This is a genomic window from Streptomyces sp. SCA2-17, from assembly GCF_044336695.1.
In genome coordinates this window covers 2,850,732-3,081,417 of record NZ_CP117521.1, presented here as the reverse complement: position 1 = coordinate 3,081,417, position 230,686 = coordinate 2,850,732, and the positions used below count along the sequence as shown (strand labels likewise).

The following is a 230,686-nucleotide window of genomic DNA, read 5'->3' as shown; positions in this document are numbered from 1 at the left end:
CCCCGTGAGGCGACCTCGGTACCGTTCGGGTGCACAGCACAGGGCGGACGCAGGAACGGGGCGGGTATGGAGCCGGATGACGGGCACGAGCGGGCCGGGGCTCTCGCGGGGCTGTCCCTGCCCGCGCGCCTGGTCGTCGCGGCGAGCGCAGCGGTGATCGCGGTGACGGCGGCCGTCCACCTGGGGATGGTGTTCCTGCACGTGGCGCCGTCGAACACGGTCACCAAGCAGAACGCCGCGGCGATAGACGACTACATCTACCCGGAGTACGAGCAGAACTGGAAGTTCTTCGCTCCCAACCCGCTCCAGCAGAACGTCGCCGTCCAGGCTCGCGCCGAGCTCCGCGGCCCCGACGGCCGGACCACCGTCACCGGCTGGACCGACTTCACCGCACGGGACGGCGCCGAGATCCGCCACAACCTCCTCCCCAGCCACACGCAGCAGAACGAGCTGCGCCGCGCCTGGGACTTCTACACCAACTCCCACGACGTCAAGGAAGCGCCCAACGGGCTGCGCGGCGCCCTCTCCGAGCAGTACATCCGGCGCATCGTCGTCGGCCGGCTCGGCGCCGGGCAGGACGGGCGCACCGTCCAGCGCGTCCAGGTGCGCGCCGTGACCACCCTGGTCGCGCCGCCGTCCTGGAGCGACGAGAAGTCCGAGCCCAAGCCCGCCTACCGGGTGCTGGGCTGGTGGCCGGTCACCGCCGCCGACCGTACGGAGGCGAAGAACCGATGAGCACGTCCCTTCCGCCGGGCGCCCGCCTCTCGCGCGGGATCGACCGCGTCACCGGCGCCGCGCTCGGCGCTCACCAGACGGCCGTGATCCGGATAGGCCTCTCCTTCACGTGGCTGGTCTTCCTGCTGCGCGAGTGGCCGAACCGGCACGAGATGTACGGCCCCGACGGGCCGTGGAGCTGGGAGATGGCGCGTCGGCTGACGGCCGACAACCACGCCTTCACCGCCCTGCTCTGGTCCGACGGCGGCCTGTGGTTCGAGGCCGTCTACGCCTTCGCCGTCGTCACCGCCGCCCTGCTCGCCCTCGGGTGGCGCACCCGGACCATGACCGTGCTCGCCATGGTCGGCGTGCTGTCGCTGCAGAATCGCAGCGTCTTCCTCGGCGACGGCGGCGACAACGTCATCCACCTGATGGCGCTCTACCTGATCCTCACGCGCTGCGGCCGCGTATGGTCCCTCGACGCCCGCCGCGCGGCCAAGCGGGCCGGACAGCCCGCCGGCCTCGACCGCACGGGCATCGTGCTGTGGATCTGCTGCGGGATGGCCCTGGCCGCGGCGATGATCCTCGGCGACACCCGGATGTCCTGGACCGAGCACGGCCCGCTCCCCGGCATCGGCTGGGCCACCGCCCTGTGGGCCCTCTGGCTGGTCCAGGGCCTGTGGTGGCTCGCGGGGCGGTACGCCCCGGGCGAGCCCCGCGCCGTCCTCGACGTCCTGGCCAACCTGCTGCACAACGCCGGCCTGCTGGTGATCATGGCGGAGGTCTGCCTGATCTACGCCACGGCCGGCTGGTACAAGATCCAGGGCTCCCGCTGGCAGGACGGCACCGCGCTCTACTACCCGCTGCACCTCGACTACTTCTCGCCCTGGCCCGAGCTCTCCCACGCCCTCGCCGGCAGCGGGCTGCTCGTCCTGCTGCTCAGCTACGGCACCGTGGCCGTGCAGGTCGCCTTCCCCTTCACCCTGCTGAACCGGCGGGTGAAGAACGTCCTGCTCGCCGTGATGATGCTGGAGCACCTCGGCATCGCCCTCCTGCTCGGGCTGCCGTTCTTCTCCCTGGCGATGATCGTGGCCGACGCGGTCTTCCTGCCCACCTCCTTCCTGCGCCGCCTGGGCGCCGCCGCCGGCCGCGCCCGCGACCGGCTGCTCCCGGCCCGGGCGCAGCGGCTCCCGGTGCAGCGCGAGAGCGACGAGGCGGCCACCAGGACTCTCGTAGGCTGAGGGCATGACCGAGGACGAAGCCGCTGCCGCAGTCCGGCAGTGGGGCGAGCGCGCCCCCGACGCCGTACTGCTCGACGGCTTCCACGCCCTGAAGCACGCGCTGCGCTTCGGCGCGGACGTGCCGCTCGCGGTCACCAGTGACAAGGCGGCGGCGCTGGCGCTCGCCGAGGCCCTGGCCGGCGACCTCACCGGGACGCTCGCCGAGCGCCTGGTCGAGATCCCCGCCACGGCGCTGCGCGAGCTGGTGCCCAGGATCCACCCCACGGGCGTGGCCGCCCTCGCCGTGCGGCGCGGGCGCAGGGCGAACCTCGACGCGCTCTCGCGGGCGCCCCGCAAGGCTCCCGTCGTCGTCCTCGACAACCCGCGCAACCTCGGCAACGTGGGCGCCGTGATCCGGCTGGCCGCCGGCTTCGGCGCCACGGGCGTCGTCACCACAGGGGACATCGACCCCTGGCACCCCAACGCCGTACGGGCCGGGGCGGGCCTGCACTACGCCACCGCCGTCGAGCGGCTGCCCCTGACCGAGCTCCCGCCCGGGCCGCTCTACGCCCTGGACCCCGAGGGCGACGACATCCGCACCCTCGCCCTGCCCGACGACGCGCTGATCGCCTTCGGCTCCGAGCGCCACGGCATCTCGCCCGAGCTGCGCGAGAGGGCGACCCGGCTGGTCGCCCTCCCCATGCGCCCCCAGGTCTCCAGCTACAACCTCGCCACGAGCGTCGCCATGGCGCTGTTCCACTGGGGAGGCCCGGGCCCGGGCCTGGACTAGGCCTGGCGGCGCACCTCGACCGTGCGGAAGCGGTTCGCGACGAACGCGCCGTCGCACAGGGCCGCGTTCGCGGCGGGGTTGCCGCCGGAGCCGTGGAAGTCGGAGAACGCGGCCGTCTGGTTCACGAAGACCCCGCCCGTCAGGTTGAGGGAGAGCTGGGCGCACTCCTCCAGGCACGCCTCCTCCACCAGCCGCTCGACCTCGGGCGACGTGGTGTACGCCCCGACGGTCATCGCGCCCTTCTCGCGCACCGTGCGGCGCAGCAGCTCCACGGCGTCCGCCGCGGAGTCCACGGCGACGGCGAAGGACACCGGCCCGAAGCACTCCGCGAAGTAGGCCGCTTCGGCGTCGGGCTTGGCACCGTCCAGCTTCACGATCACCGGGGTGCGGACGGTGGCGCCGGGGAAGTCGGGATTCTCCACCGCGCGGGAGGCCAGGGCGACCTCGCCGAGCCGGCCCGCGGCCTCGATCCGCTCCTTGACCTGGTCGTTGACGATGGCGCCGAGCAGGGCGTTCGCCCGGGCGTCGTCGCCCAGCAGGCCCTGGACCGCGGCGGCCAGATCCGCCACCACCTCGTCGTAGGACTTGGGCCCGGCGTCGGTGGTGATGCCGCCGCGGGGGATCAGGAAGTTCTGCGGGGTGGTGCACATCTGGCCGCTGTAGAGGGACAGCGAGAAGGCCAGGTTGCCGAGGAGGCCCTTGTAGTCGTCCGTGGAGTCGATGACGACGGTGTTGACCCCGGCCTTCTCCGTGAAGACCTGCGCCTGGCGGGCGTTGGTCTCCAGCCAGTCGCCGAAGGCGGTGGAGCCGGTGTAGTCGATGATGCGGATCTCGGGGCGCACGGCCAGGGCCTTGGCGATGCCCTCGCCGTCCCGCTCGGCGGCCAGGGCCACCAGGTCGGGCGAGAAGCCGGCCTCGCGCAGCACTTCGCGCGCGATCCGCACCGTCAGGGCCAGCGGCAGCACCGCGCGCGGGTGTGGCTTGACCAGGACGGCGTTGCCCGTGGCGAGGGAGGCGAAGAGGCCGGGGAAGCCGTTCCACGTGGGGAAGGTGTTGCAGCCGATGAGCAGGGAGACGCCCCGCGGCACCGCCGTGAACTCCTTGCGCAGCTCCAGCGGATCGCGCTTGCCCTGCGGCTTGGACCAGTCCGCCGAGCCGGGGGTGCGGACCTGCTCCGCATACGCGTAGGCCACGGCCTCAAGGCCGCGGTCCTGGGCGTGCGGGCCGCCGGCCTGGAAGGCCATCATGAAGGCCTGGCCGCTGGTGTGCATGACGGCGTGCGCGAATTCGTGCGAGCGGGCGTTGATCCGGGCGAGGATCTCCAGGCAGACCGCGGCCCGCGCCTCCGGACCCGCCTCGCGCCACTGCGGCATCGCCGCGCGCAGCGCCGGCAGCAGCTCCCCGGTGGCCGGGTGCGGATACTCGATGCCGAGCTCGATCCCGAACGGCGACACCTCGGCGCCCGCCCAGCCGTCGGTGCCCGGCTGGTCCAGCTCGAAGCGCGCGCCCCGGAGCGCCTCGAAGGCGGCCCGGCCCTCGGCGGCGCTCAGGCTGCCGGGCACGGATCCCTCCGCGCCGTACGCCTTCGGGTTCTCGGGGAAGGGGGACCAATAGGCGCGCGTGCGGATGGCCTCCAGCGCCTGATCGAGGGTGGGGCGGTGCTTCTCGGTCAACTGAGCGGTGGTGAGTCCGGCGGTCACGGCTGACCAACTCCTTGTCGAGCGGGGCTCCGATACGGGGGACCAGACGCACCCCCGGTGGATACAGTAACCGAACGATCGGTCGGGACAAGGGGGCCCGGCGAAGCTGTGGACAACTCTTCGGGGAGGATCACTGCCATGACCCCAATCGACCCCGCCGGGACCGTCGCCGTCGTCGGCGCCGGCACCATGGGCCAGGGCATCGCCCAGGTCGCCCTGGTGGCGGGCCACGCCGTGCGGCTGTACGACGCCGCGCCCGGCCGTGCGGAGGAGGCGGCGCGGGCGATCGCCGCCCGGCTCGGCCGCCTGGTGGACAAGGGCAGGCTCGACGCGGCGGGCCGGGACGCGGCCCTCGCCCGTCTGCTGCCCGCCGCACGGATCGCCGAACTCGCCGGCTCCGCCCTCGTCATCGAGGCGATTGTCGAGCAACTGGACGCCAAACAGAAGCTGTTCACCGAGCTGGAACAGGTTGTCCCCGATGACTGCCTGCTCGCCACCAACACCTCGTCCCTGTCGGTGACCGCCGTCGCCGGTGCCCTGCGGTTGCCCGGCCGCTTCGTCGGCCTGCACTTCTTCAACCCCGCCCCGCTGCTGCCGCTGGTCGAGGTGGTCCGGGGCTTCGCCACGGACCCGGAAGCGGCCGATTGCGCCCGGGCCACCGTGGCCGCGTGGGGCAAGACCCCGGTGGCCTGCGCCGACACACCCGGCTTCATCGTCAACCGGCTCGCCCGGCCCTTCTACGCGGAGGCCTTCCGCGTCCACGAGGAGGGCGGCGCCGACCCGGCCACCATCGACGCCGTGCTGCGGGAGTGCGGCGGCTTCCGCATGGGCCCCTTCGAGCTCACCGACCTCATCGGCCAGGATGTGAACAACGCCGTCACCCGTTCGGTCTACGAGGCGTTCTTCCACGACCCCCGGTTCACGCCCTCCCTCGCCCAGCAGCGGCTCGTGGAGGCCGGGCTGCTCGGCCGGAAGACCGGCCGCGGATGGTTCTCGTACAAGGAGGGCGCGGAGCGGCCCGAGCCGGCCACCGCGGCGCCGTGCGAACCGCCCGCGGAGATCGGCTGGCACGCCGAGGCCCCGCGCGCCTGCGCACCCCTGCGCGAGATGATCGAGGAAGCCGGGATCAAGGTCGTGCGCGACCGCGCGCCCCACGAGTCCGGCTGGCACATCACCCTTCCCGACGGAGCGGCGCTCACCCTCACCGGGGGCGAGGCGGCCACCCCCGGGGACGGCGGGCCGCACATCTACTTCGACCTGGCCCTCGACTACCGCGCCTGCACCCGGATCGCCCTCGCCCCCTCCGAGAAGGCCTCGGCGCGGGACGTGCAGGCCGCCGTGGGCCTGTTCCAGGCGCTCGGCAAGAGCGTCAGCGTCATCGCGGACGTCCCGGGCCTGATCGTCGCCCGTACGGTCGCCATGCTCGTCGACTTCGCCGAGGACGCGGCCGGGCGCGGCGTGGCGAACCGCGAGGACATCGACACCGCCATGCGGCTGGGCGTGAACTACCCGCGCGGCCCGCTGGAGTGGGGCCGCGAAATCGGCCTGGACCGCGTGCGCGGCATGCTGCGGGGCCTCGCCCGGGACTACCCGGGCGGCCGCTACGACCCCTCCCTGTCCCTCCGCCGCCGTGCGGCCGTCGAAGAGAGCCTGCTGTAATCATGACCATGGCCAAGCGCGACACCTACACGCCCGAATCGCTGCTCGCGGTCGCCGTCGGGGTGTTCAACGAGCGGGGCTACGACGGCACGTCCATGGAGCACCTCTCCAAGGCGGCCGGCATCTCCAAGTCCTCCATCTACCACCACGTGAAGGGCAAGGAAGAGCTGCTCCGGCTCGCGATAAGCCGCGCCCTGGACGAGCTCTTCGCCGTGCTGGACGAGCCCGGAGCGACCGGCGGTCCGGCCGTCGACCGGCTGCAGTACGTGACCCGCCGCACCGTCGAGGTGCTCATGGCCGAGCTGCCCTACGTGACGCTGCTGCTGCGCGTGCGCGGCAACACCGCCACCGAGCGCTGGGCGATGGAGCGCCGCCGCGAGTTCGACCACCGCGTCGCCGAGCTGCTCAAGCAGGCGGCGGCCGACGGCGACCTGCGGGCGGACGTGGACGCACGGCTGGCCACCCGGCTGCTCTTCGGAATGATCAACTCCGTGGTGGAGTGGTACCGCCCCGACCGCGGCGGGGCGGTGACCAGCGAAGAAGTCGCCGACGCGGTCGTGCGCACCGCGTTCGACGGGCTCCGGACCGACCGCTAGAGACCTCCCTCGTCGAGGTCCGTCTCCTCGAAGATCAGCAGCGTGCGGGTGCTGAGCACCTCGTCCATGGCCTGGATGCGGGTCAGCACCAGCTCGCGCAGGGCGCGGTTGTCCTTGGTGTGCACCAGCAGGAGCACGTCGAAGTCCCCGCTCACCAGGGCGACGTGCGCGGCCCCCGGCAGCTCCAGGAGCTTGTCGCGGACCGCGCGCCAGGAGTTCTGCACGATCTTCAGCGTGATGTACGCGGACGCGCTCTGCCCGGCCCGCTCCTGGTCGACCCGGGCGCTGAAGCCCCGGATGACCCCGTCGTCGATCAGCCGGTTGATCCGCGCGTAGGCATTGGCGCGCGAGACGTGCACCCGCTCGGCCACGGACCGTATCGACGCGCGCCCGTCCGCTTGCAGCATGCGCAGGATGGCGCGGTCTATGTCGTCCAGCGGCCGCGCGGGGGTCCTGCTCCCGGTGAGGGCCATCTGTTCGTCCGGCATGGCGTCCCGCCTCCCCCTCTTGGACGTCCTGGCCATATCTCAGGCTGTGGAGAACCGTTTGTCCACAGGCTCGGGCCGCCTGTAGCCAAAATGTGCCGACGACCGAACAATCGGTAGGGAGGGCGTCCGGCGCATCGAGCCGCACGTCCGGTCAAGCCCGTCCCCACAAAGGAGGTGCTCGTCATGACGGTTCTGGAGCAGCCCGGCTCGTACCGGCCCACCCCGCCGCCCGCTTGGCGGCCCCGCACCGACCCCGCCCCCCTGCTCCCCGACGCGGAGCCGTACCGCGTGCTGGGCACCGAGGCGGCGGGCGGGCTCGACGCCGGGCTGCTGCTGCGGCTGTACGGGCACCTCGTCCGCGGCCGGCGGTACAACGGCCAGGCCACGGCGCTGACCCGCCAGGGCCGGCTGGCCGTCTATCCCTCCTCCGCCGGACAGGAGGCGTGCGAGGTCGCCGCCGCGCTCGCCCTCCAGGAGCAGGACTGGCTCTTCCCGAGCTACCGCGACACCCTCGCCGCGGTCGCCCGCGGCCTCGACCCCGTCCAGGCGCTCACGCTCCTGCGCGGCGACTGGCACACCGGATACGACCCCCACGAGCACAGGATCGCACCGCTCTGCACCCCCTTGGCCACCCAACTGCCGCATGCGGTGGGCCTCGCGCACGCGGCCCGCCTCAAGGGCGACGACGTGGTCGCGCTCGCCATGGTCGGCGACGGCGGCACCAGCGAGGGCGACTTCCACGAGGCGCTGAACTTCGCCGCCGTGTGGCGGGCCCCCGTCGTCTTCCTCGTGCAGAACAACGGCTTCGCGATCTCCGTGCCGCTCGCCAAGCAGACCGCGGCCCCCTCGCTCGCCCACAAGGCCGTCGGCTACGGCATGCCCGGCCGGCTCGTCGACGGCAACGACGTCGCCGCCGTCCACGAGGTGCTCACCCACGCCGTACGGCATGCCCGCGAAGGCGGCGGCCCCACCCTGGTCGAAGCGGTCACCTACCGCATGGACGCCCACACCAACGCCGACGACGCCACGCGCTACCGCAGCGACGCCGAAGTCGACACCTGGCGCGGCCACGACCCCATCGCCCTGCTGGAGCAGGAGCTGACCGAGCGCAAGCTGCTGGACCCGTCCGTCGTCGCCGCCGAGCGCGAAGCCGCCGAGCGCATGGCCGCCGACCTGCGCGACCGCATGAACGAGGACCCCCCGCTCGATCCCATGGACCTCTTCACCCACGTCTACGCACGCCAGACCGCCCAACTGCGCGAGCAGGCCGAGATGCTGCGCGCCGAGCTCGCCGCGGCGGACGAGGCCGCCCCCGCGGCCCGGGAAGGGGCGCAGCGATGACCACCGCCGCCGTCCGGGCCGGAGCCCGGCCCGCCTCCATGGCCCAGGCCCTCAACCGGGCCTTGCGCGACGCCATGGCCGAGGACCCGTCCGTCCACGTCCTCGGAGAGGACGTCGGTGCGCTGGGCGGCGTCTTCCGCGTCACCGACGGCCTGGTGAAGGAGTTCGGCGAGGACCGCTGCACCGACACCCCGCTCGCCGAGGCCGGCATCCTCGGCACGGCGGTCGGCATGGCCATGTACGGGCTGCGGCCCGTCGTGGAGATGCAGTTCGACGCCTTCGCCTACCCCTCGTTCGAGCAGCTCATCAGCCACGTCGCCCGCATGCGCAACCGCACGCGCGGTGCGCTGCCCATGCCCCTCACCATCCGCGTGCCCTACGGAGGCGGCATCGGCGGCGTCGAGCACCACAGCGACTCCTCCGAGGCGTACTACATGGCGACCCCCGGTCTCCACGTGGTCACGCCCGCCACCGTCGCCGACGCCTACGGGCTGCTGCGCGAGGCGATCGCCTCCGACGACCCCGTCGTCTTCCTGGAGCCCAAGCGGCTCTACTGGTCCAAGGCCGAGTGGGACCCCGAGACGCCCGAGGCCGTGCCCGGCATAGGGCGCGCCGCCGTCCGCCGCCGGGGCACCTCCGCCACGCTCATCACCTACGGGCCGTCCCTGCCGGTCTGCATGGAAGCGGCCGAGGCGGCCACCGACGAGGGCTGGGACCTCGAAGTGGTCGACCTGCGCTCGCTCGTCCCCTTCGACGAGGAGACGGTCTGCGCCTCCGTCCGGCGCACCGGGCGCGCCGTCGTCGTCCACGAGTCCACCGGGTTCGGCGGCCCCGGCGGGGAGATCGCGGCCCGCGTCACCGAGCGCTGCTTCCACCACCTGGAGGCGCCGGTGCTGCGCGTCGCCGGATTCGACATCCCGTACCCGCCGCCGATGCTGGAGCGGCACCACCTGCCCGGGGTCGACCGGGTGCTCGACGCGGTCGCGCGGTTGCAGTGGGAGGCGGAGAGCTGATGCCCGAGGTCAAGGAATTCCGGCTGCCGGATCTCGGCGAGGGCCTCACCGAGGCGGAGATCGTGCGGTGGCTGGTGGAGGTCGGCGAGGTCGTGGCCATCGACCAGCCCGTCGTGGAGGTCGAGACGGCCAAGGCGATGGTCGAAGTCCCCTGCCCCTACGGAGGCGTGGTGACCGCGCGTTTCGGCGAGGAGGGCATGGAGCTGCCGGTGGGGGCGCCGCTCCTGACGGTGGCCGTCGGAGCGGCCGCGGAGACGGAGCCCGGCCCCGCGGCGGAGGCCTCGGGCAACGTCCTGGTGGGCTACGGCACGGGTGCGCCCGCGGCGCGGCGCCGCCGTGTCCGGCCGCAGGCCGGCCTGTCCGGGGCCCCCGGGGGCACGTCCGGTGCGGGCTCGGTCGACGGCTCGGCGGAGCCGGGCGGCCCGGAGGCCGGCGGGCACCGCCGGTCGCGTCTGCGCGGGCCGGGCGCCGCTGCGGCGGACAGTTCGGCCGGGGCTGCCGGTGGGCTTGTGGGCCCGGGGCCTTCCCGGGACGAGTCCGTGCCGGGAAGGACCGCCGGAGTCGTGTCCTCGGACGGCCTTGAGCCCGGCGGGCACCGCCGGGCAGGTTCGTACGGGCTGGGCACCGTCGCGGCGGGAGGGGCGGCCGGGACCGCCGTTGACCCTGCGGGTGCCCAGGTCGTGGCCATGGGGCGTGGCTCATCCGCAGGCGGGCCCGCGACCGGGGCACGGCGTTCCGGCGGCACCGGACCCGTCGCCGTCGTCTCTCCGCTCGTTCGGAAGCTGGCCCGGGAACATGGGGTTGACCTGCGGGGACTGACCGGCACCGGGCGGGACGGGCTTATTCTGCGGGCCGATGTGGAGCGCGCCGTGCGCGACGCCGAGGCCGTGACCGCCCCCGCTCCCGCCCCGGCTGCCGGGGTCCCCGGTGCCGAGCGCATCCCCCTGCGGGGGCTGCGCGGCGCCGTCGCCGAGAAGCTCGGCAGGAGCCGGCGGGAGATTCCCGACGCCACGTGCTGGGTGGACGCCGATGCGACCGAGCTGCTGGCCGCCCGCAAGGCCATGAACGCCACCGAGGGTACGAAGATATCCCTCCTGGCCCTGCTCGCCCGCATCTGCACGGCCGCCCTCACCCGCTATCCCGACCTCAACTCCACCGTCGACACCGAGGCCCGGGAGATCGTCCGGCTGCCCGGCGTCCACCTCGGGTTCGCCGCGCAGACGGAGCGCGGGCTGGTCGTCCCCGTCGTCCGGGACGCCCATCTGCGCAACGCCGCCGGCCTCTCCGCGGAGATGGCCCGGCTGACCGAGGCCGCGCGCACGGGCACCCTGACGCCTGCCGACCTCACGGGAGGCACGTTCACGCTGAACAACTACGGGGTGTTCGGCGTCGACGGCTCCACGCCGATCATCAACCACCCCGAGGCGGCCATGCTCGGTGTTGGCCGGATAGCCCCCAAGCCCTGGGTGCACGAGGGCGAGTTGGCCGTACGGCACGTGGTGCAGCTGTCGTTCACCTTCGACCACCGGGTCTGCGACGGCGGTACGGCCGGCGGCTTCCTGCGCTACGTCGCCGACTGCGTCGAGCAGCCGGCCGTCCTGTTGCGCTCCCTCTGAGCCTTCGCCGCAAGGCGAACGGCCATACTCGACGGGTGACTGGTTACGACGCCGTAGTGCTCGCCGGTGGTGCCGCCCGCAGACTGGGCGGCACCGACAAGCCCACCCTGCGCGTAGGCGGGCGCACACTGCTGGACCGGGTGCTGGAGGCGTGCGCGGACGCCGAGGAGACCGTCGTCGTGGGCCCCCGGCGCCCCACCGTGCGGCCCGTGCGGTGGGCGCGGGAGGAGCCGCCCGGCGGCGGCCCCCTCGCCGGGCTCGCCGCCGGCCTGCGGCACACGGCCGCCGCGACCACGCTCGTGCTCTCCGCCGACCTGCCGTTCCTGCGCGCCGAAACCGTACGGGCCCTGCTCGCCGCGGCCGCCACCGGCGGTCCGTACGTGGAAGGGGTGCTGCTCACCGACCTGGACGGCCGTGACCAGCCGCTGGTCGCCGCCTACCGCACCGAGCCGCTGCGCCGCGAGCTGGCGCTGCTCGCCACCGAGCACGGCAGCCTCGTAGGACTGCCGTTGCGGCTGCTCACCGACGAGCTGACCCTCGGCCGGTTCCCGCACCCGACGGCCTCCTTCGACTGCGACACCTGGGAGGACGTCGCCACCGCCCGCGCGCGCATCAGGGACGATGGGAGCGTGCTGGATGAATGGATCTCCGCGGCCAAGGCCGAGCTGGGCATCGACCTCGACGTCGACACCACCGCCCTCCTGGACCTCGCGCGCGACGCCGCGCACGGCGTGGCCCGGCCCGCCGCGCCCCTGACCACCTTCCTCGTCGGCTACGCCGCGGGGCGCCTGGGAGGCGGCCCCGAAGCCGTGGCCGAGGCGACCCGCAAGGCCGTCGCCCTGGCCCAGCAGTGGGCCGCGGAGGCGGCCGCCGCCGAGGGCCACGCGGCGGGCAAGCCCGGCGACGACGGCGCCGCCGGGAAGGCCGACGGCCCGCGATGACGGAAGCGGACGGGGACTCCGCGCTCGACCGGGCGACGGAGGACGCGCTGGCGCTCTTCGCGGACCAGCGGCGCGGTACGCGCTCCCGCGCCGGTGCCGGTGCCGGCACCGGCGACCGGTTTCCGGACGAGGGCGTGCAGGCGCCCGGCCGCTCCGGGGCCGGAGGCGCCGAGCCGCGGCGTGCCGCGCCTGCGCACGACGGGCGAGCGCCCCTCGCGTACTTCCCGTTCGACGAGATGCCCGTCGGGGGCGGCGTGGTCGACGGCGGGCGCACGATGGGCACCGCACGTGCCGCGCGAGCCACGCGGGGGCCTTCCGTCCCCGCTCCCGCGCCGGTCCCCGCCTACGATGACCTTCCGTTCACCGGCATCGACGGCATCGACGGCATCGACGACAGCGGCATCGTCCAGAACGGCAAAGACCGGAAGCGGGCCCGCGACATGACGGCCGACGACACCCCCCACGCCCCTCACGGAGCCACCCCCTGGCCCGAGGCCCGCGCCGTCGCCGCCGCGGCCGCCGACGCCCTTCCGGCGGAGGAGCGGCCCCTCGGCGACGCCCTCGGGCACGTACTTGCCGAGCCGCTCGTCGCCCTCACCGACCTGCCCTCCTTCGACACCTCCGCCATGGACGGCTGGGCCGTCTCCGGGCCCGGCCCGTGGAAGCTCCCGCCGCCCGGCGCGCAGGACGTCCTCGCGGGCCGCCCCGGCGCACGGCCGCTCCGCGACGGGGGCGCCGTGCGGATCGCCACCGGAGCGCCGGTCCCGCCCGGGGCGACCGCCGTGCTGCGCAGCGAGCACGGCGAAGTGACCGTGAAGGGCGAGCTGCTGGCCGCCCGGCACGTCAGCCATGGCCAGGACATCCGGCCGCGGGGCGGCGAGTGCCGGCAGGGCGACGAGCTCGTGCCCGCGGGAACGCTCGTCACGCCCGCCCTGCTCGGGCTCGCGGCCGCCGCCGGCTACGACGAGCTGACCGTCGTGCGGCGCCCCCGCGTCGACGTGCTCGTCCTCGGCGACGAGCTGCTCCGCGAGGGGCTGCCGGAGGGCGGGCTGATCCGGGACGCGCTCGGGCCGATGCTCGGGCCGTGGCTGCGGGCGCTCGGTGCGGAGCCGGGTGAGGCGTTGTGCCTCGGGGACGACGGGGACGCTCTGTACGAGGCGCTCGCCGCGTCCACGGCGGACGTGGTCGTCACCACCGGCGGTACGGCCTCCGGCCCTGTGGACCACGTTCACCCCACGCTGCGGCGGCTGGGCGCCGAGCTGCTGGTCGACGGGGTCGCGGTGCGGCCCGGCCACCCGATGCTGCTCGCCCGGCCGGGGCCGGGGCGGCATGTCGTCGGGCTGCCCGGGAATCCGCTGGCCGCGGTTGCCGGTCTGCTGACGCTTGCCGAGCCGTTGCTGCGGGGGCTGACCGGGCGGGCGCCGGGTGAGCCCGTGCGGGCCGTCTTGGCGGAGGCCGTGTCCGGTCACCCGGCGGACACACGGCTGGTGCCGGTCGCGTACGACGGCTCTGGGCGGGTCCGGCCCCTGCGATTCCATGGGCCCGCCATGTTGCGGGGGTTGGCCGAGGCCGACGGCATGGCGGTCGTGCCGCCGGGTGGTGCGGGGCGCGCCGCGGAGGTGCGGGTGCTGGGGTTGCCGTAGCTTCGGGGCTCCGCCCCGGACCCCGCTCCTCAGACGCCGGAGGGGCTTAAAAAATACGTGGGCCCGCCCTATGAGTTCGTGGCGCCGGGCGGCCCCAGAACACCGGGCGGGCCCGAAACACAGGAGCTCGCCCCACCCCTCACTCCCGACGCTCCGCCGCCCCCGCCGCCTCCCTGATCGTGATCAACCGGTCCGCCAGTTGCAGCGTCGCCGCTTCCGGGTCCGTGAAGTGCAGCAGGCGGTGGCCCCGGACCACCGCCACCACCAAGTCCTCGCAGTCCCGCGGCGAGTGGCCCGCTTCCCGCTTCGTCACCGGGCGTTCCGCGACGTCCAGGCCGTTGCCGTACGTCAGCAGGTCCTCCAGCACCGTGCCGACGTTCGGGCTCATCATCGACATGCCGAGCAGGCGGCCCGCCGAGCTGGAGCTCGTCACGACCGTGTCCGCGCCGCTCTGCCGCAGCAGCGGCACGTTCTCGTCCTCCCGGACGGCGACGACGATCGTGGCCGACTTGTTCAGCTGCCGCGCCGTCAGGGTGACCAGTGCCGCCGTGTCGTCCCGCTGCGTGGTGATGACGATCTGGGAGGCGCGCGCGAGCTCCGCGCGCAGCAGGGTCTCGGAGCGCGTGGCGTCGCCCAGGACGCCCACGAGGCCCTCGGTCGCCGCCGCGTCGACCACCTTCTTCTGCGGGTCGACCACGACGATCTTGTCCTTGGGCTTGCCCTGCCCGAGCAGCGTCTCGACGGCGTGCCGGCCCTTCGTGCCGTAGCCGACGACGACGGTGTGCTCTCGCATCCGGGACCTCCAACGGTGGACGCGCACCTGCCGGCGCGTCCGATCGGTCAACACTTCCAGGGTCGTTCCCACCAAAATGATCAGGAACAGCACGCGCAGCGGCGTGATCACGAAGATATTCGTCAGCCGGGCCGCGTCGCCGACGGGCGTGATGTCGCCGTAGCCGGTGGTCGACAGCGTCACCGTCGCGTAGTACGCGGAGTCGAGGAAGCCCACTTCGCCGCCGGCGTTGTCGTGGTAGCCGGAGCTGTCCGCGTAGACGATCAGCGTGGTGACGGCCAGCACCACCAGCGACATGATCAGCCGCTGGAGCACCTGCCGCAGCGGCGGCGCGACGCGCCGGGCGGGCATGACGATCAAACGGCCCGCCTCGGCGTCTTCGCCGGCCTCGCCGCGGGTGCGGTTCCACAGGGTGCGGAACAGCGACAGTCGGGTCATCTTGCGCGTCACCATGGCCCCCATATTCCGTGATCGCCCCCGTACCCCGGCGGTAGCCTCGCGACCATGTATGCGATCACCATTACCGAACCGGGCGGGCCCGAGGCCCTGGTCTGGTCCGAGGTCCCCGATCCCGTACCCGGCGAGGGCGAGGTCCTGGTCGAGGTCGTCGCCAGTGCGGTCAACCGCGCCGACGTCGTTCAGCGGCAGGGCTTCTACGACCCGCCGCCCGGCGCCTCCCCCTACCCCGGCCTGGAGTGCTCCGGCCGGATCGCCGCGCTCGGCCCCGGGGTGAGCGGCTGGGCGGTCGGCGACGAGGTGTGCGCGCTGCTGGCGGGCGGCGGCTACGCGCAGAAGGTGTGCGTCCCCGCGGGCCAGCTGCTGCCCGTGCCCGACGGCATGGACCTCGTCACGGCGGCCTGCCTGCCCGAGGTGACCGCGACCGTCTGGTCCAACGTGTTCATGGTCGCCCACCTGCGCCCCGGCGAGACGTTCCTCGTGCACGGCGGCGGCAGCGGCATCGGCACCATGGCCGTCCAGCTGGCGAAGGCCGTCGGGGCGCGCGTCGCCGTCACCGCGGGCAGCGCGGACAAGCTGGAGGCATGCCGCGAGCTGGGCGCGGACATCCTCATCGACTACCGCGAACAGGACTTCGTCGAGGAGCTGCACAAGGTCACCGGCGGCGTCGGCGCCGACGTCGTCCTCGACATCGTCGGGGCGAAGTACCTCGCCCGGAACGTGGACGCCCTCGCCGTCAACGGCCGCCTGGTCATCATCGGCCTGCAGGGCGGGCGCAAGGCCGAGCTCGACCTCGGTGCGCTGCTCACCAAGCGCGCCGCCGTGATGGGCACCTCCCTGCGCGGCCGCCCGCTCGCCGAGAAGGCGGCGATCATCGCGGCCGTACGGGAGCACGTGTGGCCGCTCGTCGCCGGCGGACGGGTGCGGCCGGTCGTCGACCGCACGATGCCGATGGCGGAGGCCGCCGAGGCGCACCGCGTCATGGAGCAGAGCGCGCACGTGGGGAAGATCCTCCTCACGGCCTGAGCCGCAACCGCATCCCTCCCGTCGCACGGTCCACCCGTACGCACCACCCGCCGTGCCGCCCCGCCCACCCCGTGTGAGGGTGGGCGTGAGCGGCTCGGGCGGAGAGCGGAGGGCGGCGACGTGGGCATCGACGGCGGCAGGCTGCCGGGCCGTCCGCGGGCGGTCCTGCGCACGTGGCTGATAGCCGGGCCGCTGCTGGCCGCCTCCGCCCTGATCGTCGCCGCCGCGCCGCACCCGGCGCTCCCCGAGCCGTCTCCCGGGCGTCCGCCCCCGCGCGCGGTCTCCGCCGCGCCGGACCCGGCGCCCGGCCCCACCCGCCGCCCCTCGGCCCCGCCGGCTCCCGGCGAGGGCAGGCTCGCCGGGACATCCGCAGGCGAGGGGCGCCTCCACCCCGGCCGGACGCACCGGCCCACCGGCCCGCCCGCGATATCCGGCTCACTCCCCTCCGGTGAGTCGGACGAGCCGTCCGGGTCGCCCTCCCCGGACCCCTCCGACGACACCGGTACGGAGGCGGGTGAGGAGATTCCCGGACAGGCCGAGGACGCGCCCGGGGAGGACGCGCCCGACACCGCGCCGCCGGCCGCCGTGGACGAGGCGGGCGGCGTCCCCGAGCAGCCGCAGGAGCCCGCCGGACCGGTGACCCCCGACCCTGTGTCCACCCGCTCACCCGCCGCTCGCGCCACCAGGACCGCGGCCTACGGCGACCGCGTGCTGCGCGTCCTGCCCCTGGGCACCGGCCTCGCCCTCACCGGCCTCGGGCTCGGTTTCTTCGCCCTGCGGCTGCGCAGACCGAAGTAGCGGACCGGAACGGCCGCCGCGGGGCGAAGCGTCTGCCGTGCGGGTGCCACGGAGCGAAATAAGGAGCGATACGGCGCATGGAGTGAAAAACAGGGCGTGCGAAGCGGAAGAGGGGCGCGCGGAAGGGCGCGTGGCACGGTGGATCAGGCGTGTACGGGGGCATCAACAGGGGGAAATCACATGTGCGAGAGAATGGCGGCATGGATATGCCGAGGAATGAACGGTCGCAGGAGGAGAGCCCCAAAGTCCTGGTCGTAGGCCCGGACGGCATGGCTCTCGGCAGCGCCAGCCCCGGCGGCGGGGAGGGCGACGACGAGTCGCGCGAGGTCCCGGTGACGGAGATGGTCGAACAGCCTGCGAAGGTCATGCGCATCGGCAGCATGATCAAGCAACTGCTGGAGGAAGTGCGGGCGGCTCCTCTCGACGAGGCGAGCAGGGTCCGGCTCAAGGAGATCCACCACAGCTCCGTCAAGGAGCTGGAGGACGGCCTGGCCCCCGAGCTGGTCGAGGAGCTGGAGCGCCTGTCGCTTCCCTTCATGGACGACAGCGTGCCCAGCGAGGCGGAACTGCGCATTGCGCAGGCCCAGTTGGTCGGCTGGCTGGAAGGCCTGTTCCACGGCATCCAGACGACGCTGTTCGCCCAGCAGATGGCGGCCCGTGCCCAGCTGGAGCAGATGCGCAGGGCGCTGCCCGCCGGTGTCCTGGGGGACGACGACGAGATCGACGGCCACCAGCACGGCGGCGCGCGCTCCGGCCCGTACCTCTAAGCGCTCCGCGGGAAGTGGAGTGCGTCATCTGCGGGCCGGTGGGGGCTGGTCGCGCAGTTCCCCGCGCCCCTTCGGGGCACGGACCCGCACCGCACTTCGGCAAGGCCGCTTAGCCGCCCGAAAAGCCCTGAGCGAGCGTCAGCCCGCTTGTGCGTGTGCCCGGTACGTCCTCCGAGGACGTACCGGGCACACGCACAAAGAAACAGCCCTACGGAGCTACGAAGCCGGGTCGCCCGTCGACACCGTCAGCACGAACTGGTCCGACGGCGACTTCGGGTCGAACGGGTCACCCGCGGCCGGCACCTGGTTGAGCACCGTGCCCTTGCCCCACGTGTTCTCCGACGACACGTCGATCCGGTACTTCCAGCCGGCGGCCTGGAGGCACGACTTCACGGAGTCGATGTACATGTAGCGGAAGTCCGGGGACGACTTCTTCGACTTGTCGCTGTAGTACTCGTAGGCCTTGGTGCACTTCTCCGGGTCGATGGTCTTCGTCTTGTCGCCCTCTTTGTGCTTGCTCTGCGTGCCGCCGGTGCTGCCGCCGGACGTCGTGCCACCGCTCGTCGTGGTGGCGCCGCCGGTCGTGCCGCCGGCCGGGGCCGGAGCCTGGCTCTGCCCGCCGGTGGTGCCGCCGTTGCCGCCCGCCTGGTCGCCCTTGTCGCCACCGCCGCCGCTCAGCGCGATCGCGGCGATCACACCGATGACCGCGAGGCCCGCGACGACCGCCGAGCCGATGACGACGCCCTTGTTGCTCTTGCCGCCGCCGCCCGAGGACGACCCGACCGAGGTGGAGGGGCCGCCCGAGTACGGCGGGGGCGTGCTGGGCCCGCCGGGACCGGCCTGGAAGGGCTGCACCGGCGTCGGGTACCCGGGGCCGCCCGGAGCGGCCTGCTGAGCGCCCGAGGAGGGCCCGTAGCCGCCGCTGTACGGCCCGGGGGCCGCCGGGGGCTGGTAGGGCGTCTGAACGCCTCCAGGGCCCGGCGCAGGGGTCTGCTGGTCGACGGGCGGGAAGACCGCCGAGCCGACGCCCGCGCCGCTGCGCGCCGGCGGGCCGCCCGCGATGATGATCGGCGCGGGCGCGGCCTGCGCCGTGCCCGCGACCCTCGCGCACTCGTCGCGCATGGACTCGGCGCTGGGGAAGCGCTCGTTCGGGTTCTTCTTCAGTGCCCGGGCGACCAGCGCGTCGACCGCCGGCGGGATCGAGCGGTTGATCGAGGAGGGAGCGACCGGCTCCTCCTGGACGTGCGCGTAGGCGATGGCCAGCGGCGAGTCCGCGTCGAACGGCAGCCGCCCGGTCAGCAGCTCGAAGAGCATGATGCCGACCGAATACAGGTCGGAGCGGGCGTCCACGCCGCGCCCGAGCGCCTGCTCGGGCGAGAGGTACTGCGGCGTGCCGACGACCATGCCCGTCTGCGTCATCGACGTGACGCCGGACTGCATGGCGCGCGCGATGCCGAAGTCCATCACCTTGACCACGCCGCGCTTGGTCATCATCACGTTGCCGGGCTTGATGTCGCGGTGGACCAGGCCCATCTCGTGGCTGACCTCGAGCGCCGCCAGCACGTCGGCGGTGATCTTCAGCGCCTTCTCGGCCGGCATCGCGCCGTACTGCGCCACGTCCGCGTCGAGGACGGAGCGCAGCGGCTGCCCCTCGATGTACTCCATGACGATGTACGGCATGGTCGACCCGTCCAGGTCGTCCTCGCCCGTATCGAATACCGAGACGATGTTGGTGTGTGTGAGCTTGGCGACGGCCTGGGCCTCGCGCCGGAACCGCTCGCGGAAGGACGCCTCGCGGCCGAGCTCGGTGTGAAGTGTCTTGATTGCGACCTGGCGGTCCAGGACGGAGTCGTAGGCGAGGTGGACGGAGGCCATCCCGCCCTCGCCCAGCAGGTCGCGCAGCTGGTAGCGGCCGCCACCGACAGACCGGCCCGTGTAGCGGCCCTGAGCGCCGTCCTGGCTCATCGTTCTACTTCCCCCTTGGGCGCACTGCATGGCTGCGAGCCGGCTACGCGGTGCCCCGGCGATGGCAGGGGCACACGTTTCCACTCTGTCGATATATCTCGGCCAAGTCTGCCGTAGGCCGCGGGCACGTCAAGCCGCGTGCCCGTTCCGTGACGGGATGCGCGACAAGACGTCACGAGATTTGCCTTGCCCAGGGCCGTGCGGGTTTGATAGCGCGTCCATCCCGGACCGGCGCGCGCCGCGGAACCTGTAGCGTGCCTTAGCGGAAGACCGTTTTCCCACCGCAGCGCCTTCCGCGCGACGCGGCCAGACACGACGGCGAGGACTGATGGCACAGACGCAGAGCGCCCAGGGTCCGTCCGACCCTGACGCCAACGAGGGCGGAATGCCCGATGTGCCGGAAATGTGGGGTAATGGCGGACTGGTAGGCGACGGCCGTTACCGCCTCACGCACAGGCTGGGCCGCGGCGGCATGGCCGAGGTCTTCGCCGCCGAGGACGTGCGCCTCGGCCGTACGGTCGCGGTGAAGCTGCTCCGTGCCGACCTCGCCGAAGACCCCGTCTCCAAGGCCCGCTTCACCCGCGAGGCACAGTCGGTCGCCGGCCTCAACCACCACGCGGTCGTCGCCGTTTACGACTCCGGCGAGGACACCGTCGGCCGCAACGTCGTGCCGTACATCGTCATGGAGTTGGTTGAAGGCCGCACTATCCGCGACCTGTTGCTCAACGCCGAGGCCCCGCCGCCCGAGCAGGCGCTCATCATCGTCTCGGGCGTGCTGGAAGCGCTGGCCTACAGCCACCAGCACGGCATCGTCCACCGTGACATCAAGCCCGCCAACGTGATCATCACCAACAGCGGCGCGGTGAAGGTCATGGACTTCGGCATCGCCCGCGCCCTGCACGGCGCGGCCTCCACCATGACCCAGACCGGCATGGTCATGGGCACCCCGCAGTACCTCTCCCCGGAGCAGGCGCTCGGCAAGACCGTCGACGCCCGCTCGGACCTGTACGCCACCGGCTGCCTCCTCTACGAACTGCTGGCGCTGCGTCCGCCGTTCACCGGCGAGACCCCGCTCTCGGTCGTCTACCAGCACGTCCAGGACATGCCGGTGGCGCCGTCGCAGGTGCTCGGCAGCGTGCCGCCGGAGCTCGACGGGCTCGTCATGCGCTCCCTCGCGAAGGACCCGGACGACCGGTTCCAGAGCGCCGAGGAGATGCGCGGGCTGGTGCAGTACGCGCTCCAGATGCTGCACGACGCGGGCGCCCACACCGGCTCCTGGAACACCGGTCCCATCAACCACGCCGGGGGTGCCACGCAGGTGCTGGGCGCCGTGGGCGGCCAGCACACCACCGCCATGCCGCACGCGCAGCACGGCAACAACACCTCCCAGCAGCCGATCCTGCCGCCGCGCCACGGCGACGACGGCGGGTTCGACGGCTACGGCGGCAACGGCGGCCGCGGCCGGGGCGGCGGCAAGGGCAGGATGCTGCTCATCGCCGCCGTGGTGGCGATCGTGCTGGTGGCCGGCGTCGTCTACGCGGTGAAGTCGTTCCAGACGAGCGGCGGCCAGAACGGGAAGACGACGAAGGACAAGACCTCCGTCGGCCCGTCCACCCCCGGCCCCTCCGGCTCCGAGAGCCCGGACGCCCGGAAGTCGCCCTCTCCCGGCCACAACGGCACCACGGGCGACACGGGCCGTCAGCGCGACTCGGACAGCGAGGACGACACCACGGACACGGGCGAGGACACCGGCCGGCACCGCCAGTCGCGCCAGCCGTCGGCTCCGCCGAGCGGCGGTTCGTCCCCCTCGTCCGGCGCGTCGAACCAGCCCGACCCGTCCTCCAAGCCGCCGACCGGCGGCGGCGGTGACGACAAGCCGGGCACGAGCGCCGGCACCACGACCGGTCAGTCCGGCAGCACCGGCACCACGACCGGCCAGAGCGGCACCCTGGGCAACACGGCGGGCCAGGGCGGCGGCCCGGCGGGCACCACCCCGGGCGGCTGACCGGGTCGGCAAGTACTTGCCGGCACCGACGCACACATGAGGGCACCCAATGACCCATTGGGTGCCCTTGGTCGTTCACGTGGGCCCTCAGTCCGTGAACGCGTCCCGTACCGCCTCGTACGACCGCGTCCACCACACCGTCAGTGCCGCCGACGCCGGGAAGCCGGGGTCCGCCCGGTGGTCGCCCAGCTGGTAGCGCCAGCGCAGCATCCAGAAGTCGTTGAGCCGCTCCCACCACACGCGGTGGACGGCGGCGCCCAGTTCGGCGGGGTCGGCGCCGCTCGCGCGCCGGTACGCGCGCGCGTAGGGGCGTATCTTCGCGAGGTCGAGCGTGCCGTCGGGCCGGAGGAAGAAGATGACGGCGGCGCGGACGGCCTCCTCGGCGCGGGGCTGCACGCCGAGCCGGTCCCAGTCGACGATCGCGGCCGGTTCGCCGCCGCGGTAGAGCAGGTTGAGCGGGTGGAAGTCGCCGTGCACCCAGCCGGGCGCGGTGCCGTCGGCGGGGCGGCGGTGGGCGTGGCGCTCCAGCAGGGCGCGGCGCTCGATCAGCCGGTGCTCGGCGAGCTCGTCGAAGGAGTCGCGCGGGCGGCTGCCCCTGCCCCCGCGGACGAGCCCGAGAAGCTCCTCGATGAGGGCGTACGTGTCCTGGGGGTCCGCCGAGGCGTCTGCGGGCCGCCCGGAGCCTCCCGGGCCCTCAGGGGCCCTCTCAGGGCCTTCTGCGGGGGTGAGCGGCCCGTCGGGGCTCTCCTCCCGGCAGACCTTCGCCAGGCACGTGTGGACGTGGCCGAGCAGCGCGCCGAGCTTGCGGGACTGGACGAGGGTCAGCTCTCCGCCGTCGCGGTGGCGGCCGTCGACCCAGGGGTGCAGGGCGTAGCAGCGGCCGCCGAGGACGGTGACGGTCGTGCCGTCGGTGCGGGCCACGGGCGGGGCGACGGGCAGGCCGAGGGCGGCCAGGCGCAGGGTGACGCTGTGCTGGCGGGCGATGGCGGCCTGGTCGCCGTCGAGGTGGTGCTTGAGGAAGAAGTCGCCGCGGGTGGTGGTGAGGCGGTAGCCGCGGTTGAGCAGGCCCTGGGTCAGGGGGATGCAGGAGACGGGCTCGCCGGCCCCGTCGTAGCGGCGCAGCAGCGTGTGCAGAGTGCCGGTGCCGGGGCCTGTGTCAGCTCGGGCGTCAGCCCCGATGTCAGGTCCGATGTCAGGTCCGATGTCAGGTCCGGTGTCGGGCTGGGCATCGGTGACAAGTGAGCGTGGCACGTCCCAAATGTTAGATCACGCTGAGTGGGCGGCCTGTCGTGCGGGAACCCCTTCGAGGTGATGCACGGTGGTGAACTGCGGTTCGATGCACAGGTATTCGGGGCGGAAGGGCGTCGCGTCCGCCGTGCGGGGCGGCCGCCCGAAGCGCTCCAGGTCATCCCCGGAGGGGAGGAAGAGGCGTGCCGTGCCGACGAATTGGACGGTCCACACGTCCTCGTCGCCCTCGCGCCGGTCGCCGAGGTTGTCCGCTCCGTACGCGACGACGTTGCCGTCGCAGGCCTGTGCGTACCCGAAGTCGCCGTGGAGGCGGAGCAGGACGCTCTCGCCGGAGACGATGTGGCGGGCGACGGTGACGAAGGGGAGCGCGCGCATGCTGACCGAGAGGCGGCCGTAGGGGGTGCGGCCGAGCAGGTCGAGGGCTCGGTGTCGGTCGGGATGCGCGGAGAGCATGGCACCACTGTGCACGCCTGCCCCACGCGTCTATAGGGGCACCCGCCCCTTTGGCGCAGGCCATTGGTCCCGAATCACCGGTTTACCGTAAATTCACCGCTTCTCGGCTTGCAGCCGCGCCACGTACGCCGCCGCCTGGGAGCGCCGCTCCATGCCCAGCTTGGAGAGCAGGCTGGAGACGTAGTTCTTGATCGTCTTTTCGGCCAGATGCAGCCGCTCGCCGATCACGCGGTTGGTCAGGCCCTCGCCGATCAGGTCCAGGATCCGGCGCTCCTGGTCGGTCAGGCTCGCCAGCCGGTCGTCGCCCTTGGGTGCCCTGCCGTCGCGCAGCCGCTCCAGCACCCGGGCCGTCGCCACCGGGTCGAGCAGGGATTTCCCGGCCGCCACGTCCCGTACGGCGGCGAGCAGCTCATTGCCACGAATTGCCTTCAGCACGTAACCGGAGGCACCGGCCATGATCGCGTCGAAGAGTGCCTCGTCATCGGCGAAGGAGGTGAGCATCAGGCATTTGATCTGCTCGTCCTGCGAACGGATTTCCCGGCAGACTTCTACGCCGCTGCCATCCGGAAGGCGAACGTCCAGAACTGCCACGTCAGGCCGCGTGGCCGGAATGCGCACCAGCGCGTCCGCGGCGGTGCCGGCCTCGCCGACGACCTCGATGTCGGCCTCCCCGGCCAGCATCTCGTGCACCCCGCGCCGGACGACCTCGTGGTCGTCGAGCAGAAATACCGTGATTTTTCCTTGTTCGGGCACAGTGCCAGTCTCACACACCGAGTCTTCCCCTGCTCTTGTCCTCCGGGATAACGTGCCGTCGTTCCGGCAGCCCGCACGGGCTGTGCTCACAAGGTCGTGACCAGGAGCGTCGCCCCGCTTTCTCGATTTACTTGGAAATCCAAGCAAAATTGCAGGTCAGGCGGGGTTTCGCAGGAATGCGGCCTTCTGGGTAACGTGCTTATTGCAGGCCTTTCGCCGGGGCGCCTGTCACGCCCGGTTCCGGCCTCGGCACACCCACCCCGTGTGCCGTCGGGGATCGAGCGAGCATTCTCCTGCCTCACGGCGGGGGAACCCCCTCTGGCCGCCGGCGACCCCGGGGGCCGGACTGACGGAGGAGCACACGTGACTGTGGACAGCACTGCCGCGCGCAAGCCGCGCCGCGGCGGCAGCAAGCGCGCCGGCGCCAGGACCGCCAAGGCGGCGGGCGCACCCGAGCTCGTACAGCTGCTGACGCCGGAGGGCGAGCGGGTCGAGCACCCCGACTACTCCATCGACCTGTCCTCCGAAGAACTGCGTGGCCTGTACCGGGACATGGTGCTGACCCGCCGGTTCGACGCGGAGGCCACCACCCTGCAGCGCCAGGGCGAACTGGGCCTGTGGGCCTCCCTGCTGGGCCAGGAGGCCGCGCAGATCGGCTCCGGCCGGGCCACCCGCCCGGACGACTACGTCTTCCCGACCTACCGCGAGCACGGCGTGGCCTGGTGCCGCGGGGTCGATCCCACCAACCTGCTCGGCATGTTCCGTGGCGTGAACCACGGCGGCTGGGACCCCAACGAGAACAACTTCCACCTCTACACCATCGTCATCGGCTCGCAGGCCCTGCACGCGACCGGTTACGCCATGGGGATCACCAAGGACGGCGCCGACTCCGCCGTCATCGCCTACTTCGGCGACGGTGCCTCCAGCCAGGGCGACGTGGCCGAGGCGTTCACCTTCGCGGCCGTCTACAACGCCCCGGTCGTGTTCTTCTGCCAGAACAACCAGTGGGCCATCTCCGAGCCCACCGAGAAGCAGACCCGCGTCCCGCTCTACCAGCGCGCGCAGGGCTACGGCTTCCCCGGCGTCCGCGTCGACGGCAACGACGTCCTCGCCTGCCTCGCGGTCACCAAGGCCGCCCTCGACCGGGCCCGCACCGGCGAGGGCCCGATGCTGATCGAGGCCTTCACCTACCGCATGGGCGCCCACACCACCTCCGACGACCCGACGCGCTACCGCCGCGACGAGGAGCGCGAGCTGTGGGAGGCCAAGGACCCGATCGCCCGCCTGCGCACCCTCCTGGAGCGCGAGGGCCACGCCGACGAGGCGTTCTTCGCCGCCCTGGAGACCGAGGCCGACGAGCTCGCCAAGCACGTGCGCGACCGCGTCCGCACCATGCCGGACCCCGAGGACATGGCGATCTTCGACAACATCTACGCCGACGGCCACGCCCTCGTCGACGAGGAGCGCGCCCAGTTCGCCGCCTACCAGGCTTCGTTCGCCGAGGAGAGCCACTGATGACCGCCCAGAAGCTCTCCGTCGTCAAGGCGATCAACGCCTCGCTGCGCACCGCGCTGGAGAACGACCCCAAGGTCCTCGTCATGGGTGAGGACGTCGGCAAGCTCGGCGGCGTCTTCCGCGTCACCGACGGCCTGCAGAAGGACTTCGGCGAGGACCGGGTCATCGACACCCCGCTCGCCGAGTCCGGCATCGTCGGCACCGCGATCGGCCTGGCGCTGCGCGGCTACCGCCCCGTCGTCGAGATCCAGTTCGACGGCTTCGTCTTCCCCGCGTACGACCAGATCGTCACCCAGCTCGCCAAGATGCACGCCCGCGCGCTCGGCAAGATCAAGCTGCCGGTCGTCATCCGCATCCCCTACGGCGGTGCCATCGGCGCCGTCGAGCACCACAGCGAGTCGCCCGAGACGCTGTTCGCGCACGTCGCGGGCCTGAAGGTGGTCTCCCCGTCGAACGCCTCGGACGCCTACTGGATGCTCCAGCAGGCCATCCAGAGCGACGACCCGGTCATCTACTTCGAGCCCAAGCGCCGCTACCACGACAAGTCCGAGCTCGACACGGAGGCCATCCCCGGCCCGCTGCACGCCGCGCGCGTCGCCCGCCCCGGCACGGACCTCACCCTCGCCGCGTACGGGCCGATGGTGAAGACCTGTCTGGAGGCCGCCGCGGCGGCCGAGGAGGAGGGCAAGTCCCTGGAGGTCCTCGACCTCCGCTCGATGTCGCCCATCGACTTCGACGGCATCCAGGCGTCCGTCGAGCGCACCCGCCGGCTCGTCGTCGTCCACGAGGCCCCGGTCTTCCTGGGCACCGGTGCGGAGATCGCCGCCCGGATCACCGAGCGGTGCTTCTACCACCTGGAGGCCCCGGTCCTGCGGGTCGGCGGATATCACGCGCCCTACCCGCCGTCCCGGCTGGAGGACGAGTACCTTCCGGGACTGGACCGGGTGCTCGACGCCGTTGACCGTGCGCTGGCGTACTGAGGGGTTTGAGGAGAGTCGTGACCATGACTGCAAGGACCGCGAACGACCAGCGCTTCTGCGAGTTCAAGATGCCCGACGTGGGCGAGGGGCTCACCGAGGCGGAGATCCTCAAGTGGTACGTGGCCGCCGGCGACACCGTCGCCGACGGGCAGGTGGTGTGCGAGGTCGAGACGGCCAAGGCGGCCGTCGAACTGCCGATCCCCTTCGACGGGGTCGTGCACGAACTGCGGTTCCCCGAGGGGACGACGGTCGACGTCGGCCAGGTGATCATCTCGGTGGACACGCAGCCGGGGGCGGGGCCGGCGGAGCCGGCTGCGACTCCGGGTGAGCAGCCCGCGGCCGCTCCCGCCGAGGAAGCGGAGGAGCCGCAGGGGCGGCAGGCCGTGCTCGTCGGGTACGGGGCCGCGCCGTCTTCCACGAAGCGGCGTGCGCGCAAGCAGCAGCCGGGGCAGCCGGTGCCGGCCCAGTCGATGGCCGGTGCCATACAGGCCGAGCTCAACGGGCATGCGGGTGGAGCACCGGCCGAAAAGGTTGCGCCGGCCCCCGCAGCGGGACAGGTCCCCGTTGGTGCTCGCCCGCTCGCCAAACCTCCCGTGCGCAAGCTCGCCAAGGACCTCGGGGTCGATCTCGCCTCCGTCGTCCCGTCCGGTGCCGACGGCATCGTGACGCGCGAGGACGTCCACGCCGCCGCGTCGGCCGCGACTGCCCCGGTCGCGGAGGAGCCGGTGGCCGTCACGGGCGCTCCCGCGGCCGGTGCGGTTGCGGACCTCGCCGCGCGCGAGACGCGGATCCCGGTCAAGGGCGTCCGCAAGGCCACCGCCCAGGCGATGGTCGCGAGCGCCTTCACCGCGCCGCACGTCACGGAGTTCGTCACCGTCGACGTCTCCCGCACGATGAAGCTCGTCCAGAAGCTCAAGGACGACCCCGACATGGCCGGCCTGCGCGTCAACCCGCTCCTGCTCGTCGCGAAGGCGTTCCTCGTCGCGATCAAGCGGAACCCGGACGTCAACGCGTCCTGGGACGAGGAGAACCAGGAGATCGTCCGCAAGGGCTACGTGAACCTGGGCATCGCGGCGGCCACGCCGCGCGGGCTGCTCGTGCCGAACATCAAGGACGCCGGTGCCAAGACGCTCCCCGAGCTGTCCACGGCGCTGTCCGAGCTGGTGGCGACCGCCCGTGAGGGCAGGACCAGCCCGGCGGACATGTCCGGCGGCACGGTGACCATCACCAACGTGGGCGTCTTCGGCGTCGACACCGGCACGCCCATCCTCAACCCGGGCGAGTCCGCGATCCTGGCCGTCGGCGCGATCAAGCTCCAGCCCTGGGTCCACAAGGGCAAGGTCAAGCCGCGGCACGTGACGACGCTGGCGCTGTCCTTCGACCACCGTCTGGTCGACGGCGAGCTGGGGTCGAAGGTGCTCGCCGACACCGCGGCCGTGCTGGAGAATCCCCAGCGGCTGATCACCTGGGGATGACGGGCCGGAGATGACGCCCCGGGGGTGAATGCCAGGGGGTGACGGCCCGGGGTTGATCCCGTAATGATTGGTTGAATTCAGAACGACATAAACGACGAAAGGCCCGGACGCTTCTCTCCTCACCCCCCTCCAGCGAGGAGAGAGCGTTGCGTCCGGGCCCCCGTCGTGATGCGGAGCGGCCTCGGGAATCCCGCCAGGTCAGCGGCTGGAATAGCCCGTGCGGGGCAATTTACTTAAGATTGACCGACACTTGCACTGTCGGAATTGGAGGACGCGTGGACGGCGCCGACCACGTGGATGGGGAATCCATCAGCCGTCTTCTCCGCGCCTGGCGGGCCCGCGTGGACGCGCGCACCGTCCCCGAGCTGCGCGGTGTCTTCCCCCGCCCCGGACGCCGCCTCTCCCAGGCCCACGTGGCCCGGATGACCGAGGTGAGCGAGGGCTGGTACCGCGCGCTGGAAGCCGGCCGCCGGCAGGACTTCTCCGAGCAATTCCTCCTCCGCGTCGCCCGCGCGCTGCGCCTGAGCGACGCCGAGACGCTCACCCTCTTTCTCGCCGTGAGCGGCCGCCGCCCGCCCGGTGAAGTCTCCCGGGAAGCCGGCGCCGGACGCGGCGATCTCCCGCACGGCGTCAAAGTCCTGCTGGAACAGCAGACGTCCTATCCCGCCTATCTCTCCGACGTGGCCTGGAATATCGTCGCGGCGAATTCCCTCATGAGCGAGTGGTTTCCCTGGGTGCTGCGGCCCGGCGCCAATCTGATGCGCTGGGCGCTGCTCGACCCCGAGGCCCGCGAGCAGATGCTCGACTGGGAGGACGCCTGCGCCCGTACGTACCTCGCCATGCTGCGCGTCGCCGCCAACAGCGACCCGGCCAACGCCGAACTGCGCACGCTCGTCCGCGACATCCTCGACGCGGACGCCGACTGCCGCCGCATCTGGGCCGAGGAGCACGACGTGGTCGAGCACCGCGACGGCGATGTGTTCCGGCTGTGCCTGCCGTTCCACGGCGGACGGGAGATCCGGGTGACGAGCCATGTGCTGCTGCCCATACAGCGCCCTGATCTGAGGTTCGTCTTCATCACGCCCGCGGACGGCTGGACGGCGCCGTAGCGCGAGACGCCCCCTGTCCGGACCTCGGACTCCCTCTTTCTGCGTATGTATGTTGTATCTAAGCTGTGCGCATGCCAACCGCTTCCCCCGTCGCGCTCCAGCAGATCAAGCCGCTCAAGCAGCCGCCGGCCGCCGAACGCGTCTACACGCACATCAAGGAAGCCGTCCTGCACCGCCGCTACGAAGGCGGCACGCTGCTCACCGAGGGGGACCTGGCCGAGGCCGTCGGGGTGTCCCGCACCCCCGTGCGCGAAGCCCTGCTCCGGCTGGAGGCCGAAGGGCTGATCAAGCTCTACCCGAAGAAGGGCGCCCTCGTCCTGCCCGTCTCCGCACAGGAGATCGCCGACGTCGTCGAGACCCGGCTGCTCGTCGAGAAGTACGCGGCGGCCAAGGCCGTCCCCGCCTCCCCGCTGCTCATCGCCCGCCTGGAAGAGCTGCTCGACGACATGAGACGCCGGGCCGCGGACGGCGACCTCGCCGCGGTCTCCGACAGCGACCGCGCCTTCCACGCCGAGATCGTCCGCAGCGCGGGCAACGAGATCCTCTCCCGGCTCTACGACCAGCTGCGCGACCGCCAGCTGCGGATGGGAGTGGCCGTGATGCACGCCCACCCCGACCGCATCGCCAAGAACCACAGCGAGCACACCGAGATCCTCGAAGCGCTGCGCGCCGGCGACGCGGAGCGCGCCGTCGCCGTCATCGACCAGCACGTGAGCTGGGTGCGGAACCTCGCGCAGGGCGAGGTCCGATGAACGAGCGCACGGGCGGGATCCGATGAGCGCATCGCAGGGCCAGGTCCGATGAACGAGTTGGGGGAGTTCCGATGAGCCAGGGGGCCGCAGCGCTGCCCGGCGACCCACCCGGCGGGCGGCGCGCGGTCGCCGTCTGGGGGCTGGGCGTCGGGGTCTACTTCGTCGCCATCATCTTCCGTACGAGCCTCGGCGTCGCCGGCATCGACGCCTCCGAGCGCTTCCACATCAACGCGTCGGCGCTGTCGACGTTCTCCATACTCCAGCTGCTCGTCTACGCGGGCATGCAGATACCCGTCGGCCTGATGATCGACCGGCTGGGCACGAAGAAGGTGCTGGCGCTCGGCGCCGTCCTGTTCACCGCCGGCCAGTTCGCCTTCGCGCTCTCCCACGCGTACGGCACGGCCCTCGCCAGCCGCGCCCTGCTCGGCTGCGGCGACGCGATGACGTTCATCAGCGTGCTGCGGCTCGGCGCGCGCTGGTTCCCCGCCCGGCGCGGACCGATGATCGCGCAGGTCGCGGCGCTCTTCGGCATGGCGGGCAACCTCGTCTCCACGATGGTCCTCGCCCGGCTGCTGCACGGCGCCGGCTGGACCGCCACGTTCGGCGGCAGCGCGGCGGCGGGCGTCCTCGTCCTCCTCCTCACGCTGCTGTTCCTCAAGGACCACCCCGAGGGCTACGAGCCGCCGCCCGTCGCGCACGGCGACGCCGACGCCGACGCCGACGCTGACGCCGGCGGCAAGGGCTTCGTCCGGCGCCAGGTCGCCCGCGCGTGGCGCGAGCCCGGCACCCGGCTCGGCATGTGGGTGCACTTCACGACGCAGTTCCCCGCGATGGTCTTCCTGCTGCTGTGGGGCATGCCGTTCCTCGTCGAGGCGGAGGGCCTCTCGCGGGAGACCGCGGGCCTGCTGCTGACCGTCGTCGTGCTCTCCAACATGGCCGTCGGGCTCGTCTACGGGCAGATCATCGCCCGCCACCACGCGGCCCGGCTGCCCCTCGCGCTCGGCACGGTCGGCGCGACCGCGCTGCTGTGGGCGGCCGTGGCCGCCTGGCCCGGCGCGCACGCGCCCCTGTGGCTGCTGGTCACCGAATGCGTCGTCCTCGGCGCGTGCGGCCCCGCCTCGATGATCGGCTTCGACTTCGCCCGGCCCGCGAACCCGCCCGAGCGCCAGGGCACCGCCTCCGGCATCGTCAACATGGGCGGCTTCATCGCCTCCATCACCACGCTGCTCGCCGTCGGTCTCCTGCTCGACGCCACCGGCGACGACTACCGCCTCGCCTTCTGCTCCGTCTTCGTCCTGGAGGCGCTGGGCCTGTCCCAGATCCTGCGGCTGCGGACGCGGGCGCAGCGGCGGGAGCAGGAGCGGGTGGTCGCTTCCCGGGTGGAGACGGTGCATGTGCCGGCGGTCTCGCCGGGGTCTACGGCGTGATTGCCGGGGCTGTGCGGGCGCGGGTGCGGGCGGGTGCCTGGGCGGCTACGGGTGCGGGTTCTTTTTACGGTGTGATCGCGAACTCGCGCAGCACCGCCTCCGCCAGCTCCGGCTCCCCCTCCACCTTGATCCGCCCCAGCGCCGCCTCCGGCTGCACCCGCCCGCACGCCAGCCGCGCGTACGTCTCCCAGTCCATCCCGAGCGTGACCGTCGGCCCCAGCGTCACGCTGCTGTCGATCGAGCCCCGCCCCTGCGCGTCGACGCGCACGGTCCGCAGGAACTCCAGCGGGCCGTGCACGTCGAAGACGACCGCCGATCCCGGCGGCGCGCCCGCGTGCTTGGCGACCACCTTCGGCAGCGCCCCGAGCAGGAAGTCCCGGCAGATCGCCGCGGCCGGCGAGTCCAGGTTGCCCGGCATGCCGAGCGCGCGGCGCAGGTCCTGCTCGTGCGTCCACACGTCGAAGGCCCGTACCGTCAAAGCGCGTTCGAGCGGCTGCTCGTTGCCCGAGCCGAGCGGCCAGCGGATCGCCGTCTGCGGGCCGCGGCTCTCGTTGCGCAGCTGGCGCGAGCGGCGGATGATCACGAGCTCCAGCTCCGAGGTCATCTCCAGCGCCGTGTGGCAGCGCCGCACGTCCACCTGCACCTCGTTGTAGCGGGAGAACTCGTCGGTGACGTGGTAGAGATCGCGCGGCAGCGAGTGGATCGGCCGCGGCTCGCCCATCATCTCCGTCTCCACGCCGATGACGTGCGAGACGACGTCGCGCACCGACCAACCGGGGCACTCGGTGGCCCGGTTCCAGTCGCTCTCGGCGAGCGGTTTCACCAAGTCGTTGATCGCTTCGATGGAGTGGGTCCAGGCGTCGATGGCCGGCTGAAGATTCGGGTGGACGGTCACGTGATCCCTCGGGCGGTGCGGCGGGTGCGTGGGCGTTCCTGATGCTGGTGCGACGGGCAAGGGTGTAGGCAGGTAAGTCGGGTGCGTTAGTTAAGTTACGCTGCGCGCGGGCGACCCGGCAGAGGTTTCGTGTGCTGAGAGTGGTGGGTACTGTGCGTGCTTCCCTGATTCAGATAAACGTCGATCCGGCGGAGCCGGTCGCCGAGCGCCGTGACCGGGCGGCGGCACTCGTGCGCGAGCAGGCGGGCAGCGATCTGGTCGTCCTGCCCGAGCTGTGGCATGTGGGGGCCTTCGCCTTCGAGTCGTTCGCGGGCGAGGCGGAGCCGCTGGACGGTCCCACGGCCCGGGCCATGTCCTCTGCCGCGCTTGATGCCGGGGTCTGGTTGCATGCGGGGTCGATTGTTGAGCGGGGTGCCGGTGGCGCGTTGTACAACACCTCCCTCGTGTTCTCGCCCGGCGGCGAACTCGTGCGCACCTACCGGAAGATCCATCGCTTCGGCTTCGACAAGGGCGAGGCCGTGCTGATGGCCGCGGGGGCGGAGCCGTTGACGGTGGCGCTGCCGGGTGCCGTCGCGGGCCTTGCCACCTGTTACGACCTGCGGTTCCCCGAGTTGTTCCGTGCTCTTGTCGACGGTGGCGCGCAGATGTTCGTCGTACCGGCCGGCTGGCCCGAGCGGCGCCGCGCGCACTGGTCGCTGCTCGCCCGCGCCCGGGCGGTCGAGAACCAGGCCTACGTCCTGGCCTGCGGCACCGCCGGCACGCACGCGGGGGTGGAGCAGGCCGGGTACAGCGTCGTGGTCGATCCCTGGGGGGATGTGGTGGCCGAGGCCGGGAGTGGTGAGGAGGTCCTCGCCGTTGATCTCGACCTGGCGCGCGTCGCCCGGGTTCGTGAGGAGTTTCCTGCGCTGAAGGATCGGGTTCTCGGGGTTCCCGGTATTAACGCTTTGTGACGGTTGTGCTCGATCCCTGGGCGGGGGAATGACGGGCGCGGTCCGTGTTGTTGGATGCGTGTATGGCTCCTCGCGTACGTGTCCGCGCCCCCGAACTCATCGGCAAGGGCGGCTGGCTCAACACCGGCAATGTCGACCTTTCCCTCGCTGACCTGCGAGGACGCATCGTCATCCTCGACTTCTGGACCTTTTGCTGTGTGAACTGCCTGCACGTCCTCGACGAGCTGCGCGAGCTGGAGGAGAAGCACCGCGACACCGTGGTGATCATCGGCGTCCACTCGCCGAAGTTCGTCCACGAAGCCGAGCACCAGGCCGTCGTCGACGCCGTCGAGCGGTACGGCGTCGAGCACCCCGTCCTCGACGACCCCGAGCTCGCCACGTGGAAGCAGTACGCCGTGCGTGCCTGGCCCACGCTCGTCGTGATCGACCCCGAGGGGTACGTCGTCGCCCAGCACGCGGGTGAGGGGCACGCCCATGCGCTGGAGGTTCTCGTCGCCGAGCTGGAGGCCGAGCACGGCGCGAAGGGGACGCTGCGGCGGGGGGACGGGCCGTACGTCGCTCCCGAGCCTGTGGCCACCGATCTGCGGTTCCCCGGGAAGGCTGTTCTGCTGCCCGGCGGCGGGTTCCTCGTCTCCGACTCCACTCGGCATCAGCTCGTGGAGCTGGCTGAGGACGGGGAGACCGTCGTGCGGCGGGTCGGCAGTGGTGAGCGGGGGTTCGGGGCTGACTCGTTCAACGAGCCTCAGGGGCTTGCTCTGCTGCCGGACGGGGTGGTTGTCGTCGCCGATACCGTCAATCACGCGCTGCGGACGTATGACCCCGAGACGGGTGCGGTGACCACTATTGCCGGTACGGGCCGGCAGTGGATGCAGGGGCAGTCCACATCCGGGGCCGCGCTTGAAGTTTCGCTGTCGTCGCCTTGGGATGTTGCCTGGTTCGGTGGGCGGCTGTGGATCGCCATGGCCGGCGTGCACCAGCTGTGGACGTACGACCCGGAGACCGGGACGGTCGAGGCCGCCGCCGGCACGACCAACGAGGGCATCGTCGACGGGCCGGCGCGGGAGGCTTGGTTCGCCCAGCCTTCCGGGCTCGCTGTTTCGGCCGACGGCTCGCGGCTGTGGGTCGCCGACTCCGAGGGGTCGGCCCTGCGGTGGGTCGACCTGGACGGGTTCGTGCATACGGCTGTGGGCACCGGGCTGTTCGACTTCGGGCACCGGGACGGGGATGCCGCGCAGGCGCTGCTTCAGCATCCTCTTGGGGTGACCGCGCTTCCGGACGGGTCCGTTGCCATTGCCGATACGTACAACCATGCGTTGCGGCGGTACGACCCGGTGAGTGGCGAGGTGACGACTCTCGCTACGGATCTGCGGGAGCCGTCCGGTGCGGTGCTGGTGGGGGACGACGTTGTCGTCGTCGAGTCCGCTCGGCATCGGCTGACGCGGCTGCGGCTGCCCGAGTCGGCGGTGCGGGTCGAGGCCGTCGCGCACCGGACGCAGCGGGCGGCTACGGAGGTGGCGCCCGGGCGGCTGCGGGTCGAGGTCGTCTTCTCGGCGCCGGCCGGGCAGAAGCTGGACACGCGGTACGGGCCGTCGACGCGGCTGATCGTCAGCTCCACGCCGCCGGAGCTCCTGGCGGAGGGCGCGGGGACGGGCACGGAGCTGGGGCGTGACGTGGTGCTGGCGGAGGGCGTGACGGAGGGGACCCTCCACGTCTCGGCGATGGCGGCGTCTTGCGACGACGATCCGCTCAATGAGTACCCGGCTTGCCACATGCATCAGAACGACTGGGGAGTGCCGGTGCGGGTTGTGGAGGGCGGGGTTGGCCGGCTGCCGCTCGTGCTGGCGGGGCTGGACGGCTGACGCGGTTCGCCGCGTGTGCGGGGCCGGGCCGGGGGCTCCGGGGCAGGGTCCCTGGACCGTATATTTACGGCGCCCTTCCCCTCTGCGTGTTCGTGCCCCGCACTTGGCGCCACAAATACACGTCAGCGTCCAGGGACCCTGCCCCTGCGCCCCCGGCCCTCCTGCGCGTTCCCGCCTGCGGGCCGGACTTCCCGGAGGGTGCTGACCTCTCAGGTCAGACATCAGCGGATGAAGCGGTGGTCCTCTTCTACTACCGGCGCTGCCGGGGGCGGCGGCTGCGTCCGGCGGCGCTTGTAAATGCTCACGTACGCGGTGGTGCCGATGATGCCCACCGCCATCAGGATCAGGCCCACCAGCGGGACGTTCATGCCGTCCACGCGCCAGTCCACTGCAAAGGTGAGAATCGCGCCGATCGCGATCAGTCCGATGCACCATCCCATGCCCATGGCTGAGCCTCCGTATCCGATTGGCTGTTCCGGTGCCGGCACGCATCGCGTACCCCGGACCGGAACCGCCAATCGGACGGAACCCGTCAGCCCTTGAGCGCCGCGCCCTCACTGGGCAGCCAGTACGTGGCGCGTGCCTGGTCGTCGACGTGGAGGGTGTTATTGGGGAGGGCGGGTTTCGCCGGCGTGCGTTGCATGGGGTCGCCGGTGGGGGTCTGGAACGTTACGGAGATCTTCTTCGCGTCCCGGCCCGGGCCGCCCGAGCCGTCCGCCGCGGTCGGAGTGATCGCCGCGTAGGCCGATTTCCCCGGCGCCACCTTCGTCGGTTCCTTGGGCTTCGTTTCCTCGCCCACGCCCGTCGTCGCCTGGTCCTGGTCGAAGCGGACGTACGGGAAGCCGTAGGCCGTGCACGGCTGCCTGGCGGTGTTCGTTGCGATGAGGAGGAGCTTGCCCGCTTGGGGCTTTGCTTCGACCTTCATGTCGGACGGGGCGCAGGCGTCGCCCTTGGCCTGGGGTTTGTCATCCTCCACTGCTTCAGTGGAGGATGACGCGGAGGAAGGTTCGGCTTTTTCGTTGTTACTTCCGCATGCGGTCAGCGTGAATGCCGCTGTGATCGCCAGCGCTGCGGCGATGTGGTGGTGCTTCAACCTCTCAGCCTTCCAGGAACGCCGTCAGCGCCGACGCCAGCAGGTGCGGGTCGTCCGCCCCGCACAGCTCCCGCGCCGAGTGCATCGACAGGCACGCCACGCCGATGTCCACCGTCGCGATGCCGTGCCGCGCCGCTGTGATCGGGCCGATCGTCGTGCCGCACGGCATCGCGTTGTTGGACACGAAGTGCTGCCACGGCACGCCCGCCCGCTCGCATGCCGCCGCGAACACCGCCCGGCCGCTGCCGTCCGTCGCGTAGCGCTGGTTGACGTTCACCTTGAGGATCGGGCCGCCGTTGGGGACCGGGTGGTGGCCCGGCTCGTGGCGCTCCGCGTAGTTGGGGTGGACCGCGTGACCCGTGTCCGAGGACAGGCAGATCGTGCCGGCGAAGGCGCGGGCCTTGTCCTCGTACGTGCCGCCTCGCGCGAAGACGGATCGTTCCAGCACGTTGCCCAGGAGGGGGCCCTCCGCGCCCGTGTCCGACTGGCTGCCGTTCTCCTCGTGGTCGAACGCCGCCAGCACCGGGATGGACGGCAGGCCCTCCGAGGCCACCGCCGCCGTCAGCGCCGCCGTGCCCGCGTGGACGGACAGGAGGTTGTCCATGCGGGGGCCCGCCAGGAGTTCCTGGTCCCGGCCCAGGTAGGCGGGGGGTTCCACGCTGTGGACCATCAGGTCCCAGCCCGTGATTTCTTCGGCCGTGATGCCGGTTTCTTCGGCCACGAACCTGATCAGGTCGCCCTCTCTCGGCTCGCCCAGGCCCCAGATCGGCGTCATGTGCTTCTGCTTGTCCAGCTTGAGGCCGTCCTGGTTCACCCCGCGGTCCAGGTGGATCGCCAGCTGCGGCACGCGCAGGAGCGGGCGGTCCACGTTCACCAGGCGGTGGCTGCCGTCCCGCAGGGTGACCCGGCCCGACAGGCCCAGGTCGCGGTCCAGCCACGTGTTCAGCAGCGTGCCGCCGTAGAGCTCCACGGCCACCTGGCGCCAGCCCGCGGAGCCGGTGTCCGGCAGCGGCTTCACGCGCAGGTTGGGGGAGTCGGTGTGCGCACCGACGATGCGGAAGGGGCTGGCGGGCGTCGCGCCCTCCGGCACGTACCAGGCGATGATCGCGCCGCCGCGCGTCACGTACTTGCCACCGGTCGTGGCGTCCCACGCGTCGGTCTCCGCGACCTGGCGGAAGCCCGCCTTCTCCAGCCGCTCGGCGGTGTTGGCCACCGCGTGGTAGGGGGAGGGGCTGGCGGCGAGGAACGTCATCAGGTCGTCGGTGTGGCCGCGGTCGAAGCGGTGCGCAGAGCTCATGCGCTCAGGATAAGGATCAGGGCAAGAGCCGGGCGGTGGTTTCCACCCCGGCTCTTGCCCCATTTGTCACACGGACCTCAACAGCCTTAGAAGGCGGCCTCGTCCAGCTCCATGAGGGAGTTGTCGACGGCCTCGGCCAGCGCGCGCTCGACGGAGACGGACGGCAGCACCGTGGAGGCGAAGAACTTCGCCGCCGCGATCTTGCCCGTGTAGAACGCCTTGTCCTTGGCCGCGGCGCCCTCCAGCTTCTCGGCGGCCACGGCCGCGCCCTTGAGGAGCAGGTAGGCGATGACGACGTCGCCGGAGGCGAGCAGCAGGCGGGTCGTGTTCAGGCCGACCTTGTAGATGTTCTTGACGTCCTCGCCGGTCGCGGTGAGGTCGGTGATCATCTTGCCGACGATCGCCTCCAGGTCCACCGCGGCCTTGGCGAGCGCGCCGCGGGCGGCGGACAGGTCCTCGCCGCCGGCCTCGGAGGCCAGGAACTTCTTGATCTCCTCGGACAGCGTGTTCAGGGCCTGGCCCTGGTCGCGGACGATCTTCCGGAAGAAGAAGTCCTGGCCCTGGATCGCCGTGGTGCCCTCGTAGAGGGTGTCGATCTTCGAGTCCCGGATGTACTGCTCGATCGGGTACTCCTGCAGGTAGCCGGAGCCGCCGAAGGTCTGCAGGGACTGGGCGAGCTGCTCGTAGGACTTCTCGGAGCCGTAGCCCTTGACGATCGGCAGGAGCAGGTCGTTCAGGCCGTGCAGCGCCTTGGCGTCCTCGCCCGCGGCCTCCTTGACCATGATCTCGTCCTGGACGGAGGCGGTGTAGAGGACCAGGGCGCGCATGCCCTCGGCGTACGCCTTCTGCGTCATCAGCGAGCGGCGCACGTCGGGGTGGTGCGTGATGGTGACCTTGGGCGCGGTCTTGTCCATGAAGTTGGCCAGGTCCGGGCCCTGCACGCGCTCCTTGGCGTACTCCAGCGCGTTGAGGTAGCCGGTGGAGAGGGTGGCGATGGCCTTCGTGCCGACCATCATCCGGGCGAACTCGATGATCATGAACATCTGGCGGATGCCGTCGTGCTTCTCGCCGATGAGCCAGCCCTTGGCGGGGTGCTTGTCGCCGAAGGTCATCTCGCACGTGTTGGAGGCCTTGAGGCCCATCTTGTGCTCGACGTTGGTCGCGTAGACGCCGTTGCGCTCGCCCAGCTCGCCGGTCTCGAAGTCGAACTCGTACTTCGGCACGAGGAAGAGGGAGAGGCCCTTGGTGCCGGGGCCGGCGCCCTCGGGGCGGGCGAGGACGTAGTGGAGGATGTTCTCGGCCATGTCGTGCTCACCCGAGGTGATGAAGCGCTTCACGCCCTCGATGTGCCAGGAGCCGTCCTCCTGCTGCACGGCCTTGGTGCGGCCGGCGCCCACGTCCGAGCCGGCGTCCGGCTCGGTCAGCACCATGGTGGAGCCCCACTGCTTCTCCACCGCGATCTTCGCTATGTGCTTCTGCTGCTCGGTGCCCTCGTCGAAGAGGATGCCGGCGAAGGCCGGGCCCGAGGAGTACATCCAGATGGCCGGGTTGGAGCCCAGGATCGACTCGGCGTAGGCCCAGATCAGGGAGCGGGGGGCGGTGGTGCCGCCGATCTCCTCCGGGATGCCGAGGCGCCACCACTCGGCGTCCATGTACGCCTGGTAGCTCTTCTTGAAGGTGTCCGGAACCGGGGCGGTGTTGGTGTCCGGGTCGAAGACCGGCGGGTTGCGGTCCGTGTCGGCGAAGGAATCGGCCAGCTCGTTCTCCGAGAGGCGCGTGATCTCCGACAGGATGTCCTTGGCGGTCTCGACGTCCATCTCCGCGAACGGGCCGGTGCCGTACAGCTTGTCGCGGCCGAGGACCTCGAAGAGGTTGAACTCGATGTCGCGGAGATTCGACTTGTAGTGGCCCATGACAACGGCTCCGTAGGACTGGGAGGATGAACCCTCAAATACGTACCGGGCAGTAATCTGCATGATGCTACCCACCGGTAATAAGACGCAACCCCTGTCCGGCCTACTGTGACCCTTTACGCTTTGGCGCATGTACGGCTACGACCAGAACGCGGGCACGCAGGGTTACGCGCCGCCGCCACCGCCGCCTCAGCAGCACGGCGGTCCCGGTGTCTACGGCGAACAGCCGCTCTATCCGGAGCCGTCTCCTCCGTCGCTTGCGGACGCGGTGCGGGCCTTCACCACGGGCTCGATGTCCGCGGAGGACTTCCAGACGGTCTTCTCCACGTCGAAGGTCTACTGCCCCCGCGGCGACAACCCCGGCTTCCTCGCGCTGCACAACACCCAGCAGCCGGTGATCCCCATGTTCACGTCGCTGAAGGAGCTGCGGCGGTACGCGGGGAAGGAGTCGAAGTACTTCGTCATCACGGGCGCGGAGGTGATCGACCTCCTGCCGACGGGCTACGGCTTCGTGCTCGACATCGAGGGGGACCACCGGATGGTCTTCGACGCCAAGGCGGTCGAGCAGATGGTGGACTTCACGATGCGCAGGCTCTACGGCTGAGGGCCGTCTTCACGCCGGTGCCCCCGCTGCCGTCGCGCGGCGGTAGAGCGTCTCCGTCTCCTCGCCGAAGTACGAGCTGTACGACGTCTCCTCGTCGCCGCCCTCGTCACGGCCGCCCACGACCCCGATGACCGTGCCCAGGCCGGTCGCGGGGTCGACGTCCGTCAGGAAGGGGCCGCCGCTCGTGCCGTTGGGGAGGTCCGCGCAGTCGAATTGCAGCTGGGTGGGGCTGACGGACTTCGCGGCGTTCTGGCAGGAGACCGGGCGCTCCTCGGTCACCGGGTAGCCCGTCACGCGCGCCTGCCGCCCGGCCGGCGGCCGGAAGCGGATCCGCTCCGCGCCGGTGACCTGCTCTATCGGCCTCGTGTCCGCGCCCGGCCGGCGCACCCGCAGGAACGCCACGTCGTGGTCCGGGTCGCGGTCGGCCGCCCACTCCGGGTCGATGTCCACCGACGCCGGCACCCACACCCCGTACGGGGCGACGCCGTCGCGGTAGCCAGGGACGAACGCGATGTCCGTACGGAAGCCGTCCTGGTACACGCAGTGCGCCGCGGTGACGATCAGATCGCCCTTCGGGCTGTGCACGACGCTCGCGCTGCAACCGTGCCCCGGCGTGCCCTGGCCCGTGTAGAACAGCGGCCCGACGGCGGGCGAGGGCGCGGCCGGGGCCGCGCGCAGCGGGTCGGAGGTGGGGAGGGGGTCCGTCTTGCCGCCGGCCGCGGGCTTGAGGGGCGCCGTGCCGTTCTCGCTGCGGACGGCGTCGCGCATCGCGTCCGCCGTCTCGTCGCCCTGCGCCGCCGGCTGGGCGTAGTGCCCCGAGGCGTCGCCGTCGGCCACGGGGGAGTCCGTCGCCAGGCCCCGGTTCGCCGCGATCAGCCCGGCCGCGGCCAGCGCCAGGACGGCGGCGACGAGGGCTGTGAGGGCGGCCGGGCGCGGCCCGCGGGCGTTCTGGCGCATTGATCCAGTGTCCATGATCCGGTGCTCCCGCCGGGCGGGTGGTCCCGTCCGGGGAATGCGCGGCTCTTGCGGGTTGTTCATCCTTCAACTAAATTGAACGTAGAACGAACCGAGGAGGTCGTCATGCCAGCAGTGACCGTCGAGAACCCGCTGACCCTGCCGCGCGTCGCCGCGCCGGCGGGCGCCCCGCAGCGGCCGGTGCTGTACGTCGGCACGGCACCGTCGGGGTTCGAGGGCGAGGGATTCCCCGTGCGCAGGGCCTTCGCGGGGATCAATTACAAGTACCTGGACCCGTTCATCATGATGGACCAGATGGGCGAGGTGGACTACGCGGCCGGCGAGCCGAAGGGCACGCCCTGGCACCCGCACCGCGGGTTCGAGACGGTCACGTACATCATCGACGGCACGTTCGTGCACCGCGACTCGCACGGCGGCGGTGGCGTCATCACCGACGGCGACACGCAGTGGATGACGGCCGGCTCCGGCCTGCTGCACATCGAGACCCCGCCGGAGGAGCTCGTCATGAGCGGCGGCCTCTTCCACGGCCTCCAGCTGTGGGTGAACCTGCCGGCCGAGGACAAGATGATCGCGCCGAAGTACCAGGACATCCGCGGCGGCAGCGTGAAGCTGCTGGCGTCGGAGGACGGCGGCGCGCTGCTGCGGGTCATCGCGGGCGACGTCGCGGGCCACGCGGGCCCCGGCGCGACGCACACTCCGATCACGATGATCCACGCCTCCGTGGCGCCCGGGGCGGAGGTCACGCTGCCGTGGCGCTCCGACTTCAACGCCCTGGCGTACGGGCTCGCCGGGTACGGCGCGGCCGGCACGGAGGGGCGCCCCTTCGGGGCGGGGCAGACGGTCGTCTTCGGCGACGGCGACTCCGTGACGATCCGCGCCACGGAGAAGCAGGACTCGCGGAGCGAGCGGTTCGAGGTCGTCCTGCTGGGCGGCCGCCCGATCCGCGAGCCGATGCAGCACTACGGCCCCTTCGTCATGAACACCCACGCCGAACTGGCCCAGGCGTTCGACGACTACCAGGCGGGCCGTCTGGGAGTGATCCCGACGGCGTAGCCCCGACTATGAATCCGCCGCGGCGGCGCCCAGCCCCCGCGGCGGGTTTCGGCGGTGCCGTACGCGCCTCAGGCCCGGTTCGGCACCGCCGGGCACCTTGGCGGTGGTTGCTCGCCGTCGCGGCGGGGGTAGGTTGCCGGGCCCGGGAGGGATCAGCCCGCCCCCGCCCCATCCTTCTCGTACAGCTCGAACCAGATGTTCTTGCCTTCCCCCCGCGGGTCCACCCCCCACGCCCCCGCCAGGATCTCCATCAGGACCAGGCCGCGGCCTGACGAGGCCATTTCTCCCGGGTGCCGCCGGTGCGGCAACTCGTCGCTGCTGTCCGAGACGTCGACGCGGACGCACCGTTCTCCCCGCTCGCCGCTGATGCGGGCGATGAGCACCGCGTCCCCGTCCGTGTGGACGAGGACGTTGGTGACCATCTCGGAGACCATCAGGACGGCGGAGTCGACCTGGTCCCCGTCGGGCCAGTCGTGCATGAGGTGGCGCACCTGCTCCCGCGCCTCGGCGATCCGTTCCGGCTCGGCCTGGGCGATGCTGAGCACCGTGCGCCGCACGGGCGGCAGCACGGCCGCCGGCTCGGCGCCGACCGCGCCGTCGCGGCGGGCGAGCAGCAGGACGGCGATGTCGTCCTCGCGCCGGTCCAGCAGCGGCCCGGTCGTGTAGTGGGAGGACGGCCCGTGGACGGCCTTGACGAGCGCGTCGGCGAGCGCCTCCAGGTCGCCGTCCGACTCGCTGACCCCCGTCAGATCCAGCGGCGTGCCCTCGATCACCTCGCGCAGCCGGTTCCAGCCGCTGTCCAGGTCGTGCCCGCCCGTCTCGATCAGCCCGTCCGTGCAGACGAGCATCGTCTCGCCGGGTTCGAGGACGAGCCGCGTGGTGGGGTAGTCCGTATCGGGGTCGATGCCGAGCGGCAGCCCGCCCGCCGTGTTGCGGACGAGCATCGTGCCGTCGCTCAGCCGGATCGCCGGGTTCGGATGGCCGGCCCGGGCGATGACGAGCCGCCCGTTCTCCGGGTCGACCTCGATGTACAGGCACGTCGCGAAGCGCGGTTCGCCCTCGTCGCCCTCGGTCTCGGAGGCGTTGATCCCGGCGAGGAAGTGGGAGGCGCGGGAGAGGACGGCGTCGGGGTGGTGCCCCTCGGAGGCGTACGCGCGCAGAGCGATCCGCAGCTGGCCCATGAGCCCCGCGGCCCGCACGTCGTGGCCCTGCACGTCGCCGATGACGAGCGCGATCCTGCCGAGGGGCAGCGGGATCATGTCGTACCAGTCGCCGCCGACCTCCAGCCCGCCGCCCGTCGGCACGTACCGCGCGGCGACGGCCATGCCGGGGATGTCCTGCTGGAGCGTCGGCATCATGGAGCGCTGCAAGCCGACGGTCAGCTCCCGCTCGGACTCGTGCACGCTCGCCCGCCCCAGCGCCTGCGCGAGCATGCGGGCCACCGTCGTGAGCACGGACCGTTCGTCGGGCGTGAACGACACCGGCACGCCGAAGCCGGCCATCCACGCCCCGATGACCTGCCCCGCGTTGATCAGCGGCAGGAACGCCCACGACTGCCGCCCGAAGTGCGCGACGTCCTGCCAGGCGAGGGGGAAGCGCCGCTGGTACTCCTCGGGCGACGGCAGGTAGACGGCCCGGCCCGTGCGGATGACCTCCGCCGCCGGGTAGGCCGCGTCCATGGGCAGGTCGAGGAAGGGATCCGCGCTCCCCGGCGCGTACCCGTGGTGCCCGATCACCCGCACCCGGCCGCCCTCGGAGCTGAAGACCGCGAGCCCCGACGGCTCGAAGCCCGGCATCGACAGCCCGGCCGCCACCCGCAGCACCTCGGCCGTCGATCGGGCCTCCGCGAGCGCCCGCCCCGCATCCAGCAGAAACGCTTCCCTATTGCGCCGCCAGTCGCCCGTGACCATCGGCATGCGGGCCGTGGACGTGCCCGGCTGCGGCTCCGGCACCTCCTGCACCGTGCCGACGAGCACGAAGTCCACCCGCCCCCCGGCCGCGGCCCGCAGCTGCGGCCGCATCCGGCTGCGCACCGTCCGCAGCACCCGGCCCTTGTCGTCGACCACCCGCAGCCGCGCCTCGGTGAGCGTGCCCTCGGCCACGGCCAGGCTGATCACGCCCGAGACCTCCACCCAGTCCACGGCGTGGAAGCGCGCCCTCGTGGCGGACTCGGTCAGCTCCGTACGGGTGGCGGGGAGGCCCAGCAGCCGGGAGGCCTCGGCGTCGAAGGTGGCGATGCGCGTGGCGTTGTCCCAGTGCCACAGGCCGGTCGCGGTGGCGGCCAGTACGTCCTCGGTGCGCATTGCCCTACTTTATGCAGGTCCGCGCGGCGGGTACCACCGAAGGTACGGTGGGCGGATCTTCACAAGCGCGCAGTACGCTTGCTCCCGTGTTGTATGCACGCTAGCCCCGTGCCGCAGGCACGAGCCCTGTGCTTGCCGGCACGCTAGCCCACGCCCTCGATCACGACTTGGATGAACGATGCATCGGTACCGGTCCCACACCTGCGGCGAGCTCCGTGCGGCTGACGTCGACACCGACGTGCGACTGAGCGGCTGGCTGCACAATCGGCGTGACCTGGGCGGCATCCTCTTCATCGACCTCCGCGACCACCACGGCCTGGTGCAGCTCGTGGCCCGTCCCGGCACCCCCGCCAACGAGGCCCTGAGCCACCTCACCAAGGAGACCGTCGTCCGCATCGACGGCAAGGTCGTCAGCCGCGGTGCCGACAACATCAACCCCGAGCTCCCCACCGGCGAGATCGAGGTCGAGGTCGACGCCGTCGAGGTGCTGGGCGCCGCCGAGCCGCTGCCCTTCACGATCAACACCGAGGACGGGGTGAACGAGGAGCGCCGCCTGGAGTACCGCTTCCTCGACCTGCGCCGCGAGCGCATGCACAGCAACATCATGCTGCGCTCCGCCGTCATCGCCTCCATCCGCGAGAAGATGACCAACCTCGGCTTCAACGAGCTGGCCACCCCGATCCTGTCCGCCACCTCTCCCGAGGGCGCGCGCGACTTCCTGGTGCCGTCCCGCCTGCACGCCGGCAAGTTCTACGCCCTGCCGCAGGCCCCGCAGCAGTTCAAGCAGCTGCTGATGATCGCCGGCTTCGACCGCTACTTCCAGATCGCGCCCTGCTTCCGCGACGAGGACGCCCGCGCCGACCGCTCGCCGGGCGAGTTCTACCAGCTCGACATGGAGATGTCCTTCGTCGAGCAGGAGGACGTCTTCCAGGTCATCGAGAAGGTCATGACCGACCTCTTCGAGGAGTTCGGCAACGGCCGCCACGTCACCTCCCCCTTCCCGCGGATCCCCTTCCGCGAGGCCATGCTCAAGTACGGCTCCGACAAGCCGGACCTGCGCGCCCAGCTGGAGCTCACCGACGTCTCCGACGTCTTCGAGGGCTCGGAGTTCAAGGCCTTCGCCGGCAAGCACGTCCGCGCGCTGGCCGTCCCGGCCACCGGCGACCAGCCGCGTAAGTTCTTCGACGGCCTCGGCGACTACGCGGTCGAGCAGGGCGCGAAGGGTCTCGCCTGGGTGCGCGTCGGCGAGGGGAACGCGCTGACCGGCCCGATCGCCAAGTTCCTCACCGAGGAGAACGTCAAGGCGCTCGTGGAGCGTCTGGGCCTGGAGCCCGGCCACGCGATCTTCTTCGGCGCGGGCGAGTTCGACGAGGTCTCCAAGATCATGGGCGCCGTGCGCGTCGAGGCCGCCAAGCGCGCCGGCCACTTCGAGGAGAACGTCTTCCGCTTCTGCTGGATCGTCGACTTCCCGATGTACGAGAAGAACGAGGACACCGGGCAGATCGAGTTCTCGCACAACCCGTTCTCCATGCCGCAGGGCGGCCTGGAGGCGCTGAACACGATGGACCCGCTGGACATCCTGGCCTGGCAGTACGACATCGTCTGCAACGGCACCGAGCTGTCCTCCGGCGCCATCCGTAACCACGAGCCCGAGGTCATGTACCGCGCGTTCGAGATCGCGGGCTACTCCAACGAGGACGTGGAGCGCGAGTTCGGCGGCATGCTGCGCGCCTTCAAGTTCGGCGCCCCGCCGCACGGCGGCATCGCCCCGGGCGTCGACCGCATCGTGATGCTGCTGGCCGACGAGCCGAACATCCGCGAGACGATCGCCTTCCCGCTCAACGGCAACGCCCAGGACCTGCTGATGGGCGCCCCGAGCGAGGTCGACGAGTCCCGCCTGAAGGAGCTCCACCTGTCGATCCGCAAGCCGGTCGTCAAGTAGTACGCGCCTGTACGTACGTACCTGTACGTGCTGAGCCCCCGCGCCGTTCTCGGTGCGGGGGCTCCTGCGTTCTGCCGGTGCCCGGCGTCAGCGCGGGGTGGCCGTGTCGCCGCCGACGTTGCTGATCATGCGCTGGAGGACGGTGAGCGCGGCCGCGTACTCCTCGTCCGTGATGCCCTCGTGGATCTCCGCGCGCAGCTGCGTGACGAGGGCCTTGATCCTGGCCTTGGCGTCCCGCCCGGCGCTGGTGAGGGTCAGCCGGCCGGCGTCGTCGGCGACGAGCCAGCCGCGGTGGAGGAGGCTGTCGACGGCGTGCCCCATCGTCCCGGCGTTCTCGTCGTTGAGGAACGCGTCGAGCCGGTCGCAGACCTCGGCGCGCGTGAGGCCGTTCTCGGTGGCGTCGACGTGGTTGAGCGTCCACCACTGCGGCTGGGTGACGTCCTCGCGGGCCATCGCGCCATGGATGTGGCCGAGCAGGGCCCGCGAGGCGGCCCAGGTCCAGTAGGCGACGGGCTGGGCCGCCAGGGCGGGGACGTCGAGCGGGGCGTCGGGGGTGGCGGGGGTGAGGGTTTCGCGTTCCGTCGTCATGACGATGACGCTAAAAGATCAAGCTGACTTGAGGTCAAGGCCGACCCGGGGACGCGGTCAGTAGCCCGTCGCGCCGTCCGTCCGCTCGCGCAGCAGGTCCGCGTGGCCGTTGTGCCGCGCGTACTCCTCGATCATGTGCAGGAAGATCCACCGCAGGGAGACCTCCTGGCCCTTCACGCTGCCCATCGCGTCCAGCGACAGGGGCGCGCACGTGGCGCGGGCCCGCGCGACCTCCTCCTGCCACACGGCCACGGCGTCCGCGAGCCGCGCGCCCGGGACGACGTCGAGGCCGGCGTTGGACGCGTCGAGCCCCTCGGCGGATCTCGGTTCGCCGCCCGCGCCCGGCCCGAACAGCGGCGGCGCGGCCTCCCGCCGCAACACCCGGCGGAACCACTGCCGCTCCACCTCGCCCATGTGCTGCACGAGCCCCAGCAGGCTCAGTGTGGACGGGGGCGCGGCCGCCTCCCGCGCCTGTTCGTCGGTCAGGCCGGCGACCTTGCGCGCGAGGGTGGCGCGCTGGAAGTCCAGCCAACTCTCCAGTGTGGTGCGCTCATCGGCCGTCAGGGGTGGGATGGCACGCTCTGTCGTCACCATGACGGCAGTGTCACACGAGGGCCGTCAGCATGGGGGCCTTTGGGCAGCATCCTGCGGCGCTGTGGACGGCCCGCGAGAGCCGGCGTCGCGTGATCGCGGGCCGCCACAGTACGGACTCCACGCCGTACTCCGAGACGGCCATCAGCTCGCTCTCCCCGAGCTCGTCCGCGACCAGCACCACGGGCGCCTCGCCCGCGCGGGTCAGCCGCCGCACGGTGGCCGCCGCGGCGTGGTCGCCGGCGCCCATGAGGACGAAGTCGACGTCCCCCTCTTCGTCCCGCCGGACCACCCGTACCTCCGGCAGCACCGCCCGTACCTCGCGGGCGAACCGGGCCCGTGCCAGCTCGTCGGTGGCGTGCACGCTGATGGTGATCGGCTTCTTGAACACTGCGTCTTCCTCGTCTTCCCGGCTTCCCCCGTGTGGTGTGGCTCCAGCCTGGCCGGGCGGCCTCAACGGACGATTACCGTTCCATCAACGGGCAGCGCAGAGGGCCCGGAACCGTGCGGTTCCGGGCCCTCTGCGGCTGCTGAGCGGGGAGGCTAGGCCGCCGGCTCCTCACCGCCGCCGAAGCGCTCGCGGTAGGCCGCCAGGTCATCCTCGGTGATCTTCGCGAAGAGCACCGGCGGAACCTCGAAGGACGTACCGGCCGGGAGGAAGGACAGCGACCGGGCCTCGTCCGCCGTGACCCACGTCTTCGTGTCGCCGGCCAGCGCGAACGCGGAGCGCATGGCCGCCGCCGACGCCGGAATGAACGGCTCCGACACGACGGAGTAGAGGTGGATGAGGTTCATGGCCGTACGGAGCGTCAGCGCGGCCGCCTCCGGGTCGGTCTTGATCTCCAGCCAGGGGGCCTTCGTCTCCAGGTACGCATTGCCCGCGCTCCACAGCGCGCGCAGCGCCTGGGCGGCCTTGCGGAACTGCATGGCCTCCATGTGCTCCTCGTACTCCTGGAGCAGCTGGGCGATCTCGCGGCCCAGCGCGGCCTCCGCCTCGCCCGCCTCGGCACCGGCCGGAACCGTGTCACCGAAGCGCTTCTTCGAGAAGGACAGCACGCGGTTCACGAAGTTGCCGAGGACGTCGGCGAGGTCCTTGTTCACGGTGGCCGAGAACAGCTCCCAGGTGAACGACGTGTCGTCCGACTCCGGGGCGTTCGCCATCATGAAGTAGCGCCAGTAGTCCGCGGGCAGCAGCTCCAGGGCGTCGTGCGTGAACACGCCGCGCTTCTGGGACGTGGAGAACTTGCCGCCGTAGTAGTTCAGCCAGTTGAAGGCCTTGACGTAGTCGACCTTCTTCCACGGCTCGCGGACGCCGAGCTGCGTCGCCGGGAACATCACCGTGTGGAACGGGACGTTGTCCTTGCCCATGAACTGCGTGTAGCGGACGTCCGTCGCCTCGTACCACCAGGACTTCCAGTCCCGGTTCTCCGGGTCCTGGTCCGCCCACTCCTTCGTCGCGCCGATGTACTCGATCGGAGCGTCGAACCAGACGTAGAAGACCTTGCCCTCGGCCGCCAGCTCCGGCCACGTGTCGGCCGGGACCGGCACGCCCCAGTCCAGGTCACGCGTGATCGCCCGGTCGTTCAGCCCCTCGGTCAGCCACTTGCGGGCGATCGAGGACGCCAGCACCGGCCAGTCCTTGCCGTGCTCGTCGATCCACGCCTCGACCTCGCCCTGAAGCTTCGACTGGAGCAGGAACAGGTGCTTGGTCTCGCGCACCTCCAGCTCGCTGCTCCCGCTGATCGCCGAACGGGCGTCGATCAGGTCCGTCGGGTCCAGGACGCGCGTGCAGTTCTCGCACTGGTCGCCGCGGGCCTTGTCGTAGCCGCAGTGCGGGCACGTGCCCACGATGTAGCGGTCGGGCAGGAAGCGGCCGTCGGCGAGGGAGTACACCTGCCGGATCGAGCGCTCCTCGATGAACCCGTTCTTCTGGAGCTGCCGCGCGAAGTGCTGCGTGATCTCCCGGTTCTCCGGCGACGAGCTGCGGCCGAAGTAGTCGAAGGAGAGCCCGAAGCCGTCGTAGATCGCCTTCTGCGCGTCATGCTGCTTCGCGCAGAACTCGGCCACGGGCAGCCCGAGCTCCTTCGCCCCCAGCTCCGCCGGGGTGCCGTGCTCGTCGGTGGCACAGATGTACAGCGTCTCGCGACCGGTCTGGCGGAGGTACCTGGCGTACACGTCCGCCGGGAGCATGGACCCCACCATGTTGCCCAGGTGCTTGATCCCGTTGATGTACGGAAGGGCGCTGGTGATGAGGTGTCGAGCCATTTCCGGCTGCTCCCTGGTCGCGGGCGTATATGGAGACCTTTAGCGTATCCGAGCGACCGGGTGAGACCGCGCGGCGTTTCTTTCAGCCGGCTGCGGGCGGGAGGGGCGTCAGGCTCGGGTGATCACCTCACACTCCCCACCTGCTCACGGCATTGAGCCGCGCCACGCGAGCGCGGAGCGCTTCCGCTTCGGACGCGGGGCGGGTGTGCTCGGGCGGACAGTGCCACGGCAGGCCGCCCTGGGGCGGACGCAGACGTACGGGACCGGCGGGGAGGCCGGGGTCCATGACCTGGCCGAGGCGGTTGGTACGGGTGTCCACGGCGTAGCTGAGAGGAAGGGGAGGGGGATTTTCTCGGCTCACGCCCCTATTGATGCCCACGGATGGCTAGCCTGATCGGTCACGAGATGGATACGGCCGGTGATGTGCGGGATCTCTGGCCAGAGGGTATGCATCTGTCATCAGGGGAGGGTGTTCGCTCATGGGCGAGGTCTATCTGCCGGGAAACCATCGGTACCTCGGAAACCAGTTCATGATGTGGCGGCAAGAGGCTGGAATGTCGCGAGAGGAAGTGGCTGAGGCCGTCGGTTATTCCGCAGAAATGGTGAGGTCTGTGGAGCAGGGGCGGCGTGCTTGCCCGCCGAGAATGGCGGAAATCGCCGATGAGCTCTTCGGAGCGCGGGGAAAGCTGAAGGCCGGGCTTTCGTATCTCACGAGGGAGAAGTTCCCCGAGCGTTCGAAGGAGTTCTTCGCGCTCGAAGGAGAGGCCGTCGTGCTGTGGTCGTACGAGCCCATGCTGATCCCTGGGCTTCTCCAGACTGAGGAGTACGTACGTGCCCTGATGGGCGGCGGGCGCCCGCTGCTGGACGACGAGACCATCGAGCAGCGAGTGGCGGCGCGCCTAGGGCGTCAAGAACTGCTCAAGCGCAGTGGCCCGGTGGACTTCAGTTTCGTCGTGCACGAGGCGGCGTTGCGCACGCCTATGGGCGGCGTTGCTGCGCATAAGCGGCAGCTCCAGCGATTGCTGGAGGTTTCGCACCTGCGGCATGTCTGCCTGCAGGTGATCCCGTTCGATCGGGTCGTGCCTGATGCACTCATCGGCCCTATGGTGTTGCTGGAGACCAAGCATGGCCAACGCTTCACTCTGGCGGAAGGCCAGGAACTCAGTCACTTTTCCTCCGGACAGGAGGAAGTCAGCATTCTGACGCAGCGCTACGGGATGATCCGAGCCCAGGCTCTCTCCTCGGAGGAGTCCAGGGACTTCATTGAACGGATGGTGGACAAGCTATGAGTGGCGAGCTGGTGTGGTTCAAGTCCAGCTACAGCGACCCGCAGGGCAGTAACTGCGTCGAGATATCGGCCGGGCCGGACGCAATACATATACGCGACTCCAAAAGAAAGTCCGGCGCTCAGCTTGCCGTAGAGGTCCCCGCCTGGGCGGGGTTCATCGCGTACATCTCCGCAGCGTAAACACACCCCGCCGGGGGCTCGGATCCGTGGTTCGGGTGCGGGTGAGAACAGGCTGACCTCCGACCCCGGACGTGGCATCCACCGAGCTCCGGGGTGAGGTGGCTGGCCAGTGGCTGGGGTCCGTGGGGCGGGTGCGGGTTAGTGCGGGCTGGGGGCGGGCCCGGATCCGTGGGTTGGGTGCGGGTCAGAACAGGCTGGCAGCAGGGGGAGGGGTGGGGGGCGCGGGCACGTCGGGTGCCCGTCGCCCGGTGGGTGGTGGGCCGCCGTACTCCTGCCGTCACGGATGCACGAGCGTGAGGAGACCTCCCCATCAGCCTGGGCTGATGGGGAGCGGGCTGCTGCCGCGATGTGGCTTGGCCCGTCGTGGGCGTTCCACTCACTTGTTCACCGTCGTGGCTGAGCGGCCGGGTGCGGGTGGTGGGGGCTGGTGTCCTTTCGGCGCGGAAATCAACCGGCGGGGCCGGGCTGCGCGGCGTACAAGTGGCCAGGGAATGGCAGCGGCACGCCTCAGCGGCCCCACCTGATGGCCCGTGCCTCTGCTGCCCCATCACTCGGCTGCGGGCAGTGGTGGTTGGCCTTCCCGGGCCGGAAGTCAACCGCCCAGCAGCCGTGCGCGGCGTACAAGTGGCCCGAGAGCGTAAGCCGCCCGCCTCCCCGGCCTCACCCGGCCGCCCGCGCCTCACTAACCCCAGCCCCACTCCACCGTCCAGCCGCCTGCGCAACCACAAAACCTGGCACGCCTAGTGGAACGCCCACGACGGCAGGAACCACATCGCGGCAGCAGCCCGCTCCCCCTCAGCCCCATCGCACGCGCAAGGTCTCCTCACGCGCCCGCATCCGTGACGGCAGGAGTACGGCGCCCAACCACCCACCGGGCGACGGGCACCCGACAGCCGCAAGCCCCCCACCCTCCCCCCGCTGCCAGCCTGTTCTGACCCGCGCCCAACCCACGGATCCCAGCCCACCCCCAACCCGCACTAACCCGCACCCACCCCACGGACCCCAGCCACTGGCCAGCCACCTCACCCCGGAGCTCGGTGCACGCCACGTCCGGGGTCGGAGGTCAGCCTGTTCTCACCCGCACCCGCCCCACGGATCCCACCCCCCCCCCCCCCACCCCCCACCCCGCCCCGCCCCATCCCGTGACACCGCCTTTCCCGAGCTGCGAGACTCGGCGGCATGGTCACAGATGACCCCGCGCTTGCCGACGTGTGGATGCTGGTGCGCGAGCACCCCGCCACGTTGCACCGGGCCACCCGCGAGCTGGCCGCGGCGCTTGCCGAGGCGTACGGACCCCGCTTCGCGGTCTGGCACACAGACGAACTGCTCTTCGGCGTGCAGGGTGGAAAGCTGGTGCTGCGCACCCTGGGCGGCGCGGACCTGCCCGCCCCCGCCGTCGTGTGCGTACGGCAGATGCCCGGCCCCATGCGCAGCGACCGCGAAGTGACCTTGCTGCGGCACCTGGAGCGTATGGGCAGCACGCTCATCAACACCGTGGGCGCCCAGCTCAAGGCCCGTAACAAGATTCTTCAGTTGCAGGAGCTCGCCTTGGCCGGGCTGCCGGTTCCTGACACGCTTTCCTACGCCACCGCCCCCTTGGAAGGCGTCGTCCGGAGCCCCCACCTGGACACGCCCTGCGTGGTGAAGTCCGTCAGCGGGGCCAAGGGTGGGCGGGTCTTCCTCGCCCGCGACCCGGGCCTGCTGCACGAGCTGGCCGGCAGTCTCACTCAGGACACGCCGTTCCTCTTCCAGGAGCACGTCGCCCACTCGCACGGCCGCACTCTGCGCGTGATCGTGATCGACGGTGAACCGGTGGACGCCGTCCTGCACACCTCCGGCAACGGTGCCCTCGCCGCCAACATCGCCCGGGGTGGCTCCGCGACCCTGTGCGCAGGCCGCTATCCGGAGGCGGAAAAGCTCGCCGCCCGCGCGGCCCGCGCCCTGGGTCTGGACATCGCGGGGGTGGACCTGCTGTTCGCCTCCCCGGACACCTTCACCGTCTGCGAGGTGAACGCCGTCCCGGGCTGGCGCCCGGAGATGACCGCTGTCGCCCCCGCCATCACGGCCTGCATCGCCCGCCGCCTCTCCGCCCGCTGAGCTTCGGGCCGCCTACGCCCCGCCGCAGGCACTGCATGTGCCGCAGGCGCCCCGGCGCCGCCCCGCCCCCGCCGGGCGGCCCGCCCGATGCCTCGGGTGGATCAGGCGTTGTGACCGTTGTGACCGGGTGGCGGGGGCTGCCCCTCCCGCCACCCGGTTCCCCCTCCCTCTCACAGGAGCACCGGAGGAAACCTCGGCGGACGCTCCGGAGGAAGTCTCGGTGGATGCTCCGGGCGGCGTCTCAGTGGAAGAACACGACGTCGACCTGGCCGTCCGCCCGGTAGGAGAAGCCGGCTTCTCCGCTGCCCTGTCCCGGCGGCTGGGTGACGAAGTCGACGGCGTCCTGGAGGGAGGCGAACGTGCCCGCGTGGGATGACGTCCGCGCCTCGCCCTCCTCGCTGGGGACGACCTCGCCGGGAACGGCCATGAGAGAGCTCCTGTATCCGCAGAGTGACTCTGTGATTACCAACAGTAGTTGTTCGATCGGCTCTCCGTAACCGCGTGCACAGGGCGCGCGGAGGCTCCCCGGGGGCGCGAGCAGCGCGTTGGAGAGGTTTGCGAAACATGTCCTGCTGTACACCGCATCCTGGGAGGGGAGACGTACTGCCGCCGGACGAGACGAGACGGACGAGGACATGCGGGTACTGGTCGCCGAAGACGAAGAGATACTGGCCGAGCTGGTCGCGACAGGCCTGCGCAGGGCCGGGTTCGCCGTGGACACCGTCTACAGCGGAGACGCGGCCATCGCCTACCTGTCCCTGCACGACTACGACGTCGTCGTCCTCGACCGCGACCTGCCGCGCGTGCACGGCGACGACGTGGCCCGGCACCTGGTCGCGGGCGGCTCCCGCACCCGCATCCTGATGCTCACCGCCGCCGGGTCGATGGAGGACCGGGTGGCCGGGCTGGACCTGGGCGCGGACGACTACCTCCCGAAGCCGTTCGAGTTCCCCGAGCTGATCTCGCGGGTGCGCGCCCTGCGGCGGCGCAGCGCGCGCCCGGCCCCGCCGCTGCTGGAGCGGGCGGGCCTGCGGCTCGACACGGTGCGCCGGACCGCCGACCGGGACGGGCGGGCCCTCGACCTCTCGCCCAAGGAGTTCGCCATCCTGCAACTGCTCCTGGAGGCGGACGGGGCGGTCGTCAGCGCGGAGGAGCTCCTGGAGCGCGCCTGGGACGCGCACGCCGACCCGTTCACCGGCGCGGTGCGGGTCGCGATGAGCAAGCTGCGCGGCAAGCTGGGGGAGCCGGCGCTGATCCGTACGGTGCAGGGCGTGGGATACGCGCTGTGAAGTCCGTCAGGCGGCCGTTCCTCACGGCCCGTACCCGTATTGCCGTGGCCTTCGGCGGGATCTTCCTCGTGCTCGGCGGGGCCCTCCTGCTCACCGTCAACCTGCTCTCACGCGCCGGTACGGAGGAGCGGGCGACGACGATCGCGCGCAACGCGGTGCCCGTCGAGCTCGTCCGGCCGGGGGAGCGGGTGAGCGCGTGGACGGCGTACCGGATTTCGGGCGACGTCAGCGCCGCCGCCTCCCAGGAGATGATCATGTGGTCGGCGGTGGCGCTGTTCGTGACGGCGCTGCTGGCCGTCGGGGTGGGCTGGTGGACGGCGGGCCGCTGTCTGCGCCCCGTCCAGGGCGCGTTCGAGAGCCAGCGCCGCTTCATCTCCAATGCTTCGCACGAACTGCGGACGCCGCTCGCCGTGCAGCGCACGGCCATCCAGGTCGGGCTGGACGGGGAGCCGTCCCCGGAGGAGCTCGCGCACGTACGGACCACGCTCCTGGAGGCCAACCGCCGCTCCGAGCGCCTCATCGACGACCTGCTCCTGCTCGCCCGCAGCGACCGCGGCCTGGAGCGGCGCGACCCCCTCGACCTCGCCGACGTCGTCTCGGAGGAGACCGCGGCGATCGCGGTGCGCGCGGAGAAGGCGGAGGTACGGGTCTCCGTCCGCAGCGAGCGGGCGCCGCTGCGGGGCAACCGCGTCCTGCTCGGGCAGCTCGCCGGGAACCTGCTGCGGAACGCGGTCGAGTACAACCACCGGGGCGGCGACGTCGACGTGATCGTCGAGCCGGGACGGCTGGTGGTCCGCAACTCCGGGCCGGTGGTGGCCGCGGCCGACATCCCGGCGCTGTTCGAGCCGTTCCGGCGCGGGGAGGGCAAGGAGCGGCTCTGCGGCGGCACGGGCCTGGGCCTGTCCATCGTCCAGTCGATCGCACGGGCCCACGGGGGGCGGGCGAGCGCCGTGCCGAACCGGGGCGGGGGGCTGCGGGTGACGGTGGAGATCCCGGCGCCGGGGAGGTGAGTCCCCGCCGGTCTCCCGGGGAGGTGAGTCCCCGCCGGGCCCTGGGGGCGCGGCCGGAACTCGCCCCGGGAGACCGGGCGGGCTCCGGGCTCAGCCCTCGATGATGCCCGCGGCCCTGGCCTCCTTCAGCCAGTCCGGGAACTCCACCATCAGCTCCGCGTACAGCTGCGCGTCCGTGAGCGACTTCGGGTCGCGGCCCGCGTGGAAGAAGCCCGCGTTGTCCACGACACGCTTCTCCGGGACCGGCAGGTCGTCCAGCTTCCGGAGGAAGTCGAAGCCCTTGCCCTCCGGGTCGCCGAAGGCGACGAACTGCCAGAAGATCGGCAGGTTCGCGCTCTCGCAGAGGGCCCGCTCCGCGGCCGGCTTGCTGTACGGGCCGCCGTCCGTCTGGAAGATGACGAACGCGGGGGCGGTCGAGCCGGACTTCTTGTAGTGCTCGATCACCGCCGCCATCGCCCAGTGGTAGTTGGTGCGGCCCATGTGGCCCATGGAGGAGTGCAGTTCCTCGATGCGGCCCTCGTAGTTGCCGAGGTCGACCTCGGCCACGCCGTCGACGTCCGTCGAGAAGAAGACGACCGGCACCGTGCCGTCGTCGTCCAGGTGGGCGGACAGGCCGAGGGCCTGCTCGGCGAGGTGCTGGACCGTGCCGTTCTTGTAGAACTCGCGCATGGAGCCGGAGCGGTCGAGGACGAGGTAGACCGCCGCGCGCTGCCCCGTCAGGCCCTGCTTCTCCAGGGAGGCACCGGCCTCCTTGTAGAGGCTGACCATGCCGGGGGCGCGCGCTTCCAGCTTCTGGAGGCTGATGGCGGGGGACTGCGCCGGGCTGGCGGCGGCGGACTGCGCCGCCGCTTCCTCGCGCGGCGGCATCGCCGGGGACGGCTCCGGCATCGGGGGGCCGGGTGCGGGCTCCGGCTTGCGGACCGGGTCCGGGCCGGGTGCGGGCTCGGGCACCGGCTCGGGATCGACCGGCGGTACGGGCTCCGGCTGCGGTACGGGGGTGGGCGTCGGGACGGGCGTGGGCTGCGGCTCGGGCTCGGGGCTCGGCTCCGGCGGCACGGGCCCGGGACCGGGGCGCGGGCCGGGGGTGGGTCCCGGCTGCGGCGTCGGCTCCAGCGGGCCGGGATCCGGGATGCGGTCAGCGTCCGGCTCGTCGAGGGGGTTGTCGAGCGGCTCCGCCGGCCGTGCGGAGGCCCCGGCGGAGCTCCCGCCGGTGCCCCCGCCGCCCTGCTGCGGCGGCACCGCGGCACGGACGGGCTCGGGCGCGGGTTCGGGGGCCGGCTCGGCGGCGGTCTCTTCCGCAGAGGTGCGGGGCCGGGCCACGAGCGGCTCGGTACGCGGTTCAGTGCGCGGCGCGCTGCCGGATCCGCTCAGCGGGCCGGTACCGGAATCGCTCCGCGGCTCGGTGCGCGGTTCGGCGCGCGGCTCCGGGTCCGGCTCCTGGGCGGGCGCGGGCACGGACGGCGGCGCGCTCAGGCGCTTGCTCGCTTCGTCTCGCTCGGCCGTCGCTGTCCTGGACCGGCCGAACGCGTTCCGCAGCAGACTCCGAATGCCCATGTGGAGTAGTCCTTCACGTGTCTCGGGAGCTATGAAATGTCCGTGTTGCGGGTATACATCCCCCTGGGGGACGGTGACGTAAGGCTAGCCGCCCCCCTATTCCCCGCATGCTCAGACCCTCGCGAGGCACTCCCGGCCGCCCCACGCACGGGGGACGGCCGCTACGCCCACTTGGGGCCACGGAAGTTCACGCTCCGTCAGACAGGGACCTCACCGACGGCGTTTTCCCGCCACTTCCCGCCACACCGCAGGCGGCGCACTCAGCGGCGCAACGGCCGTACGAACACCTCCAGGGCGTCCCCGACGTCCCCCGCCGCCGGCAGCCGCAGCCGGCCGGCCTGCTGCCAGCCCCAGGACCGGCGGGCCGCCTCCGCCGCCGCGGCGTGCGCGTCCGCGGGGGAGAGGACCAGCGCCGCGAGCGCCGCGCCGCTGCCGGACAGCAGCCGGTCGTGCAGCCGCCGCCCGATGCCCTGGCGGCGCTCGCCCGGCGCCACCACCAGCTCGGCGACCGCGAACACCCGGCCCGCCGCGGTCAGCTCCGCCAGCTGCCCGGGCACGGGCCCGGCGAAGCCCTCCCACCGGGCGCTGTCGCGCGGCAGGGGATAGCCGTACGCGCAGCCGACCGGGCGCCCGCCGGAGTCCGCGACGACCAGGTCGAAGCCCGGCCGCGCCGAGTGTTCCGCGAGGCGTTCCCGGAAACGGCTGCGGCTGTGGAAGGGCTCGACGTACGGTTCCCCGTGGCCGTGCGGTTCCGCGGGCGCCGCGGCGCCGCGCTCCGTAGCTCCGCGCGCCGTAACGCCGTACGCCGCGGCGTGCAGGTCCGCGAGCTGGTCGCGGTACTGGTCGGCCTGCCAGCGGCTCAGCCTGCGAAGGAAGACGTCACCCATGCGCCCTTCTTGCCCAGCGGAACCCCCACCCACCCGCCGCCGGGCCCGGTTTCCGGCGCGATAACGGCAGGCGGCCGGCAGGACACGCGCAGGACAAGAGCAGGGTAAGAAATGGGTCCAGGGCAACCCTGTCCACCCATTCCGGCCTCTTCATCGGTGAGTATCGCTCTACCGAACATGAGTACCCACCGCGGGGGCAGGGAGTTGAGGGGCGCATGGGCCTGACCAGCAGGTCACTCTTCTACACGGTGGTGTTCGTCGCCGTGGTGTGTGTGGGTCTCACGCTCTGGCTCTGGCCGCGGCTTTCCGGGCGCGGCGTGCTGCCCGTGCTCGGCCGGCTCGGCGCCATCGTCGTCACCCAGCTGACGATCATGTCCTCGGTGCTGCTCGCGGTGAATTCCGCCAATAGTTTCTACGGCTCGTGGGGCGAGCTGATCGGCAAGTACGACAAGTCGCCGGGCGAGGTCACCCAGCTCACCGAGAACGGCGGCGCGAACGCCGCGCCGGTCGACGCGGGCAAGGGCGGCCTCGTACGGAACACCGGCACGGAGGGCATCGACAAGAGCGACATCCCGCAGGGGCCGAAGGACAAGGTCGGCACGCTGGAGTCGGTGCGCCTGGTCGCCCGCCGGGCCGGGGTCATGGAGCCCGCGTTCGTCTACCTCCCGCCGCAGTACTACCAGGAGCAGTACAAGCGCCAGCGCTTCCCCGTCATCGTCGCCGTCAGCGGCTACCCCGGCGGGATCACCAACCTCGCCCACTTCCTGAAGGTGCCGAAGACGGCGAGCGACCTGATCGGCGAGCGCAAGATGCAGCCGACGGTGATCGTGATGGTGCGGCCGACCATAGCCCCGCCCCGCGACACGGAGTGCGTGGACGTGCCGGGGGGACCGCAGTCGGAGACCTACTTCACCAAGGACCTGCCCGAGGCGATCAAGAGCGCCTACCGCGTCGGCCACGAGGCCAGCGCCTGGGGCGTCATGGGCTACTCCTCGGGCGGCACGTGCGCGCTCGAACTCGCGATGCGCCAGCCCGGTACGTATCCGGTGGCGGGCGCCCTCTCCGCCGACTACAAGATCAAGAATGATCTGACCACGGGAAATCTCTTCGGTGACGGAGAGACGGGCGAGAAGAACAAGCGCGAGCACGATCTGCTCTGGCGGCTGGAGCATTTGCCCGTGCCGCGCGTTTCGGTGCTCGTCACCAGCAGCAAGGAAGGCGAGAAGAACTACAAGGAGACGGAGAAATTCCTCAAGGCCGTCAAGGAACCGATGACGGCAGCGAAGATCATTCTTCCGTCGGGGAGCCATAACTTCACGACGTGGCGGCGGGAGATCGGGCCGACGCTGGAGTGGATGGGCAAGCAGATGACGTTCCCGCAGGACGTCAGCAATTAGGGCTGGGGCTCCTCAGGCTGTTCTTCCGGAGCTTCGGCGTCCGGGGCTTCGGCGTCCGCGGTGATCCCCGGCGGCCGAGCGCCCGGCACCTGCCCTCCCGGCCCCTCCAGCTCCTCGCTCAGCCAGGCGAACGCGGCCGGGTACATCGAGATCCACGTGTGGTAGTTGTGGCCGCCCGCCGGTGCCAGCATCGTCCGCAGCCGGACGCCGCTGCCGGCCGCGGCCTCCTCGAAGTGTTCGATGAGGGACGGCGGGCTGGAGCGGTCCTGCCGCGACGTCGCCAGGAACAGCCCGACGCCGGGCTCGGCCGGCGGCTTCGTGTGCGACACCAGCCACGTGGGGCTGTTGTGCTCCCGCAGGACCGGATCGGTCAGGGCGCCCTGCTCGCCGTTGAGCGGGTCGGGGTCGAGGGCCGCGCCCGCGCCGAAGACCCGCGGGTACTGCAAGGGCAGCTTGGCGGCGCAGTAGCCGCCGGTGGAGATGCCCAGCAGGCCCCACGAGCGCGGGCCCTTCCCCGTACGGAAGTGCTGCCGGATCACCTCCGGGACGTCCGCCGAGAGCCAGGTGGCGATCTTGTGGCCGGGGATGTCGGCGCAGTCCGTGTCCAGGCCGCCGGGGTTGATCACCGGCACGGCCAGGATGAACGGGTGGGTCGCCCCCGTCCGCAGCAGCTTCTTGAAGGCCGCCGGCATGTGGCCCTGGTCCAGCCAGGACTGCGGCGAACCGGGGATGCCGTGCAGCAGGATCACCACGGGGAACGGCGTGCGGCGGTAGCGCGGCTCGTCGTACTGCGGTGGCGTCCACACCATCACCTGACCGGACAGGGCCGAACGGGGGCCCCGTACGTACGTCTGCTGTATCCCCGCGTCCCCGCGCAGGAAGCGGGCGCGGTCGGGCGGCGGGCCCGGCATCGCCACCGGGCCGCTGCCGCCGGCGCGGCCCAGCAGGTCGTCCCACGAGGCGTACAGCCCGTAGCTGGTGTTGATCCACGCGGCCACCACGCAGATGGCCGTCACCTGGCACAGCCCGATCAGCAGCACGCGCGCGAGCCAGCGGGCGGGGGCCGGGCCGGGGACCCTCGACCAGAGGAGGAGGGTGGCCAGCACGGCGCACGCCGTCGCCGCGGCCAGCGCGGCGAAGAAGGCGGCTCCGGTGAGACTCATCGCTCCCATAGATATCCCATAGATACACGTTGGCTGGTTCGCTCTCCTCCCTTGACGCGGGTGTGCTGCATACGCTCGACGCCGCGGGCGCGCCCGGTACCGGCTGCGGCCGCTGGATGCCCAGCCCTCCACCGCCGCGGAGGCGGTGAGCGGGCCCATCGATTCGGAGGCGTGCCGTGGCCAAGCAGGACCGTGCGATCAGGACTCGACAGACCATCCTGGAGGCGGCCGCGGTGGTGTTCGACGAACGGGGCTACGACGCCGCCACGATCAACGAGATCCTCGCGCGGGCGGAGGTCACCAAGGGTGCGCTGTACTTCCATTTCCCCTCGAAAGAGGACCTCGCGCTCGCCGTCATCGACGCGCAGGCCGAGGCGACGTCGGCTCTCCTGGACCTGCCCGGCGGGTGCCGGATGCAGCGGCTCGTCGACCTCGGCATGGTCTTCGCGCACCAGCTGCTCGTCGATCCCGTGCTGCGGGGGAGCGTGCGGCTGACGATGGAGCACGGGTCGGCGGCGCTCCTGCACCGGAGCGGGCCGTTCACCGGGTGGATCGAGCTCCACACCCAGCTGCTGGCGGAGGGCAAGGACCGGGGGGAAGTGTTACCGGACGTGGTGCCGGCGGAGGTCGCGGAGCTGCTCGTGGGGGCGTTCGGGGGGATCAACGCGCTGTCGCAGTCGGTCTCCGACCGGGCGGATCTCGAACGGCGCGCGATCGTGCTCTACGAGCACCTCATGCCCTCCATCGCCGTCCCCGCGGTCCTGGCCCGCCTGGACATGGCCCCGGGGCGCGGAGCGAGGGCGCTCGCGCTGGCGACGCTGGAACCGGTGCCGGTCGGCGCGTAGCGCCTCCGGCGGGGGGTACGGGCTTTCCGGCGCGGGGCGCCTCCGGCGGGGGGCGGGTCTCGGTGCGGGGCGCCTTACTTCCGCCGCGGCGGTGATAAGCCACGGCGGTGGTGTTCGGCGGTGCCGTACGGCTTGAGGGCGGTCGGGCACCGCCGGGGGCGCGGGTGGGTGGTTGCGCGCCGTGGCGGCGGGGTTGATTCGGTGGTCCGGTGTGCCGTGCCCGGCAAGGGGGCTGGGGTCCGGGCACTTTCTTCCGCCGCGGCGGTGATAAGCCACGGCGGTGGTGTTCGGCGGTGCCGTGCGGCCTGGGGGCGGTTGGGCACCGCAAGGGCTCCCGGCGCCGGCCGTCCCCGTGCTGCCGCCGGGCGGTCCCCCCGGTGCGGGGCCGGCACCCTTCTTCCGCCGCGGCGGTGATAAGCCACGGCGGTGGTGTTCGGCGGTGCCGTGCGGCCTGGGGGCGGGGCGGCACCGCCGGGGCGTGGGTGGGGTTGCGCGCCGTGGCGGCGGGTTTGTTCTGCCGTTCGGCGGAGAACAGGGCCGCACCGGCCCGGCGCGGGTACGCGGGCCGGGCCGGGTCAGGCCGTGGGGGCCGCGGCGGCTGCGAGGACGTCCAGGGCCACGTCCAGGAGCGCCTCGCGGCGCTGCTCCGCCGTGCCGGACGCGCCCGCGTCCGGCACGAACGCGCCGAAGTGGACCGTGAGCACCGCGCTCGCGACCCGCATGCGGCAGCCGAACTCCAGGTCACCCGCGTGCATGAGCCGCGAGATCGCGGTCACCCGGTCGCTGAGCTCCCGCCCGACCGCGAGGTCGCGCAGCGTCGCCTGGTTCTCCTGGAGGATGTGGTAGATCGGCATCGCCGAGGCGAGCGCGGCGCTGTACCGCCGCAACAGCTCCCGCTTCGTCTCCATCGTGGGCGGTTGTTCCTCCGCCCACGCGATGAGTTCGTCGACCGGCCTCCCCAGGTCCTTGGAGAGCGCGCTGAGGATGTCCTCCTTCGTCTTGAAGTGGTAGTACAGCGCCGCCTTCGTGACGCCGAGCGCCTCGGCGATCTCCCGTAGCGACGTCTTCTCGTAACCACGCGAGACGAAGAGGTCCAGGGCCGTTTTCTGGATGCGCTCCCGGGTGTCGCTCCGGCGCGCCTGAGGGGTGCTGCCCATGGGTCTCTCCTGCCGTTTGTCGTGAACCTGTCGCCCCCCAGGCGCTCCTGCTTGACGCCCGGTCAGCTGGCAGCCCGCCTTCCCACCGCTCCCAACTGGCCGCGCCTGCAAGCAAGTGGACGTGCCGGGCCGCCGCCGCACATGCCAGGGGGAGTGGAGATCATGCCGCAGAAAAGACCCCCGGCGGGCTCGCAGCGGCCGACCGCGACATCACCGACACGCAATACATACATTGTCGTGGTCAGAATGGTCGCGTGGTGGCCAAGTGGCCATAGAGGCGGGCGACATGGGGCACGGAAGCGCCGCGAATCCGTCACCCCGCGAGGCGCGCATCGCCACTCATTCCTTGACATTCCTGCTTGACGCCCCCCAAGCCATGTCTTACGTTCCGTCCTGGCTGGCCAGCCGCCCGGCAAGCAGCCCGGCGCCCCGCAGGTCCGGCGGCCCGGCGGCCCGGCGGCGACGCGGAGGGGGATCCGGATGGTCAAGGCGGACATGGTGCTGGACGTCATCTGCGTCCACTCCTACATCGGCTACACCCGCCTCGTCCGCGCCGCGGACCGCCTCCGCGCCCGCGGCACCGCCGTCGCGATCACCTTCCGCCCGTACGAGATCGCCCCGGCCGCCTCCGACAGCCCGCAGCCCCTCATGCCCTTCCTGGAACGCGCGCTCGGCCCGTACGCCGCACAGCAGACCGAGCTGTTCACCTGGCAGGCCGCCCGCGACGGGCTGGACCTCCGCTACGACCGGGCCGTCGCCACCGGCACCTTCCGCGCCCACCTGCTGATCGCCCGCGCCGCCGAGCAGGGCCGCGCCGAGGCCGTGGTCGAACGGCTGTTCCGTGCGCACTTCGCCGAGGGCGAGCACATCGCCGCCGAAGAGGTGCTGCGGGACGTGGCCGAGGAGTGCGGCGTGGACCTCACCCCGTACGGACCGGACGTGCTGGCGCGGACCTCGCCCGAAGCGGAGGAGCTCCGCGGCGAGTTGCACCGGCTGCGGCACCACGGCGTCACGGGCGCCCCCCTCTTCCGGATCGCCGGCGGACCGGTCCTGCTGGGCGTGCAGACCGAGGGCGCTTTGTACGAGGCGATGGCGCGGGCGGCCGCCGCCCGAACCGCCGGCGCCACCCCCTGACGCTGCTCATTTCCCTCTCACTGCCCTGCCTATTTACATTTATCGGCCAGTCCTACACGCCGCGATCCCACTGGCTCGAATGAGTGAAAGGCCGGAACTTCCGTATAGAGGCGGAGTTATTCAGAACGCTTTCCCAGTGGGGGCGCTACACGATCGAAAGGCTTAGGACGTGCTCAACAAGGTAATTGCCACGGCAGCCCTGACGGCGTCCGCGGTCGGCACCATGGCCGGCCCGGCGATGGCCATCGGAAACGACCAGGACGTCGCGAACGGCAACGCCGCGAAGACCGGTTACGGCAACACGCACACCGGCGGCAAGGAAAGCCCGCAGATGAGCCTGATCCAGGGCACGCTGAACAAGCCGTGCATCGGCATCGGCAAGCTCGGCCTGCAGTCCGTGCTGGCGCTCATCAACATCGGCATCCAGGACGTGCCGATCCTCACGTCGCAGCAGCAGCAGCAGTGCACCGACAACTCCACGATCAGCGACGGGGACGACCCGCTGTCGCACATCCTCTCGGAGATCCCGATCATCTCGGGCAACGGCTCCGGCAACAAGACCGAGGGCGGCCACCACCACGGCGGCCACCACGGCGGCTTCGGCGAGCACAACGGCTTCGGCCACAACGGCTTCGGCGGTCACTGAGCATCGCAGCAGTCGGACGGAAATTCCCCCTGCGGCGGGTGTGCGGGCCCCGCGGCAGGGGGATTTCCCATTCATTTCCCCGGCGCCGGATGCCGGGTGGCGCCCGGCCCCGGGCGGTCAAGTCCGGTTCCTGGGCCGAATGAGTGAAGGGCCGTATCCGGTAATAACCTCCCGGAATTTCCCGAGTTAGGCAGAGGGCTCAGAGAGCTCAGAGATCCCGTAATCGTCGAGCCAGAACGAGGAACCAAGCGTGATCAAGAAAGTAGTGGCCACGACCGCACTCGTGGCTTCCGCGGCCGGCGTGTCGGCGACCCCCGCGATGGCCGTCGGTGACCGCCAGGACGTTGCGAACGCCAACGGCGCGGGCCAGATGTACGGAAACACCTGGACGGGCGGCTACATGAGCCCGCAGATGGGCCTGATCAACGGCTCGCTGAACAAGCCGTGCATCGGCATCGGCAAGCTCGGCGCCCAGTCCCTGATCGGCCTGCTCAACATCGGCCTCCAGGACATCCCGATCCTGTCCTCGCAGCAGCAGCAGTCCTGCACCGAGAACTCCACGATCAACGACGGGGACGACCCGCTGTCGCACATCCTGGACGAGATCCCGATCATCTCGGGCAACGGCTCCTGGAACCACAGCGACCACGAGGGCGGTCGCCACCACCACGGTCGTCACCACCACCACGGTGACGACCACCGCGGCGGACACGACGATCACGACGATGACGACGATCACGGCGGCTGGCACCACGGGCACGGCCACTGACGGCAGCCCGCCCCCGCACCACGGACGCCCCCGGCCATCCCGGGGGCGTCCGTGTGCGTAGGGACCGCTCCATGCCGGCGTACTCAGCGCACCCCCGCGTGCAGCCACGCCACCTTGTCGTACAGCTCGTCCGCCGTGAGGGAGCACAGCATCCGGTTACGGGCCCGGGCCGCCTCCCCCTCCGGGTGGTACAGCTGCCTGCCCATCTCGCGCGCCACCAGCTGCGTCCGCGCCGTGCGCTCGCTCCGCGCCGCGTTGTACTTCTCCAGCCGCCGCTCCAGGGCCGGTTCGTCCGGCTCCGCGCCCCGTAGCAGCTCGCCGAGCAGCACCGCGTCCTCCAGCGCCATGCACGCGCCCTGCGCCGCGTACTGGAGCATGGGGTGCGCGGCGTCGCCCAGCAGCGTCACCCGGCCGTCCGTCCAGCCCGCCACCGGGTCGCGGTCGCACAGCACCCACGCCCGCCAGCCCTTGCCGAGCTCCAGCAGCCGCCGCGCGGCGTGCCCCAGCTCCGGGAACTCCGAGACGACCGCCTCGGCGGGCACCGGCAGCCCCGCCACCGGCTCCGAGGCGGCGTCGTCGCGGGTCGCCGCCAGGTTCAGGCACTTGCCGCCGGCGATGGGGTAGTGCACGAAGTGCCACTTGGGCCCGGCCCACAGCGTGACGCTGTTCCAGCGCAGCTCCCGCGGCACCTGGTCCATGGGGATCACCGAGCGGTAGATGGTGTGGCCCGACACGCGCGGGTCGCCGTCGCCGACGAGCTGGCGGCGTACGGCCGAGCGGATCCCGTCGGCACCGACCAGCACGTCGCCGCGGAAGGAGCGCCCCGTGCACGTGACGGCGGTGACGCCCGTCGCGTCCTGCTCGTAGCGCACGACGTAATGGCCGCCGAGAAGCGTGACGGCGGGGTGTGCGCGGCAGGCGTCGAGGAGCGCCTGGTAGAGGTCGCCGCGGTGCACGACGGCGTACGGATTGCCGAAGCGCTCCCGGTAGGCGCCGGTCAGCGGCATGCGGGCGATCCGCTCGCCGGTCGTGCCGTCCATGAACTGCAGTTCGTCGATCAGCACGGCCCGCGCGCGGACCGCGGCACCGACGCCGAGGCTGTCGAGGGCGTGGAAGGCGTTCGGTCCGAGCTGGATGCCGGCCCCGACCTCGCCGAAGACGTCGCTGCGCTCCAGCACGGTCGCCCGGTGCCCCTGCCGGGCGACGGACAGGGCGGCCGCGAGACCGCCGATCCCGGCGCCGGCGATAAGGATGTTGGCCATGTCGTCTCTCGCAGTCCTTTCGGTGACGCGGGGGCTTCGGAGCCGTCGGACGACCGTCGGACGGCGGTCAGACGGCGGTCTTGCGGTCCAGGACCAGGTCGTGGCCGACGACGTAGGACGCCTCGTCGGAGGCCAGCCACAGCACGGTGTCGGCGATCTCCTCGACCTTCGCGCCGCGGCCCAGCGGGCAGGGGCTGATGGCGTTGATGCGGATGCCCTTGTCGATGTATTCGCGGGCGGCGGTCTGCGTGAGCGTGCTCACCGCCGCCTTCGACGCCGCGTACGCGCCGAGGCCCGGCAGCATGCCCTGGCTGCCGATGTTGCTGGCCGTATTCACGATCACGCCGCCGCCGTTGGCTTCCATGTGGGCGATCTCGTGCTTCATGGAAAGCCAGACGCCGGTCAGGTTGGCGGCCAGGGTCTCGCCCCACACGCTCTCGCAGATCTCCGCCACGGGCTGGTTGGGGCCGAGTTCGGTGACGTTGTTGAAAGCGACGTCGATGCGGCCGTGCCGCTCGACGACGGCGGCCACGACGGCTTCGGCGTCGGACGCCTCACCGTTTTTGCCGTGCCGGGTCACATCGGCGATTCCGCAACTGGCGCTGCCGCCCAGGGCCTTGATCTCCTCAACGGTGTCGTGCAGCATTTCCGGGTGCCGGCCGGCGACCACGACGTCGGCCCCCTCGCGTGCGAAAGCGAAGGCGGCGGCCCGTCCGATGCCCTCTCCGCCCCCGGTGACCAGGACAACCTTGCCTGCGAATCGCTTGGACATCGCGTCTCCCCTGTGCGGACCCGTTCCGAGTGGTGTCTCAACTTCCCCAAGCATCAGGGGAATCGGGGCGGGGCGGCCGCATATGCGTTTGACTTCGTCAGGTGCGGCACCTGACGGAGTAAGGGAAAGAGCTTCGACCGGGCCGGGGAATGCGGCGAAGACTTCCAGACATGATTACGCTCTCGTGGACCCGTAAAGTCGATGACCCTGCCGACGCGCCGTGCACCACGCGCGAGCGGTTGTGGCGCGTACTGCTGCACAAGGCGGAACATCCCGTCGGCTACGTACCGGCGATCACCGACTGCCGGATCCTGGAGCGCTACGAGGACGGTTTCCTGCGCGAGGCCCGGCGCGGTGCGCGGCTGCTCGTCCAGCGCGTCACTCCGGACGAGGCGGCCGGCCGCATCACCTTCCGGCACGCGGACTCCTCCGATATCGCCGTGATCACCAACCAGATGGGCGAGGACGAGCACGGCAACCTCACGCTCACCCTCAGCATCACCCTCACCGAGGCCCCGTCGTCGGCCGTGCTCCGCGAGAACGTCTACCTCCACGAGCTCGACGCGGACTTCGCCGCGACCCTCGACGCCATGACGACGGTGCTGCGGCAGCACGCGCTCCAGGGGCTCGGCGATGCCGGAGATGCCGGCGATGCGTGAGAGCAGGGCAACGGGGGAGAGCGGGGCGATAGGCGACGGCGGGGCCCGGCGGTTCTCGCGGCGGCAGGTCGTCGCGCGGGCGGCGGCCGTGGGCGCCGGGGTGGTGCTGGCGGGGCCCCTGGGGCGCGCGGCGGCCGACGGGGGCGTAGGTACGGGTGCGGGCGCGGGTGCTCCGGGTGTCTTCGGCCCGCTCACCGTCCGCCCCTCCGACCGGCGCTACGCCGACCTCGCCCGGGGCGCCAACCGCCGCTGGACCGGCACGCCCGACGCCGTACGCCTGGTGGGCTCGGCCGACCACGTGCTCGCGGCCGTGCAGGAGGCGGTCGACACGGGCCGCAAGCCGGCCGTGCGCAGCGGAGGGCACTGCTACGAGGACTTCGTGACCTCGGACGACGTACGGCTCGTCATCGACACGAGCTTCCTGGACGGGGTCGGCTACGACCCGGCCCGGCGCGCGTTCTTCATCGAGCCGGGCGCCCGGCTGGGCGACGCTTACCGCACCCTGTACAAGGGCTGGGGCGTCACGGTGCCCGGCGGGACGTGCCCCACGGTGGGCGCGGGCGGGCACATCGTGGGTGGCGGCTACGGCGCGCTGTCCCGGTTGCACGGGCTCGTCGTGGACCACCTGTACGGGATCGAGGCCGTCGTCGTCGACGCGAACGGGACCGCCAGGAAGGTGTTCGCCACGCGGGAGGAGAACGATCCGCTGCGCGAGCTGTTGTGGGCGCACACGGGCGCGGGCGGCGGGTCGCTGGGGGTCGTGACGCGGTACTGGATGCGCTCGCCGGGTGCGGGCGGGACCGAGCCCGGGGCGCTGCTGCCTCAGCCGCCCTCCGAGCTGCTCGTCTCCACGGTCTCGTGGCCGTGGGAGGGGATGACGGAGGCGGCGTTCTGCACGATCCTGCGGAACTACGGGCGGTGGTGCGAGCGCAACAGCGCGCCCGGCTCCCCGTACGCGAGCCTGTTCAGCCAGCTGAAGCCGGCGCACCGGTCGGCCGGGTCGTTCTCGATGACGACGCAGATCGACGCGTCGGTGCCGGGTGCGGCCGGGCTGCTGGACGTGTTCCTGGCCGAGGTCGGGCGGGGCGCGGGGGTCGCGTACCGCGTGGACGACCGGCGGACGATTCCCTGGCTGCACGCCACCACGTCCTGGCCGGGCTTCACCGCGCCCGACACCACGATGCGGTTCAAGGCCAAGTCCGCGTACATGCGGAAGGGGTTTCCGGAGGACCAGCTCAAGGCCTTCTACCGGCACCTGAGCCGGGGCGACTTCTCCGGGCCGATGTCGCTGGTGATGATCAGCGCGTACGGGGGGCGGGTGAACGCGGTGGGCGCGGGGGACACCGCCGTGCCGCAGCGGGACTCCGTCATGAAGCTGCATTACGTGACCTTCTGGCAGGACGCGGCCGATGACGCACGGCATCTGGCGTGGATCCGCGAGTTCTACCAGGACGTCTACGCGGCGTCCGGGGGCGTGCCGAGGCCGGGTGACGTCACGGACGGGTGCTTCATCAATTACGCGGACGCGGACCTGAACGAGGCGCGGTGGAACGGGTCCGGGGTGGCGTGGAACGAGCTGTATTTCAAGGGGAATTACCGCAGGTTGCAGGCGGCGAAGGCGCGGTGGGACCCGAGGGATGTGTTCCGGCATGCGCAGTCGGTGCGGCTGCCGCTTTGAGGAAGAAGGAATCATGTCATCCGTCGCGATGTCGTCCGGAACCGTTGTCCTGCGTACCGGACGCGGTTTCGCCCTGCTGGGGGCCGTGCAGGTCGTCCTGATCCTGGCCATCACGATGTTGTCGCCGGCGCTGCCGGCGATCCAGAGCGACCTCGGGTTGTCCGGTGCGCAGCTGACGCTGGTCAGCGCGGCGTACGGGCTGTCGTTCAGCGGCCTGCTGATGCTGGGCGGGCGGCTGGGGGACCTGCTCGGGCGGCGGCGGGCGCTGGTGGCCGGGGCCGCGGTCTTCGGCCTCGCGTCGGCCGCGGCGGGGCTGGGGCCCGGCTTCGCGTTCCTGCTCGGGGGCCGGTTCGTGCAGGGTGTCGGGGCGGCGCTGGCGGCGCCCGCGGCGATGTCCCTCGTCCGCTCCCTCTATCCCGACGACGCGCGGCACGCGCGGGCGCTGGCGGTGTGGGGCGGGCTGGCCGGGTTCGGGGCGACGGCGGGGATGCTGCTGTCCGGGACGGTCTCGACGTGGGTGTCGTGGCGGTGGGCGTTCGTGGTGCCGGTGGTGGTGTCGCTGGTCGCGGTCGCCGCGGCGCGGCGCGTGCTGCCCGCCGGGCCGGATCCGGTCCGGGTGAAGCTGGACGTGCCCGGTGCGGTGCTGGTCACCGCCGGGCTGACCGTCATGAGCTACGGGCTGGTGCAGGCGGGCGAGCGGCCCTGGGGCGCGGGTGTGGTGTGGGGGCCGGTGATGGCCGGGGTGCTGCTGCTGGCCGCGTTCGTGGTGGTGGAGCTGAGGGTGGCGGATCCGCTGGTGCCGCTGGGGTTCCTGGCGCGGCGGCACCGGGCGACGGCGCTGTGGGCCGTCTTCATCGGCTCGGCGGGCATGTCCACGATCTTCTTCCTGCTGTCCCTGTACTTCCAGGAGGTGCGGGACGCGTCCCCGCTGCTCACGTCGGCGGCGTTCCTGCCGTTCAGCGCGGCCCAGGTCGTGACGGGGATGCTGGCGGGGCGGCTGATCGGGCGGTTCGGCGGGCGTACGGTCATGGTGGGCGGGCTGGTGGTCGCGGCGGGCGGGCTGGTGCTGATCGGGATGCTGGGCGCGTCCACTCCTTATGCGGGGGCCATGCTGGCCGGGCTGATCGTCTTCCCGGTGGGGATCGCGTGCGTGTTCTCCGGGTCGACGGTCGTCGCCCTGGAGGGTGTCGAGGATGCGCGGGCGGGGCTGGCGGGCGGCGTCGTCAACACGGCGATGGAGGTCGGCCCGACGGTCGGCCTGGCCATTCTCGTCTCGTTGGCGACGGCCCATGCGAACGGTCTCCGGTCGGGCGGGGAGACCGCCGCCTCGGCGACGTCCAGCGGTTACGCCTTCGCCTTCTTCCTGGCCGCGGCGGCCTTCGTGGCGAGCGGGGTGGGCTCGGCGCTCGCACTGCGCCGGCGGCGCACGGCGCCTTCTGTGGTGCGGGGCGCCACACCTCCCGTGGCCCCGGCAAGGGCCACGGCCCGGACCCCGGGGGCGGAGGGGTAGCCGTTTTCTTCCCGCCGCGGTGGCGCTCAGCCGCCGCGGCGGGTATCCGGCGGTGCCGTCCCGGCCTTGGGCCGTACGGCACCGCCGATTTCCGCCGTTGTGGCTGAGCGCCGCTGCGGAGCGCACCCCCGCGCAAAAAACGAGCGCGCCGTCGCGGTGGGAATCGCCCCGCGACGGCGCTCGGTTCAGCCGGCGTACGGTCAGACACCCAGCGCCGCACCCCCGTCCACCGTCAGGTCGTGCATCGTGATGTGGGACGCCGCGTCCGAGAGGAGGAACACCACCGCCTGGGCGACGTTCTCCGGACGGGCCAGCTTCCGTAGCGGAATTCCCACCCGGAAGGAACTGGCGACCCCTTCGATCGAAGCCTTCCGTGCCGCGGCCTCGTCCTTCCACATATCACTGAGCATCGGCGTCTCCGTGGAGCCCGGCGCCACCAGATTGCACCGGATCCCGTATTTGGCGACCTCCAACCCGAGGCACTTGGTGAACATCGTGGCGGCCGCCTTCGACGCCGAATAGGCCGCCATCTCCACCCGCGCCGTACCGGCCGCGTTGGAGGCGACCGTCACCACGGCCCCGCTGCCCCGCGGCACCATGCGGTTGACGACGGCGCGGGAGACGAAGAAGACGCCGCTCGTGTTGACGGCGAAGGTGAACTTCCAGTCCTCGTCGGTCAGCCGCCGCGCTTCGGAGAGCCGTAGCACGCCGGCCGCGTTGACCAGGTAGTCCACCGGCCCGAGCGCCCGCTCGACCGCGTCGACGAAGGACTCCACGTCCGGACTGGAGGTGACGTCCCCGGGAAACGCCGCCACGGGCAGGCCGTCCGCGGTGAATTTCTCGACGCAGGCCCGCAACCGGACCTCGTCCTTGTCGACCGCTGCGACGGTGACCCCCCTTTCGGCAAGCGTCCGGACGACCGATTCCCCTATCCCGCCTGCCGCCCCGGTGACGAGAGCGACTTTTCCTTCCATCTGTAAACCTCCATACCCGGGAGTTCATGGCACGTCCGTGAACAATTTTCAGCAAAACTGGATGGCAGGTGAAGCGGGGTTTTCTCACTCCGTCAGGTGAGGGGAAAGGGAAAGGCGGACACCCCGGCAGCGGTCCCGTCCCGCCCCCGGCCCGCGCCCTCAAGTGGCCCACGATCACAGCGAAAAAATGGACCAGAAGACCGGGCACCGGCCCGCCTAGGGTGATCATCATGAACAGCACGCCGAAGCCCGCCGCCCCCGCCGCCCCCCTCCTCGTCCGTTCCGCCGAGGCCACCGTCCTCAGCGACGCCCCCGGCTCGCTGATCACGCTCCTCGCCGACTCGGACACCACCGGCGGCGCGTTCACCACCAACCGCGCCACGCTCGCCGAGGGCACCGCCGGCGCCCCGGCCCACTTCCACACCCGGGCCACGGAGTTCTTCCTCGTCCTCGACGGCGCGCTGGAGGTACTGGTCGGAGAGGACGTCCTGACCCTGCACAAGAACGACTTCCTCGCCGTACCGCCGGGCACGCCCCACGCGTTCGCCCCCGCGGCCGGCCACTCCGCCGAAGCCCTGGTCGTCTTCACGCCGGGCATGGCCCGCTTCGACTACTACCGCCTGCTGGACCGCGTGGCCCGGGGCGAGGCGAGCGTCGAGGAGATCAAGGAGTCGTCGGAGCGTTTCGACAACCACTACGTGGACAGCCCGGTCTGGCGCGCGGCCCGCGCGGCCCGCGCGGCCGCCGCGTCATGACGAACCCGTCCCCCGCTCCGTAACACCTTCGCTGCACCCGCCCCCACCTCCCGCCTCGAACACCCGACCTGTCGCACTGAGGTGTTAACGTCGCAGCGATCTGAAGGGATCACATCAAGCAAGGGACGGGGGTCCACGGCGTGGCACGCGCGCGCGAAGTGGGACGCAAGCACGAGAGCGGCGGACCCAAGGGCGAGATCGCCCTGGCCAAGGGCGCAGGCGTACTCATCGCCGTGGTCGTCAGCTGGCACCTGGCGGTGTGGGCCACGGCCGACCACATGGCCCTCTCGAACGTCCTGGCCACAGCCGGCGCCCTCGCCGCGCACAAGCCCCTCGCGGGCCTCGGCGACGGCATCGAACCGGCCTCCGCCCTCGTCACCGTGTCCGTCTGGCTCGGCATCCTGCTCGGCCCGATCGTCCTGGTCGTGCTGGCGGTACGGGCCCGGCACCGCCGTACCCGCGGCGCCGGCGGCGAGGGCCTCGCCTCCGCCACCGAGGCCCGCCACATGCTCGGCGAGAAGCGCGCCCGCTCGGCCGCCAAGATGACGCGCGCGACGTCGTTCACCGACAAGGACGGTCGCTACGACGCCAAGGCCGCCGCCCGCGCGGAGCTCCGCGAGGTCGGCTGGATGCTCGGCACGCAGGTCGGCAGCGGACAGCCGCTGGTGGCCACGCCGGAGGACTCGGTCGCGGTCATCGCCCCGTCCGGCGGCGGCAAGTCCCGCAACGTCGTCATCCCCGCCTGCCTCGACGCCCCCGGCCCGCTCGTCGTCACCTCCACCCGCGCCGACGTCCTCGACGTCATCGCCGAACCGCGCTCACGGCTCGGCCGGGTGTGGGTCTTCGACCCGCTCGACACCGTGGGCTGGCCGCACAAGATGGTGTGGGACCCGGTGGCCGGCTGCCAGGAGGGCGAGACGGCGACGTCGCGCGCCCTGTCGTTCTCCGTCGGCATGGGCGCGGACGACAGCTCCTCCAGCAACGGCAGCTTCTTCCAGCAGACGGCGTCCTCCGCCCTGACGCGGCTCCTGCACGCCGCGGCGCTGGAGGGCAAGACCATCGAGCACGTCATGCGCTGGGCCACCAACCTGGAGAAGGCCAGCGAACCGCGGGCCATCCTCACCGACCACCCCAACGCCGAGCCGGGCTGGGACGTCCTGCTGCGCTCCGTGTCGACCGGCGCCGACGAGACCGTCGCCTCGACCCGGCAGACCCTCGCCGCCCAGATCGAGCCCCTCGCCCTGCGCAAGGTGCTGCGCTGCGTCACCCCGCAGGAGGGCGTGCCCACCTTCAGCCCGGACGCGTTCGTCGCCTCCCGCGACACCCTCGTCCTCATCAGCGACTCCAACGCGTCGACGAACGTCTCGCCGCTGACGACGATGCTGCTCGGCGAGGTCGTCGACGCGGCGAAGCGGCGCGCCCCGCGCCTGCCGTCCGGCCGGCTGGACCCGTTCCTGCGCCTCGTCCTCGACGAGGTCGCGAACGTCGCCCCGCTGCCGAAGCTGCCGTCGCTCGCCTCCGACGCGCGCGGCTACGGCATCCACATCGTCTACGCGCTCCAGTCCCTGGCCCAGGCCGTGCTCCGGTGGGGCCAGCACGAGGCCGACACGCTGCTCGACAACGCGGCGGCGACGCTCGTCATGGGCGGCCTGAAGGACGTCGAGGCGCTGCGCCGCTTCTCCGAACTCGTCGGCGAGGCCGAGATCACGGAGATCTCGACCTCCCGCGACAGCCAGCGGCTCTTCGGCTACGGCACCAACGAGGTCGAGCGCGAGCGCCGCATCCTGCGCCCCGAGGAGATCCGTCAGCTGCCGCACGGCCGGGCGCTCCTCCTCTTCCGCGGCGCGCCGGGCGTCATCGCCGAGCTGCTGCCGTGGGACCAGCGGCGGGACGGGGCGGCTCTGCGGGCGGCCGAGCACGCGACGCGGGCGTCGCGGATCGGGCCGCCGCCGGTGGAGAACCCGGTCGCGTAAGAGAGGGGGCACGTGGTGGAAGAACAACTGCGGGAAGAACTGAAGGCCCTCCGGGAGGAGATCGAAACCCTCCGGGAGTGGCGCACCCAGTTCGAGGCGGCGGTAAAGAACTTCGCGTCGGGGACCAAGGCGAACCAGGCCGAGGTCACGGAGGTCGTGACGGAGGTCATCGACCGGCTGCACGCGGTGGAGGCGGCGACGGCGGCCTCCGCGGCGTCCGCCGCTTCCGGAAGCGAGCACCAGCCGTGGTCCCTCCGCGCCACGGAGGACGACTGGCGGAAGCTGTCCGACTGGCTGGACTGGCTGGGCAAGCACTACGCCCCGCAACTGCACCTGCGCATCTGGCCGTGCTGGCCGCTGCACGGCGGGGTCACCGAAGAGCTGGCCGCGCTGCACGCCTCCTGGCGCGCGGCCACGGAAGCGGACGCGGACCCGTCGCGCGAGGGCAGCGACCTCGCGTACTGGCACCAGATGTGGCTGTGGCCGACGATCGAGCGCATCCGCCAGCACTACATGTTCAGCGAGTGCGAGGACGACCACTCGCCCGACCGCCCGGGCCGCCCGACGGACGCGGCGGCGCTGCACCAGCGCATGGCGGAGGCGGCGGCTGAGCGGCGCCGGCTGGAGCACGCCAAGTACGACTACTTCGTGAAGACGTCGCCGAACGGCTATCCGGCGGAGCGCCCGTCGAGCCTGTGGCGTTGCGCGGCCGGGCGGCACGAGGAGTGGGAGTACTTGTCGCTGCTGGACTGGCAGTGGCACCGGGCGGCGGACACGCATGTGGAGCTGCCGCCCCCGCGTGCGGTTCTGCACGAGGTGACGGCCGACCGCGCGGAGGAACTCCGGGCGGACCGCCAGGGCTGGCTCCGCTACTGGGCGCGGTACGTGGACGAAGAGGACTGGCGGGCAGGGGAACGGCCGGTGTCGGTGGTCCGCCGCCGGCGCAGCCCCGAGCGCATCTACGACGAGGCGTTCAAAACCTGGAACGAATGGGGCCCGACGCAGGCCGTCTACGACTTCTTCGACGCCCGCCCGTCGAACCCGCCGCACCTGGTGGAGATCGACGCGGCGGAGGCGGAGCGACTGCTGACCGAACTCCACGGCGCGAAGGGGGCGACGGAACTGTGACGGCGAAGAAGCCGGTCGCGGCCTGGAAGGACGACTCTCCAGGCCCGGGCCGCCGCGTAGAGCTGACGGCGGACCAGAACCAGGCGGTGACGGACCGCTGGGAGGCGGCGCGAGCGGCCCACAAGGGCCTGGACGCCGCGGTGGAAGCCGTCGAGCAGGCGCTGCACGACACGCACGGCGCGAAGCTGGAGGGCAAAGCGCACCGCCTGATGGGCCTGAAGGCCTTCCGCCGCAAGGTCGCCCTGCAACTGGACGACCGCGTGCCCCTGGAAAAGATCCTCCGCACGGTCCGCGACCTGAACCGCTACACCCTGACCTTCGCCCCGAACACCTACACCGAAGGCGTCCGCCACACCTACGCCCTCCTCCACGAACGCGGCTACACCATCGTCCCCGGCTCGGAACAGAACACCTGGGAAGACCCGGTCCACAAGGCCTTCCGCGCGGTATGGCAGCAGCCGGACGGCCCTGCGCGATTCGAGATCGCCTTCCACACGGCCGACAGTTACCGGGTCACAACGGAGAACCGCCTTCTCTACGATCTGTACCGCGAGAGCCGCCTCCGCCCCTTGGACGAGGAACAGCCGGAGAACATGGCGGAGTCCCATGAGGACGCGGCGAAAGTAATCCAGCACGAGCGGTACAACAACGGTCCTGAGAAGGGAAGCACATCATGAGCGAGCAGTACGAATACTTCGTGAAGGCGGCCCCGCCTTATACGGAGGAGCGGCCGTCCAGCCTTTGGCGGCGGCTGGGCGAGCAGTGGGATTACCTGTCGTTGATCGACTGGGAATGGCACACCGTCGGGGACGCGGATGTCCAGTCGCCGCCCAGCCCGCAGGTCCTCTACCCGGTGTCGGCGGAACGGGCCGCTGTCCTGGAAGGCGATCGTCAGGGGTGGGTGCGGTACTGGGCGCGCTACACGGACCTGCAGGACTGGGAGGAGGGCGAGCCGCCTACCACCGTGGTCAGGCGGCGGCAGAGCCCGGATCACGTCCTCGACGAGGCGTTCCTCGTCGGCGATACGTGGGGTGCAACGCGGTCGATCTTCGACTTCTTCGACCCGCGCCCGTCCAGCCCGCCGCACCTGGTCGAAATCACTCCGGACGAGGCGGAGGGCCTCCTGCAGGAACTGCGTGGCGTAACGGGAGCTACTGAACTGTGACCGAACAGGTGGGGGAATGGTTCGGCGAGGGGTACCTGTCCGCGGCGGATAACCAAGTCGTCACCGAGCGATGGCAGCGGGCCGTTGCCGACCAGGAACGGATCGACGGCATCCTGAAAGGGATTCAGGAGGAAACGGCCCAATCGCATGGTGGCAAGCTCGAAGGCCTTGAGAATTCTCTGAAGGGCGTGAACTCGCTTCGGCGGAAGGCCGCCGATGGCATGCGGGAAGGCGACAGCGCCGCCAAGGCCGTACGAGCAGTCAACGACATTCACCGTTACACCCTGACCTTTGAGCCCGACAAGTACACGGAAGGTGTTGAGAAGACCTACAGTCAGCTTCGCGCGCAGGGCTACGAGCCGATCCCGGGCAAGGAGAAGAACACCTGGGATGATCCGGTGTACAAGGGGATCAACACCAACTGGCAGCACCCTGAGCGCGAAGAGAAGTTCGAGCTGCAGTTCCATACTCCGGACAGCTTCACGGCGAAGATGGAGAATCATGAACTGTATGAGATATCCCGGAACGGCACCTTCGACAGGATCAGCGAAGAGGAAGCTCCTGATAAGAAGGCTGCCAAAAAACTCTCCGAGCACTATCTGAATGCGGCTAACCTGCTGCAGAATAAGCGCTACAAGGACGTTGAGATACCGCCGGGCCAGGAGAGGGTCGGCGATCGGGCGATCCGGGATACGCTGGAACCGGACACCCCCGAATGGGCTATTGAGAGGGTTGCCAAAGAAGAGGTCGCCCGCCGGGAAGAGAACCTGGCCAAGGCCCGGGCTGAAGCTGCCCGGAAGCAGGCTGAGCAATCGCAGCTCGACCTCGACGGTCCCGCGCAGGCCGAGTCCCAAGGCCTGCGCGCCCATTTGGCGTCGCAAGCCACCGCGCAAGCAGCCCGGAAGAATCCCGAGGCGCCCAGCATCGATCCCATGCCGGCACAGTCCCGTGGCCGCGGTCCTTCGCTGGCGTAATAAAGAGAGCCGTCGATGACTGAGCAGTATGAGTTCTTTGTGGCGGCAGGTACGACCGCGATGACTTCGTACACGGAGGAACGTCCGTCGAGTCTTTGGCGGCGGTTGGATGGACAGTGGGGCTACCTGTCACTGCTCGACTGGTCATGGAAAAACGTCAAGGCTGAGAGAGAAGCTTGGCTCCTGCCTCGGGTGGAGGACCTGCACCCGATATCGCCGCAACGCGCCGCCGAGCTGGAGGCCGACCGGCAGGTCTTCGTGCGCTACTGGGCGCGATACGTGGACGAGGAGGACTGGCGGGAGGGCGAGCCGCCCAGCACGGTCGTCCGGCGCCGGCGCAGCCCCGAGTGTGTCCTCGACGAGTCCTTCCAGAGGGGCGGTGTCTGGGGGCGCACCCTGACGATCCTCGATGTCCACGAGGGCCGGAGTTCGAACTGGCCGCATCTGGTCGAGCTGAGTGCCGAGGAAGCTGATGCACTGCTGCGGAAGCTGTTCGGGGTGATGTGCGCCATCGACCTGTGAGCGGTCGGAAAATAGGGGGAAGTCGGTCCATGATCTGGCAGAGGGGAAACAGCGATGAGTGAGCAGCCGTACGAATACTTTGTGGAAGCTATTCCGACGGTCGATGATCTGTACACGGCGGAGCGCCCGTCGAGCCTGTGGCGGAGGCTCGGTGACGAGTGGGAGTATCTGTCCCTCATCGACTGGTCCTGGCACAACGTGAAGGACACCAACGTCAAGTATCCGCCCGTATTCGAGGGACTTCAGTCGGTCACCGCGGAGCGGGCTGCGGAGCTGGAAAGCGACCACCAGGGCTGGGTGCGCTACTGGGCCTACTACACGAGCGAGCGCACGTGGCGCGCCGGCAAGGGCCCGACGACCGTGGTCCGCAGGCGAAACAGCCCTGAAGACCGGCTGGATGAAACCTTCATGCGAAGCGACGCGTGGGAACGCGACACGGCGATCTTCGAGTTCTTCGATGCGCGCACGAGCAACCCCCCGCATCTGGTCGGGATCAGCCCCGATGAAGCCGAGCGGCTCCTCCAGGAGCTCCGTGGCGTGACGGGAGCTACTGAGCTGTGACCGACCTGGCAGGCGGGGGCTGGAGGGGCGATGAAGCTAAATCTGAACAGCACCTGGAACTGAGCGCCGAGGACAACCGCACCGTCACACAGTTCTGGGAGCGGGCGGCAGAAGCCCGTGGCGAGCTCGACAACACGATGAAGGGCTTGGAGGAGCAGTCAGCCGCTCGCGGTGGGAAGCTCGAGGGCCTGGAGTACTCCCTCAAGGGCCTGGACTCACTGCGCCGCAAAGTGGCTGTTCCCGTGAAACGTGGTGCCGATGCGGAGGACGTGTGCGCAGGCATCGACGATCTCAATCGCTACACCCTGACCTTTGAGACGGACAGCTACGTCCAGGGCACGAAGGAGACGTACGAGCGGCTGCGTGAGCAGGGGTACGAACCGCTGTCCGAGCAGAATACGTGGCAGGACCCCGTCTACAAGGGCCTGAATACAACCTGGCAGCACAAGGAGCGCGAGGAGCGGTTCGAGCTCCAGTTCCACACGCCGGAGAGCTTTGCTGCGAAGAGTGAGAATCACGAACTGTACGAGCTTGCCCGTGGTGGTTCCTTCGAAGCGAAGAACACCAAGGAACAGCCGAATCGTGCGACCTCCTACTACCAGGCGACGGACCTGCTGCAGAACGAGCGCTATGCGAACGTCAGGGTCCCCGACGGCGTCGACGAGCTCGGTGAGGTGAAGGTCCGGGCGAAGCTCAATCCGGGAGTTCCGCCGGAAGTTGTCGCCGAGGTCCGCCGGATGGAGGCCGATCTCAAGGCGACGCATGCCGCGGAGGCCGCTGCCCGGGCCGTGGCGGAGGCGCGATCAGTCGCGTTGGACATGGACGGCCCGCTCCGAGCGGAGTCACAAGACCTGAAGAACAGGCTGACCACGAAGTCAGCGGCATCGGAATTGCCCCGGCAGTCGATGGAGGGCCCGTCCCTCGACCCCTTGCCGAGCCAGTCACGCGGGCGTGGGCCGTCATTGGCGTAACACCACGGCCGTCCGCGCCGGCGCAGTGCCGGGTGTGGTACATCGAGAGGCACCGAACGGGGGAAGGGAGAGCAAGGAAAGCAAGAAGGATGAGCGAGCAGTACGACTACTTCGCCGAAGTGCCACAGGGCTACACGGTGGATCGGCCCGACGGCTTGTGGCGGCGCCTTGGCGACGCATGGGAGTACCTGTCCCTCCTGGACTGGCAGTGGCACGACGTCAAGGCCACCAATGTGCAGAATCCGCCCGCTTCTGAGGTGCTGCACGCAGTCTCCGAAGAGCACGCGGCCGCGCTGGCAGCCGACAGGCAGGGCTGGGTTCAGTACTGGGCTCACCATTCGAGCAGGCGCGCCTGGGAGGATGGGCGTGCGCCGTCCACCGTGGTCCGGCGTCGCCGCAGTCCGGAGAACATCCATGACGAGTCGTTCAACAGCGGGTCGAAATGGGGCCCGACCATGGCGGCCTTCAACGCCTTCGACGGCCGGTCGTCCACGTCCCCGCACCTTGTCGAGCTCACGACCGGCGAAGCCGAGCAGCTTCTGCAGGAGATTTTCGGCGTCACGGAGGCCACGGGATAAATACCCCGAAGCCTTCCGCGCGGTATGGCAGCAGCCGGACGGCACGGTGCGATTCGAGATCGCCTTCCACACGGCCGACAGTTACCGGGTCACAACGGAGAACCGCCTTCTCTGCGATCTGTACCGCGAGAGCCGCCTCCGCCCCTTGGGCGAGGAACAGCCGGAGAACATGGAGGAGTCCCCATGGGGACGCGGCTGAGATCATCCAGCAGAAGCGGTACAGCGAGAGTCCTGCGAGGAGAAACAAGTGATGAGTGAGCAGCCGTACGAATACTTTGTGGAAGCCGTGCCGACGGTCGATGACCTGTATACGGCGGAGCGCCCGTCGAGCTTGTGGCGGAGGCTCGGTGACCAGTGGGAGTACCTGTCGCTGGTCGAGTGGGAGTGGCAGAACGTCAAGGACACAGGCGTCCTGTACCCGCCCGCGCTCGAATCGCTGATCCCGGTGACGGCCGAGCGCGCCGTGGTGCTGGAGGAGGACCGGCAGGGGTGGGTGAGGTACTGGGCGCGATACGTGGACGAGCAGGACTGGCGCGAGGGTGAGGCACCCACCACGGTGGTGCGGCGCCGGCAGAGCCCGGAAGGCGTGCTCGACGAGTCCTACCGGGGGTCCAAGGGCTTCTGGGGACCCACCGAGGCGATCCTCGATTTCTACGACGCACGTAAGTCCAATCCGCCGCATCTGATCGAGCTGAGCGTGGATGAGGCCGAGTCACTGCTGCAGGAGATGTTCGGGGTCACGGGGGTCACCGAACTGTGAGCGAGCGCACGGGGGAATGGCAGGGCGAGGGATACACCCTCAGTCCGGAGCAGAATCGCGTCGTCACGGAGCGATGGCAACGGGCCGCAACGGCACGTGAAGACATGGATGCCATGATGAAAGGCATCCAGCAGGAAACGGCACAGACGCACGGCAGCAAGCTCGAGGGCCTGGAGTACTCGCTTAAGGACGCGGATTCATTCCGTCGCAAGGCTGCCGCGGACTGGGAGAACGATGATGTTCCGGTCGAGACGACGGCTAAGAAGATCAACGATCTGAACCGTTACACGCTGACGTTTGAGCCGGATGCATACACCGAGGGTGTGAACCGGACGTACGAGCGACTTCGGGAAGCCGGGTACGAGCCGATACCCAACTCGGAGAAGAACACGTGGGAAGACCCTGTGTACAAGGGGATCAACACCTCGTGGCAGCACACGGCGTCGGAAGAGAAGTTCGAGCTTCAGTTCCACACTCCGGACAGCTTCACAGCCAAGATGGAGAACCACGAGCTGTATGAGATTTCTCGTGGCAAGAAGCTCGACGAGCTCAGCCAGCGTGACAAGGTATCCAAGGCGGACTACCGGGACGCTGCAAACCTGCTGCAGAACGAGCGGTACAAGAACGTAAGAATTCCTCCCGGGCAGGAGACGATTGGGCAGCAGAAGATCCGGTCCAAGCTCAAGCCGGGCGTAAACCCGGCGCACGTCGCGCTGATCCGCCAGGAAGAGGCCGAACTCCGGGCCGAAAACCTCGCCAAGGCCCAGGCAAAGGCAGAAGCGAAGAAGCAGGCGGAGCAGGCGGTCCTGGACCTCGACGGTCCCGTGCAGGCCGAGTCTCAGGGCCTGCGCGCCCATTTGGCGACGCAAGCCACCGCGCAAGCAGCCCGGAAGAATCCCGAGGCGCCCAGTATCGATCCCGTGCCGGCGCAGTCCCGTGGCCGCGGTCCTTCGCTGGCGTAATAAAGAGAGCCGTCGATGACTGAGCAGTATGAGTTCTTTGTGGCGGCAGGTACGACCGCGATGACTTCGTACACGGAGGAACGTCCGTCGAGTCTCTGGCGGCGGTTGGACGGACAGTGGGGCTACCTGTCACTGCTCGACTGGTCATGGAAAAACGTCGAGGCCGAGAGAGAAGCTTGGTGGCGGGTGCCACTGAGCTGTGGGAAGACAGGCATAAGGAGGGCAAGTGATGAGTGAGCAGTATGAACACTTCGCCGAGATGCCGCAGGGCTACACGGTGGATCGGCCGGACGGGTTGTGGCGTCGTTCCGGCGGCGAATGGGAGTTTCTGTCCCTCCTGGACTGACAGTGGCACAGCGTCACGGCGAGGAACGTACAGACTCCGCCTACCTCGGAGGTGCTGTACACGGTGTCCGAGCAACACGCGTCCGCACTCGTGCCCGATCGGCCGGCCTGGGTTCAGTACTGGGCCCATTACTCGAGCAAGCGCGCCTGGGGCGACGGCCGGCCGCCGACCACGGCCGTCAGGCGGCGGCGCAGTCCGGAAAACATTCGTGACGAGTCGTTCAACACCGAGTCCGAATGGGGCTCGACAATGGCGGCCTTCAACGCGTTCGTCCGGCAGGACGTCCATCCGTTCGCACCTAGTTGGACTCAAGACTGATGAAGCCGAGCAGCTTCTCCAGGAGCACTTCGGCGTCACGGGGGCCACAGAGCTGTGAGCAGTGAGGAGGGGATCCAGCAGAATACCGCCGAACCATGGCAGCCGGGCGGTCGGACTGGATCACTCTCTGAAGGGGCTCGACTCGTTCCGGCGCAAGGCTGCTGTGGCACGCCAGGGCGACAACTTGAGCGCCGAGGAAACGGCCGAATGCGTCGACGATCTGAATCGATACACATTGACCTTCGAGACGGGCAAATATGCCGAAGGCGTGAAGGAAACCTACGCTCAACTGCGCGAGCAGGGATATGAGCCGGTCTCTGAGATCAACACCTGGGACGATCCGGCCTACAAGGGGCTGAACATCTCCTGGCGTCACTCCGGAGAGCCATCAGGCGAAGTCGGAGAACCATGAGCTGCACGAGCTGACACGTTCCGGGAAGTTCAAGGATCTTGCCAGGAAGGACGAGGGCCTGGCGAAGCAGTACAAGCAGGCCGCAGATCTGCTCCAGAGTGGGCGAAACAAAGTCATCCGTATCCAGTCCGGTCAGCAAGAGTTCGGTGAGCGCGTAATCCGGGCCGAGCTCAACCCGAATGTCAGCCAGGAAGCCGTCCGGGTCGTCCAGTAGAAGGAGGGGGGCCTCAAGGCGAAGGACGCGGTTGAAGCTGCCGCCCGCGCCCAAGCCCAGTCGCAGTCACAGGCCCGACCTCAAGGGACCCGCTCTGCCCTCGACATGGACCCTCCTCTGCGGGCGGAGAGTCAAGCGCTGCGCAACAGCTTGGATACAAAAACGCTTCCGCGGCGAGCTCGCCAGGAGTCCGAGGCCGTACGCACGGAGCCGCTGCCGGCCCAGTCATGGGGCGGTGGGCCTTCGCTGAGGTGACCGCGGCGCCGAAGGTGCTGAGTCGGCAGCCTGAAGCACCCGGCTTATCAGGAAATTAAGGACGTCACCTCGGTCAAGGTCGTTCATATCAGAACAGAAACTGTTCGTTCGAAGTAATTTGACGACCAGTATCGGTCGACGTACTGTCCTGCCACTCAGACCTAGCACGGGGGAAGGGTCACCAGGGTTGAGCACGTTCAAGACGGTCATGCGGCGGATTCTGAATCTGCCGGAGCCGCAGGGGGACAAGAACGCGGCGAATGCGCCGGCCGAGGTGCCCGCCGCGCAGCCCGTACTCACTCCGGGCCCGTCCCAGGAGCGGCCGGCACCCTCGGCTCCCGGCGGCTTCCAGCAGTGGGCGGATGCTTCCGCGCGGCTGCAGGCCCAGGACGGCGGGCCGGTGCGCAGTCCCGATACGCCGGCGGGTCCGCAGCAGCTCGCCGCCGACGCGAAAGGGAAGTCCGGCGGTCAGCTCCCGTGGCAGATCGAGGACGAGAACAGCGGAACCAAGTTCGCTGTCAAGGTGGGGCGCGGCGTGTTGTGGGGCGTCGTCGCCCTTGCGGCGATCACGGGCGTGCGCTCGTGGATCTGGACGCCGGAGCCGCCCAAGCCCGCTCCTGTCAAGGTCGACAGTGGACCCAACTACCCCATTCAAGAGGCCCAGTCCGTCGCCGCCCGGTTCGCCCGTGCGTACCTCACATGGGACGAGTCCGATCCGCAGGCGCGTGCTGACGCCCTCAGCCGTGACATGCCCCGGGGCACTGACACCACCAACGGCTGGAACTCCAAGGGCCATCAGGAAGTGGTCGTGGCGCAGCCGGGGCCGGTCTCTGTTCTCGCGGACAAGCGGGCCCGTGTCCGTGTCGACGTTCTCGTCAATGGTTTCGTAGCCGAGACGCAGCCGAAGCAGGACGAGAAGAAGAGCGACGACAAGGACAAGAAGAAGGACGACAAGGCCAAGGCCGAAGCCAAGCCCTCCACGACGAAATGGATGGGCTTGGAGGTCCCTGTCATCCAGGCATCCGGCCGCATCGTCGTCACCGGCCAGCCGGGCATCGTCGGTGTTCCGGGCAGTGGCCCCTCCGTAGCGGACCCCGCCATGAAGCCCGCCGACATGGGGTTCGGCCAGCAGACCCGTGGCGTCGTCGAGGAATTCTTCAAAAAGTACGCCACGGGTGAGCCGGATGCGGTGGCTGCTCCAGGTGCGTACATCCCTGCCCTCCCGACCGGCATGACTCTGGGCGGCATCAGGAACTGGTCCGTGGACGAGGGCAGCGGTGCCGATCGTGTCGGTACAGCAGTGGTCAGCTGGCAGGTGGGTGTCGCCGAGGTGGAGCAGACCTACCGCGTCAAGGTGACCCGCGTGACATCTGCCCAGGGTGCTGAGCGCTGGCAGGTCTCCGAGGTCCACGGCGGGCTGACGCCGTAACGCGCGACACCTCTCCGGGCCGCCGGTGCACGGTGACCCGCGTCCGGGACACCGGCCCTCTTTCCTTTCGCAGCAACACGTATCTCACCAAGGGGTAATCCGATGCAACTCGCGCTGAGCAATGGCGCCGACCTCAAGTCCTGGGTGTTCCTGGTCGCGGGCAACATCTTCCTGATCGTTCTGGCCGTTCGCGCCATCGGGCACTATGCCAAGCGCGAATGGGGTGAGCTGCTCGGTCACTTCATGGCCGGTGTGGTCGTGGCCGGCTTCGTCTTCGCGCCCGACTCTTCGAAGGGCATGCTCACCGCGATCTGGAACAAAGTGGCCGGCGCATGAGGGTGGGGCACACCTTCACCCGCCACTTCGACCTGGAAACCCGGCAGCACGAGCTGTTCGGAATGGATCTCGGCGAGGGGCCTTCCCGTCGGGTCCTGGTCACCGGCGCCGCTATGTACGCGGTCTGGGTGGGTGGGCTCCTGCTCATCTTCGGTGTCCCGTCGAAGTTCCTCTTCACTCTCTACTTCGCGCCTCCGGCACTGATCACTTTCTATGGCTCGCAGCGCTCGCGCCGTAACGAACGGCGCTGGAATCTGACCCAGTGGGCGCTGGCCGTCCGCTACCTCACGGTCGGACACCGTCCGGTCATCAATGGGGGCCGGCGCGCGGCGGATCGCAGCGAGTGGCTGCCGTTGCGCGCCCGCTTGGGTGACCGGACGGAGGACTTTCTGGCCATGCCCGGCATGGGCATCTTCGAGGGAGCTCTCGGCGGTGAGGAACCCCGGTCCACGGCGGGACGGCCCGTGAAGTTGGATACCCGACCCCGTCTGTACGGGCCGGACCACGTCTACCGCGCCCGGATGCGCAGTCTGTCGGCCAAGGACCGCAGGGCAGCCGAGCAGCAGGCCACGCAGCAGCGGACCGCCCGGCAGGCGCAGGCGGCTCAGCAGGTATGGACGGGTGGCCGTACGTCGCCCATGCCCGCGCCGGTGGCCGCCCAGCGGGCCAGGGCCGGCCAGGAAGGTACTTGATACGCGATGAAGTTCACTAAGGGCATCGCCCGCTTTCTCGGGGTCGACGGTGACCGCTCCGCACCGCCACCCCGCTACGTCGGACTGGCCGACGGCCTGGTCATCACCGAGACACACGCGGAAGCCTGGTTCGTGCTGGGCAGCTCCAACACCGACCTGATGTCGGAGGCGGCGCGCGACGCCGAGCACGATCAGGCCAGCAGTGCGCTGGCCCGTACGCTCTCAGGCTACGACTGCCATCTGAAGGTCCTGTGGGCGCCGCTGAACGCCGAGGAGTACCGGACCGAGGCGGACAACCTGTTCTCGGCAGGCAACTTCGCCGAGTGGGCCGACATGCGGGTCGAGCGACTGCACCAGCTCGAGCTCCCCACGCGCATGCTGCTGCTCGGCGTACGCATTGCCGAGCGTTCCAACCAGGCCAAGGCGCGCGGCCGCAGAGGCGTGCAGGACGCGATGGGCATCGGCTCGACATCGGTCTCGCAGAAGGAGATCGCCCGGCTGGACGCCCTTACCCGCCGCCTCGGCCGCCAGCTGGAGACGACGCCGTGGAAGGCTCAGCCGGCCGCCGTCGAAATGCTGGCCTGGATGATCGCGCGCGAGCAGCGCCGAGACACGGTCCTGCCGAACCCGGACGCCGACGGAATGATCACTGGTGCCAAGCTGGCCCAGCTGACCCGCGGCCGCGTGCTGCCCTACCCCGACCACCTGCGCATTGTCGACCAGCGCGGTGAGACCACGACCTGGGTCGCGGTGCTCACCATGGACAGCTTCCCCGAGGAGATGGAGTCGCCCGGGGCGGGCGAGTGGCTGCGGGCCGTCGCCGAGATCACGTACGTTCCCGAGTACGCGGATGACGACGAATACGAAGAAGACATCCAGGTCAGGCCGGTCAACCCTGAACCGTCCGTCCGCTTCAAGGTGATGCACAAGCGGGATGCCCTGAAGCAGATCGACGAGGTCCGCCGGCTTGCCAAGGAGCAGAGGCAGAGCGCGGCCAAGCACTCCGCCGGGGAGACCGCCCAGGAGATCGAGGAGACGGAGGAGACGATGACGTCCCTCTCGCGCGACATGAAGCGCGAGGACGTCACGCTGCTGGAGGACCATCCGCGGCTGATCGTCACCAGTGACTCTTCTCTGGAGGACCTGCGGGCCCGCTGCGACGCCGTCATCGGCTTTTACGGCGGCCTAGGCATCGAGGTCAGCGTCGCCGCCGAGGAGCAGCGCGAGCTGTGGCTCGAGGCCCAGCCGGGTGACATGCTGCGCGTGCCGGACCTCGTGCACACCCGTACCGTTGGCGCCTTCGCGGGCTCCTGGTTCTGGGGCGGTGCCTCGGTCGGCGACGACACCGGCCCGATCATCGGTTATCTGACCGGTTCGACGCCGGGTGTCGTCCGCAACGACCTGACCGGTGGTTCCGAGCGCGGCGACGCGACGACAACCGCGTTCATCGGCCGAAGCGGTCGCGGCAAGACGACCGCGATGATGCTGTCCCTGCTCGACTCCGGCTTTCGCGGCTCGTTCGTGCTGGCGCTCGACTTCAAGGGCGACATGGGCGGCCTGGTCTCGGCGGGCCAGCGGTACGGGCTCAACGCCCACGTCATCGAGACGGGCGCCCAGTACGCGGGCGTGGCCGACCTGTTCACACTGCTGTCCGGCGAGAGCGCTGAGCGCGCACAGACCGAGGTGCCGGCCCAGCTGGGCATCGCACTGCCGCAGCACCTGCGGATGCGCGGCGCGGAGACCCCCATCCAGAGTGCGGTCAACGAGGTCATCGCCGAGGGCGACCCGGCGACGTGGAAGGTCATTGAGTACCTGCGGCGGTCCGAGGACGAACTGGCCCGGGAGGCCGGTGACGCCCTTTACGAACTGTCGCTCACCGGCCTCGGCGCGCCCTTCATGGGCAGGCCTTCCGGCAGCACGCTGATCACTCCGTCGCCCGGTATCTGGGTAGTTCAGGTTCCGGGTATCACGCTGCCGTCGCCTGACGACTCCCGCGACGACTGGTCCGTCCACCAGCGGCTCTCGGTGGCACTGGTCCACTCGCTGCTCGCCTACGGCATCAGCATGGCCGGCCGCAAGGACCTGCGCGGCCTGCGCAAGGTCGTGGCGGTGCCGGAGGTGCACGTCCTTACGGCCACGCGCGAGGGCAGCTCGTTCCTCCAGTACATCGCCCGAGTGGGACGCGCCCTGCACACCGCGCTCGTCGTGGACACGCAGGACCCGGAGTCGCTGGCGAGTCTCACCGGCCTCGTGGAGCAAATGACGACGGTCTTCGGCTTCCAGCTGACGACGCCCGAGCAGCAGGACGCGATGGCGGATCTGCTGGACCTGCCGAAGGACCCGCACACGCGCCAGCTGATCCAGGCCATCGGCGTCGACGTGACGCAGGAGATCCGGCACGGCCACTGCATCATGCGCGACCGCCGCTTCAGCAGCGCGACCGTTCAGTTCGACGTGCCGTCCCTGGAGATGCTGGAGCTGCTGAGCACGACGCCGAAGACGACCGGTGCCGTGGCGGGTCAGGCCTCGGTCTCCATGGACAAGTCCGAACCCCAGGAGGCGATTGCATGAGGCGGGTTGCGGCAGTGGTGGTGACGGCATCGGTCCTGGCTGTCGCCGGATGCTCGTCATCGGGAGACGGCAGGAGCAAGGGCGACGAGTCCGGAGGCAACCCGGGCGTCAGCAAGGAAGAACGCCGGCGGGCGGACTCGGAGGCCCGGGAACGGGCGAAGGACGAGGCGGCGATGAAGGATGCCGCCGGCCGGTACGGGAAGGCCGACGTCGCCCACGACGTACGCACGATGTGCAGTCTCATGACCCCGAACAAGCGGGGTGGTGATGGAAGCGTGGACGAGTGCGCGGAGCGTTTTGCGTATCTGGCGGATGAGAAGCCCGAGCCCGGGGTCACCGTGAGCGTCGAGGGGCTGCCGGTGGACGTAGCGCCCATCGGGAACCACCCCAAGGGGAACGGCCTGATGGTTACGGAAACGACCGCAGACGGTGCGCGGACGTCCGTTCGCCGGGGGGCCGTGCGCATGGTCAAAATCGACGGTGCCTGGCTGGTCGACCAGAAGATGAACGTTCGAGACGAGGACATGTCCGCCGGCAGCCCCGTCCGCAGCGCCCTGATGAGGTCCTCGGAATGAGACTTCCCCGCATCCGGAACCTCGTCATACCCCTCCTCGGCGCGCTCACCACCCTCATGGCGACCGCGGGTGCCGCGGCAGCCGACGACAAGTTCAAGAAGTACAAGCCGGCGGGAATCGGCGACCTGCTGAAAACCCCCCGCATCGGGGAGGGCAGCGGCTCCACCCTCTACGAACAGTACGGTTCAGTCCTCTACTACCGGCTCGACAATGAGCTGGGGTGGAAGGACATCGGCTGGAGCATGCTCAACGGCATCGCCGATCTCTTCATGGGACTGACGGTCTTCATCACTCAGTCGGCCGTGGTCGCCGTCCAGTGGACGCTGAACCTCACTGACGTCAAAGAGATCCACGATGCGATCACCACGGCCATATCCAGCGCGGGCGGAACGGTCTCCGAGACCCTGTTGCCCTCAGCGCTGGCCGTAGGAGCCATGGTGGCCTGGGCCAACCACCGGAAGGCGAGCGGCAGCGGCCTGAGCCAACTCGGCTGGGTGGCGGCCTCGGGCATTCTCGCGGTGTCACTCGTGAGCACCCCCGGCGTGTGGGTCGACGGGATCGAGAGTGTGCGCAAGGTCGGTTCCAGCATCGCCATGGAGGCCACCAGCGCGGGCATGAACGGCAACGCACAGGAGCCCTTCGCTGTCAAGGGGAACCCGGACCTCGACCAGGACGGGAAGAAGGACAGCGAAGAGTCCAAGAAGAACAAGCTGGTCCGCAAGTCCACCGACGCGATCTGGCGATCCTATGTCGTCACGCCGTGGTGCATTGCCGAATTCGGTAACCTTGATACCTGTAAGGAGTTCGGCGAGCAGACGCTCCAGAAGACTGATAAGCCGCCGAAAGATGACGACTTCGCCGACGCGCGGAGGGAGTTCCTGAGTAAAACGCTCAGTGACTCGAAGATCGGTATTCCGGCCATGAAGTGGCGTCAGGGCAAGAACGCCGGCCGCGTCACGGTTACGGTCGCCGCTTTTGTCTGCGCCGCGCTGTTCGCCATCCTCGCCATCGCTCTTGCCTTCGCTTCGCTCGCCTCACTGATCGGCGCGTTGATGCTGCTGCTTGCCGGTGTGGTCTTCGCCTGCCTGTGGGTGATCCCTGGTAGGCCGCGCCAGTGGGGCATGCGATGGTTCGACGCCCTGCTGGGCTTCGCCCTGCAGTCGTTCGTGAGCACGATGGTGCTGGGCGTAGTCCTGGTGCTGAACACCGTAAGCATCTCGATGCTCGGCAAGTACGGCTACTTCGCCGCCATCGGCGTCAGCATCACGAGTGCGATCGTGGCGTTCAAGTTCCGTGCCGTGATGGAGAGCATTGTCGGTGTCACCGGCGCGTTGAGCCCCGGGGCCTCGGCCGCCGGCATGGCGCTGGGGCGTGGGGCCAGCCGGCTCGCGGGCCGGATGCTCGGCAAGCCTGCCGGCTGGGCGGGGCATCAAGCGGCACGGCCCGTCAGGTGGGCGGGGCGTACAGCGGCACGGCCTGTCAAGTGGGCGGGCCATCAAGCAGCACGGCCCGTCAAGTGGGCGGGCCAGAAGACCAAGGACGGCACCAAGCGGGCGGCTAAGAAGACCGGTACCGCCGCCTGGGAGGGTGCCAAGTCGGGCGTGAACTACACAGCCAGGTCGGGCGCACGGCTGGCTTCCGCAGGAGCCGACCAGTTGGGCAAGGCTAAGGAGCGCGGCCTTCAAGCCCTGGCCACGTGGGCCGCAGATAACCCGCCGGGCACGAGCGCTCGGATGCGCTCCTCCGGCGGTCAGTCGGCCGGCCGTCGTGCGGACGGCAGCCCGGCTAGGACCATCGCGACGCTGCCGGAGCGGCGCACCGCTGGTGCAGGCAGCACTCGTCCGCGCACCACCGGGCAGCAGGATCGGGGCCGGATCCAAGTCGGCGCTGCGCACACGGGGCGGGCGACCGGAGCGCAGAACCGCGCACGCCGTCACCCCCAACTGCAGGCTGCCGGAGGGCAGGACAGTTACCAGTTCCGCCAGGCAGCCCGTCCGCACAACCGCCCCCCGCGCCAGCAGCGCATCACCGCGGGTCGCCGGGCCGCGACCTCGGCCTCGGCTTCGGGCGGCGCCGCGAGCCGTCGTAGCGGCCCGGCCCAGGTGAATCGTTCCGCCGGCGCCCCGTCGGCGCCCGCATCCAGCCGGCGTCGCCGCAGGAGGGACTCGTGAGCAAGGACAACGGGCCGCAGAGCTCGGCCGAGTGGCGGGAGCTGCTGAACACCCCGTACGACTACCCGGATGAGATCGAGGAGGCTCCCAAGCGGTCGCTGCGCCGCCGGGCTCGTAAGGTCTACCGCCAGGGCCAGAAGGCGGAGCTCAAGCGGCGCCTCGCGGAGGAGCGGCGCCGGGAGCCGGTCACCGCGGGCGGCGCCATCTTGGTGATCGTTGCGTTCCTGGCACTCGGTGCGGCCGCCACCCACTGGTGGCCGAATGACGGCCCCCGGGCGAAGGTCGTTACGGCGGGCAGCGCACCGGAGACACGGACCGAGTCGGCGTCGGGCGACGGGGCGGGTGCTTCCGCTGCCCCGTCGCCCTCCGCCTCGGTCGCGGCCCCGGCCGCGCCGAAGGCGGACCTCAGCAAGCCGGAGAAGGCGGCGGAGGGATGGGCGCGGGTCTACTGGGCTCGCAACCCGCCGGTGGACAAAGATCACAAGGCCGTGGTGGAGCGCGCTGCACCCTGGATGACTCCTGCCCTGAGCGAGAACCTCAAGAAGTTCGACGACCCGGCATGGAACCAGATGGTCTCCAACGGTGGCGTGTCCACGGTGGACCGGGTCACCGTCGGCCCCGCTGACGACGACCGGGTGCGTAACCAGGCCGACACACCCATGCGCGTCTGGCGCAAGGTCACCGTGGAGACGACCGTCGCGGGGTACCGCAAGTACAACGAGACCAAGGTCCTCCTCACCGAGATCATGCGCGGCGACGACGGGTGGCGCGTGGGCCGGGTACTGGGGGTCTGAACCGGTGGACGGACGTCAGGCCCTCGCCCTGGCGGCGGGGGGAGCCCGGCGTGCCCTGGTGGTCAAGCTCGGGCTTCCCATCGCCGTCATCTTCATGGTCATGCTCATCATCCTCGGCGCCATGTCCGGCATCGGAGGCACCAGCTCCGCCGCGGCCGCCGGTTGCGGTGACCGGGGACAGCCCGCCGACGACGGGGAGAAGGGCAATGGGCGGCAGGGCGACGCCCACGGCGGGGCGAGCAAGGAGCTGCGCGCCAAGCAGGTCGCCAACGCCAAAATCATTGACGGAGTGGCAAAGGAGGGGAAGCTGCCGGGACGAGCCACGCTCATCGCGCTGATGACCGCACTCGCAGAGTCGCAGCTGGACAACATCGACTACGGCGACCGGGACTCGCTGGGCCTGTTCCAGCAGCGTCCGTCGTCGGGCTGGGGAACTCGGGATCAGATTCTCGACCCCAAGTACGCCACGCACATGTTCCTCTTCGGCGGCGACAGCGGTGACCCGCCTGGCCTGGAAGACATTCCTTGGGAGAACCTCTCGCTCAACGACGCGGCCCAGAAAGTGCAGAGGTCGGGCTTCCCCAACGCCTACGGGCCGAAAGAAACCCAGGCCCGCAGCATTGCCGAGGAAGCAGGGATCGACCTGGAGCGGTCCGGCGAGAACCACCCCAAGCAGCCGGGGAAGAGCACCCCCGGAGGGGGTTCGGGGAACAGCGGAAACAGCGGGAACAGCGAAGGCAAGGATCCTGACGAGCCTCCGGGAGACTGCGACACCTCGGGTTCCGGGCAGCCGGGCAAGCCCGGCGAGCCCTTCCACGACGGCAACGCGAACTGGCCGGCCAACGTGAGGAACCCCCGCTCAACCGCTGATGCGATCAAGTGGGCGAAGGCCGAGGCCGACAGCCACCGCGCGAACTGGTACCAGAAGTGCCTGATGTTCACCTCGATCGCCTACGGGTGGAGCTTTTCCGGCACCAACTACGCTATCGACCACTACCAGGTTGAAATGCCGAAGGACATGCGCCACGACGGCGACCGCAATCCGCCGGTCGGTGCGCTCATGTTCTGGGACACCGGGCACCGGGCCGGTCACGTGGCCATCTACGTCGGTGACGGGAAGATCGCGTCCAATGACATCGGGCCCATTGGTGAGATATCGATCGTCCCCGCCACCGACATCGAAACCAAGTGGAACGCCAAGTATCTGGGCTGGTCACCCCCCTACTACCCCAAGGGCGGGTGATCCGGGTCATCATTACCCGGGGGACCGCGGCACCCTTGCGTGCCGCGGCCCCTTTGGCCTGCTGGCGGCGGCGGTACGTAAGGAATGACCATGCCTGTTGTGACGGACCTTGACTCGGTCCCTCTGACGCCTGTCTACACCATCGTGATCAACGCAATGGGCGGAGCGACGGTCGACGGGGAGCCGGTCGAGAACCTGCCGGGTGAGGATGCGAGGACCTCGGCGCTCGCTGAGATACGAGTGCGGGCGGCTCTTCGCGGCCACCCCATACGCATCATCGCCAAGGAGCCCGACGGGTCGGCCTGGCCGCTGATCGTGGACCACGACGGGGCCGTGACACCTATGCCGGGGCCGCATCCGACGCCGCCGCCGGCGCCCGTGGTGCCCGCGCCCGCGCCTGTGGCTCCCGTGGCGCCTGTGGCTCCGCATCCGGCACCGGCACCGATGCCGCCCGCCCCCGTACCGCCCGCGCCCGCCCCCGTACAGGCACCCCCCGCCCCCCTGCACACCTCTCCCGACTGGCACACCCCCCTCCCCCCGCACCACGCCGACCGCTTCGGCCGGATCGTGGCTGCCGAGCTGCGCGGGGATCTGGTCGGGGCCGCGCTTGCCGCGCGGGAGATGGAGGGGGCGCTCGACCGGGAGTACGGGCCGTTGCACCCGCACACCGTCGGCGTGCTCGGGACGCGGGCCTGGCTGGCGCTGCTGTTGCAGGAGGACTGGGCCGCGATCATGCGGCTGCACCTGCGGACCGCCGAGCGGCGGCACAACGCGCAGGCGCCCCTCGACGAGACCCGGCGCGTGCTGCGCAACGCCCGCGCCGTGTGGTGGCGGCTCGCGGCCGTCGACCGGGCCGAGGCGGACGAGATCCAGCCGGAGCTCCAGCGCGTATCCGACCTGGTCGAGGGCGTGCTTCCGGAATAATCACGGCCATGTCGCCGTCGCCGTCCACGCCGCCGCCCGGCCCGTACGAAGGCACCCCGTACGACGGGAGCGCGTACGAAGGGATCCCGGTCCCGTACGAGAGCGGGCCGCGCGGCCTGCACCGGCGTCTGCTGCCGGACGTGATGGCGGCCGGCTCGGCGTATCCGCTCCTCCTCAGCGGTTCGTACGCACTGGAGGCGCACGGCCTCCTCGCCCCCGGCGCCGCCCGCCGGGACGCCTGCCTGGAGCTGGTCACCGAGGCCCCGGACCCCATGGCCGACGTCGTGGCCGCCCTCCGCGGCGGCCTGGAGGAGCGCGGCTGGGAAGCCGAACCGCTCGAAGCCCGGCTCGTCGTCACCGACGCCGCGACCGGCGAGCACTGCACCGTCGGCATCCGCAAGGAGACCCTGCGGCGGCCGCCGGAGCTCGGTCCGTACGGGCCCGTGCCCGCCGTCGAGGACGTGGTCGGCATGGCCGTGCGCGACCTCGCGGACCTCGGCCTCGCCCGCGACCTCGTCGACGTACGGGCCGCGTCCGCCTCCTGGTCGCACGTCGAGCTGGAGGAGCTCGGCCGCCGGCACGCCGGCGAGAGCGGGCTCGACCTCACCGACCTCCAGGCCCGGCTCGCCGGCGCCGAGTGGATCGCCGACTCCGAGTTCGCCGCCTGCGGGCTCGACGAGACCGACCGCACCGAGCTCCTGCGCTGGGCCGAGGCCTGGGTCGGCGACATCGCGGAGCGGTTGATGGAGGAGACCCCGTACGAGGACGTGGAGGACGTGGAGGACGCGCAGGACGCAGAGGACGCGGACGAAGAGGGTTGATCCTCCGCCTTGACCTCAAGTCCGCTTGAGATTTCATCCTTGAGTCCTCGCCTCAGCAGGCCTCGGCCAAGAGATGGACGGATGGATCGACGATGACGGACACAGCCGACCCCGCGGACACCCCGGTGATCGACCGGCGCAGCATGAGACTCGTCATGGCCGGGCTGATGCTCGGCCTGTTCATGTCGGCGCTCGACCAGACCATCATCTCCGCGGCGCTCCGCACCATCGCCGACGACCTCAACGGGCTCTCGCAGCAGGCCTGGGCCAACACCTCGTACATGATCACTTCGGTGGTCACCACGGCCCTCTACGGCAAGCTCTCCGACATCTACGGGCGCCGGCCGCTCTACGTCATCGCCGTGGGCCTCTTCGTCGTCGGTTCGGTGCTGTGCGGGTTCGCCTCGTCGATGGTGATGCTGTCGGTCTTCCGGGGCGTCCAGGGCCTCGGCGCGGGCGGCCTGATGAGCCTCGCGTTCGCCATCCTGGCCGATCTGCTGCCGCCCGCCGAGCGCAGCCGCTACCAGGCCTGGTTCGGGGCGGTCTTCGGGGTCGCGGCCGTGGTCGGGCCGGTCGTCGGCGGGTTCTTCGCCGGGCTGGACGCCTTCGCCGGGGCGGACGGCTGGCGCTGGGCCTTCTTCATCAACGTGCCGGTCGGCATCGCCGCCGTGCTGCTGATCCTCGGTCAGGTCCGGGTCCAGGCGAACCGCTCGGCGGACAAGCCGGACGTCGCCGGCGTCGTCACCCTCGTCCTCTTCCTGGTGCCCGTCCTCTTCGCCGTCGAGGAAGGGCCGAAGTGGGGCTGGGGCGCGGCCGGCACGCTGGGGCTGTTCGCCGTGGGGGCCGTGGGGCTCGTGCTCTTCCTGATGGCGCAGCGGCGGGCGGGCGGTGCCGCGCTGCTCCCCACCCCGATGTTCCGCAACCCCGTCTTCTCGCTCTACAACGGCGTCAACACGATCGTCGGCGCCGCCGTCTTCGGCTCGCTCGCCGTCCTGCCGCTCTACCTCCAGATCGTCAAGGGGCTGTCGCCGACCGAGGCGGGCCTGATGCTGCTGCCGCAGACGCTCGGGATCATCGTCGCGGGCCGGATGTGCAGCGCGTACGTGACGCGTACCGGCAGTTTCAAGGGCTCGATGCTGGCCGGCATCGTGCTGATGATGGCGGGCACGTTCTGGTTCGCGTCGTTCGGCGCGGACACGGAGCTGTGGCAGGCCGGGGTCGCCGCCGGCGTCATGGGCACTGGCATCGGCATGTGCTGGCAGGTCATGCTGGTCGCCATCCAGCGGGGCCTGGATCCGCGGTACACGGGCGCCGGCATCGGGTCCTTCGCCTTCTTCCGCTCCATCGGCGGCACCGTCGGCATCAGCGTCTTCTTCTCGCTCTTCTTCGGCACGGTCGGCGGCCGGATCGCCGACGCCTACGCCGGAGCCGCGACCGACCCGGACTTCAAGGCCGCCCTCGCCGACCCGGCCGTCACCTCCCAGCCGGCCAACCAGACGCTCCTCGCCGGCCGGAACGGCGCCGTCTCCCTGGACGACAGCTCCTTCCTGACCCACGCCGACGCCCGCCTCGCGCACCCCTTCCTGGAGGGCATGGCCGATGCGATGCAGACGGTCTTCCTGGTGAGCGGCACCCTGCTGGCGGTGGGCCTGGTCCTGGCCCTCATTCCCAGGGACCGGCAGACGGAGGCGGAGACGGACACAGCTTCTTCGGCTCCCTCGACTCCGTCACCGAAGAAGGCCGCAGTCCGTCAGTGACGCACCGGTCGTCAAGACCGTCCGTCAAGACCGTCCGTCAAGCGGCAGGGCCCCGGTCGTCACCGACCCGGGGCCCCGCCTTGCGCTAGCAGCGGGCCGGCTGGCCGGTTTGGCGGATGATGGTGTCGGCGGACAGCCAGCCGGCGCTCTTCGTCCCCTCGATGCGGACGTAGAGCCACTTGTGGCCGTACGCGTTCTCGACGGCGCAGTGGAACCAGACCTTCGTGCCGGACTTGGCCGGGGCCACGGAGCCGCAGACCTGGTAGGGGCCGTTCAGGACGTGGCGGTCGCCGGAGACGTAGCCGTACGTGCCCGGCTTCGGGTCCTGGTGGCTCCAGCCGGCGCACGTCGTCGGCACGTTCAGCTTGGTCGACGGGGAAGGGGACGTGCTCGGCGTCGCGCCGGGCTTGGCCGACGCGGAGGACGACGGCGAGGCCGCGCCGGACGGTTTCGCGGAGCCCGCGGAGGACGAGGGGCCCGGGGAGTTCGTTCCGGCGGTCGCTTCGCCTCCGCCCGGCTGGTCGGCGCCCGCCGGGGAGCTGACCGCGGGCTGCGCCGACAACGCCTCGTCGCCCTTCGCGGTGTCGCTGTGCCGGCCCGTCAGGGCGTAGGTGACGCCGCCTCCGGCCAGCACGACGGCTGCGGCCGCCGCCGCGATGACGCTACGGCTGCGGCGCCGCTTGCGGCCGGGGGCGGGCGCGGGGGCGGGAGCGGGGGAGGGGGCAGGCGCCGCGGCCGGCACTCCGGCGTGCGGCGGGCCCGGCTGCGGGTAGCCGGCGTACGGGGGCTGCGGGGACAGCGGCGGCTGCTGGAACGGGGGCGGCTGCTGGAACGGGGGCGGTGCCGCGCCGAATCCGGGCGGCGGCACCGGGGTTACGGCCTGCGTCGGCATGGGCGCGTGCGGAGGAGCCTGCACAGGCGATACGCCGGGCCCCGGAGCGACCGGCCCCGGAGCCACCGGACCTGGAACCACCGGCCCCGGTGCGTAGTGCGCCGCCGTCCCGCCCGCGGCCACCCGCTCCAGCATCTCGCGCGCCTCGCCCGCCGCCGGCCGGTGCTCCGGCTCCTTCGCCATCAGCGCTTGCAGCACCGGCGTGAGCGGCCCCGCCTGCCGGGGCGCCGGCAGCGGCTCGCTGACGATCGCCGACAGCGTGGACCACACCGACGTCCGGCGGAACGGCGACGTGCCCTCCACGGCCGCGTACAGCGTCATGCCGAGCGACCAGATGTCCGACGCCGGGCCCGGCTCCTTGCCCTGCGCCCGCTCCGGCGGCAGGTAGTCGAGGGAGCCGATGATCTGGCCGCTCTGGGTCAGCTTGGCCATGGCGTCGTCGCCCGCGGCCTCCATGCTGGCGATGCCGAAGTCGGTGAGCACGACCCTTCCCCAGCCTCCGGCCGGTGGGACTCCCGTCTCGCTTCGCCCGCCGCGCTCCAGCAGCACGTTCCCCGGCTTGACGTCGCGGTGCAGCACGCCGGCCCGGTGCGCGGCGTCGAGCGCGTCCATCAGCTCGGCGCCGATCGCCGCGGCCTCGTGCGGCTCCAGGGCGCCGCGCTCCGCCAAGATGTCGTCGAGCGAGGGCCCGTCGACGAGTTCCATGACGATGACCGGCAGGCCCTGCTCCTCGGTCACGTCGTGCACGGTGACCACGCCGCTGTGCCGGATGCGGGCGGCGGCCTGCGCCTCCCGCTGCATCCGGATCCGCAGGTCGGCCAGTTCGGCGGCGGAGGCATCGGTGAAGGCCCGCAGCACCTTGACGGCGACCTCGCGGTTCAGGAGCTCGTCCACGGCCCGGGCGACCACGCCCATCCCGCCGCGCCCGATCGTCGCGGTGACCCGGTAACGGCCTCCGAGGAGTTTTCCTATCAGCTCGTCGCCGTTCGCTTCCCCCGCTGTCACCGCACGCTCCGTCCGTCCTGGCACTGTTCGTTCGTCGTTCGTCGTTCGTCCTTACGCGGCCCCCAGAGTAGAGGCAGGCGCTGTGAGGGCCGCGGCCCCCCGGAGCCGCCCGGGGTAACGACGAAGGCCCAGGTCTGCGACCTGGGCCTTCGCGAGGGGCTGAAGAGCGGGGGGTGGACGCCAGGGCCCACCAGGTGAGGACGACGGGCTCCCGGCCTTGAGGACGCTCCCAGGAGAGGGCGGGACTACGGCGTAATCGGCGCCCATCGAGGGCCGATGGGCCGGGTCGTCCAGGGCGTCGGGGCGCGGCACCGCTGGCGAGTTCACCTCAGTCCGAGGCCGGCGGCGGGGACGACTCGGCGGCACGGCGGTATTCGGCGTTGAGGCGCTGGGCTTCTTCGAGCTGGTCCTCAAGGATGATGATGCGGCAGGCGGCCTCGATGGGGGTGCCCTGGTCGACGAGTTCCCGGGCGCGTGCCGCGATGCGCAGCTGGTAGCGGGAGTAGCGACGATGTCCGCCCTCGGAGCGCAGCGGGGTGATCAGGCGGGCCTCGCCGATGGCGCGCAGGAAACCCTGGGTGGTGCCGAGCATGGCGGCGGCACGGCCCATCGTGTAGGCGGGGTAGTCGTCGTCGTCAAGACGGCCGAACGAGTCGTCTGCTGTCATTGCACCTCTCTCATGGAACGCATGGAGGGGCCCTGGTGCCGTACGGCACCAGGGCCCCGAAGGAACTACTACACCATCTGTCGGCCCTGATACTGCGCCGACCTCCTGTTTCCGCCGCCCCGGCCGAGTTGCTGCCGGGGGTGCGGGGATCGCGGTTGCTTGACCGGAGACCACCTCACTATCGATGTCCTGCGGTACCCGGGCTCAGCCTTCGGCCCGGGCGATCCTGATGGCGCCTGGCTCCTCCGTTCTTCCTCATTGATCAACTGCTGGTGAAACGGGGAACTGCGTACTGCTGGTACTGCGTACTGCGGGTACTGCCACTGCGGTACTGCTCTTGGCGGCCCCTGATGACTGCGGGCCACCCGGTCCGGCCGCCAGTCCCGTCGCCGTCCTGCAACAACCCTGGCTTCGGAACTCCGCCACCGGACCGCCCTGCGAACTGCATGTACTGCTGCGTACTGCTGCCCGGCAGTTCGTCTCTGCCGAGCCCTTCGATCTCTCTGGGCTACGAGAGAAATCATAACCACGCCACTGCCTAATGTCTACTGCGGCGATCATAGATTTTCGTATGCCTAGGGCTGAGCTAGCCGCCCATGGTGGGCCGAGGTATGCAGGGCGGCCATCACTGCTGGTCAGGCCCACGGGCGGGGCGGCAGCCGAACGCGGGGGCTCGGTGCCTTGGCGGCCAGGCGCGGAGTGCCCTACTCGCCAGGGGCGCGACCGCGGGCGGGGGTGGGCCGGCCGGTGAATAGAATCGGCTCTCATGCCGAAGCCTGACGAGCTGCTCGCTGACGTCGCCACCCTGGTGGAGTCCGGGCAGAGCAATCAGATGTCCCTGACCGTGGTCACCGGCGGTGCTGTCATCACCGGCCGGCTGGCTCCCGAAGCCGTGTGGAGGCAGCGGGTGTCAGAGGTCCTGACGGACTCTGCCCGCCTGGGCGAGTTCGCCGCCATCTTCACCACCACAACGCGCCGGGAGGGTCCGCCCACACATCTGCACTTTCACATGGCCCGCATCCTTCAGGGACAGGTGGGGATCCCGGAGACGGGTGGGATGTATCGCGTCTCGATCGCCGATGTAAGCGCCTGGACGGTGGGCGACTTCAGCTACTCCGACCACTGATCCGGCGGCGGGTAGAAGGACCCATCGGGACGCAGGAGGGCCCGACCGGCATGTGCCGGTCGGGCCCTCCTCGCTGCTCGGGCGGCAGCCAGTGCCGTGCCCATCGCTCAGGCGGTCAGACGGTCACCGGTACGCCGAGCATCGCGGACGCCTGCTGGAGCGGGGTGAGGGGGCGCGTCGGCACGGTGGCCCTGGGCAGGACGTGGCAGGTGAAGCCGAGCTTCGTCATGGCTCGGAGAACTTCGCCGGCGCTGAAGTCGCGTCGGTCCTGGCGGGTGATGACCTGGCCGACCTGCTTGGCGGGGTAGGTGCGGCGGCCGATGGTCACGGACTCGCCGGTGACCTGCTCGGGCTTGACGCCCTTCATCGATTCCAGGACACCGCTCTTGGTCAGGTCGAACGGGAAACGGGCGATGACACAGCGCATGATGCCTCACAGGAGGAAGGGGACGGTCACTCGGAACTGCGGTCGTGAGGCGGTTCAGCGTGCGAGGGCGGGGGCGACCGAAGGGCGGCCTTGTTCGTCGGCAACGGGCAGGGCCGGCTCCGGCCGGCGACGGCGCATCACGTGCTCGTCCTCGACCGTCGTGGTGAGGGGCGAGGCGAACGGCTCGCGTTCGCCGAGGACATCGCGCAGCCGGAGCCGGTCCGTGTACGTGTCGCCCTCATGGACGGCGGCGAGCTGGATCCGGGTGACCACCGCGGTGCACAGGTCGTCCTCGTCGCAGACGAGCAGATGGCCCGTGCGGGCGGCGGCCATGACGGACAAGGCCACTTCGACGGTCATGTCGTCGCAGACTTGCGGAACGTCCGACTCCATGGCATCGGCCACCATCCGGTGCACGGCGTTGCCATGTGCCGAGCGGTCCTGCGTCTGGATCAACGTCACAACGTGCCTCCTGCAGAGGTGGGTCAGTTCCCTGGTCGAGGAGCGCTCGTTCCTGTGTGCGGGGTTCATTCAGAACCTTCCTTGATGCGGCACGCATCAAGGAACTGTCGCAGCAGAAAAGCAGCGCTGGGAATTACGAGACCGGGCCGAATGGAATGCGAAAGCGCATCTGGTCTACGGGGAATCCGTACAGGTCCAGGCGCTGAAATAGGCGACGTCCGGTGGATGAGAAATCCAGGACGGCGGTCGAGGGGCGCGACTGCGGGGAGGGTGAGAACTGAAATCCTGCGTCCCGCAGGAGAAATCACCGCGGGGAAATGGGTGCAGCCGGGGTCCGCGCCCCGAGGGATGCGGGCCCCAGCTGCAAAATGCGCGTCAGTGTCAGGCGGGAACGATGTTCTCGGCTGTCGGGCCCTTCTGGCCCTGCGCGATGTCGAAGGTCACCTTCTGGCCTTCGGTCAGCTCACGGAAGCCTTCGGCTGCGATGTTCGAGAAGTGGGCGAACACGTCGGCGCCGCCACCGTCCTGCTCGATGAAGCCGAAGCCCTTTGCCGCGTTGAACCACTTCACGGTGCCAGTAGCCATGTCGTATCTCCTTGGGGCAGTACACCGGAATCCGCGCCGTGCGGACACCGTGTCGCCGCGATGATGCCCCGCCCGGAAAATGGCCGGGAAACGTAAGGATTTGGGTATCAAAACTGCAACCGAGATCGACAGTAGCATGCTGCGGTGGCTTGTGTGCGCTAAATATTTCTACCCTATGTGCGGTGGTAAAAAGTCTCCTCGCGGGGTCCCTGAAATTCTTAGACCGCGGGCATAGATACTGGTTGACGAGCAGGGCCGGCAGTAGGGGTCTGGACAACAAACAACCCCCAGGTCGCTGACCTGGGGGTTTTCTATGGAGCGGGTGACGAGAATCGAACTCGCGCTCTGAGCTTGGGAAGCTCATGTTCTACCATTAAACTACACCCGCGAGGGCGCCCGCTTCGGGAGCGCCTCATCGTCGCACACTCTACCCCATCGAAGGCCCCCGGTGCACTCACCGTACGGGCCTTCTCGTCGTGTGAGGAGAGTGTGGGGCAGGTGGGGATGCGGCCGCGGGGTCCGGGAGTTGAGGCGTACGGTGGGGGCGCCGGAAGTCGGTGGCGGGCTGCCGGGCGGCTGTCGCGAGGCTGCCGGGAGTGCCGCTTAGGAGCGAGTCCTATGCATCCCCTAATGTGGCTTTTGTCTTTCACGTGAATGGGGAAAGGGGCAGCTCTATGGAGCGCACCGTCGTTCGTTGTGCCGAGGGGCACGTCTTCAGCACCGCTTCGTTCCCGATGCAGCACCTCGGTCCCGACCGGATCGGCCCCGGACGGCTCCTGCGCTGCCCGCGCTGTGCCCGGCTGCGGCATTCCGTCCCGGTCACGCTCCAGAAGCGCTGAACTGGTGCCGGTCAGCTGAACTGGTGCCGGTCAAGCGTCGAGCGGGTGCTGAGCTGGTACCGATCAAGCGCTGAGACCGCGCTGAGATCGTGCTGATCAAGCAGCGCGGGCCCGTCCGCCCGGACCGGGCCCGCGTTGTCCGTCTTCTCCGCGTATCCTCGACCCGTGCTTCTCTCAGACAAGGACATCCGGACCGAGATCGACGCCGGCCGCGTGCGGATCGACCCGTTCGACGAATCGATGGTGCAGCCGTCGAGCATCGACGTGCGGCTCGACCGCTACTTCCGGGTGTTCGAGAACCACCGGTACCCCCACATCGACCCCGCGGTCGAGCAGGCCGACCTCACGCGTGAGGTGGTTCCGGAGGGCGACGAGGCGTTCATCCTGCACCCCGGTGAGTTCGTGCTCGCCTCGACGTACGAGGTCATCACGCTCCCCGGCGACATCGCCTCGCGACTGGAGGGCAAGTCCAGCCTGGGCCGCCTCGGCCTGCTGACGCACTCGACCGCCGGCTTCATCGACCCCGGTTTCTCCGGGCACGTGACGCTGGAGCTGTCGAACATGGCCACGCTGCCGATCAAGCTGTGGCCGGGGATGAAGATCGGGCAGCTGTGCATGTTCCGCCTGACCTCGCCCGTCGAGCACCCCTACGGGTCCGCGAAGCACGGCTCCCGCTACCAGGGGCAGCGTGGGCCCACGCCCTCGCGCTCCTTCCAGAATTTCCATCGCACCCAGGTCTGAGCAAGCAGAGCAAAAGGCGAAGAGCAACAGTGAGTGAGATCCGCGAGAACCTGACCTACCCGATCTTCGGGGAGGCCATCCGTGAGCTGGCACAGACCATCGCGGACGACGGCTACGAGCCGGACATCATCCTGTCCATCGCGCGTGGCGGCGTCTTCGTCGCCGGCGGGCTGGCGTACGCGCTGGACTGCAAGAACATCCACCTGGTGAACGTGGAGTTCTACTCGGGCGTCGGCGAGACGATGGAGATGCCGGTCATGCTGGCCCCCGTCCCGGACCAGATCGACTTCACGAACAAGAAGGTCCTGATCGCCGACGACGTGGCGGACACGGGCAAGACCCTCAAGCTCGTGCACGACTTCTGCAAGGACCACGTGGCCGAGGTCCGCTCCGCGGTGATCTACGAGAAGTCCCAGAGCCTCGTGAAGTGCGAGTACGTGTGGAAGCGCACCGAGGACTGGATCAACTTCCCGTGGTCGGTCGAGCCGCCGGTCGTGCGCCGCGAGGGCCAGGTCCTCGACGCGTAACCGCGCAGGCAGCAGACATACGTGAGGGCCCCGCCGTGATGAACACGGCGGGGCCCTCACGTGTATGCCGTCTCTACAGCGTGCCCAGCTTGACGATCGACAGCAGCGCGATCAGCTGGATCGCGGAGGCGCCCAGCGCCCTCGGCCACGGGATGTCGTGCGACTTGCTGACCATGGACGTGAACAGGTAGCCCGCCAGGAGCCACGTCGCCCAGCCCAGCACCTGGACCATCAGGTTGTCGCCGCCGAGGAACATGGCGAACAGCAGCCGGGGCGCGTCCGTGATCGCCATGATCAGCATGGACAGGCCGACCGTCGGCTGCCAGAGGCCGTCGCCGCCGAGCTGCCGGGCGAGCGTGTGCGTGACCGCGCCCAGGAGGAGCCCGGCGAGCACCATGACCACGCCCGTGATCAGCACCGACGGCAGGCTGTTGGAGAGCGAGGCGTTCAGCACGTCCTCGCGGGCCTTGTCGAAGCCGAAGACGGCGAGCAGGCCGTAGACGAACGTGACGATCAGCGCCGGTGCCCACACGGCGTGGTCACGCATCTGCCAGAAGGTCGCGGAAGGGCGCATGACTATGCCGGTCAGCAGCTGCTTCCACGGCAGCCGCGGGCCCGGGGGCGGCGCGGGGGCGTTGGGGTACGGGTCCTGGCCGTAGTCGTCGCGGCCGTACGGGGCGCCTTGGCCGTACGGGTCGTCGCCGTACGCGTCCGGGGCCTCGCCGAGGCTGAACTGCTGGGTCTGGCCGGGGTGGCCGGCGCCGGGCTGTCCGTGACCGGGCTGTCCGTGGCCGTAGTACGGATCCTGGCCCGGGCCCTGTCCCTGCCCCTGGCCGTACGGCTGCTGCCGGCCGTAGCCGTGCTGCGGCTGCCCGCCCCCGCCGAAGTACTCCGGCTCGCCGTACGGCGGGGGCTGCTGCTGCCACTGACCACCGTGGCCCCCCTGACCGCCCTGGCCGCCGTACGGGGCCTGGTACGGCCCCGGGCGCTGTCCTTGCTGCGCGGGCCCGGGGTCGTTCGAGCCCTGTCCGCGTCCCATCCTGAATCCAGCCACGCTTCGAACGTACCCGCTCCGTGACGATGCCGAGCCGGCCCGGTAAGAACGGGCCCGCCATTGCGGCCGAGCTGTGACATCCCCTAAGGGAAATACCGGGGGTTGGGATTCGGCAGGCTGTGTCAGGAGGGGTATGTGCGGAACTCTGAGGTGTCGACGGTCCAGGGGCCCACGGAGATCTTGTCGCCGAAGACGTACTCGGTACGCGTCCGGTAGCAGGGCTGTCCTTCGCTGTCGACTCCCTGCGGGTCGGACATGACGGCTAGGGTCCCCTTGCGCGGGTCGATCAGCAAGTACAACGGGATGCCCATCGCAGGGTATTCATGCATCTTCTCCACGTAGTCATTCGCGTGGTTGGAGGGCGAGACGACCTCGGCAACCAAGGACAGATCGCGTGGGTGGAACGGGTCCATGGCTTCGGCGAAGACCTCGTCCGGCACGACGATGAGGTCGGGGCGACGAAGCCTGCCGAGGGAAGCGTCTTCCACCTCGCCACCTGGGTAGGCCACCAGCCCTTCGGTGAGCTGGCTGTTCAATTGGCGGCTGAGGCGGTGGGCGATGTAGTCGTGGCGCCTGGAGGGCGACATCATCATGTAGAGACCGCTGCCGGTGATCTCGATGCCGAGGACCGGGTCAGGAACGTGCTCCATCAGTTCATCGGCGATGGCGCGCATACGGGCATAGTCCATGGCATGGCTCCTGCTGAGTGCGGGCTGCGAGCGCGTACGAAATCATCGTCCCACGCCCCTACGACAACGGCCGGGCCCCGCGAGCAGTCGCGGGGCCCGGCCGTGCGTACGCCGTGGAAGCGGTTACTTCACCGGCTCCGGGGCCGGTGCCGGGTCCGGCTTCGGGGTGTCCGCGGGCTCGCCGTCGCCGCCGTCGCCGTTGTCCTCGCCGCCGTCCTCCGGGGGCGCCGGGGTCTTCACCGACTCCAGGAGGAGCTGGGCGACGTCGACGACCTGGATGGACTCCTTGGCCTTGCCGTCGTTCTTCTTGCCGTTGACCGAGTCGGTCAGCATGACGAGGCAGAAGGGGCAGGCGGTGGAGACGATGTCCGGGTTGAGGGACAGGGCCTCGTCGACGCGCTCGTTGTTGATGCGCTTGCCGATCCGCTCCTCCATCCACATGCGCGCACCGCCCGCACCGCAGCAGAAGCCCCGCTCCTTGTGGCGGTGCATCTCCTCGTTGCGCAGGCCCGGCACCTTGGCGATGATCTCGCGCGGCGGCGTGTAGACCTTGTTGTGCCGGCCCAGGTAGCACGGGTCGTGGTACGTGATCAGGCCCTCGACCGGGGTGACCGGGACGAGCTTGCCCTCGTCGATCAGGTGCTGGAGCAGCTGCGTGTGGTGGATGACCTCGTACTCGCCGCCGAGCTGCGGGTACTCGTTGGCGATGGTGTTGAAGCAGTGCGGGCAGGTCGCGACGATCTTCTTCTTGGCCTTCTCGACCTTGACGCCCTCGTCCGCATCCTCGCCGAACGCCATGTTCAGCATCTCGACGTTCTGCTGGCCGAGCTGCTGGAACAGGAACTCGTTGCCCAGGCGGCGGGCCGAGTCACCGGTGCAGTTCTCCTCGCCGCCCATGATCGCGAACTTCACGCCCGCCATGTGCAGCAGCTCCGCGAAGGCCTTCGTGGTCTTCTTGGCGCGGTCCTCCAGGGCGCCGGCGCAGCCGACCCAGTAGAGGTAGTCGACCTCGGTGAGGTCCTCGACGTCCTTGCCGACGACCGGGACCTCGAAGTCGACCTCCTTGGTCCACGCCAGGCGCTGCTTCTTCGCCAGGCCCCAGGGGTTGCCCTTCTTCTCCAGGTTCTTGAGCATCGTGCCCGCCTCGGACGGGAAGGAGCTCTCGATCATCACCTGGTAGCGGCGCATGTCGACGATGTGGTCGACGTGCTCGATGTCGACGGGGCACTGCTCGACGCACGCGCCGCACGTGGTGCAGGACCACAGCACGTCGGGGTCGATGACGCCGTTCTCCTCCAGCGTGCCGATCAGCGGGCGCTCGGCCTCGGCCAGCGCCGCCGCCGGGACGTCCTTCAGCTGCTCCGCGGTCGCCTTCTCCTCACCCTCGGCGTCCTTGCCGCCGCCCGCGAGCAGGTACGGCGCCTTGGCGTGCGCGTGATCGCGCAGCGCCATGATCAGGAGCTTGGGGGAGAGGGGCTTGCCGGTGTTCCAGGCGGGGCACTGCGACTGGCAGCGGCCGCACTCGGTGCAGGTGGAGAAGTCGAGCAGGCCCTTCCAGGAGAACTCCTCGACCTTCGAGACGCCGAAGGTGTCGTCCTCGCCCGGGTCCTCGAAGTCGATCGGCTTGCCGGCGCTCGTCATGGGCAGCAGCGCGCCGAGCGCCACGTCGCCGGACGCCTCGCGCTTGAACCAGATGTTCGGGAAGGCGAGGAAGCGGTGCCAGGCCACGCCCATGTCGGTCTTCAGGGCGACCGTGATCATCCAGATGAAGGACGTCGCGATCTTCAGGCCCGCGAAGAAGTAGGTGAGGTTCTGGAGCGTCGAGACGTCCATCCCCTCCAGCCACGAGACGACCGGGTACGAGATGAAGAACGAGGCCTCGTAGCCGTCCACGTGGTGCTGGGCGCCTTCGAGGGCGTGCAGCATGAAGATGCAGACGCCGACGATGAGGATGACGGCCTCGACGAAGTACGCCTGGCCGGTGTTGGAGCCGGCGAAGCGCGACTTGCGGCCCGGGGCGCCCGGCCGGTTCAGCTGCCGGATGACGATGAGCGTCAGGATGCCGAGCGCGGTCATCGTGCCGAGGAACTCGACGAAGACGTTGTACGGGGCCCAGTCGCCGATGACCGGCAGGATCCAGTCGGCCTTGAAGAGCTGCCCGATGGCGTTGACGATCGTCAGCAGCAGCGAGAAGAAGCCCACCGCCACGAACCAGTGCGCCACGCCGACGATGCCCCAGCGGTTCATCCGGGTGTGGCCCAGGAACTCCTTGGCCACGGTGACGGTGCGCTGCGCGGGGTCGCCGGTCCGGGTGCCGGCGGGCACGGGCTGACCCAGCCGCATGAAGCGGTAGATCTGCACGAGGGCACGGCCGAACAGCGCTACGCCGACCGCGATTAGGACCAGCGACACGATGATCGCGGCGAGTTGCATGGGAACGGCTCCTCGAACCTGCGAGAGCGGGGATTGCGGGGACTACGGACTTGGGGATGACTGCGGACTGCGGGATTACTGCCTAGTAACTTATCCAGTCCGTACGAGACTACTCACTCTCCCGCGCGCGATATAGGCGCACCGCCGGTGATCTGTGTCGCTCAGGCCACCCTCACCCGTGCTGCCCGAGCCCGTGGTCACCCGCCGGCCGCCCCCTGGCTGCGCATAAGCCCCGCATAAGACTTGAGTCCCCTCGACTCAGCTCGGTTGACAGGTTCGGATCCGCATTGCACCCTTGAGTCTGTTCCACTCAAGTCAGCTGGAGGAATCGACATGGCACGTGCGGTCGGCATCGACCTGGGTACGACGAACTCCGTCGTCAGTGTTCTCGAGGGCGGTGAGCCCACCGTCATCACCAACGCCGAGGGCGCCAGGACCACGCCGTCCGTCGTCGCCTTCGCGAAGAACGGCGAGGTGCTGGTCGGCGAGGTCGCCAAGCGCCAGGCCGTGACCAACGTGGACCGGACGATCCGTTCGGTCAAGCGCCACATGGGCACGGACTGGAAGATCAACCTCGACGGCAAGGACTTCAACCCCCAGCAGATCTCTGCGTTCATCCTGCAGAAGCTGAAGCGGGACGCCGAGGCGTACCTGGGCGAGAAGGTCACGGACGCGGTCATCACCGTCCCGGCGTACTTCAACGACTCCGAGCGTCAGGCGACCAAGGAGGCCGGTGAGATCGCGGGCCTCAACGTCCTGCGCATCGTCAACGAGCCCACCGCGGCCGCCCTGGCCTACGGTCTCGACAAGGACGACCAGACCATTCTCGTCTTCGACCTCGGTGGCGGCACCTTCGACGTCTCGCTGCTCGAGATCGGCGACGGCGTGGTCGAGGTCAAGGCCACCAACGGCGACAACCACCTCGGTGGTGACGACTGGGACCAGCGCGTCGTCGACTACCTGGTCAAGCAGTTCGCCAACGGCCACGGCGTGGACCTGTCCAAGGACAAGATGGCTCTCCAGCGCCTCCGCGAGGCCGCGGAGAAGGCGAAGATCGAGCTGTCCTCGTCCACCGAGACCACGATCAACCTGCCCTACATCACGGCCTCCGCCGAGGGCCCGCTGCACCTGGACGAGAAGCTCACGCGCGCCCAGTTCCAGCAGCTCACCGCGGATCTGCTGGAGCGCTGCAAGACCCCGTTCCACAACGTCATCAAGGACGCGGGCATCGCCCTCTCCGAGATCGACCACGTGGTCCTGGTCGGCGGCTCCACCCGCATGCCCGCCGTCGCCGAGCTCGTCAAGGAGCTGACCGGCGGCAACGAGGCCAACAAGGGCGTCAACCCGGACGAGGTCGTCGCCATCGGCGCCGCCCTGCAGGCCGGTGTCCTCAAGGGTGAGGTCAAGGACGTCCTGCTCCTCGACGTCACCCCGCTGTCCCTCGGCATCGAGACCAAGGGCGGCATCATGACCAAGCTCATCGAGCGCAACACCACGATCCCGACCAAGCGGTCCGAGATCTTCACGACGGCCGAGGACAACCAGCCGTCCGTGCAGATCCAGGTCTACCAGGGCGAGCGCGAGATCGCGGCGTACAACAAGAAGCTCGGCATGTTCGAGCTGACCGGCCTGCCGCCGGCCCCGCGCGGGGTCCCGCAGATCGAGGTCGCCTTCGACATCGACGCCAACGGCATCATGCACGTGACCGCGAAGGACCTCGGCACGGGCAAGGAGCAGAAGATGACCGTCACCGGTGGCTCCTCGCTGCCGAAGGACGAGGTCAACCGGATGCGCGAAGAGGCCGAGAAGTACGCCGAGGAGGACCACGCGCGCCGCGAGGCCGCCGAGTCCCGCAACCAGGGCGAGCAGCTCGTCTACCAGACGGAGAAGTTCCTCAAGGACAACGAGGACAAGGTTCCGGCCGAGGTGAAGACCGAGGTCGAGACCGCCGTCGCCGAGCTGAAGGAGAAGCTCAAGGGCGAGGACACGGCCGAGATCCGCACCGCGACCGAGAAGGTCGCCGCGGTCAGCCAGAAGCTCGGCCAGGCCATGTACGCCGACGCCCAGGCCGCGCAGGGCGCCGCCGGTGACGCCGGCGCGACCGGCGGTCCGACCAAGGCCGAGGACGACGTCGTCGACGCCGAGATCGTCGACGAGGACAAGCCCAAGGACGCGAAGGGTGGTGCGGCGTGACGGAGGAGACCCCGGGCTTTGACAACGAGAAGAAGCCTGAAGGCCCCTCCGACGCCGCCGGCTCCGAGGAAGCGGCGCAGGGCGCCGGGGCTGCCGACAAGGCGGCCCCGGGCGCTGCCCCCTCCGGCGAGGAGCTGGTGGAAGCAGGTCTCCAGGCTCAGCTGGACCAGTCCCAGGCCGCGCTCACCGAGCGCACCGCGGACCTCCAGCGTCTCCAGGCCGAGTACCAGAACTACCGCCGCCGTGTGGAGCGGGACCGGGTCACGGTCAAGGAGGTCGCCGTCGCGAACCTCCTGTCCGAGCTCCTGCCCACGCTCGACGACATCGGCCGCGCCCGTGACCACGGCGAGCTCGTCGGCGGCTTCAAGTCCGTCGCCGAGTCGCTGGAGACGGTCGTCGCCAAGATGGGACTGCAGCAGTTCGGCAAGGAGGGCGAGCCCTTCGACCCGCTGGTGCACGAGGCGCTGATGCACTCCTACGCGCCGGACGTCACCGAGACCACGTGCGTGCAGATTCTGCAGCCGGGGTATCGGATCGGCGAGCGGACGATCCGCCCCGCGCGGGTCGCCGTCGCCGAGCCCCAGCCGGGCGCCCAGGGCGCCAAGGGCGAGGGCGAGGACGCCGGTCCGGCCGGTTCCGCCGGCTCCGAAGAGGAGAGCGGTGGCCCGGACAAGGGCTGACGCTGACCAGATGAATCACCGCAGGGAACGGAAGGAGGGACGCCGGGGATGAGCACGAAGGACTTCCTGGAGAAGGACTACTACAAGGTCCTCGGCGTCCCCAAGGACGCCACCGAGGCCGAGATCAAGAAGGCGTACCGGAAGCTCGCCCGCGAGTACCACCCGGACGCCAACAAGGGCGACGCCAAGGCCGAGGAGCGCTTCAAGGAGATCTCCGAGGCCAATGACGTCCTGGCCGACCCCAAGCGGCGCAAGGAGTACGACGACGCCCGCGCCCTCTTCGCCAACGGCGGCTTCCGCCCGGGGCCGGGCGGCGCGGGCGGCGGCTCCTTCAACTTCGACCTGGGCGACCTCTTCGGGGGCGCCCAGGGCGGGGGCGGCGCCGGCGGCGGCTTCGGCGGCGGTCTCGGCGACGTCTTCGGCGGCCTGTTCAACCGCGGTGCCACGCGCACCCAGCCGCGCCGCGGCCAGGACATCGAGTCCGAGGTCTCGCTGAACTTCACCGAGGCGGTCGACGGGGCCACCGTGCCCCTGCGGATGTCCTCCTCGGCGGCCTGCAAGGCCTGCTCCGGCACCGGCGACAAAAACGGTACTCCTCGCGTCTGCCCCACCTGTGTCGGCACCGGTCAGGTGTCGCACGGCTCCGGCGGCGGATTCTCCATGACCGACCCCTGCCCCGACTGCAAGGGCCGCGGCCTCATCCCGGAGAACCCCTGCGACGTCTGCCACGGCAGCGGCCGCGCCAAGTCCTCCCGGACGATGCAGGTCCGCATCCCCGCCGGCGTCTCTGACGGCCAGCGGATCCGGCTGCGCGGCAAGGGCGCCCCGGGCGAGCGCGGCGGCCCCAACGGCGATCTGTACGTCGTGGTGCACGTCGGCACCCACCCGGTCTTCGGCCGCAAGGACGACAACCTCACCGTCACCGTGCCCGTCTCCTTCCCGGAGGCGGTCCTCGGCGGCGAGATCAAGGTGCCGACCCTCGGCGGCCCCCCGGTCACCCTCAAGCTGCCGCCCGGCACGCCCAACGGCCGCACGATGCGCGCCCGCGGCAAGGGCGCGGTGCGCAAGGACGGCACCCGCGGCGACCTCCTCGTCACGGTGGAGGTGACCGTGCCCAAGGATCTCGGCGACAAGGCCCGGGAAGCCCTGCAGACCTACCGTGAGGCCACCGCGGACGACGACCCGCGGGCAGAGCTGTTCCAGGCCGCGAAGGGAGCGTGACCCCATGGATGGGACCGGCCGACGGCGCAATCCGTACGAGCTGACCGACGAGTCGCCGGTCTATGTCATCTCGGTCGCCGCGCAGCTGTCGGGCCTGCATCCGCAGACCCTCCGGCAGTACGACCGGCTCGGCCTGGTCTCACCCGACCGCGCCGCCGGCCGCGGCCGGCGCTACTCCGCGCGGGACATCGAACAGCTCCGGCAGGTGCAGCAGCTCAGCCAGGACGAGGGCATCAACCTCGCGGGCATCAAGCGCATCATCGAGCTGGAGAACCAGGTGGCCGCGCTCAAGGCGCGCGTCGCCGAACTGCAGGGCATCGTCGAGGGCGCCGCCGCGGCCCGCCAGCAGGCGGAAGCGGCGGTCCACGCCTCCTACCGCCGCGACCTGGTCCCGTACCAGGAGGTCCAGCAGACGAGCGCACTGGTGGTGTGGCGCCCGCGCCGCGATCAGCAGTAGCGGCGCGTCGCCTCGCGTCGCATGGTGTGCCGGCAGGGCGGGGTGAGTGAAACGCTCACCCGGCCCTGCTCGCATGAGCCGGCAAGAGCGGTGTCCGGGCCGTTGTCAGTGGTGGGTGCCAGACTGCGCGCATGACTGAAACCGTTAAGGGGCCCGCCAGTTACTTCCCGTCGATCGAGAAGAAGTACGGCCGGCCGATAGCCGAGTGGAAGGACCTGATCCGGTCTTCGTCGCTGACGAAGCACATGGAGCTGGTCGGGTGGCTGAAGGCCGAGCACGGACTGGGGCACGGGCATGCCAACGCCCTCGTCGCGCACACCCTCGCGGAGCTCCGCGACTGACGCCGCTCCGCCACCCACTCGGGTGGCGTGTCTGTCGCCGCCCGCCCACGGGCCGTACGGTGGACGGGTGCTGCTGAGCTTCCGGGTCTCGAATCACCGCTCGATCAGGGAGGAGCAGCAGCTGCTCCTGGCCCGGATGGACGGCGCGGACGGCGTTTCCACGCGCGACACCGATACCAGTACTGGTACCGCTACCGGCTCCGAGGCCGTTCCCATCGCCGCCCTCTTCGGTGCGAACGCCGCCGGCAAGTCCAACGTCGTGGACGCCCTGCACTTCATGGCGGGCCTGGTGCGCACGTCCCACCGGGACGCCGAGCCGGGCGCGGGCATCGTGCGGTCCCCGTTCCTGCTGGACGAGGTGAGCGCCGCGGCCCCGTCCTGGTACGTGGTGGACCTCGTCCTCGACGGCGTGCGCCACACATACGGCTTCAGCCTCGACGACGAGCGGATCCGCGAGGAATGGCTGTACCGCTATCCCGGTGGTGAGCGGCAGACGGTGTTCCAGCGCTCGGGCGATGACATCCGCTTCGGCGACGGGGCGGCCCGCCCGGGGCTGGATCTCGTCCGCAGCATCACCGAGCCGAACGCCCTGTTCCTGACGGTCGCCGCGCGGTCCCGGCAGGCCGAGGTCCAGCCCGCCTACGCATGGTTCATGAACGTCCGCTTCCGGGCGGGCGGGGCGCACGGTTCACCCGATCCGGGAAGCCTGTTGCGGCTCCAGGACCCGCGGCGGGCCGCGTCCGTCGTCGCCCTGCTGCGCGCCGCCGACGTCGGCATCGAGGACATGGGCATCGAGGACTTCGACGCGGCCGAGGCCGGTGACACGGGCGGGCGGCTCTCTGTGCGCGGCTTCGCCGACCGGCTCCTGCGCGAGCTGCGCCGCACCGAGCTGTCCACCTGCCTGTTCACCACCACGACCGCCCGCGTCTGGGTCCAGCAGAAGGGCCGCGGCGGCAGCATCCGCCTCGGCCTGGAGGACCAGTCCCAGGGCACCCGCATGTTCTTCGACTACGCGGGCCCCGTCCTCGACACCCTGGAGCAGGGCGGCGTGCTCATCGTCGACGAGGTCGACGCGAGCCTGCACCCGCGCCTGACGGCGCACCTGATCAGGCTCTTCCAGGAGCCCGCGACGAACCCGCACGCGGCCCAGCTCCTCCTCACCACCCACGACGTGAGCCTGCTGGGCCGCTGCGGCGGCGAGGAGATCCTGCGGCGCGACCAGGTCTGGTTCGTGGAGAAGGACCGGCACGGGGAGAGCGCACTGTACCCCCTCTCCGACTTCGAACCGCGGGACGGCGAGAACCGTGAGCGGCGCTACCTCGGTGGCAGCTATGGTGCGGTCCCGGTCCTCAGTGACGAGCGGTTCGAGGCGGCCCTGGCCGCCAGGGGGAAGGCAGCGCCGGATGGCGAGGACGCCGAAGACGAGAAGTAACGGACGCTGCGCGCCCGGCCCCTCCTTCGAGTCGAACGTCCTCCGCTTACCGGGCGGCCGGCGGGCCCGGGACCGCCTGCTGGTCGTCTGCGGCGCGAAAGCCACCGAGAAGGACTACCTCCTCGGGCTCGTCGACCACGTCGCCAACCCCGCCGTCACCGTCCGCATCAGGACGAAGTCCTGCTCCCCCGCTCAGCTGATCACCTACGCGGCAGGGGAACGCGACCGCATCGGGGACGACTTCGACCAGGTGTGGTGCGTCTTCGACGTCGACCACTTCGAGGTGGCCTGCGCGATCGACCGGGCCCGCCGCGAGGGCATCCGGGTGGCGGTCTCGAACCCGTGCTTCGAACTCTGGCTGATCCTGCACTTCAGCGGCCACACGGCCCCGGTGCGCACGTACCGTGAGCTGCTCCCGTACCTGAAGCGCCACGTCCCGGCGTACGAGAAGGCCCGCCTGGACTTCCGCGACTTCGAACACGGCTGGCCGGAAGCGGACCGCCGAGCCCGCCGCCTGGCGACGGAGGGGCGCGAACACGTGACGAACCCGTCGACGGGAGTGTGGGCGCTGGTGTCACGGATCGCGCGGAAGTAGAGAGCGGAAGCAGAGAAGGGCTTGCCCGCCGTCAGGGCGTGCCCTGCGCCAGCCGTTGGCCGAGGGCTTCGCCGAGGGTCTTCCAGTCGTGCCGGCTGTGCTTCTCCGCCGTGGACTCCATGAGCCCGCCGACGCCGAAGACCTTGCACGCGATGGTGGTCTCGGCGATGAGCCGGCTGCTGCCGTCCGGCGCCTCCTCGACCCGTACCCGCCCCTCCTCCGTGATCTTGTCCGCCATGGTGGACGGGATCCTGCGCCAGGTCCACGTCAGCCGCTGCTGGTCGAACCGGCTCTCCTCGGTCTCCCGGAAGCCGGAGCCGAGGAGCTTCCGCACCGGCGCGGGCGCGTTCATGGGCGGGATCAGGGCGACCTCGCGTATGAGGTCCCCCTCGGGGGCGGTGCGGCGGGCGGTGACGGACCACTGCACGTACTGCAGCCGGTTCCGGTACAGGTCTTCGAGGAAGGCGTCGTCCGTGAGCAGTGCCCAGACGGCGGACGCGGGGCCGTTGACGTTCAACTGCACAGTGAACTGAGGCATGTTGACACGGTATGCCTGTTCTGGGGGCGGCGTGGGTAATTGCCGTAATGGTGAGGAGAAGATGCCTGAAGTCAGACCAGACCGAGGGCCTTCGTGACCGTGATCTCGACCAGGACGCGGTCGGGGTTGGGCGCGGGCATCCGCCCGTACCGCTCGGCGTAGCGGTTCACCGCGTCGGCGACGGCCTCGGCCTCGGTCCGTACGACCGCCCGGCCCTCCAGCGTGGCCCACTTCCGCTCGCCGATCTGGCAGACGGCGACGCGCGCGCCGTCCGGGCCCGCGGCCAGGATGTTGGCGATCTTGCGGCTGTTCTTGTTGGTGATGACGCGCGCGATCCCGGCCTCGGGGTCGAAGGTCACCCCCACGGGCACGAGGTGCGGGCTACCGTCGGGGCGGGTGGTGGTGAGGGTGCAGATGTGCCGCTCCCGCCAGAATGCGACGTAGGCGGGGTCGAGGTCGCGCAGATCGTGAGCCATGCGGGAAGCGTAACGGCGCGTTTGCGCGGAGCCTCGGGGAATCCGTCTCTCCGCGGGCGCCGCCGCCCTCCGCGGCGGAGTATGGGCCTTACGGGGGCGTGCGGGTGCGGGCCGCGAGGTCAGGGGTCCGGCACTGGCGTTTGAGTGGAATAGGCTCAACTTATCGCACGTTGGGTTAGGCAGGACGCTCGCCGGAGGCGTCCTCGCCCGAGACACCCCGAGACGCCGAGACGAAGGAGGAGCGGACCGTCGTGGATGCCGAGCTGACCAACAGGAGCCGGGAGGCGCTGAGCGGGGCCAGTGAGCGGGCCGTGTCGGCCGGGCATGCCGATATGACGCCCGCGCACCTGCTGCTGGCGCTGCTCGCCGGGCAGGACAACGAGAACATCATGGATCTGCTGGCCGCCGTGGAGGCCGACGCCGCCGCGCTGCGGTCCGGCGCCGAGCGGCAGCTGGCGGCCGAGCCCAGCGTGCAGGGCTCGACGGTCGCGCCGCCGCAGCCCAGCCGCGAGCTGCTCGCCGTGATCGCCGACGCGTCGCAGCGCGCCCGCGAGCTCGGCGACACCTACATTTCCACCGAACACCTGCTGATCGGCCTCGCCGCCAAGGGCGGCCGCACGGGTGAGCTGTTGCAGCAGCAGGGCGCTTCCGCGAAGCGCCTGCTGGATGCGTTCGAGACCGCGAGGGGCGGGCAGCGAGTGACCACTGCCGATCCGGAGGGCACGTACAAGGCCCTGGAGAAGTTCGGCGCGGACCTGACCGCGGCGGCCCGCGAGGGCCGGCTCGACCCCGTCATCGGACGGGACACCGAGATCCGCCGCGTCGTGCAGGTCCTCTCCCGCCGTACGAAGAACAACCCCGTCCTCATCGGCGAGCCGGGCGTCGGCAAGACCGCCGTCGTGGAAGGGCTCGCCCAGCGGATAGTGAAGGGCGACGTCCCCGAGTCGCTGCGCAACAAGCGCCTGGTCTCCCTCGACCTGGGCGCGATGGTCGCCGGCGCGAAGTACCGCGGTGAGTTCGAGGAGCGGCTGAAGACCGTCCTGGCCGAGATCAAGGCCAGTGAGGGCCAGATCATCACCTTCATCGACGAGCTGCACACCGTCGTCGGCGCGGGCGCGGGCGGCGACTCCGCCATGGACGCGGGCAACATGCTCAAGCCCATGCTCGCCCGCGGCGAGCTCCGCATGGTCGGCGCCACCACCCTCGACGAGTACCGCGAGCGGATCGAGAAGGACCCTGCCCTGGAGCGCCGCTTCCAGCAGGTCCTGGTCGCCGAGCCGTCCGTCGAGGACACGATCGCGATCCTGCGCGGCCTCAAGGGCCGCTACGAGGCCCACCACAAGGTCCAGATCGCCGACAGCGCCCTCGTCGCCGCCGCCACCCTCTCCGACCGCTACATCACCTCCCGCTTCCTCCCCGACAAGGCCATCGACCTCGTCGACGAGTCCGCGTCCCGGCTGCGCATGGAGATCGACTCCAGCCCCGTCGAGATCGACGAGCTCCAGCGCGCCGTCGACCGGCTGAAGATGGAGGAGCTCGCCCTGTCCAAGGAGTCGGACGAGGCGAGCAAGCAGCGCCTGGAGAAGCTGCGCCGCGACCTCGCCGATAAGGAGGAGGAGTTGCGCGGCCTGACCGCCCGCTGGGAGCGCGAGAAGCAGTCCCTCAACCGGGTGGGTGAGCTCAAGGAGCGCCTGGACGAGCTGCGCGGGCAGGCCGAGCGCGCCCAGCGCGACGGCGACTTCGACACCGCCTCCAAGCTCCTCTACGGCGAGATCCCCGGCCTGGAGCGCGAGCTGGAGGCGGCCGCCGAGGCCGAGGCGGAGGCGGAGCAGGAGGCCGAAGCGAAGGACCTCATGGTCAAGGAGGAGGTCGGCCCGGACGACATCGCCGACGTCGTCGCCTCCTGGACCGGCATCCCCGCCGGCCGCCTGCTGGAGGGCGAGACCCGCAAGCTGCTGCGCATGGAGGACGAGATCGGCAAGCGGCTGATCGGCCAGAGCGAGGCCGTCCGGGCCGTCTCCGACGCCGTGCGCCGCTCGCGGGCCGGCATCGCCGACCCCGACCGGCCGACCGGCTCGTTCCTCTTCCTCGGCCCGACCGGCGTCGGCAAGACGGAGCTGGCCAAGGCCCTCGCCGACTTCCTCTTCGACGACGAGCGGGCCATGGTCCGCATCGACATGAGCGAGTACAGCGAGAAGCACGCCGTGGCCCGCCTCGTCGGCGCGCCCCCCGGCTACGTCGGCTACGAGGAGGGCGGCCAGCTGACGGAGGCCGTGCGCCGGCGCCCGTACAGCGTCGTCCTGCTGGACGAGGTCGAGAAGGCGCACCACGAGGCCTTCGACATCCTGCTCCAGGTCCTCGACGACGGCCGCCTCACCGACGGCCAGGGCCGGACCGTCGACTTCCGCAACACCATCCTCATCCTCACCTCCAACCTGGGATCCACCTATCTGGTGGACCCCCTCCTCAAGGAGGAGCAGAAGAAGGAGAAGGTGCTGGAGACGGTGCGGGCCTCCTTCCGTCCCGAGTTCCTCAACCGCCTCGACGACATCGTCGTCTTCCACCCGCTCGGCACGGAGCAGCTGGAAGAGATCGCCCGCATCCAGCTCGGTCACTTGCAGCGACGCCTCGCCGACCGCCGGCTCACCCTGGACGTCTCCCCGGAGGCCCTCCACTGGCTGGCCGGGCTCGGCCAGGAACCGGCGGAGACCGTGGACGGCGCCGCCCCCGCCGCGCCCGACCTCGCCTACGGCGCGCGCCCGCTGCGCCGCCTGGTCCAGACCGCCATCGGCGACCAGCTCGCCAAGGCGATCATCGGCGGCGAGATCCGCGACGGCGACACCATCCGCGTGGACCGCGCGCCCGGGCAGGGCACAGGCCTGTCGGTGACGAGGGGCGAGCCCGTGGCGGCGGCCTGACCGGCTTCCGCCGCGGGTGCCGAGGGGTAGGGGTTGCGGCACGGGGGCGGGTGTGAGGGAGGATGGCCGGAGACCGTACGAAGGGAATTAAACGGTGAGCATCGACCCGTCCTCGATCCCGAATTTCGGGGGACAGCCCGAACCGCAGCCTGAGGCGGGCCCGACCGGCCCCGTCATCCCCGACCAGGACCTGGTCAAGCAGCTCCTCGACCAGATGGAGCTGAAGTACGTCGTGGACGACGAGGGAGACCTCGCCGCGCCGTGGGAGCAGTTCCGCACGTACTTCATGTTCCGCGGCGAGGAGGAGCAGCAGGTCTTCTCGGTGCGGACGTTCTACGACCGCCCGCACGCGATCGACGAGAAGGCCCGCCTCCTGGAGGCCATCGACGACTGGAACCGCCGCACGCTGTGGCCGAAGGTCTACACCCACACGAACGACGACGGCACGGTCCGCCTGATCGGCGAGGCGCAGATGCTGATCGGCGTCGGGGTGTCCCTGGAGCACTTCGTCTCCAGCACGGTCAGCTGGGTGCGGGCGTCCATCGAGTTCGACAAGTGGCTTGTCGAGCAGCTGGGCCTTGAGGCGGACGCGGAGTCGGACGAGGGCAAGCCGGACGAAGAGGCGTAACGCCTCCGGCGCCGGCGCTTCCCGGGGTGCCCGGTCGGCTCGGGCCGGCTGGGCACCTGGGGGACGCCCGATACCCCGGTGGGGGCCCCGCCCCTCACATCGGCATGCGCGCGACCGTAAGCAGGTACGTTCCGTAGAAGAACGACACCCCCGCCAGCGCCGCGACCTTCGTCACGGCCGCGCACGGCCTCGCCCGCGCCAGTGCCAGCGCCGCCGGCGCCAGCAGGGGGAACGCCGGCAGCAGGAACCGCGGCTTCGAGGCGAAGTAGCTCGACCCGCCGACCGCGATGACGACGAGCACGACCGCGTACACCAGCACCGGAAGCGGCGGCCGCGGCCGTTCCAGGGCCAGCAGGACCAGTGACACGAGCGCGACGGCGATGATCGCGACCGTCACGTAGTACGCCATCGCGTCCCGCCCGACGATCAGGTGCCGTACGAACCGCAGCGCGTCCTTCCCGAAGTCGAAGCGCGAGCCCCACAGCCGCTGCACCTCGAAGTAGCCGAACAGGCCGCCGCCGGAGCGGAATCCGGCCCAGACGACGTAGCCGGTCCAGCCCAGCGGGGCGAGCGCGGCGCCCGCCCACACGCGCCAGTTCGTGCGGGCCGCCCGGTCGCGCCACAGCAGGACCGCGCAGGAGCAGACGACGGCCGCGGCGACGGCGACCGCGTTGGGCCGGGAGACGCCGGCGAGCAGGGAGAGCGCCCCGGCCCACACCGGGCGGCCGGTGACCAGCGCGTACAGGGCCCACGCCGCGAGCGCGGTCATCAGCGGCTCGGTGTACGCCATGGACTGCACGATCGCGTGCGGCAGCAGCCCCCACAGCACCACGAGCAGCGTCGCGGCCCTGCGCCCGTACAGCTGCCCGTACAGCCGTTCCCCGAGCGCGTAGATGCCCCATGCGGCGGCGCCGGCGGACAGCCAGGCGACGACCAGGCCGGAGCTGACGACGGTCAGCGGCGTGACGGTGGAGACGGCGTGCACGAGGCCGGGGAAGAGCGGGAAGAACGCCAGGTCGTTGAAGACGACGCCGCGCGTGGTCGGCGAGGGCAGCACCAGCCCGTAGCCGTGCCGGGCGATGCCCGCGTACCAGATGCCGTCCCAGGAGTGGCCGAGCAGCGTGCGCGGGTGGCGGCCGATCCACCACGCCCAGGCGGCCATCGTCGCCATGCCGGTGAGCCGGGCCGCCGCGTAGAACGCGAGGGCGGGGGCCGCCCGGCGCAGGGCGTCCCGCGCGCGCTCGACGCGGCGGACGCGGGCGTTGCCGGACGCCGGGCGCGGCTCCGGCGCCCGGACGGGCACGGCGGTGTCGGCTGACACGGGGGGACCTCCGGCATCCTCGGCCTCTCGGCCTCGGCCTCTGGGCCTGTTCGGCGCCGGTGCGGGCGCCTCCACTGCACCTTCGACCTTGCGGCGCAGCTCACGCGCGCGCGAGCGGGAGCGCCCGTAAGCGGTGCGCCTTCCACCCGCTCGGCGGGCACCGCGGAGTGTCTGCGCGGTGCGCGGCGGACGGTGTGCTGTGCCCGCGCCACGGGCGTGCCTAGGGTGAGGCAGCCTCAGGAACCGAAGAAGAGGCAGCCTCGGAAAACCGACAGAAGTGGGTTCGCATGAACAAGGACTGGAGCCCCGCCGCCCGCGTGCAGGGCCTCGGCACCTCGGTCTTCACGGAGATGACGGAGCTCGCCCGCCGCACGGGCGCGGTCAACCTCGGCCAGGGCGTGCCGGAACTGGGCGCTCCGCCCGCGCTGCTGAAGGACGTCTCGGCGGCGGTCCTCGCGGGCAGCAACCAGTACCCGCCCGCCGCCGGCTTCCCCGCGCTGCGCGAGGCGGTCGCCGCGCACCAGTCCCGGCGCTACGGGCTGGAGTACGACCCGCAGGACGAGGTGCTGGTGACCACGGGCGCGACCGAGGCCCTCGCCGCGGCGCTGCTCGCGCTGTGCGACCCGGGCGACGAGGTGCTGGCCTTCGACCCCTGCTACGACGCCTACCCGGCGGGCGCCCGCTTCGCCGGTGCGCGCGTGGTCGGCGTGCCGCTCGCGGAGGACGGCGACGCCTTCGTGCTGGACGCGGCCGCGCTGCGGGCGGCGGTCACCCCGCGCACCCGGGTGCTGATCCTCAACACCCCGCACAACCCGACGGGCAAGGTCTTCACGGCGCACGAACTCGCCGAGATCGCCGCGCTGTGCCGGGAGCACGGCCTGACGGTGGTGACGGACGAGGTGTACGAGCACCTCGTCTACGACGGCGGGCGGCACGCGACGATCGCGTCGCTGGAAGGGATGCGCGAGCGTACGCTGACCATCTCGTCGGCAGGCAAGACGTTCAACGTGACCGGCTGGAAGGTCGGCTGGGTGTGCGGGCCGGCCGGGCTCGTGCGGGCGGTCGGGGCCGCGAAGCAGTTCCTCACGTACGCCTCGGGCGCGCCGTACCAGGAGGCGCTCGCGCGGATGCTGGACGGCGTGGAGGAGTGGGCGGCGGAGCTGCGGAGCACGCTGCAGCGCAATCGCGACCTGCTGAGCCGGGGGCTCGCGAGCGCCGGACTGCGCCCCTATCGCGCGGAGGCGGGGTATTTCCTCCAGGCGGACATCCGCGCGTGGGGGTACTCGGACGGCGTGCGATTCTGCCGTGAACTCCCTTCGCGCGCCGGGGTGGTGGCCATTCCGACGGCCGCCTTCAATCTGCGCCCCGATGCGCCGCCCTATCTCGTGCGTTTCTCGTTCTGCAAGCGTGAAGAGTCCGTGATTTCGGCCGTGGAGAAGCTGGTGAACGCCGCCTGACGGGGATTTGCGGCGGTCCCATGCTTGATCGCATATGCATCCGGCGGGTTCCCCCGGCCCGCCGGCCGCACTATCGGCCGTCCGCCGGAGCGGCCGCCGGTCCGCAAAGATTCTGAACAGTTGAACTGTCCGGCCCTCGCGTGGATGGAAAGCACGATGAGATGGGTAAAAACGCTGTGGGCGCTGCTCATTCATGATTCCCTCTCATTAAGGCTCCGGGGAATCCCGTAATCACTGTCCTCGGACGTCCTCGGACCCACGGAAACAGCTCATATGTGGGCATGAGCCGGCGCACTCGAAGACCTCTGGTCCTCACCCGAAGACTCTGGTCCTCCCCGGCGGGCCGGCCCACCCTCCACTGCGTGCTTGCGGAGCCGACCCATGCTCACCACCCTCAAGACCACCTACACCGACACCCGCGCCGCCGACCTCGCCTGGTGCCTGGGCAAGGACCCGCTGCCGGCGCTGGCCGTCCTCGACCTCCAGCTCGCCGGCTCCCAGGTCCAGCTGCGCCTCCTCGGCGCCTCCCACCAGGTGCTGCTGGAGGAGGGCGACGGCGTCTGCTCGGAGACGGTCGCCTGCCTGCCGGGGAGCGCCACCCCGCTGCCGCTGGGCGTCGCCAAGCGCATCGGCGCCTGGGAGTACGAGTTCGCGGCCCGGATAGAAACGCTCTCGCACGGCTCGTTCGCGGGCCGCGCGCAGGAGCTCCTCGCCCTGGTCGCCGAACACCCCTACGGCCTGGCGGGCACCTTCCCGGGCAGCCCGCACGCCTTCACCGCCCTGCTCGCCCAGCGGTGCGACGGCCAGATCAGCTGGCGCACCTGGCACGCCTATCCCCAGGAGGGGCGGCTGGTCGCCACCCGCACGAGAGTGGGGGCACGGACGGCGGCGGCTCTCTCGTAATAAACCCTTGTGGGTGACAAAGGGTTGCCGTTTCGTAACGTAGCGTTCCCAACATGATCTACCGCCCGGTATCGGCGCGGCTGCCCGTACCGGCCGGGCTCGGCCGCCTCGTGGTGCTGACCACCGTCTTCATCTGCGCCGCCTGCGGGCTGGTGTACGAGCTGGAGCTGGTCGCCCTGGCCTCGTATCTCATCGGCGACTCCGTCACCCAGGCCTCCGTCGTGCTGTCCGTCATGGTCTTCGCGATGGGCATCGGCTCGCTGCTCGCCAAGCGGCTGCGCAGGCGCGCCGCCCTGGGGTTCGCCGCGGTCGAGGCCTTACTGGCGCTCATAGGCGGCTCGTCGGCCATGGCGCTCTACGCCTGCTTCGCCTGGTTCGGCCAGGCGCGGCCGGCCCTGGTCGGCTTCTCCCTCGCCATCGGCGTGCTGATCGGCGCCGAAGTGCCCCTGCTGATGACGCTCATCCAGCGCATCCGCCGCCAGGACGCGGGCGGGGCCGTCGCCGACCTCTTCGCTGCCGACTACGTGGGCGCCCTGGTCGGCGGCCTCGCCTTCCCCTTCCTCCTCCTGCCCGTGCTCGGCCAGCTGACGGGCGCCCTGCTGACCGGCGCGGTCAACGCCGTCGCGGGCGGCGCGCTCGTCCTGTGGCTCTTCCGCGGCGACCTCTCGGTCCGCACGCGCCGGCTCCTCATAGCCACCAACGGCCTCGTCCTCGCCCTCCTCGCCACCTGCTCCGCCCTCAGCGGCCCCTTCGAGAAGGCCGCGCGCCACGCCGTCTACGGCGACGACGTCCGCGTGGCCGTCCAGTCCGACGTCCAGGAGGTCGTCCTCACGGGCGGCGGCGGCAGCGGCAAGCCCCTCTCCCTCTTCCTCGACGGCCGGCTGCGCGTCAACGGCGACGACGAGTACCGGTTCCACGAAGCCCTGGTCCACCCCGCGATGGACGGCCCGCACCGCAGGGCCCTCGTCCTCGGCGGCGGCGACGGCCTCGCCGTCCGCGAACTGCTGCGCTACGGCGACCTCTCCTCGGTGACCGTCGTCGACGTCGACGCGGCCGTCCTGCGCCTGGCCCGCACCGACCCCGATCTGGCCGCCCTCAACCACGGGGCCTTCCGCGATCCGCGCGTGCGGCTGGTGACGGCCGACCCCTTCGAGTGGCTGCGCTCGGGCTCCTCCGCCGAGGGCCCGTTCGACGTGGTGATCTCCGACCTCCCCGACCCCGGCATCACCACGAGCACCAAGTTCTATTCGCAGGAGTTCTACGGGCTGGTCGAGCGGCGGCTGGCCCCCGGCGGGCGGCTGGCCGTCCACGCGGGCACGCTCGGCGCCCGCCCGCACGTGTTCTGGACGGTCGACGCCACCGTCCGCTCGCTCGGCCTCTCCTCCACGCCGTACCGCGTGGACGGCATCGGCTTCTCCGGCGGCCCGGACAGGGTCCCGGTGCACAGCGGCCACGGCGAGGACTGGAGCTTCCTGCTCGTCTCGCGGGAACGGCTGCCGCTGGAGCTGCCCCGGGCGCGGCCCTGCCTGCTGTCCCTCACCGGCGGGCGGCTCGCGGCGGCCTGGCGGGAGGCCGAGCACAGCCGGGAGCCGGGGCTGCTGCCGTCGACGCTGATGCATCCGCGCTATGCGGAATGACCGTTTCTCTTCACGGTGTGTCCGTGGTGCTTCGGCGCCCTTGGCGCATGCGCGCGCGAAAGGCGCCCGGTGAGCAACCCTCCCGGTGCTGGAAGAACTTGGAGAAGTTCGCCGCGTCGTCGAAGCCGACCCGGCCCGCGATCCGGGCCGCGGACAGCCCGCTGTGCGCGAGCAGCCGCTTGGCCTCCAGCATCACCCGCCGGTCGATGAACTCCTTGGCGCCCACCCCGGCCGCGGCGGTGGTCGCGCGCGACAGCGTCCGCGAGGAGTAGCCGAGCGTACGGGCGTAGTCGGCGACCCGGTGGCTCGTGGCGAACTCCCGCTCGACCGCGGCCCGGAAGCGCAGGAAGGCGTCGCCCGGCGCGGGCACCCTGCTGCCGACGGGGGCGGTGAGGTGCGCGAGCCGCAGCACCAGGACCGACAGCAGGTGGCGCAGGACGTCGGCGTGCACGTCGGCCGGCAGGCCCGCGCCCGTACGGAAGTCCGCCTCCAGGTGGCCCACCGCGCAGAACACGGCCTCCCGGTCCTGGCCGACCGGCTGCCACACCACCGGCCGGAACGGGTCGTCCGCCACGGCGGCGACGGGGCTGCCGGACGGCAGGAAACCCGGTTGGACGAGGACGACCGTGCCCTCGATGGCCTCCGGATCGCCGAACTGCTGCACCTGTCCCGGACGCACCCACAGCACCGAGCCCTCCTCCAGCCAGTGGCCGGTGAAGTCGACGGTGTGGGCGGAGGAGCCGGAGCGGACGGCGACGATCTGGTGGAAGTCCAGCCGCTGCGGGCTGACCAGCAGGCCCTCGGGGGCGCGGGCGCGCAGCTCGGCCACCGGCATCACCTCGACCCCGGCGGGTGTGCCGGCCGGGGCCCGGTAGGCGAGATCGATGATGCCGCCGGGGCCGCCCGCGCCGTGTCGCTTTTTCACCATGGTGAGACGCGAGCTTACCTGTTTATGGGCGAAAAACGCCTTTAGCGTGGTCGTAACGCACAAGACAGTGCGGGCAAGGAAATGCAGGGACGGATATGGCACGGCAGAAAGACACCGCAGGCACCGCAGGCTCCGCAGACACCGCACGGCACAAACTCACGTACGCCTTCGACGCCTACTGCGGCTGGTGCTACGGCTTCGGCCCCACCATCCGGGAATTCGCGGAGGCGAATGCGGACCGCATCGAACTCACGGTGCTCAGCGGCGGACTGTTCACCGGCCCGCGGGCCCAGCCCGTGTCCGCCTATCCCTACATCCCCCGGTCGGACGCCCGGATCGGCGAGCTGACCGGCGCGGTCTTCGGGCCGGGCTACGCCAGGGCGTTCGCCGACGGCACCACCGTCCTGGACTCGGCCGCCGCCGCGACGGCCCTCGCCGCGCTGCGGGCACAGGCACCCGAGCGGACACTGGAGTTCGCGGGTGCACTGCAACGCGCCTGGTACGTGGACGGGCGGAGCCTGTCCGACCCGGAGACGGTGCGGACGGTCGCGTCCGGGCTCGGCGGTGTGGACGCCGGCGCGGCCGTCGCCGCCTTCGCCGACCCGGCCACGCGGCGCGCGGCGGAGGCGGAGTTCCGGGAGGTCCGGCGGCTGGGCGTCGACGCCTTCCCGACCCTGCTGCTGCACACGCCCGGCGGGCTGCGGCGGCTCGGCGGTCCGACGACCAGCGCCCGCGGGCTCACCCGCGCTCTTGACCAGCACTGATCACCCGCTTCAGTACTTCAGCACTCACCCCCGCACTGCTACTTCTGAGGAGAAGAACCCCATGGCGAAGATCGCCCTCTTCGGCGCCAACGGCACCATCGGCAGCCGCGTCCTGCGCGAGGCCCTGGACCGCGGCCACCAGGTCACGGCCGTCGTCCGCGACCCCAAGAAGCTCACCGAGCAGCACGAGAACCTGACGGTCGTCACCGGCGACGTCCTCGACCCGAAGTCCGTCGAGGCCGTGGCCGAGGGCCAGGACGTCGTGGTCAGCGCGGTCGGCGGCGGCGACGGCCCCGGGCACATCGCGACCATCAAGCCCGCGGCGGAGTCGCTGGTGGCCGGGGTGCGGGCGCTCGGCGAGAAGGCGCCGCGGCTGATCACGGTCGGTGGCGCGGGCTCGCTGCGCACGCCGGACGGCAAGCAGGTCTGGGACGCGGAGGGGCTCCCCGAGTTCCTGCTCCAGATCATGCACGCGCACGGCGACGCCCTCGACTACTACCGCACGGTCACCGACGTGCGCTGGACCAACCTGAGCCCCGCCGCCCTCATCGAGCCGGGCGAGCGCACGGGCACGTACCGCACGGCCCTGGAGGACCTCGTCGTGGACGGCAACGGCGCGTCGCGGATCTCCGCCGAGGACTACGCGGTGGCCCTCGTCGACGAGATCGAGGAGGCCAACCACATCGGCGAGCGCTTCACGGTCGGCTACTGACACCCGGCTGACACCCGGCTGACACCCGGCCGGCGCGCGGCCGAAGTCCGACCGCGGCCCGGCCGACACCCTCCCGGCCCCGCGTACGGGGCCGGGAGCGACGAAAATCCGTCCGGAGAGGCCCTGGTGAGGGGCCCGGTGGGTAGGCTCGCTGACTATGGAGCATGAGGTGTTCGTCCCGTTTCCCGTCGAGGCCGTGCGCCGGGTCCTGGCCGACCCGGCGCGGGTGGCCCGGTGCGTCCCCGGCCTGCAACAGGACAGCGCCGACGCCTCGGGAGAGACCGTCGCCGGGCGGCTGCGGCTGCGCATAGGCGGCTCGACCATCACCTACCGCGGCGAGCTGCGCCTGACCGAGCGGGAGGGCGCGTACGAGCTCTCCGGCGAGGGCACCGAGGTGCGGGGCACCGGCACGGTGACGCTGTCGCTGCGCGGGCTGCTGACCGAGGCGCCCGGCGGCGCGCGGCTGACCTGCGCCGGGACGGTGGCCACCGGCGGCCGGCTGGCGGAGTTCGACGAGAAGACCACGGAGGCCACCGCCCGCCGCCTGCTGGACCGTTTCGCCGCCGCGCTGGTGGAGGAGCTGCACGAGGACGCCGAGGAGGAGGCCGGGGACGGTCCCCGCCTGGAGGGCGGCAGCGTCTTCGACACGGCCGTCCCGCCCCCCTCCCTCGACCCGTCGGCCGACGACGACCTCGCGGACGACCTGGCCGACGACGACCTCGACGAGGACGACGTGGACGACGAGCCGCCGGCCGAGGCCGCGCACGCCCGCCGCACGATGATCGGCCGCAGCGCGGAGGAGGTCGACCACGCCCCGCCCCGCGGCCGCTACGCCCCCGTCCCGGCCCCCGAGGCCGCCTCGGCGACGGCGACCGCCCTGCGCTGGGCGGCACCCGCCGCGGCCGTCGCGATCGCCTCGGCGGTCGTCGTGGGACGCGTGCTGCGCCGCCGCCGCTGAGGATGCCCGCGGCGGCGGCCGGATGCCCATAGGGTCGTAACCGTGACGAATGACGTACGCACAGATGACGCAAGCGGCGGGCCCGTTGACCCCGGGCAGCCCGCACGGCCGGGCCGGCTCGTGCACCTCAAGGCCGGGGACGCCGAGCTCACCGTGGACCCCGGGCACGGCTGCCGGCTGACCGGCTTCCGCATCGGCGGGACCGAACTCCTGCGCCAGGGCGACAAGTACGGCTGCTTCCCCATGGTGCCCTGGTGCGGCCGCATCGAGCTCGGGCAGTTCCGCAACGGCGGCGAGCGGCACCAGATGCCCGTCAACCACCCGCCGCACGCCATTCACGGCACCGGCCGGGACGCGGCGTGGCGCACGGCCCGGGTGGACGGCTCCTCCGCCGCGTTCACCTATGACCTCGCCGACCCGTGGCCGTACCCCGGCCGCGTCACCCAGCTGGTCGAACTGGCCCCGGACGCCCTCACCCTCACCATGGGCGTGGAGGCGGCGAGCGACTCCTTCCCGGCGCAGGCCGGCTGGCACCCCTGGTTCCTGCGGAACCTCGGCACCGGCGAGGACGTACGGCTCGACTTCACCCCCGGCTGGCAGGAGGAGCGCGGCGCCGACCACATCCCCACCGGCCGCCGCATCGACCCCCTCCCCGGTCCCTGGGACGACTGCTTCGGCATGCCCGACGGCGTCGACGTGACCCTGACCTGGCCCGGCGCCCTGGAGCTGAAGGTGGCCAGCCGCGCCGAATGGGTCGTGGTCTACGACGAGCAGGAGGCGGCCGTCTGCGTCGAGCCGCAGTCCGGCCCGCCCAACGGCCTGAACACCCTGCCCCGCCTCGTCACGCCGATCGACCCGCTGGAGATCTCCACGACGTGGACGTGGCGGACGCTGGGCTGACGGACGCCGGGCTGACGGACGCCGGGTCGGCGGAAGCCGGGCTGACGGGCGGACGCCCGGCGGTCGCTGGCCTAAGCTCATGGGCATGAGCACGCGTGACGCCCTGCTACAGCAGATCAAGGACAAGGCCGTGGTCCACGGCAAGGTGACCCTCTCCTCCGGCAAGGAGGCCGACTACTACATCGACCTGCGCCGGATCACCCTGGATGCCGAGGCCGCGCCGCTGGTCGGCCAGGTGATGCTGGACGCCACCGCGGACCTGGACTTCGACGCCGTGGGCGGCCTGACCCTCGGTGCCGACCCCGTCGCCACGTCGATGCTGCACGCCGCCGCCGCGCGCGGCCGCACGCTGGACGCGTTCGTCGTCCGCAAGGCGCAGAAGACCCACGGCATGCAGCGCCGTATCGAGGGCCCGGACATCAAGGGCCGCCGCGTCCTGGTGGTCGAGGACACCTCGACCACCGGCGGCTCCCCGCTGACCGCGGTCGAGGCGGCGCGCGAGGCCGGTGCAGAGGTCGTCGCGGTGGCGACGATCGTCGACCGCGGCGCCGCCTCCGCGATCGAGGGCGCGGGCCTGCGCTATGTGACGGGCTACTCCCTGGGAGACCTGGGCCTGTCCTGACCTGCCCTTTCCATGAGTGCGTCGCCGCAGGGGGCGTGGTTTCACGTGAAACCACGCCCCCTGCGCGCACCTCGGCTCATATGAGCGTAGTGAGCCTCATGTGGAGTAATCAGGGGAGTCTGGGAAGATGGGGGCGACGATGACCGTCGCCCCCTAGGTCAGGGCCCCGTACCACTACGCCCGTACCCGCACATCACAAGGAGCGGACAGATGCCCATCGCAACCCCCGAGGTCTACAACGAGATGCTCGACCGGGCGAAGGCAGGCAAGTTCGCCTACCCGGCCATCAACGTCACCTCGACGCAGACCCTCCACGCCGCGCTGCGCGGCTTCGCCGAGGCGGAGAGCGACGGCATCATCCAGATCTCCACCGGCGGTGCGGAGTTCCTGGGCGGTCAGTACAGCAAGGACATGGTCTCGGGTGCGGTCGCGCTCGCCGAGTTCGCGCACGTCGTCGCCGAGAAGTACCCGGTGAACATCGCGCTGCACACCGACCACTGCCCCAAGGACAAGCTGGACGGCTACGTCCGCCCGCTGCTCGCGATCTCCCAGGAGCGCGTCGCCGCCGGCCGCAACCCCCTCTTCCAGTCCCACATGTGGGACGGCTCCGCCGAGAAGCTCGACGAGAACCTCGCCATCGCGAAGGAGCTCCTCGCCGAGGCCGTGAAGGCGAAGATCATCCTTGAGGTCGAGATCACCCCGACCGGCGGCGAGGAGGACGGCGTCTCCCACGAGATCAACGACGACCTCTACACCACCGTCGCGGACGTGGAGCGCACCGCCGAGGCCCTGGGCCTGGGCGAGAAGGGCCGCTACCTGCTGGCCGCCTCCTTCGGCAACGTCCACGGCGTCTACAAGCCGGGCAACGTCGTGCTGCGCCCGGAGCTCCTGCGCGACCTCCAGGACGGCATCGCCGCCAAGCACGGCAAGGCCGACCCGTTCGACTTCGTCTTCCACGGCGGCTCCGGCTCCACGGAGGAGGAGATCCGCACCGCGCTGGAGAACGGCGTCGTGAAGATGAACCTCGACACCGACACCCAGTACGCCTTCACCCGTCCGGTGGCGGCCCACATGTTCAGCAACTACGACGGCGTCCTGAAGGTCGACGGCGAGGTCGGCGACAAGAAGACCTACGACCCGCGCACCTGGGGCAAGCTGGCCGAGGCGAGCATGGCCGCGCGCGTCACCAAGGCGTGCGCGGACCTGCGCGCCACGGGCACGAAGCTGAAGTAAACGGCTCTACGGCTGAGGAAGGGGCCCGGTGTCGCGCGCGAGCGGCACCGGGCCCCTTTCGTATGGCCGCGCGCGCCCGTCCGGGGGATGATCGCGCCATGAGCGACTCCGCACCGGAACCCGCGCCCGGGCCCGGGCCCGGCTCCGAGCCGCCCCCGCCGGCGCGGGCCGCGGCGGCGGGGCAGCAGGCGCCCGTCGGCGGGCCCGCGGTGCGCATGGGCACCGCCACGGGGCGGGCGGTGCTGCTGACCGCCGTGCTGGGCTCGGGCATGGCGATGCTCGACAGCACCGTCGTCAACGTCGCCCTGCCGCACATCGGCCGGGACCTCGACGCCGACCTTCCGGTCCTCCAGTGGACCGTCAACGCGTACATGCTCACCCTCGCGGGCCTGATCCTGCTGGGCGGCGCGCTCGGCGACCGCTACGGGCGGCGGCGGATCTTCGTGATCGGCGTGGTGTGGTTCGCGCTCGCCTCGCTGCTGTGCGGGATCGCCCCCAGCGCCGGGGTGCTCGTGGGCGCGCGGGCCCTCCAGGGCATCGGCGGGGCCCTGCTCACGCCCGGCTCGCTCGCCCTCATCCAGGCCGTCTTCCGCGAGCAGGACCGGGCGGCCGCGGTCGGGGCCTGGTCCGGCCTGGGCGGGGTGGCCACGGCGGTCGGCCCGTTCGTGGGCGGCTGGCTGGTGGACGGCCCCGGCTGGCGCTGGGTGTTCCTGATCAACCTGCCGCTGGCGGCGGTGTGCGTCCCGGTGGCCCTGAAGTACGTGCCGGAGACGCGCGACCCCGGCGCGGGCGGGCGCTTCGACGCCCTCGGCGCGGCCCTGGGCGCGCTCGCCCTGGGCGCCGTGACGTACGCGCTGATCGCCGCCCCCGACAAGGGCGCCTCGCCGTGGGTGATCGGCCCCGCCGTCGCGGGCGTCCTGCTGGGCGTCGCCTTCTGCCGGGTGGAGGCCCGCAGACGCGACCCCATGCTGCCGCTGCACATCTTCTCCAACCGCCTGTTCTCCTCGATCAACGCGGTGACGGTGTGCGTCTACGCGGCCTTCAGTGGCTTCTTCTTCCTGTCGGTGCTGCAATTGCAGGTCGTGCTGGGCTGGTCGGCGCTCGAAGCCGGCACGGCCCTGCTGCCCACGACGATCCTGATGCTGCTGCTGTCGGCCCGCTCCGGGGAGATCGCCCAGCGCATCGGCCCGCGCCTGCCCCTCACGATCGGGCCGCTGCTGTGCGCCGCGGGCATGCTGCTGATGGCCCGCGTCGGCCGCGGCGCCTCGTACTGGGCGGACGTGCTGCCCGCGCTCGTGGTCCTGGGCCTGGGCATGACGGCCCTCGTCGCCCCGCTCACCGCGACCGTCCTCGCCTCCGTGGACGTCGCCCGCGCCGGCCTGGCCAGCGGCATCAACAACGCGGCCGCCCGCGCCGCCGGCCTGGTCGCCGTGGCCGCACTGCCGCTGCTGGTCGGCATGGGCCCGGACGCCTACCGCGAGCCCGCGGTGTTCACGCGCGCCTTCCGCAGCGCGATGTACTGGTGCGCGGGCTCCCTGGTGCTGGGCTCGGCCCTGGCCTGGTTCACGGTCGGGGCGGCGTGCCTGCGCACCCGCAAGCCCACGGGCGAGGAACCCAGCCACCCGGAGACCACGTACCACTGCGGGGCGGCGTCCCCGCCGCTGGACCCGGGCGACGCCTGAGCGCCCGTACGCGGCGCGGCCGTACGGGGGGCGGCGCCCGTACGCGGCCCGGCGCGCCGACCGCAATCGGCGATGGCCGGCTCCGGCACCTGCCCAGGCAGCGGGGCGACAGGGCAAACTGGAGCTCATGTCCATTCACGAGAACCTGCTCGGGGGACCGCCCCCGACCCACCTGCCCGACGACCCGGAGCCGCGCGAGCTGCTCGCCTCCGGAGCGGCCCCCTCCGAGGTCGCCGCGAAGTACCCCGCGTCGTCGCTGGCCTGGGCCCAGCTCGCCGACGAGGCGTTCGAGGGCGGCCGGGTCGTCGAGTCCTACGCCTACGCCCGCACCGGCTACCACCGCGGCCTCGACGCGCTGCGCCGCAGCGGCTGGAAGGGCCACGGCCCCGTGCCCTTCGAGCACGAGCCGAACCGCGGCTTCCTGCGCGCCCTGCACGCCCTCGCGCGCGCCGCGCAGGCTATCGGCGAGCAGGAGGAGTACGAGCGCTGCTCCACCTTCCTGCGCGACAGCTCGCCCACGGCGGCCAACACCCTGGGCTGACCTGTGACGCACGGCCGGAACGCCCTGCCTCGTGCGGGGCGTTCCGGCTGTCTGTTCCGGTTGTCCGTTCCGGCTGTCCGCAGGGTTATCCACAGCCCTTGCCGTGACCGGCTCCCCGCCCGCATGATCGCGTCAGTGGCCCGGCGAACCCGGGAGCAACGGCAGGGGAGACGACGTGACTTCTTCCAACCCACAGGGCACTTCTTCCGACCCGCAGGACACCGCAGCCAACCTTCACTTCACCGGCACCACCCCGTACGAGGACTATGTGCGGGCGTCCGAGCTCAGCAGCCTTCAGGAGCCGCTCTCCGAGGATCCCGGCGAGATGGCCTTCCTCGTCACCACGCAGGTGATGGAGCTCTGGTTCAGAGTCATCGTGCACGAATGGGAGACCGCCGCGCGCGCCCTGCGCGAGGACGACCTGCCGGTGGCGATGGCCGCCCTGAAGCGCTCCACGTATGAGTTGCAGTCCCTCAACGCCAGCTGGGAGCCGCTGGCGCACCTCACCCCGGCGCAGTTCAACGCCTTCCGCTCCGCCTTGGGAGACGCGTCCGGCTTCCAGTCGGCGATGCACCGGCGGCTGGAGTTCCTCCTCGGCGACAAGTCCGCGGCCATGCTGGTGCCGCACCAGGGCGCGCCGCAGATCCACGCCGAGCTGGAGAAGGCGCTGTACGCACCCAGCCTGTACGACGAGGTGCTGCGCCATCTCGCGCGCCGCGGCCATGAGATACCCGGGGCTGTCCTCGGCCGTGACGTCTCCGAGCGGTATGCGGCCGACCCGGCGGTCGAGGCGGTCTGGGAGCGGATATACGCCGGGGACCAGGGCAGTGAGGAGTGCCGGCTGGGGGAGGCGCTGACGGAGGTCGCGGAGCTCGTCTGGCGCTGGCGCAACGACCACTTGGTGGCCACGCGCCGGGCCATGGGCGCGAAGGTGGGCACGGGCGGCTCGCCGGGTGTGGCCTGGCTGGAGAAGCGGGCGACGAAGAACGTGTTCCCCGAGCTGTGGACGGCGCGCAGCCGTGTCTGAGACGCCGGCCGCGAGGGAGACCGCCGCTGTCTCCGAGGAAGCCGCCGCTCTCGACGCCGCCGACGGACTGGCCGTCAAGCGCGCCGAGTTCGACCTGGACGACGGAGTCGTCTACCTCGACGGGAACTCCCTCGGGGCCCTGCCGCGCGGCGTCGCCGCCCGCCTCGCGGATGTGGTCGGGCGCGAGTGGGGGCGGCTGCGCATCCGCTCCTGGGAGGAATCCGGCTGGTGGACGGCCCCGGAGCGGGTCGGCGACCGTATCGGCGGCCTGATCGGGGCAGCTCCGGGCCAGGTCGTCGCGGGTGACTCCACGAGCGTCAACGTCTTCAAAGCCGTGGTCGCGGCGATTCGCATGACACGGGGGGCGGGGGAGGGGGGAGGGGAGGGGGAGGCCCCCCTGCGGGACGAAGTGCTCGTGGACGCCGCCACCTTCCCCACCGACGGCTACATCGCCCGCTCCGCCGCCCGCATGACCGGCTGCCGGATCCGCGCCGTCGACGCCGCGGACATGGCCCGCGAAGCCGGTCCCCGCACGGCCGTCGCCCTCGTCAACCACGTCGACTACCGCACAGGCCGCCTCCACGACCTGCCCGGCACCACGGCCGCCCTCCGCGCCGCCGGCGCGCGCACCGTGTGGGACCTGTGCCACAGCGCCGGCGCCCTGCCCGTCCGTCTCGACGCCGACGGCGCGGACTTCGCGGTCGGCTGCACGTACAAGTACCTGAACGGCGGCCCCGGCGCGCCCGCATTCCTCTACGTGCGCCGCGCCCTCCAGGACCGGTTCGACTCACCGCTCCCCGGCTGGAACTCCCACGCCGACCCCTTCGCCATGGACCCCGCCTACGCGCCCGCCGGCGGCGCCGTCCGCGGCCGCGTCGGCACCCCGGAGATCCTCTCCCTCCTCGCCCTCGACGCCGCGCTCGACGTCTGGGACGGCGTGGACCTCGCGGCCGTCCGCGCCAAGAGCCTCGCCCTCACGGACTTCTTCCTGCGCTGCGTCGAGGCGTATGTCCCCCAGGGCGGCGTCGAGTCCGTGACGCCGCGGGCGCACGGCGAGCGGGGCAGCCAGGTGTCGCTGCGGTACGGGCCCGGAGCGGGCGAGGTCATGGCGGAGCTCGTCCGCCGTGGTGTCGTCGGCGACTTCCGGCGCCCGGACCTCCTCCGGTTCGGTTTCACGCCGCTCTACACGCGCTTCGCGGATGCGGAACGGGCCGCGCGCGTGCTCGGCGAGGCCGTGGCGGAGGCCCGGCGGTGACGGCCGAAGAGGACGCCCTGTTCCGCCTGCCCTACGTGCCGCCCGACGCGACCGTGCCCTACGGCCCGCACCCCAGCCAGGTCGTCGACCTCCACCTGCCGGCCGGGCCCGCGGCCGGCGTCCGCGTGACCCTGCTGCACGGCGGGTTCTGGCGCGAGGCGTACGACCGCCGCCACCTCGCGCCCCTCGCGGCGGCCCTGGCCGCGCAAGGCGTGGAGGTGGCCCTGGCGGAGTACCGCCGCGTCGGGCCGGGCGGCGGCGGAGGCTGGCCGCAGACGTACGAGGACGTCGTCCGCGCCGCGGCGCTCCGCAGCCGACCGGACCGACCAGGCCGGCACGACCGACCGGACCCGCAAGACCGGCAAGGCCAGCAGCAAAGGCACGTCCTGGTGGGCCACTCCGCCGGCGGCCACCTCGCCCTGTGCGCGGCGAGCGACGCCCCGGCCGCGGACGCTGTCACAGCCGTCGTCGCCATCGCCCCGGTCGCCGACCTCGCCCGGGCGCGGGCGCTGGGGCTGAGCGGCGGAGCGGTGGAGGAGTTCCTGGGCGGCGAGCGGCCCGCGGACGCCGACCCGGTCCTGCGCCCGCCGGCCCGCGTCCCCGTCACCGTCCTGCACGGAACCGACGACCCGGACGTGCCGCTGGAGCTCTCCCGCTCCTACGTGACGTCCGCCACGGCGGCGGGTGCGGACGTCACCCTGCACGCCCTCCCGGGCACCGGCCACTACGCCGCGGTCACGCCGGGCACGGCGGCCTACGGAGCCCTGCTGACCACACTGTTCTCCCCCTTCCGGGAGGGTGCCCGTCCGTCTTAAGGAGGACCCCCGGAGATCCCCATTCATGGGGACGCCCTACGACATCGGTTTGCCTACGGTTGATGGTGTGACCGACATCCACGACACCCATCCGGGCAACGAGCTGCGCATGGCGAAGACTGCCCTCCACAGGCTGCGCGAGGACCTCTTCACCGACGCCTTCGCGTTCCGCCCGCTGCCGCCGCTCTCCACCGAGCGCGGGTGGGTGCGCCGGCTGCCGGTGCGCGCCCGGCGGTACGCACGCTGGTTCCCGCACGGTGCCCTCACCCTCTTCGCGTGCTTCGTCACGCTCGCGACCGCCGACCGCATAGGCGGCGTGACCGGGCTCGGCTACGCGGGGCTGTTCGTCGGCGCACCGCTGATCATGACGATGCTCCGGCCGGTCGGCGCCTGGTGGCTCTCCCTGGGCGGGATGCTGTTCTCGGGCGTCTTCCTCAGCGGCTACGGGATGGGCTCGTCGGTCAACTTCGCCACGCACCTGATCGTCGTGCTGTTCGTGGCCCTGCGGACGCGGCCGCGCGTGGCGGTCGAGATGCTGGTGCTCACCGCCGCGTCCGGCATCTTCCTGACGTTCTTCCTCCAGGCCTTCCGCCCGTACGGCGCGTACCTGGGCTCCGAGCTCTTCGAGATGTTCGCCCTGTTCACGGTCGTGATGATCGCCGTGCTCTCCGTGCGCGGGCTGCGCGAGACCAAGCAGCAGGTCGCCGAGCAGACCGCCGTCACCGAGGTCGAGCGCTCCCGCCGCACCGTGCTGGAGGAGCGCACGACCATCGCCCGGGAGCTGCACGACGTCGTCGCACACCACATGTCGGTCGTCGCCATCCAGGCGGAGGCCGCCCCGTACCGCGTCCAGGAGACCCCGCCCGAGCTCGCGGCCGCGTTCCAGACGATCCGGGAGAACGCCGTGGCGGCGCTGACCGAGCTGCGCCGGATCCTCGGCGTCGTGCGGTCGGAGAACCCCGAGGCGTTCGCCGACCCGGAGGCCCCGCAGCCCACCCTCGAAGCGCTGCCTTCGCTGCTCGCCAACATCCGCTCGGCCGGGCTGCCCGTCGAGCACGTCACGACGGGCGCCGTGCGGCCGCTGCCGCAGGGCGTGGAGCTGTCGGCGTACCGGATCGTCCAGGAGGCGCTCAGCAACGTCCTGCGGCACGCGCCGGGCGCCGAGGCCCGCGTCGAGGTCAGCTACGTCCTGGGCGGGCTCGGCCTGCGGGTCGTCAACGGCGCGCCGAACCGGCTGGCGAAGCCCTCGCCCGGCGCCGGGCACGGCGTCCTCGGCATGCGCGAGCGCGTGGCGATGCTCGGCGGCGCGATGACGGCCGAGGCGACGGAGGACGGCGGCTACGAGGTCGCGGCGTTCCTCCCCGTGGAGCCGGGCGAGGCCGCCGCATGACCATCCGCGTGATGATCGTTGACGATCAGATGATGGTCCGCGAGGGCTTCTCCGTCCTGCTGAACGCCATGCCCGACATCGAGGTCGTGGGCGAGGCCGTCGACGGCAGGGAGGCTGTGGAAAAGGTCGCCACCCTGCGCCCCGACGTCGTCCTGATGGACATCCGGATGCCCGTGCTCAACGGCCTGGAGGCCACCCGGGAGATCGTCGCCGCCGACGCGGACGCCAAGGTGCTGGTCCTGACGACCTTCGACCTGGACGAGTACGTCTACCAGGCGCTTCGGGCCGGGGCGAGCGGCTTCCTGCTCAAGGACGCCTCCGCCCGGCAGCTCGCGGACGGCGTGCGCGTGGTCGCCGACGGCGAGGCGCTGCTGGCGCCGACGGTCACCAAGCGCCTCATCCAGGAGTTCTCCCGGCTGGGCGCGCCCAAGCCGCCCACGCAGGAGCGCGTCGGCGAGCTGACCGAGCGGGAGACGGAGGTCCTGGTGCTCGTCGCACAGGGCCGCTCCAACTCGGAGATCGCCGCGCACCTCGTGGTCGCCGAATCCACGGTGAAGACGCACGTCAGCCGCATCCTGGTGAAGCTGGGCCTGCGCGACCGGACGCAGGCGGCGGTCTTCGCGTACGAGGCGGGCCTGGTGACCCCGGGCGGCTGAGAGCCGGCCGCGACGGCGGACCACCGCGCCCCGAACGTGAAGCCGAAGCCGCCGGACGGCTACACGCGAGGCAGCGTGAGCCGCCATCCACCCGGCGCCGCCGTCCACGTGCGCCGCCGTACCGGCCCCGCCAGTACGTTGTCCGCGCGGTAGCGGAACGCGGGCCCGGAAACGGTGACGCGGCGGGCGCGCGAGCGCAGCGGGACGTCCGCGTCGTGGGTGTGGACGGCGAGCTCCGCGAGGCCGTCGCCCGCGGCGTCCAGGGAGACGCGGGTGACCGGCCGGTCGAGGTCGGTGATCAGCACCCCGTCGGCCTCGATCCGCAGCCGGGTGCAGCCGGGCACGGAGACGCGGCCGGCGGCCGCGGGGCCGGTCAGCAGGGTGAGCGCGGACCGTGCCGTGCGCGCGGCCGGGGACCACCACGGCTGGTGACCTTCGCCACTTCTGCCGGGCACGCCTTCCGCGCCGGCGCAACCCGGGCCGGACCCCGCACCCGCCGGATCCACGGCCTCCACACCGGCCTCGGCCGCCTCCGCAGACCCGTTCGGCCCAGTCGGCACCGGCGACCCCGCGGGCGCGTCCGGCCCGTCACCGGCGCCCGGGATCCACAGCCCGCCGAGGACCACACCGCCGCTGTCGTCCACAAGCACGTCCAGAGGGCGCTCCAGGCCGTCCAGGACGGCCCGGGCGGCCGCGACGGGCCCCAGGGGCACCCCGAGCCTGCGCGCCACGGAGACGGCCGGCAGGGGCCCCACAGGGACGACGGACACCGGGACGTCCGCCAGCTCGCGGCGGCGGTGCAGGACGGTCACCACGTGCAGCAGGGCGCGGTCGTCGCCGATGACGACCGGCCGCCGCCGGCCGCGCCGGGCCAGGGCGCGCTCGACCTCCTCCGGCCCTTCCGGCAGACAGATCTTGGTCGCTGCGCCGCCGCGGAGCACGTCCCTCGCGATCCGTACGGACTCGCCGTCCACGCGGCGGGCGACCGGGTCGATGACCACGAGCAGAGCCTGCTCGCCAGGGTCTGGAGCCGACACCTCGGTCCTTCCTCAGGTGCTGTTTTTCCCGGGGCACGACCCCCGGGCCCCCGGTCGCGACCCGGGGCCCTGGGTCTTTCTGTTCGTCCCCCGAGCGAAATATTCGGTAATCTCTCGGTGCAAGAGCCCCTGTCGCTGTTGCGCCAGGGGCTTCGTCTATCCGGGGCACCGGTTCGACGGCTCTAGCGGTGGTGTACGCCCTGAGCAAGCGGGGTGACACCACCACGCACGTTGGACATGCCCCGCCCGGAAGGGGTGTACGCCTGTGCCCGCACTTGTGCTGCTCGGTGCTCAGTGGGGTGACGAGGGCAAGGGAAAGGCCACCGATCTCCTCGGTGGATCTGTGGACTATGTGGTGCGCTACCAAGGTGGCAACAACGCCGGCCACACGGTGGTCGTCGGCGACCAGAAATACGCGCTGCACCTCCTCCCTTCCGGGATCCTCTCGCCGGGGTGCACCCCGGTCATCGGCAACGGTGTGGTCGTCGACCCGGCGGTCCTGCTCTCCGAGCTGAGCGGGCTGAACGAGCGCGGCGTCGACACGTCCAAGCTGCTGCTCAGCGGTAACGCGCACCTGATCACGCCGTACCACACGACGGTCGACAAGGTGACGGAACGCTTCCTCGGCAAGCGGAAGATCGGCACCACCGGCCGCGGCATCGGCCCGACCTACGCGGACAAGATCAACCGCGTGGGCATCCGCGTCCAGGACCTCTACGACGAGTCGATCCTGACGCAGAAGGTCGAGGCTGCCCTCGACTTCAAGAACCAGATCCTGGCGAAGCTCTACAACCGCCGCGCGATCGACGTCGCCCAGATCGTCGACGAGATGCTGGGCTACGCCGAGCAGATCAAGCCGTTCGTCGCGGACACCACGCTGATCCTGAACAACGCCATCGACGAGGGCAAGGTCGTCCTCTTCGAGGGCGGCCAGGGCACGCTGCTCGACGTCGACCACGGCACGTACCCCTTCGTCACCTCCTCCAACCCGACCGCGGGCGGCGCCTGCACGGGTACGGGCGTGGGCCCGACGAAGATCAACCGCGTGATCGGCATCCTCAAGGCCTACACCACGCGCGTCGGCGCCGGTCCGTTCCCGACCGAGCTGTTCGACAAGGACGGCGAGGCGCTGCGCACCATCGGCGGCGAGCGCGGTGTGACCACCGGCCGTGACCGCCGCTGCGGCTGGTTCGACGCCGTCATCGCCCGCTACGCCACCCGCGTCAACGGCCTGACGGACTTCTTCCTCACCAAGCTCGACGTGCTCACCGGCTGGGAGCAGATCCCGGTCTGCGTCGCGTACGAGATCGACGGCAAGCGGGTCGAGGAGCTGCCGTACAGCCAGAGCGACTTCCACCACGCGAAGCCGGTCTACGAGATGCTGCCGGGCTGGAGCGAGGACATCTCCAAGGCGAAGACCTTCTCGGACCTGCCGAAGAACGCGCAGGCGTACGTGAAGGCGCTGGAGGAGATGTCGGGCGCGCCGATCTCCGCGATCGGCGTGGGCCCGGGCCGTGACGAGACGATCGAGATCAACTCGTTCCTTTCGTAGGCACCCTGCACGGACGCACGGCGCCCCGGTGGCTTTCGGCCACCGGGGCGCCGTCGCGTTCAGGTGATCTTCGGGTATCAGCCGGTTTTCCGGTAGACCAGTGAGGCGTCTTTCGTGCCGGAGTCGACGAAGTCGCGCCGCATCCGGCCGTCCGGCAGGAGGACGAGGTCCGAGGCGGAGCCGGGCTGGCAGGCCGAGGCGGGGTTCGCCCGGGTGACCCGGGAGGGGCCGAGGTGCAGCGGGCTCCCGGCGGTGCCGCCGCCGGTCGCCGTGGTCTGCCACTGGCAGGTGTACGACGTGCCGTCGTCGAGCACGCCGCTCCCCTCGATCGTGACGACGGTGTCCGCGCCCCGCGAGATGGTGATGGCCCGGCTGTTGGTGCGGGTTCCGCTGCCGAAACCGGACTGCCAGGTGCCGGCGTACGCCTGAGGCCCGCCGGCGTCCGTGCCGGGGCTCGTGGCGGGCGCGGGCGCGGACCCGGTGGCCGGGGCGGCCGACGGGGGCGTGGTGCCGGGGGAGGCGGCCCGCGAGGAGGAGTTCGCCGCCCCGGAAACCTCGTCCTTCCCGCCGCTCTGCTTGAGCAGGAAGACCGTTCCTGCTCCCGCGATCAGCCCGCCGGCCACCACGGCGGCGAGGATGACCGGCACCCGCGAACGGCGCGGCGCGGGAGGCCCGTAGGGGACGTAACCGGTGACGTACGTGCCGCTCGAGTCGTGCGGGCCGGGGACATAGCCGGGCGCGTGTCCGGGGGCGTGTCCGGGGGCGTGGCCGGATCCGTACGGGCCCGGCTGCGGATATCCGTAAGGGACCGCGGCGGGCGCGGGCGGCGGCGAGGGATGCGACGGGTGCCCCGCCGGGGGAGGCGTGCTCCCCGCGGTGACGGTCGGCGGATCCTGCCGCGCGGGCGGCAGCGGTTGCGCGGCGGGTGCCGCCGCCGGGGATATCACCGCCGGGGATATCGCCGTCGGCGCGTGCCCGTCGCCCGCCGGCTCCGGGTCCCGTACGGGCTCCTCCACGTTCAGCAACTGCACGGCGTGCCGCCCGAGCTGGGCGACGAGGCCGCTCGGCAGCCAGGGCTCCGCGGAGCGCAGGTCGCCGAGCACCTCCTCGACGCCGGTGACCTCCAGGACCTGCGCGGGCGTCGGCCGCTCCTGCGGGTCCTTGGCGAGGAACGACGTGATGAGCGGGCGCAGTCCGGCCGGCACCCCGGTCAGGTCCGGCTCCTCCTCAGCGATCCGGTACATGAGGGCGTGCACGCCGCTGTCGGTCGTGCCGAACGGCATCCGGCCGGTGGCCGCGTAGGCCAGCACGGAGCCGAGGCAGAAGACGTCGCTGGCGGGCGTGACCGCGCCGCCGCGCACCTGCTCGGGCGACATGAAGCCGGGGGAGCCGACGGCCGCGCCGGTACGGGTGAGGCCGTCGCCGTCAGCGACGGTCTCCAGGGCGCGGGCGATGCCGAAGTCGATGACGCGCGGGCCGTCGAGGGTGACGAGCACGTTGGACGGCTTGAGGTCGCGGTGGACGATGCCCGCGGCGTGAACGGCCTGCAAGGCGCGCGCGAGACCGGCGCCGAGGATGCGCACGGAGCGCTCGGGCAGCGGCCCGAAGTCCCGGTCGACGACCTGCCGCAGGGACGGCCCGGCGATGTAGCCGGTGGCGACCCAGGGGACTTCGGCCTCGGTGTCCGCGTCGAGCACGGGCGCCGTCCACTCGCCGCCGACCTGGCGGGCGCTGCGCACCTCCTGGCGGAAGCGGCGCCTGAACTCCTCCTGGCCGGCCAGTTCGCGGTGGACGAGCTTGACGGCGACCGTGCGGCCCCGGTCCGAGCGGGCCAGGTAGACGCGGCCCATGCCGCCCGCGCCGAGCCGCCCGAGCAGCCGGTACGCGCCGAGTGTGCGTGGATCGTCCAGCCTCAGGCCGTCCATGGTCAGGTCCTCCGTGTCCCCCGTGTTTCCTTGCGGAGAATAGCGGGACCACAAAGAACCGGGACCCCGCACACGGAAAGTACGGGGCCCCGGTCCGGACCGCTGGGCACCCCGGCGCGGGCCGGGAAGCGGGGTCAGGCCGGAATGATGTTCTCCGCCTGGGGACCCTTCTGGCCCTGGGTGACGTCGAAGGTGACCTTCTGGCCCTCCTGAAGCTCCCGGAACCCCTGGGTAGCGATGTTCGAGTAGTGGGCGAAGACGTCGGCACCGCCGCCGTCCTGGGCGATGAAGCCGAATCCCTTTTCCGAGTTGAACCACTTCACGATGCCGGTAGCCAAGATGATCTCCTCGATGGCGGCGGTGCCTGAATTCCGGGCACCTAAAAAAGCGCAGCCGAACGCAACAGCGCCTGAAGGTCGCAGACCTTCAGGCGCGCATATGACCGGGTCCATAACTGCAACGGAAAACGACCGTAGCATGCGGCTCGTCCCATTCGCGGAATTTGCGAATTTCCCCGGCCGACGCGGCGTGCCGCGCCGCCCGGCAGTGTGTCGGCGGGCGTGGCAAGAGCCATACACAGTGCCGGTGTCGGGCCGGTCCGGGCCTGCCTACGCTGGCTGTTGCCCGTTCCAGAGCCCCAGCCCGGCCTGAGCACCAGGGAGCCGACCGTGAGCACCCCGCACCCCGCAGCCGACCCCGCCGCCGGCGCCGCCGTCAAGGCCGCCGACCGCGCGCACGTCTTCCACTCCTGGTCCGCGCAGGGCCTCATCGACCCGCTGGCCGTCGCGGGCGCCGAGGGCTCCTGGTTCTGGGACTACGACGGCAACCGCTACCTCGACTTCTCCTCCCAGCTGGTCAACACCAACATCGGCCACCAGCACCCCAAGGTGGTCGCCGCGATCCAGGAGCAGGCGGCGCGGCTGTGCACGATCGCGCCGGGCTTCGCGGTGGACGTGCGCTCCGAGGCCGCGCGGCTGATCGCCGAGCGCACCCCCGGCGACCTCGACAAGATCTTCTTCACCAACGGCGGTGCGGAGGCGGTCGAGAACGCCGTGCGGATGGCCCGCCTGCACACCGGCCGGCCCAAGGTGCTGAGCGCCTACCGCTCGTACCACGGCGCGACCGCCGCGGCCATCAACCTCACCGGCGACCCGCGCCGCTGGCCCTCCGACACCGCCTCGGCGGGCGTCGTGCACTTCTGGGCGCCCTTCCTCTACCGCTCGCCGTTCCACTCCGGCAGCGAGCAGGAGGAGTGCGAGCGCGCGCTGCAACACCTTGAGGACACGATCGCGTTCGAGGGCCCGGCCACGATCGCCGCGATCGTCCTGGAGACGATTCCCGGCACGGCCGGGATCATGGTCCCGCCGCCCGGCTACCTGCCCGGTGTGCGGGAGATCTGCGACCGTTACGGCATCGTGTTCGTCCTCGACGAGGTCATGGCGGGCTTCGGCCGTACGGGGCGCTGGTTCGCCGCCGACCACTTCGACGTCGTGCCCGACCTGCTGACCTTCGCCAAGGGCGTCAACTCCGGCTACGTGCCGCTCGGCGGCGTCGCGATCTCCGCCGGGATCGCCGCCACCTTCGACGAGCGCCCCTACCCCGGCGGACTCACCTACTCCGGGCACCCGCTGGCCTGTGCCTCCGCCGTGGCGACGATCAACGCCATGGCCGAGGAGGGCATCGTGGAGAACGCCGCCCGGATCGGCGAGCAGGTCCTCGGCCCCGGCCTGCGCGAGCTCGCCGGCCGCCACCCGAGCGTCGGCGAGGTGCGCGGCCTGGGCGCCTTCTGGGCCGTGGAGCTGGTCCGCGACCGGGCCACCCGCGAGCCGCTGGTGCCGTACGCGGCGGCGGGCGAGGCGATGACGGCGTTCACCGCCGCCTGCAAGAAGAACGGCCTGTGGCCGTTCGTGAACATGAACCGCACCCACGTGGTGCCGCCGTGCACGATCACGGAGGAAGAGGCGAAGCAGGGCCTGGCGGCCCTGGACGAGGCGCTCACGGTGGCGGACGCGTACACGGTCTGAGGCGTACGCCCCCGTGGACAACCGTCACAAAAGGTGACCGGCGGCGCCGAACCGCCCGAGCCCACTCGTAAGGGCGCAACCCTCATGGGGTACCGTGCCCCGTTCCTGTGCGCACGGCCATATTGTCCAAGACGGCCCTCGCATATCGTTTGCGAGGGCCGCCCGCATCATGGCGCGCGGCCGGGGAAGGGGAGACGGAGACCGATGCCCGGCAGCGAGGCTGTCAGACGCACGACGCTGCGCGAGCAGATCGCCGATGCCTTGCGTGACGAGGTCATAGCGGGGCGGCTCCCCGCGGGCCGCCAGTTCACGGTCAAGGAGATCGCCGAGCAGTACGGCGTCTCGGCCACACCCGTGCGCGAGGCGCTGCTCGACCTGTGCGCGCAGGGGCTGCTCGGCGTGGAAATGCACAAGGGCTACCGCGTGCGCGAATTCACGTACGCCGATTTCCGGGACATGGTCGAGGCCCGTTCGCTGATCGTCGAGGGCATCTTCCGCCGCTCCCCGGACCGCGCGCTGGGCGCCGTCACCCCGTCCGCGCTGGCCTCCGTGCGGCGCCGGGCCGAGGAGGCCTCGCGGGCCGCCGCCGCGGGCGATCTGGACATCCTCATCGGCTACGACCTCCGCTTCTGGCGCGAACTCGCCGCAATCGTCGGCAACCCGTACATATCCGACTTCCTCAATACGGTCCGCGTGCAGGGCTGGGTCTTCACCGTCCCGCTGCTGCGCCGGATGCCCACCCTCCGGGGCCGCCTGTGGAGCGGCCACAGCGAACTCGTCGAGGCCGTGGCCCGGCAGAACGCCGGGGAAGTCGAGCGGATCATCACCGCGTACAACCAGCACTCCCTGGCACTGATCGAGGCCTCCCGCCCGGTATGACAACCGGCCCGGCAGCACTACTCTGGCTCGACCATCGCCTCACGACGAGCCGTCCGGTGAGTCGTCCGGTGAGTCGTCTTGAGCCGTCTTGAGTCGTCGCGAACGAGAGTGAGTTCACGTGGCCTGTGACCTCTGGCTGGTCCCCCTCGTCGACGTGCTGTGCCACAGCCCCGACAACCCCTTCGCCGAGGAGATCGCCGCGTACGACAAGGCGCTCGGCGAGGCCGGACTGCCGCCCGTGCCCGTCTTCGGCTACATGCCGGGGCTCTCCGGGGACGTGGCGCCCGTCGCGGGCTTCGACTACGACGCGCTGCACTTCCTGCGCCGCGCCCACATGCTCAACCTGTGCGGCCTCGCCGTCACCCCCGTGGACGAACTGGGCGGCGACTACGAGCAGTTGCTGGAGATGTTCGAGGCCACGGCGCAGCAGTCCCATCTGGTGTGGCACTACGACCACGCCGGGGCGTACGTCCCGGTGGACTTCGCGCACCCGCTGACCAATGACGAACTGCTGGAGGGCGGGGGCCCCTTGGGATCGAGCCAGGGGTTGCTGCGCGAACTGCACGCGGTGGCACCGGTGCTGGGCATCGATCCCGACAACCCCCCTGCCGCGCCCGCCGCTCCGGAGCGGCCCACGGGGCTGGAGGAGCGGGCGGCACCGGGGCCGGAGGACGACAGCCCGTTCGCGCGGGAGCGGCACGTCTGGCTGGGGCTGCACGCCGCGGCGACGCGCAGTCTGGGCCAGGGGTCGATGATCGTCTTCAGCTGAGGCGGCTGAGACGGCTGAGGCCGCTGGGGCTGCTTGGTGTCAGCGCGGGGACTCCGGAGGCCGCTGCCGCGGCATGTTCGGCCGGGTGCCGGGGGGCAGCGGGAAGCGCGGCAGCGGGCCGCCGCCCTCTCCCCGGGGGCCCCACGACACCAGCGACTGCGTGAGCAGCGGCGTCGGCCCCGCGCGGAACTCCACCATCCAGTCGGCGGTCTCCGCCCGGACGAGCTCGGAGACATCCTCGGAGAAGCGGCGCAGGACGCTCAGGCAGCGCTCGGCCGCCTCGCTGGCCGTGCCCTCCGTCGGGCCGAGCACCTCGCGGACGCACTCCGACGCCCAGTCGAACTGCAGGGCCTCCAGGCGGCGCTGCACGGCCTGCGCCGTGGCGACGGCCCGCATCCAGCCGGACGTCAGGCCGAAGTAGCGGTCGCAGGCGACGCAGGCGACCGACCCGAGCAGCACCAGGAAGCCCCAGGCGCAGCCGGTGCGGACGACGTTCGTCAGCTGGAGCAGCGGCAGGGCCGAGCCCACCACCGCGCAGGCCGCGGCGCCGATGCGCAGCGCGCGTGCCCACCGGCGTTTCCAGGCGCGGTCCGCCAGATACCAGTCGACCAGGTACAGGGCGCCGTTCTCCACCCAGCGGTACAGCTCATCGAGACGCTCCGCGGGCTCCCCCCAGTCGCCGAGCGGGAACGTGCGGCCGCGCAGGTCGCCACGGTGCCTCCCACTCTGCTCGCGGGGGAGCCCCTCGGGCTGCATCTCCGGCTGGCTCACCCGTGCACTCCCTCTGCCGCATGCGGATCGCGAGCCACCTTCCTACCGCCGAACGGTCGGTCTTGGGGACAAGATCGCTGCTTTTCCGCCCGTAAGCGCTGAGGAATCCGGTATAAGCCGCGGATCGACATCACCCGAAAGAGTGGGTCGCGGGGGCGGGGGTACGGTCGTGCCGTTGTCGTCCGGCCGCCGCCCGGCCGTGCGGGGCCGCCGCAGTGACGTTTCTGCGCCGCGCTCGGTGTCTTTCGGTGTCTTGTCGTACGGACCCTGGAAAGCGATCAGTCGACGAGGCAATAGGGTGACCGGTGTGAAGGTCCTCGTCATCGGCGGCGGCGCCCGCGAACACGCCCTGTGCCGCTCACTCTCCCTCGATCCCGACGTCACCGCGCTGCACTGCGCCCCCGGCAATGCCGGGATCGCCGAGGTCGCCGAGGTGCACCAGGTGGACGCCCTCGACGGCGCGGCCGTCGCCGGCCTCGCCGCGTCCCTGGGTGCGGACCTGGTGGTCGTCGGCCCCGAAGCCCCGCTGGTCGCGGGCGTCTCCGACGTCCTGCGCGAGCGGGGTTTCGCCGTCTTCGGCCCCTCGGCACAGGCCGCGGAGCTGGAGGGCTCCAAGGCGTTCGCCAAGGACGTCATGGCGGCGGCCGGTGTGCCCACCGCCCGCGCCTACGTGTGCACCACGCCCGCGGAGATCGACACCGCGCTCGACGCCTTCGGCGCGCCGTACGTCGTCAAGGACGACGGCCTGGCCGCCGGCAAGGGCGTCGTCGTCACCAGCGACCTCGGCCTCGCCCGCGAGCACGCGCTGGCCTGCGGCCGCGTCGTGATCGAGGAGTTCCTGGACGGCCCCGAGGTCTCCCTCTTCGCCATCACCGACGGCGAGACCGTCGTCCCCCTCCAGCCCGCCCAGGACTTCAAGCGCGCCCTCGACGGCGACGAGGGGCCGAACACGGGCGGCATGGGCGCGTACTCCCCGCTGCCCTGGGCCGACCCCAAGCTCGTCGACGAGGTCCTCCGCACGGTCCTCCAGCCCACCGTGGACGAGCTGCGGCGCCGCGGCACGCCCTTCTCCGGCCTGCTCTACGCCGGCCTCGCGATCACCTCGCGCGGCGTCCGCGTGATCGAGTTCAACGCCCGCTTCGGCGACCCCGAGACGCAGGTCGTCCTCGCCCGCCTGAAGACGCCCCTGGCCGGGCTGCTGCACGCCGCGGCCACGGGGACGCTCGCGTCCCTGCCGCCGCTGCGGTGGAGCGACGGCGCCGCCGTCACGGTCGTCGTCGCCTCGCACAACTACCCGGGGACGCCGCGCACGGGCGACGTCATCGAGGGCCTGGAGGAGGCCGCGGAGACCGACGGCGCGTACGTCCTCCACGCGGGCACGGCCCGGAACGCCGACGGGCACGTGGTCAGCGCCGGCGGCCGCGTCCTGTCCGTGACGGCCACGGGCCCGTCCCTGGGGGACGCCCGCACGCGTGCGTACGAGTCGCTCTCCCGCATCCGCCTGGCCGGCTCCCACCACCGCACGGACATCGCTGCGCGGGCTTCGGAAGAGGCGTAGGCCGGCGCCGGGCGGGCACCGCCGGTCACGCTGGTCGGTGGTCGCTCGCCGCGGCGGCGGGATTTTCGCTGGTTCGCTTCCTTGCCGCAGGCAAGAACTCTCCGCCGCAGCGGCGCCGAGCCCCCACGACGTGTCCGGCGGTGCCGGACTACCGCTCGGAGGCACCGGCGGCGTGCCGAGCCCGTCCGCACGCCCCTACCGGACGGTAGAGCCGCCCCGTATACGTCGAGCCCGCCCGGCCAGGGCCCCGGCTTTGACCAAAGCCATTCCATCGGGTGACCGGTTGGCTAACTAGCTGACGCGCGCCCCACCCCCAACTAGGGTGCGGCGCAAGCGCGGTGCCGGGCAGAGGCCGGTGCCGTGGTGCCGGCATCAGGCAACTGGCCCACCGGCATTGCGATGTCAGAGGCCGGTGCCACAGTGGGGGGAAAGGCAACGCCCCCCGGCGTTGCGTCCGCTGTCGCACTCCTCGGTCCGCGTTCCGACGGAGCACAAACTGGCAACAGGGGGTGATCGGTCTCGTGGCAGGTCCGGAAGCAGGCGTGCTCGTCGCACGCGCCCAAGCCCTCGCGGTGCTGCGCATCCGCAGCGCCGCGCTGGCCGTCGCCCTGCTGCCCGCGGCAGCCGCCGCCGTGCTGGCGGCGGGCATCGCCATGGGCCGCATCCCGGACGGCGGCGCATGGTCCGCCGCCCGCTGGGCGTTCGCCGGTGCCGCGGTCCTCGCCCTGGCCGTCGCGGCCGTGGTGGCCGCCGTGGTGATCCGGGCGAGACCGGCTCTGAGCCCCACGGTCCCCATCCCGGAGGAGAAGGCGCCCGACCTCTACCGCCTGGTCCGCGACCTCGCGGAGCGGCTGGAGGTCCCGGCCCCGTCGGCGATGGCCCTCACTCCCGACTGCGACAGCTGGCTGGAGGACCGCACCCACCCGTCCCACGCCTCGCCGCACGGCGGGGCGAGCGGCCTGCCGCGCGCCCGGCGCCCGCGCCGCCGTTCCGCGGCCGCGCCGGTGCTGGTGATCGGGTCGCCGTTCCTGTGGTGGATGCGCGTCGCCGAGCTGCGCGCCCTGCTGGCGCCGGTCGTCGCGGGCACGGGCCCCTCGGCCCACCCCGACATAGCCGCCGCCCGCCGCTTCGTCCGCGGGCTGGACGCCGCCGTGGCGGTCGCGGCGGGCCGGCCCGCCTTGGCGTTCGTCGGCGGCCTGGCCCGGCTGCTGCTGCGCTCCTGCCGGGGCCACGCGGCCGAGATGGAGCGGGGGGTCGCGGCGGCCGCCTCCGAGCGCGCCCAGAGCGTGGACTACGGCCTGCGGATCGTCGCCCAGGAGCAGGTGGGCCTGGCCTACGCCGGCTGGGACCGGCTGCTCAACAGGGTCGCCCTGCCCGCCTGGCGCATGGGCCGCTGGCCCTCCCGCCTCGACGCGGGCGTCGTCTCCGCGCTCACCGAGCTCTCCCGCCGCGACCGCCTCGCGGAGGGCTTCGCCTCCCGGCTGGGCGAGCGCCCGGCCTGCGATCTGCTGGAGGAGCCCGGCGCGATCGACGAGGCCGCGTCCCTGCTGGCGGCCCGGCTCTTCCACGGCGGCCCGCCCGACACGGGCCCGGGCTGGCTGCCGGTGGCCTGGAGCCAGTATCCGGAGGAGGTCGTGGACCGTAAGTGGCGGCTGGAGGCCGCCCGCCTGCACCGCGTCCTCGACGTCGTGGACGCCCTGCCGGCCCTCACCCCCGTCCCCGCGGCCCCGGCGGGCATGGCCCCCGCTCCCACCGTCGCCCGGGTCCTGGAGCGGCTGGCGGGCCCGTCCGCCGACGGGGTCGCGGAGGAGCTGGGCGCCCGGCTCGGTGCCGAGGTGGCCCGGGAGGCCGCCCAGGAGGCGCTCACGGCCCGGCAGCGGGCCTTCGGCGCCGCGGCCACGGCCGAGCCCTGGGTGGACGGCCTCGCGCCCCTCTTCCCGCTCCAGCCGCCCCGCAGCGGCCGCGAGCTCCTCGCCGACCACGTGACGGCCATGGTCTGCTGCGCCGCCGTGGACACCGCCGGCGCCGCCCCGGGCCTGGACTGGCTCGACGGCCCGGCCCTGCTGGTCGGCGGCGCCCGCCGCCCGGGCCTCGCCCCCACGGTCGTCAGCCTGATCGAGGACGGCGACGACGCGCCGCTGCGCGCCTGGCTCGGCGAGGTAGGGGTCCGCCCCGAGAAGCCCGTCCGCCTGGTGTGACGCACGGTGAGCCCCGTGACACTCGGTGATCCTTCGCCCTGTCACTTACCGGGGAATTTCGCGACGAGCAGTGACGAGACGGGCGCAGTATGTGATGTGCTGGGGGCTGCTGTGCGCCAGTGACTGCAGTGAGCCGCGCCCGGGGCACCGGGATCCGGCCAGGGGAAAGCGGAATTCAGCAGGCGTCGGGGGACGTAGGGGAGGGAGCACGCATGGGGATGGACCAGATCCGCCGCTGGGAGTCGGGGGCACTCGCGCACGCCGTGTCCGACCCCTTCGGCCAGGGCCCGCTGCCCTGGCTGCGCGGCAGCGAGCACTATTTCGACGACACGGGCCAGATCATCCCCTGGTACGTGAACCCCGTCCCGGACCGCGGCGGCGGGGGGCCGGGAGCGGGCACGGGCAGATCCGGCGGGGGGCGCGGCAGAGGCCGTGTCCCCGCCCCCCGCGGCAGCGGCCCGCGCACCGCCGATGACGTCCACCTCCAGATCAAGGGCTTCGCGTCCAACAGCGCCGTCGCCCCCGGCGAGGCCATAGATTTCCGCATCACCGTGGATCCGCCGCAGCAGTTCGGCGTGGACGTCTACCGCATCGGCCACTACGCGGGCGACGGCGCCTCGAAGATCACCACCAGTCCGCGGCTGTCCGGCATCGTCCAGCCCCCGCCGCTCACCGTCGACCGCACGGTCTCCTGCCATCACTGGTGGCTCTCCTGGCGCCTCCAGATCCCCAGCTACTGGAGCCTCGGCGCCTACGTGGCCGTCCTGACCACCGCCGACGGCTACCGCAGCCACATCCCCTTCCTCGTCCGCGACACCCACCCCGCGGACCTGCTGCTCGTCCTGCCCGACATCACCTGGCAGGCCTACAACCTCTACCCCGAGGACGGCCGCACGGGCGCGAGCCTCTACCACGCCTGGGACGAGCGCGGCGGGCTGCTCGGTGAGGAGGGCGCGGCCACCACCGTCTCCTTCGACCGCCCCTTCGCGGGCGCGGGCCTGCCGCTGCACGTGGGCCACGCGTACGACTTCATCCGCTGGGCCGAGCGCTACGGCTACGACCTCGCCTACGCGGACACCCGCGATCTCCACGCGGGCCGTGTCGACCCCTCCCGCTACCGCGGCCTGGTCTTCCCCGGCCACGACGAGTACTGGTCGCCGGCCATGCGCCGGGCCGCCGAGCTCGCCCGCGACTCCGGCACGTCGCTGGTCTTCCTCTCCGCCAACACCATGTACTGGCAGGTCGAGCTCGCCCCCTCGCCGGCCGGCCCCGACCACCTCATGACCTGCCGGAAGCACCGCGGCCCCGGCCGCTCCGCGCTCTGGCGCGACATCTCGCCCGCCGAGCAGCAGCTCCTGGGCATCCAGTACGCGGGGCGCGTCCCCGAGCCCGCCCCCATGGTCGTCCGCAACGCCGACCACTGGCTGTGGGACGCCACCGGCGCCGGCGAGGGCGATGAGCTCCCCGGCCTCGTCGCCGGCGAGGCCGACCGCTACTACCCCCGGACGGCCCTGCCCGAGCACACGCGCCGCATCCTCCTGGCCCACTCGCCGTACCTGGACAGCGAGGGCAACAAGCGCCATCAGGAGACGTCCCTCTACCGCGCCCCGAGCGGCGCCCTGGTCTTCGCCGCGGGCACCTTCGCCTGGTCACCGGCCCTGGACCGGCCGGGCCACACCGACACCCGGATCCAGCGGGCCACGGCCAATCTCCTGGACCGCATCTGCAAGCGCTGCTGACCCTCGCCGGACCCTCCTCCGCGGAGGTCCGGGCCCGTACGGCAGAATCGTGGTGCTTGGACAAACCACCAGGAGGACGCGTGTCCGGATTCGTAGAGAAGCCCGAGCCGATCGAGGTGCCGGGCCTTGTGCATCTGCACACCGGCAAGGTCCGCGACCTCTACCGCGACCCGGACGGCAATCTGGTCATGGTCGCCTCCGACCGCATCTCCGCCTACGACTGGGTGCTGCCCACCGAGATCCCCGACAAGGGCCGGGTCCTCACCCAGCTGTCCCTGTGGTGGTTCGACCAGCTCACCGACCTCGCCCCCAACCACGTCCTCTCCACGGACCTGCCCGCCGGCGCCCCCGCCGCCTGGGAGGGCCGCACGCTCGTCTGCCGCGCGCTCGACATGGTGCCGGTGGAGTGCGTGGCCCGCGGCTATCTGACCGGCTCCGGGCTCACCGAGTACCAGCAGACGCGCACGGTGTGCGGGCTCGCCCTCCCCGAGGGCCTCACCGACGGCTCCGAGCTGCCCTCCCCGATCTTCACGCCCGCCACGAAGGCGGAGGTCGGCGAGCACGACGAGAACGTCAGCTACGAGGAGGTGGCCCGGCAGACCGGCGCCGAGACGGCGGCCCTGCTGCGGCAGACGACCCTCGCCGTCTACGGGCGGGCCCGCGACGTCGCCCGCGACCGGGGCATCATCCTCGCCGACACCAAGTTCGAGTTCGGCTTCGCCGGCGGCGAGCTCGTCCTCGCGGACGAGGTGCTCACCCCCGACTCGTCCCGCTTCTGGCCGGCGGACGAGTGGCAGCCGGGGCGGGCGCAGCCGTCCTACGACAAGCAGTTCGTCCGCGACTGGCTGACCTCCCCGGCCTCGGGCTGGGACCGCCACGGCCACCAGCCGCCGCCGGCGCTCCCGGAGGAGATCGTGGAGCGCACCCGCGCGAAGTACATCGAGGCGTACGAACGCCTGACGGGCCTGAGCTGGTCCTGAGGACCGGGGGCCGGGCCCGGAGGCTTGAGGCGGGCGTGCAAGGGCGAGCATCGCCTTCTCTCCCGCCGCAACGGCGCTCAGCCACCCGCCACGCATCCGGCGCCGAACTAAGAGCTCTCTAAGAGAGCCCTGCCAAGCTGGGGGCCACCCCCATCACAGGGGGCGCCCCCGACCGCTGGGGGCACCGCGCGGCGCCAGGGCATCCCGGACGCCACAGAACCCCGCCGGAGGCGACATGGCCGAGACGCCCGTTCTCGTCGTCGACGACGACCCCGACGTCCGGGCGGCCGTGGTCGACGCCCTCACCATCGAGGGCTACGCGGTCCGCGCCGCGGCCGACGGCCTGGAGGCCCTCTCCGCCGTCGCGGCCGCGCCGCCCGCCGCCATCGTCCTCGACCTGGCCATGCCCGTCCTCGACGGCCTCGCCGTCTGCCGCAGGCTGCGCGCCCTGGGCGACCGTACGCCCGTGCTCGTCCTCACCGCCCGCGACGCCGTCGCCGACCGCGTCGCGGGCCTGGACGCGGGAGCCGACGACTACCTGGTCAAGCCGTTCGCCCTGGACGAGCTCCTGGCCCGCCTCAGGGCCCTCCTGCGCCGCGCCGCCCCCGCGGAACCGGCAGCCGGGCAGGACACCGGCACCCTGTCCTTCGCTGACCTCACCGTCGACCCGGCCACCCGCACAGGCGACCGCGGCGGGACGCCCCTCGACTTCACGCGCACCGAATTCGCCCTGCTGGACGTCCTGATGCGCCACCCGGGCCAGGTGCTGCCCCGCGAGCTCATCCAGGAGCGCGTGTGGGGCACCGACTTCGGCCCGGACTCCAACTCCCTCGCCGTCTACGTCGGTTACCTGCGCCGCAAGCTGGAGGCCGGCGGCGCGCCCCGCCTGGTCCACACCGTGCACGGCGTCGGCTACCGCTTGGCGGAGCAGTGACCGCGCAGCGCGCAGGCAACGCGGACGGTGCGCGCAGCGCAGGCGGCACGGTGAGAGCGACGGCCCTGCGCAGAAGGCTCCTGGGCCGGAGGCCGCTCCGCGCGAGGCTCGCCCTCGTGACGTCCGTGGCCGTCGCCCTCGTCGCCCTGGGCGTCCTGGCCGCCGCCTACGTCGTCATCCGCTACGAACTCGGCCGCCAGCTCGACCTCCAGCTCAAGCAGCAGGCGACCCTCATCTCGCAGCAGAGCCGCAGCGAACCGCCGGGCCCCCTCTACGGCGAGTGCACCTGGCTCGCCGCCCCGGCCTGCGCGCAGACCGTCGAGGCCGACCCGGCCGCCCCGCACCAGGACGGCCTCGTGCTGCCCGTGACCGGCGCCACCCGCCGCGTCGCGGCCGGCACGCTCGGCGAGCACTACAGCAACATCACCATCGACGGCCACGCCATGCGGATGCTGACCACCCCGATGAAGGGCCACCGCGCCCTCCAGGTCGCCGTCCGCTCCGACACCGTCGACAAGGGCGTGCGCCAAGCGGGCCTGCTGCTCGGCGCGGTCGGCGGCGGGGGCGTGCTGCTCGCCGCCGGCCTCGGCTACTTCGCGTCCCGTACGTCTCTGCGCCCCGTGACCCGGCTCACGGCCACCGCCGAACACATCGCCGCCACCCGCGACCCCGCCCACCGCATCGAGCTCGCCCCCTACGAGGCCCGCCGCGACGACGAGATCACCAGCCTCGCCGCCAGCTTCAACACGATGCTCGGCGAACTGGAGGAAGCCGTCGCCGCCCAGCGCCGCCTCGTCGCCGACGCCTCGCACGAGCTGCGCACTCCGCTGACCGCGCTGCGCACCAACGCCGAGCTCCTCGCCCGCGCCGAGCGCCTCACCCCGGCCCAGCGCGAGCGGGCCGCCGGGGCCCTCGGCCGCCAGCTCCGCGAGGTCACCGGTCTGGTCAACGACCTCATCGAGCTGGCCCGCGACGAGGAGCCGCAGCAGTTCCTGGAAGACGTGCGCCTCGACCGGCTGGCGGAGCGCTGCGTCGCCGACGCGCGCGGCCACTGGCCCGGCACGGTCTTCACGGCGGACCTGGCCGGTCCGGAGGGCGTCACCGTCCCGGCCGTGCCGGCCCGCCTCGCCCGGCTGCTGTCCAACCTGCTCGACAACGCGGCCAAGTTCAGCCCGCCCGGCGGCGCCGTCGAGGTGCGCCTGGCCCGTACGGGCGGCGGGCAGCTCGACCTGACCGTCCGCGACCACGGCCCCGGCATCTCCGCCGAGGACCTGCCCTACGTCTTCGACCGTTTCTACCGCTCCCGCCAGGCCCGGGCCCTCCCCGGCTCCGGCCTGGGCCTCGCCATGGCCCGCCAGATCGCCCGCGCCCACGGCGCCGAGCTGACCGCGGAACAGGCGCCCACGGGCGGCGCCCTCTTCCGCCTCCGCTTCCCGGCCCCGTGAGCGAGGCCCCGGGAAACGCCGACGCAGGAGCTCAGGAAACGCCGAAGGCCCCGGTCGCAACGACCGGGGCCTTCGTACTGGAGCGGACGACGAGACTCGAACTCGCGACATCCACCTTGGCAAGGTGGTGCTCTACCAACTGAGCTACGTCCGCATGCCCCGCGCGTTTCCGTGCGGTGCGAGGACAACTATAGCCAACCTTGAGAGCGCGCAATGCGCGCGGCGGCGTGCCGGTTGTCCGCGCCCAGCTTCGTGGCGGCCGAGGAGAGGTAATTGCGGACCGTCCCGGGCGTCAGCGAGGCCCGCTCCGCGATCTCCGCGACGGGCGCCCCGCCCTCCGCCAGTTCGAGCAGCTCGGCCTCGCGCGCGCTCAGCGGGGAGTCACCCGCGCTGATCGCGTCGGCCGCCAACTCCGGGTCCACGTACCGGCTTCCGCGGTGCACGGTCCGGATGATCTCGGCGAGCTTCTGCGCCGAGACGGTCTTCGGCACGAACCCCCGCACCCCCGCTTCCAGCGCCCGCTTCAGATGCCCGGGGCGGCCGTGCCCCGTCACGATCATGGTCCGGCACGCCGGCAGTTCGGCCCGCAGGGATGTGGCCACCATCACACCATCGGCCCCCGGCATTTGAAGATCCAGCACCGCGACGTCCGGCCGGTGCGTCCGGGCCATCGCGAGCGCCTCCGGGCCCGCCGCCGCCTCGGCGACCACCTGAAGATCATCCTCCAGGCCCAGCAGCGCGGCCAGCGCGCCCCGGATCAAATGCTCGTCATCCGCGAGCATGACCCGGATCGGCGTGATGTTGACGCCGTCGCTCATATTGCTCCCCCCGTCACCGGAACCCCGCCCGTAATCCGCTGCGCCCCGCCCACCGGGGCCGCACCGTCATCCGCATCCGCCGGCAGCACCCCCTCCAGCGGCACCTCCGCCGTCAGCCGGAACGTCGCGTTCGCGCGGTGCTCGTACGTCAGCGTGCCGCCCAGCACCGTGAGCCGCTCCCGCAAGCCCGCCAGCCCGGAGCCGCTCCCCGACCCCGGATCCCGGTCCGGCTCCCGCACGCCGTTGTTCTCCATGACCAGAACGGCCTTCGCCTCCGCCGCGACCCTCAGCCGTACGGCGCACCGCTCGGCGTCCGCGTGCCGCAGCACATTGGTGGTGCCTTCCCGGACGACCCACGCCAGGACCGACTGCACCGCGGGCGGCAGGGTCTTGCCCACCGTGTCGTCGATGCGGCACTCGATGTCCGCGGCGGAGAGCACGCCCCGCGCGCCCACCAGCTCGGTGTGCAGATCCGCCTCGCGGTAGCCGCGCACGACCTCCCGGACCTCGCGCTGCGAGTCCTGGGCCATGCGCTGGACCTCGATCATCTGGTCCACCGCGGCGGGCGAGCCCCGCCGGGCCAGCTGGACGGCGAGCTCGCTCTTGAGCGCGATCACCGCGAGGTTCCGGCCGAGGACGTCGTGCAGATCCCGGCCGAACCGCAGCCGCTCCTCCGCGACCGCCAGCCGCGCCTGCGCCTCCCGCGCTTCCTCCAGCTCCCACGTGACACGCAGCATCCAGCCCGACGACCGCACGACGTAGACGCACCACAGCGTGAGGAACAGCACCGATCCCGTCAGGGCGGCCGCGGCCCCCCAGTCGGCGCCGATCGCCAGCACGCCGAGACCCAGCAACAGCGCTGCGGCGGCGCACCCGCCCACGAACCTGCGCAGCTTGCGGACCAGCAGGGTGAGCGGACCGAAGACCGACAGGCTGCCGTTCCACAGGAACAGGCCGATCGTGGAGCCGTACTCATTGCCGTAAGTGCCGAACGAGATCGTCATGCAGGCCATCGCCGCGACGAACAGCAGCCCTTGTACGGCCAGCGGCCACCAGGGGGCGGGCTTCTTCCACAGGTAATGGTCGAGGGAGCGGCGGAATATGGAGATCCCCAGGACGCCCTGGAAGGTGAAGACCCCGCCCAGAGCCAGGACCCACGGCCGCGTGAGACCGGAGTCCGCGACCACACCGGCCGTGCCGAGTGCGGGGAGCACGACAGGCAAGACGTAGAGGGTCCACCGCAAATAGCTGTCGAGCTTGGCGACCCTGCTGCGGCCCCGCCACTCCTGCACCCGCGTCCACAGGCCCATGGCCCCGCCCCCTTGCACATACTCGTCACTGCTCTGCGGCCGCTGCCTCACGGCCATTTCCCCACGGCTACCGCCGCGGCTCCCACCGGAACCACCGCCGGGCGCCGTACGCGGCCACTATTGTCCAGGCAATGCCGGTGATGATCGCGCCCCCGGCCTCATGGGCACTCATCCCGCCCAGCCAGCCGCCGCGCACCAGCTGGATCACCGGCGTCAGCGGCAGCATTGAGCAGACGTCGGCCATGGGGCCCGGCATGGCCTCCAGCGGCACCATGAGCCCCGAGCCCGCCACGGATATCAGCATCAGCGGCGAGGTCACCAGCTGGGAGCCCTGCACCGTCTTCGCCCAGCTCGTGGTCACCGCGGCCAGGGCTATGGACATGGCCAGGCCGAGCAGGAGCCCGACCGCCATCAGATCGGGCCGGGCGACCGCCCGCAGATCCAGCCAGAGCACGCCCGCCACGACCAGCAGGACGCACTGCGCCAGGGCCACGGCCACCGCCGGCAGCGCCGTGCCGGTCAGGATCTCGGCGTCGCTGGTCTCGCCGGTCCGGAGCCGCTTGAGAACCAGCTCCTCACGGCGCGCCACATAGGCGCTGACCAGGTGCTGGTAGACGGCGAAGAGCAGGATGTAGCCGAAGGCGCCGGTCAGGGCGACCTCATTGACCGACATGCCGGCCTCGCCGAGGTCGATCTCACCGATGGCGCGCCGCATGGCCCACACCATCATCACGGGCATCAGCAGCGCCACATAGAGCGCCATCTTGTTCCGCCCGAGGAGGGTGAACTCCGCCCGGCCCAGCGCCATCATCCGCGGCACCGATATCGACACGGCCATCGCCATCACGCGTTCCTTCCCGCGACAGAATCCCTACCAAGGTCGGCACCGACGAGACCCGCCCCCGGCTCCGAGGGGCCGTCGGCCGGACTCGCGCCCGCTATGGCCAGGAACGCCTCCTCCAGCGAGGCGGTCCTGGCGTCGAGGCCCTCCAGCTCGACGTCCTTGTCCCGGGCCCAGAGCAGCAGCCCGGTCAGCGTCCGCTGCAATTCGTGGGTCTGGAGCTCTATGCGCCCGCGGTCCTCCTCGTGCCGCACGACGCCCAGGGCGGCGAGGGGCGGGAGATCGCCCACGAACCAGCCCACCGGCATCGCGAAGCGGATCCGCGCGGGATAGCTGCCGATGACGGTCTCCGGCGTCCCGGACGTGACGATCCGCCCCTCGCGCATGATCGCCAGGTGGTCGGCGAGGGCCTCCGCCTCTTCCAGATAGTGCGTGGTGAGCAGCACCGTGGTGCCCTCGGCGCGCAGCCTGCGCACCAGATCCCAGGTGTTGTGCCGGGCCTCGGGGTCGAGGCCGGTGGTCGGCTCGTCGAGGAAGAGGACCTCGGGGCGGCCGAGGAGGGCGAGCGCGAGATCGAGGCGGCGGCGCTCGCCGCCGGAGAGCTGCTTGACGCGGACGTTCTTGCGGCCGGGGAGATCGACCAGCTCCAGGGCCTCCGCCACGGGCCGGGCCCCGGTGGTGCAGCCGGCCCACATCCGGACCGTCTCCATGACGGTCAGGTCCGCGGGGAAGCCACCTTCCTGGAGCATCACCCCGATCCGGGGCCGCACGGCGCCCCGCTCCTCATACGGATCGTGCCCGAGCACCCGCACCTCGCCCGCGGTCGGCTTCGCAAGCCCTTCCAGCAGCTCGACCGTGGAGGTCTTGCCCGCGCCGTTCGTGCCGAGCAGGGCGAACAACTCGCCGCGCGCCACGGTGAAGGAGACGTCCCGCACCGCTTCGAATCCCTTGTCTCCGGCCGGGCCGTAGCGGCGGCGCAGCCCCGAGACGTCGATCACACTGTCCCCGATGTCCATGTCCCAAGCCTCCCGCCGGATCCGGACGGAGGTCAGTGCGACCTGTCATGAGTTCGGATGACGAATGTCATCAGCGCCGGAGCCCCTGGGGAAACGCCGGAGCCGGAGCCCCGGGAACGCCGAAGGCCCCGGTCGCAATGACCGGGGCCTTCGTACTGGAGCGGACGACGAGACTCGAACTCGCGACATCCACCTTGGCAAGGTGGTGCTCTACCAACTGAGCTACGTCCGCATGCCTCCGACTGGCCTTCACCAGGCGGCGCGTGCATCACTCTACCTGATCCACTTCCGTGGCCGGTAACCGTGATGAGAGCGGGTGACAGGAATCGCACACTGCGCCTCCCCCTTGGAAAGGGGGCGCTCTACTACTGAGCTACACCCGCGAGGATCGCCGGTCCGGACCACAGAAGTGGACCTTCAAGCGATCAGAGCGGGTGACAGGAATCGCACACTGCGCCTCCCCCTTGGAAAGGGGGCGCTCTACTACTGAGCTACACCCGCATGATCCGTCCCGGCCGGTCACAGATGTGACCGGAGGACGTTCAGAGCGGGTGACAGGAATCGCACACTGCGCCTCCCCCTTGGAAAGGGGGCGCTCTACTACTGAGCTACACCCGCGTGACCTGGGGTTTCGTCCGGTTTCCCGGCCTCGCCCCTCGGCGTGATCCAGACTCTAGCTGATCATCCGGGGTGCTTGGCAAATCGGCCCGGCGGCCGGCCCCGGGGGCGGCCCGGCGACGGCCCGCCGGGGCCCTTGCGGGCGGCTCGGAAGCACCTCGGAAGCAGCTGAGTGCGCGGCTTACTCGGCGGAGTTGAAGGCCTCGTACACGCGCTTGGGGATGCGGCCGCGCGGCGGCACGTCCATGCCGTGCGAGCGCGCCCAGGCGCGGACCGCCGCGGGGTCGGGGGCGACAGAGGTGCGGCGGTAGGCCTTGCCGGAGCGGGACTGCTTGCGGCCCGCCTCCAGGTAAGGCGTGAGGACCGCCCTCAGTTTCTTCGCATTGGCAGTGTTCAGGTCGATCTCGTACGACTTGCCGTCGAGGCCGAAGGTAACCGTCTCCGCGGCTTCCCCGCCGTCGATGTCGTCGGAGAGTGTGACCACTACGCGCTGTGCCACGAATATCGGTCCTTTCGGCGGGCATCCCCGCGGTGAACTGCGCAGATGCACTGGTTCCGGATGTTCCGGATCCGTTCCTGGTCAATGGTTATTCATTTGTACAACGAGGGGCATTCAAAGTGAAGCCCAGTTAATTCTGTCCGGGCGCCCCTTCGCAATCAGGACCGTACGTTTTTCCCGGGATTTTTCCAGGGCGTCCTGGGCGTCGATGCGTAAACGTGACAGGAGGCCCAGCATATCTATGCGCGTAGATTTTTCGGGACTGTACGCTGGCCGTACCGCTTCAGCTCACGCACCACACACCGGGAGTGCCAGTGGCACGCGTCGTAGTCGACGTCATGCTCAAGCCGGAGATCCTCGACCCGCAGGGCCAGGCGGTGCAGCGCGCGCTGCCTCGCCTGGGTTTTGAGGGGATCGCCGACGTCCGTCAGGGCAAGCGCTTTGAACTCGAGGTGGAGGGACCGGTCGACGATGCCGCCCTCGCCCGAATCCACGAGATGGCGGAAACGTTTCTCGCCAACACCGTGATTGAGAACTTCACCGTGCGGGTCGACTCGTGACTGCACGCGTAGGAGTCGTTACCTTCCCCGGCACCCTGGACGACCGCGACACCCAGCGCGCCGTCCGGATCGCCGGCCTCGAGCCCGTGCCGCTCTGGCACCGTGACAAGGACCTCAAGCAGGTGGACGCCGTGGTCCTGCCCGGCGGTTTCTCCTACGGCGACTATCTGCGGGCGGGTGCCATCTCCCGCTTCTCGCCGGTCATGGAGACCGTCATCGAGCAGGCCAAGGGCGGCATGCCCGTCCTCGGCATCTGCAACGGCTTCCAGGTGCTCACCGAGACCCACCTGCTGCCCGGCGCGATGCTGCGCAACAACCACCTGCACTTCATCTGCCGCGACCAGAAGCTCCGCGTGGAGAACGCGGACACCGCCTGGACGTCCGACTACGAAGCGGGCCAGGAGATCTCCGTCCCGCTGAAGAACATCGACGGCCGTTACGTGGCCGACGAGCACACCCTCGACGAGCTGGAGGCGGAGGGCCGCGTCGTCTTCCGCTACGTCGACTACAACCCGAACGGCTCGCTCCGCGACATCGCGGGCATCACCAACGCCGCCGGCAACGTCGTCGGCCTGATGCCGCACCCCGAGCACGCCGTCGAGCCCCTGGTCGGCACCGGCCGCACCGACGGGCTCGGGTTCTTCACCTCGATCCTGAGGAAGCTGGTCAACGCATGACTCTCGACACCGTCAAGCACGCCGACGAGACCCCCGACGTCGACCAGCCCTGGGCCGAACTGGGCCTGAAGCAGGACGAGTACGAGCGCATCCGCACCATCCTCGGCCGCCGTCCCACCGGCGCCGAGCTCGCGATGTACTCCGTCATGTGGTCCGAGCACTGCTCGTACAAGAGCAGCAAGGTCCACCTCCGCCAGTTCGGCGAGAAGGCCCCGGAGAACGACGCCCTCCTCGTCGGCATCGGCGAGAACGCCGGCGTCGTCGACGTCGGCCAGGGCTACGCGGTCACCTTCAAGGTCGAGTCGCACAATCACCCCTCGTACATCGAGCCCTACCAGGGCGCGGCCACCGGCGTCGGCGGCATCGTCCGCGACATCCTCGCGATGGGCGCCCGCCCGGTCGCCGTCATGGACCCGCTGCGCTTCGGCGCCGCCGACCACCCCGACACCAAGCGCGTCCTGCCGGGCGTCGTCGCGGGCATCGGCGGCTACGGCAACTGCCTGGGCCTGCCCAACATCGGCGGCGAGGTCGTCTTCGACGCCTGCTACCAGGGCAACCCGCTGGTCAACGCCCTGTGCGTCGGCGTGATGAAGCACGAGGACATCCACCTCGCCAAGGCATCCGGCGCCGGCAACAAGGTCATCCTCTACGGTGCCCGCACCGGTGGCGACGGCATCGGTGGCGTCTCGGTCCTCGCGTCCGAGACCTTCGACGACAGTAAGCCCACCAAGCGCCCCGCCGTCCAGGTCGGCGACCCCTTCCAGGAGAAGCTCCTCATCGAGTGCACCCTGGAGATCTTCCGCGAGGACCTGGTCGACGGCATCCAGGACCTCGGCGGCGCCGGCCTGTCCTGCGCCACCAGCGAGCTGGCCAGCGCCGGCTCCGGCGGCATGCGCGTCGAGCTGGACCGCGTGCCGCTGCGCGACGCGACGCTCTCGCCCGAGGAGATCCTCATGAGCGAGTCGCAGGAACGCATGTGCGCGATCGTCGAGCCCGGCAAGGTCGACCGCTTCCTGGAGATCTGCGAGAAGTGGGACGTCATCGCCACCGTCATCGGTGAGGTCACCGACGGCGAGCGGCTGGAGATCTTCTGGCACGGCGAGCAGATCGTGGACGTGCCGCCGCGCACCGTCGCCCACGAGGGCCCGGTCTACGAGCGCCCGTACGCCCGCCCGGACTGGCAGGACGCCCTCCAGGCCGACGACGCGAACAAGCTGGCCCGGCCGGCGACCGCCGAGGAGCTGCGCGAGCAGGTCCTGAAGGTGATCTCCTCGCCGAACCAGGCGTCCAAGTCCTGGATCACCGACCAGTACGACCGGTTCGTGCAGGGCAACACCGTCCTCGCGCAGCCGGAGGACTCCGGCATGGTCCGCATCGACGAGGACACCAACCTCGGTGTCGCCGTCGCCACGGACGGCAACGGCCGCTACGCCAAGCTCGACCCGTACGCGGGCGCCCAGCTCGCGCTCGCCGAGTCCTACCGCAACGTGGCCGCCTCCGGTGCCCGTCCGCTGGCCATCTCGAACTGCCTGAACTTCGGCTCCCCCGAGGACCCCGCCGTCATGTGGCAGTTCGCGGAGGCCACGCGCGGCCTGGCCGACGGCTGCCTGGCGCTCGGCACCCCGGTCACCGGCGGCAACGTCTCGCTCTACAACCAGACCGGCGAGACCGCCATCCACCCGACCCCCGTGGTCGCGGTGCTCGGCGTCATCGACGACGTCAACCGCCGCACGCCGATCGCCTTCTCCGACGAGGGCCAGCTGCTCTACCTCCTGGGTGACACCAAGGAGGAGCTGGGCGGCTCGGCCTGGTCCCAGGTCGTCCACGACCACCTCGGCGGCCTGCCGCCGGCCGTGGACCTGGACCGCGAGAAGCTGCTCGGCGAGATCCTGATCTCCGCCTCGCGCGACGGCATGATCGACGCCGCGCACGACCTCTCCGACGGCGGTCTGATCCAGGCCCTCGCCGAGTCGTGCCTGCGCGGTGGCAAGGGCGCGCGGATCGTCGTGCCCGACATGGCGTCCGACAGCGGCTCCGCCGCGGGCGACCCCTTCGTCTTCCTCTTCTCCGAGTCCGCCGGCCGTGCGGTCGTCGCGGTCCCGCGGAGCGAGGAGCTGCGGTTCACCGACATGTGCGGAGCGCGGGGCCTTCCCGCGACCCGGATCGGTGTCGTCGACGGCGAAGAGATCGACGTCCAGGGCCAGTTCAGCATCTCGCTGGCCGAGCTGCGCGAGGCCCACGAGGCCACGATTCCGGCGCTGCTCGCGTAGGCACCGCCTGATGTCCCCGGTGGTGGGGCGGGCTCCTTCCCGGGCCCGCCCCGCCACCGCGCGCAGGCCCGGTGGCACCGGATCCTCCCCCCCCCGGACTCCGGTCAGGGGCTCAGGGGCGGGGCACCCGCAGGCGTATCGCCAGCAGCAGTGCCACCACCATCGCTCCGGCAGCACACGCGAACACCGTGTCGACGGAGGAGACGAACGCCCGTATCGCCTGGGTGTGCGCCTCCCCGCTGAGCGCGGCGATACGGCTCGCCGATCCGCCGGGGCCCTTCGCCTCGTACACCCGGGCCAGCACCGTGCCGAAGAGGGAGGCGCCCAGCGCGCCGCCCAGGGACTGGAAGAAGCGGATCCCCGTGGTGGCCACGCCCAGTTGGCGGGGCGGCGCCGACTCCTGCGTGAGCTGGATCAGCTGGCCGAGCAGCTGGCCGAACCCGAGGCCGAGCAGCAGCAGCGCCGTGCCGACGACCCACAGGCTCGTGTCCGCGCCGAGGGTCGCGAGGATCCCCATGGCCGCCGCGCTGATCGCCGTACCGGCGACGATGAAGGTCTTCTGCGGCCAGCCGCGTGCCGTCAGCCTGCCGGTGACGATGCCGATGACGGAGAGCCCCGCGGCCATCGGGAGCAGGAACAGGCTGGCGTGCGTGGCGGCGATGCCCCGCACGAGCTGCAGATAGATGATCACGTAGATCATCGAGCCCATCAGGGCCGTCCCGATCAGCGCTTGCAGCGCGAACGAGATGCGCAGCACGGGGATCCTGAACAGCGACAGGGGCAGGACGGGCTCGGCCGCCGTGGCCTGCCGCCACACGAACAGGCCGAGCAGCAGCGCGCTCGCCGTGATCAGCCCGAGGACGGTGGGGGAGCCCCACGCGTACTCCTTGCCGCCCCACTCCGTGACGAGCAGCACGGCCGTGGAGAAGGCCGCCGCGAGGCCGGCGCCGAGGAAGTCGATGCGGTGGCGCGTGCCGTGGTGCCGGGGGAGCTTGAGGACGGCGGCCGCGGCGGCGAGCACGGCGAGGCCGATGGGCAGGTTCACGTAGAACACCCAGCGCCAGTCGGCGTGATCGGCGAGGACGCCGCCCAGCAGGGGCCCGAGCGCCATGCCCGCGCCCGCCACGAGGCCGCCTATGCCGGCACCGCCGTTACCGCCGCCTCCGCGGCCGCCCTTGCCGCCGCCGTCGCCTGCGTCCGCGGGCGCTCCCGCCTTGAGCTGGGCGATGACGACCATCGTGACGCTCATCAGCCCGCCGCCGCCGATGCCCTGCACCGCACGGAACGCGATGAGCTGCTCCATGGACTGCGCGGCCCCGCACAGCGCCGACCCCACGAGGAAGGCCGCGACGGCGCTCAGGAACACCCTGCGCGCGCCGAGCGTGTCGCACAGCTTGCCGTAGAGCGGCAGGACCGCGGTCGAGGCGAGGGCGAAGGCGCTGATCAGCCAGGGCACGCGGTCGATGCCGTGCGCGGGGTCGAGGTCCTGGACGACCGGGACGGTGACGGCCGAGACGATGTTCTGGTCGAGGACGGCCAGGAGCATCGTGGTCAGGCAGACCACGAAGGCGATCTTGCGCTGCCCGTCGGTCATGCCGGGCCCGGCCGGCTGACCGGCCGGGCCCGGACCCGCCCCTGAGGCGTCGGCAGTCCGTCTCGGAGACCCCCGCTCAGGAGCCAACTGCCCCGCCGCTGTGGATGAACGCACCCTTCTTCCCCCTCCGGGTCGGCTGTGGAACGCCGATGGAAGCGGCGCGCCCTCACCTTGCCCTGCGAACATGTACCGAGTCAATTCTTCTATCGGGTAAGTTTGTCGCCCTGGTCAAAACTTCATCCTGGTACAGTCGGGGCATGACCGAAGGCCTGAGCCTGCGCGAGCGCAAGAAGATCCAGACCCGGCGCACGCTGTGGAGGACCGCCGCGAAGCTGTTCCTGGAGCGCGGCTACGACCAGGTGTCGGTCGCCGAGGTCGCCCTGGCCGCCGAGGTCTCGAAGATGACGGTCTTCAACTACATGTCCTCCAAGGAGGACCTGGTCCTCGGCCCCATGCAGGAGCACATCGGCGACGCCGCCCGCTCCGTACGCGACCGGCGTCCCGGCGAGTCCGCCGTCGCCGCCTTCCGCAGGGCGTTCATGGCCGCGCTCCACGCTCACGACCCGTCCGTCGGCATGAGCGACGACCCGCACGTGCTTCAGATGCGCCGGCTGATCCAGGAGACCCCGGCCCTTCTCGTCCGCGCCCACGAATACGTCCGCCGCGCCCAGATGCTCCTGGCCGAGGAGCTGGCCGCGGTCGCGGAGGGGCCTGACGCCGAGCTCGCCCCCGTGGTCGCCGCGCAGCTGATGAGCGTCCGCTACGCCGTGCACGAGTACAACCACCGGCGTTTGTTCGCGGGGGAGTCGGCGGAGGCCGTCCTTCCCGGCGCCGTCGCCCTCGCCGAGCGCGCCTTCGACCTGGTCGAGCACGGGCTCGGGGACTTCGCCACGCTCCCGGCAGGCACCGAAGCCACCGAAGCCATTGAAGTCGCCGAAGCCACCGGGGTCACCAAAGCGACCGGAGCCACCGGAGCGGCAGCCGCCACCGCATCGGCACCCGCCACCGAAACCCGCGCCGAATAGGGTCGGAGCCATGCCTCCCGCCCCGCGCAAGCCCCGTCCCCGCAGCTACGACCCCGCCAAGCTGCGTGCCGCCGTCACCGCGCAGCTCGCCCACGTACGGGACGCCGCCGCGGGCCTGGAGGAGGCGCAGCTCGCGCTGCCTACCCCGTGCGGGGAGCGGAGCGTCCGCGACCTGCTCGTACGCGTCGCCCTGGACGTGGACCTGGTGGCCCGCCTGATCGGGGAACCGGCCCCGCCCGCGCGGGAGATCACCGCCGTGGAGTGGCCGGCCAGGCCCGCTCCCGCCGGGATCACCGAGATCGCCGGCCACGGCGTCCCGGAGACCATCCCCGCCGCGCTCCTGGACGCTGTGGCGGACCGTTTCGCCACCCTCGCCGCCACCACCCCGCCGGACCGTCTCCTCGCCACTCCCGCGGGAGCCATGCGGCTGGACGACTTCCTGGTCACGCGGTGCGTCGAGCTGGCCGCCCGCACCGACGACCTCGCGGCGGCGCTCGGCACCGAGATCCGTTACGACCGGCAGGTCTTGGCCCATGCCACCCGCCTGCTGGCCGACGCGCTCGCCGCCGAGGCCCCGGGCGGCTCCGTGGAGGTCCGCATCCCGCCGTTCGCGGTCGTCCAGTGCGTGGCCGGCCCCCGGCACACCCGCGGCACCCCGCCCAACGTGGTGGAGACCGACCCGCTCACCTGGCTCCGCCTGGCCACCGGCCGTACGGACTGGGCCACTGCCCTGGAAGCCGCCGCGATCAGTGCGAGCGGGGAACGGGCGGACCTCTCCGCGTACCTCCCGCTCTCCGCGTGACCCCCTTCGGAACAGGTCCGGAAGGCGTCCGGGGAAACGCCCTTTGGCGGAATGTACAAAAGATCGTCGAGCGGCGATTCGCTTTCCCCGAAAGGTGATTCGCTGTGCGCGCCGAGTGGCTGTGCGTGGTGTGAGGCATCACCGGTCGTCCCCGGTTCGGATGAACCTCCTTCCTGCCATAGACTCAAGGTGTGCCTCGTGGTGACGGACGACTCAGCCACGACCTGCTCCCCGGTGAGAAGGGCCCCCAGGACGCATGTGGCGTCTTCGGTGTCTGGGCTCCGGGTGAAGAGGTCGCCAAACTCACCTATTTCGGGCTGTATGCGCTGCAGCACCGTGGACAGGAGTCCGCGGGCATCGCAGTGAGCAACGGCTCCCAGATCCTCGTCTTCAAGGACATGGGACTGGTTTCCCAGGTCTTCGACGAAACTTCCCTCGGCTCTCTCCAGGGCCACATCGCGGTCGGTCACGCCCGCTACTCCACCACCGGAGCCTCGGTGTGGGAGAACGCTCAGCCGACCTTCCGGGCGACCGCGCACGGCTCGATCGCGCTGGGCCACAACGGCAACCTGGTCAACACGGCCGAGCTGGCCGAGATGGTCGCCGCTCTCCCCAAGGAGAACGGCCGCGCCACTCAGGTCGCGGCGACCAATGACACCGACCTGGTCACGGCCCTCCTCGCGGGCCAGACCGACGCCGACGGCAAGCCGCTGACCATCGAGGAGGCGGCCGCCAAGGTCCTTCCCGACGTCAAGGGCGCCTTCTGTCTCGTCTTCATGAACGAGCACACGCTCTACGCCGCCCGTGACCCGCAGGGCATCCGCCCGCTGGTCCTCGGCCGCCTGGAGCGCGGCTGGGTGGTGGCCTCCGAGACGGCCGCCCTGGACATCTGCGGCGCCACGTTCGTCCGCGAGATCGAGCCGGGCGAGCTCATCGCCATCGACGAGCACGGCGTGCGCACCAGCCGCTTCGCCGAGGCCCGCCCCAAGGGCTGCGTCTTCGAGTACGTGTACCTGGCCCGTCCCGACACCGATATCGCCGGCCGGAACGTCTACCTGTCCCGGGTGGAAATGGGCCGCAAGCTCGCCGCCGAGGCCCCGGTCGACGCCGATCTGGTGATACCGACACCGGAATCCGGTACTCCGGCGGCCGTCGGTTATGCGGAGGCCAGCGGCATTCCGTACGGCACCGGCCTGGTCAAGAATTCCTATGTCGGCCGGACGTTCATCCAGCCGAGCCAGACCATCCGCCAGCTCGGCATCCGGCTCAAGCTGAATCCGCTCAAGGAAGTCATCAAGGGCAAGCGCCTGGTCGTCGTCGACGATTCCATCGTCCGCGGCAACACCCAGCGCGCGCTCGTCCGGATGCTCCGCGAGGCCGGCGCCGCCGAGGTGCACGTGCGGATTTCCTCCCCGCCGGTGAAATGGCCGTGCTTCTTCGGCATAGATTTCGCCACCCGGGCCGAGCTCATCGCCAATGGCATGAGCGTCGAGGAGATCGGCCGGTCGCTGGGCGCGGACTCGCTCGCGTACATCTCCCTCGACGGCATGATCGAGGCGACCACCATCGCCAAGCCGAACCTGTGCCGCGCCTGCTTCGACGGCGAGTACCCCATGGCGCTCCCCGACCCCGAGCTGCTCGGCAAGCAGCTTCTGGAGACCGAGCTGGCCGGTGGCGCGGACGCCGCCGACGCGCTCCGTCGTCCGTAAAACGCCCTCGTAGTACCGAACGACACGAAAGTTCCCAGCAATGTCTGAGACCACTGGTGCCAGCTACGCAAGCGCGGGCGTCGACATCGAGGCGGGCGATCACGCCGTCGAGCTGATGAAGAAGTGGGTGAAGAAGGCCACCCGCCCCGAGGTCGTCGGCGGCCTCGGCGGCTTCGCCGGGCTCTTCGACGCGAGCGCGCTCAAGCGGTACGAGCGGCCCCTCCTCGCCTCCGCCACGGACGGCGTCGGCACGAAGGTCGACATCGCCCGCCGCATGGGCGTGTACGACACCATCGGCCACGACCTCGTCGGCATGGTCGTGGACGACCTGGTCGTCTGCGGCGCCGAGCCGCTGTTCATGACCGACTACATCTGCGTCGGCAAGGTCCACCCCGAGCGGGTCGCCGCGATCGTCAAGGGCATCGCCGAGGGCTGCGTCCTCGCGGGCTGCGCGCTGGTCGGCGGCGAGACCGCCGAGCACCCCGGCCTGCTCGGCGCGGACGAGTTCGACGTGGCCGGCGCGGGCACCGGCGTGGTCGAGGCCGACCGCGTGCTGGGCGCCGATCGCATCCGTACGGGTGACGCCGTCATCGCGATGGCCTCGTCCGGACTTCACTCGAACGGGTACTCGCTGGTCCGCCATGTGCTCTTCGACCGGGCCGGCTGGGAGCTGGACCGGGAGGTGCCGGAGTTCGGCCGCACCCTCGGCGAGGAGCTGCTGGAGCCCACCCGGATCTACTCGCTGGACTGCCTGGCCCTCACCCGTACGGCCGAGGTGCACGCCTTCTCGCACATCACGGGCGGCGGCCTGGCCAACAACCTGGCCCGGGTGATCCCGGACCACCTCCACGCGACGGTCGACAGGTCGACGTGGACGCCGGGAGCGGTCTTCGACACCGTGGGCCGGCTCGGCGGCGTCGAGCGGCTGGAGCTGGAGAAGACGCTGAACATGGGCGTCGGCATGGTCGCGGTCGTCCCGCAGGAGTCCGTGGACGTGGCCCTCACGGCCCTCGCCGACCGCGGAGTGGACGCATGGGTCGCCGGCGGCATCAGCGACCGCGGTGATCAGGCCGAGGCCGTGGCCCTGACCGGTGACTACGCGAGCTGAGGCGAACGGCCGCTTGTGCCCACCCGTGCCGCTGCGGCGGCCCGGGTGCCCGCAAGCGGCCTGCGGGGCGACGGCTGGGGGCGGCGGCCTCAGGGATGCGCCGGCACAACATCCGGGCAGCACAGAACCCGGTCCGAGGTCAGGCCTCGAACCGGGTCAGTGGGAGTTACAGCGTCAAGCGCGGCGACGGTAAGGAGAGTCGGCCGGGGCCTGCTCGTCCTCGTCCTCATCGTCGTTGTAACGACTCGCGTACTGAGCGTACGGGTCGTCATCCAGCTCATCGTCCTTTTCAAGCGGCTCGCTGTTCGGCGGCTGCTTCGTCGGCGATGCGCCCAGCTCATTGGCCAGACGTGAGAGGTCGGTCCCGCCGCTGTTGTACTTCAGCTGGCGGGCGACCTTTGTCTGCTTGGCCTTGGCCCGGCCGCGCCCCATGGCTCGACCCCCTCAATGACGGGGCTCGACGGCCCCAGAGTCTTGACACGCGTTCACGTTCATGAGTCAGAGCGGACCCCCGTGGAGGGATCCGGCCTGTAGGGCTTCAACGGTACCTGCTTCCGCGGCCATACGGTACGTCGCCCGCATGACGTGCCACGCAGCACAACCCTAGGGGAGCCCCGTCCCCGCTGGTCAGCTGCGATTTTAACGTGTCTTGTGCCCCGACCCGCCGATGGGTGGTGAGAGATGTCTCCCTCACCACCTCATCGGACGGGCCTGTAGGGACCGCTAGGGGGCGGCTCCGGGCGGGCCGGGGGCCGCCGCGCCGGCCGCGTCGCGCCGCCGCCGGGACACGGACGGTGCGCAAGGCGCCCTTACCAGGCTTACCGGACGGTTCTACCGCGCGGTAGCCACTGCGGACGTGCCCGCTGCGGCCGTGCCGGCCGCAACCGCACCCGTGGCGCGCGCCCGCGCCTCGGCCATGCGCTGCTCGGCCAGCCGGTCGGCGGCAGCGGCGGGCGGGATGCCGTCGGCCTTGGCCCGATCAAATATGGCCAACGTCGTGTCGAAAATCTGGTTCGCCTTGGCCTTCGCGCGGTCGAAATCAAAACCGTGCAGTTCGTCGGCTACCTGAATCACTCCGCCGGCGTTCACCACATAGTCCGGGGCGTAGAGGATGCCGCGGTCCGCGAGATCCTTCTCGACGCCCGGGTGGGCGAGCTGGTTGTTGGCCGCGCCGCAGACCACGCTCGCGGTCAGGGCGGCCACGGTCGCGTCGTCCAGCGCACCGCCGAGCGCGCAGGGGGCGTAGACGTCGAGCGGCGTACGGACCAGGACCTCCGCATCGGTCACGGCGCTGACCTGCGGGTGGCGGGCCAGGATCCGCTCCACGGCCTCCGCCCGGACGTCGGTGATCACGACCTCCGCGCCGTCCTCGACCAGGTGCTCGACGAGGTGGTGGCCGACCTTGCCGACACCCGCGACGCCGACCCGGCGGCCGCGCAGGGTCGGCTCGCCCCACTGGGTCTGCGCGGCGGCGCGCATGCCCTGGAAGACGCCGAAGGCGGTGAGGACGGAGGAGTCGCCGGCGCCGCCGTTCTCGGGGGAGCGGCCGGTGGTCCAGCGGCACTCGCGGGCGACGACGTCCATGTCCTGCACGTAGGTGCCGACGTCGCAGGCGGTGACGTACCGCCCGCCGAGGGAGGCCACAAAGCGTCCGTATGCCAGCAAGAGCTGTTCGGTCTTGATCAGGGAGGGATCGCCGATGATCACGGCCTTTCCACCGCCGTGATCCAGACCCGCCAGCGCGTTCTTGTAGGACATGCCGCGGGAGAGGTTGAGGGCGTCCTGCACCGCCGCCGCCTCCGAGGCGTACGGGTAGAAGCGCGTGCCGCCGAGGGCGTCGCCCAGGGCGGTCGAGTGGATGGCGATCACGGCCTTGAGGCCGCTCTCGCGGTCCTGGCACAGGACGACCTGCTCGTGGCCGCCCTGGTCCGACCGGAACAATGTGTGCAGCACGCCGTCAGCGTCATTGGTGGGACGTACGTCAGTCACTGTGGTGACTCCATATGTCGCGGAGGTTGCCCTCCGGGGGTGGTGGAGGGCCGGTTGGCAAGAGGGTAAGACCTGTCGGCCCGGCGGGCCGGTCCCGTGCGGAGGATCACTCCTCCGGGGAGCGGCGCCATGGGACGATTTGCGCGGTACGGGGAGGGTTCGGCAACTCCCCGGGATGTCCGGCGTCTTGAGGGGAGCACGTGTGGGCTCGGCGTCATCGGTGACCGTCCCGTACGCGGCGTACCTGCGGGTCTACGAGCCGCTCGGCGCCTTCCCGGAGCCGGAGCGCACGCACTGGGAGCGCTACGCCCGGCGCACCACCCTGCCCTGCGCCCAGGACGAGCTCCGGCGCTCGCTCGCCGACCTGCTGCCCACGCCGGCGGTGCCGGTCCCGGTGCACGAGAGCGGTGACGCCTTCGTCACCTTCCAGGACGGCGTCCTGTGCGTCTGCCCGTGGCGCACGCGGCTGCGCGGCTGGCTGGCGCTGGAGGAGCTGTCCGAGAGCCTGCCCGCGCCGGTGCTGGACGCGGCCCTGCCGCCGGTCGTGCGCCGGCAGGCGGAGGCCGACTACGAGCGCTGGCAGGAGCGCAACCCCGACGCCCGGCCCTGGATCCGCACCGCGACCTGGCAGGTGCCCCTGCGCTGGTTCGTCCTCTTCTCCGACGAGGAGCGCGAGTACGGCAAGCCGGGGGAGTGCGCGGGCGAGGGGGAGCCGGGCCGGGACGGGCTCGTGCTCCGCTACCGCACGCAGATGGTGCAGGCGAGGCGGCGGGTGGCCCGGGGGCTGCGCACGCTCAAGGACGCGATCGACGAGGGCCCGCTGATCGACGGGCTGGTGGACGTGGGGCGATGGCTGGAGGAGTTCCACCCGCGCTCCCTGGTGGAGCTGGATTACGGCGGTCTGGTGCATATGGTGCCCGAGGCGCAGCTCGCCGAGGACCATTCCGCCGGAGACACGGCGGAGGGGCTCGCGGCGCTCCGCGCGGGGGACGGCGTGCGCGCGGGGCGGGCGTACGAGCGGTTGACGGAGCGCTGGAGTGCCGTACGCAACCGTCAGTACGCCAATTGATGTCCTGATCCGAGGAGCGCCGGGACCTAGGTCCCGATCCGGGCCATTGCGGCAACCGTGACCTAACGCACTTTCGTCAGGTCTTGCGCTCATCGCCCATCTGCGTGGCAAAATAGGACAAGGAGTCCGGGAAGGGCTCCTTCCGTCCAACTAAGGGCGGATTGATCGGTATTGCACTCCTTGACGGGTCTGGTGACCCCTGATCCCGCTGTGACTGATCGTCACGGTGGCGTGACTGTCCGCTATGGCATGGTCCATCGGCTTCCGTCGAGGTTGAACACCTGAGAGGGCAATTCCATCGGTTTGGCCGACGTGGCTGGACAGATGGTGTAGTTGTAGTGCCGAGGACAAGCCGTTCGTCCTATAACCGACTCGGCCCGCGTCCGCCATTTCGGGCAACGCGGGTCAAGGTGCAGAATTTAGAGGAAAGAACCGACTCCACGTCAGGTTCTCCCGAGGAGGCCGCTCATGACCGCTCGCACCCCTGATGCCGAGCCGCTGCTGACCCCGGCTGAGGTTGCCACGATGTTCCGCGTGGACCCGAAGACGGTCACCCGTTGGGCCAAGGCTGGCAAGCTCACGTCCATCCGCACGCTCGGAGGACACCGCCGTTACCGCGAAGCGGAGGTCCGCGCCCTGCTGGCGGGCATTCCGCAGCAGCGCAGCGAGGCCTGAACAATCGCATGACCGGGCGTTTTCCGGGGCCCCCAACCCGGCTTACGCCCTGCTCCAGTTCCATCTGAAGCATCCTGAAGCACCATCTGGCTCCACACGACCGGCTCCTGCCCCAACAGGACCGCCGCAGCCCACCGACTTGGGCGAGTCGTCGATCGCGCTGGACTCCGCCGGGTCCAGCGCGATCTTTTTATGCCCGGACGCCGTCGACGCTGCCGGCCGCCGTTTTGAGCGCGGCTGAGTGCCACTGAGCGCAGCCGTCGCCCTGGGTGGGCCGTAGCGGCCACGCCCGGCCCTGGGCGGCGCAGGCCGGCGGAGCGCACCCGTACGGACCCCCCTGGCCCACCCTTTCGGGTGGAGTGCAATTGCACATATTAAATTGACCCGTTGTAGGCCAGGGGTAAGTTCCCTCGTCCGGGAAACTCTTTCGGTGACTCCCATCACAGCGCGACGGGCTTGTCACTCATTGTGCCGCTGCGGTAAAGAGCCCGGCGCGCTCCGGATGTGCGCGGAGCCGCGGCCGACTGCCGCCCGTACAGGCGCCGTTGGTCACCCGGAGCCGGTCCGCGCCCCCTCGGCGCCCTCCGGGCCGGGCAGCGGCCCCGCAGGGCCCGCGGCCGCCGCCTCCTGGGCGAGGCGCAGCAGCCGGTGGCACACGGCGCAGTGCCGGGTCAGGTGGCGGTACCCGGAAGCGCCGGACGCGGCGGACAGATGGGCGCGCAGCAGCGCTCGCGTCTCGTGCCTGATGCTCTCGGCCCTGAGCTTCCCGGTCCCGGGCGTGCCGGGCCGCTTCGCCTCTGCCGGGGTGGTGGTCGTCGTCATGGAGCGCAGCACCTCCACTGTCTGGGTACCCCTGGCACGTGTCCCAGTCAAGGTCGAACGCGAGAAGGCCCGGATCCCTGAAAAGGGATCCGGGCCTTCAACGGACTTGCTCCGATGCGGTCCTGACGGGATTTACTGCATCGGCGGCGGCTGCCGCCGCGGGCGCGGCCTCCAGGCAGAGCCACCCGGTCCGGAAAAAGAGTCAAGGCCCGCGCCCAGTGTAGGGCGCGGGCCTTGCTGTGATGCGGTCCTGACGGGATTTGAACCCGCGGCCTCCACCTTGACAGGGTGGCGAGCACTCCAAACTGCTCCACAGGACCTTGCTGTGCTTCCCGCTCCGGCGGGCTTGCGAGACAGACTCTACAGCAGGTCAGGGGGTGCGGTCGAACCCGATCACGGGAGGGCCCCCGATCGGGTCCCCGCGCCGTGCCGCGGCCCGGCCGCACCACCCGTCCCTAGGGCACCAGCTGATCGATGGTCTTCACGATCCGCTTGTCCGAGACCGGGTGCGCCGTCCCGAGCGCGTGGGCGAAGTAGCTCACCCGCAGCTCTTCGATCATCCAGCGGACGTCGAGCGCCTCCCGGGGCACCGGGCGCCCCTTCGGGAACTGCTCCAGCAGCCACGCGTACTCGTCCTGCATCTCCTTCACCTTCGCCATCCGGGTCCGGTCCCGGTCGGCGTTGGCGGGCAGCTGGGTGAGCCGCCGGTCGACCGCCACCAGATAGCGCAGCAGGTCGGGCAGGCGCCGGACGCCGTGCTCGGTGACGAAGCCCGGCTTGATCAGCCACGCCAGTTGCTCCTTGACGTCCGAGAGGGAGGACATCAGCGACAGGCTCGTGGTGGCCTTCAGCCGGCGCTCGCACGCCTGCCAGGCGGCCAGCACCTCCTGCACCTTGCGGATCGCGTCCATCGTGGCGTCCACGATGTCCGCCCGTACCGCGTCGAAGAGCTTGCGGAAGGATTCTTCGTCCCAGACGGGGCCGCCGTGCGCGGCGATCAGCTTGTCGGCCGTGCCCGAGACGCAGTCCTCGAAGAGTGCCTGGACGGAGCCGTGCGGATTGCGCGAGAGGGCGAGCTTCTGCTGGTTGCCGAGCTTGTCCTGGGCGAATTTCGCCGGGTTGGAGGGCAGGTTCAGCAGGATCAGCCGGCGGGTGCCCCGCCACATCGCTTCGCGCTGCTCCGGCTCGGTGTCGAAGAGCCGCACGGCGACCGAGGAGCCCTCGTCCACCAGCGCGGGGTACGCCTTGACCGGCTGGCCGGCCCGGCGCGTCTCGAAGGTGCGCGGCAGGGTGCCCACCGTCCAGGACGTGAGCCCCGAGCGCTGCTCCGGGGCGCCGCCTCCGGTGCCGTCGGCCTTGGCGGCCTCCGCGGCCTGCTCGAAGGCCTTGGAGATCGCCGCCTGCGTCTTCGGCTTGAGCCGCAGCCGCAGCGCCTCCAGGTCCTTGTCCTCGGCGATCTTGCGACGGCGCTCGTCAATGACCCGGAAAGTGATCTTCAGGTGGTCGGGCACCTTGCCCGGGTCGAAGTCCTCCGGATCCAGCCGGACAGCCGTCATCCGGTGCAGCTCGCGCGCCAGCGTGACCGTCAGCGACTCCTGGAGCGGGACGGCACGGTCCAGGAACGCCTTGGCGAAGTTCGGCGCCGGCACGTAATTCCTGCGGATCGGCTTGGGCAGCGACCGGATCAGCTCCGTCACCAGGTCCTCGCGCAGCCCCGGGATCTGCCAGTCGAAGCCCTCGGCCGAGACCTGGTTCAGCACGTGCAGCGGAATGTGGACGGTCACGCCGTCCGCGTCCGCACCCGGCTCGAACTGATAGGTCACCTTGAACTTCAGCCGGCCCTGCCGCCAGGAATCCGGGTAGTCGTCCTTGGTGACCGCCCCGGCGTTCTCGTTGATGAGCATCGACTGCTCGAAGTTCAGCAACTCCGGCTCTTCGCGCCGCTTGTGCTTCCACCACGAGTCGAAGTGCGCGCCCGACACCACGTGTTCGGGCAGCCGCTGGTCGTAGAAGTCGAAGAGCGTCTCGTCGTCCACCAGGATGTCCCGGCGGCGGGCGCGGTGCTCCAGCTCCTCGACCTCGCCCAGCAGCTTGCGGTTGTCGTGGAAGAACTGGTGGTGCGTACGCCAGTCGCCCTCGACCAGGGCGTGGCGGATGAACAGCTCGCGGCTCGTCTCCGGATCGATCCGGCCGAAATTGACCTTCCGCTGCGCGACGATCGGCACGCCGTAGAGCGTCACCCGCTCGTACGCCATCACGGCCGCCTGCTTCTGCTCCCAGTGCGGCTCGCTGTAATTGCGCTTCACCAGGTGCTGCGCGAGCGGCTCGATCCACTCGGGCTCGACCTTGGCATTGACCCGCGCCCACAGCCGCGACGTCTCCACCAGCTCGGCCGACATCACCCAGCGCGGCTGCTTGCGGAACAGCGCCGAACCCGGGAACACCGCGAACTTCGCGCTGCGGGCACCCAGGTACTCGTTCTTCTCGGTGTCCTTCAATCCGATGTGCGAGAGCAGTCCGGCCAGCAGCGACTGGTGAATGCGCTCCGGGGCCGCATCCTCCTCCGCCATGTGGACGCCCATCTGCTTGGCGACCGTCCGCAGCTGCGAGTAGATGTCCTGCCATTCCCGTATGCGCAGGTAGTTCAGGAACTCCGACTTGCACATGCGCCGGAACGCCGACGACGACAGCGCCTTCTGCTGCTCGCGCACATAGCGCCACAGGTTCAGGAACGCGAGGAAATCGCTCGTCTCGTCCTTGAAGCGGGCGTGCTGCTGATCGGCCTGCGCCTGCTTCTCCGAGGGCCGCTCGCGCGGATCCTGGATCGACAGCGCGGCCGCGATCACCATGACCTCGCGGACACAGCCGTTGCGGTCGGCCTCCAGGACCATGCGGGCCAGCCGCGGGTCCACCGGAAGCTGCGCGAGCTTCCGCCCCGACTGCGTGAGCCGCTGCCCCTCTTTCCCCTTCTGGGGCTTCTTCTGCTGCGGTTCCAGCGCCCCCAGCTCGACCAGCAGGTCGACGCCGTCCTTGATGTTGCGCCGGTCCGGCGGGTCGATGAACGGGAACTTCTCGATGTCGCCCAGGCCGGCCGCCGTCATCTGGAGGATGACCGACGCCAGATTCGTACGGAGGATCTCCGCGTCCGTGAACTCCGGGCGGGCGAGGAAATCGTCCTCCGAATACAGCCGGATGCAGATGCCGTCCGACGTACGCCCGCAGCGGCCCTTGCGCTGGTTCGCGCTGGCCTGCGAGATCGCCTCGATCGGCAGCCGCTGCACCTTGGTGCGGTGGCTGTAGCGCGAGATCCGCGCGAAACCGGGGTCGATCACGTAGCGAATGCCCGGGACCGTCAGGGACGTCTCGGCGACGTTCGTCGCGAGCACGATCCGGCGGCCCGTGTGGCGCTGGAAGACCCGGTGCTGCTCGGCGTGCGAGAGGCGGGCGTACAGCGGCAGGATCTCGGTGAACCTGAGCTTCTTCTTCTCCAGCGCGTCCGCGGTGTCACGGATCTCCCGCTCGCCGGAGAGGAAGACCAATATGTCGCCGTCGCCCTCGCGCTGCAGCTCGTCCACCGCATCGCAGATCGCCGTGATCTGATCGCGGTCCGCGTCGCCGGAATCTTCCTCCAGCAGCGGCCGGTACCGCACCTCCACCGGATACGTCCGCCCGCTCACTTCGATGATCGGCGCCTCCCCGAAATGGCGGGAGAAGCGCTCCGGGTCGATCGTGGCCGAGGTGATGACGACCTTGAGGTCGGGGCGGCGCGGCAGCAGCTGCGCCAGATAGCCGAGGATGAAGTCGATGTTGAGGCTGCGCTCGTGCGCCTCGTCGATGATGATCGTGTCGTACTGGCGCAGCTCGCGGTCCGTCTGGATCTCGGCCAGCAGGATGCCGTCCGTCATCAGCTTGACCAGCGTGCTCTCGCTCACCTGATCGGTGAAGCGGACCTTCCAGCCGACCGCCTCGCCCAGCGGCGTGCGCAGCTCCTCCGCGACGCGCTCCGCGACCGTGCGGGCGGCGATCCGGCGCGGCTGGGTGTGCCCGATCAGGCCCCGGACGCCGCGGCCGAGCTCCATGCAGATCTTGGGGATCTGCGTGGTCTTCCCGGAGCCGGTCTCGCCCGCGACGATCACGACCTGGTGGTCGCGGATCGCCGCCAGGATCTCGTCCTTCTTCTGGCTGACCGGGAGCTGCTCGGGGTAGGTGACGGCGGGCGCGGCGGCCCGGCGGCTCGCGACGCGCAGCTCGGCCGCGCCGACCTCTGCCGTGATCTCGGCCAGGACGGCCGTACGGGCCTCGGGCTTGCGGATGCGGCGCGCGCCCTCGAGCCGCCGCCCCAGGCGCTGCGCGTCGCGCAGCGTCAGCTCGGGGAGGCGGGCGGCGAGGTCGGCGAAGGTGGCGGGGGCGGCAGGCTGCGTAGACATACGGAGTCCAGGATCGCACCAGCCGCCGCGAAGCGGCGAACTCATTTTCCGGGAATGCACTGAGCCCCCCATCCGAAGATGAGGGGCTCACTGTGGCTGGGGCCGGGGTCGAACCGGCGACCTTCCGCTTTTCAGGCGGACGCTCGTACCAACTGAGCTACCCAGCCACGCAGGCATCAGAGATGCCTGCAGCGGTCCTGACGGGATTTGAACCCGCGGCCTCCACCTTGACAGGGTGGCGAGCACTCCAAACTGCTCCACAGGACCTTGCTATGTGCGAGCACTAGTCTCGCACACGGTAAAGCGTGCCCCCAACGGGATTCGAACCCGTGCTACCGCCTTGAAAGGGCGGCGTCCTGGGCCACTAGACGATGAGGGCTGATGGCCCACCTGGGCGCTTCGCAGCGCCTCGGGGACGTGAGAAGCATATGGGATGGAGGGAGGGAACGCCAAAACGGTTTCCCGGGGGCCGGCGCGGAGGGTTCCTAGAGGGGGTGCGGACGGTTCCCGGAGGGCGGTGCGGACGGTTCGCGGGGCGGGGCGCGGAGGGCTCCCGGACGCCGCGCCGCGCTGCGCTGTGCGCGGCGCGGGAGGCGTACGAGAGCCGTGCGGGGGCCCCGCGGGGGTGCGTGCCGGACAATGGCGAGCGTGCTGGAGATGACGCGCGAGGAGTTCGAGGAACTGGTCGCCGAGGCCCTGGACCGGATCCCGCCGGAGCTGACGCGGCTGATGGACAACGTCGCGGTGTTCGTCGAGGACGAGCCCCCGGCGGAGGACCCGGAGCTGCTCGGCCTCTACGAGGGGACGCCGCTGACCGAGCGCGGCGAGTGGTACGCGGGCGTCCTGCCCGACCGGATCACGATCTACCGCGGGCCGACGCTGCGCCTGTGCACCTCGCGGGAAGAGGTGGTGGAGGAGACCGAAGTGACGGTCGTTCACGAGGTGGCCCACCACTTCGGCATCGACGACGAGCGGCTGCACGCCCTCGGCTACGGATGACCGGTCACGGCCGGCAGGTGGGAACCGAGGGGGCCGGCCGCGGCTGACGAGCGGGCCGACCGGTAAAGAGCCGGTCAGGTGAACGCGCGCCGCGCGTGTCCTGGGCGGGCCGGTCTCAGTTGGGCAGGGGGCCTGTCCCATGCGTTCAGTCCCGCGCGTCAGTCCCGGAAGTCCCGAAGGCGGTCCCCGATGCCTCCCATCTCACCCCGCGCAGCCGTCACCCGGATCGCGGCCGTCGCAGCCGTGGCCCTGGCCCTCGGGGGGTGCATGAGCGTGAGCGACCCGGAGCGGCCCGCTCCGTCGCCGGGTGCGGGCAAGCAGCGCGACGCGGGGCCGGAGCCGGACGGCGGGGTGCGGATGCCCGGCGGGCGGCCCGGGCCGGCGGACGCGCGCTCCGCGCGGGGCGCGAGCGGCAGCCCGTCGGCCAGGAACACGGCCGGCCCGTCCTCCTCGGCGACGCCCTCCGGCAGCCCCGCCGAGGCCTCGCCGGACGCCCGCCCCGGCAAGCCGGGCAAGAAGGCGAAGCCCCCCGCCGGCGGCGGCACGGCCCCCACGCCCCACCCGCCCGCATCCAGCCAGCCGGCCCCCCAGCCGAGCACCCCCGCTCCACCGCCGCCCACCCAGCCGCCCGCGACCTCGGCGCCCCCCTCGCCGCAGCCCGGGCCGCAGGCCGCGGGCCCCGTGGCGTAGGCCGCACCGGGTCCTGTGCGTAGGCCGCACCGGGGTCCTGTGGCGCAGGCCATGCCGCCGGACGAGGACAGCGGGTTGCGTCCGGGGGGTGCGAGTGCGTATGGTGGTAGATCGTTTGATCCCATTTGCCCGGCGCCTAACAGAAGCGCGCCGTGTGGCGCGTTCCTTACCTTGCCGTGGCTGACCGCATCGAGGCGGTCATTTGTGAAGCCGACACGGAGCTTGGGCGCGTGCCGAAACTCCGGAAGGTTTCGCATTTCGCATGTCCATTTCCACTGAGCAGACCGTCATGCCCGCGAGCGACGAGATCGTCGCCGAGGCGGACGCCACCGCGGAGACCACCGCGGACCTCACCCCCGCCGACGAGACCGCGGCCGACGCCGCCGCTGACTCCGCCGAGACCGCTGCCGAGCCCGCCGAGCCGACGATCACCTTCGGTGACCTCGGTCTGGACGCCGGCATCGTCCGCAAGCTCGCGCAGAACGGCGTGACCACCCCCTTCCCGATCCAGGCCGCGACCATCCCGGACGCCCTGGCCGGCAAGGACATCCTCGGCCGCGGCCGCACCGGCTCCGGCAAGACCCTCTCCTTCGGTCTGCCGCTGCTGTCCACCCTGGCCGGCGGCTCCACCGAGAAGAAGCGCCCCCGCGGCCTGATCCTCACCCCGACCCGTGAGCTCGCGATGCAGGTCGCGGACGCCCTCCAGCCGTACGGCGACGTGCTCGGCCTCAAGATGAAGGTCGTCTGCGGCGGTACGTCCATGGGCAACCAGATCTACGCCCTGGAGCGCGGCGTCGACATCCTCGTCGCCACCCCGGGCCGCCTGCGCGACATCATCAACCGCGGCGCCGCCTCGCTCGACAAGGTCCAGGTCGCCGTTCTCGACGAGGCCGACCAGATGGCCGACATGGGCTTCCTGCCCGAGGTCACCGAGATCCTCGACCTGGTGCCGGCCGGCGGCCAGCGCCTGCTGTTCTCCGCCACGCTGGAGAACGAGATCGACACCCTCGTCAAGCGCTACCTGGTCAACCCGGTCACGCACGAGGTCGACCCCTCCGCCGGTGCCGTCACCACCATGACCCACCACGTCCTCGTCGTGAAGCCGAAGGACAAGGCGCCGGTCACCGCCGCCATCGCCGCCCGCAAGGGCCGCACCATCATCTTCGTCCGCACCCAGCTGGGCGCCGACCGCGTCGCCGAGCAGCTGCTGGATGCCGGCGTCCGCGCCGACGCCCTGCACGGCGGCATGACCCAGGGCGCCCGCAGCCGCGTCCTGGAGGACTTCAAGGCCGGCTACGTGAACTGCCTGGTCGCCACCGACGTCGCCGCCCGCGGCATCCACGTCGACGGCATCGACCTGGTCCTCAACGTCGACCCCGCCGGTGACCACAAGGACTACCTGCACCGCTCCGGCCGTACGGCCCGCGCCGGCCAGTCCGGCACGGTCGTCTCCCTGGCCCTGCCGCACCAGCGCAAGCAGATCTTCCGCCTGATGGAGGACGCGGGCGTGGACGCCTCGCGCCACATCGTCGGCGGCTCCGGCGCCTTCGACGAGGAGGTCGCCAAGATCACCGGCGCCCGCTCCCTCACCGAGGTCCAGGCCGACTCCGCGGCCAACGCCGCCAAGCAGGCCGAGCGCGAGGTCCAGGACCTCACCCGTCAGCTGGAGCGCGTCCAGCGCCGTGCCACCGAGTTCCGCGAGGAGGCCGACCGCCTGCTGGCGCGTGCCGCCCGCGAGCGCGGTGAGGACCCGGAGGCCGCGGTCGCGGCCGCCGCCGAGCAGGCCCAGGCCGAGGCCGTCGCCGCCGAGGCCGCGGAGACCGCTGCCGCGGCCGTCCCGGCGCAGGCCGCTCCGGCCCACGAGCGCCGCGACGAGCGGGGCAACTTCGACCGCCGTGGTGACCGTGGCGGCGACCGCGGTGGTGACCGTGGCGGCTTCCGTCGCGACGACCGTCGTGATGACAACCGCTCCGGTGGTTTCCGTCGTGACGACCGTCCGTCGGGTGGCTTCCGCCGCGACGACCGTGAGGGCTTCCGCGGTGGCGACCGTCGCGATGACCGCGGTGGTGACCGTGGCGGCTTCCGCCGTGACGACCGTCGTGATGACAACCGCTCCGGTGGTTTCCGTCGTGACGACCGTCCGTCGGGTGGCTTCCGCCGCGACGACCGTGAGGGCTTCCGCGGTGGCGACCGCCGTGACGACCGCGGTGGTGACCGTGGCGGCTTCCGTCGTGACGACCGTCGTGATGACAACCGCTCCGGTGGCTTCCGCCGCGACGACCGTCCCTCCGGCGGCTTCCGCCGCGACGACAACCGCTCCGGTGGTTTCCGTCGTGACGACCGTCCGTCGGGTGGCGGCTTCCGTCGCGACGACCGCCCCTCGCACGGCGGCGGCTTCCGCTCCGGCGGCAGCGACCGTCCGTTCAACCGCGACCGTCGTGACGACCGTCCGGCCGGCGGCGGCTTCCGCTCCGGCAGCCACGACCGCCCGACCGGCCGCCGCGACGACCACCGCGGTGGCACCGGTTCCTTCGGCCGCCGCGACGACAAGCCGCGCTGGAAGCGCAACGGCTGATAACCGCAGGTGATTTGGGGCCCGTACGGCACTTCGGTGGCGTACGGGCCCTGCTGCATCCGCGGGTTCGTCCGACGCATCGGCCATAACGACTCGGGATAACGCGGTCGGCCGGGCTATGCTGCGGGGTGCGGGCCGTTAGCTCAATTGGCAGAGCAGTGGACTTTTAATCCATTGGTTGTGGGTTCGAGTCCCACACGGCCTACGCGATGCGGGTCCGGCATTACGCCACTGACCTGCGATGGAGCGCCCCGTCCGGTTCTAGCCGGGCGGGGCGCTGCTGCATCCCGGATACCCCGGGCACCTCTCCCGCCGCACCCCCGGAGCTCGTGCGACATCCGCAGCCCGTGCGGTGCACAAGTCCGTGACACCGGGGCGCAGGCAAGGAGAACATCGTCGAATTCCTCGCGAACCAGCGGGACATGTACGGATTCCCGACCGCGGTCCGGCGGCGGTGCGTTCGCGGTCCGAGCGGCTGCCGACTGTGTCGTCCGCTGTGGTCCGGCAGCCGGGGGGCGCACGGGCCGCGCACGCTCCGTCCTCCGAGCCACCCTTGGACGCCCCCCGCGTGCCCGGCCCCCCGCGCACCCAGTTCCCGGAAACCCGGCACCCGCCTTGTGTTCGCGCCGCTACGGTAAGTGCGCGGGGTGGGTGCGGCGAGGGCCGGGAGGTCGGAGGCATGGAGAACTCGCGAGCCGGTGGGAGCGGAAGCGGAAGCGAGCGAGGGGAGCTGGGCGACCAGCCCCCGGCGTGCAGGGCGCACAGGGGGCGCACGGAGCGCGGCCAGGGCCCGTCCGGGCCTGCGGGAGCCGCACAGGCCGCAGTGGGGGCCCAGGGAGCCCCGGGAGCCGCAGCAGGGGCCGCGGGAGCCCGCGAGGCCGAGACGACGCCCGCCGAGCACGTGGCGGCGCTGCTGAAGCGGGCCCAGAACGGCTTCGAGATCGGCGAGCACGTCCTGGCCCGGTTGCAGACGGCGCTGATGCATCAGGCGGAGCTCCGCTCGTACCGCCAGCGCAATGACGAGCACCGCCCGCTGCGCTGCAATGCGTACCGGCACGTCTTCCTGCTGGCCGACGGCAGCAGCCTGCTGTTGTTCGAGCTGGAGCACGACACCGGACCGGAGGACGCCTTCGTCTACGAGCTCTACGCCGACGAGGACGCCCTCGATCGCGCCGAGCGGCGCGTGCACGAGCGGATCGGCGGCGGCATCGGGCCCGGCAGCGAGGGCGACGAGCTGCCGGCCTGGCTGGCGGAGGAGCTGCTGCTGGCCATGGGGCCGGTCCAGCCCCGCCGGGAGTACGTCGCCGACGCCTCGCCCGATCACGCCCGGCGGCTCCTGCGGCGCGCGGAGAACGAGGACGGGCCCGGCGAGGTGGTGCGCGAGCTGCTCCAGGGGGCGCTCGGCCACCACATCGCGCTGATCACCAAGCCGAGGCGCCGGGGCGCCGGGCGCGACGCCACCTGGTGCCGCTTCTACGAGCACGCGTTCCTGCTGGAGGGCGGGGGCGAGCTCAGCCTCTGGGAGCTGGAGCACAACATGAACAGGGACGGCCGCCTGGTCTGCGAGGTCTATCTGGACGAGACGGAGGCCGAGGTGGCCGCGGACCGGCACGCCCGCGCGCAGGGCGTGGAGCTGTAGGAGCAGGGAGAGGGCAGACAGGCAGGGAGAGGGCGGGCAGACAGGCAGGCAGGAAGGCACCGTCGGCGGGCGGTGGAACGGGGGCCGCCGACGTGTGCTAGAGGAGGGCTACCTGCCTGTGCTAGGCTGAACTGACGTTTCAGTTGTGGTACCCATGAACTCGTGTGCGCCTGACGGTTATGTGAACCGACGGCGCATTTTTGTTTTTGCCGGTCTATTCCGGTGTGGGGCCCATTGCACCCGTCTCGGGTGTATCCACTAAGGAGATAGACATGGCTACTGGCACCGTGAAGTGGTTCAACTCGGAAAAGGGCTTCGGCTTCATCGAGCAGGACGGCGGCGGCCCCGACGTCTTCGCCCACTACTCGAACATCGCCTCCAACGGCTTCCGTGAGCTGTTCGAGGGCCAGAAGGTTTCCTTCGACGTCACGCAGGGCCAGAAGGGCCTGCAGGCCGAGAACATCGTCGCTGCCTGACGATGATGCCCGCCCGGACGCCGGTCGCGGCGCCGGTCGCCGTCTGACGGCGATCGGCCCGGCCGCCCCGGGCTCTGCATGAAGCACTAAGGCAATGGGGCCCGCACCACTGGGTGCGGGCCCCATTGCTGCCCCCGCGCCGGCCGGCGCCCCGCTGCGACCGGCCGTCGTCCCCGCACCAAGCGCGCCCAGGCTTTTCCGCCGTTCTGCCGTTCCCGCTCCTCAGGGCCGCGGCCTCGCGATGCGAAGTCTCCTTTCCGGGCGTGTCCACCCCCTTGAGGGAAGGTCCCACCCGCATGACTCGCTCCGCCCGTCCCACGACCCGCTCGCCCCGCGGGCCCCAGCAGAACCGCTCCGACCGCTCCGACCGGCCCGGCCGCGGCGCCCAGCAGAGCCGTGGCGGCGCCCAGCCGGCCCGCCGCCGGCCCGCCGCCCCCCAGGCCGATTTCGAGACCCCGGTGAGCACGACCCCGGCGCTGCCGCCGGTGGCGTCCTTCGCCGACCTGGACATGCCGGCCGCGCTGCTCTCCACGCTGACCCGCGAGGGCGTCACCGAGCCGTTCCCCATCCAGGGCGCGACGCTGCCGAACTCGCTCACCGGCCGTGACGTCCTCGGCCGCGGCCGCACCGGCTCCGGCAAGACCCTCGCCTTCGGCCTGGCCCTGCTGGCCCGCACGGCCGGCCGCCGCGCCGAGCCCGGCCGCCCGCTCGCGCTCGTCCTCGTCCCGACCCGCGAGCTGGCCCAGCAGGTCACCGACTCGCTCGCCCCGTACGCCGGCGCCGTCAACCTGCGGCTGGCCACGGTCGTCGGCGGCATGTCCATCGGCCGCCAGGCCCAGACGCTCGCGCGCGGCGCCGAGGTGCTCGTCGCCACGCCGGGCCGCCTCGCGGACCTCATCCAGCGCGGCGACTGCAAGCTCGGCGACGTGCGGATCACCGTCCTGGACGAGGCCGACCAGATGGCCGACATGGGCTTCCTGCCGCAGGTCACCCGCCTGCTGGACCAGGTCGACCCGGAGGGCCAGCGGATGCTGTTCTCCGCGACCCTCGACCGCAACGTCGACCGCCTCGTCCGCCGCTTCCTGTCCGACCCGGTGACGCACTCCGTCGACGCGTCGGTGGGCGCGGTCGCCACGATGGACCACCACCTCCTGCACGTCGACGAGACGGACAAGAAGGACACGGTCACCCGCATCGCCGCCCGCGACGGGCGCGTGATCATGTTCGTGGACACCAAGCGCGGCGCCGACCGGCTGGTGAAGAAGCTGCTCTCCGAGGGCGTCCGCGCCGCCGCGCTGCACGGCGGCAAGAGCCAGCCGCAGCGCAACCGCACGCTGGACCTCTTCCGTACGGAGCAGGTCACGGCGCTGATCGCCACGAACGTCGCCGCGCGCGGCATCCACATCGACGGCCTCGACCTCGTCGTGAACGTCGACCCGCCCATGGACCACAAGGACTACCTGCACCGCGGCGGCCGCACGGCGCGCGCGGGCGAGTCCGGCACGGTCGTCACACTGGTGCTGCCCGAGCAGCGGCGCGAGATGAGCCGGATGATGGTCACGGCCAAGATCTCCCCGAACGTCGTCACCGTCGGCCCGGAGCACCCGGAGCTCGTGCGCATCACGGGCGCCCAGGCGCCGAGCGGCGTCCCCGTGGTCATTCCTCCGGCGGTGCCGGCCCAGGCGACGCCGCGGAAGCGCGGCGGCGGCTCCGGTTCCGGTGCCGGTACGGGGTCGGCCGGCGGGGCCGCGGCCGCTGCCGGGTCGCGCGGCTCCCGGGGCACGCGGAGCTCGCGGGGCGGTCGTGGGCGTGGCCGCGGGGAAGGCTCTTCTGTGGCTTACTCCTCTTCCTCTTCCCCTTCCTCTTCGGGTTCTTCTGCGTCGGGTTCTTCTCCCCGTTCCTCTTCCCGTTCTTCCGCCGGTTCTTCCGGTGCGGGTGGTTCCGGCCGGGGTGGTTACGGGCGGGGCGGCGCTGGTGCCGGTTCCGGTTCGGGCCGTGGTGCCGGCGGCGGTGCCGGCCGTGGTGGCAACGGGGCCGGGGGCGCGCGGCAGCGCCGTACGTCTTCCTGACGCTTTGACGTTCCGGCGTTCCGGCGCTCCGGCGTTCCGGCGCTCTGACGCCTTGACGCTCTGGCGCTCGGAGCCGGCCGGCTGATCGGGCGCCTGCCCGGTCGGCCGGTTTCTCCCCGATCGGCCGAGCACCGTTCGCCCGGTGACCTCCCGCCCGGAAGGGTGGGAGGGGTGAGCCGAACTGCCTGCCGCGCCGCGGGGCGCACCGTACGCCGCGCTGCCCGTAGGCTTCCGGCCCTCCTGATCACCGGGGGAGCCCTGTTCGGCCTCGGGGCGCCCGCGAACTACACGTGCGCCCCCTTCCTCTCCGCCGCGCCCCTCGTCGCGGCCCCCCTGCACACCCTCCGTGCCACCGCCGCGGCCGCCCTGGCCGCGGTGGCGGTCGCGGTCGGCCTCGTGTTCTACCACCGGCCGTCCGACACCGGTGAGGCGCTGGCCGAGGTCGCCGCCATCGGCGCGGTCTCCCTGGTCGCGCTGGGGATCAACCGCATCGCCCGCCGCCGCGACCAGCAGCTCGCCTCCGCCCGCGGCATCGCGGAGGCCGCCCAGCGCGCCGTCCTTCCCGCGCCCCCGTCCCGCATCGGCGGCCTGCGGGTGGCCGCGCGCTACGTGGCCGCGCATGCCGGCGCCCGGATCGGCGGTGATCTGTACGCGGTCCAGGACACTCCCTACGGCGTACGGGCCGTCGTCGGCGACGTCCGCGGCAAGGGCCTGGGCGCGGTCGAGGCCGTTGCCGTCGTCATCGGCGCGTCCGGGAGGCGGCCGACCAGGAGCCGACGCTGGAGGGACTCGCGGGGCGGCTGGAGCGGGCGCTGCAACGTGAGGGCGCGCGGCGCGCGAACCTGGACCAGCACGAGGGATTCACCACGGCCGTCCTGGCGGAGCTGCCGCCGGGCCGCCCCGTCATCCGCCTGCTGAACCGCGGCCATCCGCCGCCGCTCCTGCTGCACGCGGACGGCCGGGTCGGTGCGGCCGACCCGACCGTGCCCGCGCTGCCGCTCGGGCTGGGGGACCTGGGGGTGTGGCCGGACCGGGCCGAGGAGCGGGAGTTCCCCGCGGGGTCGATGCTGCTGCTGATGACGGACGGGGTGACCGAGGCCAGGGACGCCGACGGCGCGTTCTACGACCCGCGGGCGGAGCTGACGGGCCGGCAGTTCAAGAGTCCGGAGGCCCTGCTGGACAGCCTGGTCGCGGAGGTCACGCGCCATGCGGGCGGTCAGGCCGCCGACGACATGGCCCTGTTGGCGATTCGGCGCGGTGAACGCATCGAGCGAATCGAACAGCATTTCGTAGAAAGTATCGACAGGTTCCGTGGGCGGACGTCCTGTGAAGAGCTGTCAGGGAAGAGCGGCGGATCCGGGCGTTCGGCTTGGAATCCACCCGGCATGTCTATTAACGTTCGATAACGACGCGCGGTCGTCGCAACCGCCGCAAGAGGCGGTGCACCGTGCGCCATCGCCGAATCCCGCGGGCACAGCGCCATCTGATCCTCCGGCATGTTCCGGGAACCGGGGAACCACCACCCTGGGGTGAATCGGGCCGCATGCGGCCCGTAGGAGACCTTCCTGCTCCGAACCCGTCAGCTAACCCGGTAGGCGAGAAGGAAGGAAAGGAGTGCCTTCGTGGCATCCAACGAGCCTGCCGCTTACGGGTCTGACGCCTACGAGTCTGAGGCTTACGGCTCCGACGCCTACGAGTCTGAGGCTTACGGGTCCGACGCTTACGGGTCTGACGTCGCTTACGAGCCCGGCTCCTACGATCCGCCGCTCGTACCCGCGTACGTACCGCCGTACGAGCCGGACCCGGAGCCGGCGGCGGCGTCCTCCTCCTCCTCCGTACCGGAGCGGTCGTACGAACCCTCCGCCTTCAGCGCCTTCTCCTTCGGCGCGGGCCGCGGGCGCCACCGCGTCGTCAAGCAGCGCGGCGGCACGATGGCCCGCAGTGGTGCCGTGCTCGGCGTGGGCGTCATCGCGGCGGTCGGCGCGGGCGGGATGGCGAATGCGCAGGAGCGTCCGGCGGCCTCCATATCCATGCCCGACCTGGCGCAGCTGCCGGGTGTGGGCTCGTTCTTCACAGGGAGCGCGGCGGGTACGGCCTCGGCTGATTCCTTCGCCGAGGAGACCGGTACCGGTGCGGCCGTCTCCGAGATGGCGCAGGACGCGGCAAGGGCGGGTGAGGCGTTGCGGGCGAGAATCCTGGAGCAGGCCGATCACCAGCAGGGCGTGGCCGAGGCCGAGGCGCAGGCGGCCCGGGTGACGGTGGCCGCGGCGGAGCAGAAGCAGGCGGCGGAGCGCAAGGCGGCCGAGGCGGAGGCGGCGCGGACGGCGGCGGCCGCGGCGGCGGAGCAGAGGCAGGCGGAGCAGAAGCAGGCGGAGCAGGGGCGGGCGGCGTCGGCGCAGCCTTCGGAGCGGACGCAGGCGCGGACGCCGGAGAAGAAGCAGGAAGCGCGGACACCCGAGAAGAGGCAGAGGCCGGGTGGGGCCCCCGCCCGTACCGCGACCCCCGCTCCCGCCCCCGCTCGCCACTCCGGAGCGCTCACCCTCCCCGTCGGTTCGTACACGCTGACGGCCGGCTTCGGGCAGGCGGGCAACATGTGGTCCGCGCACCACACGGGCGAGGACTTCGCCGCCCCGACCGGCACGCCGGTGAAGGCGGTGGGCGGCGGCACGATCACCCAGGCCGGCTGGGCGGGGGCGTACGGCTACCGCATCGTGCTGAGGCTCGACGACGGCACGGAGCTGTGGTTCTGCCACCTGTCCTCGATGGTGGTCACGTCGGGCAAGGTCGCCGCGGGCCAGGTCATAGGTCGGGTCGGCGCGACGGGCAACGTCACCGGGCCGCATCTGCACCTGGAGGTCCGGCCGGGCGGGGGCGCGCCGGTGGATCCGCTGGGATGGCTGCGGGGCAGGGGCCTGCGGCCGTAGCGGACGGTGCGGCGCGTATTCGTCGCGTATTTCGTACGGAACGGGGCACCCGTTAGCGCGTGTCCACCGAGTCCACTGCGAATGACGCGGGCAACGCGAATGACGCCGACGACGCGACGATCACGACGGCCGTACCAGCGCGGCTGGACCGCCTGCCGTGGTCGCGCTGGCACTGGACCGTGGTGATCGGCCTCGGCACGGTCTGGATCCTGGACGGCCTGGAAGTGACGGTGGTCGGCAACATCGCCGGCCGGCTCTCGGAGCGGGGCAGTGGGCTGCCGATCACATCGGGCGAGGTCACGGGGATCGCGGCGGCGCTGTACGTGGCGGGGGCGTGTTCGGGGGCGCTGTTCTTCGGGCGGCTCACGGACCGCTTCGGCCGGAAGAAGCTGTTCCTCGTCACGCTCGGGGTCTACCTGGCCGCGACGGCGCTGACGGCCGTCTCCTTCTCGTCCTGGTGGTTCTTCGCCTTCCGTTTCCTGACGGGTTTCGGCATCGGGGGTGAGTACGCGGCCATCAACTCCGCCATCGACGAGCTGATTCCGGCGGCTTTCCGGGGCCGGATCGACCTGATCATCAACGGGAGTTTCTGGCTGGGGGCGATCGGCGGCTCGTTGCTGGCGGTCCTGATGCTCGATACGGACGTCTTCCCGGCGGATGTGGGATGGCGGCTGACATTCGGCCTCGGTGTGGTGCTGGGGCTGGTGATCCTCTTCGTACGGCGGAAGGTGCCGGAAAGCCCGCGCTGGCTGTTCATCCATGGGCGGGGCGCGGAAGCGGAATCCCTGGTGACGTCGGTCGAGGAGCGCGTTGAGGAGGAGAAGGGGGTAAAGCTGCCGCCGCCGGAGGGCGAGATCACGATCCGCCGGCAGGGGCTGGTGACGTTCACCGACATCGCGCGCACGGTGTTCTCCGACTACCGCCGGCGGGCGGTCCTCGGCCTGTCCCTGTTCATCGGGCAGGCCTTCCTCTACAACGCGATCACGTTCGGCTTCGGCTCCATCCTGGAGACGTACTTCCACGTCTCCACTTCCCGTACGGGCTACTTCTTCGCCGTCATCGCGGCGGGCAACTTCCTGGGCCCGCTGCTGCTGGGCAAGTGCTTCGACACGCTGGGCCGACGGGTGATGATCTCGTCGACGTACCTGCTGTCGGGCCTGCTCCTCTTCGGCACGGCCTGGCTCTTCGGCGCGGGCCGGCTGACGGCCGACAGCCTCACCGCTTGCTGGGCGGTCGTGCTGTTCTTCGCCTCGGCGGGCGCCGGCAGCGCCTACCTCACGGTCTCGGAGATCTTCCCCATGGAGACGCGGGCCATGGCCATCGCGTTCTTCTACGCCCTGGGCACGGCCGCCGGCGGCATCAGCGGCCCGCTGCTCTTCGCCGACCTGACGAGCAGCGGGGACGTGGGCGACACGGTGCTCGCCTTCGCGATCGGCGCGTCGCTGATGTGCGGGGCGGGGCTGGTGGCGGCGTTCCTGGCGGTACGGGCGGAGGGGCGCTCGCTGGAGTCGATCGCGGCGCCGCTGTCGGCCCGTAGCGGAGCAGAACCGGAATACCCGCTCCCGCAGGGACGCTGAGGTAATGCATGGCTGACATTCACAAGAAGATCGGCAACCTCTCCGTCCACCCGCTCGCCCTCGGCGGCAACGTCTTCGGGTGGACCGCGGACGAGGCGGAGTCCTTCGCCGTCCTCGACGCGTACGCGGCGGCCGGCGGCAACTTCATCGACACCGCCGACGTCTACTCCGCCTGGGTCCCGGGCAACCAGGGCGGCGAGTCGGAGACCGTCCTCGGCAACTGGTTCGCCGCGCGCGGCAACCGCGCCGACATCGTGCTCGCCACCAAGGTCGGCGCGGGCGTCCCCGAGCCCCGCGGCCTGCGGGCCTCCGTGATCAAGTCGGGCGTCGAGGAGTCCCTGCGCCGCCTGCGCACCGACTACATCGACCTCTACTACACGCACTACGACGACCCGTCGGTGCCGGTGGAGGAGTTCCTCACCGCCCTCGACGCGCTGGTGAAGGAGGGCAAGGTCCGCGAGATCGCGGCCTCCAACATCACGCCCGAGCGCCTGCGGGAGGCCCTGGAGTTCTCGGACACCGCGGGCCTGGCCAAGTACGTGGCGATCCAGCCGCACTACAACCTGGTCTCCCGCGACACGTATGAGGGCGACCTGGCGGACGTGGCGGCGCAGCACGGGCTGGCGGCCGTCCCGTACTGGGCGCTGGCCTCGGGCTTCCTCACCGGCAAGTACCGCCCCGGCACCGCCGTGGACAGCGCCCGCGCGGGGGCGGCCGGCAAGTACCTCGAATCCGAGCGCGGCCTGCGCGTCCTGGCCGCCCTGGACGAGGTGGCGGCTGCGCACGACGCCGAACTCGCAACGATCGCCCTGGCCTGGCTGGCGTCCCGGCCCACGGTGGCCGCCCCGCTGGCCAGCGCCCGCACGGTGGAACAGCTGCCGGCGCTGCTGGCGGTGGCGGACGTGAAGCTCACGGACGAGGAGCTGAAGCGCTTGACGGAGGCGTCGGCGTAACGAGGTAGAGCGTGGGGCTTCGGGAACACGAAGCCCCACGCTCCTCTTCAGGCCCGACTCTCCACAACCCAGGAGGCAAGGGCGACGCCACCGGCAACGGCGAACACGGACGGCCAGGCACCGATCTTCTTGGCCAGCGGATGCGACCCGCCGAACGCGGCAACGTACAGCCCGGTCAGCGCCGCAGCCTTGGGCACCCCGACCGTCCCGGCCCACTGCCGAGCAGCCACCCCACCGGCCACAGCCAACGCCACACCCCCCAGCGGCCGCTTCTTACTCCACCGAGCAACCCCATACCCACCAACAAGCCCACCAGCAGCAACCACACCCGCAGGAACCCGACCCATCCCACACCTCCACATCAAAAATCCCAACCCCTCCGAGGCTACGCCGGGCGTTGCCGGGCGGGGTCCGCGTGGCCGGGCGTTGCCATAAGCAGCGCAGGCACCATCAAGGGCGCTGACTCTGCTGGTGAGGCCTGCGGGAGGGGCACCCAGGCGAGCCCGGTCATCCGGGGACAGTCGCAGTCAAGGTCCTCGTCGGTCCCCAAGCGCGGCTCACCGTCGGCGACCTGGACGCGATAACAGGCGGTCCAGCCCGACGGATACGGCACGTCGTAGAGAAATGTCGCTGAGAGAGGCCGCAGTCCGACCTCTTCGAGGACTTCGCGCATGACGGCTTGCTCCGCACTCTCGCCGGGCGCGATACCGCCGCCGGGCAACGTCCAGTACTCCTGCCCGTCATGGTGCCCGTCAGGCCCGACGCCCCGCTCCTTGACCATCAGCAGCATCCGGCCACGGATGATGACCGCAGCCGCCCGTTTCCTGTCCAGCACGCTACTGATCATGCCGGTTGACTCCATCGCCCTGCCGGAACATAGGCACTTTCTCTCCGGGCGCCGGTGCGCCTGCGGCCCGTCCCAGCGAGAGGTGCGCAATTGCGAGACACGGTCGCGGACGAAACCCTGAACCCTGAACTTCGGTGATTCCCATCAGTGGGGCCTGTACGGCGCGAGGGGCGAGCGTCACTCGCCCCTCGACAGCTCGGCCGCGATCACTTCGTGGCGGGCGCCTGCTTCAGCTCGCGCACCGAAGCGACCTTCAGGCCGGCTCCCGTCGTGGAGATCAGGGTGCCGTTGGGGCCGCAGGTGACGGTCGCCGAGCCGACGGCGTCCGCATCGCACTCCAGCTCCAGGACGACCTCACGGGTCACGGTCATTATTCATCTCCATCTATGGCGAAATGTCCTACTTGTGGACTATGACGCGACCGCGTGAGCGGATGACCGTGTCGGCCGTGCAGCCTCACTCCACCCCCTCGCGCCCCTCGTGTGCCCGTCCCGAAGTGTTGGTGGCGAGTGAAGGCGGCGTCGACTCGATCATGATTATCCGACGCGCATGCGAATGTCCACCCTCTTGGGGGAAGTTGGTCAAGGAGTGAATCGAGGGGGTTATGTCTGCTTTGCGCGTCTACGATGATAGGAAAGTAAATTTGATGGTGCGTAATTAACCGACTAGTCTGCGGCGAGAGGGAGTCGAGGGACGGGAGGGTGCGGCGTGCCGCAGGATTTTGCAGAGTGGCTCAGGGGGATGCTGCGGCAACGAGACATGTCCCAGAAGGACTTGGCTGCGGCGATCGACGTGACCCCGGCAGCAGTGACCGCCTGGATCAGAGGGCGCTCCGAACCCCGATACGAGAAGATCGCAGCGATCGCGGATGCCCTGGGGGTCGCCGCCGAGGATGCGGTCAGCCGGCGCCGGCCGGGTGCGTCGTCGTCAGAGCTCTCCTGGGCCTTCCGCAAGGCCCCCGCCGACGGCGGTCGCGAAGGCGGCAACGCAGCAGCCTTCGCCTTCGCGGCCAACCTGGAGGTACTGGCCCGGGAAGCGACTCAGAACAGCCTCGACGAACGCCTGCCGGGTGGGCAGCCCGTCGTCTCGCGCTTCATGCTGCACGAACTCACGGGAGAGCACCTCGAGGAGTTCCTGGAGGCGCTCCGATGGAGCGAGATCGAGAAGCACCTCAACGCGGCAGCCGATCCCGGGCAGAAGGTGGGGCGGGTGCTGCTCGACGGACTTCACGAGCTTGAGCGCACCCGGCGCCTGGTGCTGCTGAGGGTCGACGATTACAACGCGACCGGTCTGACCGGCCCCGACTATGACGACGGGCGCTTCGCCCGGGTGGTGCGCAGAACGCTGGACAGCGGTAAGGCGGGTGCTCAGGGTGGTTCCTACGGCCTGGGCAAGGCTGCTCTCTGGGCGGCGAGTCGATTCGGCCTGGTGTTGGTGAACAGCACCTTGTCGGAGAGCCAGGACGGCCGGCGCGAGCGTCGAATGGCAGGGCGGCTGGAACTGCCGTGGCATGCCCTGGGGGTCGACGAGTTCGCCGGCCCCGCGTGGTTCGGCGTAAAGGACCCGGACCGGGACGACGCCGCGCGGTCGTGGTGGGGGGACGAGGAAACGGCCCGGAGCCTGTACCTGGAACGGGACGGCTCCGCAGCCGGAACGTCATTCCTGGTGGTCGGGGCATACGACGGCTCCGGGGACACCGAGCAGTTGGAGGAGATGCACGAGCGCCTCACGACCGGTGTCGCCCGCAACTTCTGGGCGTCCATGGTGGGGGGCGAGACCGCGGCTCCGCTCCTCCGGGCTTCCGTGGCCTCATGGCGCAACGGCCGTGTGGTCAAGGCCGAGGAACGCATCGACCCCCATCGGTACGAACCTGCACGGTCCAGGGCGGTGAAGGCGTTCCTGGATCGCCGTACCGTCCCCGAGCTGACGTCCCGTGAGGACGTGCTCGAAATGACGGTGCCCCTCAAGCTTCCCCGGCTGAAGGACGGCGCGGGATCGGGCCGTACATCGCCCTCGACGCACGATGCCGTGCTGCTCATCACGCCCTCGGGCGACGACGAGCCGGCGGCCGACCACATCTCGTACATGCGGGCCACACGCATGGTCGTGCGCAGCAAGAAGATCGGTGACCTTCCCCTCGGCCATCGGAACTTCCAGGCAGTCCTGCTGGCGGGCGCCGCCACGATGAAGGGCACCCCGGACGTGGAGGCGGCCGAGCGACTCCTTCGGGCCTCCGAGCCCCCGGACCACAACGACTGGACCGGCACAGAGGACCTCACCGCGATGTACATGCGCGGTGCGCGGCAGTGCATCGTCAATTTCAAGAGGCTTGCCGAACAGAGCGTCCGGGAGGCACTTCAGACGCAGGACGACGGGCAGCAGGACGACGAGGGTCCCGAGGTCCTCAAGGAGCTGCTCCGTCTCGATCCTCCCAAGACGTCGCGGACCCAGGGCTTCCCGACGATCCATGCGATCGAGGGAGCGGTCGACGAGCATTCGGCATGGCGGGTGACCGTGACCGTGAAGTGCCCCGAGCGGGAGGACCCGTGGGTCCTGGCGCCCGTGGTCCGGTTCACGGGACGCGACGGCGGTGGGTTCCCCGTTCGGTGGGCCGGCAGGCTGACCCCCGTGAAGAACTGCGAACTGACCGAGGAGGGAAACCTCTTGTTCCGCGGGCGTAGGGGTGTCTTCCAGGGCGTGACGGACGTCGCGAGCCATCCCGTGGCGGCCGCTATGTCACGCATCGAGGTGGACGTGCCACGCGCGAAGGAGGCCAAGGCGTGAAGACGCTCTTTCCCTATCCGGTCCTGTCCGGCGAGGTCGTTCTGGTTGCCGACAGGGTCGTGGTCGACAACATCCCCCGGCAGTGGCAGGCGATCTCCGAGCGGGAGCACGTGATCGCCCTGCACGAAGTGAAGGGGCGCTGGACAGAGATCCGTATCAAGGTGACGGTCAGGGTGGACGCCGGAGAGTTGTCCATGGGCCCGTGGGCCGCGCCGACCTGCGTCGCTGTCGTACGTAATCCCAGGACCAGGATTCGTCATACGTTCCCGCTGGCCCCGGCGGGCGACGGAGTCTGGGAGGGCGACGTGGAGCTGCGTCGGGGCGAGCAGCTCGACGCCTGTGAGATAGATGCCTGGATCGTGGCGGATGTCGACGGCGAGTCGGGCCGGCTGATCGGCAGGGCGAGCGAGCGCTGGCGTGCCGACTTCGAGGCGAAGACACCTACCCAGCAGCGCTCCATCAAGATGGTGTGGAAGGACTTTACGGACGATGTGGATCTCGCCGAGTTCCGCGACGACCCGTGGCTTCTCGACGCTCAGGCCGACGAACCCGTCCTCTATCTGAATTCCTCGGTGGAGGGTCTGCGGGGCGTGCTGGAGAACGCGGCCACCCCCGAACAGAAGGTGGTGCGTGATGTCATGGCCGCTCAGATAGCCTCCGAGACATGGGCCTCGATGTTCAACGCCGCCCTGTACGCGAGTGACGTGGAGAACGGGCAGGCGCAATGGCCCGGAGGCTGGCACGAGGACGTCCTCAAGCGCATGCTGCCGGACGTCTTCACGGACCGTTCCCCGAGCGAGGGGCTCGCGGAGCTCGTCGAAAGGCGCACCGAGGGACAGAGTGGCGGAGATCTGCAAAGACGCGTGATGCACGCTGCGACCCTCCAGGCCCGTAAACCGAAGGCCGTGACAGGTGCGCTCAAGTCGCTCGCCCGGATGGCCAGTGCGAAGGAGTCGGCGTGAGCACTGCCGAGTCGGGAACGGTTCGGGAAGGGATGATCGGCCTGCTGCCGACGTCCGTGGCCCTCAAGGTCCTCACCTCAGGCGTCCTAGCGGGCTACGAGCCGATGCCCGGCCCCGAGCGTCTCCGTAGGAGCGCCGAATTCCCCACGGGCGTGACACACGGGAGGGAAGCGGAGGCCGTCCGCCTGCTGTGCGAAGAGGCCATGCGGCGATTCCGAAACGAGGCGCCGACGGCCTCCGACGCCTGGCTCGCTCCCCGGCTGCACTACACCCTGCGGATCACGCGGGCCGAGGCCGCCGACTCCGGGCTGTGGAACTTCCTCGCGATGTGCGTGGCGCCGGAATTCGTGCGGTGGCGCTGGGGGAAGGCTACGGAGGGTGACCGCCGTGCGGTGGGTCAGGCCGCCCGCTTCACCGGACCGTGGCACTCCCAGTGCTTCTCCCGACTGTGGTGGGCGGCCGAGCTCTTCCGGGACGGCCCCGACTACGGACCGGCGGAGATCGCCTGCGGTAACCAGGACGTCCTGAACACGGTCCTCCGGCAGGAACTGGTCCTGCACCGTCCCGCCGCGCAGGCGCTTGTTCACCTGCTGAAGAGCCGGGTGATGACCACCGGTCGCGAGGTCAACGGGTTGGCGAAACTCGCGTACGCGGCGTCCGCCACGATGATCTACGAGGTGCTGGCGCCCGACGAACCTCAGGACGCCGAAGAGCTCCAGTACTGGATCGACGCCGCCACGGACGCCGCGGAGGCACCTTACGATCGACTGCCCGACGGTCCGGACGACGGGCGGGTCGACAAGCACTCCATCAGCACGTTGGTGGAGTGGTTCGAGCGCCTGGCGGCCGTGGCGCCCGTGCGGGGCAAGGAGATCCTGGAGGCGCCGGCGGCCCCGCGCTCTGCGGGTGTCAGTCTTGCGAAGACCGGCTCCGGCCTCTGAGGGCTTCGTAGACCACCGAGGCGAGTGCTTTGGCCAGGCCGACGGGTACGGCGTTGCCGATCTGCCGAGCAATCTGGATCTTGGTGCCGTACCACTTGAAGTCTTCGGGGAAGCCTTGGATCAAGGCCGCCTCGTACTGGGTGATGGGACGGTCCTCTATGGGGTGGAGGTACCGTCCCTTCTCGGGTTTGAAGGCCTCGGTGCGAATCGTCACGGAAGGGCGATCAGCATGCATCCGACCCATGACGTCGCCCGAGCCGGCTTTGTGCCCGTCCCAACTGGGCGTCGATAGATAGACGCATCGATCCTCGAAAATCGCCCACTTGCCCCGCAGATCATTGCGATTTCCGCCAGGCGGAATGACGGCGTAGCGAGCCAAAGACAAAGGCTCCGGAGTCCGCCGGATATGGAGCTCGGGGGTGAGGTACGGGCCGGGCTGGCGGAGTTTCAGCGGGGAATCGTCATCGCCGGGACGATCAGGGAATTCCTGAAGCTCTACCCCGGCTGTGGTGTCGAAGACTGCAGGCCCGACGGCAACCCACGGCTCCCGGGTGGTGGTGTCGTCACTCAGCTGCGGCTGCCACTTCTCGGGCTTGCGATCGTGAGTAGGGCGGGGGTGAGGGACGGCATGCTCCAGGTCTTTCCTCAGATCCGTGTGAGTGCCGATGACGATGACACGCTTACGAGCCTGTGGCACACCGTAGTCCGCGGCGTTCAGGATTTCGACGGACAGCTCGTATTTCTCGAGCTGCTCACCTTCTGCGGTGATTTTGCTCAGCGCGTCGAACTGGCCCGAACGGAGAAAGCGATCCACGTTCTCCATGATGAAGATCCGCGGCTCGACTTTCTGCACGATGCGAATGTATTCCTGCCAGAGCAGGTTGCGCGGGTCGTTCTCGTCCTCCTTGCCCAGACCGGAGAATCCCTGACAAGGCGGCCCGCCCAGGATCACTTCGGCGTCGGTGAAGTCACCCGGGTCCCAGTCCTTGATGTCACCGGCGTGCACTTTTGTGTCCGGGAAGTTCGCTGCATACGTGGACGCCGCAGCCTTGTCGAACTCCACCGCTGCCACGGAGTGGAACGGGGACGAGTCGTGTCCCTCGGGCACGTACTCGTGAAAACCCTGTGAAAAGCCTCCGGCGCCCGCGAACAGGTCGATCACCTTGATCGGTTCGGTGCGGGTGGAGTCGGAGGCAGGGCTGGTCATGGTGGGGAAGTCTAGTCTGCGGAGGGTACTGCGCCGAGTGCGCACGCGGTGACCGTGCACACCATCCGGGACCGGCTCACGCCTTCCCTCCCGCCTGTGGGGCGAGCGCATCGGCGATCGCCCGCCCCACGGCCTCGGCGACCGGGGGCGGCGACGCGTGACCGACCTGACGGAAACGGGAGGTCTTGAGGCCCTCCAGCGTCCAGTCGGCAGGGAAGGCCTGCAGTGCGGCCACCTGTGGAATGGTGAGTTTCGGGAGAAGCTTGCGATTCTCGGCATCCGGCAGCCAGGGGAAGTCTTCCGCCGGCACTGCGTCGCCGAGCGATTCCCCGTTGACCCCCAACCTGGCCCAGGCGGCCTTGCTGCCCTTCTGGCCCAGGTCGGCGCCGCCGCGCCCCTTCGAGCCGCCGACGATCGTCGGGGCCGGACGGTTCGCGTGTTTCGCCCACGCTGTGGCGTGGGGCCAGCCGTGTTCCGCCATGGAGGGGCCGAGAACCTCGCCCACCGTGGGCGTCCGACTCTCCACGGCCTCGGGCCACCGGAACCGATCGGAGTACGGGCCCTGCAGGGCTACGAAGAAACCCTGCTTCCGCTCTTGGGGGACGCCGAAGTCGGCGGCGTCGAGAACCGCGGAGTGCACCCCGTAGCCGAGGTGCTCCAGCTCCTCGTGGACGAACTTGCGGAGATCAGCGAGCTTCGGGGACTCGACCAGGTCCGCGATGTTCTCGATCAGCAGGGCGCGGGGGCGTATGCCGTGCGCGAGGTAGACCGTCGCCTCGAGAAGCTCGCGGGCCTCCCGGTCCTGGGGACGCTCCTTCCCGTCCACCACGGGCTTCACCCGGGGCGGACCGGCGGCCATCAGGTCCACGCCGTGGAGGGGGGAGTCCTCCTCGGGGTCGAAGGTGAGCAGGTCCTCCTCCAGCACATTCCACTGCTCCCTGTTGGTGCGCAACGTCGCGCAGGCATCGCGGTCGTTCTCGATCAGCGCCAGCGGAGCGAACCCGGCCCGTTCCAGGCCCAGAGCCTGTCCGCCGGCCCCGGCGCAGAGCTCGAGAGAGGTGAGACGGGGCTGTCGCACGGGGGTATCTCCTGGGGGAACGGGCACGGAAGGCGCTCGGATCAACTGGAACGGCTCACTGGGAGATGATCGCCTCGTTCTCGCGGGAGGAGTCGATCGTGGTGAAGCGGATTACCTGATTGCCTCGGCCGCGAGCCGCCGACGGGGCGACGAAGGAGAAGGCCATGACGACCTTGCCGGGCTCGATCCGTCCGTCCGGGGCGATCGAGCCGGAGTTGCGTTTCTCGACGATCGGGTAGAGAGCCAAAGCGCCTCGACGCTCCCGCGCATAGCTCTCCGTGGCCGCATCCCCGCAGGACGGCAGTGTCCCCGCCACCCTGAGCAGCGCGGCGCGGTGCCGGGGGTTGCTGACCGCTCCGAACAGAGGGTCGCGGCGTCTCTCGACTCCGAACCAGGAGAAGGACCGGCCGGAGTCCCCCAGGAGGATCTCCTGTCGCCGGGTGGAGTGCTGAGGGGCGACCACGAGCCAGTCGTCGATCTGCCCGGCCTGTTCGGTGATCTCTTCCAGGTAGGTCAGGTGCGGCGCGAACTGTTCGCCGGAGTGCCACTTCAGGGAGGACAGGACGTCGAGCACGGCCGCGGCAGGGACGGTGCCCGCGAACGCCTCGAAGCGGTGCGGCCTGACAGCGCCCTCGAACCGGTGGCTGAACGTGGTCCTGATGCTCGGCAGCTGTTCCAGGATCGGCAACCAGAGATCGACATTGTGGCGGAGCGCGGCCGGCTGTACGGGGAAGGCCGTGGGCTCCTGCCACTCGCCCGGCGACCTCAGTTCGACGAGGCGGGCGTTGTACATCTTGTTCCGGCTGGTCGGCTTCAGCCAGGGCAGGTGCTGGGAAACGAGCGGCGGGACCTGCGCCGGTGTGACCTGAGGACGTCCGTCGATCAGGACCGAGTACTGGGCGAGCTGGGCTCGGAAGGACTCCTCGTCCTGGCAGATGGCTTCGAAACCTTCGTAGAGGTCGAGCTCCTTGCTCCCTGCCGTCTCATTGCGGCCGATCCACAGACGGACCAGGTCGCGGTAGCCGTCCCGGAAGCCGAACCAGCGCCCCATCTGCATCATGCTGGAGGCATTGCCTGCCCGTCGGCGGTAGTACGAGATGGTCAGCCCCTCCACGGTGAATCCGCGGGACAGCTTCTGTCCACCCAGAAGGATCTTCCAGATGGACCGGCGCTCGAAGTCCGCCTCGCCACTCTCGATGTCCTTGTCGCCGTTGACGACGATGACCGGGGCGAGGTCACCGCCGATGCGGGTCACGGCGGCACCGATGTGCGAACCGAGAGCCTCGAAGGTCTCCGGGACGGCGTAGTCGCCCGCTCGCGCACGCGACACCGGAAGCAGATCGGACTCGAACAGCTTGCGCAAGCGGTCGTGCCCGGCCGCACTGGTGTAGCCGGACTCGTCCCACAGCCTGAGGATGCGGCCTTTGAGTTCGCGGTGATCCGCCGTGAGGCGTGACTCGTGCACCAGCATGGTGTGGTGCCGGTAGAAGTTCGACGGAACCAGCGGGTCCTCGGCTTCTCGGTAGATCTTTACCGCGGCGGTGAGGACGAACATGTCCATGGCCTGCCGGAGCGACAGATCGTCGTCCTCCTCCTCGGCGGCGTCGACGGAGCGGATGTACGCCAGTTCGTTGGAATCGGCGAACGTCCGTTCCTCCTCCGGGACCTGCCCGTCCAGGTCGTGGAAGTCCTGGACACCCATGTACCCCTTCGGACGGGGGAGCGAGATCAGGAAGTCCTTCGGGAAAATGTCCTCGGTGTCGCTCGGGTCGATGAACACGTTGGCGAACGGGGTCGCGGTGTAGCCCACGTACTGGGCCCTGGGCAGCAGCCTCAGCAGTTCCGAGAGCTTCTCATTGATCGCGGTGCGTTCCGCACTGCTGCTGCGCGGGTTGACGGTGTTGACCGACGCCTCGTCGGACTCGTCGTCGATGATCAGGGTGGGAATCTCGCCGAGCAGTCCGCTGATCTTCTTCAGATCCTTGACCAGCTTGCTCAGCACCGTCTTGTTCTTTTTGACGACCATGAGGCGAGCCGCGGCGTGGTCCAGGTTGCGCGGGTCGTGCAACGGGAGCGACTTCTCGCGCTTCTCGATCTCCAGGGCGCGAATTCCTTGAGCCAGGGACTTGTAGTCGTTCTCCCGCGTGGTGAGGCGCTCGATGTCGAAGGCGCCGAGTTCGGAGGGCAGGCCGCCGTGCTTGATGAAGCGGCCGCGCAGCCAGTCACGGTCATCGGCGTAGTCCGACTCGGTCTCGACCGTCCCGCGCAGAATGTTCTCCCGGCCGACGAGTTCCATGTCGAGTCGCCGCTGAGTCTGACCGCGCAGGAGGTTCAGCGTGCCGCCGAGCACGATGACCAGGCGGTAGCCGGCGTCGACAGCCTTGGCGATGACGCCCGTGAAGTTGGCGGTCTTGCCGGACTGGACGTATCCGACGACCAGCCCCTTCGCCTGGTAGGCCTCGGGCGACGTGGGGTCCGCCAGCCGTTCTACGACGCGCTCGGCGGCTTCGCTCAGATCCGCCACCGTCTCGTCCGACCAACCCTTGACCTCCCGGAGATAGCGTTCGTACGCGGGCCAGTACCAATCGACCCCCCGCGGAGTGCCGAGGCCGCGCCACGGCGTGTACTCCTGGCTTATGACGACAGGACCCGCGTGTGTGCTGACGGGGATCTCGGCGTCGAGGAGTTTGCGTGTCGCGGTCTCCAACCCGAGCAGATCAAAAACCGTGGTCCGACGCTCCTCGGTCCGGGCTTCACTGCCCGCGCACCAGGTTCCGGTGCCTTCGTCCGCACGATCCCACTGGGTGAGCTGCTTGCGCCACAGCTTCAGCAGCGCACGGGACTCCTCGCTGTCACGGGTGATGGCGTCCCTGAACACCGCCTCCGAGGTGTCGAGGGCTATGCCCTGTGCACCCGCGTGAAAGGTGACGATCGCGGACAGGGACATGGGGCTGCCGGCCGGCATGCCCTCCAGGGCACTCCGATGCACCTTCAGGAGGGCCTTGTCGTGGTCGGTGGAAGTCATGTGGTCGTTCCTCGGCTCTGCTGCAGGACGGAAGGGTGCTGTTCGATCACTGGGGAAGGCGGAACGGACCGCACAGGGCCTCCGGCGGACCCGACGACGGCTCCAGCCCGGTGAGGTCGATGTCGTAGGCGATGCTCTTGATCCGCTCGGCGGCCTCCTTCGGGAGGCCGGCGAGGACGGAGCGGTCCAGGGACGGGAAGCAATCGTCGGTCTCCAGGACGAGTGGAACCGTGCGTATCCTCCACCGCTCCTCGTCCTGGCAGCGCGGCAGCGCGACGCCGTCGAGAAGGGCGTTGAGGCGGTCCAGGGCAGTGGGGGCCTGATCGGCCACCTCGCTCCGGACGGACTCGACGCACTGGGTGAGGGTCCGCCCTGCCGCACCTCCTCGCGTCATCTGCACCGAGACGAACCACAGAGGGCGACCGGGCGACGGCGTCAGCTGGCCGAACCCGTGCACAGAGTGGCGACGCTCCTCAGCGGAGGTGGTTTTCACCTCTATGTCGTACGCCTCGGTACTGAAGTCGTGTTCCTCGCCGAGCGGGCCCTTCCACGACTCGACGGCAGTGGCCCAGCCGTGGGCCGCGGCCAAGCTGCTCAGGACGGTCAGTTCGCCCATCAGACCTATGCGCCGTTCCATAGAGAGCTCACGCGGTTTTTCGAGCAGCGCACGCCAGGCGCGCACCGTCTCGCCGAAGGCCTGCTCGGGAGTCCGGTGCTCCACGGTCACACGGTCGGCGACTGCGCACAGGAGATCGTGGAAGTCGCGCAGCAGGTTTCGTTGGGTCGTCCGCAGCCGTGCCATGCGGAGGCCCTGATGGGCTATTTCCTCCACGCGTATCAGAGGGTGCGGGGACCTGGGCACCCGCTGCCGCGGGCTCAGCTGGAGGTGAAGCGCTATATCCCGGTCGTCTGAGACCACGTAGTCCACGCGTGGTGATCCGGGTGCGGCCAACGGGAAGGAGACACTGAGGCCCGATTCCAGGTACTCCTCGACCTCGGACCAGGACGCTCGACTGTCAGCTGTCATGGTCGGTCACCCGGTCGAGCTCACTGCGAGCGGCCGACACCAGGATCGACTGCCACAGCTGCAGGTTGTCCTTCTCGCGGGAGCCGCTGTACTCCTTCTCGAACACCCGGTGCAGCATCAGGTACATCAGGGACTTCAGGAGCGGGGCATCGTTGAGGCTGCCGTCCCGGCCGCCCAGGATCGCCCGACGGTAGTGTTGGTTGAGGATGACGAGACGGTTCTCCCGATCCAGTTCGAAGAAGAGGTCCGTGTCGAGCTTCTGCCACAGCATCGAGATCGGCTCTTCCAGGGGGAGGAGGGGGAGCTCCTCCTCGATGGTGGACCGTACTTCGGGCGCGAGGCCTCGTCCCGGGCCGATCACGGGCTTGCGCTCGGTGCCGGAGCGCTTCCGGGCTTCCCGGTAGACGTTGTCCGCATCCGTGAGGTACTGGGTGAACGGCCGTCCGCGTACATCGGTGGCCTTTTCCAGTGCTTCGACGAATTCGGGGGAGGTGTCGACCCCGGATTTCTTGACCGTGAGTCGGAAGACGTCGTTCGGCGCCGGGGGCAGGTCGACGGCGACCCGGGCGAGCGAGAGGTGCTGCTCGGGCAGGCGGAGGTTGTTCCAACCTCCTGCCTGCACCAGACGGTCATTGCGGTAGAAGTAGAACCCCTGACGGTCGATCACCGTGCCCACTGCCCGGTACTCGTCGAGGTTCGACTTGGGCGGCCAGATGTGGGCCGCGAGGGAGACGTCGATCGCCGCTCCCGGAACAGTCGTGGTGAATCGACGCGGATAGTCCACGCTGCCCGATACCGGATAGCCGAAGGGGTCGAGAGGCTCGACGCCGAAGTCCAGGTACACGGTCCGCGTACGTACGTCCTCGACGGCGATCGTGATGTTGAAGTCGTCGCGGGCCAGGAAGCGGTGCAGGTACAGGCCGAGGTGGAGTCCCAGCTTATTGATCGTCCGCTGGAGATAGCGATCCGTCTGACCGCTCCCGCCGTGCTTCGGGAAGTCCTTGACCCCGTCCCATCGGACGACGGTGCCCTGCCACTGAATAGGACGATTGTTGTCGTACCGGTCGATCAGGCTCTGCGCGTACGAGGGATCAACGATGTCGCACTGGAAATCCGCCCGCGCGTTCTCCATCCGCCAGCGACGGCCCACCGTGCGGGTCCGTTTGGTGGTGCTCACGACGGTGACGGCATCGGCGTGCGACAGCGAGGCGGATTTGAGCCCTGTGCCGAACATGCCCAGGGCGCCCGACGCGTAGTCCCGGCGGCCGCCGACCGTCATGGCGACGTCCAGGGCTTCCTCGTCCATGCCGTGGCCGTCATCGACCACGAGAAGCGAGACCAGGCGGTCGCCGTCCCGGAGGAAGTGGATGACCACGTCCTTCGCACCGGCATCGATGGAGTTGTCGACGAGGTCGGCTATGGCGACCTCGAACCCGTACCCCTGGCTGCTCAGGGCCTCGACGTAACGGGGGTCGGGCGGCAGGTGCTTGCTCCCTGCGGTGGGGACGTCGAACTTCCAGTCGGTCATGTTCAGCCTTGGCATCCAAGTTGTCGGCACTGTTAAGTGCGGTGACAGAATTTGTGCGACCAATAGTGACCGTAGTACACACAACTGACGATGAAGCCCGATCCGTGCACATCCGATCGGTCCGGAGTGCATTGCGAGGCCACAGGTCAGCGGCGGGAGGCCTTTGCCACGGCGACGGCTGCGGCCACGTCGGCGGCCACGGCTGCGGGGTCCTGGTGTTCCCAGAAGCGCAATACCGTCCAACCTGCCTCGATCAGGCGCTCGTTGGTCTCGCGGTCCCGGGCGATGTTCCGGTCCAGCTTCTGTCGCCACCAGTCGGCGTTGGCTTTCGGACTGGTGGCGTGCTGCGGGCAGCCGTGCCAGAAGCAGCCGTCGAGGAAGACAGCGACTTTGATGCCGGGAAAGGCGATGTCGATGCTGCGCCGTGGCATGCCCGGCACCTTGTGGTGGAGTCGGTAGCGATGCCCTGTGCTGTAGAGGAGGCGCCGTACCGCCATCTCCGGAGTCGTGTTCCGACTCGCCTGGCGACTCATCTCGGCTGACTTGCGAAGCGAGGGGGGAATGACGGGCACGCTTCCATTCTGCCCCGGAACGGGGGCCCGTCGGGGTGCCCTTCTGAGGCCCATGACCACCATTTTAAAACACTAGTTCGATATGTCACTCCCGCGTGTGAGACTGAGGCGTCTGTTCACATCGCAATGAGGGGGGACCATGAGCTTCAGCGACGGAGGGCTCACGTCGATCGAGATCTGCGCCGGCGCCGGTGGACAGGCGCTGGGTCTGCACGCCGCAGGATTCCGGCACCTCGCGCTCCTGGAGATCGACAAGTCGGCATGCAAGACGCTGCGTGCCAACGTGCGGGATCACCCGGAGTGGGCAGGTTGCGAAGTCGTCGAGGGGGATCTGAAGGACATCGACCCCTTCGCCCATGCGCAGCTCGCGAAGTTCGGTCTGAAGCCCGGCGAGTTGGACCTGCTCGCCGGCGGGGTGCCCTGTCCGCCGTTCTCCACCGCCGGTAAGCAGCTGGGGGAGGAGGATGAGCGGGACCTCTTTCCCAGGATGCTTGAGCTGGTAGATCAGCTCCGCCCGAAGGCGGTGATGATCGAGAACGTCAAGGGGATCCTGGAGACGAAGTTCGAGGACTACCGCGATCGGATCGTCGCAGAGCTGGAGGGGTACGGCTACGACTTCTGCGGCTGGGAACTGATCGAGGCCTGTCGCTACGGAGTTCCGCAGCTCAGGCCCCGGGCGATCCTCGTCATGATCGCCAAGGAGCTCACTGCTGACGTGAAGTTCGAGTGGCCTGTGGGTGACGACAGCATCTCCACGGTGGCGGACGCTCTCGAAGAAACCATGCGCGAGCGATGCGAGCCCCATGGGGCCAGAGGACAGGCTGTCTTTGACAAGTGGCTGGGCAAGGCCACGGAGCGTGGCACTGAGGCGCCGACGCTCGTCGGAGGGTCCAAGAAGCACGGCGGAGCCGATCTTGGTCCTAGCCGGGCCAAGGCTGCGTGGGCCGCACTCGGCGTCGATGCGATGGGCGTGGCCAACGACCCGGACGCGTGCGTTCCTGAGCGCGATCTCTTCAGGGAGAACGGCCCGATGCTCACGGTTGAGCAGGCTGCCATCATCCAGGGATTCCCGCGGCACTGGCACTTCGAAGGCGGGAAGACGGCCCGGTACCGCCAGATAGGCAACGCCTTTCCGCCGCCGGTCGCAGAGGCAGTGGGAAGGGCGATCGCGGCAGTTCTCCGTCCGGACGATCGACCGAGCTCTGCGTTGAACAACATGCGCGTCGTGATTCCGGCTGCGCGACGGGATACCGGGCGCGTTGCACCGGCCGCGAAGCATCGCCCCGCGGGTTCCGCGCCTACGGAGTCGGGGCAGCCTGCGTCCCCGGAGGCGGAGCCCGAGCACGCAGGCCCGAATGCCTGAGCAAGGTGATCGGGCCCTGCGCTGTCGAAGAGGCTGCTAACGGGTCGGTCCCGGGCCTTGCCAAGGCCCGGGAGCCTGCACGTTCTGCCACGGCTGCGGGGGTGCGGCCCATCCCTGCTGCATCGGCACGAATGGCCGCGGCAAGGTTGCTGAGGCCTGGGTCAGGGATGGTTGGGCTATGTGTTTGCGGGTCCAGAGGTGGTGGAGGAGTTCCTGTTCGCGGGCTGTGAAGTCCGGGCCCGCCGTGCCGTTGTGGGCGCGTTGGCGGAGGAAGGCCAGGGACGTTGCGAACGAGATGTACTCCGCCACCGTGCGGGCCGCCGCCGGGCCGCCCGTGCGGCGGGCCACGTCGCGGGCTATGCCGCGGGCCCGCATCGAGGAGAGGGCGAGGGGCTCGGGCGGGGTGAGCCAGCCGGCGATCTGGTAGGCCGGGAGGAAAGTGCGGATCGTGCGCAGCTCGTTCTGGCGGGACCAGATCGCCAGCCAGGTCAGGGCGCCGAAGACGGGCACCATGAAGAGGGCGTAGACCGCGAGGAAGGCCAGGGGCGACAGGCTGGCCGAGCCGTTCCACACCGAGTGCAGGACCATCGCGGTGAGCAGGCCCGCGAAGGGGACGAGGACGCGGAGCACCTTGCGGCGCGGGGCCAGGGTCGCCGCGATGCCGAAGCCGAGGCCCGTCATCGTGGTGAAGAGCGGGTGGGCGAACGGCGACATCAGGACGCGCATGAAGAACGTGGCCGCTGTGGCCGCCGGCACGCCGTTGTGGCCGAAGCTCAGGTCGGTGGCGAAGGCGTTGCCCAGGTAGAGGATGTTCTCGGTGAACGCGAAGCCCGTGGCCGTGATGCCCGCGATCACCACGCCGTCGACGGTGTTGTTGAAGTCCCGGCGCCGGAAGAGGTAGAGCAGCAGCACCGCGGCCGCCTTGCCCGTCTCCTCCACCACGGGCGCGACGAACGTCGCCCCCCACTTGTCGGCCTCCGGGCGCTGCGCGAGGTCGACGGAGCTGAGCAGCCACTCGGTGGCGTAGCCGTTGGCGATGATGGCCATCAGTGTGGCCGCGCACGCGCCCCACGAGAAGGCGAAGACCAGGTTCTTCCAGGGCTTCGGCTCGACGCGGTCCATCCAGCGGAACGCCGCCACCAGCAGCGGCACGGGCAGGACGGCGAGGCCGAGCCCCACCAGGAACCCCTCGGTGCCGGTCTGCTCCCGCACCAGGGCGAGGATCACCAGGCCGCACAGGGCCAGGAGCAGGATCAGCGCGCCGGCGCGTACCGCCTTGTTGTCCCACAGGGCGCGGCGCGGTTTGTAGCGCCAGCCCGCGGGGGCGGGCATCGCGGGGAAGTTCGGCTGCTGACCGGAGGCGGGCACCGGCCCGGCCGCAGGCTGCTGGTGGGGTGGGGACTCATGCACCCGACGACCCTAACCAAGGGACGCCGGAGCGACCCCGAAATTCCGGGGCCGATAGTCCGGGCCGGGTCCGGCCCTCCCGCCCCGCCACCTGCCGACGCGCGTCAGGGCGGCAGGGCTCAGTGCGCCTTGCGGCGGAACAGCAGGTCGTGGACCACGTGACCCTTGTCCAGCCCCTGCCCCTCGAACCGGGTCAGCGGACGGAAGTCCGGGCGGGGCGCGAAGCCGCCGTCGGGCTGGGTGTTCTCGAAGTCCGGCGCCGCGGAGAGCACCTCCAGCATCTGCTCCGCGTACGGCTCCCAGTCCGTCGCACAGTGCAGCAGCGCGCCCGGGGCCATGCGCGTGGCCGCCAGCGCCAGGAACTCCGGCTGGATCAGCCGGCGCTTGTGGTGCCGCTTCTTGGGCCACGGGTCCGGGAAGTAGACGCGCAGGCCCGCGAGGGAGTCCGGGACGAGCATCTCGCGGAGCAGGATGATCGCGTCGCCGTTGGCGACCCGGATGTTGTTCAGGCCGTTCCGCTCGGCCAGGCCGAGGAGATTGCCCTGGCCGGGGGTGTGCACGTCGCAGGCGAGGATGCCCGTGCCCGGGTCGGCCGCCGCCATCTTGGCCGTCGCCTCGCCCATGCCGAAGCCGATCTCCAGCACGACGGGCAGCTCGGGGTCGCCGAAGAGCTCGCCGAGGTCCAGCTTGCTCAGGCCGTCGATGTCGAGGCCCCACTGGGGCCACAGGCGGCGCAGGGCCTCGCCCTGGCCGGTCGTGACCCGGCTGCGGCGCGGCTGGAACGAGCGGATGCGCCGCTCGTGGTGCGAGCCCGCCGGGTCCGGCGCCGGACCGTCGGGGAACATCGGCTCGCGACGGCCACGGGTCTGCTGCGCAGCGGCCGAGGAAGCAGCGGCCGAGGAAGCAGAAGCCGAGGAAGCAGGAGCCGAAGAAGCGGCGGCGGCCGGAGAAGCGCTGGTCGCTTCGGCGGCAGAAGCGGTGGTCGCCTCGGCGGCCGGAGCGCCGGCCTGCTCGCCGACGGTCGCGGGGGCTGAGGGGGAAGCGTGGTTCTCGGACACAGTTCTTCAATTCTACGGGCGTCCGGAAACTAGCCCGAGGTTCTAGATTTCCGCAGGTCAGATGGTGTCCATCGCCCGCAGGGCCCGCCGCGCCACCTCCCGCCCGATGGGCAGCGCGGCCGTAGCCGCCGGGGAGGGCGCGTTCAGCACGTGCACCATCCGCGGCGACTCCGCGAACAGGAAGTCGTCCACGAGCGTGCCGTCCCGCAGCACCGCCTGCGCCCGCACCCCCGACGGGGCCGGTATCAGGTCCTCCGCCGTCACCTCCGGCAGCAGGCGGCGCGCCGCCTCCGTGAAGGCGCGCTTGGACAGCGAGCGCCGCACCTCCCCGGCGCCGTAGCGCCAGTGGCGCCGGGCGAGCTGCCAGGAGCCGGGCCAGCCCACCGTCCCCGCCAGCTCGCCGGGGCGCACCGTCAGCCGTCCGTAGCCCTCGCGGGCGAGTGCCGGGACCGCGTTCGGCCCCAGGTGGACCGTGCCGTCGATGCCCCGCGTGAGGTGGACGCCCAGGAACGGGAACGCCGGATCCGGCACCGGATAGACCAGGCCGCGCACCAGCTCCGCACGCTCCGGGACCAGCTCGAAGTACTCCCCGCGGAAGGGGACGATCCGCACGCCGGGGTCGTCGCCCGCGAGCCGCGCGACGCGGTCGCTGTGCAGCCCCGCGCAGTTGACCAGCGCGCGGGCGCGCAGCACCTCGCCGAGCCCCGTGCGCACCGCGACCGCCGCACCGCGCCGCCCGATCACGCGCGCCTCCGCCCCGTACCGCACGGAGGCCTCCGCGTCCTCCGCCAGACGGGCCAGGCAGCGCGCCACCGCGCCGTAGTCGCACACGCCCGTCGAGCCGACGTGGATGGCCCCCGTGCCGCGGACGTGCGGCTCGTACTCGGCTATCTGGGCGGGGCCGAGCTCGCGCACCGGCACGCCGTTCTCCCGGCCGCGCTGGACGAGGGCGTGCAGCCGCGGCAGCTCCGCCTGGTCCGTGGCCACGATCAGCTTGCCGCTGACCTCGTGCGGCAGGCCGTGCTCGGCGCAGAACTTCACCATCTCCGCCGCGCCCCGCACCGCGAACCGCGCCTTGAACGATCCCGGGCGGTAGTAGATCCCGCTGTGGATCACCCCGCTGTTGCGCCCGGTCTGGTGCAGCGCGGGACCGGGCTCCTTCTCCAGCACCACGACGCGCGTACCCGGCCGGGCGCGCGTGATCGCGTAAGCCGTCGACAGGCCTACGATGCCGCCGCCGACCACCAGCACATCGCAGTCGTACGCCCTCACCACGTCACCTCCCCGCGCCTGCCGGCACACCCGCGACCGGGCATCCGGGACCCCTCGGCGCCTCACCCACGTCCCCCATCATGACCTGCGCCACTGACATCCGGTCGAAACCCAGGTCAGAGAGGGGATCGGGAAAGCTCACACAGGGGGAACGCGAAAAGAAGTGATCACACGAAGCGATCACACGCTCGTGCCGAAGCCATCCCTGGCGCCGATAACGCGGATAAAGCCGACACCGCCGCCCTCACGCCGACACCGCCGCCCTCACGCCGACACCGCCGCCCTCGCACCAGCGGCACCGCCCTCGCACCAGCGGCACCGCTCTCACACCGCGCCGGCACCGCCCTCACACCGGCGACAGCACCCTCACGCCAGCGACACCAGCAGCGGCCGCGCCCTCTCCCGCAGCTCCATCACCCGCGGCTCGTCCCCGTACGGCTCCAGCCGGTGCAGCAGATCGCGGACGTACTCCGTGGTGCGCGCCGAGGAGATCCGGCCCGCGACCTCCACGGCCCGCGTGCCGGCCGCGCAGGCCGCGTCCAGATTGCCGGACTCCAGCTCGGCGACGGCGGACACCACGAGCCGCAGCCCGTGCGAGCGGACGAACTCCTCCGTCGGGCGGGCCAGCGCCTGCTCCGTGAAGCGCTGCACCTGCCGGGGCATGCGCAGGTCGCGGTAGCACTCGGCCGCATCCGCCGCGAACCGCTCGTGGCTGTAGAAGTCGAGCCAGGACGGGTCCGGATCGCCCGTACGGGCCCGCTCCAGCCAGCCCTCGGCGGCCTTCAGCGCGGCACCGCACGCGGGTGCGTCCCCGGCCTTGGCCTGGGCCCTGGCCTCCACCAAGCGGAAGAAGCTCATGGTGCGGGCGGTGGCCAGGCCGCGATTGCGCTCAAGGGCGGCCTGCGCCAGGTCGACGCCCTCGTCGGCGAAGCCGCGGTACGTGGCCTGCAGGCTCATCGAAGCGAGTACGTAGCCGCCCAGCGGCACGTCGGCGGCCGCGCGGGCGAGCCGCAGGGCCTGGATGTAGTAGCGCTGCGCGGCCTCCTGCTGGCCGGTGTCGAAGGCCATCCAGCCGGCCAGCCGGGTCAGCTCCGCGGTGGCACCGAAGAGCGAGCGGCCCACCTCGTCGCTGTACGAACCGAGCAGCAGGGGCGCCGCGTCGACCCGCAGGCACTCGGGGACCATCGACGAACGCCAGTCGCCCCCGCCGTACTTGGAGTCCCAGCGGCGCGCGTCCTCCGCGGCCTCCCGCAGCTTGCTGACGTCACTGTGGCCCACGCGCTGCGGTATAGCGCCGTCCGGGCCGCCCCCGCCCTCGGCCTCGCCGGCCGCCGTGTGGGCCTCGCGCGCGACCGAGCTGTCGGCGGGCGTTATCAGCCACCGGGAGGCGGGCGTCGCGTAGGCGCTGACGGAGAAGGATCCGGCCAGGCTCTGCCAGATGCCACCACCCCCACGGCGACCGGCGAGATCCAGCCTGTACAGCTCCGTGGCGGAGCGCACGGCCTGGCCGACATCGCGCGGAAAGGAGAGCCCGACCTCGGGAGCCGGATCCGCGTCCGCGAGGCCGATCTCGTGCAGCGGGACGGGCCGGCCGAGCTTGCCGGCGATCGCCGCGGCGATCAGATGGGGCGCCGCTCCCTGGGGCACCATGCCCTTCGAGACCCAGCGCGCGACGGACGTCTTGTCATAGCGAAGCGTCAATCCGCGCTGCGCACCGAGGTCGTTGACCCTGCGCGCGAGACCGGCGTTGCTGATCCCGGCGAGGGCGAGGACGGTGCCGAGCTTCTCGTTCGGCCCGCGTGGCTCCCTGGACATGCGCACCCCTCGACGACGCGACGCCCGCCCCGGCATAGGCGCGGGGCATTCGTAAACCCAGCGTAGTTCCCCGCATCCCGACCGTTAAGAGGTGGTGTCCCGGATGGCGAGATTCTGGTCCGTGCGGACGTGCACCGAGGGGCACGTGCTCCGGTTGTGTGGGGCTGTGCGCCCGCCGTGCGCTCTGTCCGCGCCATCAAGGGAGCGCTTCCATGGGAGTTGCGTGGGTTGGCCCGCTGCACTGGATCCAGTGGGCTGGGGGAAGCCGCCGCCTCATTCCCCGCGGGCGGCGGACCGGTCCGGGAGGCGGCTGACCGCCTCCCGGACCGTGACGCGTGGGTCGAAGCACCGGGCGAGTGCGCCCCCGCGGCCGCACCGCCCCGAGTTTGGCCGGATAGCGCCGTCCGGAACGCTGCGCCTGGCCGCCCGGGCGGTCGCCCGCTGGCGCCCTACTGCCCTTCGGGGGTACGTCCTTGGCGCGTCGCACGCGCGCGGGGGCCACTCGCCCCTCCGTACGTGACAGCATGGCGGTTGCGTACGCACAGTCGGCTGAGTACGGCGTGACGGCGCGCCATTTCGCTCCGCAATGACGCGAGTTGGGGTGGAAGGCGCGGCCGGTGTGCTGCCTCTTTCGTGTTGGTCTCGTTGTGGCAAACGGCGGACTCCTGTGCATGATGTGTCGCGGTGCTCGGTCAGTTGCCACGTTCGTCGTAAACGTTCGTTGCGAACGTTCGTCGTGAGCGTTCGTCGTTAACGTTCGTTGTCCAGGTTCGTTGTCCACGTCGGTTGTCCACAGCCTGTGGAGGCGTCATGCGCTGGGTGGTGGGGTGGAGCAGCACCCCCTCGGGGACCGTGCGCCAACGTGCCGCGTCCTCCGGCGCCTACGGCCATCACGATGACTTCGACGCCCCGACCGTCCACCCCGTCGGCGCCCAGCTCCTGTGGGGCGACCCGGCCCCCCTGTGGGCCGTCGGTGACTGGCGCCCCGACGAGGTCCGCGTCGTCCAGCTCGACCCCCTCACCCGCCTCGCCGTCCTCGGCCGCTGCGGCGCCGGCGACGAGCAGCTGCGCACCGGGCTCGTCGCCGCCCGCGGCGGCGCTCTGCGCCACCTCACCGCCTGGCCCGGCAGCTACACCGCCGTCGCCCAAGTGGGCCGCCGCACCACCGTCGTAGGCGACCTGGCCGGCGCCCGGCCCGTCTTCCACACCGCCTGGGCCGGCGGCACCGCCTACGCCACCGCCGCCCTGCCCCTCGCCGACCTCATCGAGGCCCAGCTCGACATCGGCCATCTCGCCGCCCTCCTCGCCTGCCCCGACTCCCCGGAAGCTCTCGCCGACGGCACCCCCTACAAGGGCGTACGACGGGTGCCGCCCGGGCACGCCCTCGTCCTGCGCGACGGCGCCCGCGACATCACCGGCTACGAACCGACGGCGTCGCTCGCCGTCTCCGCCGCCCAACTGCCGCCCGACAAGGCCGTCGAGGACATAAGGAACGCCCTCGTCGAAGCCGTGCGCACCCGCCTCGCCGCCCCGCGGCACGCACCCGACCCCGGCTTCGGCGGCCTCGACCCCGGCCCCGTGCCCGGCATGGGGCCCGCCCACCGCCGCGCCGCCCGCGGCGGTCCCGCCCCCGGCGTCGGCGCCGATCTCTCCGGAGGCAGCGCCTCCGCCACCCTGGCGCTGCTCGCCGCCGGACTGCCGGGCCTGCCCGGCACCCCCCTGGGCCACGGCGCCGGCGGGGGCGGACGGCTGCTCGCCGTCACCTTCAACGACCTCGTCACCGACGACAGCCGCGTCCGCCAGGCCGAACTCGAACGGGCCCACGCCATCGCCGCCAACCCCCGGCTGCGCCACATCGTCGTCGCCGCGGGCGAGGAAGCCCTGCCCTACGCGGACCTCGCCGGCGGCCCCCTGACCGACGAACCGGGCCCCTCCCTCATCACCGCCGAACGCCACCGTCACCGCCTCGCCGCAGGCGGCGCGGACCACCTCGTCGGGCACGGCGCCCGCCAGGTCCTCGACGCCCACCCGGCGCGCCTCGCCGATCTTCTGATGGACCGCCGCCGGCGCCACCTGCTGCGGCCCGTCTCGGCGCTCGCCCGCGCCGACCGGGCCTCCGCACAGGCCCTCGTCATCCCCTTCACCGTCTACCGGGCGGCCCGGCGGCTGGCCCGTACGTCCTACCGGGAAGGCCTCGAAGCGGCCGCCGGGCAGCTACGGGCCACGGCCTTCCCCGTCGTGGACGACACCCCGGACCCGGCCCTCCCGGCCGGCGTGGGCGGGGCCGTCGACGCGTCCCTCGCCGCCCTCACGTGGTGCCGGCCCGGGCCCGCCGCCCGCTGGCTCACGGGTGAAGCTCTGGCCGAAGTATCGGTTCGTCTCCAGGCCGCGGCCGTCCGCCCCCAAGGCCTCGCGCAACGCCCCGGGGAGCGCCGCGCGGCCGCCGCCCTCGCCCGGCACGCCGCCGACCACCGCATCCTCGAACAGGCCGCAGAGGTCCGCAGTCAGCGCCTCCACGCCCCCTTCCTCGACAACGAAGTCGTACGGGCCTGCCGCTCGCTCCCCGAGGCGCTCCGAGTGCAGCCGGGAGCGCGCGCCGCGGTCCTGCGCGCCGTCCTCGCCGGGGCGGGCGTGCGCGACCTGCCCCCGGGCTGGGGCGCCACGTCGCACGCAGCGCACGCGGCAGCCGTACGGGCGGGCCTGCGGGCCTCCGCCGGCCCGCTGCTGGAGCTCTTCGAGGCCCCGCTGCTCGCCGACGCCGGACTCGTGGAGGCCCGCGTCGTTCGGGCGGCCCTGCACGGGGCCGCGAACGGCCGTGCACTGCCTCTGGACGGCCTCGCGGAGCTCGTCTCCACCGAGGTGTGGCTGCGGCGCCTGCTGGCCCGGCGCGGCACGTGCTGGACCGGCTCGGCGGCACCGCGCCAGCGGGCGGTGGCGGGCGGCGTGACACCCGGCCCGCCCCTGTGAGGGAGGGCGCGTTGCGCCCGGCGGCGCCGAAGCCGCCTCACGCGAAGCCGCCTCACGCGAAGGGGCCGGTCACCCGCAGGAGATCCACGACCGTGCCCAGTCCGACACCGCCGTCCACCCCATGCCGCGCCGCGGCTGCACCATGAGCCGGATCGTGCGGTGGCCGGAGAGCGGCACGTACACCGGCACCGCCGGCTCCCCGCCCCGCACCACACCGGAACGCCACAGGGGCACGCCGTCGCCGTAGACGGAGAACTGCGCGGCACCGAGCCCCATCGACATGTCGTCGACGCCCACGAGGGCGCTGAAGGCCGTACAGGGCCGGTTCAGCTCGATGGTGACGGCCGAGGGCGCGTGCACGCTCACGCCGTGCCCGTACGTGGCGCCGCCGACCCGCAGGCCGTACCGCTGCCACAGCCAGCTGTGCGCGCCCAGCCGCACCTCCGGCTTCGTACCGTCGCCGGCGCCCGCGTACGAGAGCTGGGCGAGCTGGTAGACGGCGGGCGGCCGGGGCGGCGGCGTCGGGGTGGGCGAAGGCGACGGCGAGGGGGACGGAGACGGGGACGGCGAGGGCGCCGGCCGGTGGACGGGCGGCGCGGGAGGCGGCGACGGCTTCGGCCGCGGCTTGGGCAAAGCGGCGCGGACGGGGACCGCGGATGCCGCGGCGGCGGGACGGGTGGGCGCCACGACGGGCGCCTTCGCCCGGGGCGCCGGCACCGAGGGAACCGGAGTGGGCGTCGGCGACGGGCCGGGGGAGTGGCTCCGCTGCGGCACGGGCGTCGGCCGGGGCGTCGCCACGGGCGCCACCGGAGCCTTGGACGCCTCGGCCTGCGGCGCCGGGGCCGGCGCGGACGAGCCGATCAGGGCGTACGCGACGGCCGCTCCGGCCGCGGCCACCACACCGCCGATGATGCCGATCTTCGCGGGCGCCCCCAGGCCATGACTCGCAGCACTGCTGCCGGAGCCCCCGGCCCCACCGCCCGCACTCCCGCCGGACGCACCACCGGCCCCCGCCCCGGAACCAGCAGCCCCGCCAGTCCCACCGCTCGCAGCAGCGACACCCGCTCCCGCCGCCGTACCGGCCCCGGCCGCCGCCCCTGCCAGGCCCGCGGCCGCCTTGGCCGAGAACCCTGCGGCGAACCAGCCGATGACCGCCACCGGCAGCAGCGCCCGCAGCCGCTCATTGACATCCGCGACCTCCAGCGCCGCCGTACGGCACCGGGCGCAGCTCTCCAGGTGCCTGCGCAGGCCCCGCTCGGCCCGCATCCGCAGCCCGCCCCGGGCATACGCGCCGAGCCGGTCCGCATAGCGCGCGCAGTCGCCGCCCGCTGTCAGCGACGAGCTCACATGGGCCTGGAGATACGCCTGCTTGAGCCCCTCGCGAGCCCGGTGCGCGAGCACCGCCGTCGCATTGGCCGTCAGCCCCAGCAGCGGCGCGACCTCGCTCGGCGACTCCTCCTCGACCGTGGTGTGCCACAGCACCGTCTGCCACCGCGGCGGCAGACTGCGGAACGCCTTCACGGCCAGGGAGTGCTCGGCCTCCTGCATGGCCAGCACATCCGCGCCCTGGCCGAGCGTCTCCCCGACCCCCGGACCGGCCGGCAGCCGCTCGGCCGACGAGGCGAACTCCGCGAAGTCCTCGACGAGCTGCTCCCGCTTGGCGCTCTTGCCCCACGAGGCCGCGACCCGCCGCACCGTGGTGAGCAGATAGGCACGCACCGACGACTCCGGCCCCGCGCCGCCCCGCACCGCTTGCAGGGTGCTCGCGAAGACCTCATTGGTGAGGTCGTCCGCGGTGTGGTTGTCGCGGCAGCAGCTGCGGGCGTAGCGACGGACCGCGGGGGCGTGGCGGCGGTAGAGCTCTTCGTACGCATCGCTCTCGCCGGACCGCATCCGGGCCACCAGCTGGCTGTCCGTCAGGGGCGCTTCGGCGGCAGCATCCGTCCTGCGGTGCTTGCGCCTGCGCTGCCGCGGCACACTGGGCGCCTCGGAACGCCCCTCTCCGGAGGACCGGGGCGAGGGAGGTCTGTCCGCCTTCTCGTTCCCGCTCGACTCTTCCTGCCCGTCAACACCCATAGCGCAGGCCCCTGTACATGCCGGTACACCCGAACACCGGCACAGCGTGGCACAGCGCACGGCCGTCACCGGCACGCGATGGGCAGCAACCACTCGTCCGGGGCGACTTCTGCCGCATGACGTACTGGATGTCACCCGAACGGGGAAGGGGATTCCGGATGCGCCCGGACGGCCTGCAGAGCCGTACCGGGCGCGCCCGTCACAGAAGCGAGCTACGAGGAGCAAGCCGCGCAAGCGTGCTGCCCGCAGCGAGCTACGCGGGCGCGCTGCCGAAGCGAGCCTCAACAGCGCGCCCCCGGAGACCTACTCGGTCGGCCGCGAGCGCAGCCCCTCCAGCAGGATGTCCAGCAGCCGCGAGGACGCCGCCGCCTGCTGCACCGCATCCGGCAGCGACGGCGCGGCCGTCGCTATCACCAGCAGCACGTCGGCCACCGTCACGTCCGGCCGCAGCTGGCCCGCCGCCCGTGCCCGCTCCACGAGCCGCCCGACGACCTCCAGCAGCGCCGCGGCGCCCGCGTCGTGCCGCTCGGCGACCGGAGCCGGCCGCTGCTCGACCAGCCGCAGCTCGTGCAGCTGGCCGCCCGTGGCACCCGGCTGCCGCTGCTGCGGCACGCGCGCCTCGATCTCCTCGGATTCCACGTCGACGCCGACCCGCAGCACCTGCGGCGGCAGCAGCCGGCCCGCGCCGGACGCCACCGACGTGCGCAGGAAGCGCGAGAGCGCCGACCACGGCTCGTCCTCCTGCCCGAGCGCCGTGCGCGCCTGCTCGGTCAGCCGGGCGGTCTCCTCCTCGGCTATCCGCCGCACGAGGACGTCCTTGCTCGGGAAGCGGCGGTAGACCGTCCCCACGCCGACGCGGGCGCGGCGCGCCACGTCCTCCATCGGCGCGCCGTAGCCCAGCTCGCCGAAGACCTCGCGGGCCGCACGCAGTACGTGCTCGAGATTGCGCTGGGCGTCCACGCGCAACGGCGTGCTGCGAACACCGCCCGCCTCTGACGGCGCGACAGCGGTGGACCAATGAGAGCCCTGCATATGCATATGTGTTCCCCCGGTTATGACGTCTCCCCCCGGAGACTCCCCGCCCTGACTGCCGGGGCACGTCTCTGACACCCCGACGGAGTACGAACATAGTTGAGCCCAGGTCAAGAAAGAAGGGGTAGTTCCGCACCGGGCATCCCCGATTGGAGTACTTCCCCCCTCCGCACCGATTCTGCACCACCCCACAACCCCGCCGCATCCCTCCTGACCTGCGCACCTGTCTCTCGAACCGGTGCGCCCCCCGTGGAGGGATCAGCTCCGCCGCCGGTCATACATTTCGCACGGCCTGTGGACAAACTCCGGCCGGGGGTGCGTCATGGGGAAGGAGCTGTGCTCGCGGACCTCGACGACTGAGGAGTGGCCTTGGCGAAGGAACCGGCGCGCATTCTGGTGGTCGGCGGCGGCTACGTCGGGATGTACACCGCCCTGCGACTACAGCGGAAGCTCAGGCGCGGTGAGGCGACCGTCATCGTGATCGACCCCGAGCCGTACATGACGTACCAGCCCTTCCTCCCCGAGGCCGCGGCCGGCTCCATCTCCCCGCGCCACGTGGTCGTCCCCCTGCGCCGCACGCTCGACAAGTGCCAGGTCGTCATCGGCGAGGTCAAGTCCATCGACCACGCCAAGCGCTCCGCCGCCATCAAGACCCTCGCCACGCACGAGGAGGGCACCGGAGCCGTCCAGATCCACTACGACGAGCTGATCCTCGCGCCCGGCTCCGTCTCGCGCACGCTGCCCGTCCCCGGTCTCGCCGAGTACGGCATCGGCTTCAAGACCGTCGAGGAGGCCATCGGCCTGCGCAACCACGTGCTCGAACAGATGGACATCGCCTCCTCCACCCGCGACCCCGCCGTCCGCGACGCGGCCCTGACCTTCGTCTTCGTCGGCGGCGGCTACGCGGGAGTGGAGGCACTCGCCGAACTCGAGGACATGGCCCGCTACGCCGCCCGGTACTACCACAACCTCGAACCCGAGGACCTGCGGTTCGTCCTCGTCGAAGCCACCGGCCGGATCCTCCCCGAAGTGGGGGAGGAGATGGGCCGCTACGCCCTGCGCGAGCTGCGCGGGCGCAACATCGACGTCCGCCTGGACACCCGCCTGGACTCCTGCACGGACCGCGTCGCCGTCCTCAGCGACGGCTCACGCTTCCCCACGCGCACCCTCGTCTGGACCGCGGGGGTCAAGGCCCACCCCGTGCTCGCCGCCACCGACCTCCCCCTCAACAGCCACGGCCGCCTCAAGTGCACCGCGGCCCTCACCGTGGACGGCGTCGAGCACGCCTGGGGCGCCGGCGACGCGGCAGCCGTTCCCGACCTCACCTCGGACGCCCCCGACGCCGTGTGCGCGCCCAACGCCCAGCACGCCGTCCGCCAGGCCAAGGTCCTCGCCCAGAACGTGCTCGCCTCCCTGCGCGGCAAGCCCCTCAAGGACTACCGGCACAAGTACGTCGGCTCCGTGGCCTCCCTGGGCCTCCACAAGGGCGTCGCCCACGTCTACGGCAGGAAGCTCAAGGGCTACCCCGCCTGGTTCATGCACCGGGCCTACCACCTCAGCCGGATCCCCACCTTCAACCGCAAGGCCCGCGTCCTCGCCGAGTGGACCCTCACGGGCCTCTTCAAACGCGAGATCGTCTCCCTCGGCTCGCTCGAAAACCCCCGGGCCGAATTCGAACTCGCCGCAGACACGGGACGTCACCCGGAAGCGAGTTGAAGCAGGTCATGGGCCCTGTGACGGAGCCGGGAACTCCCCCGGAGAGGCCGACGCCTGACGGATGTCAGTCCGGTCGGCCACACTGGTCGTGTGACCATGGGTGGGCTCGTACCTGCGAAGAGTAACAATCACGAGGATTCGGACGTTTGCTGCATTCCCCCGGGGGCAGTCCCCCGCACCGCCAACCGCGGCCCCGCGCCGGGCACGCGGATCGGCCACGCCACGTCGCCGAGCTGGTCCGGAACGACTCCGCGAGGTAATCCTCTGTGAACTTCACCCGCTGGAGCGCCCGGCTCCCCGGCACACAGCGCCGAGCCGCGGCGCGCGCCGACCGCAAGGACCGCACCGCCGCCCCCGTACCGCCCGCGGCCGGCGGCTCCGTGCCCGCCGCCCGCGCGGAGGCCACCCCGCCCGCGGCCCCCGCACCGGACGGCCCCGTCCCCACCCTCGACGGCCTCTCCGTCCACGACACGCTCGGCAAGGTCCCGGCCCTCGTCGCCGTCGTCTACGGCCCCGAGCACCGCATCGCCTACGTGAACGACGCCTACGCCGCCCTCTTCGGCCCGCGCACCCCCGGCGCCTCCGCCCGCGAGGCCCTCCCCGAGCTCACCGAGCTCGGGCTGCTCCCCCTCATGGACCAGGTCCTGCGCAGCCGCCGGCCCCGTACGGTCAAGTCCCGCCGCGTCACCGCGGACGTCAACGCCGCGACGAACATCGCCGCACCCCGCCCCGCGTCGCCCGCCCCGGGTGACGGCACCCCCGTGGCCGACGTCCCCCACCAGGCGCCCGCCCCCGCGGCCGCCGACGCCGAAAGCCGCCCCCGCAGCGGCTACTACACGTTCACCTGCTCCCCGATCGAAGTCGGCTCCCCCGAGGCCGGGCAGCCCGGCGTCCTCGTCTTCGCCGCGGACGTCACCGACCAGGTCGAAGCCGCCGAGCGACTGCGCGCCAGCGAGCGCCGCCAGCGCGAGGCCGCCGTCACCCTCCAGCGCAGCCTCCTCCCGCAAGAGCTCGAACAGCCCGACGACCTGCGCGTCGCCGCCACCTACCAGCCCGGCGGAAAGGACACCGCCGTAGGCGGTGACTGGTACGACGTCATCACCCTCGGCGCCGGCCGCACCGCCCTCGTCATCGGCGACGTCATGGGCCGCGGCGTGCGCGCCGCCGCCGTCATGGGCCAGCTCCGCACCGCCGTACGCGCCTACGCCCGCCTCGACCTGCCGCCCCACGAGGTCCTCCAGCTCCTCGACGGCCTCGCCGGCGAGATCGACGCGACGCAGATCGCCACCTGCATCTACGCCGTCCACGACCCCAACGAGGGCCGCCTGGTCTACGCCTCCGCAGGCCACCTCCCGATCCTCGTCCGCGACCCCGACGGCACCGTCCGCCGCGCCGCAGAACCCACCGGCCCGCCGCTCGGCACCGGCGGCTGGATGCACACCTCCGGCACCATGCCGCTGGGCCCCGGCTCCAGCGCCGTGCTCTACACGGACGGCCTCGTCGAACGCCGCACCGAGGACATCGACGAAGGCGTTGCCGCCCTGGAGCGCGCGTTCGCCGGCGCCACCGGATCACCCCAGGTCATGTGCGACCGCCTGATCCGCGCCCTCGGCGTGACCGCCGACCACGACGACGACGTCGCCGTCCTCGTCCTCCAGCACCCCGCGCGCACCGGCCACGACGCCGAGCTCTTCCACAACGCCGCCCTGGAGCTCCTCGGCGGCATCGAGGCCGCACCCCGGGCCCGCGCCTTCGCCTCGGGCGTCCTCGTCAGCTGGCGCTTCCCGACCGAACTGCGGGACCTGGGTGTCCTCGCCGCGAGCGAGCTCGTCGCCAATTCCCTCCAGCACGGCACCCCACCCATGCGGCTGCGCCTGCGCCGCACCGACCGCCGGCTGATCATCGAGGTCACCGACGGCGACGACCACCTCCCGCGGCGCCGCCGCGCCGAGCCGGCCGACGAGGCGGGGCGCGGCATCTCGATCATCGCCACGATCGCCTCGTCCTGGGGCTCACGGCGCACACCCGGCGGCGGGAAGGCCGTCTGGTGCGAGTTCGCCTTGCCGGCGGGGCACGGGTGACGAAAGAGAGGGAGGGCGCCCGGGGCGCCCTCCCTCTCCTCTTACTCCTCTTATATGCATACGTGTGTCAGACGTGTACGACAGTGCGCTCGCTCGTCTCCGCTTCCGTCTCCGTTTCCGTCTCCGCTACGGCTTCCGCCTTCGCGGGGCGGTGCTGTGCCCGCGTCACCAGCGGATTGTCCTGCGCCGGGGTGAGCCGGCGGCCCAGCCGCAGCGCCAGGGTGGTGATGAGCAGGGAACAGGCGATCACCATGGCTATGTACGCCACGTACAGGCCGCCACCGGCCAGCAGACCGCCCACGGCCGGCCCGATCGCCAGCGCGAGCTGCTTCACGAGCGCGAACGCCGAGTTGTACTGACCGACCAGCCGGGCCGGCGCCAGGTCCGCAACCAGCGGCGCCACCGTCGGCGACAGCATCGACTCACCGATACCGAAGAGCGCGTACGTGGAGATCAGCAGCGCGGTCGCCACACCGTGCGCCCCCGGAACGAGCCCGGAGACCCCCGCGGCCACCCACGCAACGGTCCAGATGAGACCCACGAGCGCCATGACCCGGCTGCGCCGGTGCCCCTCGACCAGCTTGAGGACGACGAACTGCGCCAGCACGATCGCCGCGGTGTTGGCGGCGAGCGCGATGCCGAGCGTCGCGGGCGAGATACGGGTGACCTCGACCGCGAAGGCCGCCAGACCCGACTCGAACTGCCCGTAGCAGGCGAAGAACATCACGAAGCCCAGGACGCACAGCTGCACCATGGCCCGGTCGCCCAGCAGCGTCCGCCAGCCGCCCTTGGCACCCTCGTCCGTCGGGACCGCGTCCTCGACCCTGGGCGCCTTCGGCAGCCGTACGGTCGCCACGGCGACACCCAGCACCAGGAACATCGCCGCCTCGATCGAGAAGAGACGCACGAAGCTGCCCGGGTCCGAGGTGTCCACGAGCTGTCCGCCGAGCAGGCCGCCGAGACCGAGGCCCAGGTTGTTCAGGAAGAACTGCATCGCGAACGCACGCGACCGGGTCGTCGGCGTCGAGCACCAGACGATCATCGTGGCGAGCGTCGGCTGGATCACCGCGATGCCGGCGCCCAGCGCCGCGGCCGCGGCGAAGACCATCAGCTCGGTGGACGCGAGCCCCATCCCCATCGACCCGGCAGCGGCGGCGACCGTACCGGCGACGGCAACAGGCAGCGGACCCCGCCGGTCGATGACCCGGCCGACGAAGGGGAGGACGACGAGAGCGGACACGGCGAACGTCATGAGCACCAGGCCTGCGGTGCTCGCTCCGAGATCCCGTACCTGCGACACATAGATGAACAGGAACGGGACGGTGAAGCCGTTGCCGAACGCACTCAGGGCGTTCCCCAGCTGGATCCGGCGCAGAGCTGCGCCCATCGCGGTGGTCACACTCACCTTCCTAGGTCGAGATTGAGGGGCGGACTGTCCAAGCCTGAAGACTTCAACAGTAAAGTTCGAAGCTAAAGAGTACATGCCGAAGGGCTTTAGCGCGAATCGGTTCGTGTCATACTGCCGGGCATGGCTGACACCCCCGGCGCCTCCGAGCCGAGCCTCGACGAACAGATCGCCGCCTATCAGCGCGAATTCCAGGACCTTGACCCCCAGGTGGAGAAGGTCGTCTCGGCGCTCAGCCGCCTCAACCGGCGGATGAACGTCGCCTACGGGCGCCAGACCGCGGAGCTCGGCATCAGCAACGCCGAGTGGGAGGTCCTCAAGGCCCTCGTGCTGGCCGGCGCCCCGTACCGCCTGGGCCCCGGCGACCTCGCCAAGCGGCTCGGCCTCACTCCTGCCGCCATGACCCACCGCATCGACCGGATGGTCGCGGAGGGCCTGGTGACCCGGGAACGCGACGAGAGCAACCGCGTCCGCGTCATCGTCGGCATTACGGAGGAAGGCCGGGGGAAGTGGCTGGAGGCCATGCGGATGGCCACGGTCTTCGAGGAGGACCTGCTCCAGGACCTCTCGGGCGAGGAGCGCGGCCGGCTCGGCGAGATGCTGACCCGCCTCCTGCGCCGGGTGGAGGACGCCCAGCCGGACGCGGGAGGACGGCTGAGTGACCTCGACTGAGGTCCGGCCGGGCCCGATTGAGTCCGACTGAGGGGTGCTCAGCGGCCAGTTGACACTCCTCTGACGGATGGGTAGTGTTCTCCGAGTTGTCACGGAGCCATGACGGTTCTGAGACAGCCACTCGAGCCGCACCGGCGGCACTCACCACTGCACGGCCCCTGAACGGGATGAATTTCGGCGTGCCGGAATTCGGATCGGGAAGGCCTCGGACTCCGATTAGGAGTCGCCGGGGAAATCCGCTAAAGTAGTGATCACGCCGGAAGGCGCGAAACAAACCCCGCTCCAACAGGGGGCCGGAAAAGTGATTCGGACCGGAAACGGAACGGAAAACGGATCTGGTAAGGTTGGAAACAACGAAGGGAAGCGCCCGGAGGAAAGCCCGAGAGGGTGAGTACAAAGGAAGCGTCCGTTCCTTGAGAACTCAACAGCGTGCCAAAAGTCAACGCCAGACTATAAAATACCCCGTCTCCGGTCCGTATGGATCGGGACGCGGTTCCTTTGAAAAGTCCTTCCTCTAGGGGAAGGCACACAGCGAGGACGCTGTGAACGACCGGGACTATTCCTCCTGGTTGTTCCGCTCTCGTGGTGTATGACCCGATTACGGGTAAACATTCACGGAGAGTTTGATCCTGGCTCAGGACGAACGCTGGCGGCGTGCTTAACACATGCAAGTCGAACGATGAAGCCCTTCGGGGTGGATTAGTGGCGAACGGGTGAGTAACACGTGGGCAATCTGCCCTGCACTCTGGGACAAGCCCTGGAAACGGGGTCTAATACCGGATATGACCTTTGAAGGCATCTTCAAAGGTGGAAAGCTCCGGCGGTGCAGGATGAGCCCGCGGCCTATCAGCTTGTTGGTGGGGTGATGGCCTACCAAGGCGACGACGGGTAGCCGGCCTGAGAGGGCGACCGGCCACACTGGGACTGAGACACGGCCCAGACTCCTACGGGAGGCAGCAGTGGGGAATATTGCACAATGGGCGAAAGCCTGATGCAGCGACGCCGCGTGAGGGATGACGGCCTTCGGGTTGTAAACCTCTTTCAGCAGGGAAGAAGCGAAAGTGACGGTACCTGCAGAAGAAGCGCCGGCTAACTACGTGCCAGCAGCCGCGGTAATACGTAGGGCGCAAGCGTTGTCCGGAATTATTGGGCGTAAAGAGCTCGTAGGCGGCTTGTCACGTCGGATGTGAAAGCCCGGGGCTTAACCCCGGGTCTGCATTCGATACGGGCAGGCTAGAGTTCGGTAGGGGAGATCGGAATTCCTGGTGTAGCGGTGAAATGCGCAGATATCAGGAGGAACACCGGTGGCGAAGGCGGATCTCTGGGCCGATACTGACGCTGAGGAGCGAAAGCGTGGGGAGCGAACAGGATTAGATACCCTGGTAGTCCACGCCGTAAACGTTGGGAACTAGGTGTGGGCGACATTCCACGTCGTCCGTGCCGCAGCTAACGCATTAAGTTCCCCGCCTGGGGAGTACGGCCGCAAGGCTAAAACTCAAAGGAATTGACGGGGGCCCGCACAAGCAGCGGAGCATGTGGCTTAATTCGACGCAACGCGAAGAACCTTACCAAGGCTTGACATACACCGGAAACGGCCAGAGATGGTCGCCCCCTTGTGGTCGGTGTACAGGTGGTGCATGGCTGTCGTCAGCTCGTGTCGTGAGATGTTGGGTTAAGTCCCGCAACGAGCGCAACCCTTGTCCTGTGTTGCCAGCATGCCCTTCGGGGTGATGGGGACTCACAGGAGACTGCCGGGGTCAACTCGGAGGAAGGTGGGGACGACGTCAAGTCATCATGCCCCTTATGTCTTGGGCTGCACACGTGCTACAATGGCCGGTACAATGAGCTGCGATACCGTGAGGTGGAGCGAATCTCAAAAAGCCGGTCTCAGTTCGGATTGGGGTCTGCAACTCGACCCCATGAAGTTGGAGTTGCTAGTAATCGCAGATCAGCATTGCTGCGGTGAATACGTTCCCGGGCCTTGTACACACCGCCCGTCACGTCACGAAAGTCGGTAACACCCGAAGCCGGTGGCCCAACCCTTGTGGAGGGAGCCGTCGAAGGTGGGACTGGCGATTGGGACGAAGTCGTAACAAGGTAGCCGTACCGGAAGGTGCGGCTGGATCACCTCCTTTCTAAGGAGCATATAGCCGACTGCAAGCGAATGACTTGCACGGTTGCTCATGGGTGGAACGTTGACTATTCGGCACAGTTCAGGATCTCCCTGTTAGTACTGCTTCGGCGTGGAACACAGAGAGTGAGTGGCTGGGCCGGGCACGCTGTTGGGTGTCTGAGGGTACGAGCGTTGCTCGTCCTTCTTGACGCCGGCCCCAGTGAACTCCGGGTTTTGGTCCGGGGGTGATGGGTGGCTGGTCGTTGCTTGAGAACTGCACAGTGGACGCGAGCATCTGTGGCCAAGTTTTTAAGGGCGCACGGTGGATGCCTTGGCACCAGGAACCGATGAAGGACGTGGGAGGCCGCGATAGGCCCCGGGGAGCTGTCAACCGAGCTTTGATCCGGGGGTGTCCGAATGGGGAAACCCGGCAGTCGTCATGGGCTGTCACCCGCTGCTGAACACATAGGCAGTGTGGAGGGAACGCGGGGAAGTGAAACATCTCAGTACCCGCAGGAAGAGAAAACAACCGTGATTCCGGGAGTAGTGGCGAGCGAAACCGGATGAGGCCAAACCGTATGTGTGTGATACCCGGCAGGGGTTGCGCATGCGGGGTTGTGGGATCTCTTTTTCATAGTCTGCCGGCTGTGAGACGAGTCAGAAACCGTTGGTGTAGGCGAAGGACATGCGAAAGGTCCGGCGTAGAGGGTAAGACCCCCGTAGCTGAAACATCAACGGCTCGTTTAAGAGACACCCAAGTAGCACGGGGCCCGAGAAATCCCGTGTGAATCTGGCGGGACCACCCGTTAAGCCTAAATATTCCCTGGTGACCGATAGCGGATAGTACCGTGAGGGAATGGTGAAAAGTACCGCGGGAGCGGAGTGAAATAGTACCTGAAACCGTGTGCCTACAAGCCGTGGGAGCGTCGCTTGCAAGCTTGCTTGCAAGTCGTGACTGCGTGCCTTTTGAAGAATGAGCCTGCGAGTTTGCGGTGTGTTGCGAGGTTAACCCGTGTGGGGAAGCCGTAGCGAAAGCGAGTCCGAATAGGGCGATTGAGTAGCGCGCCCAAGACCCGAAGCGGAGTGATCTAGCCATGGGCAGGTTGAAGCGGAGGTAAGACTTCGTGGAGGACCGAACCCACCAGGGTTGAAAACCTGGGGGATGACCTGTGGTTAGGGGTGAAAGGCCAATCAAACTCCGTGATAGCTGGTTCTCCCCGAAATGCATTTAGGTGCAGCGTCGTGTGTTTCTTGCCGGAGGTAGAGCACTGGATAGGCGATGGGCCCTACCGGGTTACTGACCTTAGCCAAACTCCGAATGCCGGTAAGTGAGAGCGCGGCAGTGAGACTGTGGGGGATAAGCTCCATGGTCGAGAGGGAAACAGCCCAGAGCATCGACTAAGGCCCCTAAGCGTACGCT

195 protein-coding genes, 11 tRNA genes, 2 rRNA genes, 2 pseudogenes and 1 riboswitch (1 of these 211 running past the window's edge) are annotated in these 230,686 nt (G+C 70.9%); of the genes and pseudogenes, 132 read left to right on the top strand and 78 right to left on the bottom strand.

What is annotated here, in order from left to right; translation table 11 throughout:
* Window positions 1-66: 66 nt before the first annotated feature.
* The 3 genes from PS271_RS13745 to PS271_RS13735 are packed head-to-tail and all read left to right on the top strand — an operon-like array spanning window position 67 to window position 2,724.
* Entirely contained in the window at window positions 67-735 is a 669-nt protein-coding gene (locus tag PS271_RS13745; RefSeq protein ID WP_398382185.1) for a DUF5819 family protein, read from the top strand.
* Window positions 732-1,955, top strand: a complete 1,224-nt coding sequence (locus tag PS271_RS13740; RefSeq protein WP_398382184.1) for an HTTM domain-containing protein — start codon at window positions 732-734, stop codon at window positions 1,953-1,955. The genes PS271_RS13745 and PS271_RS13740 overlap by 4 nt, the downstream gene beginning before the upstream one ends.
* A gap of 4 nt (window positions 1,956-1,959) precedes the next feature.
* Window positions 1,960-2,724 carry a TrmH family RNA methyltransferase gene (locus PS271_RS13735; protein ID WP_398382183.1) on the top strand — a complete coding sequence of 255 codons (765 nt, stop codon included), beginning with the start codon at window positions 1,960-1,962 and terminating at the stop codon, window positions 2,722-2,724.
* On the opposite strand, the gene paaN is transcribed toward PS271_RS13735, so the two are convergent.
* Window positions 2,721-4,424 (bottom strand): phenylacetic acid degradation protein PaaN, encoded by a 1,704-nt coding sequence (paaN, locus tag PS271_RS13730; protein WP_398382182.1) that lies wholly within the window; start codon window positions 4,422-4,424, stop codon window positions 2,721-2,723. The two genes, PS271_RS13735 and paaN, sit on opposite strands and share 4 nt — an antisense overlap.
* Before the next feature lie 138 nt (window positions 4,425-4,562).
* Between paaN and PS271_RS13725 the strand changes: the two genes are divergently transcribed.
* On the top strand, window positions 4,563-6,083 hold the full coding sequence (locus PS271_RS13725) for a 3-hydroxyacyl-CoA dehydrogenase (protein WP_398382181.1): 1,521 nt from the start codon (window positions 4,563-4,565) through the stop codon (window positions 6,081-6,083).
* Window positions 6,084-6,085: 2 nt separating this feature from the next.
* Entirely contained in the window at window positions 6,086-6,679 is a 594-nt protein-coding gene (locus PS271_RS13720) for a TetR/AcrR family transcriptional regulator (RefSeq protein ID WP_194960599.1), read from the top strand.
* On the opposite strand, the gene PS271_RS13715 is transcribed toward PS271_RS13720, so the two are convergent.
* Complete coding sequence (locus PS271_RS13715) at window positions 6,676-7,167, bottom strand: Lrp/AsnC family transcriptional regulator (RefSeq protein WP_398382180.1); 492 nt, start codon at window positions 7,165-7,167, stop codon at window positions 6,676-6,678. The two genes, PS271_RS13720 and PS271_RS13715, sit on opposite strands and share 4 nt — an antisense overlap.
* Before the next feature lie 183 nt (window positions 7,168-7,350).
* On the opposite strand from PS271_RS13715, the gene pdhA (PS271_RS13710) reads away from it, so the two are divergent.
* The 5 genes from pdhA (PS271_RS13710) to PS271_RS13690 are packed head-to-tail and all read left to right on the top strand — an operon-like array spanning window position 7,351 to window position 13,721.
* The gene (gene pdhA / locus PS271_RS13710; protein ID WP_398382179.1) at window positions 7,351-8,508 is read left to right on the top strand and encodes a pyruvate dehydrogenase (acetyl-transferring) E1 component subunit alpha; all 1,158 of its coding nucleotides are present in this window, start codon (window positions 7,351-7,353) and stop codon (window positions 8,506-8,508) included.
* Window positions 8,505-9,521 (top strand): alpha-ketoacid dehydrogenase subunit beta, encoded by a 1,017-nt coding sequence (locus PS271_RS13705; protein ID WP_120754884.1) that lies wholly within the window; start codon window positions 8,505-8,507, stop codon window positions 9,519-9,521. The genes pdhA (PS271_RS13710) and PS271_RS13705 overlap by 4 nt, the downstream gene beginning before the upstream one ends.
* Window positions 9,521-11,137 (top strand): dihydrolipoamide acetyltransferase family protein, encoded by a 1,617-nt coding sequence (locus PS271_RS13700; RefSeq protein WP_398382178.1) that lies wholly within the window; start codon window positions 9,521-9,523, stop codon window positions 11,135-11,137. The genes PS271_RS13705 and PS271_RS13700 overlap by 1 nt, the downstream gene beginning before the upstream one ends.
* Before the next feature lie 35 nt (window positions 11,138-11,172).
* A complete protein-coding gene (locus PS271_RS13695; RefSeq protein WP_398382177.1) occupies window positions 11,173-12,078 on the top strand; it encodes an NTP transferase domain-containing protein in 906 nt (301 codons plus the stop codon).
* Entirely contained in the window at window positions 12,075-13,721 is a 1,647-nt protein-coding gene (locus tag PS271_RS13690) for a molybdopterin molybdotransferase MoeA (RefSeq protein ID WP_398382176.1), read from the top strand. The genes PS271_RS13695 and PS271_RS13690 overlap by 4 nt, the downstream gene beginning before the upstream one ends.
* 139 nt (window positions 13,722-13,860) lie before the next feature.
* Here PS271_RS13690 and PS271_RS13685 read toward each other — a convergent pair whose 3' ends face one another.
* A complete protein-coding gene (locus PS271_RS13685; protein ID WP_398382175.1) occupies window positions 13,861-14,967 on the bottom strand; it encodes a potassium channel family protein in 1,107 nt (368 codons plus the stop codon).
* Window positions 14,968-15,018: 51 nt separating this feature from the next.
* Here PS271_RS13685 and PS271_RS13680 point away from each other — a divergent pair, with 51 nt between their 5' ends.
* The 3 genes from PS271_RS13680 to PS271_RS13670 all read left to right on the top strand — a co-directional run bounded on the left by PS271_RS13680 (window position 15,019) and on the right by PS271_RS13670 (window position 17,561).
* The gene (locus PS271_RS13680; protein WP_398382174.1) at window positions 15,019-15,996 is read left to right on the top strand and encodes an NAD(P)H-quinone oxidoreductase; all 978 of its coding nucleotides are present in this window, start codon (window positions 15,019-15,021) and stop codon (window positions 15,994-15,996) included.
* 120 nt (window positions 15,997-16,116) lie between these two features.
* On the top strand, window positions 16,117-16,794 hold the full coding sequence (locus tag PS271_RS13675; protein ID WP_398382173.1) for a hypothetical protein: 678 nt from the start codon (window positions 16,117-16,119) through the stop codon (window positions 16,792-16,794).
* A 200-nt stretch (window positions 16,795-16,994) separates the two neighbouring features.
* Window positions 16,995-17,561, top strand: coding sequence for a bacterial proteasome activator family protein (locus PS271_RS13670; protein ID WP_398382172.1), 567 nt, complete (start codon window positions 16,995-16,997; stop codon window positions 17,559-17,561).
* A 216-nt stretch (window positions 17,562-17,777) separates the two neighbouring features.
* Here PS271_RS13670 and PS271_RS13665 read toward each other — a convergent pair whose 3' ends face one another.
* Window positions 17,778-19,526: a protein kinase domain-containing protein gene (locus PS271_RS13665; protein WP_398382171.1), complete on the bottom strand. Its 1,749-nt coding sequence runs from the start codon at window positions 19,524-19,526 to the stop codon at window positions 17,778-17,780.
* Window positions 19,527-19,854: 328 nt separating this feature from the next.
* Here PS271_RS13665 and PS271_RS13660 point away from each other — a divergent pair, with 328 nt between their 5' ends.
* Complete coding sequence (locus PS271_RS13660; protein WP_398382170.1) at window positions 19,855-21,531, top strand: protein kinase domain-containing protein; 1,677 nt, start codon at window positions 19,855-19,857, stop codon at window positions 21,529-21,531.
* Between the two features lie 87 nt (window positions 21,532-21,618).
* Here the strand turns inward: PS271_RS13660 and PS271_RS13655 are convergent, their stop codons facing one another.
* The 3 genes from PS271_RS13655 to PS271_RS13645 all read right to left on the bottom strand — a co-directional run bounded on the left by PS271_RS13655 (window position 21,619) and on the right by PS271_RS13645 (window position 23,985).
* On the bottom strand, window positions 21,619-22,710 hold the full coding sequence (locus tag PS271_RS13655; protein ID WP_398386835.1) for a phosphotransferase: 1,092 nt from the start codon (window positions 22,708-22,710) through the stop codon (window positions 21,619-21,621).
* Between the two features lie 87 nt (window positions 22,711-22,797).
* The gene (locus tag PS271_RS13650) at window positions 22,798-23,232 is read right to left on the bottom strand and encodes a pyridoxamine 5'-phosphate oxidase family protein (protein ID WP_398382169.1); all 435 of its coding nucleotides are present in this window, start codon (window positions 23,230-23,232) and stop codon (window positions 22,798-22,800) included.
* 93 nt (window positions 23,233-23,325) lie between these two features.
* Window positions 23,326-23,985 carry a response regulator gene (locus tag PS271_RS13645; protein ID WP_106675582.1) on the bottom strand — a complete coding sequence of 220 codons (660 nt, stop codon included), beginning with the start codon at window positions 23,983-23,985 and terminating at the stop codon, window positions 23,326-23,328.
* 363 nt (window positions 23,986-24,348) lie between these two features.
* Here PS271_RS13645 and pdhA (PS271_RS13640) point away from each other — a divergent pair, with 363 nt between their 5' ends.
* From pdhA (PS271_RS13640) to PS271_RS13615, 6 genes are all read left to right on the top strand, one after another.
* Entirely contained in the window at window positions 24,349-25,500 is a 1,152-nt protein-coding gene (gene pdhA, locus PS271_RS13640; RefSeq protein WP_120754865.1) for a pyruvate dehydrogenase (acetyl-transferring) E1 component subunit alpha, read from the top strand.
* Window positions 25,500-26,480, top strand: coding sequence for an alpha-ketoacid dehydrogenase subunit beta (locus PS271_RS13635; protein WP_120754863.1), 981 nt, complete (start codon window positions 25,500-25,502; stop codon window positions 26,478-26,480). Before pdhA (PS271_RS13640) ends, PS271_RS13635 begins: the two co-directional genes overlap by 1 nt.
* A gap of 23 nt (window positions 26,481-26,503) precedes the next feature.
* Entirely contained in the window at window positions 26,504-27,955 is a 1,452-nt protein-coding gene (locus PS271_RS13630) for a dihydrolipoamide acetyltransferase family protein (protein WP_398382168.1), read from the top strand.
* 275 nt (window positions 27,956-28,230) lie between these two features.
* Entirely contained in the window at window positions 28,231-29,064 is an 834-nt protein-coding gene (locus PS271_RS13625; RefSeq protein ID WP_398382167.1) for a helix-turn-helix transcriptional regulator, read from the top strand.
* 71 nt (window positions 29,065-29,135) lie between these two features.
* Window positions 29,136-29,816: a GntR family transcriptional regulator gene (locus tag PS271_RS13620; RefSeq protein ID WP_398382166.1), complete on the top strand. Its 681-nt coding sequence runs from the start codon at window positions 29,136-29,138 to the stop codon at window positions 29,814-29,816.
* Between the two features lie 71 nt (window positions 29,817-29,887).
* On the top strand, window positions 29,888-31,243 hold the full coding sequence (locus PS271_RS13615) for an MFS transporter (RefSeq protein WP_398382165.1): 1,356 nt from the start codon (window positions 29,888-29,890) through the stop codon (window positions 31,241-31,243).
* A gap of 64 nt (window positions 31,244-31,307) precedes the next feature.
* Here the strand turns inward: PS271_RS13615 and PS271_RS13610 are convergent, their stop codons facing one another.
* Window positions 31,308-32,138, bottom strand: a complete 831-nt coding sequence (locus PS271_RS13610) for a maleylpyruvate isomerase family mycothiol-dependent enzyme (RefSeq protein ID WP_398382164.1) — start codon at window positions 32,136-32,138, stop codon at window positions 31,308-31,310.
* A gap of 152 nt (window positions 32,139-32,290) precedes the next feature.
* Between PS271_RS13610 and PS271_RS13605 the strand changes: the two genes are divergently transcribed.
* Together PS271_RS13605 and PS271_RS13600 are read left to right on the top strand one after the other, a co-directional pair.
* Entirely contained in the window at window positions 32,291-33,088 is a 798-nt protein-coding gene (locus PS271_RS13605; protein WP_398382163.1) for a carbon-nitrogen family hydrolase, read from the top strand.
* 62 nt (window positions 33,089-33,150) lie between these two features.
* Complete coding sequence (locus PS271_RS13600) at window positions 33,151-34,947, top strand: NHL domain-containing thioredoxin family protein (RefSeq protein ID WP_398382162.1); 1,797 nt, start codon at window positions 33,151-33,153, stop codon at window positions 34,945-34,947.
* Between the two features lie 221 nt (window positions 34,948-35,168).
* Here PS271_RS13600 and PS271_RS13595 read toward each other — a convergent pair whose 3' ends face one another.
* The 4 genes from PS271_RS13595 to PS271_RS13580 form a co-directional block, all read right to left on the bottom strand.
* Window positions 35,169-35,393, bottom strand: coding sequence for a DUF6458 family protein (locus tag PS271_RS13595; RefSeq protein WP_120754851.1), 225 nt, complete (start codon window positions 35,391-35,393; stop codon window positions 35,169-35,171).
* An 86-nt stretch (window positions 35,394-35,479) separates the two neighbouring features.
* A complete protein-coding gene (locus tag PS271_RS13590) occupies window positions 35,480-35,923 on the bottom strand; it encodes a DUF4232 domain-containing protein (RefSeq protein WP_398382161.1) in 444 nt (147 codons plus the stop codon).
* Between the two features lie 121 nt (window positions 35,924-36,044).
* On the bottom strand, window positions 36,045-37,337 hold the full coding sequence (locus PS271_RS13585) for a M18 family aminopeptidase (RefSeq protein WP_398382160.1): 1,293 nt from the start codon (window positions 37,335-37,337) through the stop codon (window positions 36,045-36,047).
* Between the two features lie 86 nt (window positions 37,338-37,423).
* Entirely contained in the window at window positions 37,424-39,250 is a 1,827-nt protein-coding gene (locus PS271_RS13580; protein WP_356290001.1) for an acyl-CoA dehydrogenase, read from the bottom strand.
* 130 nt (window positions 39,251-39,380) lie between these two features.
* Between PS271_RS13580 and PS271_RS13575 the strand changes: the two genes are divergently transcribed.
* The gene (locus tag PS271_RS13575) at window positions 39,381-39,854 is read left to right on the top strand and encodes an SseB family protein (RefSeq protein ID WP_106675595.1); all 474 of its coding nucleotides are present in this window, start codon (window positions 39,381-39,383) and stop codon (window positions 39,852-39,854) included.
* A gap of 9 nt (window positions 39,855-39,863) precedes the next feature.
* On the opposite strand, the gene PS271_RS13570 is transcribed toward PS271_RS13575, so the two are convergent.
* Window positions 39,864-40,826 carry a trypsin-like serine peptidase gene (locus tag PS271_RS13570; RefSeq protein WP_398382159.1) on the bottom strand — a complete coding sequence of 321 codons (963 nt, stop codon included), beginning with the start codon at window positions 40,824-40,826 and terminating at the stop codon, window positions 39,864-39,866.
* A 108-nt stretch (window positions 40,827-40,934) separates the two neighbouring features.
* On the opposite strand from PS271_RS13570, the gene PS271_RS13565 reads away from it, so the two are divergent.
* On the top strand, window positions 40,935-41,882 hold the full coding sequence (locus PS271_RS13565; RefSeq protein WP_398382158.1) for a pirin family protein: 948 nt from the start codon (window positions 40,935-40,937) through the stop codon (window positions 41,880-41,882).
* A gap of 152 nt (window positions 41,883-42,034) precedes the next feature.
* Here the strand turns inward: PS271_RS13565 and PS271_RS13560 are convergent, their stop codons facing one another.
* A complete protein-coding gene (locus PS271_RS13560; RefSeq protein ID WP_398382157.1) occupies window positions 42,035-44,185 on the bottom strand; it encodes an ATP-binding SpoIIE family protein phosphatase in 2,151 nt (716 codons plus the stop codon).
* Window positions 44,186-44,363: 178 nt separating this feature from the next.
* Between PS271_RS13560 and aspS the strand changes: the two genes are divergently transcribed.
* The gene (aspS, locus tag PS271_RS13555) at window positions 44,364-46,127 is read left to right on the top strand and encodes an aspartate--tRNA ligase (protein ID WP_398382156.1); all 1,764 of its coding nucleotides are present in this window, start codon (window positions 44,364-44,366) and stop codon (window positions 46,125-46,127) included.
* Window positions 46,128-46,214: 87 nt separating this feature from the next.
* Here aspS and PS271_RS13550 read toward each other — a convergent pair whose 3' ends face one another.
* The 4 genes and pseudogenes from PS271_RS13550 to metG form a co-directional block, all read right to left on the bottom strand.
* Window positions 46,215-46,715, bottom strand: a complete 501-nt coding sequence (locus PS271_RS13550; RefSeq protein ID WP_398382155.1) for a MarR family winged helix-turn-helix transcriptional regulator — start codon at window positions 46,713-46,715, stop codon at window positions 46,215-46,217.
* Between the two features lie 57 nt (window positions 46,716-46,772).
* Window positions 46,773-47,309, bottom strand: coding sequence for a DinB family protein (locus PS271_RS13545; protein WP_398382154.1), 537 nt, complete (start codon window positions 47,307-47,309; stop codon window positions 46,773-46,775).
* 10 nt (window positions 47,310-47,319) lie between these two features.
* The gene (locus tag PS271_RS13540) at window positions 47,320-47,697 is read right to left on the bottom strand and encodes a DNA-binding response regulator (protein ID WP_398382153.1); all 378 of its coding nucleotides are present in this window, start codon (window positions 47,695-47,697) and stop codon (window positions 47,320-47,322) included.
* A 152-nt stretch (window positions 47,698-47,849) separates the two neighbouring features.
* Window positions 47,850-49,574: pseudogene (metG, locus tag PS271_RS13535) on the bottom strand (methionine--tRNA ligase); the annotation flags it as partial.
* Between the two features lie 476 nt (window positions 49,575-50,050).
* Between metG and PS271_RS13530 the strand changes: the two are divergent.
* The 3 genes from PS271_RS13530 (at window position 50,051) to PS271_RS13520 (ending at window position 53,136) form a co-directional block, all read left to right on the top strand.
* Window positions 50,051-50,860: a helix-turn-helix domain-containing protein gene (locus PS271_RS13530; protein ID WP_398382152.1), complete on the top strand. Its 810-nt coding sequence runs from the start codon at window positions 50,051-50,053 to the stop codon at window positions 50,858-50,860.
* The gene (locus tag PS271_RS13525; RefSeq protein WP_398382151.1) at window positions 50,857-51,039 is read left to right on the top strand and encodes a DUF397 domain-containing protein; all 183 of its coding nucleotides are present in this window, start codon (window positions 50,857-50,859) and stop codon (window positions 51,037-51,039) included. The genes PS271_RS13530 and PS271_RS13525 overlap by 4 nt, the downstream gene beginning before the upstream one ends.
* A 1,179-nt stretch (window positions 51,040-52,218) precedes the next feature.
* Window positions 52,219-53,136 (top strand): RimK family alpha-L-glutamate ligase, encoded by a 918-nt coding sequence (locus tag PS271_RS13520; protein WP_398382150.1) that lies wholly within the window; start codon window positions 52,219-52,221, stop codon window positions 53,134-53,136.
* A gap of 241 nt (window positions 53,137-53,377) precedes the next feature.
* Here PS271_RS13520 and PS271_RS13515 read toward each other — a convergent pair whose 3' ends face one another.
* On the bottom strand, window positions 53,378-53,563 hold the full coding sequence (locus PS271_RS13515; protein WP_398382149.1) for a hypothetical protein: 186 nt from the start codon (window positions 53,561-53,563) through the stop codon (window positions 53,378-53,380).
* A gap of 208 nt (window positions 53,564-53,771) precedes the next feature.
* Between PS271_RS13515 and PS271_RS13510 the strand changes: the two genes are divergently transcribed.
* Window positions 53,772-54,425 carry a response regulator transcription factor gene (locus PS271_RS13510; protein WP_356275993.1) on the top strand — a complete coding sequence of 218 codons (654 nt, stop codon included), beginning with the start codon at window positions 53,772-53,774 and terminating at the stop codon, window positions 54,423-54,425.
* Complete coding sequence (locus PS271_RS13505) at window positions 54,422-55,435, top strand: sensor histidine kinase (RefSeq protein ID WP_398382148.1); 1,014 nt, start codon at window positions 54,422-54,424, stop codon at window positions 55,433-55,435. The genes PS271_RS13510 and PS271_RS13505 overlap by 4 nt, the downstream gene beginning before the upstream one ends.
* A gap of 90 nt (window positions 55,436-55,525) precedes the next feature.
* Here PS271_RS13505 and PS271_RS13500 read toward each other — a convergent pair whose 3' ends face one another.
* Window positions 55,526-56,989 carry a vWA domain-containing protein gene (locus tag PS271_RS13500; RefSeq protein ID WP_398382147.1) on the bottom strand — a complete coding sequence of 488 codons (1,464 nt, stop codon included), beginning with the start codon at window positions 56,987-56,989 and terminating at the stop codon, window positions 55,526-55,528.
* 260 nt (window positions 56,990-57,249) lie between these two features.
* Window positions 57,250-57,876 carry a GNAT family N-acetyltransferase gene (locus tag PS271_RS13495; RefSeq protein WP_398382146.1) on the bottom strand — a complete coding sequence of 209 codons (627 nt, stop codon included), beginning with the start codon at window positions 57,874-57,876 and terminating at the stop codon, window positions 57,250-57,252.
* A gap of 215 nt (window positions 57,877-58,091) precedes the next feature.
* Between PS271_RS13495 and PS271_RS13490 the strand changes: the two genes are divergently transcribed.
* Complete coding sequence (locus PS271_RS13490) at window positions 58,092-59,273, top strand: alpha/beta hydrolase (protein ID WP_398382145.1); 1,182 nt, start codon at window positions 58,092-58,094, stop codon at window positions 59,271-59,273.
* Here the strand turns inward: PS271_RS13490 and PS271_RS13485 are convergent.
* Complete coding sequence (locus tag PS271_RS13485; RefSeq protein ID WP_398382144.1) at window positions 59,270-60,436, bottom strand: alpha/beta hydrolase; 1,167 nt, start codon at window positions 60,434-60,436, stop codon at window positions 59,270-59,272. The two genes, PS271_RS13490 and PS271_RS13485, sit on opposite strands and share 4 nt — an antisense overlap.
* Before the next feature lie 176 nt (window positions 60,437-60,612).
* Here PS271_RS13485 and PS271_RS13480 point away from each other — a divergent pair, with 176 nt between their 5' ends.
* Window positions 60,613-61,281 carry a ScbR family autoregulator-binding transcription factor gene (locus PS271_RS13480; protein ID WP_398382143.1) on the top strand — a complete coding sequence of 223 codons (669 nt, stop codon included), beginning with the start codon at window positions 60,613-60,615 and terminating at the stop codon, window positions 61,279-61,281.
* Window positions 61,282-61,856: 575 nt separating this feature from the next.
* Here PS271_RS13480 and PS271_RS13475 read toward each other — a convergent pair.
* Entirely contained in the window at window positions 61,857-62,438 is a 582-nt protein-coding gene (locus PS271_RS13475; RefSeq protein ID WP_398382142.1) for a TetR/AcrR family transcriptional regulator, read from the bottom strand.
* A gap of 480 nt (window positions 62,439-62,918) precedes the next feature.
* Between PS271_RS13475 and PS271_RS13470 the strand changes: the two genes are divergently transcribed.
* From PS271_RS13470 to PS271_RS13460, 3 genes are all read left to right on the top strand, one after another.
* A complete protein-coding gene (locus PS271_RS13470) occupies window positions 62,919-63,572 on the top strand; it encodes a DsbA family oxidoreductase (protein WP_398382141.1) in 654 nt (217 codons plus the stop codon).
* 169 nt (window positions 63,573-63,741) lie between these two features.
* Window positions 63,742-64,218: a rodlin gene (locus tag PS271_RS13465; RefSeq protein WP_398382140.1), complete on the top strand. Its 477-nt coding sequence runs from the start codon at window positions 63,742-63,744 to the stop codon at window positions 64,216-64,218.
* Window positions 64,219-64,468: 250 nt separating this feature from the next.
* Window positions 64,469-64,987 (top strand): rodlin, encoded by a 519-nt coding sequence (locus tag PS271_RS13460; protein ID WP_398382139.1) that lies wholly within the window; start codon window positions 64,469-64,471, stop codon window positions 64,985-64,987.
* 83 nt (window positions 64,988-65,070) lie between these two features.
* On the opposite strand, the gene PS271_RS13455 is transcribed toward PS271_RS13460, so the two are convergent.
* Together PS271_RS13455 and PS271_RS13450 are read right to left on the bottom strand one after the other, a co-directional pair.
* Complete coding sequence (locus PS271_RS13455) at window positions 65,071-66,249, bottom strand: 3-hydroxybenzoate 6-monooxygenase (RefSeq protein ID WP_398382138.1); 1,179 nt, start codon at window positions 66,247-66,249, stop codon at window positions 65,071-65,073.
* A gap of 67 nt (window positions 66,250-66,316) precedes the next feature.
* Window positions 66,317-67,021: an SDR family NAD(P)-dependent oxidoreductase gene (locus PS271_RS13450; RefSeq protein ID WP_398382137.1), complete on the bottom strand. Its 705-nt coding sequence runs from the start codon at window positions 67,019-67,021 to the stop codon at window positions 66,317-66,319.
* Between the two features lie 170 nt (window positions 67,022-67,191).
* Between PS271_RS13450 and PS271_RS13445 the strand changes: the two genes are divergently transcribed.
* Genes PS271_RS13445 through PS271_RS13435 form a run of 3 tightly spaced genes read left to right on the top strand, consistent with a single transcriptional unit; the run spans window position 67,192 to window position 70,868 of the window.
* A complete protein-coding gene (locus PS271_RS13445; protein ID WP_398382136.1) occupies window positions 67,192-67,680 on the top strand; it encodes an AtaL-like protein in 489 nt (162 codons plus the stop codon).
* The gene (locus PS271_RS13440) at window positions 67,655-69,358 is read left to right on the top strand and encodes an FAD-binding oxidoreductase (protein ID WP_398382135.1); all 1,704 of its coding nucleotides are present in this window, start codon (window positions 67,655-67,657) and stop codon (window positions 69,356-69,358) included. Before PS271_RS13445 ends, PS271_RS13440 begins: the two co-directional genes overlap by 26 nt.
* 13 nt (window positions 69,359-69,371) lie before the next feature.
* Complete coding sequence (locus PS271_RS13435) at window positions 69,372-70,868, top strand: MFS transporter (RefSeq protein ID WP_398382134.1); 1,497 nt, start codon at window positions 69,372-69,374, stop codon at window positions 70,866-70,868.
* Window positions 70,869-71,068: 200 nt separating this feature from the next.
* Here PS271_RS13435 and PS271_RS13430 read toward each other — a convergent pair whose 3' ends face one another.
* On the bottom strand, window positions 71,069-71,842 hold the full coding sequence (locus PS271_RS13430; RefSeq protein ID WP_398382133.1) for a 2,3-dihydro-2,3-dihydroxybenzoate dehydrogenase: 774 nt from the start codon (window positions 71,840-71,842) through the stop codon (window positions 71,069-71,071).
* 230 nt (window positions 71,843-72,072) lie between these two features.
* On the opposite strand from PS271_RS13430, the gene PS271_RS13425 reads away from it, so the two are divergent.
* The 25 genes from PS271_RS13425 to PS271_RS13305 all read left to right on the top strand — a co-directional run bounded on the left by PS271_RS13425 (window position 72,073) and on the right by PS271_RS13305 (window position 97,049).
* Complete coding sequence (locus PS271_RS13425) at window positions 72,073-72,597, top strand: cupin domain-containing protein (RefSeq protein WP_398382132.1); 525 nt, start codon at window positions 72,073-72,075, stop codon at window positions 72,595-72,597.
* A 140-nt stretch (window positions 72,598-72,737) separates the two neighbouring features.
* Window positions 72,738-74,570, top strand: a complete 1,833-nt coding sequence (locus PS271_RS13420) for a type IV secretory system conjugative DNA transfer family protein (protein WP_398382131.1) — start codon at window positions 72,738-72,740, stop codon at window positions 74,568-74,570.
* 12 nt (window positions 74,571-74,582) lie between these two features.
* Window positions 74,583-75,698, top strand: a complete 1,116-nt coding sequence (locus PS271_RS13415; protein WP_398382130.1) for a hypothetical protein — start codon at window positions 74,583-74,585, stop codon at window positions 75,696-75,698.
* Window positions 75,695-76,375, top strand: coding sequence for a hypothetical protein (locus tag PS271_RS13410; protein WP_398382129.1), 681 nt, complete (start codon window positions 75,695-75,697; stop codon window positions 76,373-76,375). Before PS271_RS13415 ends, PS271_RS13410 begins: the two co-directional genes overlap by 4 nt.
* Entirely contained in the window at window positions 76,372-76,863 is a 492-nt protein-coding gene (locus PS271_RS13405; protein ID WP_398382128.1) for a hypothetical protein, read from the top strand. The genes PS271_RS13410 and PS271_RS13405 overlap by 4 nt, the downstream gene beginning before the upstream one ends.
* A complete protein-coding gene (locus PS271_RS13400; protein WP_398382127.1) occupies window positions 76,860-77,837 on the top strand; it encodes a hypothetical protein in 978 nt (325 codons plus the stop codon). Before PS271_RS13405 ends, PS271_RS13400 begins: the two co-directional genes overlap by 4 nt.
* Window positions 77,838-78,029: 192 nt before the next feature.
* Window positions 78,030-78,359 (top strand): hypothetical protein, encoded by a 330-nt coding sequence (locus tag PS271_RS13395; RefSeq protein WP_398382126.1) that lies wholly within the window; start codon window positions 78,030-78,032, stop codon window positions 78,357-78,359.
* Between the two features lie 54 nt (window positions 78,360-78,413).
* Window positions 78,414-78,920 carry a hypothetical protein gene (locus tag PS271_RS13390; RefSeq protein WP_398382125.1) on the top strand — a complete coding sequence of 169 codons (507 nt, stop codon included), beginning with the start codon at window positions 78,414-78,416 and terminating at the stop codon, window positions 78,918-78,920.
* Window positions 78,917-79,891: a hypothetical protein gene (locus tag PS271_RS13385; protein ID WP_398382124.1), complete on the top strand. Its 975-nt coding sequence runs from the start codon at window positions 78,917-78,919 to the stop codon at window positions 79,889-79,891. Before PS271_RS13390 ends, PS271_RS13385 begins: the two co-directional genes overlap by 4 nt.
* An 89-nt stretch (window positions 79,892-79,980) precedes the next feature.
* Window positions 79,981-80,469, top strand: coding sequence for a hypothetical protein (locus tag PS271_RS13380; protein ID WP_398382123.1), 489 nt, complete (start codon window positions 79,981-79,983; stop codon window positions 80,467-80,469).
* Between the two features lie 250 nt (window positions 80,470-80,719).
* Window positions 80,720-81,229, top strand: a complete 510-nt coding sequence (locus tag PS271_RS13375; protein WP_398382122.1) for a hypothetical protein — start codon at window positions 80,720-80,722, stop codon at window positions 81,227-81,229.
* Window positions 81,226-82,191 (top strand): hypothetical protein, encoded by a 966-nt coding sequence (locus PS271_RS13370; RefSeq protein ID WP_398382121.1) that lies wholly within the window; start codon window positions 81,226-81,228, stop codon window positions 82,189-82,191. The genes PS271_RS13375 and PS271_RS13370 overlap by 4 nt, the downstream gene beginning before the upstream one ends.
* Before the next feature lie 409 nt (window positions 82,192-82,600).
* The gene (locus tag PS271_RS13365; RefSeq protein WP_398382120.1) at window positions 82,601-82,855 is read left to right on the top strand and encodes a hypothetical protein; all 255 of its coding nucleotides are present in this window, start codon (window positions 82,601-82,603) and stop codon (window positions 82,853-82,855) included.
* 184 nt (window positions 82,856-83,039) lie between these two features.
* Complete coding sequence (locus PS271_RS13360; protein ID WP_398382119.1) at window positions 83,040-83,267, top strand: hypothetical protein; 228 nt, start codon at window positions 83,040-83,042, stop codon at window positions 83,265-83,267.
* A 656-nt stretch (window positions 83,268-83,923) separates the two neighbouring features.
* Window positions 83,924-85,165: a conjugal transfer protein gene (locus tag PS271_RS13355; RefSeq protein ID WP_398382118.1), complete on the top strand. Its 1,242-nt coding sequence runs from the start codon at window positions 83,924-83,926 to the stop codon at window positions 85,163-85,165.
* 102 nt (window positions 85,166-85,267) lie between these two features.
* Entirely contained in the window at window positions 85,268-85,501 is a 234-nt protein-coding gene (locus PS271_RS13350; RefSeq protein ID WP_106675629.1) for a hypothetical protein, read from the top strand.
* Window positions 85,502-85,503: 2 nt separating this feature from the next.
* Window positions 85,504-86,193, top strand: coding sequence for a hypothetical protein (locus PS271_RS13345; protein WP_398382117.1), 690 nt, complete (start codon window positions 85,504-85,506; stop codon window positions 86,191-86,193).
* 6 nt (window positions 86,194-86,199) lie between these two features.
* Window positions 86,200-88,764, top strand: a complete 2,565-nt coding sequence (locus PS271_RS13340; RefSeq protein WP_398382116.1) for an ATP-binding protein — start codon at window positions 86,200-86,202, stop codon at window positions 88,762-88,764.
* Between the two features lie 173 nt (window positions 88,765-88,937).
* Complete coding sequence (locus tag PS271_RS13335; RefSeq protein WP_398382115.1) at window positions 88,938-89,339, top strand: hypothetical protein; 402 nt, start codon at window positions 88,938-88,940, stop codon at window positions 89,337-89,339.
* Window positions 89,336-91,510, top strand: a complete 2,175-nt coding sequence (locus PS271_RS13330; protein ID WP_398382114.1) for a hypothetical protein — start codon at window positions 89,336-89,338, stop codon at window positions 91,508-91,510. The genes PS271_RS13335 and PS271_RS13330 overlap by 4 nt, the downstream gene beginning before the upstream one ends.
* The gene (locus PS271_RS13325) at window positions 91,507-92,304 is read left to right on the top strand and encodes a hypothetical protein (protein WP_398382113.1); all 798 of its coding nucleotides are present in this window, start codon (window positions 91,507-91,509) and stop codon (window positions 92,302-92,304) included. The genes PS271_RS13330 and PS271_RS13325 overlap by 4 nt, the downstream gene beginning before the upstream one ends.
* A gap of 4 nt (window positions 92,305-92,308) precedes the next feature.
* A complete protein-coding gene (locus PS271_RS13320; RefSeq protein ID WP_398382112.1) occupies window positions 92,309-93,547 on the top strand; it encodes a C40 family peptidase in 1,239 nt (412 codons plus the stop codon).
* A 90-nt stretch (window positions 93,548-93,637) separates the two neighbouring features.
* Window positions 93,638-94,471, top strand: a complete 834-nt coding sequence (locus tag PS271_RS13315; RefSeq protein WP_398382111.1) for a hypothetical protein — start codon at window positions 93,638-93,640, stop codon at window positions 94,469-94,471.
* A 143-nt stretch (window positions 94,472-94,614) separates the two neighbouring features.
* Window positions 94,615-95,292, top strand: a complete 678-nt coding sequence (locus PS271_RS13310; protein WP_398386833.1) for a hypothetical protein — start codon at window positions 94,615-94,617, stop codon at window positions 95,290-95,292.
* 92 nt (window positions 95,293-95,384) lie between these two features.
* The gene (locus tag PS271_RS13305; RefSeq protein WP_398382110.1) at window positions 95,385-97,049 is read left to right on the top strand and encodes an MDR family MFS transporter; all 1,665 of its coding nucleotides are present in this window, start codon (window positions 95,385-95,387) and stop codon (window positions 97,047-97,049) included.
* An 85-nt stretch (window positions 97,050-97,134) separates the two neighbouring features.
* On the opposite strand, the gene PS271_RS13300 is transcribed toward PS271_RS13305, so the two are convergent.
* Both PS271_RS13300 and PS271_RS13295 read right to left on the bottom strand, forming a co-directional pair.
* Window positions 97,135-98,946, bottom strand: a complete 1,812-nt coding sequence (locus PS271_RS13300; RefSeq protein WP_398382109.1) for a serine/threonine-protein kinase — start codon at window positions 98,944-98,946, stop codon at window positions 97,135-97,137.
* A gap of 328 nt (window positions 98,947-99,274) precedes the next feature.
* Window positions 99,275-99,613, bottom strand: a complete 339-nt coding sequence (locus PS271_RS13295; RefSeq protein WP_398382108.1) for a MerR family transcriptional regulator — start codon at window positions 99,611-99,613, stop codon at window positions 99,275-99,277.
* Window positions 99,614-100,379: 766 nt separating this feature from the next.
* Here PS271_RS13295 and PS271_RS13290 point away from each other — a divergent pair.
* Window positions 100,380-100,739, top strand: a complete 360-nt coding sequence (locus tag PS271_RS13290; protein ID WP_120754755.1) for a GvpU-like protein — start codon at window positions 100,380-100,382, stop codon at window positions 100,737-100,739.
* Window positions 100,740-100,854: 115 nt separating this feature from the next.
* Here PS271_RS13290 and PS271_RS13285 read toward each other — a convergent pair whose 3' ends face one another.
* The 4 genes from PS271_RS13285 to PS271_RS13270 form a co-directional block, all read right to left on the bottom strand.
* Window positions 100,855-101,166, bottom strand: a complete 312-nt coding sequence (locus tag PS271_RS13285) for an SCO5918 family protein (RefSeq protein ID WP_398382107.1) — start codon at window positions 101,164-101,166, stop codon at window positions 100,855-100,857.
* 54 nt (window positions 101,167-101,220) lie between these two features.
* The gene (locus tag PS271_RS13280; RefSeq protein ID WP_398382106.1) at window positions 101,221-101,628 is read right to left on the bottom strand and encodes a CBS domain-containing protein; all 408 of its coding nucleotides are present in this window, start codon (window positions 101,626-101,628) and stop codon (window positions 101,221-101,223) included.
* Window positions 101,629-102,009: 381 nt separating this feature from the next.
* A complete protein-coding gene (locus PS271_RS13275; protein WP_398382105.1) occupies window positions 102,010-102,213 on the bottom strand; it encodes a cold-shock protein in 204 nt (67 codons plus the stop codon).
* 314 nt (window positions 102,214-102,527) lie between these two features.
* Window positions 102,528-102,601 (bottom strand) — tRNA-Gly (locus tag PS271_RS13270).
* A gap of 286 nt (window positions 102,602-102,887) precedes the next feature.
* Between PS271_RS13270 and PS271_RS13265 the strand changes: the two genes are divergently transcribed.
* The 3 genes from PS271_RS13265 (at window position 102,888) to PS271_RS13255 (ending at window position 104,320) form a co-directional block, all read left to right on the top strand.
* Window positions 102,888-103,052, top strand: coding sequence for a hypothetical protein (locus tag PS271_RS13265; protein WP_398382104.1), 165 nt, complete (start codon window positions 102,888-102,890; stop codon window positions 103,050-103,052).
* A gap of 165 nt (window positions 103,053-103,217) precedes the next feature.
* A complete protein-coding gene (gene dcd / locus PS271_RS13260; protein ID WP_058047472.1) occupies window positions 103,218-103,793 on the top strand; it encodes a dCTP deaminase in 576 nt (191 codons plus the stop codon).
* Between the two features lie 29 nt (window positions 103,794-103,822).
* Window positions 103,823-104,320, top strand: a complete 498-nt coding sequence (locus tag PS271_RS13255) for a phosphoribosyltransferase (protein ID WP_120754750.1) — start codon at window positions 103,823-103,825, stop codon at window positions 104,318-104,320.
* 73 nt (window positions 104,321-104,393) lie between these two features.
* Here PS271_RS13255 and PS271_RS13250 read toward each other — a convergent pair whose 3' ends face one another.
* The 3 genes from PS271_RS13250 to PS271_RS13240 all read right to left on the bottom strand — a co-directional run bounded on the left by PS271_RS13250 (window position 104,394) and on the right by PS271_RS13240 (window position 108,496).
* Window positions 104,394-105,359: a Yip1 family protein gene (locus tag PS271_RS13250; RefSeq protein ID WP_398386832.1), complete on the bottom strand. Its 966-nt coding sequence runs from the start codon at window positions 105,357-105,359 to the stop codon at window positions 104,394-104,396.
* A gap of 137 nt (window positions 105,360-105,496) precedes the next feature.
* The gene (locus PS271_RS13245; RefSeq protein ID WP_398382103.1) at window positions 105,497-106,063 is read right to left on the bottom strand and encodes a Uma2 family endonuclease; all 567 of its coding nucleotides are present in this window, start codon (window positions 106,061-106,063) and stop codon (window positions 105,497-105,499) included.
* 123 nt (window positions 106,064-106,186) lie between these two features.
* On the bottom strand, window positions 106,187-108,496 hold the full coding sequence (locus PS271_RS13240) for a (Fe-S)-binding protein (protein WP_398382102.1): 2,310 nt from the start codon (window positions 108,494-108,496) through the stop codon (window positions 106,187-106,189).
* 333 nt (window positions 108,497-108,829) lie between these two features.
* On the opposite strand from PS271_RS13240, the gene dnaK reads away from it, so the two are divergent.
* The 7 genes from dnaK to PS271_RS13205 all read left to right on the top strand — a co-directional run bounded on the left by dnaK (window position 108,830) and on the right by PS271_RS13205 (window position 115,415).
* Window positions 108,830-110,689 (top strand): molecular chaperone DnaK, encoded by a 1,860-nt coding sequence (gene dnaK, locus PS271_RS13235; protein WP_398382101.1) that lies wholly within the window; start codon window positions 108,830-108,832, stop codon window positions 110,687-110,689.
* Window positions 110,686-111,369, top strand: a complete 684-nt coding sequence (grpE, locus tag PS271_RS13230; protein WP_398382100.1) for a nucleotide exchange factor GrpE — start codon at window positions 110,686-110,688, stop codon at window positions 111,367-111,369. The genes dnaK and grpE overlap by 4 nt, the downstream gene beginning before the upstream one ends.
* A gap of 48 nt (window positions 111,370-111,417) precedes the next feature.
* Entirely contained in the window at window positions 111,418-112,590 is a 1,173-nt protein-coding gene (gene dnaJ / locus PS271_RS13225) for a molecular chaperone DnaJ (protein ID WP_398382099.1), read from the top strand.
* Between the two features lie 4 nt (window positions 112,591-112,594).
* A complete protein-coding gene (locus PS271_RS13220; RefSeq protein WP_398382098.1) occupies window positions 112,595-113,047 on the top strand; it encodes a heat shock protein transcriptional repressor HspR in 453 nt (150 codons plus the stop codon).
* A gap of 131 nt (window positions 113,048-113,178) precedes the next feature.
* Window positions 113,179-113,388 carry a DUF4287 domain-containing protein gene (locus PS271_RS13215; RefSeq protein ID WP_398382097.1) on the top strand — a complete coding sequence of 70 codons (210 nt, stop codon included), beginning with the start codon at window positions 113,179-113,181 and terminating at the stop codon, window positions 113,386-113,388.
* Between the two features lie 67 nt (window positions 113,389-113,455).
* Window positions 113,456-114,820 (top strand): AAA family ATPase, encoded by a 1,365-nt coding sequence (locus PS271_RS13210; RefSeq protein ID WP_398382096.1) that lies wholly within the window; start codon window positions 113,456-113,458, stop codon window positions 114,818-114,820.
* Window positions 114,792-115,415, top strand: coding sequence for an RloB family protein (locus PS271_RS13205; RefSeq protein ID WP_398382095.1), 624 nt, complete (start codon window positions 114,792-114,794; stop codon window positions 115,413-115,415). The genes PS271_RS13210 and PS271_RS13205 overlap by 29 nt, the downstream gene beginning before the upstream one ends.
* A gap of 31 nt (window positions 115,416-115,446) precedes the next feature.
* Here PS271_RS13205 and PS271_RS13200 read toward each other — a convergent pair whose 3' ends face one another.
* Window positions 115,447-115,953 carry a DUF2505 family protein gene (locus PS271_RS13200; protein ID WP_398382094.1) on the bottom strand — a complete coding sequence of 169 codons (507 nt, stop codon included), beginning with the start codon at window positions 115,951-115,953 and terminating at the stop codon, window positions 115,447-115,449.
* 71 nt (window positions 115,954-116,024) lie between these two features.
* Window positions 116,025-116,429, bottom strand: coding sequence for a pyridoxamine 5'-phosphate oxidase family protein (locus PS271_RS13195; protein WP_398382093.1), 405 nt, complete (start codon window positions 116,427-116,429; stop codon window positions 116,025-116,027).
* Window positions 116,430-116,680: 251 nt separating this feature from the next.
* On the opposite strand from PS271_RS13195, the gene clpB reads away from it, so the two are divergent.
* Window positions 116,681-119,347: an ATP-dependent chaperone ClpB gene (gene clpB / locus PS271_RS13190; RefSeq protein ID WP_398382092.1), complete on the top strand. Its 2,667-nt coding sequence runs from the start codon at window positions 116,681-116,683 to the stop codon at window positions 119,345-119,347.
* 94 nt (window positions 119,348-119,441) lie between these two features.
* A complete protein-coding gene (locus PS271_RS13185) occupies window positions 119,442-119,975 on the top strand; it encodes a YbjN domain-containing protein (protein ID WP_356275802.1) in 534 nt (177 codons plus the stop codon).
* A 94-nt stretch (window positions 119,976-120,069) separates the two neighbouring features.
* Here PS271_RS13185 and PS271_RS13180 read toward each other — a convergent pair whose 3' ends face one another.
* Window positions 120,070-121,296: a putative hexosyltransferase gene (locus tag PS271_RS13180; protein ID WP_398382091.1), complete on the bottom strand. Its 1,227-nt coding sequence runs from the start codon at window positions 121,294-121,296 to the stop codon at window positions 120,070-120,072.
* Window positions 121,297-121,583: 287 nt separating this feature from the next.
* Between PS271_RS13180 and PS271_RS13175 the strand changes: the two genes are divergently transcribed.
* The 3 genes from PS271_RS13175 to PS271_RS13165 all read left to right on the top strand — a co-directional run bounded on the left by PS271_RS13175 (window position 121,584) and on the right by PS271_RS13165 (window position 125,293).
* Window positions 121,584-122,753 carry an aminotransferase class I/II-fold pyridoxal phosphate-dependent enzyme gene (locus PS271_RS13175; protein WP_398382090.1) on the top strand — a complete coding sequence of 390 codons (1,170 nt, stop codon included), beginning with the start codon at window positions 121,584-121,586 and terminating at the stop codon, window positions 122,751-122,753.
* A 381-nt stretch (window positions 122,754-123,134) separates the two neighbouring features.
* Window positions 123,135-123,656 carry a DUF2617 family protein gene (locus PS271_RS13170; RefSeq protein WP_030367009.1) on the top strand — a complete coding sequence of 174 codons (522 nt, stop codon included), beginning with the start codon at window positions 123,135-123,137 and terminating at the stop codon, window positions 123,654-123,656.
* Window positions 123,657-123,709: 53 nt separating this feature from the next.
* Window positions 123,710-125,293 carry a polyamine aminopropyltransferase gene (locus PS271_RS13165; RefSeq protein ID WP_398382089.1) on the top strand — a complete coding sequence of 528 codons (1,584 nt, stop codon included), beginning with the start codon at window positions 123,710-123,712 and terminating at the stop codon, window positions 125,291-125,293.
* A gap of 10 nt (window positions 125,294-125,303) precedes the next feature.
* Here the strand turns inward: PS271_RS13165 and PS271_RS13160 are convergent, their stop codons facing one another.
* Window positions 125,304-126,221, bottom strand: coding sequence for a helix-turn-helix domain-containing protein (locus tag PS271_RS13160; protein ID WP_398382088.1), 918 nt, complete (start codon window positions 126,219-126,221; stop codon window positions 125,304-125,306).
* A 95-nt stretch (window positions 126,222-126,316) separates the two neighbouring features.
* Between PS271_RS13160 and PS271_RS13155 the strand changes: the two genes are divergently transcribed.
* From PS271_RS13155 to PS271_RS13095, 13 genes are all read left to right on the top strand, one after another.
* Window positions 126,317-126,985 (top strand): DsbA family protein, encoded by a 669-nt coding sequence (locus PS271_RS13155; protein WP_398382087.1) that lies wholly within the window; start codon window positions 126,317-126,319, stop codon window positions 126,983-126,985.
* A gap of 61 nt (window positions 126,986-127,046) precedes the next feature.
* Entirely contained in the window at window positions 127,047-127,697 is a 651-nt protein-coding gene (locus tag PS271_RS13150; RefSeq protein ID WP_398382086.1) for an NAD(P)-dependent oxidoreductase, read from the top strand.
* Window positions 127,698-127,854: 157 nt separating this feature from the next.
* On the top strand, window positions 127,855-128,655 hold the full coding sequence (locus PS271_RS13145) for an SRPBCC domain-containing protein (RefSeq protein WP_398382085.1): 801 nt from the start codon (window positions 127,855-127,857) through the stop codon (window positions 128,653-128,655).
* 120 nt (window positions 128,656-128,775) lie between these two features.
* A complete protein-coding gene (locus tag PS271_RS13140; protein ID WP_398386831.1) occupies window positions 128,776-129,555 on the top strand; it encodes an aldose epimerase family protein in 780 nt (259 codons plus the stop codon).
* Between the two features lie 79 nt (window positions 129,556-129,634).
* A complete protein-coding gene (gene pyrE / locus PS271_RS13135) occupies window positions 129,635-130,177 on the top strand; it encodes an orotate phosphoribosyltransferase (protein WP_398382084.1) in 543 nt (180 codons plus the stop codon).
* Window positions 130,178-130,387: 210 nt separating this feature from the next.
* Window positions 130,388-131,410, top strand: coding sequence for a class II fructose-bisphosphate aldolase (gene fbaA / locus PS271_RS13130; RefSeq protein ID WP_235481154.1), 1,023 nt, complete (start codon window positions 130,388-130,390; stop codon window positions 131,408-131,410).
* Between the two features lie 98 nt (window positions 131,411-131,508).
* Window positions 131,509-133,092 (top strand): DHA2 family efflux MFS transporter permease subunit, encoded by a 1,584-nt coding sequence (locus PS271_RS13125; RefSeq protein WP_398382083.1) that lies wholly within the window; start codon window positions 131,509-131,511, stop codon window positions 133,090-133,092.
* 127 nt (window positions 133,093-133,219) lie between these two features.
* Complete coding sequence (locus PS271_RS13120; protein WP_120754667.1) at window positions 133,220-133,633, top strand: DUF3151 domain-containing protein; 414 nt, start codon at window positions 133,220-133,222, stop codon at window positions 133,631-133,633.
* 175 nt (window positions 133,634-133,808) lie between these two features.
* Window positions 133,809-134,660 (top strand): tryptophan 2,3-dioxygenase family protein, encoded by an 852-nt coding sequence (locus PS271_RS13115; protein ID WP_398382082.1) that lies wholly within the window; start codon window positions 133,809-133,811, stop codon window positions 134,658-134,660.
* Window positions 134,653-135,915, top strand: a complete 1,263-nt coding sequence (kynU, locus tag PS271_RS13110; RefSeq protein WP_398382081.1) for a kynureninase — start codon at window positions 134,653-134,655, stop codon at window positions 135,913-135,915. The genes PS271_RS13115 and kynU overlap by 8 nt, the downstream gene beginning before the upstream one ends.
* On the top strand, window positions 135,912-136,730 hold the full coding sequence (locus PS271_RS13105) for an alpha/beta hydrolase (protein ID WP_398382080.1): 819 nt from the start codon (window positions 135,912-135,914) through the stop codon (window positions 136,728-136,730). The genes kynU and PS271_RS13105 overlap by 4 nt, the downstream gene beginning before the upstream one ends.
* 109 nt (window positions 136,731-136,839) lie before the next feature.
* Complete coding sequence (locus PS271_RS13100; protein ID WP_398386829.1) at window positions 136,840-138,120, top strand: sensor histidine kinase; 1,281 nt, start codon at window positions 136,840-136,842, stop codon at window positions 138,118-138,120.
* Entirely contained in the window at window positions 138,117-138,776 is a 660-nt protein-coding gene (locus tag PS271_RS13095) for a response regulator (RefSeq protein WP_398382079.1), read from the top strand. Before PS271_RS13100 ends, PS271_RS13095 begins: the two co-directional genes overlap by 4 nt.
* 59 nt (window positions 138,777-138,835) lie before the next feature.
* On the opposite strand, the gene PS271_RS13090 is transcribed toward PS271_RS13095, so the two are convergent.
* Window positions 138,836-139,813 (bottom strand): diacylglycerol kinase, encoded by a 978-nt coding sequence (locus PS271_RS13090; protein ID WP_398382078.1) that lies wholly within the window; start codon window positions 139,811-139,813, stop codon window positions 138,836-138,838.
* Between the two features lie 265 nt (window positions 139,814-140,078).
* Between PS271_RS13090 and PS271_RS13085 the strand changes: the two genes are divergently transcribed.
* Window positions 140,079-141,365, top strand: a complete 1,287-nt coding sequence (locus tag PS271_RS13085) for an adenylosuccinate synthase (RefSeq protein WP_030367028.1) — start codon at window positions 140,079-140,081, stop codon at window positions 141,363-141,365.
* Window positions 141,366-141,442: 77 nt separating this feature from the next.
* Here the strand turns inward: PS271_RS13085 and PS271_RS13080 are convergent, their stop codons facing one another.
* Both PS271_RS13080 and PS271_RS13075 read right to left on the bottom strand, forming a co-directional pair.
* Entirely contained in the window at window positions 141,443-143,290 is a 1,848-nt protein-coding gene (locus tag PS271_RS13080) for a serine/threonine-protein kinase (RefSeq protein ID WP_398382077.1), read from the bottom strand.
* Window positions 143,291-143,424: 134 nt separating this feature from the next.
* Entirely contained in the window at window positions 143,425-143,628 is a 204-nt protein-coding gene (locus PS271_RS13075; RefSeq protein WP_030367030.1) for a cold-shock protein, read from the bottom strand.
* Window positions 143,629-143,958: 330 nt separating this feature from the next.
* Between PS271_RS13075 and PS271_RS13070 the strand changes: the two genes are divergently transcribed.
* From PS271_RS13070 to PS271_RS13060, 3 genes are all read left to right on the top strand, one after another.
* Complete coding sequence (locus tag PS271_RS13070) at window positions 143,959-145,314, top strand: aspartate aminotransferase family protein (protein ID WP_398382076.1); 1,356 nt, start codon at window positions 143,959-143,961, stop codon at window positions 145,312-145,314.
* A 204-nt stretch (window positions 145,315-145,518) separates the two neighbouring features.
* A complete protein-coding gene (locus PS271_RS13065; protein ID WP_398382075.1) occupies window positions 145,519-146,193 on the top strand; it encodes a GntR family transcriptional regulator in 675 nt (224 codons plus the stop codon).
* A 118-nt stretch (window positions 146,194-146,311) separates the two neighbouring features.
* The gene (locus tag PS271_RS13060; RefSeq protein WP_106677582.1) at window positions 146,312-146,962 is read left to right on the top strand and encodes a putative DNA-mimic protein; all 651 of its coding nucleotides are present in this window, start codon (window positions 146,312-146,314) and stop codon (window positions 146,960-146,962) included.
* A 39-nt stretch (window positions 146,963-147,001) separates the two neighbouring features.
* Here PS271_RS13060 and PS271_RS13055 read toward each other — a convergent pair whose 3' ends face one another.
* On the bottom strand, window positions 147,002-147,733 hold the full coding sequence (locus tag PS271_RS13055) for an SLATT domain-containing protein (protein ID WP_030367034.1): 732 nt from the start codon (window positions 147,731-147,733) through the stop codon (window positions 147,002-147,004).
* Window positions 147,734-148,040: 307 nt separating this feature from the next.
* Here PS271_RS13055 and purD point away from each other — a divergent pair, with 307 nt between their 5' ends.
* The 6 genes from purD (at window position 148,041) to PS271_RS13025 (ending at window position 156,587) form a co-directional block, all read left to right on the top strand.
* A complete protein-coding gene (purD, locus tag PS271_RS13050; RefSeq protein ID WP_398386828.1) occupies window positions 148,041-149,291 on the top strand; it encodes a phosphoribosylamine--glycine ligase in 1,251 nt (416 codons plus the stop codon).
* A 509-nt stretch (window positions 149,292-149,800) separates the two neighbouring features.
* Window positions 149,801-151,489, top strand: coding sequence for a hypothetical protein (locus PS271_RS13045; protein ID WP_398382074.1), 1,689 nt, complete (start codon window positions 149,801-149,803; stop codon window positions 151,487-151,489).
* A 212-nt stretch (window positions 151,490-151,701) separates the two neighbouring features.
* On the top strand, window positions 151,702-153,228 hold the full coding sequence (locus tag PS271_RS13040) for a N,N-dimethylformamidase beta subunit family domain-containing protein (RefSeq protein WP_398382073.1): 1,527 nt from the start codon (window positions 151,702-151,704) through the stop codon (window positions 153,226-153,228).
* 80 nt (window positions 153,229-153,308) lie between these two features.
* Window positions 153,309-154,208 (top strand): phosphoribosylaminoimidazolesuccinocarboxamide synthase, encoded by a 900-nt coding sequence (locus PS271_RS13035; protein WP_398382072.1) that lies wholly within the window; start codon window positions 153,309-153,311, stop codon window positions 154,206-154,208.
* A 235-nt stretch (window positions 154,209-154,443) separates the two neighbouring features.
* Window positions 154,444-155,142, top strand: a complete 699-nt coding sequence (locus PS271_RS13030) for a response regulator transcription factor (RefSeq protein WP_398382071.1) — start codon at window positions 154,444-154,446, stop codon at window positions 155,140-155,142.
* A gap of 116 nt (window positions 155,143-155,258) precedes the next feature.
* Window positions 155,259-156,587 carry a HAMP domain-containing sensor histidine kinase gene (locus tag PS271_RS13025; RefSeq protein ID WP_398382070.1) on the top strand — a complete coding sequence of 443 codons (1,329 nt, stop codon included), beginning with the start codon at window positions 155,259-155,261 and terminating at the stop codon, window positions 156,585-156,587.
* A gap of 78 nt (window positions 156,588-156,665) precedes the next feature.
* Here PS271_RS13025 and PS271_RS13020 read toward each other — a convergent pair.
* From PS271_RS13020 to PS271_RS12975, 10 genes are all read right to left on the bottom strand, one after another.
* Window positions 156,666-156,741: transfer RNA gene (locus tag PS271_RS13020), tRNA-Gly, on the bottom strand.
* Between the two features lie 34 nt (window positions 156,742-156,775).
* The gene (locus PS271_RS13015; RefSeq protein ID WP_398382069.1) at window positions 156,776-157,405 is read right to left on the bottom strand and encodes a response regulator; all 630 of its coding nucleotides are present in this window, start codon (window positions 157,403-157,405) and stop codon (window positions 156,776-156,778) included.
* Complete coding sequence (locus PS271_RS13010) at window positions 157,402-158,715, bottom strand: sensor histidine kinase (protein ID WP_398382068.1); 1,314 nt, start codon at window positions 158,713-158,715, stop codon at window positions 157,402-157,404. The genes PS271_RS13015 and PS271_RS13010 overlap by 4 nt, the downstream gene beginning before the upstream one ends.
* Window positions 158,716-158,782: 67 nt before the next feature.
* Window positions 158,783-159,559 carry an ABC transporter permease gene (locus PS271_RS13005; RefSeq protein WP_398382067.1) on the bottom strand — a complete coding sequence of 259 codons (777 nt, stop codon included), beginning with the start codon at window positions 159,557-159,559 and terminating at the stop codon, window positions 158,783-158,785.
* Window positions 159,559-160,572, bottom strand: a complete 1,014-nt coding sequence (locus tag PS271_RS13000) for an ABC transporter ATP-binding protein (RefSeq protein ID WP_398382066.1) — start codon at window positions 160,570-160,572, stop codon at window positions 159,559-159,561. The genes PS271_RS13005 and PS271_RS13000 overlap by 1 nt, the downstream gene beginning before the upstream one ends.
* Before the next feature lie 156 nt (window positions 160,573-160,728).
* Window positions 160,729-160,804, bottom strand: a tRNA-Gly gene (locus PS271_RS12995).
* Window positions 160,805-160,883: 79 nt separating this feature from the next.
* Window positions 160,884-160,955, bottom strand: a tRNA-Gly gene (locus tag PS271_RS12990).
* A gap of 46 nt (window positions 160,956-161,001) precedes the next feature.
* A tRNA-Gly gene (locus PS271_RS12985) sits at window positions 161,002-161,073 on the bottom strand.
* A 45-nt stretch (window positions 161,074-161,118) separates the two neighbouring features.
* Window positions 161,119-161,190, bottom strand: a tRNA-Gly gene (locus PS271_RS12980).
* Window positions 161,191-161,371: 181 nt separating this feature from the next.
* Window positions 161,372-161,689 (bottom strand): histone-like nucleoid-structuring protein Lsr2, encoded by a 318-nt coding sequence (locus tag PS271_RS12975; RefSeq protein WP_398382065.1) that lies wholly within the window; start codon window positions 161,687-161,689, stop codon window positions 161,372-161,374.
* A 314-nt stretch (window positions 161,690-162,003) separates the two neighbouring features.
* On the opposite strand from PS271_RS12975, the gene purS reads away from it, so the two are divergent.
* Genes purS through purL form a run of 3 tightly spaced genes read left to right on the top strand, consistent with a single transcriptional unit; the run spans window position 162,004 to window position 165,196 of the window.
* Window positions 162,004-162,249: a phosphoribosylformylglycinamidine synthase subunit PurS gene (gene purS, locus PS271_RS12970; RefSeq protein ID WP_030367046.1), complete on the top strand. Its 246-nt coding sequence runs from the start codon at window positions 162,004-162,006 to the stop codon at window positions 162,247-162,249.
* On the top strand, window positions 162,246-162,926 hold the full coding sequence (gene purQ / locus PS271_RS12965) for a phosphoribosylformylglycinamidine synthase subunit PurQ (protein WP_398382064.1): 681 nt from the start codon (window positions 162,246-162,248) through the stop codon (window positions 162,924-162,926). The genes purS and purQ overlap by 4 nt, the downstream gene beginning before the upstream one ends.
* Window positions 162,923-165,196, top strand: a complete 2,274-nt coding sequence (purL, locus tag PS271_RS12960; RefSeq protein WP_398382063.1) for a phosphoribosylformylglycinamidine synthase subunit PurL — start codon at window positions 162,923-162,925, stop codon at window positions 165,194-165,196. The genes purQ and purL overlap by 4 nt, the downstream gene beginning before the upstream one ends.
* 112 nt (window positions 165,197-165,308) lie before the next feature.
* Here the strand turns inward: purL and PS271_RS12955 are convergent, their stop codons facing one another.
* Window positions 165,309-166,790 (bottom strand): MFS transporter, encoded by a 1,482-nt coding sequence (locus PS271_RS12955; RefSeq protein WP_398382062.1) that lies wholly within the window; start codon window positions 166,788-166,790, stop codon window positions 165,309-165,311.
* A 257-nt stretch (window positions 166,791-167,047) separates the two neighbouring features.
* On the opposite strand from PS271_RS12955, the gene PS271_RS12950 reads away from it, so the two are divergent.
* The 4 genes from PS271_RS12950 (at window position 167,048) to purM (ending at window position 171,434) form a co-directional block, all read left to right on the top strand.
* The gene (locus PS271_RS12950; protein WP_398382061.1) at window positions 167,048-167,815 is read left to right on the top strand and encodes a TetR family transcriptional regulator; all 768 of its coding nucleotides are present in this window, start codon (window positions 167,048-167,050) and stop codon (window positions 167,813-167,815) included.
* A 10-nt stretch (window positions 167,816-167,825) separates the two neighbouring features.
* A complete protein-coding gene (locus PS271_RS12945) occupies window positions 167,826-168,617 on the top strand; it encodes a sterol carrier family protein (RefSeq protein ID WP_398382060.1) in 792 nt (263 codons plus the stop codon).
* 191 nt (window positions 168,618-168,808) lie between these two features.
* On the top strand, window positions 168,809-170,326 hold the full coding sequence (purF, locus tag PS271_RS12940; protein WP_398382059.1) for an amidophosphoribosyltransferase: 1,518 nt from the start codon (window positions 168,809-168,811) through the stop codon (window positions 170,324-170,326).
* Window positions 170,327-170,366: 40 nt separating this feature from the next.
* Window positions 170,367-171,434 (top strand): phosphoribosylformylglycinamidine cyclo-ligase, encoded by a 1,068-nt coding sequence (gene purM / locus PS271_RS12935; protein ID WP_398382058.1) that lies wholly within the window; start codon window positions 170,367-170,369, stop codon window positions 171,432-171,434.
* A 174-nt stretch (window positions 171,435-171,608) separates the two neighbouring features.
* On the opposite strand, the gene PS271_RS12930 is transcribed toward purM, so the two are convergent.
* Both PS271_RS12930 and PS271_RS12925 read right to left on the bottom strand, forming a co-directional pair.
* On the bottom strand, window positions 171,609-171,866 hold the full coding sequence (locus tag PS271_RS12930) for a DUF3073 domain-containing protein (RefSeq protein ID WP_367139867.1): 258 nt from the start codon (window positions 171,864-171,866) through the stop codon (window positions 171,609-171,611).
* 399 nt (window positions 171,867-172,265) lie between these two features.
* Entirely contained in the window at window positions 172,266-173,387 is a 1,122-nt protein-coding gene (locus PS271_RS12925) for a Leu/Phe/Val dehydrogenase (RefSeq protein ID WP_398382057.1), read from the bottom strand.
* Window positions 173,388-173,625: 238 nt separating this feature from the next.
* On the opposite strand from PS271_RS12925, the gene PS271_RS12920 reads away from it, so the two are divergent.
* A complete protein-coding gene (locus tag PS271_RS12920; RefSeq protein WP_398382056.1) occupies window positions 173,626-174,492 on the top strand; it encodes a DUF8083 family protein in 867 nt (288 codons plus the stop codon).
* 468 nt (window positions 174,493-174,960) lie between these two features.
* Window positions 174,961-175,167: a developmental transcriptional regulator BldC gene (bldC, locus tag PS271_RS12915; protein ID WP_003949541.1), complete on the top strand. Its 207-nt coding sequence runs from the start codon at window positions 174,961-174,963 to the stop codon at window positions 175,165-175,167.
* Window positions 175,168-175,716: 549 nt separating this feature from the next.
* Here the strand turns inward: bldC and PS271_RS12910 are convergent.
* From PS271_RS12910 to PS271_RS12885, 6 genes are all read right to left on the bottom strand, one after another.
* Window positions 175,717-175,989, bottom strand: coding sequence for a DUF6274 family protein (locus tag PS271_RS12910; RefSeq protein WP_398382055.1), 273 nt, complete (start codon window positions 175,987-175,989; stop codon window positions 175,717-175,719).
* A gap of 245 nt (window positions 175,990-176,234) precedes the next feature.
* Window positions 176,235-176,309 (bottom strand) — tRNA-Asp (locus PS271_RS12905).
* Between the two features lie 135 nt (window positions 176,310-176,444).
* Window positions 176,445-180,416 carry an ATP-dependent RNA helicase HrpA gene (gene hrpA / locus PS271_RS12900; protein ID WP_398382054.1) on the bottom strand — a complete coding sequence of 1,324 codons (3,972 nt, stop codon included), beginning with the start codon at window positions 180,414-180,416 and terminating at the stop codon, window positions 176,445-176,447.
* Window positions 180,417-180,509: 93 nt separating this feature from the next.
* Window positions 180,510-180,583, bottom strand: a tRNA-Phe gene (locus PS271_RS12895).
* A 25-nt stretch (window positions 180,584-180,608) separates the two neighbouring features.
* Window positions 180,609-180,683 (bottom strand) — tRNA-Asp (locus tag PS271_RS12890).
* Between the two features lie 39 nt (window positions 180,684-180,722).
* Window positions 180,723-180,795 (bottom strand) — tRNA-Glu (locus tag PS271_RS12885).
* Window positions 180,796-181,064: 269 nt separating this feature from the next.
* On the opposite strand from PS271_RS12885, the gene PS271_RS12880 reads away from it, so the two are divergent.
* From PS271_RS12880 to PS271_RS12830, 11 genes and pseudogenes are all read left to right on the top strand, one after another.
* The gene (locus tag PS271_RS12880) at window positions 181,065-181,415 is read left to right on the top strand and encodes a metallopeptidase family protein (RefSeq protein WP_106677607.1); all 351 of its coding nucleotides are present in this window, start codon (window positions 181,065-181,067) and stop codon (window positions 181,413-181,415) included.
* Window positions 181,416-181,604: 189 nt separating this feature from the next.
* Window positions 181,605-182,105, top strand: coding sequence for a hypothetical protein (locus PS271_RS12875; protein WP_398382053.1), 501 nt, complete (start codon window positions 181,605-181,607; stop codon window positions 182,103-182,105).
* Window positions 182,106-182,367: 262 nt separating this feature from the next.
* Window positions 182,368-184,680: a DEAD/DEAH box helicase gene (locus PS271_RS12870; protein WP_398382052.1), complete on the top strand. Its 2,313-nt coding sequence runs from the start codon at window positions 182,368-182,370 to the stop codon at window positions 184,678-184,680.
* 132 nt (window positions 184,681-184,812) lie between these two features.
* Window positions 184,813-184,885, top strand: a tRNA-Lys gene (locus tag PS271_RS12865).
* Between the two features lie 618 nt (window positions 184,886-185,503).
* Complete coding sequence (locus PS271_RS12860; RefSeq protein WP_398382051.1) at window positions 185,504-186,319, top strand: DUF6227 family protein; 816 nt, start codon at window positions 185,504-185,506, stop codon at window positions 186,317-186,319.
* Window positions 186,320-186,591: 272 nt separating this feature from the next.
* Complete coding sequence (locus PS271_RS12855; RefSeq protein WP_030367061.1) at window positions 186,592-186,795, top strand: cold-shock protein; 204 nt, start codon at window positions 186,592-186,594, stop codon at window positions 186,793-186,795.
* Between the two features lie 296 nt (window positions 186,796-187,091).
* Window positions 187,092-188,864: a DEAD/DEAH box helicase gene (locus PS271_RS12850; protein ID WP_398382050.1), complete on the top strand. Its 1,773-nt coding sequence runs from the start codon at window positions 187,092-187,094 to the stop codon at window positions 188,862-188,864.
* A 171-nt stretch (window positions 188,865-189,035) separates the two neighbouring features.
* Window positions 189,036-190,270 (top strand): annotated as a pseudogene (locus PS271_RS12845) (PP2C family protein-serine/threonine phosphatase).
* A 40-nt stretch (window positions 190,271-190,310) separates the two neighbouring features.
* A riboswitch (cyclic di-AMP (ydaO/yuaA leader) is annotated at window positions 190,311-190,477 on the top strand.
* A gap of 9 nt (window positions 190,478-190,486) precedes the next feature.
* Window positions 190,487-191,788 (top strand): M23 family metallopeptidase, encoded by a 1,302-nt coding sequence (locus PS271_RS12840; RefSeq protein ID WP_398382049.1) that lies wholly within the window; start codon window positions 190,487-190,489, stop codon window positions 191,786-191,788.
* A 59-nt stretch (window positions 191,789-191,847) separates the two neighbouring features.
* A complete protein-coding gene (locus PS271_RS12835) occupies window positions 191,848-193,365 on the top strand; it encodes an MFS transporter (RefSeq protein WP_398382048.1) in 1,518 nt (505 codons plus the stop codon).
* An 8-nt stretch (window positions 193,366-193,373) separates the two neighbouring features.
* A complete protein-coding gene (locus PS271_RS12830; RefSeq protein WP_398382047.1) occupies window positions 193,374-194,318 on the top strand; it encodes an aldo/keto reductase in 945 nt (314 codons plus the stop codon).
* A gap of 47 nt (window positions 194,319-194,365) precedes the next feature.
* Here the strand turns inward: PS271_RS12830 and PS271_RS12825 are convergent, their stop codons facing one another.
* The 3 genes from PS271_RS12825 to PS271_RS12815 all read right to left on the bottom strand — a co-directional run bounded on the left by PS271_RS12825 (window position 194,366) and on the right by PS271_RS12815 (window position 195,536).
* Window positions 194,366-194,665, bottom strand: coding sequence for a hypothetical protein (locus PS271_RS12825; protein WP_398382046.1), 300 nt, complete (start codon window positions 194,663-194,665; stop codon window positions 194,366-194,368).
* A gap of 38 nt (window positions 194,666-194,703) precedes the next feature.
* Entirely contained in the window at window positions 194,704-195,165 is a 462-nt protein-coding gene (locus PS271_RS12820) for an NUDIX hydrolase (RefSeq protein ID WP_398382045.1), read from the bottom strand.
* A gap of 206 nt (window positions 195,166-195,371) precedes the next feature.
* Window positions 195,372-195,536: a hypothetical protein gene (locus PS271_RS12815; RefSeq protein WP_398382044.1), complete on the bottom strand. Its 165-nt coding sequence runs from the start codon at window positions 195,534-195,536 to the stop codon at window positions 195,372-195,374.
* A gap of 337 nt (window positions 195,537-195,873) precedes the next feature.
* Between PS271_RS12815 and PS271_RS12810 the strand changes: the two genes are divergently transcribed.
* Genes PS271_RS12810 through PS271_RS12800 form a run of 3 tightly spaced genes read left to right on the top strand, consistent with a single transcriptional unit; the run spans window position 195,874 to window position 199,852 of the window.
* Window positions 195,874-197,949 carry a helix-turn-helix transcriptional regulator gene (locus PS271_RS12810; RefSeq protein WP_398382043.1) on the top strand — a complete coding sequence of 692 codons (2,076 nt, stop codon included), beginning with the start codon at window positions 195,874-195,876 and terminating at the stop codon, window positions 197,947-197,949.
* Entirely contained in the window at window positions 197,946-198,911 is a 966-nt protein-coding gene (locus tag PS271_RS12805; protein WP_398382042.1) for a hypothetical protein, read from the top strand. The genes PS271_RS12810 and PS271_RS12805 overlap by 4 nt, the downstream gene beginning before the upstream one ends.
* On the top strand, window positions 198,908-199,852 hold the full coding sequence (locus PS271_RS12800; protein ID WP_398382041.1) for a DUF6339 family protein: 945 nt from the start codon (window positions 198,908-198,910) through the stop codon (window positions 199,850-199,852). The genes PS271_RS12805 and PS271_RS12800 overlap by 4 nt, the downstream gene beginning before the upstream one ends.
* Here the strand turns inward: PS271_RS12800 and PS271_RS12795 are convergent.
* The 6 genes from PS271_RS12795 to PS271_RS12770 all read right to left on the bottom strand — a co-directional run bounded on the left by PS271_RS12795 (window position 199,821) and on the right by PS271_RS12770 (window position 208,343).
* On the bottom strand, window positions 199,821-201,059 hold the full coding sequence (locus PS271_RS12795) for a DNA cytosine methyltransferase (RefSeq protein ID WP_398382040.1): 1,239 nt from the start codon (window positions 201,057-201,059) through the stop codon (window positions 199,821-199,823). The genes PS271_RS12800 and PS271_RS12795 overlap by 32 nt on opposite strands.
* 76 nt (window positions 201,060-201,135) lie before the next feature.
* The gene (locus PS271_RS12790) at window positions 201,136-202,137 is read right to left on the bottom strand and encodes a DNA cytosine methyltransferase (RefSeq protein WP_398382039.1); all 1,002 of its coding nucleotides are present in this window, start codon (window positions 202,135-202,137) and stop codon (window positions 201,136-201,138) included.
* A gap of 55 nt (window positions 202,138-202,192) precedes the next feature.
* On the bottom strand, window positions 202,193-205,162 hold the full coding sequence (locus PS271_RS12785) for a Z1 domain-containing protein (RefSeq protein ID WP_398382038.1): 2,970 nt from the start codon (window positions 205,160-205,162) through the stop codon (window positions 202,193-202,195).
* A 46-nt stretch (window positions 205,163-205,208) separates the two neighbouring features.
* Window positions 205,209-206,024, bottom strand: a complete 816-nt coding sequence (locus PS271_RS12780) for a PD-(D/E)XK motif protein (RefSeq protein ID WP_398386827.1) — start codon at window positions 206,022-206,024, stop codon at window positions 205,209-205,211.
* A 154-nt stretch (window positions 206,025-206,178) separates the two neighbouring features.
* Window positions 206,179-207,717 (bottom strand): ATP-binding protein, encoded by a 1,539-nt coding sequence (locus PS271_RS12775; protein ID WP_398382037.1) that lies wholly within the window; start codon window positions 207,715-207,717, stop codon window positions 206,179-206,181.
* Between the two features lie 146 nt (window positions 207,718-207,863).
* Entirely contained in the window at window positions 207,864-208,343 is a 480-nt protein-coding gene (locus PS271_RS12770; protein ID WP_398386826.1) for a very short patch repair endonuclease, read from the bottom strand.
* Between the two features lie 85 nt (window positions 208,344-208,428).
* Between PS271_RS12770 and PS271_RS12765 the strand changes: the two genes are divergently transcribed.
* On the top strand, window positions 208,429-209,652 hold the full coding sequence (locus PS271_RS12765) for a DNA cytosine methyltransferase (RefSeq protein WP_398382036.1): 1,224 nt from the start codon (window positions 208,429-208,431) through the stop codon (window positions 209,650-209,652).
* Window positions 209,653-209,688: 36 nt separating this feature from the next.
* On the opposite strand, the gene PS271_RS12760 is transcribed toward PS271_RS12765, so the two are convergent.
* The 4 genes from PS271_RS12760 to PS271_RS12745 all read right to left on the bottom strand — a co-directional run bounded on the left by PS271_RS12760 (window position 209,689) and on the right by PS271_RS12745 (window position 215,204).
* Entirely contained in the window at window positions 209,689-211,062 is a 1,374-nt protein-coding gene (locus PS271_RS12760) for a PrsW family glutamic-type intramembrane protease (protein ID WP_398382035.1), read from the bottom strand.
* 116 nt (window positions 211,063-211,178) lie between these two features.
* Window positions 211,179-212,117 (bottom strand): tRNA (guanosine(46)-N7)-methyltransferase TrmB, encoded by a 939-nt coding sequence (gene trmB / locus PS271_RS12755; protein WP_398382034.1) that lies wholly within the window; start codon window positions 212,115-212,117, stop codon window positions 211,179-211,181.
* Window positions 212,118-212,174: 57 nt separating this feature from the next.
* Window positions 212,175-213,389 carry an L-2-hydroxyglutarate oxidase gene (lhgO, locus tag PS271_RS12750; RefSeq protein WP_398386825.1) on the bottom strand — a complete coding sequence of 405 codons (1,215 nt, stop codon included), beginning with the start codon at window positions 213,387-213,389 and terminating at the stop codon, window positions 212,175-212,177.
* Window positions 213,390-213,755: 366 nt separating this feature from the next.
* Window positions 213,756-215,204: an NsdA family TPR-like regulatory protein gene (locus tag PS271_RS12745; protein ID WP_120759832.1), complete on the bottom strand. Its 1,449-nt coding sequence runs from the start codon at window positions 215,202-215,204 to the stop codon at window positions 213,756-213,758.
* An 810-nt stretch (window positions 215,205-216,014) separates the two neighbouring features.
* On the opposite strand from PS271_RS12745, the gene PS271_RS12740 reads away from it, so the two are divergent.
* The gene (locus PS271_RS12740; RefSeq protein WP_398382033.1) at window positions 216,015-218,171 is read left to right on the top strand and encodes an asparagine synthase-related protein; all 2,157 of its coding nucleotides are present in this window, start codon (window positions 216,015-216,017) and stop codon (window positions 218,169-218,171) included.
* A gap of 69 nt (window positions 218,172-218,240) precedes the next feature.
* Here the strand turns inward: PS271_RS12740 and PS271_RS12735 are convergent, their stop codons facing one another.
* Window positions 218,241-220,247 (bottom strand): sigma-70 family RNA polymerase sigma factor, encoded by a 2,007-nt coding sequence (locus PS271_RS12735; protein WP_398382032.1) that lies wholly within the window; start codon window positions 220,245-220,247, stop codon window positions 218,241-218,243.
* 303 nt (window positions 220,248-220,550) lie between these two features.
* The gene (locus PS271_RS12730) at window positions 220,551-221,285 is read right to left on the bottom strand and encodes a TetR/AcrR family transcriptional regulator (protein ID WP_398382031.1); all 735 of its coding nucleotides are present in this window, start codon (window positions 221,283-221,285) and stop codon (window positions 220,551-220,553) included.
* 363 nt (window positions 221,286-221,648) lie between these two features.
* On the opposite strand from PS271_RS12730, the gene PS271_RS12725 reads away from it, so the two are divergent.
* Window positions 221,649-222,995 (top strand): NAD(P)/FAD-dependent oxidoreductase, encoded by a 1,347-nt coding sequence (locus tag PS271_RS12725; protein WP_398382030.1) that lies wholly within the window; start codon window positions 221,649-221,651, stop codon window positions 222,993-222,995.
* Window positions 222,996-223,261: 266 nt separating this feature from the next.
* Window positions 223,262-225,076, top strand: a complete 1,815-nt coding sequence (locus tag PS271_RS12720; protein ID WP_398382029.1) for an ATP-binding SpoIIE family protein phosphatase — start codon at window positions 223,262-223,264, stop codon at window positions 225,074-225,076.
* A gap of 67 nt (window positions 225,077-225,143) precedes the next feature.
* Here PS271_RS12720 and PS271_RS12715 read toward each other — a convergent pair whose 3' ends face one another.
* The gene (locus PS271_RS12715) at window positions 225,144-226,475 is read right to left on the bottom strand and encodes an MFS transporter (RefSeq protein WP_398382028.1); all 1,332 of its coding nucleotides are present in this window, start codon (window positions 226,473-226,475) and stop codon (window positions 225,144-225,146) included.
* A 129-nt stretch (window positions 226,476-226,604) separates the two neighbouring features.
* Between PS271_RS12715 and PS271_RS12710 the strand changes: the two genes are divergently transcribed.
* The 3 genes from PS271_RS12710 to PS271_RS12700 all read left to right on the top strand — a co-directional run.
* Window positions 226,605-227,153: a MarR family winged helix-turn-helix transcriptional regulator gene (locus PS271_RS12710; protein ID WP_120759820.1), complete on the top strand. Its 549-nt coding sequence runs from the start codon at window positions 226,605-226,607 to the stop codon at window positions 227,151-227,153.
* Window positions 227,154-227,764: 611 nt separating this feature from the next.
* Window positions 227,765-229,288 (top strand): 16S ribosomal RNA (locus PS271_RS12705).
* Between the two features lie 277 nt (window positions 229,289-229,565).
* Window positions 229,566-230,686 (top strand): 23S ribosomal RNA (locus PS271_RS12700) (it continues 2,000 nt past the right edge of the window).
* The 16S and 23S rRNA genes sit together here, the layout of an rRNA operon.

Coding starts and splice junctions, on each gene's coding strand:
- PS271_RS13745 (WP_398382185.1), top strand. CDS start 67: ATGGAGCCGGATGACGGGCACGAGCGGGCCGGGGCTCTCGCGGGGCTG.
- PS271_RS13740 (WP_398382184.1), top strand. CDS start 732: ATGAGCACGTCCCTTCCGCCGGGCGCCCGCCTCTCGCGCGGGATCGAC.
- PS271_RS13735 (WP_398382183.1), top strand. CDS start 1,960: ATGACCGAGGACGAAGCCGCTGCCGCAGTCCGGCAGTGGGGCGAGCGC.
- PS271_RS13725 (WP_398382181.1), top strand. CDS start 4,563: ATGACCCCAATCGACCCCGCCGGGACCGTCGCCGTCGTCGGCGCCGGC.
- PS271_RS13720 (WP_194960599.1), top strand. CDS start 6,086: ATGACCATGGCCAAGCGCGACACCTACACGCCCGAATCGCTGCTCGCG.
- PS271_RS13715 (WP_398382180.1), bottom strand. CDS start 7,167: ATGCCGGACGAACAGATGGCCCTCACCGGGAGCAGGACCCCCGCGCGG.
- pdhA (WP_398382179.1), top strand. CDS start 7,351: ATGACGGTTCTGGAGCAGCCCGGCTCGTACCGGCCCACCCCGCCGCCC.
- PS271_RS13705 (WP_120754884.1), top strand. CDS start 8,505: ATGACCACCGCCGCCGTCCGGGCCGGAGCCCGGCCCGCCTCCATGGCC.
- PS271_RS13700 (WP_398382178.1), top strand. CDS start 9,521: ATGCCCGAGGTCAAGGAATTCCGGCTGCCGGATCTCGGCGAGGGCCTC.
- PS271_RS13690 (WP_398382176.1), top strand. CDS start 12,075: ATGACGGAAGCGGACGGGGACTCCGCGCTCGACCGGGCGACGGAGGAC.
- PS271_RS13685 (WP_398382175.1), bottom strand. CDS start 14,967: ATGGTGACGCGCAAGATGACCCGACTGTCGCTGTTCCGCACCCTGTGG.
- PS271_RS13680 (WP_398382174.1), top strand. CDS start 15,019: ATGTATGCGATCACCATTACCGAACCGGGCGGGCCCGAGGCCCTGGTC.
- PS271_RS13670 (WP_398382172.1), top strand. CDS start 16,995: ATGGATATGCCGAGGAATGAACGGTCGCAGGAGGAGAGCCCCAAAGTC.
- PS271_RS13665 (WP_398382171.1), bottom strand. CDS start 19,526: ATGAGCCAGGACGGCGCTCAGGGCCGCTACACGGGCCGGTCTGTCGGT.
- PS271_RS13660 (WP_398382170.1), top strand. CDS start 19,855: ATGGCACAGACGCAGAGCGCCCAGGGTCCGTCCGACCCTGACGCCAAC.
- PS271_RS13650 (WP_398382169.1), bottom strand. CDS start 23,232: ATGCTCTCCGCGCATCCCGACCGACACCGAGCCCTCGACCTGCTCGGC.
- PS271_RS13635 (WP_120754863.1), top strand. CDS start 25,500: ATGACCGCCCAGAAGCTCTCCGTCGTCAAGGCGATCAACGCCTCGCTG.
- PS271_RS13630 (WP_398382168.1), top strand. CDS start 26,504: ATGACTGCAAGGACCGCGAACGACCAGCGCTTCTGCGAGTTCAAGATG.
- PS271_RS13620 (WP_398382166.1), top strand. CDS start 29,136: ATGCCAACCGCTTCCCCCGTCGCGCTCCAGCAGATCAAGCCGCTCAAG.
- PS271_RS13615 (WP_398382165.1), top strand. CDS start 29,888: ATGAGCCAGGGGGCCGCAGCGCTGCCCGGCGACCCACCCGGCGGGCGG.
- PS271_RS13600 (WP_398382162.1), top strand. CDS start 33,151: ATGGCTCCTCGCGTACGTGTCCGCGCCCCCGAACTCATCGGCAAGGGC.
- PS271_RS13595 (WP_120754851.1), bottom strand. CDS start 35,393: ATGGGCATGGGATGGTGCATCGGACTGATCGCGATCGGCGCGATTCTC.
- PS271_RS13585 (WP_398382160.1), bottom strand. CDS start 37,337: ATGAGCTCTGCGCACCGCTTCGACCGCGGCCACACCGACGACCTGATG.
- PS271_RS13580 (WP_356290001.1), bottom strand. CDS start 39,250: ATGGGCCACTACAAGTCGAATCTCCGCGACATCGAGTTCAACCTCTTC.
- PS271_RS13575 (WP_106675595.1), top strand. CDS start 39,381: ATGTACGGCTACGACCAGAACGCGGGCACGCAGGGTTACGCGCCGCCG.
- PS271_RS13570 (WP_398382159.1), bottom strand. CDS start 40,826: ATGGACACTGGATCAATGCGCCAGAACGCCCGCGGGCCGCGCCCGGCC.
- PS271_RS13565 (WP_398382158.1), top strand. CDS start 40,935: ATGCCAGCAGTGACCGTCGAGAACCCGCTGACCCTGCCGCGCGTCGCC.
- PS271_RS13560 (WP_398382157.1), bottom strand. CDS start 44,185: ATGCGCACCGAGGACGTACTGGCCGCCACCGCGACCGGCCTGTGGCAC.
- aspS (WP_398382156.1), top strand. CDS start 44,364: ATGCATCGGTACCGGTCCCACACCTGCGGCGAGCTCCGTGCGGCTGAC.
- PS271_RS13550 (WP_398382155.1), bottom strand. CDS start 46,715: ATGACGACGGAACGCGAAACCCTCACCCCCGCCACCCCCGACGCCCCG.
- PS271_RS13545 (WP_398382154.1), bottom strand. CDS start 47,309: ATGGTGACGACAGAGCGTGCCATCCCACCCCTGACGGCCGATGAGCGC.
- PS271_RS13530 (WP_398382152.1), top strand. CDS start 50,051: ATGGGCGAGGTCTATCTGCCGGGAAACCATCGGTACCTCGGAAACCAG.
- PS271_RS13525 (WP_398382151.1), top strand. CDS start 50,857: ATGAGTGGCGAGCTGGTGTGGTTCAAGTCCAGCTACAGCGACCCGCAG.
- PS271_RS13520 (WP_398382150.1), top strand. CDS start 52,219: ATGGTCACAGATGACCCCGCGCTTGCCGACGTGTGGATGCTGGTGCGC.
- PS271_RS13515 (WP_398382149.1), bottom strand. CDS start 53,563: ATGGCCGTTCCCGGCGAGGTCGTCCCCAGCGAGGAGGGCGAGGCGCGG.
- PS271_RS13510 (WP_356275993.1), top strand. CDS start 53,772: ATGCGGGTACTGGTCGCCGAAGACGAAGAGATACTGGCCGAGCTGGTC.
- PS271_RS13500 (WP_398382147.1), bottom strand. CDS start 56,989: ATGGGCATTCGGAGTCTGCTGCGGAACGCGTTCGGCCGGTCCAGGACA.
- PS271_RS13495 (WP_398382146.1), bottom strand. CDS start 57,876: ATGGGTGACGTCTTCCTTCGCAGGCTGAGCCGCTGGCAGGCCGACCAG.
- PS271_RS13490 (WP_398382145.1), top strand. CDS start 58,092: ATGGGCCTGACCAGCAGGTCACTCTTCTACACGGTGGTGTTCGTCGCC.
- PS271_RS13485 (WP_398382144.1), bottom strand. CDS start 60,436: ATGAGTCTCACCGGAGCCGCCTTCTTCGCCGCGCTGGCCGCGGCGACG.
- PS271_RS13475 (WP_398382142.1), bottom strand. CDS start 62,438: ATGGGCAGCACCCCTCAGGCGCGCCGGAGCGACACCCGGGAGCGCATC.
- PS271_RS13470 (WP_398382141.1), top strand. CDS start 62,919: ATGGTCAAGGCGGACATGGTGCTGGACGTCATCTGCGTCCACTCCTAC.
- PS271_RS13455 (WP_398382138.1), bottom strand. CDS start 66,249: ATGGCCAACATCCTTATCGCCGGCGCCGGGATCGGCGGTCTCGCGGCC.
- PS271_RS13450 (WP_398382137.1), bottom strand. CDS start 67,021: ATGTCCAAGCGATTCGCAGGCAAGGTTGTCCTGGTCACCGGGGGCGGA.
- PS271_RS13445 (WP_398382136.1), top strand. CDS start 67,192: ATGATTACGCTCTCGTGGACCCGTAAAGTCGATGACCCTGCCGACGCG.
- PS271_RS13440 (WP_398382135.1), top strand. CDS start 67,655: ATGCCGGAGATGCCGGCGATGCGTGAGAGCAGGGCAACGGGGGAGAGC.
- PS271_RS13435 (WP_398382134.1), top strand. CDS start 69,372: ATGTCATCCGTCGCGATGTCGTCCGGAACCGTTGTCCTGCGTACCGGA.
- PS271_RS13430 (WP_398382133.1), bottom strand. CDS start 71,842: ATGGAAGGAAAAGTCGCTCTCGTCACCGGGGCGGCAGGCGGGATAGGG.
- PS271_RS13425 (WP_398382132.1), top strand. CDS start 72,073: ATGAACAGCACGCCGAAGCCCGCCGCCCCCGCCGCCCCCCTCCTCGTC.
- PS271_RS13405 (WP_398382128.1), top strand. CDS start 76,372: ATGAGCGAGCAGTACGAATACTTCGTGAAGGCGGCCCCGCCTTATACG.
- PS271_RS13390 (WP_398382125.1), top strand. CDS start 78,414: ATGAGTGAGCAGCCGTACGAATACTTTGTGGAAGCTATTCCGACGGTC.
- PS271_RS13380 (WP_398382123.1), top strand. CDS start 79,981: ATGAGCGAGCAGTACGACTACTTCGCCGAAGTGCCACAGGGCTACACG.
- PS271_RS13375 (WP_398382122.1), top strand. CDS start 80,720: ATGAGTGAGCAGCCGTACGAATACTTTGTGGAAGCCGTGCCGACGGTC.
- PS271_RS13350 (WP_106675629.1), top strand. CDS start 85,268: ATGCAACTCGCGCTGAGCAATGGCGCCGACCTCAAGTCCTGGGTGTTC.
- PS271_RS13340 (WP_398382116.1), top strand. CDS start 86,200: ATGAAGTTCACTAAGGGCATCGCCCGCTTTCTCGGGGTCGACGGTGAC.
- PS271_RS13335 (WP_398382115.1), top strand. CDS start 88,938: ATGAAGGATGCCGCCGGCCGGTACGGGAAGGCCGACGTCGCCCACGAC.
- PS271_RS13330 (WP_398382114.1), top strand. CDS start 89,336: ATGAGACTTCCCCGCATCCGGAACCTCGTCATACCCCTCCTCGGCGCG.
- PS271_RS13315 (WP_398382111.1), top strand. CDS start 93,638: ATGCCTGTTGTGACGGACCTTGACTCGGTCCCTCTGACGCCTGTCTAC.
- PS271_RS13310 (WP_398386833.1), top strand. CDS start 94,615: ATGGCGGCCGGCTCGGCGTATCCGCTCCTCCTCAGCGGTTCGTACGCA.
- PS271_RS13305 (WP_398382110.1), top strand. CDS start 95,385: ATGACGGACACAGCCGACCCCGCGGACACCCCGGTGATCGACCGGCGC.
- PS271_RS13295 (WP_398382108.1), bottom strand. CDS start 99,613: ATGACAGCAGACGACTCGTTCGGCCGTCTTGACGACGACGACTACCCC.
- PS271_RS13290 (WP_120754755.1), top strand. CDS start 100,380: ATGCCGAAGCCTGACGAGCTGCTCGCTGACGTCGCCACCCTGGTGGAG.
- PS271_RS13285 (WP_398382107.1), bottom strand. CDS start 101,166: ATGCGCTGTGTCATCGCCCGTTTCCCGTTCGACCTGACCAAGAGCGGT.
- PS271_RS13275 (WP_398382105.1), bottom strand. CDS start 102,213: ATGGCTACTGGCACCGTGAAGTGGTTCAACGCGGCAAAGGGCTTCGGC.
- PS271_RS13265 (WP_398382104.1), top strand. CDS start 102,888: ATGGAGCGCACCGTCGTTCGTTGTGCCGAGGGGCACGTCTTCAGCACC.
- PS271_RS13250 (WP_398386832.1), bottom strand. CDS start 105,359: ATGGGACGCGGACAGGGCTCGAACGACCCCGGGCCCGCGCAGCAAGGA.
- PS271_RS13245 (WP_398382103.1), bottom strand. CDS start 106,063: ATGGACTATGCCCGTATGCGCGCCATCGCCGATGAACTGATGGAGCAC.
- PS271_RS13240 (WP_398382102.1), bottom strand. CDS start 108,496: ATGCAACTCGCCGCGATCATCGTGTCGCTGGTCCTAATCGCGGTCGGC.
- dnaK (WP_398382101.1), top strand. CDS start 108,830: ATGGCACGTGCGGTCGGCATCGACCTGGGTACGACGAACTCCGTCGTC.
- dnaJ (WP_398382099.1), top strand. CDS start 111,418: ATGAGCACGAAGGACTTCCTGGAGAAGGACTACTACAAGGTCCTCGGC.
- PS271_RS13220 (WP_398382098.1), top strand. CDS start 112,595: ATGGATGGGACCGGCCGACGGCGCAATCCGTACGAGCTGACCGACGAG.
- PS271_RS13215 (WP_398382097.1), top strand. CDS start 113,179: ATGACTGAAACCGTTAAGGGGCCCGCCAGTTACTTCCCGTCGATCGAG.
- PS271_RS13205 (WP_398382095.1), top strand. CDS start 114,792: ATGGCGAGGACGCCGAAGACGAGAAGTAACGGACGCTGCGCGCCCGGC.
- PS271_RS13200 (WP_398382094.1), bottom strand. CDS start 115,953: ATGCCTCAGTTCACTGTGCAGTTGAACGTCAACGGCCCCGCGTCCGCC.
- PS271_RS13195 (WP_398382093.1), bottom strand. CDS start 116,429: ATGGCTCACGATCTGCGCGACCTCGACCCCGCCTACGTCGCATTCTGG.
- PS271_RS13175 (WP_398382090.1), top strand. CDS start 121,584: ATGAACAAGGACTGGAGCCCCGCCGCCCGCGTGCAGGGCCTCGGCACC.
- PS271_RS13170 (WP_030367009.1), top strand. CDS start 123,135: ATGCTCACCACCCTCAAGACCACCTACACCGACACCCGCGCCGCCGAC.
- PS271_RS13165 (WP_398382089.1), top strand. CDS start 123,710: ATGATCTACCGCCCGGTATCGGCGCGGCTGCCCGTACCGGCCGGGCTC.
- PS271_RS13160 (WP_398382088.1), bottom strand. CDS start 126,221: ATGGTGAAAAAGCGACACGGCGCGGGCGGCCCCGGCGGCATCATCGAT.
- PS271_RS13155 (WP_398382087.1), top strand. CDS start 126,317: ATGGCACGGCAGAAAGACACCGCAGGCACCGCAGGCTCCGCAGACACC.
- PS271_RS13150 (WP_398382086.1), top strand. CDS start 127,047: ATGGCGAAGATCGCCCTCTTCGGCGCCAACGGCACCATCGGCAGCCGC.
- PS271_RS13145 (WP_398382085.1), top strand. CDS start 127,855: ATGGAGCATGAGGTGTTCGTCCCGTTTCCCGTCGAGGCCGTGCGCCGG.
- pyrE (WP_398382084.1), top strand. CDS start 129,635: ATGGGCATGAGCACGCGTGACGCCCTGCTACAGCAGATCAAGGACAAG.
- fbaA (WP_235481154.1), top strand. CDS start 130,388: ATGCCCATCGCAACCCCCGAGGTCTACAACGAGATGCTCGACCGGGCG.
- PS271_RS13125 (WP_398382083.1), top strand. CDS start 131,509: ATGAGCGACTCCGCACCGGAACCCGCGCCCGGGCCCGGGCCCGGCTCC.
- PS271_RS13120 (WP_120754667.1), top strand. CDS start 133,220: ATGTCCATTCACGAGAACCTGCTCGGGGGACCGCCCCCGACCCACCTG.
- PS271_RS13100 (WP_398386829.1), top strand. CDS start 136,840: ATGGCGAAGACTGCCCTCCACAGGCTGCGCGAGGACCTCTTCACCGAC.
- PS271_RS13095 (WP_398382079.1), top strand. CDS start 138,117: ATGACCATCCGCGTGATGATCGTTGACGATCAGATGATGGTCCGCGAG.
- PS271_RS13080 (WP_398382077.1), bottom strand. CDS start 143,290: ATGGACGGCCTGAGGCTGGACGATCCACGCACACTCGGCGCGTACCGG.
- PS271_RS13065 (WP_398382075.1), top strand. CDS start 145,519: ATGCCCGGCAGCGAGGCTGTCAGACGCACGACGCTGCGCGAGCAGATC.
- PS271_RS13040 (WP_398382073.1), top strand. CDS start 151,702: ATGGGGATGGACCAGATCCGCCGCTGGGAGTCGGGGGCACTCGCGCAC.
- PS271_RS13030 (WP_398382071.1), top strand. CDS start 154,444: ATGGCCGAGACGCCCGTTCTCGTCGTCGACGACGACCCCGACGTCCGG.
- PS271_RS13015 (WP_398382069.1), bottom strand. CDS start 157,405: ATGAGCGACGGCGTCAACATCACGCCGATCCGGGTCATGCTCGCGGAT.
- PS271_RS13010 (WP_398382068.1), bottom strand. CDS start 158,715: ATGGGCCTGTGGACGCGGGTGCAGGAGTGGCGGGGCCGCAGCAGGGTC.
- PS271_RS13005 (WP_398382067.1), bottom strand. CDS start 159,559: ATGGCGATGGCCGTGTCGATATCGGTGCCGCGGATGATGGCGCTGGGC.
- PS271_RS13000 (WP_398382066.1), bottom strand. CDS start 160,572: ATGGACATCGGGGACAGTGTGATCGACGTCTCGGGGCTGCGCCGCCGC.
- purL (WP_398382063.1), top strand. CDS start 162,923: ATGACTCTCGACACCGTCAAGCACGCCGACGAGACCCCCGACGTCGAC.
- PS271_RS12955 (WP_398382062.1), bottom strand. CDS start 166,790: ATGACCGACGGGCAGCGCAAGATCGCCTTCGTGGTCTGCCTGACCACG.
- PS271_RS12950 (WP_398382061.1), top strand. CDS start 167,048: ATGACCGAAGGCCTGAGCCTGCGCGAGCGCAAGAAGATCCAGACCCGG.
- PS271_RS12945 (WP_398382060.1), top strand. CDS start 167,826: ATGCCTCCCGCCCCGCGCAAGCCCCGTCCCCGCAGCTACGACCCCGCC.
- purM (WP_398382058.1), top strand. CDS start 170,367: ATGTCTGAGACCACTGGTGCCAGCTACGCAAGCGCGGGCGTCGACATC.
- PS271_RS12930 (WP_367139867.1), bottom strand. CDS start 171,866: ATGGGGCGCGGCCGGGCCAAGGCCAAGCAGACAAAGGTCGCCCGCCAG.
- bldC (WP_003949541.1), top strand. CDS start 174,961: ATGACCGCTCGCACCCCTGATGCCGAGCCGCTGCTGACCCCGGCTGAG.
- PS271_RS12910 (WP_398382055.1), bottom strand. CDS start 175,989: ATGACGACGACCACCACCCCGGCAGAGGCGAAGCGGCCCGGCACGCCC.
- hrpA (WP_398382054.1), bottom strand. CDS start 180,416: ATGTCTACGCAGCCTGCCGCCCCCGCCACCTTCGCCGACCTCGCCGCC.
- PS271_RS12875 (WP_398382053.1), top strand. CDS start 181,605: ATGCCTCCCATCTCACCCCGCGCAGCCGTCACCCGGATCGCGGCCGTC.
- PS271_RS12870 (WP_398382052.1), top strand. CDS start 182,368: ATGTCCATTTCCACTGAGCAGACCGTCATGCCCGCGAGCGACGAGATC.
- PS271_RS12855 (WP_030367061.1), top strand. CDS start 186,592: ATGGCTACTGGCACCGTGAAGTGGTTCAACTCGGAAAAGGGCTTCGGC.
- PS271_RS12850 (WP_398382050.1), top strand. CDS start 187,092: ATGACTCGCTCCGCCCGTCCCACGACCCGCTCGCCCCGCGGGCCCCAG.
- PS271_RS12830 (WP_398382047.1), top strand. CDS start 193,374: ATGGCTGACATTCACAAGAAGATCGGCAACCTCTCCGTCCACCCGCTC.
- PS271_RS12825 (WP_398382046.1), bottom strand. CDS start 194,665: ATGGGTCGGGTTCCTGCGGGTGTGGTTGCTGCTGGTGGGCTTGTTGGT.
- PS271_RS12820 (WP_398382045.1), bottom strand. CDS start 195,165: ATGATCAGTAGCGTGCTGGACAGGAAACGGGCGGCTGCGGTCATCATC.
- PS271_RS12815 (WP_398382044.1), bottom strand. CDS start 195,536: ATGACCGTGACCCGTGAGGTCGTCCTGGAGCTGGAGTGCGATGCGGAC.
- PS271_RS12795 (WP_398382040.1), bottom strand. CDS start 201,059: ATGACCAGCCCTGCCTCCGACTCCACCCGCACCGAACCGATCAAGGTG.
- PS271_RS12785 (WP_398382038.1), bottom strand. CDS start 205,162: ATGACTTCCACCGACCACGACAAGGCCCTCCTGAAGGTGCATCGGAGT.
- PS271_RS12775 (WP_398382037.1), bottom strand. CDS start 207,717: ATGACCGACTGGAAGTTCGACGTCCCCACCGCAGGGAGCAAGCACCTG.
- PS271_RS12770 (WP_398386826.1), bottom strand. CDS start 208,343: ATGGGCCTCAGAAGGGCACCCCGACGGGCCCCCGTTCCGGGGCAGAAT.
- PS271_RS12765 (WP_398382036.1), top strand. CDS start 208,429: ATGAGCTTCAGCGACGGAGGGCTCACGTCGATCGAGATCTGCGCCGGC.
- PS271_RS12745 (WP_120759832.1), bottom strand. CDS start 215,204: ATGTCCAGGGAGCCACGCGGGCCGAACGAGAAGCTCGGCACCGTCCTC.
- PS271_RS12740 (WP_398382033.1), top strand. CDS start 216,015: ATGCGCTGGGTGGTGGGGTGGAGCAGCACCCCCTCGGGGACCGTGCGC.
- PS271_RS12735 (WP_398382032.1), bottom strand. CDS start 220,247: ATGGGTGTTGACGGGCAGGAAGAGTCGAGCGGGAACGAGAAGGCGGAC.
- PS271_RS12730 (WP_398382031.1), bottom strand. CDS start 221,285: ATGCATATGCAGGGCTCTCATTGGTCCACCGCTGTCGCGCCGTCAGAG.
- PS271_RS12710 (WP_120759820.1), top strand. CDS start 226,605: ATGGCTGACACCCCCGGCGCCTCCGAGCCGAGCCTCGACGAACAGATC.